The sequence below is a fragment of the Streptomyces araujoniae genome, assembly GCF_050871195.1.
Taxonomy (GTDB): Bacteria; Actinomycetota; Actinomycetes; order Streptomycetales; family Streptomycetaceae; genus Streptomyces; species Streptomyces bacillaris.
The window spans coordinates 5,972,274-6,202,959 of record NZ_CP194070.1 but is presented as its reverse complement, the minus strand read 5'-3'; the positions used below and the strand labels follow the sequence as shown (position 1 = coordinate 6,202,959).

Here is a 230,686-nt window from a genome sequence, read left to right as displayed (position 1 = left end):
GCGGAGGGGAAGCCGACGGTGAGGTCGAGGCCTCCCAGGTCCAGATCCAGGTCCATGCCCGTACCGAGGTCCATGCCCGTACCGGAGCCCGTCACCTGGCCCGTGCCCGGCTCCCCGTCCAGGTCCATGGCCGTGCCCAAGCCGAGGTCGGGGTCGGAGTCGGCGGACCGGCCATGGGCGTCGGCCGGTTCCCGGTCCGGCATGTCCAGGTCGGGGAGGTCTCCCCCGCGCCCGGACTGGAGCGCGGGAGGCTCCTGTGCGGACGTGGGGCCGTCCGCCGCCACGGTCCAGCGCGGGGCCAGGCCGAGTTCCGTCCGCAGGGAGTCGGCCAGCTCGGCGGCGGACGCCCGTACGTCCCCGCTGCCCGGCTCCGCCCCCAGCAGATGGCCGGCGACCCGGCGCACCGCGTCACGGAAGCCGTCCCCCGCGTACCGGGCGTCGGCGAGGACCGGGTGCGGCTGGGGCGGCAGCACCAGGGCGACGGCGGCCGACCAGGCGCGGGCGGTCTCCGTCTCGTCCCGGCCCTCGGGGGCTGCGTCCCCGACCTCGGCGTAGGCCGCGTCCCAGAGCCGGCGCGTCACCGCGGCGGCGAGCGCGTGCGCCGTCCCGTCGGTGTCGCCGGGGCGGGTGAGCCGTACCCGCCCGAGGTCCGGCGCGCCGAGCCTGCTTGCGGGAAGCCGGTCACCGAGGAGGGCCATCTCGGCGTGCAGTCCCGGGGAGAGGGTGATGCCCGCCGCGCGCAGGTCGGCCGTGGTCACCGTCTCCCCGCCGTCCGGGTCCTCCGGTGCGGGCGGCAGGTCGGCCTCGGTGAGCCGGTCCGCGAGCCATCGCCGCAGCTCGGCGTCCAGGGGGACTGCGGGGGCCGGTTCGCCTGGCGTCGGAGGCAGTTGGCCCGCCGTGAGGTCCGATTCGCCCAGGCCGGGGGCCGGTTCACCGGGCGAGAAGGCGGATTCGCCCGGCGAGGACGCCGATTCGCCCGACGCAAGGGCCAGTTCACCGGGCGTGTGGTCCGACGCGCTCACCGCAAGGGCGGGCACCTCGGTGGTCCGGGCGTCGGCCAGCGCCTCCGGAGGCACTCCGAGCGCCCACAGCCGCTCCTCGGCCCGCTCCATCTGCCGCCGCGCGGCCTCGGCTTCGGGCCCGGTGCCGGTCCGGCCCTCCGGCCCGGAGGCGTGGGCAGCCGCGGCGAGCGCGCTCCGCGCGCGGTCGTGGGCGGCCCATGCGTCGGCGGTCTCCGCGTCGGCCTTCTCCGCCTTGGCCGTCTCCGCGTCGGCCTTCTCCGCGTCGGCGGGAGGGGCGGCGGGTTCCGTCGGCGCACCGGGCGGGCCGGCGGCCGGCTCCTGGGTGAGCGGGATGCGCAGCGCGGTGCCGTCGCCGTACTCCGGGACGCCGTACTCCGGGATCAGGTGCAGGGACGAGGGGTCGGCCGTGATCCGGTACGGGGCGGCGTCCGGGTCGAGTGCGGTGAGTGCCGGTACGAGGGTGTCGAGGTTGGCCACCCGGCCGAGCCAGCCGCTGTCGCCGCGCAGCAGCGCTCCGGTCCCGGGGTGGACGAAGTCGTCGCCGAACCTCGTCCAGCCGGTGGGCGGGATCTCCTGCCCGTCGGGCAGCCGCAGGTGGCCGGTGTCGGCGACCTCGTAACGCAGCGGCTCCGCCCGGGACTCGGTGGTGCGGGTGTAGGAGAACCAGCGGCTCGGGCGCGGTTCGGGGGCCTTGCCCTTCCCGCCGGCCGGGGCGTCGTCGGACATGCCGGCCGACGGGCCGTCGTCGGTCGTCCCGGTCGGCGGAAGGGCCGGGGCCGGGGGCAGGCCGCCGAAGCGGGGGCGCATCAGGGTGACCGGCCGACCGATCGGCCACTGTTCGGCCAGGGGGTCGCGGCCGTCGTCGGGGGAACCGCCGCGCAGGCCGCGGAGGGCGACCTTCCGGGGACCGCCGCGCCCGTCGTCGACGGTGAGTTCCACGGTCTCGGCCCGGGGGTCGGTCTTCTCGACGCGTTCGGACGCGGCCTCGACGGCGAAGAGGTCGGCGGTCAGGTGCGGTCCGGGGGTGCCGTCCTGGAGGGTCCGGAGCGCGGCGGCCAGCTCCTGCCGGAAGGTGGCGGCGACGTTGCCGGCGCGGGCCCGGCCGACGTCGCGGCCCAGCCGGGAGGTCCGGCCGCCGACCAGGTGGACCTGCGGCAGCGGCAGGTGGTTGGCGGTGTTCCACAGTCCGGTCCGGGCGACCCGGGCGGCGACGTGGCGGATCGCGTTGAGCGCGCTGTCGGGCGTCCGCTCGGCGCCGGGCTCGAAGTACAGGGTCTGCGTCCGCTCCTCCTGGCCGTGCAGGACGACCACGGTGAGCGGGTTGGCCTCGGCCGCGCCTTCCTCCAGAAGGCTGGCGTTGACGTCGTGGGCCGATTCGCCGGGGCGACGGGTGAACATCCGCATGTACCAGAGCCGCTTGCCGGGGACGGTCGACTCCAGGCGTTCCAGGTGCCGGGAGGCGGCGGTGACGACGCCCTTGAACGAGCGCTGCGCCGCCGCCCGTTCGGGTGAGCCGGGCGAGGTGGCCAGCACCTCCTGCCGGGCCAGCGTCGCCCGGGTCAGAAGGATCGTCAGGTCGAGGTGGCCGCGTACCTCCTTGATGGCCCCGTCGTCACCGCTGCCCTCCAGCCTGGCCAGCTCCCGGCGCAGGGCGTCGGCCCGGCCGCGCAGGCCGTCCAGGCCGGCGGCCTCGATGTTGGCGCGCACCAGGTCGCGCAGCCGCTCCTCGCGGGCGGCGGCGCGGGCGTGGTTCTCCAGGGAGACCTGGTGGGTGCCGTCCTCGCTGGCGAGGACGACGGTGATGAAGTGGTAGCCGAAGTAGGACTCGTCGGACTCCGTCGAGGGCTTGGCGTAGTTGGTCTCCAGGCTCGGGCCGTCCTCGCCGGGCGCCGCGACGGACTGGACGAGGTAGCCCTCGCCGACGTCGGCCCAGGCGAACTCGTTGACGCCGATCCTGCGGGCGGCCTCCGTCAGGGCGATGCGCCGGGGGTCGTGGGGCCGCTCCAGGCTGAGCGCGCTGCCGTACGCGGCGGCGGGCAGCGGTCCGGTGCCGTCCCCTCCGGTGGGCCGGTCGTCGCGGCGCACGAGTGCGGCGGCCCAGTCGGGGTCGGCGGAGCCGGGCCGATGGATGCCGTCGGCGACCTCGCCGAGCGCCTCGGCCAGGTGGTGCGTGCCGGTGACCTCGGCCCCGTCGGAGGCGTTGGCGGGCGCGGTGACCGTGGATCCGCCCGCCGGATCCCGGAAGACCAGGTGGGAGGCGCGGCCGTCGCCCGCGAGCATGATGGCGAAGTCCCGGCAGACCTCTTCGGTGGATTCACCGGCCCGGTTGGTGAAGACCGGGGTCACCCGGAACAGCCGGTTGCCGCCCCCGTCCGGGGTGGGGAGCACGATGCTCCGCTCCGCGTCGATCCCCAGCCGGACCGCCAGCCCCGCGCGGGTCAGCTTGACGTTGGAGTCGTCCACGGCCTTCCGCGTGGCGTAGACCTGCTGGCTGCCGTACTCGTTCTGGACGGCGAGCGTGCGGTCGGCGGAGATCCGGACGGCCGGGTGGCCGTCCGCCCGCTCCACGTCCCAGGTCTGGGTGGCGAGCAGGAGGCTGGGCGCGTCGGGGTCCGCGGCGAGGGACCGGGGGGCGGTCGGGGTGTTCTCCAGGTCGCCGGGGTTGCGGAACAGTTCGCCGTCCCCGTGGCCGTCCACGAAGCCGTACTCACGCGTGGTCAGCTGGTGGGGGCGGCGGGCGTCGATGTCGGAGGCGGTCGTGTCCGGGACGGTCCCGTCCGAGGTTCGCGGGTCCGCCGCGGGAGCGCCGGTGGCCCGTCCGCCGGGCACGGGGTCCTGTCCCGGCCGCAGCGACGTCCAGGTGTGTGCCCCGCCGCCGGGGGCCGGGCCGGTCATGAGGCGCTCGGCTCCGCTGCGCCAGTCGGTGGCCACCTTCAGGTCCTGCTCGGAGTACCAGACCCGGCTGCCGGTGAGGTCCGCCACCTGGTTGGCGACCGTCTCGATGTCGCCGTGGGCGAAGGCCAGGACGATGTCGTCGCCGGGGGTCCGGTGCGGGTCGCGGGCGATGAGCCGGGCCAGCTCGGCGGTGTCGTCGATCCGCAGCGTGCCGTCCGGGGTGTGCAGGTGGACGGCGGTCCCGGTGGACTGGGCCAGGACGACGTAGGAGTCGGTCCAGGGGCTGGGCCAGACGGTGAACGTGCCGTCCGCGTCCTGGACGGCGTAGCTGTCGAGCGGGGGCGTCTGTCCGCCGGTGCCGGTCCAGTCGCGTCCGGTGGTTCCGTCGGTGTCGATCCTGGTCCGGTCGTCGAGGGCGGCGTCCTGGTACGTCAGGAGGTCCGTCAGCGTGTCCGGGTCGGTCAGCGCGTCGAGGGGGGCGCTGAGCGCCAGGGAGCCCAGCAGCATCAGGTCCCGGGCCCCGACCGGGTCCTGGTCGCCCAGGCCGAGGACCTGCCGGGTCAGCTCGCGGAGGCCTGCCAGGACGTCGGTCGCGACCGCGTCGGCCGGGGTGTCGCGGTGGGCGAGGTCGCGCACGGCGCGGGCGGTGTCGAGCAGCGCCTCCGTCTCGTACTCCGCGCGGGCGGCCGGGCCGAAGAGCAGCCCGGCCCAGTTCCGCGGGTCGTCCGCCGGGTCGCTGTCGGCGCTCTCGCTGTCGCTGTCGCTCTCGTCGGTGAACCGGAAGCGGGACAGGGCCTCGGCCTCGGCGTTGCCGGCGAGGAGCCGGTCCAGCTCGTCGGTCAGGCCTTCGGGGAACTCGGCCCAGCCGCCGCGGGGGTCGGTGGGCGGCGGGGGCAGCGGGGTACCGGCGTCCGCGTCGGTGACCGGGTGCGGGGCAGGGGTGGCGGGGCCCTGGGGCGGTGCGGGCACGGGAGGGTGCGGCTGGGCGCGGTGGACGCCCTCCGCCCGGTCCCACATCGCGCGGAACCCTTCGTACATCTCGTTCTCGGCGCGGGTGGCCTCGACCGGGTTGGCCGGGCCGGGGCCGTCCTGCTCGGGGGTGGTCCCGAAGAGCCGTTCCAGGAGGGGCAGCAGGTCGGGTTCGTTCTCCCGCACCCAGGCGGGGCCGTTGTTGCGGGGGTGGCCGGTGAGCGGGTCGCGTCCGGAGTTGGTGCCCAGGTAGGCGTTGACGGCCTGGGCGAAGTACTCGAACTCGTCGGTGGAGGAGTAGTTGTCGGCGGGCCGCCCGTCCCGGGCGCTGCGGCGGGGGCCGTCGGGCCACGCCACGTCCGCCGGGTCCCGGCCGTCCGAGGGGTGGAGCTTGGCATGGTAGGCGTCGGTGATCGTCCGGCGGTCGGCTTCGCCGAGCCCGTACCGGTGGATGGCGTGGGCGAACTCGTGGGTGGTGGTGGAGTATCCGTCGGCGTAGCTGCTCGCACCGGGTACGCCGGGGGTCTCGCCGAGCAGGTTCTCCTCGGTGACACCGGTGTTGAGCCGCCCCACGCCCCGTACGGTGTCCCAGGTTCGCCCGGTCGCGGGGAGTTCGCGGCCCGCGAGGTCGCGGAAGGGGCCGAGTGCGGTCAGGGCCTCGTCCTTGGGGACGACCAGGACCCTGGCGCCCTGCTCCAGCAGCCGGGCGGCGACGGCGGGGTCGCGCAGCATGGCCGCGATCCGGGTCCGTGCCTCGTGTCCGGCGGAGACCGGCCGGTCGACGCCGGGGGCCACCTGGACGACCAGCTGGGCGACGGTGTCGGCGAACTCGCGGTCGCTCAGCCTCGGGCGCAGGGACGCCGCCAGGCCCGGCAGCGCGGCCAGTTGCTCGCGCTCGGCCGGTGTCAGGAGCGCGAGGCGCGCCGTGCGCTCGGCGGCGGGCAGCTCCGGCAGCCGGTCGGCCAGCTCCGTGAGCGTGACGGACGGCTCCGTGAGCGTGGCGGACGGCTCCGTACGGGGGCCGGGCGGGGCGGAGTTGAGCGCGGGGGGCTGCTCCGTCCGGGGTGCGGGCGGGGTGGGGTCGGCGGCGGGAGGTGCGGGCAGGGGCGGGTGCTCCCGTACCTCCGGGCCGTTCTCGTCCCGTACCTCCTGGGCGTGTTCGTCGGGGAAGCGCCCGTCGCGGGCGACGTGGCTGCGCAGCTCCTGTTCGGTGAGGGGGTAGACGTTCCAGTAACGGCCCCAGTTGTCCTGGTAGTCGAGCGCCGGGTCGTGGCCGGGCAGGGTGTCCAGCGCCAGCTGGGCCCCGCGCATCACCTCGTGGAAGGAGTGGTGGCCCGCCGAGAGCGACATGGCGAGCATCCCGGCCCGGATCAGTCCGAGGTCCAGGTCGATGCCCCACTGGTCGCGCATCCGGGCGGCGTGGACGAGGAAGCGGTAGGTCGAGCCCGCCGTGCCGGTCAGGACCAGGCCTCCGGTGTCCTCGGAGGTGCCCTGGAAGGCGGAGTCCATGGCGAGGTCGTAGACGGACGAGGCGGGCATCCAGGTGAGCCCGAACTCGTTGACCGCCAGGGCCCGTTCGGCGCGGCTCAGGGGCGGGTGGACGTCGTCGGGGTCCGTGGACAGCGTGTGTTCGGCGGTCGCGCGGGCCAGGGCGGCCTGCTTCTCGGCCGTGGTGAGAGTGTCGTCCAGCCTCAACCGCTCGGCCAGCCGCTCCAGTTCGGTGCGCCCCTCGGCCTGGCGGCGGCTGGGCCGCTCCGCCTCGATCTGCGGATCGGGGTCCTCCCGGCCGCCCAGCAGCTCCGGCACCAGATCGCTGGAGATGCCCTGGAAGAGGAAGGTCACCAGCTCCCGCAGGTTGCCGGTGCGCAGCACCTGCTGGAGGGCGGGCCTGGTGGTGCCGACGGAGCCGGGCAGGCTCGGGTTGTCGCTGCCGAAGGTGGCGAGGGCGCGCGGGTACTGGAGCCGCGCCCGCTCCCAGGCGGCGCGCGCCATCACGCGGAACTGCTCGGTCACCGCCTCGTGTTCGGCGAGGTGGTCGGCCAGCCGCTGCTCGAAGGCGGCGGCCTCCTCGGCGTACCGGATGCGGGCCCGGACCCAGGCGGGGACCGGGGCCCCGCGGTCGGGGCTGGGCGTCCCGGACCGGCGCCCGGGGCGCGGGGTGCCGGAGGCGGTCGTGGGGGCGGCACCGGAGGCGGGCCGGGCGGGCGGGCCCGTGAGGGTGGCGGGGCCGCCGGTGGCCGCCGGAGGCGTGGCGGGGCGGGGGGCCGGGGGGTCGGTGGCGGGCGGGGTGCCCGCGGGAGCGGGGCGGGCCGGTACCGGCGGTGCGGGCTGCCGGTGGTCGTCGATGTCGACGCTCACCACCCGCCCGAGGTCCGGGTCGGTGGCGCGGCGGACCCGGCTGGCCTCCAGGGTGAGCGTGAAGTCGGAGAGCGTGACGTGCCGGCCGGGGGCGCCCTGCTGGAACGTCCGGAGCAGGGCCCCCAGCCGGTCCCCCAGAGCCCTGCCGACCGCCTCTGCCCGCTTGCGGCCGCTGCTCCGGGAGCGGTTGCCGTGTCCGGTGACGGTGACGTCGGGCAGCGGCAGGCCGTTGGCACTGTTCCACAGACCCGTACGGGCCAGTTGCAGGGCGAGGGCGTCCAGGACCGGGTCGGCGCTCTCCGGGAGGGTGTGCTGCTGCTCGGCGAAGCGGATGGTCCGCTGGTCGGGTCGCAGGGTGTGGCCGTGCAGGGCGACGGTGGTCAGCGGGTTGGCGACGGCGGGCGAACGGTCCGTCAGCAGGGCCGCGTTGACGGCGTGGGCGGACTCGCCGGGGCGCTTGCTGTAGGCCCGGAGGAACCACTGGTCCTTGACCGGCCGGACGGACGAGGCGGCGAGCACGGCGTCCCTGGCGCGGCTGCGGGCCCGGTCAACCTCGCCCTGGGCCAGGGCGTGTTCGGGGCGGTCCTCGGTGTAGTGCCACCGCACGTGCTCGGCCTCGTGGACGGCGACCAGGGCGAGGGCGGCCCGGGCCAGGGACTCCAGCCGGGCGGCCTCCGCCGGGTCGGTCCCGTCGCTCCGGGCGGTCTCGGCGCGCCGGCTCATCTCCTGTGCCAGATCGAGGAGCTGGTCCACGTCATGGCGGTCGAGGTTGTCCTCGACGATCGCGTCGAGCTGGTCCGCGGTGATCTCGGCGCGGGTGTGGTTCTCGTTCTCCAGGGTGATCTGGTGGGTGCCGTCCTCGCTGGCCAGCAGGACCTGGGCGAAGTGGTAGGGGGCGTGCGGGCCGACCGGGTCACCGGGCTTGGCGTGGTTGTGGGTGAACAGCTGGGCTCCGCCGTCGGCGGTCGTGCTCACCGACTGGATCAGATAGCCCTCGCCCACCTCGGCCCAGGCGTGCTCGTTGACCCCGGCACGGGCGGCGGCCCGGGTGAGCGGCTCGCGCCGCGCGTTGTCCTGGGTGTGGCTCAGGGCGCGGCCGTACGCCTCGCCCGGGGTGGGCGCGCCGACGACCCCGCCGGTGAAGCGCGGGTCCCGGCCCGCCTGCCGGGCGGCCCAGTCGGGGGTGACGCCTCCCTCGGGGAGGGCGCCGTGGGCGACGGCGGTCAGCGCGTGGGCCAGGTGGTGGGTGCCGGTGACCTCGCGGCTGTGCAGGGCGTTGGCCGGGGCCGTGGCGACGGTGCCGTCCGGGGTGCGGAAGGCGAGGTGCGAGAGCGGCGCACCGTCCGTCCCGGCGACCGCCCGGGCGAAGTCGCGGGTGAAGGCGTGCTCGGAGGTGTTGGACGGGTTGAGGAACCGGGGCTCCACCCGGAACAGCGGCTCGCCGGGCGTGCCGTCCTCCCGCCTGAGGACCACCCGCACCGAGGTGTCGGCCTCCAGCCGGACACCGGCCCCGGCGGCGGCCAGCCGGGCCGAGGAGCGCTCGATCGCCGCCCGGGTGGCGAACATCTGCCGCCCCCGGCCCGTGGTGCCGTCGACGGGGGCGTGCAGCGCGACCGTGCGGTCGGCGGAGATGTGCAGCGGCGGCCGGCCGGTGGCGGGAACGGTGGTCTCGGGCTCGGCCGGCAGGACCAGCGCGGGCCCCTCGGTCCCGTCCGCCGCCCGGACCTCCTCGACGGTCCGGGGGCCGGGCTCGGTGAGCAGCACTCCGGTGCCGCCGGCGTCGAGGACCTCGTAGTCGCGGGTGACCAGGGGGCGGGGTCGCAGGGCGTCGATCCGGTGCTCGAACTGGGCCTGGTCGGCCAGCCGGTCGAACTCCGCGTCGCCGTCGCTGGTGGAGGCGCCGTCGCTGCCGTACTCGCTGCCGCTGTCGTCTCCGCCGTCGTCGCTGTCGCTGCTGAGGTCACGGGCGCCGGGCAGGCCGGGCTCCGCCGTCGAGGAAGGCGCGGCCCAGTCCGGACCGGTCTCCCCGGCCGCCCGGTGCACGACGAGGTGCGGCTCGCCCGTGGTGGGGTGGGTGAGGACCTCCGCCGGCCCCTGCGGGTACCAGGCCGGGCGGCCCGTCGTCCCCACGACGAGATCGGCGACACGGGCGGCGAACGCCGGGGGCAGGGCCAGGACGATGTCCGCGCCGCGCGGCCGCCGCGAGTCGTACGAGATGATCCGGGCCATCTCCACCGGGTCCTGGACCACGAAGGTGCGCCACGGCGTGACGATCTCGACGCCGCCGCCCTCGGCGGCCGTCCCCACGAACAGGTACGGGTTGCGCCACGGCGCGGGCCGCTCCACCGCCCGGCCGGATCGCTCGGCGAGATAGGCCCCGGGGTCCGGCATCCCCCGGCCCTCCCCCGTGAGGTCCCGGCCCGCCGGGGTGCCGTCCTGGCCGCGCAGCAGGGTCTCCTCGGCGAGGGCGTCCCGCCGGGTCTCGATCTGCCGGTCGACGAAGTACAGGGCGAGGTCCTCGGCGCTCGCCAGGTCGTCCGACGAGGCCTCCAGGGCCAGTGCCCCCAGGTCCCGTACGTCCTGGCCGGTCCCGGTCACCCGGGCACCGGCGGGCAGGTGCAGGACCTGCCGGGTGAGGTCGGCCAGCCCGGCACCCGGCGGACGGGTGCCCGCCGCTTCCTCGACCAGGGCGTACAGGGCCTCGGAGGTCTCCTGGAGGCGGACGCGCGGCGCCCTGTGCCACTGGGGCCCGAACACGGTGGACAGCCACGTGGGATCGGCCCAGGGCGGGGTGGCGTCCTCGTCCTCGGAATCGGAGCTGGAATCGTCCTCGGAATCGGAATCGGTGTCCCGATCGGCCTCTGTCCCGGCCTCCGCACCGGGGCCGGTGGGTCCGTGCGGCCGGGGGCCCGCGCCGGACAGGGTGCTGAGTTCGTACGCCTCCTCCTCGCCCTCCGGGCCGGGGCGGTCGCCGTCGGCCGGGGGCGGCGGAAGCGGCGTCTCGGCCACCACGGCCCCCTCCGGAGGCGTGGGCAGGGCCGGAGCGGCGGGCTCCTCGGCCGTCCTCTCCGTCTCCGGTCCGGAGGACGTCCCGGCCGGCGGCGTCGCAGGTACGGGAGCCGGGACCGGAGCCGGGACCGGCACCGGGGCCGGGGCGGGCGTACGCGGGAGCAGCGGTACGAAGTCGCCGCCGCGCCGGCGCAGTCGGAGGACGGGGGCGGCGGAGGCGGGGCCGGGATAGGTGTGGGTGGTCCCGTTCTCCTCGACCAGGACCACGGTGGTGCCGGTCGCCGCGGCCGCCCACTCGGCCACCGTACGGTCGGCTTCCGGACCCCAGGGGGCCTGGGAGAGGTGGCGGCGCAGATTGCTGTCGAGGGCTTCCCGGCTCGGCGCGGGGGCGCCCGGCCGGAGCTTCGGCGGCGGGGGCGAGAACAGCGCGTCGTGGTCCGCCCGGGCGCCGGGAAGCCCGTTGAGGCGCATCAGCTGCGCGGGGGGCAGGTCGGCACGGTTGCGGAGGCGCACCGCCTCGCTCCTGCCCAGCTCCGGCCGCCCGGCCGCGTCGCGCAGCGCCGAGGACAGTGCGCCGAAGAAGCCGTTGCCCCGCCCGGACGGGGTGCCCTGGGTGTACGTGGCTCCGTCGGGGGCGGTGAGGACTCCGTCGCGGTCCAGGCTGTGGCGGGGGCCGGTGGCGTCGGCGGGCGGCAGCCAGGGCGGGGTCGTGTGGGTGCGGCGGGCGGGCGGCTTCGGGGTGGCCTCCGTGGTGCCGGGGGCCGGGGACGTACCGGTCGTGGCGGCGGCGGTCGTGCCCGTCGTCCCGGTGGTGGTGCCCGTCGTCCCGGTGGTCGTGCCCGTCGTGCCCTCGCCTGTCGTCCCGGAAGTCGTCTCCGTCGTCCCGGTGGCCGGCGGGGCGGGCAGCGCGGTGGTGACCGGCGGGGTGGCGCCGGGGGTGAGGGCGGCGGAGAAGAAGCCGTCGGCGGCGAACAGCACCGGGCCGGACGCCGGGTCGGCCGTCGCCGGGTCGGCACCGTGCGGGAGGAACGTCTGCGGCCGCCCCTCGCCCGTGACGACGGTCACCGGGGCGCCCAGGACCCGGGCCGCGAGCGCGGGCAGCAGGTCGGCGCCTCCGTGGTCGCCCGCCCGGCGCACGGGCGGGGCCGCGGACCCGTCGGCCGGGGAGCCGTCGGCCGGATCCGCCACGGGCTCGGGCGCGAACGGGCGGGACAGGGCCGCCATCGCCAGCGCCACCCGCTGCTCGGGGCTGGGCCAGACGGTCTGCGGAAGCCGCCCGAACGCGTCGAACTCGCTCTGCTGAGCATCCGTCAGATCAATGTCCGCGAAGTCCAGTTCGGCCTGGGTGAAGGTGTCCGCCACATCCAGGGCCAGACCGTCCAGCAGGTCCTCGTTGCCGTTGTCGCCCAAGGCCCAGGCGAGCCGGTTGCGCGCGGCCTCGACGGCCTCGGCGGTGACCGCCGGGTCGCCGGGGGCGGCGGTGAACCGGTCGGCGAGGTCCGGGCCCAGCAGGCGGGGCAGCTGCCCCCCGTCCTGGGCAGTGGCGAGCAGTGAGTGGAAGAACGAGGCCCCGTCGTGCGGGACTTCGTGCACCCGGTGCACCGTACGGCCGTCCGGCGAGGTGAGGGTGCGCGGGTCGGTGCCGGTGGCGTCGGTCACCTTGTACGGCTCCGGGGCCTCGGAGCGCCAGTCCGGCGTCGTGTACGTCTGCGGCGCGTCCTTCACCGGGACCGAGGTCGAGCCCTGGTGGTGGGCGGTGAGGCGGGCGGCGGCGAGGTGGAGGCGGTGGTGCTCCTTGGCCGCGGTGTCCAGGTTGCCCTGGCGGCGGCGCACCTCGTCGCGGGCCGCCTGCCAGGCGGTGACGGCCGGAGACTCGGCGAGGGGCCGGGGCAGGACCGTCGCCCGGCCGTCGTCGCCGAGCGCGGTGCGCTGGTCGTCGCTCAGGTCGAGCCAGGCCTCCCGGGCCTTGGCGCGGACGTCGTAGTAGCTCTTCTCGGCGGCGGCGAGGTCGGCCGCCGCCTTGGCCTGGTCGTCCCAGGCCGTGCGGGCCTCCTCGGGGAAGGTGGTTTCGTCGAGGAGGCCGTGGTCGCGGGCGATGTCCTCGCGCAGCCACACCAGCGCCGTGGTCTCGGCCTCGACGGCGCGCGGGCCGCGCCGGGGCTTGCCGAGCGCCTGCATCGGGCGGGAGTCGGTGACCCGGTGGTCGACCTCGGCCACCGACAGCCAGCTGACGGGAACCGCGAAGAGCATGCTGCGGTCGGTGACGACCTTGACGTGGGTGCCGAGGGTGGTGTCGGTGGCGCCCTTGAGCGCGGTGGAGTCGTTGGCTCCACCGATCGGCGCCGAGACCCCGGGATTGATCACGCCCGCGTTGCTGGTGCCCGCCAGGGGCGACGTACCGACCGCGCCCTCGGTGTTGTCGGCGATGCCCGCCTCCAGCGCGTCACCGGTCTTGCGCCGCTGCATGGCCTCCATGCGCGGCTTGTTCTCCACGGCGAGCAGCCGGGCGCCGGTGCGGTGCATCTTGGCGAAGAGGCGGGAGTCGGCGGTGTGGGACTGGCCGAGCAGGCGGGCGGAGGACTGGGCGGGCAGCGGGGAGCCGTCGGGGCCCAGCGCCTCGCGGAAGCCCGCCGTCAGGCCGACCTGGGAGGTGGCCTCCTGCTGGGCCTGGGCAGGGGCGGTGCCGAGCGCGGTGAGCGGGGTGTGCCGGGCCATCCGTACGCGTTCGGTGAGCGTGGCGCCCGTGTGGCGCTTGCCGAGGTCCGCGTCGCCCGGGAAGCCGTCGGCCCGTGCGGTGGCGAGGGTGAGGGCGTCCCGCACGTTGCCGGAGCCGACGATGTCCACGGCGAGGATGCCGGAGCCGATCGCGTCGTCGAAGGTCAGGATGTCCGGGTCGGTCGCGCCGGTCTCCCCGTCCGTGGTCCGCCACCGGGCGACGGCCTCCGGGCGGGCCTGATCAGCAGTCAGGATCCTTACTGTGTGCGGGGGTTCGGGTACATCCTGCTCGGTGAGCGCGCCGTCCTTCCCGTCGCCCTCCGGGGTGAGGAGGCTGGCCGGGAGGATCTCGTTGAGGCTGCCGACGGGGGCCGTGACGGCGGGGTCGAGCGGACGGCCGGACGCGTCCTCCAGGGTGGCCGTCAGGATGTACGTGGTAACGATCTCGGCGTGCGCCTGGGTGGTGGCGATGTTCGGCATCGAGGTGCTGCCCGTCGCCTCGGTCACGTTGCCGGACCGCTGCTTGGCCGCGGTGCCCTGGAGGGACGGGTTGGCCGCCAGGGGCCCGTCACCCGGTGAGCGCTGGCTCGCGCTGAGCGTCACGTCGCCGCCCCGGTCCTGGGTCCGGCCGCCGACGTCGTCGCGTGCGGTGGTGCGGTAGTCCTCCAGCTCGTAACCGGTGCGCAGCCGCTCCACGGTGGTGGTGACCGGCGTCAGGGTCAGCCTCAGCTGCCCGGGACTCCCGCCGACCGGCAGGCGGTGCGGGCTGGACCAGGTGCGGTAGCGGACCGGCAGGGTCATCCCGTCGGTGGTCAGCTCGTGCACATGGGAGCGGAGGAAGTCCGGGGAGAGGCGCTGGAGGACCTGCTCCCGGTCGTGCGAGGGCACGCCCCTCCGCTCCAGCTGCCCCGTCAGCTGCTGGGCCGCGCGGCTCGCGTCCAGCTGCCCGCTGGGGTGGGAGGGGAAGTGGCGGCGGCTCAGGAACGGGGGCAGCCGGTAGCGGCCGCCGAGGTTGTCCGGGGTCGTGTTCCCGAGCCCGTCGGGGGCGAGCCCGGCCTCGATGGCGTCCTGCATCGGCAGGTGGAACATCACCGCGTCGCGGATGCGCTGGAGGGCGGCCGCGGCCCGGCGCGGGGCGAGGGCGCGCCCGAACCCCTCGGAGATCCGCCCGGCGGCGGAGCTGATCCCGGTCCCGGCCCGGGTGCCGACCGCCCCCATCGCGGCGGTCCAGCGGTCCCGTACGGCCACGGTCTCGGCGGCGTCCGCGACCACCAGGTACATCCGGCCGGCGTAGCTGAGGGTGGTGTTGCGGCCGCGGGTGAGGGTCTGCGAGACGCTGCGGCCCTTGCCCCAGGCGTACTGGAGGGCGGTGGCGTACGAACCGGCCACGGCGGGACCGCCGGGGGCCTGCTGCAACGGCATGTCGGCGCCCTGGAGGCCGAGGGTGGTCCGGGATCCCTTGCTGGAGGTGCCCGCGACGCGGTGTTCGTTGCCGATGGTGGCTTCGAGGCTGCCCGGCTTGGGGTCGCTCTTCACCCGCAGGTTGCCGAGTTCGCCCCGGACCGCCGCCTTGAGGTAGTGGGTCGAGAAGGGGCCCGCTCCGGTGAGTCCGGTGATGCGGGAGCCGAACGGGCCGAGGTACTGGCCCAGTTGACCGGCGATGCCGAGGTCCGCCATGGCCCGGCGCAGGGCGGTGCGGATCGGGGTGCCGGGCGCGCTGACGTGCCAGGAGGAGCCGGTCGCGCGGTCGGCGGTGTCCTGGACGAGCCGCTGGCGCTGCTCGCCGCCCTCGGTGCTGAGCACCACGTGCGGGGCGCTGAGCAGCTTGTTCACGAGGTTGCGGTCGGACACGGTGGTCCGGGGCAGCGGCCGGATGCCGTCCAGGAGTTGGTCCGCCTCGGTGGCGGAGAGCGGGGTCGGGGCCGGGGCGGGTGCCGGGGTCGGGCCGGTGGCCGGGGTGTCGGCGGGGCTGTGGCGCGGGGAGCCGTGGGCCGCGGGGACGGCCAGCTCCACCCGGCCGACGGTCTCGGTGCCCCGGGCGAAGAGGGGGCGCTCCTCGACCTTGCTGACGAAGACGCCCGCGCCCAGCAGCCCCACCGAGACCAGCCGGGTCCAGCCGCGCGGGCGGCGGTGGCCTTCGAAGGTGGCGCCCAACTCGACCTGGTAGCTGTAGAGATCGGCGCCGTTCTGGAAGGTCAGCTGGTCGTGGGCGACCGCCACGGTGTTCTTGGTGGCCTTGCCGAAGGTCCTGGCGTGGCGCGCGCCGACGGCGACGTTGCCCGTCTGGCGGGGCAGCCCGCTGGTGGGCTCCTTGGCGTGGTCGCGGGGCGAGATGCCGACCTCGGCGCCGCCGGAGAGCGTGGTCGACTCCTGCTGCCCCTGGCCGGAGATCTCGGTGCCGATGACGGCGTTGCGCAGCGACCGTTCGCTCAGGGTGGTCTCGAACTGCCGGTCGGTGAGGCGGGCGCGCAGGACGAGCGTGTAGTGGCCCCGGCGCACCTTGCCGTCCTCGGTGAGGGTGACCGGCACCCCGGTGGTGGTCAGGTCGTCCAGGCTCTGCGCGAGGGTCGGCCGGTTCAGCGCCTCCCGCACCTGGCGGTCGTTGTGCAGGGCGGTGCGCATCCGCCCGTCCCCGTACCAGAGCTTGGCCAGATGCGGGTGACGGATCATCAGGGGCGGGACGAAGAGCGAGGGGTAGGCGCGGTGGAGCGTGTCCAGGACCGTGTCGGTGAAGGCCTTCAGCGGGTCCTGGGGGGTGGGGGCGGGCGCCGGAGCGGGCGTGACGGCCGTCGCGGGAGCGGGTGCGGGCGTGGGCGTGGGCGTGACGGCCGTCGCGGGCGCCGGGGCGGTCGTGGCGGTGGCCGGGGCGGTCGGCGGTACGGGCGCCGGCGCCGGGGTGGCGGCCGGGGCCGGGGTCGTGGCGGGCGGGGCGGGACGCCGGTCCGGGACGAAGCCCTCGGCGCGGACCTGGCCGCCCAGGTGGACCGGGTCCTCCCGGGTGAGGTACCACGGCACCGGCGGCTCGGCGTCCGCGTTCGGCCCGGTGGCACCCGGCGTACGGCTGTCCCAGCCCGCGAGCCGGCGCGCGTCCTGGGTGGAGATCCAGTCGAGGCTGACCACCCGGACCGGCCGGGCCGCGGAGGCGGGCTCTCCGGCGCCCCGCACCATCAGGGTGCGCTCCACCCGGTAGAGCGCCACCGGGTGGTTGCGGACGCGGCCGGTGACCTTGCGGGCGGCGTCGGTGCCGAGGTTGTGCCCCCGGCCCGCGCTGAGGTCCGCGCGGACCATGGGGCCGCCCTGGATGCGCACATCGGTCTCGGGGCCGATGACGGTGGAGTTGGGCCCGGCGGTGACCTGCACCCCGAGGCGGGTGTCGCGGGTGTGGGCGCGCTGGTTCTGGTACGTGGTCTGGGTGAGGTCGCGCACCTCGGCCGTGACCGACTCGGTGACCAGGGTGGCCCGGTGCGGGACGGACCGCTCGACGACCAGGTGGCCCAGCGGGTGCTGACCGGCACCCCGGGTCAGCTCGGGTCCGCTGACCGGTCCGGAGAACCGGCCGAAGAGCCCGAGCAGCCGCCCCGGCCGGACGTAGGAGACCAGCGTGCGGTGGGCCGAACTGCCGGGCCTGGCACCGGAGATGGCGAGCGCCACGTCCTCCGGCGGGTCCGTCAGGTGGAGCGCGGTCGTGTCGGTGATCCGCGGCTCGGCGCCGTCCGGGAAGGTCAGGGTCCGAGGGGCCCTCTCGGGGCCCTTGAAGGGCACGGTCAGCTCGTCGGGCAGCCGCCAGCTCAGCCCGTCGCGCAGGGCGAATTCCGCGGAGTGCACCTCGGTGCGCTGCCAGCGGGGTGCCGTGGCGGGCGGGGTGCCCGGGGTGGGCGCGGCCGGTCCGGGGGGCTTCGGGGCTTCGGTGACCCGCTCCACGCGCACCCGGTAGTGGACGTCGTCCAGGTGCAGGTGGGAGCCGTCGACGGACCGGTACTCGCTCTGGTGGTACGCCTGGGTGCCCTGGGTGTAGTCGGTCTTCCGCGTCCAGCCCAGCGAGACGCCGATCTTCAGCATCCAGTTGAGCGGCGGGCCCATGCCGATCGCCAGGGCGATCCTGCGGCCGGTGCCGACGCTGCGCCCGCCGCCGTATCCGCTCTGGCCGCGCCGCATGGTGTCCACCCGGACGGTGGCCCCGCCGACGTCGGAGAAGCGTTCCCAGCGGTGGTACGGAACGGCCTCGACGATCAGCTCGTGGCCGACCCCGGACTTCTCCCGGCCCACGAAGCGGGCCCCGCGCGGGGCGGTGAACGCGCCGGGCTGGTCCTTCAGCAGCCGCTCCACCTCCGCCCGGTCGAACTGGGTGCCGAGCTTCGCCGGCAGCTGGTCGAAGACCTGCTGGGCCACCTGCTCGGGCGAGCGCAGGGTGAGGACGCCGACGCCGTTGAGCAGCCCGGTCCGCGGATCGGCGGTGCCCCGGCGGCCGGGTCCGGGACCGGTGCCGCCGTCGTCCGGGTCGGCGTCGGGGCTGATCAGGACGGCGGGCAGCCGGCTGCCGTCGTCGAAGGTGACGGTCCGCGGGGCGGGGCCCGGCGGGCGGGCGTCGTCGCCGGTGAGCAGCCGGGCCGGACGGTGCCGGTCGAGCTGGGTCTCCAGGGGGACGGGGTCGCCCCGGTCCGGTGCGGGCGGGGCCGTGGTGTCCAGGTCGGTGACGCCGCCCATGCTCCGCAGCCACTCACCGAACACGTCCGAGCCGGCCGGGTCCGGGGTCGCCGGAGCGGTCGGCGGCGGGACGGGGGCCGGGGTGGGCGTGGGCGTGGTCGTCGGGGTGGGCAGGGCGGCGGCCGGGACCAGGGCGTCGTAGTGGTCGGAGCCGTCGTAGGCCAGGTGCAGCACCCCGCCGTCACCGCCCGGGTTGAGCGGGGAGATGACGGTGTCCCCGGGCGACGTGGGGTCCGGTCCGACGAGCCGCAGCTCGACGCCGAGGGTGTGGGCCAGGGTGAGCGGCAGGACGTCGGCGAAGGGCGAGGACGACAGGTCCCGTTCCCCGGCCGCCTCGACGACCAGCCCTCCGGTGCCGATCCGCCGGGCGTCGGCGGGCGTGGGCGCCACCTCCGCGAGCCGGGGGTAGCCGCTCTCCCGGAGGATGCGCCGCCACCGCCGTCCGTCCCCGTCGGTGACGACCTCCTGCGCGATGCGGTCCCAGCGCCGCCCGATGTGCTCCCGCGCCTCCGGGTGCGAGACACCGGCCAGGGCGGTCGTCCGCAGGTCGTCGACGACGGCGAGCACCGGGTCCGGCATGGCCTCGGCGGCCGGGCCGAGCAGTTCGGAGCCGGTCAGCCGGTCGCGGAGCAGGCTGCGGAGTCCGGCGACGTTCCGCGCGGCCCAGGCGGGCGGCACGGTGGTGGCGCGCGCGGTGTCGAGCAGCGCCCGGAAGAGGTGGTCCCCGTCGGCCCGGGCGGGCAGCCTGCGGAAGGGGACGCCGGCCACGTCGACGGTGTCGGAGAAGGCCGGCGCCGTGCTGTCGTCGCTGAACAGGTCCACGTCCTCGGCGACGCTCTCCGGCCGGTCCGCCGGGGCGGGCCCGGGACGGTCCAGACGGCGGGCCAGCTCGGCGGAGTCCTCGGGGCCCAGGTCCAGTTGAGAGACGGGGAGCGGGGCGTCGGAGAGCGACCAGGCGACCTGCGCGGACCGGGCGTAGGCGAGGCCGGACACGTCGGACCGTGAGACCGGGGTGTCCGGGGCGAGGGAGGGCGGCGGGGCGGGCGGGGGCGGCAGCAGGCTGTCGAGGGTGGTGTCGGGCGTGGCACCGGACCGGTGCGCGGCGGCCGCCTCCAGGAACGCGGTGTACTGCTCCGGGGTGGGGCCGGTGGCCGGGTCGACGGCCGTGGTGTCGCCGTTGGCCGCGTTCCAGTCCGCGACCATGCGGTCGAGCAGCTCCGGCGTCATCCGGCCGTCGCCGTACCGGGCCGCGGTCCCCGGGTCGCGCCAGCGCACCCCGTCCACGTGGGCGAGGGCGGCCAGCGCCTCCCGGTTGCCGGGCAGTTGTTCGGCGTCCGGGCCGAGCGCCTCCCGGAGCGTACGGACCTGCTGGAGGGTGCGGGCCCGGGCGAACGCGTCGGCCGGGTCGGGACCGGTGTGGAGTCCGGCGTCGCGCGCCAGGTCGTCCAGGGCGGAGCCGGAGGGCTCGGGGGTGAACAGCCGCCACCGGCCGGGCCCGCCCGGGCCGTCGCCGAGCACCGCCCGTACGTTGCCGTCGCGGTCCTTCGCGGTGCCCGCCTCGGTGGTCGGCGCGTACACCGGGCGCCCCGTCCGGTTCGCCACGTGCTGGGCGACCGGCAGTCCCGCGATCCTCGGCTGCTGCCCGGTCTCGCAGGAGAACAGCACCAGCGGCCGGTCCTGGTCCCCGTCCTGCGCCCAGGACTTGAGCACCTCACCGAGCTGCACACCGCTGACCTCGACGGTGGGATGCGCGGCGTCGTCCGTCCCGAGGGTGACGGTACGGGGCGTGCCGTGGCCCACGAAGTAGTCGGCACCGCGCTCGGTGCCGGAGCCGGGGAGCGGGGCCGGCGCGCCGGTGAAGACCGTACGGGGAGGGGGCGGGGTCCCGTCGGCCCCCGGGGTCCCGTCCGAGGTGGTGCGTACGCCCCGGAAGGTGTCCTGGCCGAGCAGCGACCGGCGACCGGCGCTCCGCACCGTACCGTCCTCGGCCGGGCTCTGCGAGATGGTCACCGTCCGTACGGCGGACCCGGGTTGCGGTGTGACCGCCGTACTCGCCACGAGGCGCCGCAGCTCGGAGAAGGGGACCCTCTTCCCGCCGAGTGTGGTGACGGAGGGCCCGGCGGTGGGGGACGGGACGGTCCCGCCACGGGTGGCCGGGGTGGTGGAGGTGGTGACGAGGGCGCCCGGGGTGGTCCCGGTCTCCGGGCCGGTGCGGCCGGGAGTGCCGCCCGTCTCCGGGCCGGTGCCGCCCTCCCGCCCGGTCTCCAGGTGCACCTCGGTGGCGGCCTCGCTCCAGGGCCGGGCGTCGGCGGCCAGTTTGGAGACGGCGGGGCCTTCGGCGGTGACCGTGGAGGCGGTGACGACCGGCGGCTTCACGTCGGGGGCGGGCTCCCGGCCGGAGGGGCTCACCGGGGGCTTCACGTCCGAGGACGGCTCGGGACCCGCCGTGGACATGACGGGCGGCTTCACGTCGGCGCCGGGCTCCCGACCGGACGGCGACGGCGACTTGACGTCCGACGGCGACTCGGGACCCGACTCGGGCGTCACCGGAGGCTTGACGTCCGACCGCGGCTCCGGACCCGAATCCGAGGTGACCGGCGGCTTCACGTCGGCACCGGACTCACGACCCGATGCCGTGGCCGGGAAGCCGGTGTCCGTGGGGAGGTCCGAGCTGGTGGTGACCACCATCGGCCGGGAGCCCGGGGCCTCCTCGGGGCCGGTGGTGGTCCCGGTGGCGTCGGCCGGCCGGGAATCCGCGCCGGGCCCGTCGACGGCGCCCTGGTCCGTCGGGCCCGGCTCGCCGGCCTTCGCCGCGGGCGACTCGGCATCGTCCTGACCGCGCTCGGCGGGGCCGGGGTTCTCCGGCCTCCCCTCACCGGACGGCTGCTGTACGGAACCGGGGGTGCCGACCGGTCCGCCGGGCGTACCGGGACGCGGTGCCGGTGACGTGCTGGAGTTCGGTGCGCCGGAGGTCGGCGTCGTGGCGTTCGGCGTGGCCGAGGCCGGTCCGCCGGTCGTGGTGGCGGGAGCGGCGGTCGTGGCACCCGGCGGCGGAGACGCCGCCATGACCGGCGGTACGCCCAGGGCGTCGGCGAGCGGCAGCAGCACGTTCGCTCCGGGGAACGCCGTGTCCACCGGCGCGTCCGGGCCCCCCGCGAACTCCGGTCCGGTGAGCGGGCGGACCTGCACCGGGGCGCCGGGGCCCTCGCGGGTCAGCTCGACGGCACCGCGTTCGGGCAGCGCCGCGTCGCCCCCGGCCGGCGGGCCGAGCACCACGGCCCGGTCCACCCCGGCGCCGTCCAGCAGCGCGGCGGCCTCCGGCGATCCTTCGGCCGCGGGGGGCAGGTTGTCGGCGACGATGACGGTCAGGGGCGCGTCGGTGCCGGTGCCGGGCGAGGCCACCGGCCCCGTACCGTCACGGACCTCCGGGCCGTCGCCGCCCGCCTCGCGCCCGCCGGAGGTGCTGCCCTCGCCGGTGGTGTCGCGCGCTTGCGGTCCCTGGCCGGAACCGGGGGTGTCCCGCGCCCCGTCGCCCGGGCCGGTCGTGACGCCCTCGCCGGGGGCCGTACCCGGACGGTCCGTCCCGGACGGTCCGCCCGGACGGTCGACGGTGTCCGCGCCGCCGGGGGCCGAGCCCGTGGGCGTACCGGGTCCGGGGAGCGGCGCAGGCGTGCCCTCCCCCGTACCCGGCGGGTTCACGGTCACCGGTGCGCCGAGGCTCTCCAGCACCCGGCGCACCTCGTCGGCGTCGATCAGGGCGGCGGGCCCGTTGCCGGTGGGGACCACCCGTATCTCGGGCAGCTGGGACAGGTTGCCGTGCAGGCCGTCGCGTACGCCGATCTCGGCCGGTCCCGGGGGCTGTTCGCCGCGCAGGGCCGCGAGGTCGCGCAGCGCCTGGTCGCGTACCTCGGGCGGCCCCTGGTGGACCTGCTGCCACAGCGCGTTCTCGGCGGCGGTCACCGGCAGCGTGCCCGGGGTGTATGCGGGCGGGTCGACCGGGACGTACGCCGGGGGGTCCTGCGGGCTGTAGGGCGGCGGGCTCTCCGCCACGACGGGCCGCGGGGAGGAGCCGGTGAACTCGTCGAGCCCGGTGGGGCGGGGTGCCCCCGGGCCGTCGCCGTCGAAGCCGCCGCCGGAGGACTCCGTACGCGGCGGGCCGTCGCCGGAGCGGCCGGAGCCGTCGCCGTCGCCGGTCCGCGCGGGGGTGTCGGTGGCCGCGCCGCCGGAGATGGTGGGCGGCTGGTTGCGCAGGTTCTCGATGGCGGTGCGGAGCTCGTTGCCGGTGTTGAGCGCGATGTCGGCGAGCCCGCCCTCGACCTTGCTGCTGACACCGGCGCCGACGAACGTGGTCCAGTTCGAGGAGAAGTCGCCCTCGAAGGCGCCCTTGATCAGGATCTCGCCGACCGTCTCGCCGCCGCCGGCCGCGGCGAAGTCGAGGACGCCCTTCAGTCCGTAGTGCCCGGCCAGCGCGCCGGGGCGGTCGGCGTTGTTCTCCAGCAGGCGGTAGTTGCGCCACAGGTCCGGGTTGGAGCGCCAGACGGCCGGGTCGTAGCGGAAGGTGAACGGCCGGTCGCGGAGGAACGCGGGCAGGTCGCTGTCCACGTCGGGGCGGGGGCGGGGGCGGTCCTGGGGGCCGCCGCCGGGCACCGGGTCCGGCTCGGGGCCGGGCTTCGGCCGCGGTTCCGGTCCGGCGGACGGGTCAGGGCCCGGCTTCGGTCCCGGGGTGGGCTCCGGGGTCGGCTTCGGCTCGGGGGTCGGCTTCGGCTTCGGCTCGGGGGTGGGCGTGTCCGGGCCCGGCTTGGGGTTCGGGCTCGGGTTCGGGTTCGGGGTGTCGAACTTCAGGTCGGGGCCGGGTCCCGGCCGGTCCTTGAAGGGGGGTCCGTCCTTCAGGAAGTTCATGTCGTAGCTCTTCACGATGTTCTTCGCCCAGTTCTCGAAGACGCTGGTGAAGAACCCGGCCGCCGCGCCGAACGCGGCCGCCTTGCCGATGTCGCCCCAGTCGATGCTGTCCGGACGGCGGCCCTCGGGGGCGAAGTTCATCATGGCCAGCCGGACGGCGAAGGTGGTGAACGCCTCGGCCAGCGCCTCGCTGAGGGACGGCATCAGATGGAGCCGCTTCATCAGGTGGCTGAACAGGGTGAGGAGCACGAACCGGCTGCGCAGCTTCGCCATCAGGATCTGGCTGGCGGAGGCGCCGCCGGTGAAGAAGGACAGCGCGAGGTAGATGGCGATCTCGATGAGCAGCCGGACGATCTCGGCGATGACCTGCCACTTGGACTCCATGACGTCCATGCCGGTCTTGCGGCGGCCCGCGCCGATCTGGTCGAGCTGCTTGGTGAACTCCAGGAGGTAGTTCTTGCCCTGGTCGTCGATGAGCGTGCCCATCGCCTGCTTGTAGGAGACGGCCAGTTCGTCCGGCATCGCCTGGGCGATGTCGTGGACCGACTTCTCGATCAGCGCGGAGAGCTGCTCGATCTTGCGGGCCATGCCGGTGAAGTTGTACTGGCTCTGGTCGGCCAGGTCCTCGTCGATCGTGGTGAGGAACTCCCCGGTCAACGCGAAGATCATCGCGTTGATCTCCGGCGTGGGCATGATGCTCAACGGCGGCCGCCTCCGGTGCCGTCCGGGCAGCACGGACCGGCCGCTCCCCCGGTGGTGCGGGAGCGGCCGTCGCGGCGGAGGTCAGTGGCGCGCACGCCCACCCGAGCCGTCGCCGTACACACCGTCGGTCTCGGTGCGGCTGTTGTACGTGTGGAGGCCTTCCAGGTTGGTGTCCCGGGTCTGGCGCACCAGGTGGATCTGGTCCTTCATGGCGGCGGTGCTGGCGCTGAGCGCGTCCCGGAAGCCGGTCATGGTCGCGGTGACCTTCTGGGTCTCGTCCCGGTCCCGTTCGGTGGCCTTCTGGCTCATCTCGTCCGTGCCCGCGGCCGTGCCGGTCCAGCCCGCGGTCGCGAAGACGCCGTCGCGGAAGTCCGTCAGGATGGACATGGCGAGATCGGCGATCTGGTCCTGCTGCTCGGTCAGGGACTCCACCCGGCTGGGGTCGAAGTAGTAGCGTCCGGCCATCTCAGTCACCCTCCTCGTCGAGCGCGTCCCGCCAGGCGGGCTTGGCGGCGTCCGGCCGCGGCCGGTCCTCCTCGTCGTCCTTCTCCAGCACCTCGGGGCCGAAGATCTTCGCCCAGTCCAGCTCGAAGCCCGGCAGCTCCGGCACGGCGCCGCTGGGTTCGGTGAAGGGCATCAGGGCCTTCATCACATGGCGGTTCATCGCCAGCCGGGCCTCGGCGGCCGCCTCCATGACGCTGGCCGCCAGTTCCTGGGGGGACATGTCCCGGTATTTGTTCTCCAGGAACTCCAGGCTGGTCAGCTCCCCCTGCGGGCCCACGGTCACGCGCACCGCGCGGTCGGAGGAGAGGCGCGCGAACGAGGCCTGCCGCAGCTCGTGTTCGGTCCGCGCGATGGCTTCCTGTGCTTCCTGGAGTTCGGCCATCGCCGTCTCCAGGCGCTTCTCCAGAGGTTCCGGCACGCCCATGTTCCCTTCTCCGTTCCTGTCGGCCCCGGTGTGCCGCCCCGCGGGCCGCACACCTTGATCAACACCTGACGATTCTGCTGGTGACCGCCCGTCGGGGGAAGCCCGTACGGCGCGCCGTCCCTATGGGATGCGTCTCTTCTCCGGCCGGGGCCGGGGGGCCGGCGCGGTCACCGTCCGATCACGGCGGGGCTGCCGCCCTCCTCGGTGCCCCAGACGTCCTCGTCCTCCTCCAGGTAGGCGGAGGAACTGGTGGTCCTGCGGGCGCCGTCCGGCTCCTCGGCTCCCCGGGGGTCGCTGCCGTTGCTGGTGGTGGAGACCCGGGGGGCGGGGGCGAGGAAGGTGTCCTCGCTCTCCTGGCGGTTCCAGGCGCCGCGGCGCCGGCGTTTGCGGCGGGCGCTCTCCTCCGCCGCGTCGACCAGCACGGCGCGGACGCGTTCGCCGTTGCCCTTCTCGCCTCCGGCACCGCCCATGCCCCCCGCGCCGCCCATCGGCATACCGGGTGAGCCGGGCATCCCGGGGGCGCCGGGGGCACCGGGGGCCTGTCCGCCCGGTCCGGGGGCCTGGCCGGGGTTGAGCCCGTCGCCGGAACCGTTCCCGAGGAGGGCGTTGTCGAGCCCGATGGGACCGAGGCCGCCGCCGCTGCCACCGCCGCCGAGGCCCAGGTTGGAGAGCGGCACGTCACGGGAGACCGTGCTGGGGCCGCCGCCGGTGGAGCCGCCGCCGCTGTTGCCGTTCAGGTTGCCCAGGTTGCTGAGGTCCAGCCGTTCGCCGGGGCCCCGGTCCAGGCCGGAGTTGAGCCCGCCGAGGTCGACGGTGCGGGTGTTGCCGTCCGGGTCGGTGATCGTCGTGCGGCCCGTCTCCGGATCCGTGACCTGCACCGTCCCGTCCGGGAATGTCGTCTTCAACTGACCGTTGTCCAGAACCGTCTTCGACCCGTCCGGATTGGTCACCTCAGCACCGTGCGTCAGATCCACCGTCCGCGTCGAACCATCCGGATCAGTGATCGTCAACTGACCCGTATCCGGATCGAACGAACTCCGGCTCCCATCCGGAAACACACTGTTCAGATCCCCGTCGAGACCCAACGACGTACGACCGCCCGTCGGCGTCTCCAAACCGCCACGAGCACCGTCCAGACCACCCAGATCCAACCGGTCCAACCCACCGGAGGAGTTGTTCAGCCCGCCGAGGTCGACGGTGCGGGTGTTGCCGTCCGGGTCGGTGATCGTCGTGCGGCCCGTCTCCGGATCCGTGACCTGCACCGTCCCGTCCGGGAATGTCGTCTTCAACTGACCGTTGTCCAGAACCGTCTTCGACCCGTCCGGGTTCGTCACCTCAGCACCGTGCGTCAGATCCACCGTCCGCGTCGAACCATCCGGATCAGTGATCGTCAACTGACCCGTATCCGGATCGAACGAACTCCGGCTCCCATCCGGAAACACACTGTTCAGATCCCCGTCGAGACCCAACGACGTACGACCGCCCGTCGGCGTCTCCAAACCGCCACGAGCACCGTCCAGACCACCCAGATCCAACCGGTCCGACCCACCGGACGGGTTGTTCAGCCCGCCCAGGTTGCCGAGGTCGGTGGTCGTGGTGCTGCCGTCCGGGTTGGTGGTGACGGCCTGTCCGGTCCGCGGGTCGATGACCTGCTTGGAGCCGTCCGGGAAGGTGGTCGTCAGGTTGCCGTCGCGGTCGAGCGAGGTGACCGAGCCGTCCGGGTTGGTGATCTTGGCCCCGCCGGAGAGGTTGCGGGTGACGGTGGAGCCGTCCGGCGAGACGGTGGTGAGGTCCCCGGTCTCCGGATCGAAGGTGCTCCGGCCGCCGTTCGGGAAGTCCGTGGTGATCGCGCCGTCCCGCAGCCGGGTGCTGCCCCCGGTCGGCGTGTTCAGGCCTCCGTTGCCGAGGAGGTTGCCCAGGCTCCGGGTGAATTCCTCGGTCGGGTTGCCGCGTGTCCCGTCCTGGTTGCCGTTGAGGGGGCCGAAGTTCCCGAGGCTCTGGGTGACCGGGGGGATGACGCCCGGCGGGAACGCGCCGGGGCCGCCGTTCAGGTTGTCGCCGAGGCTCCCCAGGCTGTTCAGCACGTCGTTGTTCGCGTTGCCCAGGTTGCCCAGGCTGTTGAGCACGTCGTTGTTGGCGTTGCCCAGGTCGTTGAGGTTGTCGAGCGCCGAGTTGTTGATGTTCCCCAGGTCGTCCAGAACGGTCTTGTTGTTCTGGTTGAGGTCGTCCAGGATGTTATTGCTGTTCTTGTTCAGATCGTCCAGGAAGTCGTTGTTCTTGCTGTTCAGGTCATCCAGGATGTCGTTGTTCTTGTTGTTGAGGTCGTCCAGGATGTCGTTGTTGTTCTTGTTCAGGTCGTTCAGGAAGTCGTTGTTGTTCTCGTTGAGCTTGTCGAGCCAGTCATCGATGTTCGGACCGCCGCCCGTGGGGTCGTTGAGCTTGTCGTTGGCGTAGTCCTCGCCGGCCGTGCTGGTGGTCTTGGGCTTCGGGACGTTCTCGGTGAAGTCCTTGGTGAGGTCCAGGAAGCGGTTGTTGAGCTTCGAGGTCTCCGCGACGGCCGGCCGGACCAGCATCTCGTCGACGCCCTGGTTCCACAGCTCGACGGCCCGGTCGCCGACCTTCTTCCAGTTGGCGATGTCGCTCAGGTCCCCGTAGATCGGGTGCTCCTGGGAGAAGCCTCCCTTGGGCGAGTGGGTGACACTGGTGTATCCGGCGCCCTGGTAGCCGGTGTGGGTGTACGCCTCGATGTTGCTCTCGCCGATGTTGTGCTGGTTCACCCACATCGCGAGGTCGTCGAGCAGATAGCGCAGCACCCGCAGCGGGTCGTAGTAGTCGGACTGCGCCCACTCCAGCCACTTCCCCAGCAGGGTCGTGGCGCTGCCCTTGAGGCTCTGGCTGCCGATGGACAGGGCGCGGGAGTAGACCGTGCCGCCGCTGCCGGTGGCGTCGTCGGCCTGGGAGGAGGCGGCGAACGTCTCGACGTACCCGTCGTAGTTCTCGCGGACCTTCTTCAGCAGATTGCGGAAGACGTCGGCCGCCTCGCCCTTCCAGCTCGCGTCCTCGCGGGCGAAGCGGTCCTCCCAGTCCTTCAGGACGACGGCCTTGTTCTTGAAGAACTGGGCGGCCCGGTCGAAGGACTCCCCCGTGTCGGCGAAGGACTTGAGCACGACGGCGTTGGTGTCGTCCACCTGGAGGCCGGCGAACTTGACGCCCTCGGTCCCGCCGTCCCGCAGCGCCATGAGCGCGGCCCGCGGGCCGTTCATGTACTGGGCGAGCGGGATCGTGCTCATCTCCTGCTTGTTGTAGTCCTTGAACTCGTTGCCCTCACGGACGTTGACACTGTCGACGTCCTCGGACGAGGTGCCCGCGAAGTGGATCTCGTTGTCCGACTTGACCCGGCCCTCGAAGACGATCCGGGCCTGCATCAGGACGCTCTTCTTGTTCCTGTTCAGGAAGAAGATGTCGTAGTCCTGGCCCTCGTTGACGAGGAAGCCGGACTCCGAGACGACGGACTTCAGGTCTCGTTCGCGGATGTCCATCCGGAACAGCGGGCCACCGCTGGTCGAGGTGAGCTTCTCGAAGATCGTCTTGCGGTCCGGCACCGGATAGCCGGTGATGTGGCGGACCAGGGTCGCCCAGGCGTCCTCGGTCTCCGCCTCGTACCCGTTGAGCGTGTTGATGTTGTCGCGGGAGTTGGGGTCCGCGTTCCCGACCTCAGCCACTGGTGGCCCCTTCGGTGCTGGTCCTCGTCCTGGTCCTGGTGCCGGTCAGGAGTTTCCTTCGCTGCCGCCGGTGCCTCCGACGGTCAGGGCGTCCACCTCGTCGAAGGTCTGGAGCAGCGTCTGCGCGTCGATCGCGTCGAGGTTCTTCTCCTTGGTCTTGTTCGCCTCCTCGATGGTGTCGGTGAGGGCTTCCTTCAGCTCCTTGAAGAGGGTCACCTGGTCGCCGAGGAGCTTGTCGATCCCGGTGGCGGCCGTGGTGATGGAGGTGAGCAGCGTCTTGCCGGAGATCAGGTCCCCCTCCTCGCCCCGGCCGATCTTGCCGATGCGCAGGATCTGCTGGTCCTTCTTGGGGTTCTCCGGGGTGGTGTATCCGGCGACCAGGTCACCGAGCGGCCGGACGCCGTCCTTGGTGTCCTCCCGGTGGCTCTTCGCGTCGCGCTGGACCGGCTCGACCTCGTAGTCCCGGAAGTTCTCCATCTGCTTGAGGTCGAAGTGCTTGACGTCGGCCTTCTCACCGGCCATGGGGCGTCCTCCTCGGGTTCGGTGCCGGACGGGGTACGGGGCGGCGGGCGCCGGGGGTCTCCGGTCGCCCGCGACGCGTCCGGGTCCCGCCCGCCGACGGGGCGGTGGGGCGGAACCCGGAGTCGGCTAACGGGCCCGTACGTTGCCCCAGTTGTCGGCGCTCCGGCGCTCGTCCCGCGAGTGGTTGTCGTGGATCATCTGGACGAGGTCGCCGCTGTCGCCGAGGAGCAGGGCCATGTTCTTGGTCGCCTGGTCCCACTCGGCCTGCACACCGCGGTACATCGCCTGGTCGTCACCCTCCCAGGAGCTGACGAGCGGCTTCAGCTCGCCCTCCAGGTTGTTGAGGGTGGTGATGATCTGCTGGGTCTGCTGCTTCAGCTCCTCGATCGCGTGGCGAACCGTGGAGTACTGCACATCGATGATGCCGTCGGCCATGACATCTCCTCTCGGATGGCCGGGCCGGGGCCCGGTGGTGCTGAGGGGGTCCGGCCTCCGCACGGGTGACCGGTGACGCGGGGTCGGGTCAGCGCAGCGCCTCGAAGACGCCCTGGCTGGTCTTGCTGTTGAGCACCTCGGTGAGGTCCTGGTTCTCCCTGGCCAGCCGGTTGGCCGAGGTCACGTTCTCCTGAAGCGCGTCGATCATCTTGCTGATCTGGACGACGACCTTCTGGGACTCGCCGGTCCAGCTCCGGAAGAGCCTCAGCAGGGCCTGGCCCTCGTCCCCGCCGACGCCCGAACGCGCCGCGATCTGGGCAACGTTGTCCTGGATCTTCTCCACCTGGGCCCGGGCCGACTCGAGTGAGGAGACACCTCCCAAGCCCTTGGCATAATCAGCCCTCCGCTGGCCAGTGTCCGCCATGTCACGCTCCCTTCGTCGAGGCAACTCTCGTCACGTGGTTGCCCGCTGAGGTTATGGAGAACCTCGTGTGCGGCGCAACGTACGCAAGGAAGATTTGAGCATAGGCCGGGTTCCTGCATTCCTTGCACGGCACGGAAGTTGATCCGATGTTTCCCCGAAATGAACGCGGACGGGGTCCGGATGGCCACGCGGCGGGGTTCAGACAGGAAACGGGCACCGGAGGAATCCGAACGGGCACCGGGGCGGCCCATTTTCTGAGCTTTATCTGAGGTTCCTCCGGAGAATTCCCCACCAAATCTCCCCGAGCGGCACCGGGCCGTGCGCGCCGCCTGGACCGCCCCTGATTCCCGTTCTCGGCCCTGTTGGGGGTGTTTGCGTGGATCATGGCCGGGAGTCGGCGGCTCCGACGGCACCGGGCGATCCGGCCGCCGCCTTCGCGCCGTCCGCGCACCGGGGGGCGGTGACCCTGGGCTCGGCGGCACCGGTGGCCGCGGCCGGGTCCAGGTCCGCGCCGGTCGGCAGCGCCGCGAGGAGCGGTGCGGGAACGGAGCCGATATCGCCCTCCCCGTACCCGAGCGCCGCCAGGGCGTCCTTGCCCGGCACGCGGTACTTCACGCCGTTCTCCGCCACCAGGTAGGTCGTCGACGCGTGGGCCGCACCGCTGGCGTGCAGGGCCCGTACCAGGGCGCCGTGCCCCGGCCGGACGACCGTGGCGTCGGTGGAGGCGCAGGCCTCGGCCAGCGGCTGGGCGGCTCCCCGCGAGAACGCGACGGGGGCCAGCCCGGTGAGCGGGACCAGGACCGACCGGATGCGGGCGCCGCCGTTGCCGCCGTCGACCTGCGCGCAGAGTGCGGTGCCGCGCGGCGCGGACTGCGGGGCGGGAGGCGTACGGGGCAGCTCCGCGCCGGCCGCCGGGGGCGTGGCGGACTCCTTCGCGCGGTGGGTGCGCAGCGCGTCGGCGCCGACCGCGCGGGCCTGGGGCGAACTCCCCTGGTAGGCGTCCTTCTGGGTGGCCGGGTCGCCCAGCACGAGGGCGGCCTCCAGCCGGGAGAGCGGCACCAGGCCGTCCTTGCGGAGCAGGTGGTACGTGCTGTCGCCGCCGGGGACGCTGACCTCGAAGAGCTGGCCGACGCGGCTGGGTTCGCCGCCCAGGACCGGGCCCTCCTCGCCGCGCCCGGGGACCTCCGGGGGCTTCAGGGCCGGGCCGGGGGCCAGGGCGTCGAGGAAGGCGGCCGAGACCGGCATGGCCCGCTCGGAGCCGTAACCGAGGGCGTTGCGGGCGTCGGAGGCCCGGTCCAGGGGCAGCCGGCTGCCCCGCCACACCAGGTACTCGGCGCGGTCCGGGCCGCTGACGAGGACACCCCGGTCGGCGCCGACGTCCTGGGTCTCCAGCGGGGCCCCGGCGACCAGCGTGGTGGCCCCCGCCTCCTCCACCCCGGCGCCCGTGACGCCGCCGGAGGTGCTGGGCAGCGCCCCGTCCGGGCCGGTCACGCACATGTGCCAGGCCCCGGGGTCCAGCTGGGCGGGGCCCGGCAGGGTGTCGGGGGCGCCGGGGATGCCGGCCGGGGAGCCGACGGGGACGTCCCGCAGCGAGGCGGTGGAGACGTCCACGGCCTTGAGCTGGGCGCCTCCGATCAGCCGGGCGGAGGCGTAGTTGCGCACCGGGTGGAGCACCCCGTCGGTGCCGGTCCACAGGTAGCGGGCCCCGGTCTCACGGTTGACCACCAGGTTCTCGCCCTTGCGCCAGGTCTCGTTGCCGCCGGGGCGCAGCAGCCCGTAGACGGTGGTGCCGGCCCCGATCAGGACGGTCACCAGGATGCCGAAGACGATGCCCCGGGTGGTCCGGCCCAGCGGGCTCTCCGGGGCGTCCGGGTCGGCCGTGAGCAGGCCCGAGCTGAGCCTGCCCATCATGAATCCGTGGGCCTGCACCTGGTCGCGCTTGGACTGCACGGCCTCTCCTCAACTCGTCTTCCATCAAGCGGCGTACGGGGGGAACTCAGCCGAACAGGCCGCGCAGCCAGCCGAAGAGGCCCGCGACCCATAGGGCGAACGGCAGCAGCGCGACCGCGAGGCCGGTGTGGGCCAGCTCCGCGGCCCGGCCCCAGTAGGGCAGCATCCGGCGGCCGGGCACGACCCACGAGGCGGTCACGAGACCGGCAGCGGCGGCGAGCAGGACCGCGAAGACCACCAGGCGGCCGTCGGCGTCGCTGTCCACCGCCCAGGCCCGGGCGAGCAGCAGCAGCCCCCAGATCCCGGGGACCACGAGGGTGAGGCGCTGGCCGATGTCGATCAGGCCCCGGGCGTGCAGGAGCAGCAGCAGGGACAGGGCGAGTGCGGTGAGCGTCTCGGGCAGGTCGGGGGTGTGGGCGAGGACGGTCAGGGCGGCGGCGACGACCGTTCCGGTGGCGGCGAAGAGGGCGGTGACCCAGCGCCCGGCGAGTTCGGTGCGCTCGGCGACCTCGTCGCCCGCGTACGGGTCGATGCCTTCCTGGAGCTGTCCGGCGGAGGAGGGCAGGGCGGGCATCCGCATCCCGGCCAGTTTGAAGGCGAAGGGGGCCACGGCACCGGCGGCGAGCGCGACCACGGTGGCGACCAGCGCGACGGCGGCGGGCACGTCCAGGCCGGAGTAGCCCATCAGCCCACCGGAGATCGCGGTGGCGACCGCGACCACGGCGGTGGCCAGCAGCGCCGGGGCGCCGACGGCCGTGGCCGCGAGCGCGAGGACCGCGCCGCCCGCGGCGGCGGCACCGGCCGCGAGCAGCCGGGCGCCCACGACCTGGGCCGCGTCGGGCCCGGTCAGCTCTCCGCCGGGCAGCACCCAGCCGACCAGCGCGAAGCACGGGGCGACCAGCAGGCCGAGCGCGGTGGCGGAGAGCCGGTCCCCGATCGCGCGGCTGGCGGTACCGGCCCCCGCGAGGAGCAGCACCCCGGCCACGGTGGCGCAGGCGGCCCGGATGCCGGCGGAGCCGGTCACGCCGGGCTGGAAGAGCAGCACCAGGGCGGCCGCCACGGTCGCCAGGGCGGTCCCCACGAGCAGGCCGCGGGCCGCCCCGGCGTGCCAGGTGTGCAGCCGCCGGCCCACCGTCTCGGCGATCCCGTCGACCAGGTCGTCGAGGCGGGCCTCGGGCAGCGCCTCGGTGTGCGGGCGCAGATGGAGCACGGCCCCGTCGGCGAGACCGGCGCCCGCCAGGGTGGTCTCCTCGTCGAGCGGTGCGTCGCCGAGCCTCTGGAGCACCCATCCGGCGTGGTCGAGCCCGGCCTCCTCGGCCTCCTCACCGACGTACCGCAGGAGGGTGGGGAGGAGGTCGGCGACGGGCACGTCGGCGGGCACGGCCAGATCGATGGTGACGCTCGGCGCACGTACGGTCAGGCGGCATGTTTCGGCCACCGCACTGTCGGTCATCAGCAGAACTCTCGTCTTCCGTGCGGGCTTTGACAGGAAGGTTCCCCGGGAGAGGGAATGTGCGAACAGTACGGATAAGTCCGCGGCCTGTGAACCGGGCGGCCGGGCGGGGAAATTGTGCCCGCGCACTCGTCGGCCACCACTCCCGCGTGGACAGGGCGCGTTCCGTGAATGCAGACTACTGCCTGCGGCCACCGGCCGTACTGCGGGCCGGTGGAGGAATCCGGCGGGCTCCGTCCGGCCCGGAAGTCCGGACACACCCGTCATCCGCTCGAAACTTTCACCCGGCGTTCATCGGTGCACCCCGCCCGAGGAATCCCCCGGGTGCGGTCTTTCCTCCTCCCGGACGCGCCGGTATTCGGCGCGGGCCGGAAAGCCAGTGAACCGGAGGTTCTGTTCCTTGAGTGTCGTGCTGTTTCGCCGTCCGGCCCGCAGACGCGGGCCGGAGATGCCCGATGGGCAGTTGACCCTCCAGGAGCCACCGGTCCTCGCGGAGTCGGTGCCGGACACCTCGGCGGTGTGGACGTACCTGCCGATGGCGCTGATGTCGGTGTCGATGATGCTGATGTTCCTGCGCCCCGGCGGCGGGAACGGCGTCTTCATGTATCTGGCGATGGGCGTCATGGCGCTCTCCGCCGGTGCCATGCTGCTGGGGCAGCTGATGCGCCGCTCCAGCGAACGGAAGCAGCGGCTGAAGGGGGAACGGCGGGACTATCTGCGCTATCTGGCCCAGACCCGCAAGCGGGTGCGGACCACCATCGCGGAGCAGCAGCGGGCGCTGGCCTGGCGCCACCCGGAGCCGGCGTCGCTGCGTTCGCTGGCCCGCACCACCCGGCTGTGGGAACGGCGCCCGGCGGACGAGGACTTCGGCGAGGTCCGGATCGCGGTCGGTGAGCAGCAGCTCGCGCTCACCCTCACCCCGGTCTCCACCCGGCCGGTCGAGGACCTGGAACCGCTCTGCGCCCACGCCCTGCGCCGCTTCATCCGCGCCTACTCCACCATCCCGGACCAGCCGCTCGGCCTCTATCTGCGCTCCTCGGCCCGGATCCTGCTGCGCCCCGAGGAGGGGCCGGACGGGAAGCCCGCGGAGGACGGGGGCGAGGACGTACGGGCGCTGGTGCGGGCGCTCCTCGGACAGCTCGCGGTCTTCCACGCCCCCGAGGAGCTGTGGATCGCGTTCTGCGTCAGCGACGAACGGCGGCCCGACTGGGAGTGGGTCAAGTGGCTCCCGCACGTGCTGGATCCGCACGAGGAGGACGGCGCCGGGCAGGCCCGCCGGATCACCGCCGACCTCACCGAGCTGGACGACCTGCTGGGCGCCGAGTTCGCCGAGCGCCCCGGCTTCGACCCGGACGCCACCCCGGGCCGCGACGAGCCGTACACGGTCGTGGTGGTGGACGGGGTCGCCATCCCCGAGGGGCACCGCTGGGAGGGGCACGGCTACCGCAACGCCCTGGTCCTGGACGTGTCGGGGGCGCTGCGCTGGCGGCCCGGCCGCAACACGCTGCGGCTGACCGTCGGGCCCGAGCAGGTGAACCTGGTGCGCACCGACCGCAGCCGCAAGGAGCGTTCGGTGCCGCTCGGGCGACCCGACCGGCTCGGCACGCTCGGCGCGCAGGCGCTGGCCCGGCTCCTCTCGCCGCGCCGGATGAGCCTGGGCTCCGACATCGCGCAGCCGCTGGAGACCGATGTCGAGCTGACCACGCTGCTCGGCATCCCCGATCTGCACCGGCACGACCCGAAGACCCTCTTCGCCCGGCACTCCGGCTCCGGCCGGCTGCGGGTGCCGATCGCGGTCGGCGTGGACGGCCGCCCGGTGGAGCTGGACATCAAGGAGTCCGCGCAGGGCGGGATGGGCCCGCACGGCATGCTGATCGGGGCCACCGGCTCCGGCAAGAGCGAGCTGCTGCGCACCCTGGTCCTCGGCCTCGCCCTGACCAACTCCTCCGAGACCCTCAACTTCGTCCTGGTCGACTTCAAGGGCGGCGCCACCTTCCTCGGCCTGGAGGAACTCCCGCACACCTCCGCGGTGATCACCAACCTGGCCGACGAAGTCGCCCTGGTGGAACGTATGCAGGACGCGCTGCACGGCGAACTGATCCGCCGGCAGGAGCTGTTGCGTTCGGCGGGCAACTACACCTCCGCGCTGGAGTACGAACGGGCCCGCGCCGCCGGGACGGACCTGGCCCCGCTGCCCAGCCTCTTCGTCGTGGTCGACGAGTTCAGCGAACTGCTCTCCACGCACCGCGAGTTCATGGAGCTGTTCGTGATGATCGGGCGGCTCGGCCGCTCGCTCGGCGTCCATCTCCTGCTGGCCTCGCAGCGGTTGGACGAGGGCCGCATGCACCAGCTGGAGAGCCACCTCTCGTACCGGATAGGGCTGCGCACCTTCTCCGCGATGGAGAGCCGCGGTGTCCTCGGGGTGCCCGACGCCTACGAGCTGCCCGCGGCTCCGGGCGGCGGCTATCTGAAGTCCGGGGTGGAGGCGCTGACCCGCTTCCGGGCCGCGTACTCCTCGGGGACGTACCGGCGTCGTACGGGCGCGGTGGTGCAGGCCCGGGTGGCGAGCCAGGTGGTGCCGTGGACCAGCGGCTGGGTGGTGCCCCGCACCCTGGAGGCGGCGCCCGAGCCGGAGCCGGAGGCCGAGGAGGGCGACGAGGAGGCGCTGATCGACGTGGCGCTGGACCGGCTGCGCGGCTCCGGGCCCGCCGCCCACCAGGTGTGGCTGCCGCCGCTGGACGAGCCGTCACCGCTGGACGCGCTGCTGCCCGGGATCGCCCCGGACAAGGTGCGGGGGCTGACCGCGGCGGGCTGGCCGGGCACGGGCAAGCTGCACGTGCCGGTCGGCCTGGTGGACAAGCCGTTCGAGCAGCGCCGCGACCCGCTGATGGTGGACCTCTCCGGGGCGGGCGGCCATGTCGCCGTCGCGGGTGGTTCGCAGAGCGGCAAGTCCACGCTGGCCCGCACCCTGATCGCCGCCCTGGCCCTCACCCACACCCCGGCCGAGATCCAGTTCTACTGCCTGGACTTCGGCGGCGGCGGCCTCTCCCAGCTCGCCGGTCTCCCGCATGTCGGCGGGGTCGCCGCCCGGCTCAACCCGGAGCGGGTCAACCGGGCGGTGGCCGAGGTGATGGCGCTGCTCGCCCGGCGCGAGCAGTTCTTCGTGGACCACACGCTGGACTCCATGCAGTCCTACCGGCGCCGCCGGGCCGCCGGGGAGTTCCCGGACGAGCCGTTCGGTGATGTGTTCATGGTGGTCGACGGCTGGTCCACGGTCCGCCAGGACTACGACGACCTGATCCCGAAGTTCAACGAACTCGCCGCCCGGGGCCTCAACTACGGCATCCACCTGATCATCACCACCACCCGCTGGGTGGAGCTGTCCGCCCAGGTCCGCGACCAGGCGGCCACCCGTCTGGAGCTGCGGATGGGTGACCCGATGGACTCCGAGATCGACACCCGCAAGGCCCGTTCGGTGCCGCGCACCGGCGGCCGGGGCATCACCGCGGACAGCAAGATGCACTTCCTGGCCGGTCTGCCGCGCCTCGACGGCAGCGGTTCGCTGGAGGACCTGGGCGAGGGCGTGGCCCACCTGGTCGCCGAGGTCTCCCGGCACTGGCACGGCCCGTCCGCGCCGCAGATCCGGATGCTCCCGCACCGGCTGCCGGTCTCGGAGCTCCCGGCGCCGGAGGCCACGGAGGGCGGCGGCATGCGGCTGGCCCTCGGTCTCGACCAGGAGGCTCTGGAGCCGGTCTGGCACGACTTCAGCCGGACCCCGCACATGATCGCGGTCGGGGACACCGAGAGCGGCAAGACCAACCTGCTGCGGCTGGTCACCCAGGGCATCACCCGCCGGTACACCCCCTCCGAGGCGAAGATCATCGTGGTGGACTACCGCCGTACGCTGGTCGACGCCATCCCGGAGGAGTACCGCATCGGGCACGTCATCTCCCTGGACAACCTGAACGAGACCATCGAGGGTGCCGCCCGCGCGATGAAGACCCGGGTGCCCGGGGCCGACATCTCGCCCGCCCGGATGCGCGGCTGCGACTGGTGGACGGGCCCGCGCCTGTTCATCCTGGTCGACGACTACGACATGGTCTCCGGCAACTCCTTCCAGAGCCCGTTCGAGCCGCTCTTCGAGCATCTGAACCTGGGCTTCGAGATGGGGCTGCACCTGGTCGTCGCCCGCAGCGCCATGGGCGCGGGCCGGGGGCTGAGCGACGGGCTGATCCGCCGCCTCGACGAGGCCAACAACCCGGCCGTGCTGCTCTCCTGCCCGCCCACGGAGGGCCGCCTCTTCGGCAACGCGAAGCCGCTGAACCTGCCGCCGGGCCGGGCCCTGCACATCCAGCGCCGCAAGCCGCGGCTGGTGCAGACCGCGCTGGTCGACGAGGGCTGAGACGGTACGGAGGAGGCCCCCTCCCGCGGTCCGCGCGGGAGGGGGCCTCCTCCGTGTCTCAGTGCTCGCCCGCGGTACCCGCTCCGGCCGGCCGCCAGCCCCGGGATCGGGCCCGGGAGAGGGCGAATCCGGCCCACAGGAGCGAGAACACCCCGGCCGAGCCGAGCAGCACGAAGAGGACGGCCCGGCCGGTGGCGCGGTCGGTGCCGGAGGTGTCCCGTACGGCCACGGGCTCGGCGGCGGGCGGCGGACCGGCGGCGGGCGCGCCGGAGCCGGCCCGGACGGTGGTGACGGCGGCGTACGCGTCGAGTTGGGGTATGTCGGCCGGATAGGCGGTCGCGGTCAGCCTGCGGGCGGCCTCCTCCGCCGACGCGTCGGGGTGGGCAGCGCGGACGACGGCGGCGGCTCCGGCGGCGTACGCCGTGGCCACCGCGACACCGCCGCCGAGGTAGTGGCCCTTGCCGCGCGGCCCGCCGGAGACGACGCCCGCCCCGGGGGCGGCCAGGTCGACGTCGCCGGTGGTCAGCGCGCGGTCCGGGCGGGACCCGGCGGGCAGCATGTCGGCGACCGACAGCACCCCGGGCTCGCCGGCGGGCCAGTAGGTACGGGCGGGGATCTCGTCGGCGGAACCGCGTGCGGGGGTCTCCGGGGTGGCCGCCGCGACCACCAGCGCCCCCGCCTTGCGGGCGTCCGCGACCGCGCGGGTCAGGGCGGCGTCCCGGCGCGGCAGGGCCACCGCGACGGCGATGACGTCGGCCTTCGCCTCGGTCGCCGCGCGGACCGCCGCCGTGACCAGGCCGGGCTGCGGGACGCCGGTCCGGTCGGTGCCGCGCAGGCCGAGGATCCTGGCGGCCGGGGCGGCTCCGGCCAGGCGCGGGCTGCCGCCGCCGTCCCCGGCGACGATCCCGGCCAGGAACGTGCCGAGCCCGACGCAGTCGTCGGCGGCGTCGCCGGAGGCGGTGACCCGCCCGCCGAGCCCCGCGGCCTTCGGATCCACCCCGGTGGAGATCAGCGCCACGGTGGTGCCCTGTCCCGTCGCGTGCCGGTGCAGCCGGTCCAGGTCGAGCCGCTGCCGGGACCAGTCCTGCTTCTCGGCGGTCGCCTTGGAGGCGGGGGTGCAGCTCACCTCGCCCTGCCGGCTGTCGAGCACCGTCGGCATCCCGGGCAGCTCCTGGCCCTTGGCCCCGTCGGCGGCGGGGACGACCGCCGGGGTACGGGCGTGGGGCGCCGCGTGGGCCGGGGCGACGGCTGCGGGGAGCGTGAGGGCGGCGGCGAGCCCCGCCCCGTACAGCAGGCGGGCCGTCGTCCCCCGGGCGGGCGGCCTCACCGGGAGACCGCCCCCGGAGCGGCGGCCGGGACGTCGGCCGGGAGGAGGATGCGCAGGTCGTCCAGGGTGGGCGCGGCCAGCGAACTGAGCCTGCCCGCCTGGCGGGTGACCATGGATTCGACCACCTGGCGGGCGAGACGGGCGTTGCCGAAGGAGCGGTCGCGGGGGATCGAGTCGAAGTACTCCTTGAGCAGCGGTCCGGTGCCGGGCCCGCACTCGTACCCCATGGCCGTGGCCTGGGCGCGGACGATGGTGACCAGCTCCTCGGAGGAGTAGTCGCCGAAGGTGATCCGGCGCGGGAAGCGGGAGGAGAGACCGGGGTTGGAGGCGAGGAAGCGCTCCATCTCGTCGGTGTAGCCGGCGACGATGACGACGACCTCGTCGCGGTGGTCCTCCATCAGCTTCAGCAGGGTGTCCACGGCCTCCTGTCCGAAGTCGGCGCCGGAGCCGCGCGGGGTGAGGGTGTACGCCTCGTCGATGAACAGCACGCCGCCCCGGGCCCGTTCGAAGACCTCGCGGGTCAACTGGGCGGTGTGGCCGATGTAACGGCCGACGAGGTCGGCGCGGGCGGCCTCGACCAGCTGGCCGCGCGCCAGCACGCCGAGCTGGGTGAGCACCTCGCCGTAGAGGCGGGCGACGGTGGTCTTGCCGGTGCCGGGCGGGCCGGTGAAGACCAGGTGGTTGCTGAGGGTGGGGACGGGGAGCCCGGCGGCGGCGCGGTGCCGGGCGGTGGTGATGAGGTTGACCAGGTCGGCGACCTCGCGCTTCACCTCGGCCAGGCCGATCATGTCGCCGAGGCGGGTGAGCGGGTCGTCGTCCGGTGCGGCGGTGCCGGAGACCGAGGCGGCGGCGGTGGCGGAGACGTCCTCGGGGAGCAGCAGCCGCAGGTCGTGCTCACCGACCTGCTCCTGCGTGGAGAGCCGGATCGCCTGCCGGTCCACCATCTCCTCGAACACCCCCCGTGCGGCACGGCCGTTGCCGAAGCCCGCGTCGCGGTCCATCGACCCGAAGTGGGCGGCCAGCGCCTGGGCCGTCCCCTCCCCCAGCTCGTACTGGTGCTGGCCGCACATGCTCTCCATGATCGCGACCAGGTCGTCCACGGAGTAGTTCTCGAACTCGACGGTCCGTGAGAAACGGGACGCGAGACCGGGGTTGGAGCTGAGGAAGGAGTCCATCTCGCGGGAGTATCCGGCGGCGACGACCACCACGTCGTCGCGGTGGTCCTCCATGAGCTTCAGCAGGGTGTCCACGGCCTCGCGGCCGAAGTCGGCGCCGCCGTTGCCGCTGTCGGCGGTGAGTGTGTAGGCCTCGTCGATGAACAGCACGCCGCCGAGGGCCCGCTGGAAGGTCTCGGAGGTCTTGATGGCGGTGCCGCCGACGACCTGGGCGACCAGGTCGGCGCGGGAGACCTCCACCAGGTGGCCGCTGCGCAGCGAGCCCAGCTCGGCCAGGATCGCCCCGTAGAGGCGGGCGACGGTGGTCTTACCGGTGCCGGGCGGACCGGCGAAGATCAGATGTCTGCTCATCGGCGGTGCGGGCATGCCGAGCTGCTCGCGGCGCTGGGCGAGCTGGGTGAGGTTGACCAGCGTACGGACCTGCTGCTTGACGTTCTCCAGGCCGATCAGCGCGTTGAGCGCGCCGAGCGGTCCGTCCGCCCGGTCCGGCGCGGGACCGTCGGCGGCGCCGGAGCCGGCCGGGTCGGTGTTCTCGGCGCTGCCGGTGCCCCAGGCGTCGCGCTTGCCGTTGGAGACGCTGTTCAGTCCGTCGACGGCGAGCCGGTCGCCGGGGGCGGTCTGCACCAGGCCGCCGCCCTCGTTCTCGCGGGCGGTGCAGTTGACGAGCGAGACGGGGGCGGTGGACTCGACCCGGAAGCCGTCCTGGGCACCGCCGTTGGCCTCGCAGCCGCTGAGCGAGGCGAGGGCGCCCTCGCGGAGCAGGAAGCCGTGGCCCTTGGGGGCGTGGACGGTGGTGCGGTTGGCGGTCAGTTCGCCGCCCGCGTCGACGACCACGCCCTCCTCGCCGGAGACCTCGACGCGGAAGTCGCGGACGGTGACATTGCCGCCGTCCTCCACGAGCAGGCCGGTCGCCGCGGTGTCGGAGACCCCGCCACCGGCCACGTAGAGGGTGGAGCCGGAGGCGACCCGGATCCCGGCGCCCTGGGGCCGGAGGATCTCGCAGTCCTCGATCCGGCCCCGGGCGTCCTTGGTGGCCGCGATGCCGTCACCGGCGGGCTCCACCAGCCGGGCCCGGCGCAGCAGCGGGTTCGCGCCGCCCTGGACGGCCACGGCGGGCGAGGAGCCGATCACCTCCAGGCGGTCCAGCTCGGGGGCGGCGTCCTCCTCCAGGAGCAGACCGGTGCCCTCGCAGTCGCGGACGGTCAGTCCGGTCAGCGCCGGGGAGGACGCCCCGGCGACCCGCAGGGCCGCGCCCTGGGAGCCGTCGACCCAGCAGTCCTCGAAGGTGCCGCGTGCCCGGTCGGTGACGAAGAGTCCGTTGCCGCGTGCGCGCGAGACCCGGCAGCGGCGCAGCACGGGGTCGGTGCCGGCGGTGAGGACCACGCCGTTCCCGGAGGAGCCGGTGACCCGTACGTCCTCCAGCGTGGTACGGCCCGCCGTGCTCAGGTGCACGCCGGTGCTGGTGTCGTGCACGACGGTCCGGACGACGGAGAGGGCGGAGTTCTCCTCCAGGGCGATGGAGGGCTTGTCGGTGGAGGAGATGTCGCAGTCCTCGACCGTGCCCCGGGTCTCGCCGTTGGCGAGCAGACCGTTGCCCCGGGCGCCCCGGACCGTGCAGTCGCGCACCCGCGCCTCGCCCTGCTCGGCGAGGACGATCCCGCTGGTGCCGAGGTGTTCGAGGGTGCAGGACTCGACGGTGGTGGGCGTGGTGGAGGTGACCACGATCCCGGCGCCCTGCGGGTTGCTCACCCGGCAGTTCCGCAGCGCCAGGGAGCCGGTGCCCCCGGCCAACATCGCGGTCCAGGCGGCGCCGATGATCTCGCAGCCGTCGAACGCGGCCTGCCCGCGCCGCACGTCGACGGCGGGCAGTTCGGCGTCCCCGCCGCGCAGGGTGAGTTCGGAAAGCATCACGGCGTCCGCGCGCAGCGCGACCACGCTGCCCGAACGCGGCCGTATCTCCACCGTGCCGCGTCCCTCGGCGGCGGTGAGGGTGACCCGGGTGTGGATCACCAGGTTCTCCGCGTATGTCCCGGGCCGGACGCTGATGAGCGCACCGGTACGGGCGACGGCGAGCGCCTCACCGATCGTCGAGAAGCGGTCCCCGGGGCCGACCGACAGTACCTGGCGCGACACGCACCAACCTCCTTGCTACGGAGACGCCCTGTGCGGACGCCCCTCTTCGCCGGTGACACGGTTTGCAGCGGTCCGGCGATGCCATCATGCCTCGCCATGGGCGGACGGACGCCGGGAGGGAGTCCCGGCGTCCGGCGTCCGGGTCAGGCGCTCCACTTCTGGTTGTCGCGCCCCGTGCACTCCCACAGGACGAGGTACGTCGACGGACCCCGGCTCTTGCTGTTGTTCGGGATGTTGACGCACATGCCGACGACCGTGTTGACCAGGTCGTGGGCGGGGTTCAGGTCGAACTTCTGGGCGGCGGACCCGTTGCACCAGGCGAGCTGGATGGGCGTGCCGTTGCGGAAGACCGCGTTGGCCACGTCCAGGCACTTGTCCCGGGCCCGGATGGTGCCGTCGGAGCCGATGCGCCACTTCTGGGCGTCGGCGCCGTTGCAGTCCCACATGAAGAGCGGCTGGCCGTCGTTGAAGTTGTGGCCGGGGACGTCGATGCAGCGGCCGGAGAGGTGGCTGCGGAAGGAGAACGGCCCCCGGAAGGTGACGGCGGGCTGGGCCTTGGCGGGCTGGTTCTTCGGCTTGGGCTGGGCCTTCGGCTCGGCCTTGGACTCCGTCTTGGGCGGATCGGCCTTCTTCGGCGGGTCCTTGGGGCCGTCGTCCTTCTTCGCCTCCTCCTTGCCGTCGGCGGAGGGGGCGGCCGGGGGTCCGGCGGGCACGGGATTCGCGGCCTTCGGCGGAGTCCGCTTCTCCTCGGCGGGCTCGGTGGTCGGCGGTGCGCTGGTCTCGGGGGCGACGACGGCGAAGTCACCGGGCGCCTCCTGGCCGTTGCCGTCGAGGACGGTCCCGGCCGCCGCCGCGCTGGGACGCCGGGGCTCGTCGTCCTTGTTGCCCGCGAGCACGAGGAAGGGTACGGAGACGAGCAGGGCGCCGACGACCGCCGCCCCGGCGAGCGCGGCCTTGCCCGGCCGCCCCACGGGACCGGCCTCCGGCTGCGGCTTGCCGATGGCGGTGGCGCTCATGGTCTTCACGAGCGCGGGGAGCCGGCTCTGGGCGGCTGCGGAGGCGCTGGGGTCGGTGTCGCCCTCGGCCTCCCCGGCGGCGGAGGGCTTCTCGGTGCCGGGTTCCTTGGTGGCGACCTTCCCGGTGGCGGCGGCCGGAGTGGAGGCCGGTGGGGTCTTCGCCATGGCCGTCTTCGTGGCCGTCGCTGTTGTCGTTGCTGTTGCCGCCGGGGGCGTGGCGCCGGCGGCCCCGTTCGCGGGCTCCGGGGGCGTACCGGTCACGGACGGGCCTCCGGCGGTCACCGGGGCCTCGTCCGGGGCGGTCACGGGCTCCTTCAGGCTCCCGGCGGACGCCTGCGGCGCACCGTCCGTTCCGGAGGCCGGGGCCGGGGTGGCGGGCGTCTCGGCCTCCGCCTGGGCCTCCGGGGAGGCGGGGGGCTTCTGGGACGAACGCGTCACGGGGTCCTCCCTGTGGTGTCGGGCCGGGGTTCGGCCGGGTCGGGCCCGCCTGCCGGGGTCGCAGGGGCCGGGCTCTCGGGGGCCGGGCTCTCGGGGTGCAGCAGGTCGGTGGCCGGGACGAGCAGCGGGGCCGCGGCCCCGGCGTTGACCATCAGCAGGGCGCCGAGGTCCGCCACCGATCCGGCGAGTTCCCGGGCGGGCAGGGTGTCATGGTGAAGTGCCGGGGACATGAATGCGTGTGTGGGCGAGGTGAAGGCCAGGACGACCGGCTTCCCGTCCTGCCCGGCGGCCATGAGCGGCCCGCCCTCCGGTCCGCGTACGACGGTGACGTCCGTCTCGGCGAGCACCGCGAGCGCCGCCTCCACCGTGCCGTATCCGGTGGCGGCGCGCTGGGCCGCCGCATCCACCGGATCGGTGGGCTCGGGCCAGCCGAGGACGCGGGCCGAGGGGCGGTACTCGGGGTTGGCGCGGTACTCGCCCACGCCCCCGTCCGCGTCGGACTGCCACTCTCCCACGACGGCCCACCCCGGCGGGGTGTCCGTCCGGGTCCACTCCGGGTCGGCGATGCCGATCCAGTGGCCCGGGGCACGGCGGGCGGCGTCCCTCACGGCTTCCGGCACCGGGAAGGCGTCCGGAAGGTCCGCCGGAACGCTCCGTGCGTCCTCGCGCCGCTCTCCGAGCGGTATGTCCACGTGAACTCTTGGCTCCGTACGAATCATCGGCCGCCTGCGGTCGGATGCACCGTCGGCAGCCAGTGGACCGGGAAGCCAACAGGATGTCACACCGGCCCAGTTCACGGGGTCCGGCAGGGTGCCCGTATCTCCGCCTGACGTGCCCGTTTGCCGCCCGAGCGGGGAACTTTCCGGGATCGGTGAGGCGTGGGCGGACAAAGCGACGCGGCCGGATCGGAGGAGAGGTCCCTCACGTCTCCCCGACCGACTACGTTGGGCACGCCCCCGAGGAGGAGTCCCCATGCCCCCCGAACCCTCTGCCCCCGGCGCCGACTCCGCGGCGTCCGGCGAGAAGTCCGGCACCGCCCCCGCGCCGACCGGCCCCCAGCAGCCCGGCACCGCGCCTTCGGCACCTTCACCGCGTGCGCCTTCCGAGGCGGCCGGGACGCCCGGCACACGCAACGGGCCGTCGGCCACGACGCCCGGAGAATCTCCGGCGGAGAAGCCACCGGCCCCTGCCGAAGCGACGGCCGGGCCCACGGAGAGCCGGGCCCCGGCCGAGGCCGGGGCGGACGGCCAGGCAGGCCCTGCGGCGGGACCCGCTGCCGGATCGGACCCTGCGGCCGGGGCAGCGGGCGGGAATGGCCCTGCGGCCGGAAGCGGCTCCGAGCCGGCCCCTTCAGCGGGAACTGACGCCGCATCGGGCGCCACGGCCGAGGCCGGAGGCGAGGCTCGCTCAACAGCAGGAACCGGGGCCGGGGAGGGGGCCGGGGCCGGGGCCGGGGCCGAAAAGGGTACCGGGGCGCCCGGCGCCGTGTCTCCCGGCGAGCCCCCTGCCACGGCGAACACCGCCGGATCGGCCGAAGGCCGTACCGAGGGCCTCGCCCTGGCCGCGGCGCTGGCCTCGAAGCCGGGGACGAAGACCCTCACCTCCACCGACCGGGACCGTCCCCGCGCACCGGTCCTGGCGGGTGCGGTGTTCGTCGGCGCCGCACTGGTGGCGATACCCGTGCTCCTGATGGGCAGCGCGAACGACGAGGAGCCCCGCAACAACCCGGCACCGGTCGCGGGGAGCGCCGACACGGTCCTCAACCCCGGTTCGGCACCGGCGGCGCTGGACGACTACGTGATGGTGAAGCCCACCCCCTCCCCGACCGAAGAGAAGAAGACCGATCCGCCGAAGGCGGCCCCCGCGCCGGCACCCCGGACGAGCGCCCCGCCGAAGCCCACACCCACCCCCTCGCCGAAGCCGGAGGCGAAGCCCGAGCAGAAACCGGAGCCGAAGCCCAAGCCCAAGGCGGCCGCGCAGCCGAACTGGGGCACCCTGACGGTCTCCGCGCCCAGCTCCATCGGCGTCGGCCAGTCCTGGGCCACGAACCGCATCCGCATGACGATGCAGCAGGACGGCAACCTCGTCGTCTACAACGAGCAGAACAAGCCCATCTGGGCCGCCATGACCTTCGGCCAGAACCACCGCGCGATCTTCCAGCCGGACGGCAACCTGGTCATCCACAACGGCGACGACCGCCCGATCTGGGCCGCGAAGACCCACGACTTCGGCGGCGCCCGGATGGTGCTGCGCGCCGACGCCAAGGTGGTCATCGTGCACAACGGGCGGGTGGTCTGGTCGACCTGACCCGGTGCCCGGCCGCCTACCCCGTGTGGACGCGCTGCTTCGCGTAGACCTGCTCGGCCACGAGATAGGCCGGTGCCACGACGAACCGGCCGGGCCGTTCCTCAGGGCAACTCGGCCAGGGCTCCTGCCAGGTTCCGTCGAGCGGTGCCCCGGCAGTGAACGCGAAGTCCCAGGAAGCCGGCATCACGGAGCCCTCGCGCTGTCGACGCATCTCCTGGGCCCTCTCGCACAGCCGGGCCGCAGCTGAGGCCAAGGGGTCGAGTCTGCTGCGGTGGACCGCCGAGAGGAGGGCGGAAGGGCTGGGCTCCGCCGTACCGAACAGGACTCGGCAGATGGCGCCGATACGCCGGTGGAGCGCCTCGGGCGGGTCCTGGGAAGGCTGTCCCCTGGCAGCCGCGCGGGCCAGGTTCTGCACCCGTTGCTCGACGAGGACCACGAACTCACGGGCGATGAGATGGTGAAGGTTGTTGTCCTGTCCCGCACCGTCGGAGCGCGGCCCTGCCCAGGCATGCGCCTCCTCCAGCTCGTCGACGCGGAGCCGGAGTCGTTCGTGATCCCTCAGGAGGGCCTTGTGGTCGCGTTCGAGGAGGGTGAGGCGGCGGGCCAGGCCGTTGACGGGGTCTTCTGGGGACGTACGGCCGAAGTCCGGGGTGCCGGGTGCCGGAATGATCACGGGAATCCTAGGCGGGGAGGAAGCGGACGCTGGTGGAGGCCTCATCGCCGCTCTTCTCGACCACGGCCCGGGCGCGGAACTGCGTCTCGCCGAAGCGGAGGTAGAGCATGACACCGCGATCCTCGTGGGCGAAGGCCATGACCTTCTCCAGGTCGACCTTGATCTCGCCGACCTTGGTGCAGCCCTCGTCGGTGATGTAACGCGGGTCGGGGTCGCGGGAGGAGTAGAGGGCAAGGTCGATCTTCTGGTGCGTGGGCTCCACCGGCATGAAGTGCTCACTGGCCTCCGTCTCCGTGTCGATGAGTTCCCCGCGCGTGACCAGCTTCGCGAACCGGGTCCGGCACCGGTCGATCCCGTCGCTGTGGGAGGAGCGCGTCGCCTCGGGGTCGACGCCCTTCTCGAAGGGCATGTTGATGTGGACGCCGTAGGTCAGACGGCTGCGACGCGCACGCGTCTGGGGCTCGTAGGCGAAGTGGGCGGCACCGAAGAGAACCGCGGCACCGGGGTCCGGGGGAACGAGCACCTTGGCCCGGTCGCCCACGCGCTGACGTACGGCGTGCTGGAGGTAGCGGGAGGCCGAGAAGCCTCCGACGAGCAGGACGACCGGCTGAGGGGCTCCGGGCACGCCGACGCTCTCGACCTCCTTGAGCTGCCCGTCGACCAGGTCGAGGATGTCCGGCACCACGGTGTCGAAGAGCTCGGCCGTCTCCTCGGCCGTGACCACGATGGCGTTGCTCACTCCGTTCTGCTTCCGCGAGAGCCGCTTGCGCACGGGCGCGCCGAGGCGCCGGTCGATCGCCGCGGGGACCGGGACGTAGATGGGGTCCTTGTCGCCGGGCCTGAAGTCGAGCTTGGCCCGCTCCCACGTCTCCATGATGTCCAGCAGCGCCTCCGGAAGGTGCTGGGCGAGGTCCGCGAGGATCTCGGCCTTGCCGTAGCGGTCGAGCAGGAGCCTGTCGCGGAAGGCCTTGTTGATCGCGTCGGAGCCGTACGGTCCGCCGGTCGGCAGCCCGACCTCGGCCATGCGGCCGTCGGCATCGTTCTCGTACGCCGTCAGATCGGCAGTCCCGCCACCGCAGTCGACCACGACGAAGCGGCAGCCGGGGGTGGTCAGGTCAACGGCGTCATCAGCCTCTCCGGGGCCGATGTTGACCCCGCTGGAGCGGGCATAGTGGGCGGCCGCTTCGGGCTCCAGCGCGAGGATGAGGCGACCTTCCTCGGCCGGCATACCGGCCTTCACGGCCAGCTCCCGCATCGTCTGCTTCTGCTCGTCGTTCAGGATCGCAGGCACGGTGAGGCACCACCGGATGACCGCGGGGCTGTAGCCGGCGGCCCGGACCTCCTCGAGGACGGATTCCACAAGTCTGGTCAGGTAAGCCAGGATCAGCGCCTCGGACCGCTCGCGTTCGGGCAGGTCCTGGAGATCGCCGCAGGCTTCTCGGCACTCGACCGCAGCCGACTCCGGATCACCGTCCTCCCTCCCGGCAAAGCCCCGCTCCCCGTTCCGCGGACGCCGTGTCCCGGGTTCCGCCATGAGTCCCATCTTGAAGCCGGAGAAGTACCTGGGAGCGTCCTGAACCGGCACCTGGGTCTGAGCCCGACGCCGGGCCTCGTAACCCCATGAGACGACCTGCCTGTCCGACCCGATCAGCAGGGCTGTCAGATTCTTCGCAGAGGCCACAGGCTGCCCCGGCCAGGAGTTGATGAGTGTCGGGTTCCTGGAGGATGCATCGTCATGGGATTTCGACTTGATGAAATATGAGGCACCGGAACCATGGGTACCAAAATCGACGCCCACGACCACGCGCGGAATGAACACAGCATCTCCTCACTAGGAATACCGGAACGAGACCGGCATCTCCGGAGAGGCCACACCCTGCGGCCCGTCCGGACGCAGATTCCCGGCAGTCGGCCGGAACGAGCAAACCGCGCCCTGAACTCTCACTCCACCGGCCTACCCATAGCGCCCATTAGTCATTTCATCTTCACGGAAGACCTGTTCAGAATTGCACATGTACACTTCTGAACACCCCGAGGCTCCAACGAGGTGATACAGCACCATGAATGACAGAGGATCAGTTCGGCCCACGCTGGGAATTCCCCCTCGGACCGAACTCTCGGTCCCGGTCCTGTCGAAAAGAACAGCCATCCCCACGGAGCCCTCCGGCATATCGGAGGCCGAGGGGAAGCTCGTCGCCTACCGGCAGATTGTTGAATCGAGGGACGAACTCATCCGTGAAGCGAGTGCGCAAGGAGTCAGCGAAGCGCGGATCGCCAAGCTGACGGGGCATTCCCGCAATACGGTGAGGAGCATCCTGGGGTCCGCCTCCTCCCCCTGACCGGCCGGGGAGACAAGGCGACCCACGCCACGGGCCCGCCACCGGCCGACGCGTCCGCGGACGACAGGCGCTCACGCCCGCTGTCGCTCCGGACCGGACCGTTCCGGATGCCGCCGAACGGCACGGGCCGGCGCTCCGGCCGATGGCATCCCGGCACAGCGGACACGGAAACGAACAGGGCCGGATTCCCTCGTCATGCCACCGCCGTCTTCTACTGTCGGCCGCCCACGACAGGCGCTCCTGACGGAAGGCACCCCATGGCAAGAAGCGGCTTGCACCGCGCACTCACCAGGCCGGCGCTGCTGGTCGGCATCTGGACAGCGGTGATCGCGATGACCGCGTCGGTCGCGGTCGCCCGGCCCGTACCCGACCCGGGTTCCGCGTCCGCTCCGCCGCGCGACGACGACCGGTCCGGAGTCTCCCGGTATTTCGTCGGCCCCGAAGGCCTGGCCATCCCGACCGCGCCGTGCGATCCCGCCGGCCCTTCGGCCGCGGACGGCACCCTGGCCACGCGGCTCAACCCGCAGCTCGGCAACAAGATGGCCGGCCATCTGGACGCGTACCGGATGTCCTGCGCGCGCATGGTCACCCAGGCGGTGAAGGAGCGCGGGCTCAACCGGCGGGCCGCCGCGATCGCCATCGCCACGATCATCGTCGAGTCCAGCATGAACAACTACTCGCAGGCGGTCGACCGGACCAGCATCGGGCTGTTCCAGCAGCAGGACTGGTGGGGCAGCCGGGAGCAGCGGCTGAACCCGGCCTACGCCACCAACGCCTTCCTCGACGACATGGAGCGGCGCTACCCGAACGCTTCGTGGAACGACGCGCCGATCGGCGAGGTGTGCTGGCGGGTGCAGCAGCCCCGGGAGGACCTGCGCCATCTGTACGGGATCGAGGCGGCCGACGCCACACTGATCGCCGACGCCCTCTGACCGGGTGCGGACGGTGGGTCCCGGCACCCGTACACCTCTGGCCGGGCGGTGTTCCGGCCGTACGGATACGCGATCGGGCAGCGGCACCGCACTGCTCTTCACTCCCTTCGGCCACTCCCTTCTCTTGTGGATTGGTATGGACCAATGCCATCCTGCTGCTGACTCGGGTCACCATCCCAACTCACCTCATTCGGGATGGCGTTGCCGAAAGTTTCCGCAAGAGCCCCCACAGCCGCACCTGTACGAGAGCGAGCACCCATGTCCACTGCCCGGCGCCGCATCGCCCTGGCCTCCGTCGTGTCCGCCGCGACCCTCATCTCCCTGGCGCCCTCCCCCGCGAGCGCGCACGGCTCCGTCTTCGGCCCGGTCAGCCGGGTGAGCGCCTGCTTCGCCGAAGGCCCGGAGTCGCCGAAGTCCCAGGTCTGCAAGGACCTGGTGGCCGATTCGGGAACCCAGCCGCTCTACGACTGGAACGAGGTGAACATCGCCAACGCGGACGGCAGACATCAGGAGATCATTCCCGACGGGAAGCTCTGCTCCGCCAACCGCGAGAAGTACCGCGCCCTGGACTGGGCCCGCACCGACTGGCCCGCCACCAACGTGGGCGCGGGCTCCTACGACTTCAACGTGCGCGTCACCGCACCCCACCTCGGCACCATGACGATGTACATCACCAAGCAGGGCTACGACCCCACACAGCCCCTCAAGTGGTCCGACCTCGACCCCACCCCCGTAGGCACCTACGCCACACCTCGTACCAGCGACAACGGCTACTACCACTTCACCGGCAACCTCCCCGACCGCACAGGCCGCCACATCGTCTACAAGGTCTGGCAGCGCCACGACAGCCCCGAGGCGTTCTACGGCTGCTCGGACGTCGTCTTCGGCACGGCGGCCCCCACCGCGGCCAAGGCCAAGGCCCCCACCGAGACCAAGATCGACGCGGGCACGGCCCACTCCACCGTCAGCCACCACGGCCACGGCGGCGACGAACAGCCCCCCGCACTCCTCTCCGCCACCTCCCAGCCCACCACCTCACCGCTGACGAACGCCCTGACCTGGGCCGGGGGCGCCGCCCTGTTCGCGGCGGTCGCCCTGCTCCTCGGCCGCAACCGCCGCCGGACAAGCTGAATCACGGCGCCGCCCTGATGTCCTGTCACCCGGGCGGGCATCAGGGCGCCGCCGCACCACCACACGTGGCAGTCGAATGCTGGAGGACCCGGGGTTCCGATGACCGACGTCACGACGGCACCCCCCACCCACCGCCCTCTCCCACCATCGGCGGCCCTGGAGAGCTGACGCACCCCTCCGCTCGACCTCACGCCGGTCTCTCGTCACGTCCTTCCGGTACGCGCAGTGCACGTCAAGCAGGACCTCGGCAGACTCGCGACCAATACTCTGATATGCAGCCTGATCTGCGCCAGTGCCGCCTCAGAAGCACAGAGGCCTGACAAGCAGGAGCGCTGCGGCCAAGAGCCCGGCATGGCTTCGGTCGGCGTGCGGTTGAATTCAGCGAGCGGGGGCAATAGTGAGAAGTCCGCATCCGTATGCCTTGCCGCGCCCGATTCCGGTAGCGAGCTTTTCGCGAAGCAGTTCCACGTCGAGGACTCGGGCTGTTCCATCGAATTGCGTGCGGGCATGCTGAATTCTCTGTTTAGCAGCAGGGCCCCGGTAGCCATGCTGGCCTCGTACAGCGGGGAGGCGGTGGGCGGTGATATGCAACGGTTCCAGCCCGCCTGCGTTGGACTGACGTTCCCACCATTCAACAGCGGCATTGCCGCTCAAGGCCACGATCGGCGGGAGTTTATAGGTTTCCCGAGAGGTGGCACCTGGCTTCCGCACGGGGTTGGCTACACATCGATAGTTGACGGTCATTCCTTTGTGCAGGTTCGACAACAATGCGTCGAGTGATCGCGTTTCGACGTTGCCGTAAGCGCCTGGCAGGCGTGAGGAGTCCGGTTCCATCTGGCTCTGTAGAAGGATTTGCGGACCACGTGGGCTTTCCTCAGCTCGGAACAAAACTCCAAATGCGGCCCGCGCCGGTCCTTCGACTCCGTCGGGAAACATCTGCAGCATCCGTTGGTGCAGCCGGATGCCTTGGTCGCTGCCGCCGAGGTCCCTTCGGGCTTCGCGAGAGCTGGGTGAGGGCACGATGCGAGTCAGCCACAGAGTCACCGGGCGCTCCCTTCCGGTTTAACGAAATGGGCGTCGACATACGTTTGGAGCCTTTCCAGGTAGCCGGCGCCGAAGCCTTCGTATGCGGCTTCCGGCAGGTGTACAGCTCGCCGGTACAGCAGCCGGGGCCGGTAGTGGCGCTCCAGCGGGGCGAACGACAGCGGCTCGTCGGTGACTTCGCCGCTGTGGTGATCGCCGTCGCCCCTCTCCGGGGCGTCGGTGTCCACGGGGAGCACCCCGAGCGGTCTGTCGCTGTAGAAGTCGGTTGTCTGCGGGCCGCGGCGCGGCCTCTTGGCTGACAGGGGCAGCCGTACGAGATGGTGCAGTGGATCTTCTACGGTTCCCAGCAGGATCGGTCCCTCCGGCGGGCAGGAACGGCGGCCAAGGAACAGGGGCCAGCGCGGGTCACGGAGAGCATCGGCGCAGACGCGGAGCAGTTCTGCGTCGTCGGAGATGAGTGCGAGGGTGAAGGCCGCGTCGGCCAGATATTGACGCTTGGAGACCAGAGTGCCCTTGTCCTCGGCCCTGCGTTTTCCGTCAACGGTGATCACCTTTTCGTCAGCGGGTAGCCCACCGCCTACGGTGTGAAAGTCGGACAGGACGACGCCGGGGCGGTCGACCCGTACGGTCATCGACAGTGGCGTGAGGTCGCCCAGAGGTTCTCCGCGCTCACGCCCAAGACCCGCGGCCAGCATGCCCACAACACCGGACCGTGTGGGGAATCTGGCGGTGTCACGCAGGAGGTACTTGCTGTGGGTGCCCCAGGACTGCAGTGGGCCGGCCAGGCGCAGCAACAGCCCGCGGGTGGGTTGCTCGGTCACTGCGGGGCCTCGGCGAGCGCCACGTCGACGGCGGCGGTGACGAGGGCTTCGAAGGACGCGTGACGCTCGCCGAGGTGCTCCAGGTTGTCGAACTGGAGGGAGGCGTGCGCCGCGTGGAGAACGCGACTGGCGCCAAGAAGCGTGTTCGCGGCCTTGGAATAGGCATCAATGCCCTCCACGGAGCGCGCGACGTAGCCTCCGTGCAGGGCGGACAGTACAGGCTCCTCGAAGGCTGCGGCGAAAGAAAGGGGCCGGTCGGAGCGGACCGCCACGTGGACCAGGTGCGGGAGCGAGTGCGGGGCGGTGGAGTTCTTCTTGGCCTGCGGAAGCGACTCGATGAAGGAGAGCAGGAACTGGCCGGCGAGTTCGCGGGCGGCATCGACGGCGATGTCGCTGTCATCGCTCAGGTTCTTGGTGAGTTCCTGCAGGTCGACTGTTGCGAACCGGTACAGGGTGCCGGTGCTGAACTCGGCCGTGCCCATGTGGCCGCTGCCTGTTTCATCGTTTTTTGTCACGGTGACATCATCGACGGCTGCGAAGTAGTCGAGTTCGACCTCGGTGGTGTGGGTGGTGAAGGCGTGCGCGACCTGGACGGCACCGTCGACACCGGCATGGTCGACCTCGGCGAGCATGCGGCCGAAAAGGTTGATGACGCCGTTCCTCTTGAGAAGGATCTTGTCGATCTTCCCTTTCAGTGCGCTCTCAGGCTTCGTCCTTCCCTTGCCTGTGAAGTCGGTCGTGAGCGCGTCCTTGTGGGCTTCGGCGATGTCCGCCAGTTCCTCGACAGCGTCTTCGGGGAGGTAGATGAGCGCGTTGGTCAGAACCTTGTTCGTGATGGGCTGCTTGTCCTTCCCCTTGGCCACCTCCCACTTGATGCTGCTCCCCGCCGCAACATGCGCACCGGCACGTCCGGCAAGCGCCTCATCCCACCCACGGTCGCGGAGAACTTCGGCGACCCGCTCACCGATACGGCGTGTACGCAGCGCGCTGTCACCGAGCGCTTCCTGGAAGTGCTCACGGATGGCCCGCTTCCAGGACTGGCTGGAGATGCGGGTCCGCAGGGCATCGCCGTAGAGCATGGTCTTGACCGAGTTGGTGTCATCCCGATTCAGGTTCGCGTACGGAACGGGCTGAACGACGTGGATATCGACGAAGCGTGGCTTGAGGGCCATCAGGGAGCTCCTGTGGGTGAGAGGGTCAGTCCCGGTCGGCAAGGGCCGTGATCCGGTAGAAGTCCTGCAGCCAGCGGCGACTGATACGTCCTGACTGGTAGGGCCAGTTGACGAGGTCTGCCAGCAACTGTCCCCAGTCGATCGGGGCACCGGCGGAGCGCACCTGATTCACCGCAGCGGGGAGGTGGAGGTGGATACCGCGGAGACTCTGGCGCGTCAGGAGGTTGATGCGGTTCTCTGCGGCGCTCATCCGCATGGAGGAACCCTTCGCCATGACGGCTTGTCCCAGAGTCGCACCGAACGAGGACCCGTACGGGGTGGCTTCTGACGGGGCGGTTGCCTCGTCCGGTTCGCCGTTCTCTGGAAGAGCCAGCTCGCCATGTTCGGCGGCGGCGTCATCGTCGTCTTCCTGGATGAGTGCGAAAGCGTGTCGTGGCTGGGCTGCGATCAGTGAAGCCACCGTGTAATGAGCCTGTGCTGTTCGGTCATCACACTCTTCCGGCAGGCGCGTCGTCAGCAGCCGGTGCATGGGGCGGGCGCGCGGGTGGTCCAGATCGCGGCGCAGCCCCGCGCGCAGCGCGGCACGTGCTCCGGGGTCCGCGCGGCACAGGCGTTCAACGCTCAGCGCGAAGGCGGCATACGAGGCGCGAGTCCTCTGGCGCTTGCCTGCTTCAGGGGCTTCGGGGGTCACTGCCTGTCCTCGGGTCGGTGGGCGGCGGTCACGACTTCTTGGCCGCCCTGGTCGTCTTCGGTTGCTCCATCGCCTTGAGCGGGTCTTTCAGGGCGGCGAGGATGATCGCCTTCGCGCTGGTGACGGCCTTCGCGCCCCGTGGTGTGCGTGTCACGGAATCGGTCACCACCTCGTACGCGTCAAGTGCGTGGTGCCCGAAGGCCCGGCATGCGGCTTCGAAATCGAATCCGGAGTCCACAGCGCCGTCGGATCGGGTCAGCTGCCGGAACCTCGACCAGAACTCGTCCTCCGCCGACGGCCAGTACCGTGCCGCGACCGCGTCCAGCCAGGCCCCAGGGTCGTTCTTCTTGTCATCCGTGTACTTCAGCCACGCTCCTTTTGTGGCCTGCTCCAGCCGGTGCCCGAAGAGCTCGCCGAGTTCGCGGAGCTGGCGTACGGGCAGGTCGCTGCTCACCACGTCTTCCTCTACGCGGGAGAGGAGTACCGGGGTGGTGGAGTCGACGTACTGGTGGTTGGCTGACTGGCTGGCGTCCTGTTCGAAGCCGAGCGCACGTACTCGCAAGTACTCGCTGACGTCGAAGGCGTGGTCCATCACCTTCGGCTGGATGGGGCTGGCGTCGTCCAGTTGCTTCAGCAGAAGGGCGTCGATGTCTCGCCAGAGGGAACGGGAGGAGCGTGCGAGCCGGGGGAACGTCTCTCCGTCCTTGCCGATGTCCCAGATCAGGTAGTCGTCCTCCGGGCGGATCCGCCCGGCATCGTAGGCCCAGGTGATGTACGCGTCGGTGGTGTGCTCGCCGTCCTCGGCGGCGACCAAGTACAGGGCGTGCTGCGAACAGGCGGTGAGCCGCGAGCAGGGGCCCTGCGGTTCGGGCATCGGCTTGAGCGGATCCGGAAGATCCTCTCGCTCCCACGGGCACAGGTCGGTCTGCCGGCTGACGTCGCCGTCCGGCGGGGTCAGGCCCGCCAGGAGCGTCAGGAATAGGTTGTCGCACTCCGGGTGATACGACAGCGCGGCCCGCAGGGGTGACGCCTTCGCGTAATGGTGGCTCACATGGTCGACTGCACGCCTCGAGAGGGCCCCGGGGGCTCCCCAGTAATGCCAGGTCAGCAGCGACAGCGTCGCCTGCGAAAGGTGGGGAGGAACGAGCTCGGCATGGCTCCAGTGCCCGAACCAGGAGTGGTTGTTGCCCGCTGACCGGCTCATGACCAGCTTGTGGACTCCGGCAGTCTGATTCCTGTCGCACTGGTCGGGGAGACGAGGGTCCTGAAGCCAGGGACGGTCACGGTCGAACAGGTCAAAACGATAGGACCACTGGTCGAAGTAGCCCGCGATGCCCGCCATGCGGCCGCCGGGGAGTTCAATGCTCTGCTCAGGAAAACCCTGCTGAAGGATCTCCTCCCGCCGATCGCCCCAGCTTCCGGGACCGGCCTCGTCAAGAGCAGTGATCCGGGCGGTCAACGCGTAAAGCAAGCGCAGCAGTGCCGAGTGAGCCGGAGCGTCCGGAACCAGCAGGGTGCGAATCTCTCCGGCGCGCAGGAACAGACTCCGCAGACCCACGTACGGCGGGCCTGACTTCCCCTCCAGCCATGCGACAGGAATCCATGGCTGTTCGATCAGATTGGATACAGGCGTAGCCACGCCCCTCCCCCCGTGGTCGGGCATCCCCTAGATGCTAGACGGAGGTACGGGACGGAGTGCCCGTTTACAGCAACTCGTCAATCATCAGGCCATGTTCGCTCATACAGAATCGATACTTCGAGCCGATGTACACCCACCTACCGTCTTCCGACTTTTTCAGATTCAGCCGGAGAACATTCTTGAGGGCGGCCATGCCGCGCCAGGCACTATTGGCATCGCCCTCCACGTCCTCGGCGAGTCGCTTCGGTACGGGAATCAGATAGGGGACCAGTTGGCCCGGCACCGGTCTTCCCTTGGGACCGCTCTCAAGTCTCCGCTCCGGGACGCCGTCCTCCAGGAGATACACCCGGTTCCCCGGCCGGCCGTGCTCGTACAGACAGACCACCTGCACCACGTCCTCCCCGAGCACGGAGGAGAGGAGCTCGGGCTCCATACCGGTGTGGTCGCGGCTCAGCAGTCCAAGGTCTCCATCGAGCTCTCCCGGTCCAGGCACCGCCAGCCACCGCGCAGTACCGCTGGCCTTGTGTTCACGGACCGTGCGCTGGTTGTCGAGCTGCTGGAGCTCACGCGCCGCCGGCCACTCCAGCCTGTCGGCGAACTCGTCGGCATATACCTCATCCAGCACGAGGGGCAGCTCTTCGGGCAAGGCAACCGTCCTGCCGGTCCCCAAGAGCAGGTCCGTGCGCCGTGCCAGCGCGGCGTCGTCCAGTTCCGACGCGTTGTCCGTTCGGAGCACCACTAGCCTCGACCGGTCACCCACGCTCTGCACCGCACGGGCCAGCAAGGCAGCGAGCGGGGCCGGTCCGGATAGGACGAGGTCGAAATGCAGGCCCCGGACATGCTCCAGCATCGACGTCGTCACCAGCACCGAGGGGCCGGAGACCCCACCATCAGGGGTGAAGGCACCCCGGCAGGCTGCGAGACGCTGCCACCGGTCCTTGTTCCGCATCTGTTCATGGATCAGGGTCACGTTCACAGCCGGGAAGTCCTTCGTGAGCTGACGGAACGTGCGAATGGCTTCCGCAGGCGTCGCTCGGTAGACGGCGGCTCTTCCGTTTCCGGCTGCGACGATCGGTGCAAGAGCCGCCTGGATCGCGCCGTACGGCGTACCGGCAACGACTTCGATGCTGAGCGTGCTGGCACGAGCGGCATCGCCAGGCTGCTGGGGCAGGTGCCCGCCTCCGGACCGAGCATCCACGAACGACCACCCCGGCGATCGGCGGGGCTGCGTCACTGGCATCCTGCCCCCTCCTGCGCCATGGCGGTAGGCCGCCAGCATCGAGTCCACCGACTTGTCCGCAGCAGTCGCGGCCAGGACAACCGGGATCCGTAACGCTGCAGCCCACTGCAGGAACCGCAGCATCAGCTTCTGCCCCCAGACGCCGCGAGCATGGGCTTCATCCACCACGACGACCTTGCCGGAAAGAGCAAAGAGCCTCATGACGTTGAACTTCACAGGCATGACAGCCTGCAGAAGTTCGTCCACCGTCCCCGTGCCGAGCGCAGCCAATAGCGCGCGGTGATGGGAGTTGAGCCAACTGTTCGCCGTTGGGGCCCACTCCTCGCCAGGCTCCGGACTAACTCCGCCGGCCGCATTGGCGTGCGCCCACTGCTCCGCGGCTTCCGCCGGCCTCAACCGGGAAGAGCTGTGGAGCAGCAACGACCGCCACGGGCCGGTCAGCGCCTGCTCGGCGAACGCATGCACCTGCGCCATGTGGCTGTCAGCCGCTGAGCCGGTCGGCAGTGCGTAGAAGAGGCCCCGCGCGCCCGCCGCATGCCCGAGGACGGCCGCTGCGCGAAGGGCCGCTTCCGTACGCTCCTCCGACGGCAGAGCCGTCACGACCACCATGCCCGACCCGTGCTTGGCCACCAGATCGGGCATCTGGCGAGCCACACTCGCCCCAAGACCAGGCTCCCCCGCGCACTCAGGAGGTTCCGGCAGCCGGGCGAACCCGGTCCCGAGCAGGTTCGTCCGCTGCAACAGGCGGGGAGCGGCCGAGCGGGCGATCTGCCAGTAGGAGTCCAGATCGTCCGGAGTTCCAGCCCATGCCTCGTCCCGGAGCCGGGTCCGAATCTCCTCCTCGATACTGGCCAGCCAGTCCGACAAGGTAACCAACCCCGTCAGGACGACGGCCGCTCCTGGCGTCATCCGACCCTGCGGAACCACCGTCCCGCCGACCACTCTGCGCACCTCGTCGAAATGGATCCGCCGCTGCTCCTCCCAACTCCCCACGCCCATACCGGGGTGACGCGCTGCAGGGCACCGAGAGTCCTTGTCGTAGACCACCGGGTGGAAATGGCCGCCATGGCCGCCGAGTATCTGCGCCACCGCGTGACCGAGCTGGGACTGCGGACGCCGCCTCGATGACGGATAACCGATCTCCTTAAAAGTACCCACCAGCCACCAGTGCGCCGATGCTTCGTGCGACTGCTGGTCCTGCTCGGCACTGGAAGCGAATGCGTACCCCGGCTCGCTTCTCAGCTCCCGAGTCAGCAACGTATTGTCCGCTGACTTCGGTCCACCCCGGTGGAGTTGGAACGGAACACTGATCTTCCCGATGTCATGTAGCCCCGCCCAGAACGCCGCGAGCGTCCGCGCCTGCTCATCCGAAACCTGCAGCGCCGTCGCCACCATGCTCCGCTGGTGCACGGTCAGCATTCTGTCCCAGACGACCTCGGCGACCGCCGCCGTGTCCAGCAGGTGACAGATCAAGGAGTGCGTGTGGTCAACACCGCGGGCGCCCTTACCCAGGCCGGCAGCCTTGCCCCAGAGGCGGGAGTCCAGCCGCATGATGCTCCTTGCCAGGTCCGGTATAGGTGCGCCTTCGAAGAACACGACAGAAGCGGCTGGCTCTCACTGCCTCATCGCCGTGCAGCCGGTTCGGTGAAGGCCAGCTTCCAGGAATATGGTCAACCTCGAGTACACCAAGTCCGTCGTCCCGTAGAGTACTTACCGCTGAACGCCTCTCTGGGAGGTAAGCGGAAACCCCATTGGCTCCCCAGCCGCTGGCACGTCGAGATGAACGCACGACCCTCTCGAGGGATGTGGCGCAACCTCGGCCGTGTCTGCGCTCTGGAGAAACAGTGTCTCGGTTCCTGCGAAAGTTCGTTCTGCGACGCGAGGTCCTTCTCGAGGTATCACGCGTGGTGGTCAGCACGCTAGTCCGTGTCCTGACCAACGAACTCGTCAGCTGGCTCTTCTGAGCCCACGGTGACGGGCCCCAGAGGCCCGTCACCACTTACATGACGAGGAAGTCCCGCTGGCGGCCGAAGCATCCCCACTACAACTACGCCTTCCCACACGCCGACCGATCCTCGCCGCGCGAGCGAAGCAACCCACCGCCTGGATAGTGGGCGCTACCCCACTCTGTCAGGGAGTAGGTCGCGCAAGCAGAGCAAGTAGGCGCTACGCGACGTACAGCTTGGAGCTTTATCCCGGACTCCCGTTCCTTGAAACTTGAAAAGTATGCTCGTGGTCCTCGTGCTCGAGCGGGCGTGAGCCGGTCGCAATCGAGGTCGGCGGCAGCCTGGTCCTGTGGCTTCTGCGCGAACGAGTGCTTTACAAGGTACTGGTCCCTGCCTGGGGGTATAAGTACTGCCCGCCGACGCGGGGATGCTCCGACCGGCCATGTCCGCGCCCTCCTCACTCGCCGTTCTCCCCGCCGATGCGGGGGCATTCCGTCTTCGACGGCATTGCGGACCTCGGCGGGCACGTCCTCCCCGCCGACGCCGGGGTGTTCCGTTGAACTCGGGTATCTGGATGATCATCCCCGGGTCCTCCCCGCCGACGCGGGGGTGTTCCGGTGGCGCAGGCGAAGGCCGCGATCGGGTCGGTGTCCTCCGCGCTGACGCGGGGGTGTTCCGTACCGGGGGTGCGCTGGTGAGCGCCGATTTTCGTGCTGGGGAAGGGCCTCTACTGGTGGGACTGGCGTTGCGGCAGTCGGCGCTGCTCCACATGTTGAAAGCCAAAGTGCGCTCAAGCAGTCCGAAATTCATAACCTGTTCGGTACGGCCTGCGGGAGGGAGTGATGGGCATGGCCCGTTCGCTCTTCCGCTCCCCGTCGCGGACCGTGAGTACGTGGCAGCGAGCCCGCCGGCACCCACCCAGCTCCCTCCTGCCGCTGATCGCGCGAACGAGCGCGCAGCGGCCGACGAAGGAGCAGTGGGCCACTGACCGCACCGGGCTATACCGGCCATGGGGTCTTGGGGACGCGGCCTGGGTGTCGCTGGCCCACGGCAACGAGCACCGTCAGAGGGCGGCCACCGAAGGCGACCGGTGGGAGATCCTTGCTCAGCACGCTGCCTTGGACGACCCACTGCGGCACCTGCCCGTCGGCGAGCGCCCGGGCTGATACTGACCCCGCAAGTGCAGCAACGCAGTTCAAACGCTCGGCGTCGTGAACATCTCCATTGAAGAATCTCAGTCGGGCGAGCCCGTGCAGGGACATCGCTACCTCCGGCCGCCGCTGCTGTGTGTGCCAGGTCCTCGGCGTACTGAGGGTGTACTCGTCCTTCGCTGGACCATGACGTCCACTCGAGAGCCTTCGGGTGCTTCGCAGCAGCCGGTTGGTTGCCCGCTCCGCGGTCCAAGCCCTGGCGACGCTCTCGTGCGCGTTGGATCGAGGCCTGCTCCGTGGCGACCTGCCGGCCCGCCCCTCGCTTGTGTGCCAACTCACCGCCGCCGCGGGCCATCGGTCAGAGGTCCCCTCCGTGCCGACCAAGATCCGGGCCATACGCGGACCAGCCGCGTGCCGTTTGGCCGAATCGTGGCCGTTTCCGATGGCAAGCGACCATGCGAGGCGTGTACCACCAGCACTCGAAGAACCTGCCAGAACTCTGAGCAAGACTGAGTGGGACCGCTCAGCACCATGAAATTCCCGGCACCTTGCCACACCCGTACAGCCAGGAGGCCGCCTGACCAGCGGCGCAATGCACCTGTTGACCCATCAGAACGAGCGTCAAATGAGCGTCAAGATACCTCGGAGGGCGTCATTTCATCGTCAAAATATCGCCCGTAACGCCCACAATGCACATAGCGCACATTACCCAAACTCGCAGGTCAGACGCTCTTTGCGACAGGCTCCAGAATCGCCACGCACTCCACATGATGCGTCATCGGAAAGAGGTCGAAAGCCCGCAGCGTCCGCACCCGGTACCCCCCGTCCGCGAAGTACGCCAGGTCCCGGGCCAGGGCCGCCGGATCGCAGGCCACGTAGGCGATCTTGCGGGCGCCCAGGCCGGACAGATGCTTGACCACCTGCTTGCCCGCGCCCGCGCGGGGCGGGTCCAGGACGATCAGGTCGCACTCGGTGATGCCCGTGCGCGGCAGGACCTGGTCGACCTTGCCGTGTTCGATGCGGACGCGGTCCAAGTCCTTCAGGTTGTGGCGGGCGTCCTCGACCGCGCGCTTGCCGGACTCGATGCCGAGCACCGCGCCCTTCTCACCGATGCGCTGGCCGATGGCGCCGGCGAAGAGGCCGACGCCGCAGTAGAGGTCGAGGGCCGTGTCGTTCTTGCGGGGCAGCAGGCCCTGCATGACCGCGCGGACCAGGGTGTTGGCCGCCTGCGGGTGGACCTGCCAGAAGCCGCCGGAGCCGACCCGGTACGTACGGTCGTCGGCTCGTTCGCGGACGAAGGCCCGGCCGTGGACACGGTGGACGCCGCCGTCCTTCTCCTCGACTCGGAGCACGGAGACCGGCTTGTCCAGTTCGACCAGGGGGAGCCGGCCGCCGGGCCGGGGGGTGAGGATGACCTGACGGTCGTTCGAGCCGGTGGCCGTGATCGCCTCGACCGCGGCCATCTGCGGCCATTCCCGCTTCTCCACGCCGAGTTCGGAGACCCCGGGGGCGGCGATCAGGCAGTGGTCGACCGGCTGGACCTCGTGCGAGCGGTGCTTGCGCAGGCCTGCCCGGCCGTCCGCGTCGACGGCGTACTGGACCCGGGTGCGCCAGGCCGGGACCTCGCCCGGCGGGAGCTTGTCGCCGTCGGCGGGCATGACCGTGCCGTCCCAGCCGGCCTCCTCGGGCGTCAGTCCCGCCAGGCGGCGGAGCTGCTCGGCGATCACCTCGCCCTTGAGGCGGCGCTGGGCGCCGGGTTTGGCGTGCTGCCAGTCGCAGCCGCCGCACATGCCGGGACCGGCGTACGGGCACGGGGCCTCGACCCGGTCCTTGGACGGCTCCAGGATCCGTACGGCGTCGGCCCGCAGGAAGCGCGAGTCCGTGTCGCCGTCGGTCACCTTGGCGACGACCTTCTCGCCGGGGAGCGTGTGGCGGACGAAGAGGACCTGGTTCTCGGCCGTACGGGCGATGCAGTGGCCACCGTGCGCGACGGGGCCGACCTCGACCTCGTACTCCTCCCCGACCAGCGACGACGTGGGTTCGTTCTGCATGAGGGGAGGCTCCAGGGAGGAAGGGAGGGCGGGGCGAGCGTGCGGCCGGACAACAGCCCACCAGTCTACGTGCGTGCTGTCGGGGTGCCGACCACGAGACGTTCCCGAGGCGAGCCTGCCGTGGCATGCCTTCCGGGGCGTCCCTCCCGTAGCGATCCTGCCGGGGCCTTCCGATCTCCGTCGTTGCCGTCGGGGTGCCGACCATCAGACGTTCCCGGGGCGACCCTGCCGTGGCATGCCTTCCAGGACGTCCCTCCCGTAGCGTCCCTCCCCCGGCATGCCTTCCGTAGCGTCCCTCCCGTAGCGACCCTGCCGTGGCGTCCCTGCCGGGGCCCGGAGCGACCGCCTCCCTCACCCCCTCCGGCCCGGCTCCTTCTGCCTCCGCTCCACCGGCCCCCGCCGTACCGAACCCGGCGCGCTCCACTCCGCCCGCCTCCGCGCCCGGTGCTTCGCGGCCTCCGAGGACTGGAGCTGGTACGGGACCGAGGTCACCATCACGCCGGGGGTGAAGAGCAGGCGGCCCTTGAGGCGTAGCGCGCTCTGGTTGTGGAGCAGGTGCTCGTACCAGTGGCCGACCACGTACTCCGGGATGTACACGCTGATCACGTCGCGCGGGCTCTGGCGGCGCAGGCCCTTCACGTACTCGATGACCGGGCGCGTCACCTCGCGGTAGGGCGAGTCGAGGATCTTGAGCGGTACGTCGATGCTGCGCCGTTCCCACTCCTGGCGCAGCGCCTTCGTCTCGTCCGGGTCGACGCTGATGGAGAGCGCCTCCAGGTGGTCGGCGCGGATCAGCTTGGCGTAGGCGAGGGCCCGCAGGGTCGGGCGGTGGAGCTTGGAGACCAGCACGATCGCGTGGACGCGGGAGGGGCGGACGGCATCGTCGGGCGCGGCATCGTCCGCGGCGATCTCCTCGGCGACCCGGTCGTAGTGCTTCCGGATCGCGGTCATGGTGCCGTAGAAGATCACCATGCCGAGCAGGGCGACCCAGGCACCGTGCGTGAACTTGGTGGCCAGGACCACGACCAGGACCAGACCGGTGAAGAAGGCCCCGAAGGCGTTGATGGCCCGGGAGCGGATCATGTGGCGGCGCTTGGCCTGGTCGCGTTCGTCGACGAGCAGACGGTTCCAGTGCCGCACCATGCCGATCTGGCTGAAGGTGAAGGCGACGAACACCCCGACGATGTAGAGCTGGATCAGGTGGGTGGAGTCGGCGTCGTAGATCCAGACCAGCGCGATGGCGGCTCCGGCCAGCAGCAGGATGCCGTTGGAGAAGGCGAGGCGGTCGCCGCGGGTGTGCAGCTGGCGCGGCAGGTAGCGGTCCTGGGCGAGGATCGAACCGAGCAGCGGGAAGCCGTTGTACGCGGTGTTCGCGGCCAGGAAGAGGACCAGCGCGGTGGCCGCGGCGAGGATCATGAAGAGGAACGAGCCGTGGCCGAAGACGGCCTCCGCGACCTGGGCGATGACCGGGTCCTGGGTGTAGCCCGGGCCGACCGGTACGCCGTCGCGGATCAGGTCGACGGCCGGGTTCTCGGCCATCTTGACGTTGGTGGCCATGGCCAGGCCGATGATCCCGCAGAACATGGTGACCGCGAGGAGGCCCATCAGGGCGAGGGTGGTCGCGGCGTTCTTGCTCTTCGGCTTGCGGAAGGCCGGCACGCCGTTGCTGATCGCCTCGACCCCGGTGAGGGCGGCGCAGCCGGAGGAGAAGGCGCGCAGCAGAAGGAAGACGAGGGCGAAACCGGCCAGGCCCGGGTGCTCGGGCTTGATCTCGAAGTCGGCGGTGGGGGCGTGCATCGTGTCGCCGAGGATCAGCCCGCGGAAGGCGCCCCACAGGATCATCAGGAAGACGCCCACCACGAACAGGTAGGTGGGGACGGCGAAGAGCTTCCCGGACTCCTTGACCCCGCGCAGGTTCATCAGGGTGAGCAGGATGATGGCCCCGATGGCCATGGGGGTCTTGTGCTCGATGACGAACGGGATCGCGGAGCCGAGGTTCTCGATGCCCGAGGAGATCGACACGGCGACGGTGAGGACGTAGTCGACGAGCAGGGCGCTCGCGACGGTCAGTCCGGCCTTGGGGCCGAGGTTGGTCGCCGTGACCTCGTAGTCGCCGCCGCCGCTCGGGTAGGCGCGGACGTTCTGCCGGTTGGAGGCGACCACCGTGAACATGAGGACGGCGACGGCGAGCGCGATCCAGGGGCTGAAGTGGTACGCCGACACGCCCGCGATGGACAGCACCAGGAGGACTTCTCCGGGCGCGTAGGCCACCGAGGACAGCGGGTCGGACGCGAAGACCGGGAGCGCGATGCGCTTGGGCAGGAGCGTCTCCCCCAGCTTGTCGCTGCGCAGCGCCCGGCCGATCAGAATCCTTTTGGGCAGGTCGGTCAGTTTGGACACGCTGAGGATCGTAAGGGCAGGCCGCGCCGGTCGAGGACGCCTGTTCGCCGTGGCCCCCTTGTCTCCTGCGGTAGGAGACAATCCGGCCGTAATCCTTAACGCAATCCTTGCGAGCGGACCCTGCGTCTTTACTCCCCCTTTGCCCATGTGTCCGGGGCAACGCAGACTCGGAGGAAGCGCCGGGCCCGCAGCGGCATAAGCTCGTTCCCGGGCAACGCCGAAGTCGTTGCCCCGTTGTTTGCCCGGCAAGCTGAGAGAGAAGTGTGAGCAGCGTGTTTTCGCAGGTCAGCCGGATGACCAGGACGGCGGGGTAGGCGCACAGTGCACATCGTCATCATGGGCTGCGGGCGCGTAGGAGCCGCTCTCGCGCAGACCCTGGAACAGCAGGGGCACACGGTCGCGGTGATCGACCAGGACCCGACGGCCTTCCGCCGTCTCGGCTCCGGATTCGGCGGCCGCCGGGTGACCGGGGTGGGCTTCGATCAGGACACCCTCCGCGAGGCGGGCATCGAGGACGCGGGGGCGTTCGCCGCGGTGAGCAGCGGTGACAACTCCAACATCATCGCGGCCCGGGTGGCCCGGGAGATGTTCTCCGTCGAGAACGTCGCGGCCCGGATCTACGACCCGAAGCGGGCCGAGGTCTACCAGCGGCTCGGCATCCCCACCGTCGCCACGGTGCGCTGGACGTCGGACCAGATGCTGCGGCGGCTGCTGCCCTCGGGGGCGGAGCCGCTGTGGCGCGATCCGAGCGGGGGTGTGCAGCTCGCGGAGGTGCACACGACGCCGTCCTGGATCGGTCACCGGATCAGCACGCTCCAGGAGGAGACCGGCGTCCGCGTCGCCTTCCTCACCCGGTTGGGCGAGGCGATCCTGCCGACCTCGCAGACGGTCCTGCAGGAGGGCGACCTGGTCCACGTGATGATGCGTACGGACGAGATCGCCAAGGTCGAGGAGGCCTTCGCCGAGGGTCCCGAGGAGGGTGGTCACTGATGCGTGTGGCGATTGCGGGGGCGGGCGCGGTGGGCCGTTCCATCGCCGCCGAGCTGCTGGAGAACGGGCACGAGGTGCTGCTCATCGACAAGGCGCCGACCGCCATCTCGGTGGAGCGGGTCCCCTCGGCCGAGTGGCTGCTCGCGGACGCCTGCGAGATCACCTCGCTGGACGAGGCGGCGCTGCAGCGGTGCAACGTGGTGATCGCGGCGACGGGCGACGACAAGGTGAACCTGGTCGTCTCGCTGCTCGCCAAGACCGAGTACGGGGTGCCGCGGGTGGTCGCGCGGGTCAACCACCCGAAGAACGAGTGGCTGTTCAACGAGTCCTGGGGCATCGATGTCGCGGTCTCGACGCCGCGGCTGATGTCGGCCCTGGTGGAGGAGGCGGTGAGCGTCGGTGATCTGGTCCGGCTGCTGCGCTTCAGCCACGGCGACGCCAACCTGGTGGAGCTGACGCTGCCGCCGGAGTCGGCGCTGGCCGGGACCCGGGTCGGGCAGGTGGCGTGGCCCCAGGACACCTCTCTGGTCACCATCATCCGGGGTACGCGGGTGCTCACGCCGAGCCCCGAGGAGTCGTTGGAGGCCGGTGACGAACTGCTGTTCGTGGCGGCCCAGGCGCGCGAGGAGCAGTTGGAGGACCTGCTGTCGGTCCGCCGCGCCCCGTCGTCGCCGTCCGACGACTGAGGTTCGGACATGAGGGAGGGCCCGGGACCGTCGGACGGTCCCGGGCCCTCCCTCATGTTCCGCAGGGTCTACGCCTCCGGGTTGCGCAGCGCGGCCGCCGCCTGCTCCTTGCGCTCCTTCTCGGCCTGCTCCTCGGCCTCCATCTCCGCGAAGACGTCGATGGGCGGCGGGGCCTTCGCCAGGAAGACCCAGGTCAGATAGACCGCGAGCAGGAACGGCGGGATCTTCAGCGCGACCAGCACCCAGCCGAACTGGGTGGTGTCGGCCCACCAGTAGAGCGGGAAGAGGATCGCGCACTTGGCGAGCAGGATGAGGCCCCAGGCGTAACTGGCCTTGGTGTACGCCTTCTTGCGGCCCGGGTTGCGCGTCCGCCAGGAGAGGTTCTCCTTGAAGACCGGGCCGAGGATCAGACCGATCAGCGGTACACCGGCGGCGGCCGTGCCCAGGTAGGCGACGGAGAGCCCCAGGGTGTAGAGCATGCCCGGCAGGTAGAAGTCCTTGGCGTTGCCCGTCATCATCGCGAAGACGACACCGAAGGCCACCCCGAAGACGCCGCTGAAGGCGTGCTTCACGGTGTCCCGGCGGACCAGCCGTACGGCGACGAGGGCCAGGGAGACCGCCAGGGCCGCGATGGCCGAGACGTGCAGGTCCTTGTTGATGGTGAAGATCGTGACGAAGAGCAGCCCGGGCAGGACCGTCTCCACCATGCCGCGCACCCCGCCGAAGGCCTCGAAGAGGGCGGCCTCGGTGACCGCCTTCGACTCGGGGTCCTGGTGGGCGGCGTGCCGGCCTCCGGCGCTCCGCTCTCCGGTGGCGCCGTGCTGTTCGGTGCGGTGGGACTCGTCCGTTTCGGACGTCGGCTTGTCGAGAGACGTCACCGGCTACTCCTTGCCGAGCGGTCGGAGTTCGTATGTGGGGTTGAACAGCACCCGGCGCCCGTGGCTCATGGCGACCCGGCCCGAGGCGATGATCCTGCGGCCGGGCTCTATGCCGACGATGGAGCGCCGGCCCAGCCAGACCACGTCCAGCGGCTCGGTGCCGTCGAAGAGCTCCGCCTCCAGGGCGGGCACTCCGGCCCGGGGACGCAGGGTGACGGTCCGCAACGTACCAGCCACCTTCACGATCTGCCGGTCGGAGCATTCCGATATCCGGGTGCATCCGGTGGCCTGGGCGTCCTCCCGCAGCTCCTGGGACTCCAGGTCCTCCTGGGAGCTGGAGAGCCGGTCGAGCATGCGGCGGAAGCGGCCGGACGGCCTCTCCGCCCTGTCGGCCTTCTCTCGTCGGGAAACAGCACTCATACCCGAAGGGTACCGGTCCCGGGGGTCCGGCAAGGAGGGCCGGGGCGATCACTCGGAAGGGTGACACTCCGGGTTCTCGTACCCGTGACGCGCCGGCCTCACCCGTGACGGACGGCATGCGACCGGCCGTGGTGTCAGCCGCGCTCGAAGCGGTAGCCCATCCCCGGTTCGGTGACGAAGTGGCGGGGGTGCGAGGGATCCGCCTCCAGCTTGCGGCGGAGCTGGGCCATGTAGACCCGCAGATAGTTGGTCTCCGTACCGTAGGAGGGCCCCCAGACCTCCTGGAGGAGCTGTTTCTGGCCGACCAGGCGGCCGGCGTTGCGGACGAGGACCTCCAGCAGGTGCCACTCGGTGGGTGTGAGCCGTACGTCACGGCCGTCCCGGTGCACCTTCTTGGCCGCCAGGTCGACCGTGAAGCCGGCCGTCTCGACGATCGCCAGGTCCTCGGTGACGTCCTGCCCGACCGGTTCCGAGCGGCGTACGGAGGCGCGCAGCCGGGCCAGCAGCTCGTCCATGCCGAACGGCTTGGTGACGTAGTCGTCGGCGCCCGCGTCGAGCGCCTCCACCTTCTCGTCGGAGGTGTGGCGGGCGGAGAGGACGAGGATCGGCACCCGGGTCCAGCCGCGCAGGCTGCGGATCACCTCGACCCCGTCCATGTCGGGCAGCCCGAGGTCCAGAAGGACCACGTCGGGGTGGAGGGCGGCGGCGAGCTGGAGGGCGGTCGCCCCGTCGGGCGCGGCGTCGACCTCGTACTGCCGGGCCTTGAGGTTGAGCACGAGGGCGCGGACGATCTGCGGCTCGTCGTCGACCACGAGCACCCGGGTCATCGGGGACCTGCCTTTCTGCGGTACGGGCGGTGCGGACGGTAGAAGGGGGTGAGGGAGGGCCGCCGTCATGAGGCGGCCTCCGTGGCGAAGAACGCGGTCATGAGGCGGCCTCGGCCGGGAGCGTCGCCGGGTCCCGGTCGCGGTCCCGGCCGGGCGCGGCGGTGAGGGTGAGGACCATGGTCAGCCCGCCGCCGGGGGTGTCCTCGGCGTCCAGGGTGCCGCCCATGGCCTCGGCGAAGCCCCGGGAGACGGGGAGGCCGAGGCCCACCCCGGCACCGCGCGGGGCGTCACCGTACCGCTGGAAGGGCTCGAAGATGCGCTCCTTGGCCTCGTCGGGCACCCCGCGCCCCCGGTCGACCACCCGCAGCTCCACGCGTTCGCCCAGCGCGCTGGCGGCCACCGCGATGGGTTCCCCGGCGGGGCCGTACTTCACGGCGTTCTCGACGATGTTGGCGACGACCCGCTCCAGCAGCCCGGGGTCGACCGCGACCATCGGCAGCGTCTCGGGGATGTCCAGCTCGACGCTGCCCTCGGGGACCCCGCCGAGCGCCATCGGCACCACCTCGTCGAGGTCGATCTCGCGGATCAGCGGGGTCACCGTGCCGGTCTGGAGGCGGGACATGTCCAGCAGGTTGCCGACCAGGTGGTCGAGGCGGTCGGCGCCGTCCTCGATACCCGCCAGCAGCTCGGCCTCGTCCTCCGGCGACCAGGCGACGTCGTCGGAGCGGAGCGAGGTGACGGCGGCCTTGATCCCGGCGAGCGGGGTGCGCAGGTCGTGGCTGACGGCGGCGAGCAGCGCGGTCCTGATCCGGTTGCCCTCGGCCAGCCTGCGGGCCTGCTCGGCCTCCCAGACCAGCCGCCGGCGGTCCAGGACGACGGCGGCCTGGGCGGCGAAGGCGCCGAGCACCCTGCGGTCCTCGGCGGGCAGCACCCGGCCCGAGAGGGCGAGCGCCAGGTTGTCGCCCACCGGCATGTCCACGTCCGCGTCCTCGGGCCGAGCGACCGGCGCGGGCCCCACGAACCCGGCGCAGGTCCACGGGTCGACGTCGCTCTCCCGCTCCAGCAGGGCGACCGACTCCATGGCGAAGGTCTCCCGCACCCGCTCCAGCAGCGCGTCCAGGGCGGTCTCGCCGCGCAGCACGCTGCCCGCCAGGAAGGAGAGGATCTCCGACTCGGCGCGCAGCCGGGCGGCCTGGTGGGTACGGCGGGCCGCCAGGTCCACCACCGAGGAGACGGCCACCGCCACCCCGAAGAAGATCACGATGGCGACGAAGTTCTCCGGGTCCTGGACGGTGAGGGTGTGGGTGGGCGGGGTGAACCAGTAGTTCAGGAGCATGACGCCGACGGCCGCCGAGGCGAGGGCGGGGCGCAGCCCGCCGAGCAGGGCGGCGGCGACCGTCAGGAAGAGGAAGAGCAGGACGTCGTTGGCGAGGCCGGGCCCGTTCTCCAGGCTGCGCAGCAGCAGGGAGAGCAGGACCGGGCCGACGACGCCGATGAGCCACCCCGAGACGATCCGGGCCCGCCCCAGCCGGGCGCCCCGGGCGATGGGGAGCCCGCGCCCCTTGGCGACCTCGCCGTGGGTGACGATGTGGACGTCCAGGTCGGGTCCGGACTCCCGGGCGACGGTGGCGCCGACGCCGGGGCCGTAGACGTACTGCCAGGTCTTGCGGCGGCTGGAGCCCAGCACGATCTGGGTGGCGTCGACCCCGCGGGCGAACTCCAGGAGGGCGGCGGGGATGTCGTCGCCGATGACGTGGTGGAACGTTCCGCCGACGTCCTCGACCAGGGTCCGCTGGACCGCCAGCTCCTTGGGGGACGCGGAGGTCAGCCCGTCGCTGCGGGCGATGTAGACGGCGAGGATCTCGCTGCCGGAGCCCTTGGCGGCCATCCGGGAGGCGCGGCGGATGAGGGTGCGGCCCTCGGGCCCGCCCGTGAGGCCGACGACGATGCGTTCGCGGGCCTGCCAGGGGGTGCGGATGTCGTGCTCGCCCCGGTACTGCCTCAGGTACTCGTCGACCCGGTCGGCGGTCCACAGGAGGGCCAGCTCGCGCAGGGCCGTGAGGTTGCCGGGGCGGAAGTAGTGGGAGAGGGCCGCGTCCAGCTCGTCGGGACGGCAGATGTTGCCGTGGGCGAGGCGGCGGCGCAGCGCCTGGGGCGACATGTCGACCAGCTCGATCTGGTCGGCCCGGCGCACCACCTCGTCGGGGACGGTCTCCTCCTGGCGGACGCCGGTGATCGACTCCACGACGTCGCCGAGCGACTCCAGGTGCTGGATGTTGACCGTGGATATGACGTCGATCCCGGCCTTGAGCAGCTCCTCGACGTCCTGCCACCGCTTGGCGTTGCGGGCGCCGGGGAGGTTGGTGTGGGCCAGCTCGTCGACCAGGGCGACGGCCGGGGCGCGCTCCAGGACCGCGTCGACGTCCATCTCGGTCTCGGCGGGACCGGCCGGGGGGTGGGTGATCTCGCAGCGGCGGACCTGCTCCAGCCCGTGCAGCAGCGCCTCGGTGCGCGGCCGCCCGTGGTGGTCGACGAAGGCCACCACGCAGTCGGTGCCGCGCTCGACCCTGCGGTGGGCCTCGGAGAGCATCGCGTACGTCTTGCCGACGCCCGGTGCCGCGCCCAGGTAGATCCGGAGTGTGCCGCGTCCCATGGCCCCATTGTCTTCTTCCGTCGGCCGTCCTCGGTGCGACGGCCGGTGGCGCCCGGTGCGGGCGCCACCCCCGACGCTACTCCGCCCGGGACCCGTCTCCGGTGGTGGGAGCGGGGGCCGGGGACGTATTGACGCAACTCTGACGCGGGAACCGTGCAGGTGAGGGGCGCGCGCACGGCAGAGGCCGGTGGGCCGCACCCTTCCGCGGGTGCGGCCCACCGGCCTCTGCTGTGGTCACGGACCGGTGGCACCGGTCACGGACCGCTAGCGGACCTCGGTGATCTCCGGGCCGCGCTGGAGCTGGCCCATGCCGCCGGAGAACTTCGAGCCCTCCTGCTCCTCCTGCTGGACTCCCTCGGGCACCATCTGGGCGTCGTTGGGGAGCTTCAGGACGATCGGGTCGCGGGGGGCCATCGGGCCGTCGCCGCGGACGACCACGGTGTCCCGGAAGATCGTCTCCAGCAGCCCGGCGGCCTCCGGCTGGACGGCGCCCTGGCCGGAGATGACCCCGCGCAGGAACCAGCGGGGGCCGTCGACGCCGACGAAGCGCACCAGCTGCACCCCGTTGGTGCCGTCCGGGAGCTGTACGGGGACCTGCGCGCGCAGCTCCCAGCCCAGCGGGCCCTCGACCTCGTCGATGATGCCGCCCTGCTGGGTGATGCCGGAGGCGATCTCGTCGCGGACCTCGCCCCAGATGCCCTCGCGCTTGGGAGCGGCGAAGGCCTGCAGTTGGATGGCGCTGTCGCGCAGCACGACGGTGGCGGCGACGATGGCGTCACCGGCCACCTCGACGCGCAGCTCCATGCCCTCGACACCGGGGACGAAGATGCCGCCCAGGTCGACCCGGCCCTCGCCGGGCTGGGTGACCTCGGTGCTGTCCCAGGGCCCGTCCGGGCGGGGGGCCGGCGGCAGGTTCATCCGCCGGGCGCCCGACGCGGCTCCGTCGGTACCCTCGTCGGCGACCTGCTCGGTCTCGCGCACCTCGTCCGCCGCGTCCTCGGCGGAACCACTCTTCTTGCGACGTCCGAACACGTCACTGTCCTTCCCGGTCGGATACGACCGAAGCGTAGCTGTTCCCACCGTGGGTGATCCCGCCCTCGGCGACGTCCACCGACGCATGGCCGCCGGTGGACCCGAAGCCCCCTTCGGCCCGCGCCGAGCCGGGAAGTTCCGCCACCTCGTGGAAGCGCACCTTCTCGACCTGCTGGACAACCAGTTGGGCAATCCGGTCGAACCGCTCGAACCGCACGCTCTCGCGCGGATCGAGGTTGACCACGATCACCTTGATCTCCCCACGGTACCCGGCATCAACCGTCCCCGGGGCATTCACGAGGGCCACTCCGCAGCGGGCGGCGAGGCCGGAGCGCGGGTGGACGAAGGCGGCGTACCCGTCGGGCAGGGCGATCGAGACCCCGGTGGGGAGCACCACGCGCTCGCCGGGGGCGAGTTCGGCGGCCTCGGTGGTGACCAGGTCGGCCCCGGCATCCCCCGGGTGTCCGTACGCCGGAATCGGCACGTCCGGGTCGAGCAGGCGGATGAGTACGTCGACGGGGCTGCGCATCAGGGGTTCACCTCGAAGGCTCGGGCACGCTTGACCTGGTCCGGGTCGGCCATGGCGGCCTGGATCTCGGCGGGCCGCCCGTTCTCGATGAAGTGGTCCACCTTGACCTCGATGAAGAGGGCGTCGGCGCGGACGGCGACGGGCCCCTCGGGGCCGCCGATGCGGCCGGTGGCCGTGGAGTAGATCTTCCGGCCGTGTACGGCGGTGATGCGGGCGTCCAGGTGCAGCACGGTGTCCACCGGGACGGGGCGCACGAAGTCGGTCTCCAGCCGTCCGGTCACCGCGATCGTGCGCAGCAGCCAGTTCAGCGAGCCGAGGGTCTCGTCCAGCGCGGTGGCGAGCACGCCGCCGTGGGCGAGGCCGGGGGCGCCCTGGTGGGCGGGCTTGACGGTGAACTCGGCGGTGACGCTCACGCCCTCACCGGCCCGCGCCTGGAGGTGCAGTCCGTGCGGCTGTCCGCCGCCGCAGCCGAAGCAGTGCTCGTAGTGCGCGCCGAGAAGCTCCCCGGGCGGCGGGGCGTCCGGGTGCCGGACCGGTGCGACGGCGTCGGCCGGGGGTGTCAGAGCTGCTGATGTTCCACTCACAGGCGCAGACCTTACCCGCGCGGCGTCACGCCGGGCGCGCCGTGCCAAGCTTGGTTCCATGCAGCCTTCCGCACCGCCCTTCGACGAACGTCTCACCGCGCCCCGTTCCTGGTGGTTCATCGCCTTCGGGGTCGGTGTCGCCTGTGCGCTGATGCTCCTGCCGCTGGGCACCCTGCCGATGCTGGCCGGGCTGGTCGGCGGGGCGGCGGCGGCCGCGGCGGCGGTGAGCAGTTACGGCTCGGCCCGGATCCGGGTGGTCGGCGGGGCTCTGGTGGCGGGTGACGCCCGTATTCCGCTCTCCGCGCTCGGGGAGCCCGAGGCGCTGGACGCCGAGGAGGCGCGCGCCTGGCGGACGCACAGGGCGGACGCGCGGGCCTTCATGCTGCTGCGCAGCTATGTGGGGACGGCGGTGCGGGTGGAGGTCACGGATCCGGACGACCCGACTCCGTACGTCTTCCTCTCCACCCGGGACCCGGAGGGCCTGGCGGCGGCGCTGAGCGGCGTCCCGGCGGCCTGACCGCTTCGCGGGTGAGCGGGCGCCACCACCCGTACGCGTAGGGGCGGCGCCCAGGTCAGGCGCCCTCGATCCCCTTGGGCAGCACGACGGGCACGGCGGGCCGCTCCAGCGGGGGCAGTTCGGTGAGCCGGTCCCAGGGGATCGGGTTCTTGCGGAGGTCGCTCCTGACCCGGTCGGCGAGCTTGCGGGTGTCGCGGCGGTTCATCGTGGCGCCGACGGCGGCGCCGATCATGAACGGGATCAGGTTGGGCAGGTTGCGCGCCATGCGCTTGGTGATCTGCTGGCGCAGCTCGCGCTTCATCTGGCCGCCCAGGGCCGCGTTGAGCGTGGCGGGGCGCATGACGTCGATGCCGCGCTCCTCGGTCCACGACGTCAGATACGCGGTGGAGCGCTGGGCGAGATTGCCCGGCGGGCGGTGGCCGTAGACCTCGTGGAGTTCGGCGACGAGCTTCATCTCGATCGCGGCGACGCCGGTGACCTCCGCCGCCAGCTCGGCGAGCATGGCCGGTGGTACGGGCATCATGGCGGCCGCGCCGACGCCGGCTCCGACGGTGGCGCTGGCCCGGCTCGCACCGGCCACCAGCTTGTCGGCCAGTTCCTCGGGCCCCAGCCCGGGGAACTGCTTGCGCAGGGTGGCGAGGTCGCGCACCGGGACGCGGGGAGCCGTCTCGATGATCAGGTCGGCGAGCCGGCCGGCCAGCGCACGGGCGCTCTCCCCGCTCCTGCGCATCCCCCGCTTCACTCCGTCCAGGCGGCCTGCCCCGGTCACGGGCTCCGCCTGGTCCTTCTCTGTGCCGGTGTCCGGCAGGTCTGCCGCCCCCGCCACCTCGAGCGAGGCCGGACGGCCCCGCTCGTCGTCGGACGTACCGGAAGCACCGGAACCACCGGGGCCGGAGACACCGGAGGGGTCCGGCAGGGCGGCCGACCGCTCGGCAGCCGGGCTGTCGCCCGCTGCCGCGCCTGTGCCGCCCCGATTCTCCTCCGGTCCGTGCCGGCGCCAGGGGCGCCGCTTCCGGAACGGTGTGTCGCCTGCCACGGCCGACCCGGCCTCAGTCGCAGTCGCGGCAGATGGGCTGACCGTTCTTCTCGCGGGCCAGCTGGCTGCGGTGGTGCACCAGGAAGCAGCTCATGCAGGTGAACTCGTCGGCCTGCTTGGGCAGGACCCGGACGGCCAGCTCCTCGTTGGAGAGGTCCGCGCCGGGCAGTTCGAGGCCTTCGGCGGCGTCGAACTCGTCGACGTCGACGGCGGAGGCCGTCTTGTCGCTCCGACGGGCCTTCAGCTCCTCGAGACTGTCCTGGTCGACGTCGTCGTCGGTCTTGCGTGGGGTGTCGTAATCCGTTGCCATGTCGCTCTCCCCCTCTTGGGTGTCTGCGGGTGTCTCAGCGCACGTAACGCGTGAGAGGCCGGACTTGTGCCCGACCTGAGGCGGAGATTTTGCCTCACATCAAGGTCTGTTACTCAATCGACACCCAACCGGCCGCCTCGGCGAGGCTCGGCTTGGGTGGCGATGGGGACCGTACACGGTCCCGTCTCTGCAGTTCACAGGCGCCACCCCGTGTACTTCCCGTGATAACGCCCTCCGAAAACCCGGACGATTACCGGCTTTCCGAACGGGATGTGATCACGGAGCGTGTAAGAGCCGAAAACGGGCCCTGTGATCGATCACACACGGCTCGCCCGGGAACGGGTCCTGAAAATTCCGCCCAAAGCGAACATGGAGATCCGGTGGAGCGTCACACCGCGCAGCCTCTCAGACCGGAAGGGTGACACGCATCACAAGGCCGCCGCCCTCGCGGGGCTCCGCGATGATACGGCCTCCGTGGGCCCGCGCGACGGACCGCGCGATCGACAGGCCGAGTCCGACCCCCTTGTCGCTGCCCGTGCGCTCCGTACGCAGCCGCCGGAAGGGCTCGAAGAGGTTGTCGATCTCGTACGCGGGCACCACCGGTCCCGTGTTCGAGACGACCAGCAGGGCCTGGCCGGGCTGCAGGGAGGTGGTGACCTCCACCCAGCCGTCCTCGGGCACGTTGTAGCGCACGGCGTTCTGGACGAGGTTGAGCGCGATCCGCTCCAGCAGCACGCCGTTGCCCTGGACCACCGCCCCGGTCCGCTCCCCGCGGATCTCCACGTTCCGCTCGACCGCCTCCGCCCGCGCCTGGTCGATGGCGCGGTCGGCGACCTCGGCGAGGTCCACCGGTTTGCGCTCCACGATCTGGTTGTCGCTGCGGGCCAGCAGCAGCAGCCCCTCGACCAGTTGCTCGCTGCGCTCGTTGGTGGCCAGCAGGGTCTTCCCGAGCTGCTGGAGCTCCGGCGGGGCCTGCGGATCGGAGAGGTGGACCTCCAGCAGGGTGCGGTTGATCGCCAGCGGGGTGCGCAGCTCGTGCGAGGCGTTGCCGACGAACCTCTGCTGCGCGGTGAACGCCCGCTCCAGCCGGTCCAGCATGTCGTCGAAGGTGTCCGACAGCTCCTTCAGCTCGTCGTCCGGGCCGTCCAGCTCGATCCGCCGGGTGAGGTCCGTGCCCGCCACCCGGCGCGCGGTCCGGGTGATCCGGCCCAGCGGGGACAGGACGCGACCCGCCATGGCGTAGCCGAAGGCGAACGCGATGATGCTGAGCCCCACCAGGGCCAGCAGGGAGCGGTTGAGCAGCGTCTCCAGCGCCTCCTTGCGCTGGTTGTTGACGCAGGCGTTCATCGCCGCGTTGAAGGCCTCCGGGGAGGGCGTCGTCGGCAGGTCGCAGATCTTGCTGGCGACCTCTCCGCGGACGATCTCGAAGGGCAGCTTGCTGCCCACCCCGAGTGCCTGGGCGGCCAGCATGTAGATGATCGAGAGCAGCAGGATGCCCGCGATCAGGAACATCCCGCCGTACAGCAGCGTGAGCCGTATCCGGATGGTCGGACGCAGCCAGGGGTACGGGGGCTCCTGCTGCTTGGGCTCCCAGGTGGGCTTCGGGGGTGCCGTGGGGGGCGGCGGGGTGGCGGCCATGGTCCTCAGATCCGGTATCCGGAGCCCGGTACGGTGACGATCACGGGCGGTTCACCGAGCTTGCGGCGGAGCGTCATGACCGTGACCCGCACCACGTTGGTGAAGGGGTCGGTGTTCTCGTCCCAGGCTTTCTCCAGGAGCTGTTCCGCCGAGACGACGGCGCCCTCGCTGCGCATCAGGACCTCCAGCACCGCGAACTCCTTGGGGGCGAGCTGGATCTCCACCTCGTCCCGGAAGACCTCGCGGCGGTTGGGGTCGAGCTTGATCCCGGCCCGCTCCAGGACGGGGGGCAGCGCGACCGTCGTACGGCGGCCGAGCGCGCGGACCCGGGCGGTCAGCTCGCTGAAGGCGAAGGGCTTGGGGAGGTAGTCGTCGGCGCCCAGCTCCAGCCCCTCGACCCGGTCGCTGACGTCACCGGAGGCGGTGAGCATGAGGACCCGGGTGGGCATGCCCAGCTCGACGATCCGGCGGCAGACGTCGTCGCCGTGCACCACCGGAAGGTCCCGGTCCAGCACGACGACGTCGTAGTCGTTGACCCCGATGCGCTCCAGGGCCGCGGCACCGTCGTAGACGACGTCGACGGCCATGGCCTCCCGGCGCAGCCCGGTGGCCACCGCATCCGCGAGCAGCTGCTCGTCCTCGACGACGAGTACGCGCACAGCGCATTCCTTCCTTAGGTCCTTCTACGGGTTCACACAGCGAACGGCCCCCAGGGGAGGCCGACCGTGTACATCCATCCTGCCCGCAACGCGTATAAACCGGCGGTAAGACGGCGCTGGGCCGCCCCGCACCCCGGGAAGGGGGCGGATTCACCGGCCAGTTGAGGTTTCCGTGAGGTTGCGCATGGGGATGAGGGGTTCACACCCGCGATCACGTCCGGCCCGTGGCCCGCCACGGCCCCTCTCCGTTTTCCCCGGAGAAGCGGCGAGATCACCCGCCTCTCCGGCTCTCCCGCCGGAGGGATCCCGGGCACACCCCCGTGCCACCGACCCACGATGAGGGGGCGCATCATGGACGCTTTCACCGCAGGTCTGCTGCAACGCATCAAGACGACCGAGTCCGACCTCACGCGGGCTCGCGAGGACGGCGACGACTTCCTGGCGGATGTCGAGCAGGGCGAGCTGGACGACCTGCACCGCCTCGCGGCCGAGCACGGCGTGGAAATCGGCGCCACGAGCGTCTGAGCCGTACGGCGGAGGGCCCCGGGAGCCGTCATGGCCCCCGGGGCCCTCCGCTGTGCCCAGCACCCCGTACAGCTCCCACCAGGGCGCCTGCGGGGTCAGTCGTGCCAGGCGCCCAGCTCCTCCAGGGCCGTCTGGAGCGGCTCGAAGACCCCGGGGGTCGCCGCCACGGTGAGGTCGCCGTCGGCGGGCTGCCCGGGGCGGCCGCCGGTCAGCGCGCCCGCCTCCCGGGCGATGAGGTCGCCCGCGGCCAGGTCCCAGGGGTGCAGCCCGCGCTCGTAGTAGCCGTCCAGGCGGCCCGCCGCCACATCGCAGAGGTCCACGGCGGCCGAGCCGCCGCGCCGGATGTCGCGGAGCCTCGGGATGAGCTGCCGGGCCACGTCCGCCTGGTGGGCGCGGACGTGGGCGACGTAGTTGAAGCCGGTCGAGACGAGGGCCTGGTCGAACGGCGGGGCGGGGCGGCAGCGCAGGGCGTTGCCGTTCGCGTACGCACCGCCGCCCAGCACCGCCTGGTACGTCTCGCCGCGCATCGGGGCCTCGACGACGCCCACGACCCGCTCGCCGTCGCGCTCGGCGGCGATGGAGACGGCCCAGGTGGGCAGGCCGTAGAGATAGTTCACGGTGCCGTCGAGCGGGTCGATGACCCAGCGGATGCCGGTGGAGCCCGGGGAGCTGGCGCCCTCCTCGCCGAGAAAGCCGTCGTCGGGGCGGAAGTCGGTGAGATAGCCGGTGATCAGCTTCTCGGCGGCGATGTCCATCTCGGTGACCACGTCGATGGGGCTGGACTTGGTGGCGGCCACCCCCAGGTCGGCGGGGCGGCCGTCGCGCAGCAGGGCTCCGGCGCGGCGCGCGGCCTCCAGGGCGAGGTCGAGCAGTTCGGTGAGGGCGGGGTCGGTCACGGGGGCTCCCAGGGGGCTCGACGGGACGGATGCGTTACGCGTACGGGCTGTCGGCGCCGGCCGCGGCCGCCTTCGGGGCCCTGGCCGGGCAGCAGCCGACCGGGCAGAGGTCGTGGGACGGGCCGAGGGAGCCCAGCGCGCAGGGGGTCACCGCGCGCCCCCGCTCGCTCGCCGCGCGCTCCAGGAGCAGCTCCCGTACGGCGGCGGCGAAGCGCGGGTCGTCGCCCACGGTCGCGGACCGGCGGACCGGAAGACCCAGCTCGGCGGCCTTGGCGGTGGCCTCGGTGTCGAGGTCGTACAGGACCTCCATGTGGTCCGAGACGAAGCCGATGGGCGCCATCACGACGGCGGGGACGCCCTCGCCGTGCAGGGTCTCCAGGTGGTCGCAGATGTCGGGCTCCAGCCACGGGATGTGCGGGGCGCCGCTGCGGGACTGGTAGACGAGCTGCCAGGGGTGCTCGGTGCCGGTCTCCTCCCGCACCGCGTCCACGATCAGCCGGGCCACGTCCAGGTGCTCCGCGACGTACGCGCCGCCGTCCCCGTGGTCCTCCATGGGGCCGGAGGCGTCGGCGGCGGAGGTCGGGATGGAGTGGGTGGTGAAGGCGAGGTGCGCGCCAGCGCGGACGTCCTCGGGGAGGTCGGCCAGCGAGGCGAGGACGCCGTCGACCATGGGCCGGACGAAACCGGGGTGGTTGAAGTAGTGGCGCAGCTTGTCCACCCGCGGCACGTCCAGCCCCTCCGCCTCCAGGGCGGCCAGGGCCTCGGCCAGGTTCTCGCGGTACTGGCGGCAGCCCGAGTAGGAGGCGTACGCGCTGGTGGCGAGGACGGCGATGCGGCGGTGGCCGTCGGCGGTCATCTCGCGCAGGGTGTCGGTGAGGTACGGCGCCCAGTTGCGGTTGCCCCAGTAGACCGGCAGGTCCACGCCGTGGTCGGCGAAGTCCTTGCGCAGGGCGTCCAGCAGCGCCCGGTTCTGGGCGTTGATCGGGCTGACCCCGCCGAAGAGGAAGTAGTGCTGCCCGACCTCCTTGAGCCGTTCCTCGGGGATGCCCCGGCCGCGGGTCACGTTCGCCAGGAACGGGACCACGTCGTCCGGGCCCTCAGGACCGCCGAAGGAGAGCAGCAGCAGGGCGTCGTAGGGAGCAGGATCGCGCAGATCGGACATGGCACCGATCCTGCCACCCGCCTCCGACCGCGCGGCAACCGACATCCGACGCCCCGTCGGCAAGTGCCGGAACCGGGAGTCCGGGCCCCCTTTCCGCGCCCTGGTCACGCGCCCGCCCGCGCCGCTCCACCCGTCGCCGGCCGGGCTCCCCCGGCGGCCGGAATCCCGGTGTCCGGCACTTCCCCCCGGCCGTAAGCTGTATCGGCCAGCTACACGCATGACAGGCACGACCGGAGCACCCTCTTGCCCAGCCCCTACCGCACGATCTTCGCCGCCCCCGGTTCCCGGGGGTTCTCCGCCGCCGGGCTCTTCGGCCGGATGCCGCTCTCCATGCTCGGCATCGGCGTCGTGACCATGATCTCGCAGCTCACCGGCCGCTACGGGCTGGCCGGGGCGCTCACCGCGACGCTCGCCATGGCGGCCGCCGTCTTCGGTCCGCAGGTCTCGCGCCTGGTCGACCGGTACGGGCAGCGCCGGGTGCTGCGCCCCTTCACGCTGGTGGCGGTGGCGGCCGTGGCGGGGCTGCTGATCTGCGCCCAGCGGGGGGCGCCGGACTGGACCCTGTTCGTCTTCGCGGCGGCCGCGGGCTGCGTGCCGAGCGTGGGGTCGATGGTCCGGGCCCGCTGGGCGGCGATCTACCGGAGTTCCAGCCGTGAGCTGCACACGGCGTACTCCTGGGAGTCGATCGTCGACGAGGTGTGCTTCATCTTCGGCCCGATCATCTCGATCGGCCTCTCCACCGCCTGGTTCCCCGAGGCGGGTCCGCTGATCGCCGCCCTCTTCCTGCTGGTCGGGGTCTTCTGGCTGACCGCCCAGCGCGCCACCGAGCCCGTCCCGCACCCCAAGTCGCTGCACACCGGCGGCTCGGCGCTGCGCTCGCCGGGGCTCCAGGTGCTGGTGGCCACCTTCGTGGCGACGGGCGCCATCTTCGGCGGGGTGGACGTGGTCACCGTGGCGTTCGCGGAGGAGAGCGGCAAGAAGGCGGCGGCCTCCCTGGTGCTGGCCGTCTACGCACTGGGCTCCTGCCTCGCGGGGGCCGTTTTCGGCCTGCTGCACCTGAAGGGGAGCCCCGCGACCAGGTGGCTGGTGGGCGTCTGCGCGATGGCCGTGAGTATGATCCCCCTCCTACTGGCCGGGAACCTTCCGTTGCTGGCCGTGGCGCTCTTCGTCGCGGGCATCTCCGTCGCACCCACGATGGTCACCACGATGGCTCTCGTCGAAGCGCACGTACCGCGCACCAAGCTGACCGAGGGCATGACCTGGACCAGTACCGGGCTCGCGGTCGGAGTGGCGCTCGGCTCCTCGGCCGCCGGCTGGGTGGTCGACGCCGCCGGGGCGAAGGCGGGGTACGCGGTGCCCGTCGCGGCGGGGGCGCTCGCGGCGGCGGTGGCGTTCCTGGGGTATCGCCGGCTGGCGAAGCCGGTTCCTACGGGAGGGCGCGGGGAAGATGAGCGACACCTACGCACGGAAGACGACGAGCGCGTGGCGTAACTGGGCGGGGACCGTCACCGCCCGGCCCGCCCGGACCGAGTCCCCCGCGTCCGTGGACGAGCTGGTGGACGTGGTGCGCCGGGCCCACGCGGACGGGCTGCGGGTGAAGCCGGTCGGCACCGGCCACTCCTTCACCGCGGCCGCCGCCACCGACGGGGTGCTGATCCGCCCGGACCTGCTCACCGGCATCCGGGACATCGACCGCACGGCGATGACCGTCACCGTGGAGGCGGGCACTCCGCTCAAGCGCCTCAACACCGCGCTGGCCCGGGAGGGGCTCTCGCTCACCAACATGGGCGACATCATGGAGCAGACGGTCGCCGGGGCCACCTCCACCGGAACGCACGGCACCGGCCGCGACTCGGCCTCCATAGCCGCCCAGATCCGCGCCCTGGAGCTGGTCACCGCCGACGGCACGGTCCTGGTCTGCTCGGAGCGGGAGAACCCGGAGGTGTTCGCCGCCGCCCGGGTCGGGCTCGGCGCCCTCGGGGTGATCACCGCGGTCACCCTCGCCGTGGAACCGGTCTTCCTGCTGACCGCCCGGGAGGAGCCGATGGCCTTCGACCGGGTGACGGGCGAGTTCGACCAGCTGGTCGCGGAGAACGAGCACTTCGAGTTCTACTGGTTCCCTCACACGGGCAACTGCAACACCAAGCGCAACAACCGCAGCGCAGGCCCCGCCGCCCCGCCCGGGAGGGTGAGCGGCTGGATCGACGACGAGCTGCTCTCCAACGGGGTCTTCCAGGTGGCCTGTTCGGTCGGCCGGGCGGTCCCCGCGACCATCCCGTCCATCGCCAAGCTCTCCAGCCGGGCCCTCTCCGCCCGCACCTACACCGACATCCCCTACAAGGTCTTCACCAGCCCGCGCCGGGTGAGGTTCGTGGAGATGGAGTACGCCGTTCCGCGGGAGCGGGCGGTGACGGCGCTGCGGGAGCTGAAGGCGATGGTCGAGCGCTCCCCGCTGAAGATCAGCTTCCCGGTCGAGGTGCGGACCGCGCCCGCCGACGACATGGCCCTCTCGACCGCCTCCGGACGCGACAGCGCCTACATCGCCGTCCACCTCTACAGGGGCACGCCCCACCGCTCGTACTTCACGGCGGTCGAACGGATCATGACCGCGCACGGGGGCCGCCCGCACTGGGGCAAGATCCACACCCGGGACGCGGAGTATCTCGCGGGGGTCTACCCGCGGTTCGGGGAGTTCACCGCCGTACGGGACCGGCTCGACCCGGACCGGATGTTCGGCAACGACTATCTGCGGCGGGTCCTCGGGGAGTGAGCCTCCGCCGACGAGTCGGCGGACCGGCAAGTCGGCAAGGCGGCACGGCGGTGAACGAGTTCGGCCCCCTCACGGTGGTGAAGGGGCCGAAGCGTTCTCCGGTACGCCGGTCACTCGGCGCCGGCGCCGCCTGCGGGCGGGGCCTGCTCGACCTGGCCGGGGGCGCCGCCGGGGCCCGTACCGGTCGTCGGGTCGGGGGCGCCGGTCCCGTTGCCGTCGGGGGCCGACGGGGTCGGCGTCGGGGCGGGCGTGGTGGTGCCCCCGGAGGGGGTGGGCGTGGGGGTGGACCCGGTGCCCGGGCTCTCGCCGCCGGTGCCCGTGCCGGGGTCGGGGCTCGTACCGCCGCCCGTGCCGGGGTCGGTGGTGGAGCCCGTACCGCTGCCCTCCTTCCCACCGTCGCCGTCACCGCTGCCGGGACTCTGCCGCTGCTCGTCCGCTCCCCCGTCCCGGCCGGTGTCGCCGGAGGGCGCGGGGTCGGCGGGGCCGGAGTCGCGGCCGCCGCCGCTCCGGACGACGGAACCGAGGGTGGTGCCCTTGCCCCCGCTGAGGTCGTTGCCCGAGATCACCTCGAAGGCGGTGATCCCGCCCATGGCCACGGCGAAGACGGCGGCCGCCGCCAGCGCGGGCCGCTTCCAGCCGCGCAGCCGGGTGCCGTGGGTGGTGCCCTCGGTGAACGCGTCGCCGGTGAGGGCGCCGTCGGCCGGGGCTCCGTCGGTCCAGGTGGAGTGGACCGCCGCCCCCGGCAGCATCCGGGTGCGCTCCCCGGCCCGCGGCAGCATCCGCGTACGGTCCGGGTCTGCCACCGGTCCCAGCAGCCGGGTGCGTCCGTCGTCGGCGGGGACCGTGCCGAGCGCCTGCGTACGGTCCGGGTCCGCGACCGGCCTCAGCAGCTGCGTGCGCTCGGTGTCCGGGACGGCGTCCAGGGCCATCTCCGGGACCGCGCCGGGGTCGACGGTCGGCAGCACCGTGGTGGCGTCCTCCGCCGGGCCCTGCCCCGGACCGGGGCCGGGCTCCGGCCTCCGCTCGGCGGATCTGCGCCCGGCCGGCGTCGTCTCCTTGGTGCGCACCGTCACCTGGCGGCCCTCCGGGTGGGTCACCTGGACCGTCACCTCGCGGATCTGCTCGCCCGTACGGCGGAAGAAGTGCTGGAAGACGGAGCCCCCACAGGTGGCGACGACGCTCATCACGCCCGCCCCGGCGATGGTCCCGTACACGCCCAGCTGCGAGGCCGCCACCGCTGCCGCGACGGCGGCCACGGCGCTCCCGGCGACCTGCGGGAGACTCAGATCGATGCGCCTTTCCTTGGGTTCTATGTCACTTTCCGGCTTCTGAACCATTACCAGCCCCTGCTTGACATCTCTCCCACCATGCAACAGGAAGGGACAAATGAGCGAAGTGGATAGTTCCGTTTCCGGTGATTGTGTGAAGCACGCCACGCATCAGGGGCATATCGCTGGGAAGTGGGTACCCCAACTCCCGGGCCTCCCGAGAAGTTCGGCGGCGCGCCGGTCCACCCCGGTGGCCCGAATGGAGTACTGTGACGAGCCCTGGGGCGGACTCCCATACGGGTATCCGCAGCTGAGGGAGGGGGCCGGCGGCGGCACTCGAACCGGCGGCACCAAGGCATTGCGCGGGCGCTTGCTCCACAGAGCGACCAAATCGGTCACTTTGGGGCGCAAGAGACAACCGTGTCATGGCGGCGTTCCAGGGCGAGCGCCCGACACGCCGGGCAACTTGGCAAGGTTGTGGCAGGCTGCACCCGGGCAGGTCACACTCGACTAGCGGAAGCAGCGACGCACGTGACGTCGGCAGGCACCACCCGGGAGGTCCCCATGCCCGAACTGCGTGTCGTGGCCGTCTCCAACGACGGCACACGACTGGTGCTCAAGGCTGCGGACAGCACGGAATACACGCTTCCGATCGATGAGCGGCTGCGCGCCGCCGTGCGCAACGACCGCGCCCGGCTGGGCCAGATCGAGATCGAGGTGGAGAGCCACCTCCGCCCCCGCGACATCCAGGCCCGCATAAGGGCCGGTGCCTCCGCGGAGGAGGTCGCCCAGTTCGCCGGCATCCCGGTCGACCGTGTCCGCCGCTTCGAGGGCCCCGTGCTCGCGGAGCGCGCCTTCATGGCGGAGCGGGCCCGGAAGACCCCCGTGCGCCGTCCCGGCGAGAACACCGGCCCTCAGCTCGGCGAGGCGGTGCAGGAGCGGCTGCTGCTGCGCGGAGCCGACAAGGAGACCGTCCAGTGGGACTCCTGGCGCCGTGACGACGGCACCTGGGAGGTCCTGCTCGTCTACCGGGTCGCGGGCGAACCGCACTCAGCGAGCTGGAGCTACGACCCGCCGCGCCGACTGGTCCAGGCCGTCGACGACGAGGCACGCTCCCTGATCGGGGAGACGGACGACGCGGCCCCCGAGCCGAGCTTCCCCTTCGTGCCCCGGATCGCCAGGCTGCCGCGCGACCGGCCACTGGACCGCACCCTGGACCGGCAGATCGAGCGACATGTGGAGCGGCCCGTTCCGGCTCTTGAGCCGGAGGAGTACGTGAGCAGCGCGTCGGCCGGTGAGCGGGACTCGCTGACCAGCCTGCTGGAGGCGGTGCCGAGCTTCCGGGGCGACATGGTGGTGCCGGAGCGGCCCACGCAGCCCGAGCCGCCCGCACTGGAGCCCGCGGCCGAGGAGGCCGAGGCGGACGAGCCGCCCGCGGCGGCGGCCTCCGCCGGTGCCGGTTCGGCGTACGCGGACGTGCTGATGCCGAGGGCGGTGGCCGGTCACCGCGACCGGCTGACCGGGACGACGGACCGTCAGGCGGAGGCGGACGGGGTCCGGCCGGGGCGGCGGGCGGCCGTGCCGAGCTGGGACGAGATCGTCTTCGGTACCCGCCGCAAGAAGCAGGACTGACCGGGAGGTGCCGGTCGGCGGTAGAGGGGCCCGTACGCGATGGCGTACGGGCCCCTCTCCGTCCGGGCGGCGGCCCTTATCGAGGGTCGGGGCCGGTCGCGACCGGGCGGGCGGGGTCGGCGGACCACTCGGACCAGGAGCCGGGGTAGAGCGCGGCGGGGATGCCGGCGATCTCCAGGGCCAGCACCTCGTGGGCGCCGGAGACCCCCGAGCCGCAGTAGACGCCGACGGGCCCGTCGCTCTTCCCCGCACCGAGCGCGGTGAACCGCTCGGTGAGCCGTTCGGCCGGAAGGTAGCGGCCGTCCTCGGTGACGTTCTGGGTGGTCGGGGCGGAGACGGCCCCGGGGATGTGGCCGCCGACCCGGTCGATGGGCTCGACGTCGCCCCGGTAGCGCTCGGCCGCCCGGGCGTCCAGCAGCAGTCCCGTACGGGCGAGGGCGGCGGCCCCGTCCGCGTCCAGGGTGGGCAGGGCGCCCGGCTTCGGCCGGAAATCGCCCTCGGCCGGGTGCGGGACCTCGGCGGTGAGGTCGCCGGTCCACGCGGCCAGCCCGCCGTCCAGGACCCGTACGTCCGGGTGGCCCGTCCAGCGGAGCAGCCACCAGGCGCGGGCGGCGGCCCAGCCCTGTCCACCGTCGTAGACCACGACCGGGGTGTCCTGGCCGACCCCTGCCCGGCGCATCACGGCGCCGAAGGCCTCCGGGTCCGGGAGGGGGTGGCGGCCGCCGCTGCCCGCCGGTCCGGCCAGCTCCGCGTCGAGGTCGACGAAGACGGCGCCCGGGAGGTGGCCGGCCTCGTAGTCGGGGCGGCCGTGCGGACCACCCAACTGCCAGCGGACGTCCAGGAGGACCGGGGGCCGCGGTCCCGTCGACTCGCTCGCGTATTCGGTTGCGGTGATGATGGGCTTCATGGGTGCCATCCTCGCGCAGAGGCCGTGGCACCCGTACCGGCATCGGTACGGATTCACCGCGGCGTGGCGGTCTCCCTCCACCGGAGCCACCGATTCCGACGGCTCCGACGGCTCCACCCGCTCCGCCGGGAACCCGGCGAGCACCGAGAACCCGGCGCACGCGGCGCGGCCGGGGCCCCGCGCACGGCGGGTGGTGCGAGCATCTGCACGGGGTGTGCGGTCCGCGTCCCGACCCGGGACGGCCCGCACCGCCGCGTTCCCCTGTACGGCCACCACAACGGTCCGAGGAGAGACAAGACGATGACCGAGGCTGCCGCCCGGCGTACGCCCGGAACACCTTGCTGGGTGAGTCTGATCGTGCACGGCCTGACCGCGACCCAGGAGTTCTACGGGGCCCTGTTCGGGTGGGAGTTCCGCCCGGGCCCCGACCAGCTGGGCCCCTACGTCCGGGCTTTCCTCGACGGGGAGGAGGTCGCGGGCATCGGCCAGCTGCCGCCCGACCGGCACCTCCCGATCGCCTGGACCACCTATCTGGCGTCGGACGACGCGGATCTGACCGCCGAGGTGATCCGCTCCTGCGGCGGTACGGTCGCGGTCGGCCCGATCGACGCGGACGAGGCGGGGCGCCTCGCGATCGCCTCGGACCCGGGCGGGGCCGTCTTCGGTGTCTGGCAGGCCGCGGACCACATCGGGACCATGACGGCGGGCGCCCCCGGCACCCCCGTCTGGAACGAGCTGGTGACCCGGGAGACCTCGATGGTCGCGAAGTTCTACCAGACGGTCTTCGGTTACGAGACCGAGGCGGTGGTATCCGCCGACTTCGACTACCAGACCCTGCACCTGGAGGGGCGCCCGGTGGCCGCTCTGCACGGGGTCGGCCAGGCCCTGCCGCGCGACCGGGGCCCGCACTGGATGACGTACTTCGAGGTCGCGGACGTGGACGAGGCGGCCGCCCGGGTGGTGGAGCTGGGCGGGCACGTCCTGCAGCCGCCGCGCGAGGGGGCGAGCGGCCGGCTGGCGACGGTGGCCGACCCGGAGGGCGCTGCCTTCACCGTCGTCCGGTCCTCCGGGCAGTAGGCGGCCCCGGGTTCGCGTTGAGGGGCGTCGGGGCGCTCCAGGGAGCCTTCGGGCCGTTCAGCCGTCGGCGGCGACCGGGAGCACGTCCGGGGAGAGGGCCCCGGCACCGGCGGTCTGGGCGGTCATCCGGCGGCGGTGGTGGCGTCGGCACAGCACCTCGTAACCGACCTCGTCCGCCCGCCGGTTGACGTCCCCGACGACGACCTGGGCGCCCTCGACGACCATCTCGCCGCCCACCGTACGGGCGTTGTGCGTGGCCCGGGCGCCGCACCAGCAGAGCGCCTCCACCTGGAGCGCCTCTATCCGGTCGGCCAGCTCCATCAGCCGCTGGGAGCCGGGGAAGAGCTTGGTGCGGAAGTCGGTGGTGATGCCGAAGGCGAAGACGTCGAGCCCCAGGTCGTCGACGACACGTGCCAACTGGTCGATCTGGGCCGGGGCGAGGAACTGCGCCTCGTCCACGATCACGTAGTCCACCTTGCCGCCGCGGCTGACCCGGTCGACGATGTGCGCGTAGACGTCCATGCCCTCCTCGGCCTCCACCGCGTCGGTCACCAGGCCGAGCCGGGAAGAGAGCTTTCCCTCGCCCGCCCGGTCGTCCCGGGTGAAGATCACGCCCTGGAGGCCGCGCGCGGAGCGGTTGTGACCGATCTGCAGGGCCAGCGTGCTCTTTCCGCAGTCCATGGTTCCGGAGAAGAACACCAGCTCGGGCATGAGGGGTCGAGCACCTTTCAGAACAGCGGAGGGGGGAGAACGCGGTTACGAGCGTACTTCGAGCAGCGGGACGAGCTGTTCGACGGGGGTCAGGGAGCCGTGCATGCCGACCATGGCCGACTCGTGCGGCTCGTTGACCGAGGCGGTGATGACGACGTCGTCGTGGGCGGCGGCGACCACATCGCCGATCCGGCCGTACACCCGCTCGTCGACGGCGGGCCCGAACCAGCCGGCCGCGACGGCCTCGTCCCGGCTCGCCACCCAGAACTGCTCGCCGAGCACCTCGCGCCAGACGGCCAGGACGTCCCCCTGGGCGCCGGGCACCGCGTAGACATGGCGGGCGCGGCCCTCGCCGCCGAGGAGCGCGACGCCGGCGCGCAGCTCCCAGTCCTCGTCGAAGTCGATCCGGGACTGCTCGTCGAAGGGGATGTCGATCATGCCGTGGTCGGCGGTGATGTAGAGCGCCGAGCGCGGCGGGAGCTGTTCCGCGAGGCGCTGGGCGAGCCCGTCGACGTACATCAACTGTCCGCGCCAGGCGTCGGAGTCGATGCCGAAGCGGTGGCCCTTGCCGTCGACCTCGCTGTAGTACGTGTAGACGAGCGAGCGGTCCCCGGCGGCGAGGCGCTGGGCGGCGGTGTCCATCCGGTCCTCGCCGGAGAGCCGGCCGAGGAAGGAACCGCCGCTGAGCGCGACCTTGGTGAGCGGGGTGTGCTCGAAGTCCGGGGACGAGACCTGCGCGGTGCGCACGCCCGCCGCGTCGGCCAGCTGGAAGACCGTGGGATACGGCTGCCAGACCTTGGGCTCGCTCCACGGGCGCCAGCGGAGCTGGTTCATCAGCTCGCCGGTCTCCGGATTGCGCACGGTGTAGCCGGGCAGGCCGTGGGCGCCGGGCGGGAGTCCCGTGCCGACCGAGGCGAGCGAGGTCGCGGTGGTGGAGGGGAAGCCCGCGGTGATGGGGCGCCCGGTGCCGCCGCGCGAGGTGGGGAGCAGGGAGTGCAGGAAGGGGGCCTCGTCGGGGTGGGCCTTGATCTGCTCCCAGCCGAGGCCGTCGATCAGGAAGACGCAGTTGCGGTCGGCGGGGGTCAGCTCGGGGATGGCGGCGGTGAGCCCGTCCACCCCCTGCCCGGCGGCGAGGGTCGGCAGCAGGTCGGCCAGCGAGCCGCTGCCGTAGGCCGGGACGGGTGCGGTGTCGAGCGCGAGCGGGACGGGGTCCTGCCAGGCGGCCTGGGCCATCACCGGCCGGTCGCGGCGGTGGCGGCCGTGGCCTCGGAGAGGGACTGGGCGAAGGCGAGGGTCTGGCGGACGGCGTCGGGGCCGTCACCGGCCTCGCTGACGCGCAGGCTCAGGTCGTCGGCGGTGGAACTGCCCGTGTAGCCGTGGTCGGCCTCGCAGTTGGTGTCGCCGCAGGCGGCGGGCTCCAGGTCGATCCGGGAGACCGCGCCCCAGCCGATGGTGAGGACGACCTCGCGGGGCAGGGTGCCCGGGACGTACTTCTCCGGGTTGGCCACCACCCGGCTGACCACGACGGAGGAGATCCGCTCCAGCTTGACCGACTCGGTGGAGGTGGTGGCGTACGGCGTCGGGGAGCTGGTGTCGGCGGCCTGCTCGTCGGTGTGGCTGACGATGAACCGGTGCTCGGTCAGGACGAGGACGGTGGCATGGCGGCGGACCTCGTTGGAGTCGAACGTGGTCTCCTGGTGGACCAGGTACGAAGCGACCGGCTCCCCGCCGACGGCGGCCTCGACCGCCTCGGCCACGAGGGCCGGGTAGTAGCCGCTGCGCTCGATCGCCGCGCGCAGCCCCTGGGTCGTCGTACCGGTCTTTGCCATGTGCACCATCCTACGGGGGGCCGGTGACTGCCGGGGACGCCCTGGGGGCTCCCGGACGGGGCGGATCAGTAGTTCGGTAGACGGCGGGGGCCGAGGTCGCCGCGCGGGGGCGGCGGGGCCAGCCGGACGCTCGCGCCGAGCACGGTGATGCCCTGGGGGGCGACGACCACCGGCTCCAGCGCCACGGAGACCACTTCGGGGTGGTCGTCGACCAGCCGGGAGAGCCTCAGCAGCAGCTCCTCCAGGGCCGGGGTGTCCACGGGGGCCGAGCCGCGCCAGCCGAAGAGGACCGGGGCCGCCTTGATGGAGCGGATCAGCTCGGCGGCGTCCCGGTCGGTGGCGGGGACCAGCCGGTGCGCGGTGTCGCCCAGCAGTTCGGAGGGGGCGCCCGCGAGGCCGAAGGAGAGGATGGCCCCGGCGGCGGCGTCGATGGAGGCCCGGACGACCGTGTCCACGCCCCGGGGGGCCATGGCCTGGACGACCGGGAGGAGTTCGGCGGGCTTGCCGAGGAGGTCGGTCAGCTCTCCGTACGCGCGGCGCAGCGCCTCCTCGTCCGTGAGGTCGAGCCGTACGCCGCCGAGGTCGGCGCGGTGGCGCAGATGGGGGGCGGTGGTCTTCAGCGCGACCGGGTAGCCGAGCCGGGCCGCGGCGGCGACGGCGGCCTCGGGGTCCGGGGCGGGGAGCGTGGGGCGTACGGGGATGCCGTACCGGCCGAGCAGTTCGCCGGCCTCGTCGTGGGTGAGGGGGCGGCCGCGCGGGTCGGGGGCGGTGCCGAGCAGGGTGTCGATCAGGGCGGCGGTGCCGGGCTCGTCGATGGTGTCGTCGAGGAACTCGGGCACCTTGCCGGGGGTGGCCGCCTGCCGCCGCCACTGCGCGTACTTCACGGCTTCGGCCATCGCCCGTACGGCCCGTTCGGCGGCGGGGTAGGCGGGGATGCGGCCGGGGGCGGCGGGCTGCGGGGTGTCCGGGGTGGGTGCCGTGGTGCCTGTGGGTGCTGTGGTGTCCGTGGTGGTCGGTGTGGGTGCTGTGGTGGTGGGGGCCGATGTGGTGCCCGTGGTTGCCGATGCTCCCGACGCGGTGGCGGCGGGGCGGCCGGCGAGCGTCGTGGGGCGGGTGCGCGGGGCGGCCGTGCTGCTGGCGGCGGCGAGCGCCTCCGCGAGGCCGCCGATCTCCACGTGGACCACGGCGACGGGCTTGGCCGGCCCTCCGGCGGCCGCTCCGCGCAGGGCGGCGGCCAGCACCTCGCCGTCGCCGGTCTCCGCGTTGCCGTTCTCACCGACCCACGGGATGGCGGTGACGATCACGGCGTCACAGGTCCCGTCCGCCAGCGCCTCGGCCAGCGCGTCCCGGAAGTCCTGCGGGGAGGCGGCCGTGGTGAGGTCGACCGGCGGGCGCGGTCGGAGCCCCTCGGCGAGGCAGGCGTCGTAGGTGAGGAGGCCCAGGGACTCGGAGTTGCCGAGGATCGCGACCCGGGGGCCGGCCGGGAGGGGCTGGTCGGCCAGGAGCAGTCCGGCGTCGACCATCTCGGTCACCGTGTCGACCCGGATGACGCCCGCCTGGCGCATCAGGGCGGAGACGGTGGCGTCGGGGATGCGGCTGACGGGGACGGCGTGGCCGGGCGGGTTGGTGCCGCTGTGCCGGGCGCCCTTGACCACGACGACGGGCTTCGTGGCGGCGGTCCGGCGGGCGAGGCGGGTGAACTTGCGCGGGTTGCCGAGCGATTCGAGGTAGAGGAGGGCGACGTCGGTGTCCGGGTCCTCGAAGGAGTACTGGAGGAAGTCGTTGCCGGAGACGTCGGCCCGGTTCCCCGCCGAGATGAACGAGGAGAGGCCCGCGCCCCGGCGGTGGAGGCCGGAGAGCAGGGCGATGCCGATGGCGCCGGACTGGGTGAAGAGGCCGATCCGGCCGCGGGCGGGCGACTCGGGGGCGAGGGAGGCGTTCAGCCGGACGGACTCGGCGGTGTTGATGATGCCGAAGGCGTTGGGGCCGATGATCCGCATGCCGTACGAGCGGGCCTGGCGGACCAGTTCGCGCTGGAGCTCGCGGCCGGCCGAGCCCCGCTCGGCGTATCCGGCGGAGAGGACGACGAGCCCCTGGACGCCGTGCTCGCCGCAGTCGGCGACGGCTTCGGGGACCCGGTGGGCGGGGACCGCGATGACGGCCAGGTCGACCCGCTCGCCGATCTCGCCGAGCGAGCGGTGGGCGGGGACGCCGTCGAGGGTGGTCGTGCTCTCGTCGAAGGCCCGGTTCACGGCGTAACTGCGGCCGGTGAAGCCTGCGGCGAGGAGGTTGCGCAGCACCGTGCGGCCCACTCCCCCGGGCGTACGGCCGGTGCCGATCACCGCGACGGAGCCGGGGGCGAGGAGGCGCTGCACCGAGCGGGCCTCGGCGCGCTGCTCCCGGCCGCGCTGCACGGCGAGGGACTTCTCGGTGGGTTCGAGGTCGAGGGTGAGGTGGACGGAGCCGTCCTCGAAGCTGCGCTGCTGGGTGTAGCCGGCGTCCCGGAACACCTTGATCATCTTGGTGTTGGCGGGGAGCACCTCGGCGGCGAAGCGCCGGATGCCGCGCTCGCGGGCGACGGCGGCGATGTGTTCGAGCAGCGCGGAGGCGACCCCGCGGCCCTGGTGGGCGTCCTGGACGAGGAAGGCGACCTCGGCCTCGTCGGCGGGGGCGGAGGCGGGCCTGCCCTGTTCGTTGATGCGGTCGTAGCGGACGGTTCCGATGAACTCGCCGCCGATCGTGACGGCCAGCCCCACCCGGTCGACGTAGTCGTGATGGGTGAAGCGGTGCACGTCCCGGTCGGAAAGGCGGGGGTAGGGGGCGAAGAAGCGGTAGTACTTCGACTCGTCGGAGACCTGCTCGTAGAAGCTGACCAGCCGCTCGGCGTCGTCCGTGGTGATCGGCCTGATGCGCGCGGTGCCCCCGTCGCGGAGCACCACGTCCGCTTCCCAGTGGTCGGGGTACGCGTGATGCGGACTCTGCTCCGGCGTGGGCTCCATGGGCAAAGCCTACGACCGGCGTCCCGGTCGCGGAGGGTTCGGTACCGGGGCAGTCTGGGGACGATCCGGACGGGACCGGCCGGAGGAGAGGCCGGGCAGAGCAGTACGCACCGCATGAGAGACTGGTCTAGACAACCATTGATATGTGAAGGGCAGAACCATGGCTGAGCGCCGCGTAAACGTCGGTTGGGCCGAGGGCCTGCACGCCCGCCCCGCTTCCATCTTCGTCCGTGCCGCCACGGCCTCCGGCGTCCCCGTGACGATCGCCAAGGCCGACGGCAACCCGGTCAATGCCGCCTCCATGCTCGCGGTGCTGGGCCTGGGCGCCCAGGGCGGCGAGGAGATCGTGCTCGCCTCGGACGCGGACGACGCCGAGGCCGCCCTGGACCGTCTGGCGAAGCTGGTCGCCGAGGGTCTCGAGGAGCTGCCCGAAACCGTCTGACGGTACGGAGGACTGAGCCGTGGATCCCCTGAGGGGACCACGGCTCTTTCTTTATTCCGCACCCGGGCCCGACCCGCGACCGGCTATTCGAGGGCAGCACGGAAAAGCCCCCGGAATTACTTCTCTTTGTATACGGCTTCCTTGTTAATGGCGGGCACTCGCAATGTTTACGCCGTGTTGCGAAGAACTCACCCGGGACCGCGGCGCCGGGTGACGGCCGGGCCGGTCCGGGCGGCGGCGGAGCCGGTGGGCCGCGGCCGACCGTTCCGCGTGCTGGGCGGCCAGCGCCCTCGCCCGCTCCGCGTCGCCGCGCGCCACCGCGTCCACGATGGCACCGTGCTCGGCCCAGGAGTCGACGGGGCGGGCCGGCTGCTCGACGGCGTACATCCACGCGGTCTTGTGCCTGAGCTGGGTGAGCAGGGCGATGAGGCCGGGGCTGCCGGAGGCCTGGGCGAGGGTCTCGTGGAACCAGCCGCCCAGCGCCCGCAGGTCCTCCCCCTCGCCCCGGCGGGCCCGCTCCTGGCCCAGCCGGACCAGGCCGCGGAGCACCTTGAGGTGGGCCTCCGTCCGGCGCTGGGCGGCCCGGGCCGCGCCGAGCGGCTCCAGGAGCATCCGGATCTCCAGCAGGTCGGCGGCCTCCTGCTCGGTGGGCTCGGCGACGCAGGCCCCGGCGTGCCTGCGGGTGACGACGAAGCCCTCGGACTCCAGCGTGCGCAGCGCCTCGCGCACCGGGACGCGGGAGACCCCGTACCGCCGCGCCAGCAGTTCCTCGGTGAGGCGGCTGCCGCGTTCGTAGACACCGGAGACGATGTCGTCACGGATTGCCGTGCATACCGATTGCGCGGGAATGCGCATGTCCGAACCTCCGCCATAATCCCCGCGAGACGCGGCCGGCCGACACCTGTTCCGTGACTCTATTGCAATCCGCCGCAATTTCCGATGGCGGGTCGGAATCGAGGGATATCTTCTGGCGGATTCCGGAAGGCGCGGGACCGGACCGTGGGGCCGGACGGGACCGTGGGGCCCGACCGGACCGTGGGGCCGGACGGGACCGTGGGGCCCGACCGGACCGTGGGGCCGGACGGGACCGTGGGGCCCGACCGGACCGTGGGGCCGGTTCGCCGGACCGCTTGCCCGGGCCGGGCGTCGGTGCCGTGCGCGTCAGACGTTGACGCCGTGCGAGCGCAGGTAGGCGACCGGGTCCATGTCCGAGCCGTACTCCGGGGTGGTCCGGGCCTCGAAGTGCAGGTGCGGGCCGGTGGAGTTGCCGGTGGAGCCGGAGAGGCCGACCTGCTGGCCGGAGGTGACGCTCTGGCCGACGGAGACGGTGATCGAGGAGAGGTGGCCGTACTGGGTGTACGTGCCGTCGGCCATCCGGAGCACCACGTTGTTGCCGTACGCCCCGCCCCAGCCGGCCTCGACGACCGTACCGGCGCCGACCGCGACGACGGAGCTGCCGGAGGCGGCGCGGAAGTCCACGCCGGAGTGGCTGCCGGAGGACCAGAGGGCGCCGCCCGACTTGTAGCCGGTGGTGACGTAGGACCCGGCGACGGGGAGGTGGAAGGCGTTGAGGCGGGCGCGCTCGGCGGCGCGGGCGGCCCGGGCCTTCTCCTCGCGGATCTCCTTCGCGCGGGCCTCGGCCTTGCGCTCCGCCTCCGCCTTCGCCCGGGCCTTCTCGGCCTTGGCCTTGGCTTCCGCGGCGGCCTTGGCCTTCGCCCTGGCCGCGTCGGCCGCCTGCTGGTGCTGGGCGCGGGCCTGGGCGTCGAGCCGCTCGGCGAGCGTGGCGTCGAGGGTGATGGCCTGGGTGAGTCCGGTCTCGACGGTCCGGGCGGCCTCGGAGTCCGCCGCGGTGGCCGGCGAGGCGAGGGTGCCGAGGACGCCGGTGGTGGCCAGGGCCGTGACGCCGGCGACATGGGCGCTGCGGCGGGTCAGGCGGCTCGGGGCACGGTGCTTCCCGGTGGCACGGGTGAACGCCATGGAGGGGCTGGATCCTTTCCTTCCTTCTCGCCTACCGGGTTAGCTGACGGGTTCGGAGCAGGAAGGTCTCCTACGGACTCCCGGGCCGGTTCGCGGCACGGGGATCCGATTCACCCCAGGGACTGCGTGTGGGTCCCCGGCTCCCCAGGCTCGCGCCTGACGGGGACTCGGCGATGGCTGCCCGGCGCCGCGGGTGCGGCATACGGGTGGCGGACAGCCGGGCCGACGCTAGGCGGGGCGGCTGCGCATCACCAAACGGACAGGGGGGTTTGTCGCGCATCCCACAGGGCAGATCGTCACCCTCTTGGAGGAAGAGGCACATTTGGGACTTAACGCGCAAAAAGCGAGGGCCCCGGCGAACCGGGACCCTCGTTCCTTCTGCCGCGCCGGTGCGGTGTCAGCCGCTGACGACGGTCACCTCTCCGATGCCGAGCGCCTTCACCGGCTCCGCGATCTGCGCCGCGTCCCCGACCAGGACCGTGACCAGCCGGTCCACCGGGAAGGCGTTGACCACGGCCGCGGTCGCCTCCACGGTGCCCGTCTCCGCGAGGCGGGCGTACAGCTGGGCCTGGTAGTCGTCGGGGAGGTGCTGCTCGACCTGGTCGGCCAGGGTGCTCGCGACCGAGGCGGCCGTCTCGAACTTGAGCGGGGCGACGCCCACCAGGTTCTGCACGGCCGTCTCGCGCTCGGCGTCGGTAAGCCCTTCGGCGGCCAGCGTGCGCAGGACCTTCCAGAGGTCGTCCAGGGCCGGGCCGGTGGACTCGGTGTCCACCGAACCGCTGATGGCGAGCATCGCCGCACCGCCCGCGTCGGGCCCGGCGGAGCGCAGGACCTGGGCGAAGGCCCGCACGCCGTAGGTGTAGCCCTTCTCCTCGCGCAGCACCCGGTCCAGCCGGGAGGTGAGGGTGCCGCCCAGGCAGTAGGAGCCGAGCACCTGGGCGGGCCAGACGCTCTCGTGGCGGTCCGGGCCGATGCGGCCGATCAGCAGCTGGGTCTGGACCGCGCCGGGGCGGTCCACGATGACGACGCGACCGGCGTCGTCGGCGGTGATCGGGGCGACCGGGCGGGCCTGGCCCGCGTCGCCCGACCAGTCGCCGAGGGTGTCGGCGAGCAGGGCGTCCAGGTCGATGCCGGTCAGGTCACCGACGATCACGGCCGTCGCGGTGGCCGGGCGGACATGGGCGTCGAAGAAGGCGCGCACGGCGGCCGCGTCGATCCGCCGCACGGTCTCCTCGGTGCCCAGCCGGGGGCGGGACATCCGGGCGGTGGCCGGGAACAGCTCCTTGGAGAGCTGCTTGGCGGCGCGCCGGGACGGGTTGGCCTGCTCGTGCGGGATCTCGTCGAGCCGGTTGCCGACGAGCCGCTCGATCTCGCTCTCGGCGAAGGCCGGGGCGCGCAGGGCCTCCGCGACCAGGCCGAGCGCCTTGGCCAGCCGGGAGGCCGGGACCTCCAGGGAGACCCGGACGCCGGGGTGGTCGGCGTGGGCGTCCAGGGTGGCGCCGCACCGCTCCAGCTCGGCGGCGAACTCCTCGGCGCTGTGCTTGTCGGTGCCCTCGGAGAGCGCGCGCGACATGATCGTGGCCACGCCGTCCAGGCCCTCGGGCTCGGCGTCCAGCGGCGCGTCCAGGAAGATCTCCACGGCCACGACCTGCTGGCCGGGGCGGTGGCAGCGCAGCACGGTCAGCCCGTTGGGCAGGGCGCCGCGCTCGGGGGCGGGGAAGGCCCACGGCCGGGCGGTGCCCGGGGTCGGCTGCGGGTGGTACTCCATGGCTACTCCAGTCACGGCGGCGTCGCTCACTTGTCCGTCCCCTCGGGCGCGTCGGTGGCCTCGTCCCCGTCCTCGGCAGGCTCGACCGGCTCGTAGACGAGCACCGCCCGGTTGTCGGGGCGCAGGGCCGCCGCGGCCGCCTGGCGCACCTCCTCGGCGGTGACGTCCAGCACCCGGCCCACGGCGGTCAGGGCGAGCTGCGGGTCACCGAACAGCACCGCGTAGCGGCAGAGTTCGTCGGCGCGGCCCGCGACCGTCCCCAGCCGGTCCAGCCACTCGCGCTCCAACTGGGCCTGGGCGCGCTCCATTTCCTCCGGGGTGGGCCCCTCGGCGGCGAACCGGGCCAGCTCCTCGTCGACCGCGGTCTCGATCGTCTCCACCGCGACACCGCCGGAGGTCTTCACGTCCAGCCAGCCCAGCGAGGGCGCCCCGGCGAGCCGCAGCAGCCCGAACCCCGCCGCCACCGCCGTACGGTCGCGGCGGACCAGGCGGTTGTGCAGCCGGGAGGACTCACCGCCGCCGAGCACGGTGAGCGCCAGGTCGGCCGCGTCGGCGGCGCGGGTGCCGTCGTGCGGGAGGCGGTAGGCGGCCATCAGGGCGCGCGCCGGGACCTCCTCGTGGACCACTTCGCGCAGCTGCTCGCCGATGATCTCGGGCAGGGTGCCGTCGCGCGGGGGCTGCTTGCCGTCGTGGGACGGGATGGAGCCGAAGTACTTCTCGATCCAGGCGAGGGTCTGCTCGGGGTCGATGTCGCCGACGACCGACAGCACCGCGTTGTTGGGCGCGTAGTACGTACGGAAGAACGCGCGGGCGTCCTCCAGGGTGGCCGCGTCCAGGTCGGCCATGGAGCCGATCGGGGTGTGGTGGTACGGGTGGCCCTCGGGGTAGGCGAGGGCGGTGAGCTTCTCGAACGCGGTGCCGTAGGGCACGTTGTCGTAGCGCTGGCGGCGTTCGTTCTTGACGACGTCGCGCTGGTTCTCCATGGACTCCTCGTCCAGGGCGGCGAGGAGGGAGCCCATGCGGTCGGCCTCCAGCCAGAGGGCCAGCTCCACCTGGTGGGTGGGCATGGTCTCGAAGTAGTTGGTCCGCTCGAAGCTGGTCGTCCCGTTGAGCGAGCCGCCGGCCCCCTGGACCAGCTCGAAGTGACCGTTCCCCTTGACCTGGCCCGAGCCCTGGAACATCAGGTGCTCGAAGAGGTGAGCCAGACCGGTGCGTCCCTTGACCTCGTGGCGCGAACCGACGTCGTACCAGAGGCAGACCGCGGCGACCGGGGTCAGATGGTCCTCGGAGAGCACCACACGCAGGCCGTTGGCCAGGCGGTGCTCGGTCGCTGTCAAGCCGCCGGAGCCGGCCTGTGCGGTGGCCGTGTGACCCATGGGCATGTACGTCCCTTCGATCGCGATACTGGACTTCCTGACCGGTACTCCCTGCCAGACCTGCCACTCTAAGCAAGCGCACCGGCACCTGGCGAAGTTCCCGTTCCGCGGAAGTTTCCGTCGATGGTGTCCCGGGCCGTGCCGCCCGGCACGGCTTCGGACGGGTCGAGGTCCGCGTTGTCAGTGCGGAGGTCCACAATGGTCCGCATCAGTACCCCAGGTTGTCCGATCAGAATCCGTGAATCCGAGAAGGAGTCGCAGCCGCGATGGCCCGCCGTAGCACGAAGACCCCGCCGCCGGACGACTTCGAGGAGAAGATCCTCGACATCGACGTCGTCGACGAAATGCAGGGCTCCTTCCTCGAGTACGCGTACTCGGTGATCTACTCCAGGGCCCTGCCCGACGCCCGCGACGGCATGAAGCCGGTGCACCGGCGCATCGTGTCCCAGATGAACGAGATGGGGCTGCGCCCGGACCGCGGCTATGTGAAGTGCGCGCGCGTCGTCGGCGAGGTCATGGGCAAGCTGCACCCCCACGGTGACGCGTCGATCTACGACGCGCTGGTGCGGATGGCCCAGCCCTTCTCGATGCGGCTGCCCCTGGTCGACGGCCACGGCAACTTCGGCTCGCTGGGCAACGACGACCCGCCGGCCGCGATGCGGTACACCGAGTGCCGGATGGCCGACGCCACCTCCCTGATGACGGAGGCGATCGACGAGGACACGGTCGACTTCCAGTCGAACTACGACGGCCAGGAGCGCGAGCCGGTCGTCCTGCCCGCCGCCTACCCCAACCTCCTGGTCAACGGCGTCTCGGGCATCGCGGTCGGCATGGCCACCAACATGCCCCCGCACAACCTGGGCGAGGTCATCGCGGCCGCCCGCCACCTGATCAAGCACCCGGGCGCCGACATCGAGACGCTGATGCGTTTCGTCCCCGGCCCCGACCTGCCGACCGGCGGCCGGATCGTCGGCCTGGGCGGGATCAAGGACGCGTACACATCGGGCCGCGGCACGTTCAAGATCCGTGCCACCGTGACCGTGGAGAACGTGACACCCCGCCGCAAGGGCCTCGTCGTCACCGAACTGCCCTTCACCGTCGGCCCGGAGAAGGTGATCGCCAAGATCAAGGACCTGGTCTCGGCGAAGAAGCTCCAGGGCATCGCGGACGTCAAGGACCTCACCGACCGGGCGCACGGCCTGCGGCTGGTCATCGAGGTGAAGAACGGCTTCGTGCCGGAAGCGGTGCTGGAGCAGCTCTACAAACTGACGCCGATGGAGGAGTCCTTCGGCATCAACAACGTGGCGCTGGTCGACGGCCAGCCGCTCACCCTGGGCCTCAAGGAGCTGCTGGAGGTCTATCTCGACCACCGCTTCGAGGTGGTGCGCCGGCGCAGCGAGTTCCGTCGGGGCAAGCGCCGGGACCGGCTGCATCTGGTGGAGGGGCTGCTCGTCGCCCTCCTCGACATCGACGAGGTCATCCGGATCATCCGGGACAGCGACAACTCGGCGCAGGCCAAGGAGCGCCTGATGGAGCGCTTCTCGCTGAGCGAGGTCCAGACGCAGTACATCCTGGACACCCCGCTGCGCCGGCTCACCCGCTTCGACCGGATCGAGCTGGAGGGCGAGCGGGACAAGCTCAAGAGCGAGATCGACGCGCTGACGGCGATCCTGGAGTCGGACGCGGAGCTGCGCAAGCTGGTCTCCTCGGAGCTGGCGGCGGTGGCGAAGAAGTTCGGCACGGACCGGCGCACGGTGCTGCTGGAGTCGGCGGGTTCGCAGATCGCCTCCGTGCCGCTGGAGGTCGCGGACGACCCGTGCCGGGTGCTGCTGTCGTCGACGGGGCTGCTGGCCCGTACGGCCAACGCGGAGCCGGTGGAGATCTCCGAGGACGCCCGGCGGACCAAGCACGACGTGATCGTCTCGGCCGTGGCGGCGACGGCGCGCGGCGATGTGGGGGCGGTGACCTCCACCGGGCGGCTGCTGCGGCTCTCGGTGATCGACCTGCCGCAGCTTCCCGACACCCACGCCGAGCCCAACCTCTCCGGCGGGGCGATGATTTCGGAGTTCCTCACCCTGGAGGCGGACGAGGAGCTGGTCTGCCTCACCAGGCTCGACGAGGCGTCGCCGGGGCTGGCGATCGGCACACTCCAGGGCGTGGTGAAGCGCGTCGTGCCGGACTATCCGGCCAACAAGGACGAGCTGGAGGTCATCGCCCTCAGGGACGGTGACCGGATCGTGGGCGCGACCGAGCTGCGTACGGGCGAGGAGGACCTGGTCTTCATCGCCTCCGACGCCCAGTTGCTGCGCTATCCGGCGGCCTCGGTGCGTCCGCAGGGGCGGGCCGCCGGCGGTATGGCGGGCATCAAGCTGGGGGCGGGGGCCGAGGTGCTGTCGTTCACGGCGGTGGACCCGGCGGCGGACGCGGTCGTGTTCACGGTGGCCGGTTCGCACGGGACGCTGGACGACTCGGTGCTGACGTCGAAGCTCACCCCGTTCGACCAGTATCCGCGCAAGGGCCGGGCGACCGGCGGGGTGCGCTGCCAGCGGTTCCTGAAGGGCGAGGACGTGCTGGTCTTCGCCTGGGCGGGCGCCATTCCGGCCCGCGCCGCGCAGAAGAACGGCACCCCGGCGCAGTTGCCGGAGCCGGACCCGCGCCGCGACGGTTCGGGCACGCCGCTGCTCCAGCCGGTGGCGGTGATCGCGGGACCGCCGCAGTAGGCGCCGCCCGCATCCGTCTCCGTCCACGGGAAGCGGCCCGGGGCACCATGCCTCCGGGCTGCTTCCCCGTTTACTCGGGGTCTCTCGCGCCTCGGGGCCGCGTCCCGTAGGCCCGGAGGCCCCTCGCGACCCCGGACCGCCTCCGCCGACCGGGACGCGGGGTGCCGGACCTCGCGCCTACGGGATGCGGGGGTCGGGGCTCCCCTGTACGGAACGCGGGTGTCGGGGCTCCCCTGTACGGGACACGGGTGCCGGACCACCCCTGTACGGAACGCGGGTCTCGGACCACCCCTGTACGGAACGCGGGTGTCGGGGCTCCCCTGTACGGGACGCGGGTCTCGGACCACCCCTGTACGGGACGCGGGTGTCAGAGCTCCGCCGGTGCGTCCTCGGGGTCCGGCTCCTGCTGTACGTAGCGGAGCACGCCCCACATGGCGCGTTCGGCGTCCGGGGCGTCGGGGCCGGGCTCGGTGCGGCAGGCGGCCAGCCCCTCGCGCAGGGCCTCGGCGTCGATCCCCGAGCCGATCAGGACGAGCTGGGTGAGCCGTTGTTCGCCCCGCGCCCACGGCTGCGGCACGAACCGCAGGAACCGGCCGACCGCGTGCAGCGCGTACCGGTTGTCCCGGTCGCCCGCGCCGAAGTCCGCGAACCCCTTGATCCGGTAGAGCCCTTCGGGGCGGGAGTCCAGGAACGCGATGAAGCGGCGCGGGTCCAGGGGGACGTCCGAGGTGAAGTCGACGCTCTCGTAGGCCGCGTGGAGATGGCCGTCGTGGTCCCCGTGCCCGTCGCACCCCTCCGCGCCCGCCTCCTCCCGCAGCAGGTCCTCGAAGGTGAGCTGGCGGATCCCCTCCTCGCCGTCCGGCCGCAGCGCGGGGTCGAAGAGCAGCTCGGGGTCGATCCGGCCGTGCACCGCGGGGATCACGGCGGCGGGCCGGCTCAGCTCCGCGACCACTGCCCTCAGCCGCTCCCGCTCGGCCTCCCCCACCCGGTCGGTCTTGTTCAGCACCACCAGGTCGGCCACGGCCAGATGGCGGTCGAGCTCCGGATGGCGCTCCCGGACTCCGTCGAACTCGGCAGCGTCGACGACCTCGACCAGTCCCCCGTACCGGATGTGCGGGTTCTCGCTGGCCAGCAGCATCCGTACCAGCTCCTGCGGTTCGGCCAGGCCGCTCGCCTCGATGACGATCACGTCCAGCCGGGCCGAGGGGCGGGTCAGCGTCTCCAGGAAGGTGTCGAGTTCGCTCGCGTCGACCGCGCAGCACAGGCAGCCGTTGCCGAGGGAGACCGTGGAGCCGACCTGCCCCGCGACGGTCATGGCGTCGATCTCGATGGACCCGAAGTCGTTGACGATCACGCCGATCCGGGTGCCCGCGCGGTTGTGGAGGAGGTGGTTCAGGAGCGTGGTCTTGCCGGAGCCGAGGAAGCCCGCCAGGACGACGACCGGGATCTGCTGGGTGCGGGGCGGGGTCAACGGGGGCCTTCCTCCAGGGGGCGGTCAGGGAGCGGGGACCGGCTGCGGCGCGGGGATGCCGCTGTAGCGGGCCGCCGGGCGGATGATCTTCGATTCCTCCGCCTGCTCCAGGATATTGGCGCTCCAGCCGATCACCCGCGCGGCGGCGAAGGTGGGCGTGAACATGGCACGCGGCAGCCCGCACAGCTCCATGACGACCCCGGCGTAGAACTCCACGTTGGTGTGCAGCTCCCGCCCCGGCTTCAGCTCCGCGAGGATCGCCTCCACCTGGCGCTCGACCTCCACGGCGAAGCCGACGAGCGGCCCGCCGAATTCCTGGGCGATCGACTTGAGCATCCGGGAGCGGGGGTCCTCGGTGCGGTAGACGGGGTGGCCGAACCCCATGATGCGGCGGCCGGAGAGGACCTGTTCGCGGATCCAGCCGTCGATGCGGTCGGGGGTGCCGATGGCGTCCAGGGTGTCCAGCGCCCGGCTGGGCGCCCCGCCGTGCAGCGGTCCGGAGAGCGCGCCGACGGCGGCGACGAGGCAGGCGGCCAGGTCGGCGCCGGTGGAGGCGACCACACGGGCGGTGAAGGTGGAGGCGTTGAAGCCGTGGTCGACCGTGGAGATCAGATACCGCTCGACCGCCCGCACCCGGTCGGGCTCCGGCTCGCTCCCGGTGAGCATGTACAGGTAGTTGGCCGCGTACGGCAGATCCGCGCGGGGCTCGACGGGTTCGAGACCCTGCCCCAGGCGCTGGAGCGCGGTGAGGATGGTGGGGACGGCGGCGCAGGCGGCGAGCGCGTCCGTACGGCGGCTCTCGGCGTCCAGGTCGTAGACCGGGCGGAATCCGGCGGAGGCGCCGAGCAGCGACAGGGCCGTACGGAGTCCGGCGAGCGGGCCGGAGACGGCGCCCGCGCGGGCGAGGGCGGGCAGCGCCTCCGCCACGTCGGCCGGGAGCACGCGCAGCCGCGCCGTACGGGCCGCGAACCCGGCGGCCGCCGCCCGGTCGGGCAGTTCGCCGTGGAACATCAGGTACCAGACGTCCTCGAAGCTCCGGGTCCGCGCCAGCTCGATCGCCGAGTACTGGCGGTAGTGGTAGAAGCCCTCGCGGCCACGGACGTCGCCGAGGGCGGTGTCCGTGACGACGACTCCGGCGAGGCCGCGGGGGACGGCGGGGGCGGTAGGGGCGGGGGTGGTGGTCATGGCCGGTCTCTCCTCCGTGCATGCAACATTGATTCAACTGTTCATCCTTGACGCTCGATCCGTCAATATTGATTGAATCAATGTGCATGGAGAGTGGATACGGTGGTTTCATGACGGATCAACCAGAGCCCGGCTCCCGCAGTGCGCCCCGGCTGACCACCCGGGAGGCCGCCGAGCTGCTGGGGGTGAAGCCGGAGACGGTGTACGCGTACGTCAGCCGGGGCCAGCTGAGCAGTGTGCGGGCGTCCGGCGGCCGGGGCAGCACGTTCGACGCCGACGAGGTGCGGGCCCTGGCCCGGCGCTCGGGCCGGCGCGATCCGGCACCGGCCGGGGGCGACCTCGTGTTCCGTACGGGCATCACCCTCATCGAGGAGGACCGGTACTACTTCCGCGGGGTCGACGCCACGGAGCTGGCCCGGCGCCACCGCTACGAGGAGGTGGCGGAGTGGCTGTGGACCGGTGAGCTGCGGCCGGGCACGCGCTTCGAGGCCCCCGCCGCGACCCTGGCGGCGGCCCGCCGGACGGTGGCGGCGCTGCCCCCGCACAGCGGTTCCACGGACCGGCTGCGGGCGGCGGTGACGGCTGCCGCCGCCATGGACCCGCTGCGGTTCGACCTCGCACCGGAGGCGGTGCTGGGCAGTGCGCGCGCCCTGATCCCGACGCTGGTGGGGGCGTTGCCGTTGGTGGGCGAGGGGGAGATCGGCACGGAGGCGGACGGGGACGCGCTGGCCCGGCAGCTGTGGCCCCGGCTGACCGCGCGGCCCGCGGACGCCCCGGCCCTCGCCGTCCTGGACGCGGCCCTGACGCTGCTGATCGACCACGACCTCGCGGCCTCCACCCTGGCCGCCCGGGTCGCCGCCTCGGCCCGCGCCCATCCGTACGCCGTGGTCTCCGCCGGGCTCGGGGTCCTGGAGGGGCCGCTGCACGGCGCCGCGAGCGGGCCGGCCCACCGGATGCTCCAGGAGGCCGTGGAGCGGGGCAGCGCGGTCCCCGTGGTCGCCGACCACCTGCGGACCGGGCGTCCGGTGCCGGGCCTGGGCCACCGGCTCTACCGGGCCGAGGACCCCCGGGCCCGGACCCTGTTCGCCCTGCTGGAGGACGTTCCGCAGGCGGCCGGGGCGCTGGCGGCGGCCCGGGAGGTGGTCGCCGCGACGGCCCGCCAGGCGCCGCTGCCCGCCACGGTCGACCTGGCGCTCGCCGTCCTCTCCGTCGGCTGCGGGATGGCGGCGGAGGCAGGCGAGACGGTGTTCGCCGTCTCCCGTACGGCGGGGTGGATCGCGCACGCGCTGGAGGAGTACGGGGAGCGCCCGCTGCGGATCCGCCCGAGCGGTCAGTACCGGGGCCCCCGGCCGCCGCAGCCCCTGCCGTGAGCCCGCGGGCCCGGATCCCCGCAGGCCCCTCAGGTCCGGACCTCGTAGGCCCCTCAGGTCCGGACCAACGCAAATTAGCTACGGATCAGAGGGAATTCCCGCGCGGCGGCTGGGCGGTGGAGCCGCGCACCACCAGTTCGGGTTCGAAGAGCAGCTCGTCCGAGGGCACGGCACGGCCGCCGATCTGCACCGAGAGCAGCTCCACGGCGGCGCGCCCCATGGCCTCGATGGGCTGGCGGACGGTGGTCAGCGGGGGCTCGGTGCAGTTCATGAACGCCGAGTCGTCGTAGCCCACGACCGAGACGTCGCCGGGGACCGAGAGCCCCCGGCGGCGGGCGGCCCGGACCGCGCCGAGGGCCAGCGGGTCGCTGGCGCAGATGATGCCGGTGACGCCCCGCTCCAGCAGGCGCATGGCGGCGGCCTGCCCGCCCTCCAGCGAGAACATCGCCCGCGCCACCCACTCGTCGGGGATGGACGTGCCGGTCTCCCCGGCGAGCACCCGGGCGGCGGCCAGCTTGCGCTGGGAGGGCACGTGGTCGGAGGGGCCGAGGACGAGGCCGATGCGCTCGTGGCCGAGCGAGACGAGGTGGCGCCAGGCCTGCTCGACGGCGACCGAGTCGTCGCAGGAGACCCCGGGGAAGCCGAGGCGGTCGATCGCCGCGTTGATCAGGACGACGGGGATCTTGCGGTCCGCGAGCACCTTGTAGTGGTCGTGCGGGGCGTCCTCCTGGTGGTAGAGGCCGCCCGCGAAGACCACCCCGGAGACCTGCTGCTGGAGGAGGAGTTCCACATAGTCGGCCTCCGAGACGCCCCCCTTGGTCTGCGTGCAGAGCACCGGGGTCAGCCCCTGCTGGGCGAGCGCGCCGCCGACCACCTCGGCGAAGGCCGGGAAGATCGGGTTCTGCAGCTCGGGCAGGACGAGCCCGACCAGCCGGGCCCGCTCCCCCCGCAGCTGGGTGGGGCGCTCGTAGCCGAGGACGTCCAGCGCGGAGAGGACGGCCTGCCGGGTGGCGTCGGAGACGCCCGGCTTGCCGTTCAGCACCCGGCTGACCGTCGCCTCGCTGACTCCCACCTTCTGGGCCACTTGAGCAAGTCGTCGCGTCATGAACGCAAGATTAGCGCAAGAAGTGCAAGCAGATTGCGCTGCTGGACGAACTCACCGCAACGCCCCCGGGAACGTCCGCAGGAGAACGCTCGCGGAACCCGTACGAGAACGCTCACAGAAGGGGCGCCGCCGGGCAAGGGGGTGGCCCGGGGAACCCCGCGGGTTTCCGGTCGGCCGCCGAGCCCTCTACCGTCTCTACGATGAACGCCCCACCACCCTCCGGCCGGGGACCCCGCCGGTTCGGCTGGCCGCAGCGGGTCTTCTCCCAGGTCCTGCTGGTGCAGCTGGCGATCATCACGGGCGTCACCGTGCTGGTCACCGGCCTGTTCCTGGCCCCTCTCAGCTCCCAGCTCGACGACGAGGCGATGCGCCGCGCCCTGGCCGTCGCGCAGAGCGCGGCCGCCGACTCCGGCATCGCGGAGGACCTGCGCGCCACGGAGCCGTCCGCGCTCGGCCCCGTACAGTCCGCCGCCGAGCGGATCAGACGGGCCACCGGCGCCGAGTACGTCGTCGTCATGGACCGCCGGGGCGTGCGCTGGTCGCACCCGGAGGCGGACCGGATCGGCCGGGTCGTCTCCACCGACCCCGGGGACGCGCTGCGCGGCCGGGAGGTCATGGAGATCGACAGCGGGACCCTCGGCCGCTCGGCCCGGGGCAAGGTGCCGCTGCGCGGCCCCTCGGGGGAGGTGGTCGGCGCGGTCTCGGTCGGGATCGAGTACGACAGCGTCCGCGCCCGGCTCCTGGGCGCGATCCCGGGGCTTCTGGCGTACGCCGGTACGGCCCTGGCCGTCGGCGCCCTCGCCGCGTACCTGATCTCCCGCAGACTCCAGCGGCAGACCCACGACCTGGCCTTCTCGGACATCTCCGCGCTGCTGACCGAACGCGAGGCGATGCTCCACTCCATCCGCGAGGGGGTCGTCGCGCTCGACGGCACGGGCCGCGTCCGGCTGCTCAACGACGAGGCGCAGCGGCTGCTCGGGCTCGGCCCCGAGGCGGCGGGCCGCCCGCTGGAAGAGGTGCTGGAGCCGGGCCGGACGGCGGACGTGCTGGCCGGGCGGGTGGTGGGCGAGGACCTGCTGGCGGTCCAAGTCGGCCGGGTGCTGCTGGCCAACCGGATGGAGACGGCCGACGGCGGGGCCGTGGTGACCCTCCGCGACCGGACCGAGCTGGAGCGCCTCGGCCGGGAACTCGACTCCACCACCGGACTGATCGACGCGCTGCGCGCCCAGGACCACGAGCACGCCAACCGGCTGCACACCCTGCTGGGCCTGCTGGAACTGGAGATGCACGAGGACGCCATGGAGTTCGTCACGGAGGTGGTGGGAGTCCACCGGGCGACGGCGGAGCAGGTCACCGAGAAGGTCCGGGATCCGCTGCTGGCCGCCCTGCTCGTCGGCAAGGCGACCGTGGCCGCCGAGCGCGGGGTGGCGCTGCGGCTGACGCCCGGCACGCTGCTGCCGGACCGGGTGGTCGACCCGCGCGGGCTGGTCACGGTGGTCGGCAACCTGGTCGACAACGCCACGGACGCGGCGGCCGGGTCGGTGGACGCCCGGATCGAGGTGGGGCTGCGGGCCGAGGGCCGTACGGTGGTGCTCCGGGTACGGGACTCCGGGCCCGGGGTCGCCCCGGAGCAGTACGCCTCGATCTTCACCGAGGGCTGGTCCACGAAGGACCTCCCGGCGCACGGGAAGCGGGGCCTGGGGCTCCCCCTGGTCCGCCGGCTCGCGGAGCGCCAGGGCGGCAGCGTGGGCGTCGCCGGGGCCGACGGGGGCGGGGCGGTCTTCACGGTCGTCCTCCCGGAGGCGCTGGCCGGACCGGTGGAGCCGCCGTCCTCGGAGCGCGTACCGGACCCGGCTGCGGCCCGGCCCACGAGCGCGACCACGAGGGGAGAGAGCCCGTGATCCAGGTCCTGATCGTGGACGACGACGTCCGGGTGGCGGGCATCAACGCCGCGTACGTCGCCAAGGTCCCCGGCTTCCGGGTCGCCGCCCGGGCCCACTCTGCGGCGCAGGCACTGGCCGTGGTCGAGGAGGTGCCGGTTGACCTGATCCTGCTGGACCACTACCTCCCGGACCGCAACGGCCTCGCCGTCGTACGGGAGGTGCGCCGGCTGGGCCGTCAGGTGGACGTGATCATGGTGACGGCCGCCCGCGATGTGGCGACCGTGCAGGACGCCATGCGGCACGGCGCGCTCCAGTACCTGGTCAAGCCGTTCACGTACGCCGGTCTCCGCTCCAAGCTGACCGCGTACGCGGCACTGCGCCGGACCCTCGACGGCGGCGGCGAGGCCGAACAGGGGGAGGTGGACCGGCTCTTCGGCGCGCTGTGGGCGGCGGGCGAGCCGGAGCTGCCCAAGGGCCACTCCCCCACCACCGCCGAGCTGGTCCGGCGGGCGCTGCGCGACGCGGACGCCCCGCTCTCCGCGCAGGAGATCGCGGAGAGCGCGGGGATGAGCCGGCAGACGGCCCAGCGCTATCTGAAGCTGCTGGAGCGGACGGGGAAGGTCCGGCTGACGCTGCGGTACGGCGAGACGGGCCGCCCGGAGCACCGGTACACCTGGGCCTCCTAGGAACCTGTCCCGCGCCGCCCGCACCGCCGTACGCCCCGTTCCCGCGCCGCCCGCGTACGTCCCTGCGTCGCCCGGCCCCCGTACGTCACGTGTCTACGCCGCCCCCGCCCCCGTCAGCGCCCGGACCTCCGTCTCGGCGTGCTTGGCCTCGTCCGGCTTCTCCCGGGAGGTGACCGTGCCGAGCCACCCCGCCAGGAAGCCGAGCGGGATCGAGACGAGCCCCGGGTTCTCCAGCGGGAAGAGCTGGAAGTCCACGCCCGGGAAGAGCGAGGCCGGGCTGCCCGAGACGACGGGTGAGACCACGACCAGGACGACCGCCGGGACGAGCCCCCCGTACACCGCCCAGACCGCGCCCCGGGTGGTGAAGTTCCGCCAGAACAGGGCGTAGAGCAGGGCCGGGAGGTTGGCGGAGGCGGCCACGGCGAAGGCGAGGCCGACCAGGAAGGCCACGTTCAGGTTCTGCGCGAGGAGGCCGAGCGCGATGGCGACCGCCCCGACGACCGCGGCGGCGACCCGGGCGACGGCCACTTCGCCGTACGGCTTGCGCCCGGGGCGGCGGAGCGAGGCGTAGAGGTCGTGGGCGACGGAGGCCGAGGAGGCGAGCGTGATGCCCGCGACGACGGCGAGGATGGTGGCGAAGGCGATGGCGGCGACGACGGCGAAGAGAACCGTTCCGCCGGTGGACCCCTCACCGCCGCCGAGCACCAGGGCCAGCAGCGGTACGGCGGTGTTCCCCGCCGCGTTGGAGGCACGGACGTCGGCGGAGCCCACCAGGGCGGCGGCGCCGAAGCCGAGCACGATCGTCATCAGGTAGAAGCTGCCGATGAGGCCGATGGACCAGACGACGGACCGGCGGGCGGCGCGGGCGGTGGGGACGGTGTAGAAGCGGGCCAGGATGTGCGGCAGCCCCGCCGTGCCGAGGACGAGCGCGACGCCCAGGCTGATGAAGTCGAACCGGGAGGTCCAGTCGCCGCCGTAGCGCAGGCCGGGGGCGAGGAAGTCCGTACCGTGGCCGCTGCGTTCGGCGGCGGTGCTGAGCAGGCTGTTGACGTCCCCGCGGAAATGGAGCAGGACGAGGACGGTGAGGGCGACGGCCCCGCCCATCAGCAGCACGGCCTTGACGATCTGGATCCAGGTGGTGGCCCGCATGCCGCCGAAGGAGACGTAGACGACCATCAGCGCGCCGACGCCGACCACGGTCCAGGACCGGGCCGCACCGCTCGTCCCGCCGAGCAGCAGGGCCACCAGGGAGCCCGCGCCGACCATCTGGGCGACCAGGTAGAGCACGGAGACGGTGACGGAGGAGGTGCCGAGCGCGGTACGGACCGGGCGCTCCGCCATCCGGGCGGCGACCACGTCGGCGAGGGTGAACCGGCCGCAGTTGCGGACCAGTTCGGCCACCAGCAGCAGGACGACCAGCCAGGCGACCAGGAAGCCGACCGAGTAGAGCATGCCGTCGTAGCCGTAGAGGGCGATCAGGCCGGAGATGCCGAGGAAGGAGGCGGCGGACATGTAGTCGCCCGCGATGGCGAACCCGTTCTCCATGGGCGAGAACAGACGCCCTCCGGCGTAGAACTCCTCGGCGGATCCCTGCCGGTTGCGGCTGACCCAGGTGGTGATGAAGAGGGTCACCGCGATGAACGCGCAGAACAGCAGCAGGGCGAGTGCCTGGTGGTCGCCTCTCACCGTTCGGACCCTCCCGACCGCTGCTCCGTCAGCCCGCGCGTCAACTCCTGGGTGCTCCAGCGCAGATCGAGCGCGGCCCGGTCCCTGCGCAGCCGTGCGTGGCGGGCGTAGGCCCAGGTGAGGAGGAAGGTGGTGAGGAACTGGCCGAGCCCCGCCACCATCGCCACGTTGACCGCTCCGGCGACCGGGCGGGCCATCAGCCCGGGCGCGGTGGTCGCCGCGACGACGTACGCGAGGTACCAGAGGAGGAAGGCGAGGGCGGCGGGCACCACGAAGCGGCGGTAGCGGCGGCGCACCTCGCGGAAGGCCTCGCTCCGGTGCACCTCCAGATAGATCTCGGCCACGCCGGGCGCGGGTCGCGGCCCGCCGGGGCCGGTCGCGCCGCCGTCGGTCGCGCCGTCCCGCCCGCCCTCCTCGTCCCAGCCGGCGGCCGACGCCTCGTACCACGGGTCGTCGAACCGCACTCCCGCGGCCGTCGGCCCTGCTTCCTTCTCCACCCGGCAACTCCCTTGTCCACGGACCTTTTCGGCCGCGTGGCCCACGATGGGCGGTGGCGGAAGCCCACGGGCGATCCCTTCGCCCGAATTCACCTCTTCAGGTGACAGAAGTCCCGAACGTGAGCGGCCCCCGTCCTTCCGGTGATCCGGGAGGGCGGGGGCCGCAGGAGTCGGTACGGCTCCCTACGCGTCGATGCGCGAGCGGTCCAGGGTCGCCGCCGAGCTGGTGATGAACTCCTTGCGGGGCGCGACCTCGTTGCCCATCAGGAGGTCGAAGACCTGCTCGGCGGAGTCCAGGTCCCCGATATTGATCCGGCGCAGGGTGCGGTGGCGCGGGTCCATCGTGGTCTCGGCCAGCTGGTCGGCGTCCATCTCGCCGAGGCCCTTGTAGCGCTGGATGGACTCCTTGATCCGGATGTTCTTGCGCTGGAACTCCAGCAGCGTCTGGCGCAGCTCGTTGTCCGAGTACGTGTACACGTACTTGTCCTGGCCCTTCTTGGGCTGGACCAGCTCGATCCGGTGCAGCGGGGGCACGGCGGCGAAGACCCGTCCGGCCTCGACCATCGGGCGCATGTAGCGCTGGAACAGGGTGAGCAGCAGCGTCCGGATGTGGGAGCCGTCCACGTCGGCGTCGGTCATCATGATGACCTTGCCGTAGCGGGCGGCGTCGATGTCGAAGGTCCGCCCGGACCCGGCTCCTATGACCTGGATGATGGCGCCGCACTCGGCGTTCTTCAGCATGTCCGAGACAGACGACTTCTGGACGTTGAGGATCTTGCCGCGGATCGGCAGGAGCGCCTGGAACTCGCTGTTCCGGGCCAGCTTGGCGGTGCCGAGCGCCGAGTCGCCCTCGACGATGAACAGCTCGCTGCGCTCGACGTCGTCACTGCGGCAGTCGGCGAGCTTGGCGGGGAGCGAGGAGGACTCCAGCGCGGTCTTGCGGCGCTGGGCGTCCTTGTGCTGGCGGGCCGCGATCCGCGTACGGGCCGCGGCGACGGCCTTCTCCAGGACCGCGCGGGCCTGGGCCTTGGCGTCCCGCTTGGTGGAGGTCAGGAACGCCTTCAGCTCCCGGGCGACCACGGCGGCGACGATCCGGTTGGCCGCCGAGGTGCCGAGCACCTCCTTGGTCTGTCCCTCGAACTGCGGCTCCGCCAGCCGTACGGTGACGACGGCGGTGAGCCCTTCGAGGGCGTCGTCCTTGACCACGTCGTCCTCGGCGACCCGGAGGAGCTTGGCGGAGCGGAGCGCTTCGTTCACCGTCTTGGTGAGCGAGCGCTCGAAGCCGGTGACGTGGGTGCCGCCCTTGGGGGTGGCGATGATGTTGACGAAGGACCTGATGGTGGTGTCGTAGCCGGTGCCCCAGCGCAGCGCGATGTCGACGCCCAGCTCCCGGGTGACCTCGGTGGCGGTCATGTGGCCGCGGTCGTCGAGGACCGGGACGGTCTCCTTGAAGGTGCCGGTGCCGGTCAGCCGCTGGACGTCGCAGACGGCCTTGTCCTGCGCCAGGTACTCGCAGAACTCGCTGATGCCCCCGTCGAAGCGGAACGTCTCCTCCGTCTTGCCCTCGCCGTCGATCCCCCGCTCGTCGCGGACGACGAGCGTCAGGCCGGGGACGAGGAAGGCGGTCTGGCGGGCCCGCTGGTGGAGCGTCTCCAGGTTGAGCCTGGCGTCCTTGAGGAAGATCTGCCGGTCCGCCCAGTACCTCACCCGGGTACCGGTACGGGTCTTGGGGACCCGCTTGCCCTTGCGGAGTCCGTTGGCCGGGTCGAAGGGGCTGTCGGGGCCCTGCTCGGTGAACAGGCCCGGGACGCCGCGGCGGAAGCTGATGGAGTGGGTCGCGCTGTTGCGGTCGACCTCGACGTCCAGCCGGGCGGAGAGGGCGTTGACCACGGAGGCGCCGACGCCGTGGAGGCCGCCGGAGGCCGCGTAGGAGCCGCCGCCGAACTTTCCGCCGGCGTGCAGCTTGGTCATGACGACCTCGACGCCGGAGAGGCCGGTCTTGGGCTCCACGTCCACGGGGATGCCGCGGCCGTTGTCCCGCACCTCCACGGAGGCGTCGTCGTGGAGGATGACCTCGATCAGGTCGCAGTGACCGCCCAGGGCCTCGTCGACGGAGTTGTCGATGATCTCCCAGAGGCAGTGCATGAGGCCACGGCTGTCGGTGGACCCGATGTACATCCCGGGGCGCTTGCGGACCGCCTCGAGCCCTTCGAGGACGAGGAGGTGCCGCGCGGTGTAGTTGGAGCTGTCCCGGTCGCCGCCTGCTGCGGCCAGCATCGCGGTGGACGGCACGGACGTTTCGGCGGTCACGCGGTTCGCTCCTCGCTGAATTTCATCTGGGCCCCATGTGGGTATCACGGTCGGCTTCGGTTGCCGCTGAGAGCCTACAGAGGCCTGGTAGAGCGGTTGTAACGCCACCCTCGGGGAATCCTCATGCTAGTCGAGCTTCATCCGGGCTCGCATGGATGTTCGATCATTCGTCGGAGTGACGTGCACATCACGTTCCCTTCGAGGCATGAACCATTTAGGCTCCGGGCACGTCCTCATGAACACACCGGCAAGCCGGCCGGAGGGACCCACCCCCAAGACAAGCAATGCGAAACCGTAGCGCTCCGCATACGGCACATTCGCCGCCAACCGGCAACTGACAGCCACACCGAGAAGAAGTTTCGAAGAAAAGCCACGAGCGGGAACGTTTTCGGCCTGGTTGGATGTTGACCCTGGTACGACAGCTCGTCGAGCTAGAGAAGAGGCGACGTGACTACTGTTCTGACCCCCGCGAGCCCGCTGACCGCAGCAGACCGCTGTGACCGTTGCGGCGCCCAGGCCTATCTGCGCGTCGTCCTGATCAGCGGCGGTGAACTGCTCTTCTGCGCCCACCACGGGCGCAAGTTCGAGCCGGAACTCAAGAAGATCGCCGCGGAAATACAGGATGAGACGGATCGGCTGACCGCCGTGCAGGCGACCGCAGCCGACGAGGACCGCTGACACCTCGCATCCACGACGAGCCAGGGGCCGGTCCAGGACCGGCCGACGGGCGGCACCCCCACCACACCGGGGGTGCCGCCCGTTCTCGTCGTCCGGGGCGCTCTTCCGCAGAACGGCGGACGCCTGCCCTGGACGGCGGCCGTACGCCCGCCGCTGCGAGCGTGGGCCTTTCCCGTACGGGGCGGCCTCCCCGCACGCGTTCACGGGCTCTCGCCGTACGCGACAGGGTTCCGCCGAGGCCGTACGGCCCACTCCGTACGGGAGGCTGCGGACGGCCGTCCACCCCCTCGGATACGCCCCTCAGATCCGCCCCTCGGCCCACTTCAGGGCGGCGGAGACCCGGGTGTACACCCCGGGGCTGCCCGGGCGCCCACAGCCGCTCCCCCAGGAGACCAGGCCGATGAGCCGTCCACGGGCCACCAGCGGCCCGCCGCTGTCGCCCTGGCACGCGTCCCGCCCGCCCCTCGGATCGCCCGCACAGAGCATCCCTGAGGCGTCGTACGTCCCCTCCCGGCCCCCCGGGTAGGCGCGGGCGCAGTCGGCGTCCGGCAGGACCTGGACGCGGGCGGAGCGCAGCACCGAGGAGTACGTACCGGCGCCCGTCGTGTCCCCCCACCCGTAGACCGCCGCTCCCGTACCGGCCCGGTAGGCCTCGTCCCCGGCTCCGGCCGTCGGGATCACGCTGCCCTTCGGCAGCGCCCGGGAGAGGGTGAGCACCGCGAGGTCCCCGGCGTTGGTGTCGGGGTCGTACGCCGGATTGACCCAGACCCCCCGGACCGGGATCTCCTGGCCGGCCGTCTCGCTCAGCCGCTCCCGTCCGGCGATGACCCGCAGGTCCCTCACCCGGCTCACCGGCCCGCCGAGCGCCTCTTCACCCAGACAGTGGGCGACCGTCAGGACCTTCGTCGGCGCCACGACGACACCGCCGCAGAACTGGCCCGAGCGCGCTCCCCCGAACCGGTCCCGGCTCGACAGCGCCACCGCCCAGGGGCTGTCCGCCACGGGGGCGGGCTGGCCGCCGACGACGACGCTGTCCGCGGCCGCCGGGAGGGGCGCGGCGAGCGGCGTGACGACGGCCGCGGCGGTCAGGGCGAGGACCCCGGTCAGGGCACGGACGACGGGACGGGGCATGGAGGCTCCTGACGCTGAGGTGGAAACGTTTCACCCAGCGTGATCCAGCCCGTCCCGCTCCGCCCCCGTGGACACGCCGGAGGGCCCGGATCCCTGGGGATCCGGGCCCTCACCGGTGAATCTTCCGCCTTGTGTTCTAGTCCAGGTAGTCGCGCAGTATGGACGCTCGAGCGCTGTGCTCGACCTGCATAGATGCAGGTGGGCCGGGAGCGTCGGTGGCGAAATATCTTGGGTTGAGATGACCGTCGCCACCTCAGGCTCCCCATCGCCCTCAGTGCAACACTATGCCCAGAAGCGCGCCAAGGAGCTCTGGGCCAAGGTCCAGAACCGCATGGCCGAGGGGCGGCTCCCGCTGGTGGAGCCCAGGGAAGACCGATCTTGGCACACTTCAGTGGCTGGCGCCAGCATGACCGAAGGCCCCGACTGCGTCGAGGTCGTAGCCACACCAGGAGCCATCCACGTGCGCGACTCGAAGCACTTTCACGGCCTTCGCCTTCCCCTCACCTCTGTGGCCTAGGCAACCTTGCGCTGACGGAACAAACAGATGCGGCCTCGCACCCCGCTTCTCGCATACGGGGCACAGGCCGCATCTGCACTCAGACCTCGACGTGCGCTTCCGTCACTGCTGTGCTCTCCCCCTCACTCCGGGCCTGCTGCAGCGTCTCCGCGATCGCGGCGAACTCCTCCAGGGCTGCCTGGAGGTCCTCGACGATCTCGGCAGCCAGCACCTCGGGCGCGGGGAGGTTGGCTGCGTCGTCGAGGCTCGGGTCGCGGAGCCAGGTGATGTCGAGGTTCGCCTTGTCGCGGGCGATCAGCTCCTCGTACGTGTACGCCTTAAAGCGTTCAGTCTCCACGCGCTTGGAGCGGTCCTCGTCAGCGCGGTAGCACTGCACGAAGTCCTCAAGGTGAGCCCGGGTGAGCGGGTTCTGCTTGAGGGTGAAGTGCTGGGCCGTACGGAAGTCGTAGACCCACAGCTTCTCGGTCCACGGCTGGTTGGGCCGGGCCGGCTTGCGCTCGAAGAACAGCACGTTGGCACTCACACCTGGCGCATACCAGATCCCCTTCGGCAAGCGCAGCAGCGTGTGCACGTCGTACTCATTCAGGAGACGCCGGCGGATGGTCTCGCCAGCACCACCCTCGAAGAGCACGTTGTCGGGGACCACGACTGCAGCCCGGCCGTGAATTTCGAGGAGCGAGGCGATGTGCTGAACGAAGTTGAGCTGCTTGTTAGTCGTGGTGACCCAGAAGTCGCGCCGCTCGTAGGCGATCGCCTCGCGGGCGGCAGAACCGTCGTCGCCGTAGACGGTGATGGACGACTTCTTACCGAACGGCGGGTTGGCCAGGACCAGGCTCGCACGCTTGTCAGGCGGAGCTGCAAGGGCGTCCTTGGTACGGACCAGAGCAGGTCCGGTGGGCTGACCGATACCGTGCAGGAAGAGGTTCATCGCGGCAAGGCGGGCAGTGTTCTTGACCAGCTCGGTGCCCCAGATGCCACCGCTGCTTAGGTGCTTGCGCTGCTCGGGGGTGAGCTGATTGCCGTACTCGTGAAGGATGTATTCAGCGGCGGCCAGAAGGAAGCCGGCGGTTCCGCAGGCAGGATCGGTGATCGTGTCGTCCGGAGTCGGACGAACGCAGTCGATGATGGCCTGGATCAGCGGACGCGGGGTGAAGTACTGACCAGCGCCCGACTTGATGTCCTCCGCGCCCCGGGACAGCAGCTCCTCGTAGGCGTCGCCCTTGATGTCGGTCTTCTGACCCGACCAGTTCTCCTTGTCGATCAGGTCCTTGACCAGGCGCTTGAGCTTGGCGGGGTCGTGGATGCGGTTCCGGGCCCCGTTGAAGATCAGGTGAAAGGTGGTGTCCTTTCGCTGGGCACCGAGGTCTTCGAGGAGTTCGGTGTACGCGGCTTCAAGCGCGGCACCATCATTGTTCAGCAACTCGGGCCAGCCGCGGCCTTCCCAGACCGACCCTTCGGGCATGATCTGCTCGCGGAACATCGGCGGGCGGGACTGCGCCTCGTGCGCCATCTTGAGAAACACAAGAAGCGTCAACTGCTCAACGTAGTCGATGGTGGAGACGCCGTCGTCACGCAGGACGTGGCAGTAGCTCCAGAGCTTATCGACGAGCCGACGGGCCTCGGTCGTGGTCACGAGGGGATCTCCATGTCGAGGGTGGGCTGAACGGCGGTAGCGAGGGCGCGAACGTCGGCGGGAGGCGGAGGCGCGGCCGGTGTCGGTGCGGTCTGCGATGTGCGTTCACGCTGGGCGGGTGCTTGGCGAGGACTTCGGCGCCGGGATTTAATCACTCCGGCCGCCTCACGCTCGGCACGGATACGGTCGAGAAGTGCGCTGGCAGGCTCGTCGGCGGGGTTCTGGGGGACGAGACGGCCTCCGAAGGCATCAGCGAGGAGTGAGCGGCGTAGGACAGCAGCGCGAGCGAGAGCAGCCCGTTGTGCAACCTCTGCGGTGAGCTGCTTGTTGCGCCACTGTTGTACCGCATCAAGCAACGCGTCCTGTTCCTCCAAAGAGGGGACCGGGATCTGGATCGACTTGACCTTGGCGGTACTTAGAGTGTGCAAACCGCTGGTCGAGCTAGCCACCTCCTTCAGCTGCTGCGCAACCTTGGGCGAATTCCATGCAAGTTCGAGGAATTCGGCTCGCAGTCGCACACCCGGCCTAACCCTGATCAGATGGTTCTGGTGCACACAGTCTTTAATTTCTCCGCGCCACGTCGCCGCGCGCCCGATTTGGTCGGGACTACCGTTCCCTTCCACTACGAGCAAGTCACCACTCTGAAGTCGGTAGCGTTCCAGTTCACCCTCAAAAAGCTCAACCTCGTGAACGTCGTCGAGTGCAAGACTTCCGCGAGGCACGTTGGCCACCCGAAGGAAGGGGAATTTATTATCCACTGGCCGACGTCTCGCCTGCTTCTGGATTCCACCCTGAACTACAGCTACCTCGCCGGTGCGCTCCCAAGTCACGGGACGTCGCACACTTCGCGACAGGGTTCCTTCCGTCATCTGATTCAAGATCGAAGCCCAGAGCTGCCTTGACCGGGTACGACTCAGCTCCACTGCCTCGACCGCCGCATCGAGGCGCGACAGTTGCTCCTCGAGCGCCGCAACGATACGGCGCTGCTCGGCAACGGGCGGGACGGAAATCCGGATCTTTGCCAAGTTCTTGCGGGAAATTCTCTTCCGAGTAGATCCACTCTCGAACGGCTTTAGACGCTCCCGAAACTGCGGAGAGTTGATGAAATACATCAACCATCGAGGGTGCACGTTTGAACTTGGCCTTACAATGCACACATCCACGACAGTTGCCGCCGGACGGTTTTCCCCGGGGTAAAGACAAGCACGACCGAGAGGATCCGGCATCCGCGCAATAAGGACATCGCCTGGAGCGAGCAACGTACAGTTGAGCTGCCCTGCCTTTTCCAGGGTCAGCGACCTATTGCTGCGATTGCGGAACTGTCCATCACCCACGTCAGCCAACTGGATCAATCGCACTTCACCTGTTGGATCCTGGTCCTTGCTTTCCACCCAGTCTCCGTCAGTGAAAACTCCTGCCGCATCGATCAAATCACCGATGGTGGCCTCGGCCCAGCCCGTAGGGATGTCCCCGTTCACGCACCCAACTCCCGTCCCAGCTCATCCAAAATCTCAGCCCCCCGATCAGCCCCGAATTCCCTCAGGAACCCGTCCACGCCCCCGCGCTCGATGAAGGGTACGTCCTTCAAGTGGTCCGGCTCGATCGCAGCATCCGTCGCGATCACGTCCACCATCCGGTCAAGCCACCACAACTGGTCCGCTGTGAACACCGCGCCCGCCTGTTCCTGCCGGGCACGCCACGCCGCGTACCGTTCCTCCACCAGCACCCGGTACGGCCGCACCTCTTCATCCAGCCCCAGCTCGAACCGCAGCAAGCCGATCAGGTCGACGACGCCAGCCGCCCCCCGAGGATGCTGAGCCGCCTTGCCCAGCTGTACGTACGCGTCGTACAGTCGCGCCGGCGTCCACTGGAACGGAGGACGTTCGATCTTCCGAGCCAGATCCCGCAGCCGCCGGTAGACCTCCTTCGGGTCGCGCCGCTCACTGAACGCGATGTTGAATGCGGCGATCTCGTCCTGGTTGTCCTTCAGGTACTGCTGCCAGGAGGACACGCGCCGAATCGCCAGCTCGTCCGCAGTGATGCCCCGTGCCTCCTTCACCTCGTCCACGCTCACCTCGTCTATGACGATGTCGTGGGCGCGGCGCATCGACATGAGCCGGTCTCGCAGCTCGCGGTTCGAGGCGATGGGCTTCAGGGCCGCCAGCATGTCCTGCCGGACCTGCCCGTGGCCGCCGATGCGCCGTGCCCGTTCCTGCTCATCGGGGTCCACGGACCGGACCAGATCGCCGACGATCTTTCGAAGCGGCTGGCCGGCGAGTTCCTCGACCTCTTCACGCTCCTCGGGAGTGAGCTGCCGGTCGAGACGTGCCAAGCGACCCGCCAGGGTGGCGACCTCGTCTTCCGTCATTGCCAGACCGGCAGTCTTGGCCATCAGCCGTTCCAGCGGAATTTTCCGCTCGGAGACGCGGTTGAGCGGGCGGGCATCAACACGTGGCGAGTCCGTGACGCCGACCGCGTCGACGATCACAAAACGCTCCTTGACCTCGGCATCGGGCGTGACCGCCTGGAACTCCGCCGGGTCCACCGTCCGCGAGCCCCGGCCCTTCATCTGCTCGAAGTAGGCCCAGCTCTTGACGTCCCGCAGGAAGAAGACACACTCCAGCGGTGGGATGTCCGTCCCTGTGGCGATCATGTCCACGGTCACCGCGATCCGCAGTTCAGGGCTGTTACGGAACGCCTTGATCAGCTCTGCGGGTCGCTTCGCCGCGTGCGTGATCTTCATGCAGAAGTCGTCGCTCTCGCCGAAGACCTGCCTCACCATCTGGACGATCTCGTCAGCGTGGTTGTCGTCCACGGCAAAGATCAGCGTCTTGGGCACGTGCGTACGCGACCGCTGGACCGCGCCCTCACCCACTGGCGGGAAGATGTTCGTGAAGAGGTGCCGGCGGAACGTCTCGATGACGAGCTTCAGCTGGCCCTTGCTGATGACCTGGCGGCCCAGCTGGGAGGCCTTCCACTCCAGGTCCTCCTCCAGTTCCTGGTACCGCTCCCGCCGGGTCTTCCGCTCCCGCATCGGCACGACTGTCTCGGCGGGGATCGTGCCTCCGTTTTCCCCCAGTTCCGTGCGGATCCGGAAGACGTCGAAGTCGACGTTGACGCCGTCGGCGACGGCCTGCTCGTACGGGTACTCGCTGACCAAGTTCTGGAAGAAGAACCCGAAGGTCTGCATGACAGGAGTGGCGGTCAGGCCGACCAAGTGGGCGTCAAAGTACTCCAGGACGGCGCGCCACTTGCCGTAGATGGAGCGGTGGCACTCGTCGACGACGATGAGGTCGAAGGACTCCGGCGACAGGGCTGGGTTATAGCCGACCTCCACCGGCTCATCGACCAGGTCGTAGCGGTCAAGGCTCTCGTTATTGTCGTCGGCGCTCGGCACCGGACGACCGGTGAGGGCGAGCCATAGCCGCTGCACGGTGGACACCACCACGTTGGCAGAGCCGAGGACGGTATCGCCCGCAAGGCGCTGCACGACGTACAACTCGGTGAACTTGCGGCCATCGTCCGGGGTATCGAAGTTCTCGAACTCGGTGGCGGCCTGACTGCCAAGGTTGTTGCGGTCGACGAGGAACAGAATGCGCTTTGCGCCCGCATGCTTGAGCAGCCGGTAGCTCTCGCTGACTACCGTGTAAGTCTTGCCGGCACCGGTTGCCATCTGGATAAGGGCCCGCGGGTCGTCCCTGGCCAGGGAGCGCTCCAGGCCGTTGATCGCCTTTACCTGGGCCGGACGCAGATCCTCCGGGTCAAGGAAAGTCTCCGGCAGACGGCGCATCCGGGCGCGCAGAGTCGGCGCGCTGGGATCGGCCTCGGCCTCGTCGATCCAGCGGGCGATCGTGTCCGGGCGGTGCACGGCGAAGACGTCGCGGGTGCGCGGGAACGGGTCCAGCGCGTTGTGGAAGCGGACAGTGTTGCCGTCGGCGACGTACCTGAAGGGCAGGCTGGCGCGCCAGGCACTGAGCTGCTGGCTACGGGTGAGCCCGGTGGCGTAGCGCGCGGCCTGCTGCATGGCGGCCTCCAGGTCGGCGCCCTCCCGCTTGGCCTCTATGACCCCGACAAGGCGCTGGTCGACGTAGAGGAGGTAGTCGGCGCGGCCTACCGCAGTGGAAACCTCCCGGATGGCGACGCCACGGCGGTCGACGAACAGGTTCTTGTCCTTGTCGTCCTGGACTGCCCAGCCCGCCAGCTCCAGGATCCTGTCCAGTTCGTCGCGGACCTGTGCCTCGCTCATGGGCGGGCGGGCGGCCTTCTGCGCGTGCGCGATGAACTCGTCGCGCTGCGAGGCTCCGCCCAGCGGCTGGGCAGTGGTGTGCGCCTCAAGTGCCGGAGCGGTCAACTCGGTGATCTTGTCACTCAGCTCGGCGATTACGTCGTGCAGTGCCGCCCGCTCGGCTTCCGCACGAGCCAGCTCCGCCTCGGCCTCCTCTCGGGCGGCCTGCTCGCGCTCCAGCCGGCTCTGCTTGCCGTCGTACCGAAGCCGGGCCTCCTCCAGCTTCCGCCGGTAGGCATCGAGTTCGGTGCGAAGCTGCTCCAGCTCCTGAGCGTCTGCGATCGTCTCAGGGGCCGGCAAGGCGGACGAAGGCGCAGGCGCCAGAAAAACGCGATGTGTGGTGTCCGACTGGTCAAGGGAGCGGTGCAACCAGTCACCGAGGCGGAAACACGCCTCTACGGCCTGGAGTGCGGCACGCACATTGGCGTAGTACTCATGGACCGCCCGGTTTCCGGTCGTGCGGATCCCCTCGAACCACGCGCGTACCTGGGGAACAAGAACCCCCGCCCGGGTCAGGGCGTTGATGCGGTCGACCTGCTTGTTGCCGGGAACGGTGACGTTCACCAGCGTGACCAGGTGCTTGGCCATGATCTCACCGAAGAGACGAGCCTTCACCATGGCTGCGTGCGGGTCGGTGTGGACGTACGACTCCGCGGCACAGCCCAGCGTCACCAGTAAAGGCTCATGGCCGATCAGGTGGCCGAAGTTGGACGAGCCCTCGGCCAACCGCGCGACCTGCTCGTCGTCGCCACCGGACGGGCCAACCGCCGCCGTCACCATGTGTTTCCCCCCAGAGCGCTGATCGTGATCTCGGTGCAAAGCCTTACAGGATGACATGAACAGCCAGCACTGACAAGGGCCTTGGAGACCTTTTCTCTTGATGGGTAGGCGCCAGGCATCATGGTCGTCCGGCAGGGGCCCATGCGCGAGAGGACGAGTGCGGCACGTGGTTGGAGGCGTACAAACGGTTTGACCGAGCTGTAGCAGCATTGGCCCGAATGCCCTCCGGTTGGGTACAAACTCCGTGGCCCGTACCGGAATGTCTGGGTACGCTTCCACAACCTGCGGAAATTGAAGCGATACGCAGAGGACGAGGGCGAGTACGCCGTCGTCCTGGGGCGGTACAACACGGTCCTTGATGAGTTGTTCGCCGGTGGAGACGTGTACGTGATCACACCGATCTGGAAGCCGAGGTTCCCGCGTTCCAGCCCGAGGCCGGCTACTGGCAGAGCCTGCTGGTGGAGAACGATCCTGACCCGGAGTTCCGCACCTACTGCCACCTCTTCGCCGCCCGCCGTCCTTGGTGACACGGCTGCCTCGATGAGCTGCTCCGAGACATCGCTGACGGCAAGGTGGCGGGAGTCCTCGTCACCGACACCCAGATGCTTCGCATCCACCATCCCTACGACGGCGGCGCCGACGTCTTCCTCACTACGCCCGGGGAACGGGATCAGATGCGCGATCGCCATGCCGACTGGCTTTCCAGCCACCCGTCGGGTCTCTGACGGGCCAGGGTCACCAGCGTGCGCGAGAACGGCAACGGCTGGTGGTTCAGCCAGAAACACAAGGCCTTCGGTGTAACGTGCAATCCCTGTCCTCCCCTGACGACACCCCACTATGGGTCTCCGACGCCGAACCCGGCAGCGCCCCCAAGATCACCGTCGCCCGTATCCACGCTCTTCCCGCGCTGTACAAGGCCGCTGGCAATGCCTGCCCACCCTCGCTGAGAAGGGTTATATCGGCGCCGGGATCGAAGTCCACGTCCCAGTCCGGCGCCCCAAGAGCCAGTCCGAGCAGGCCCTGCACGTGGACACAAACCACAAACGGCTTGATCAGGAGCATCCGTGCACTCGGCGAACGCGCTGCCGCCGAACTAACCTCGGGATTTCACGAGGCGGGGCGTCCGAAGCGTGATCAAAAACGCGATAAGTACTCCTGCGCTGCAACGATAGGACTGTCGAAGGTCCAGATCGTGCCGTGGAAAAAGCACCTCTCCGGTGAAGATGCGACACAAGGTCGCGTGCGTGGAGTGGACGCTCTTGGAGAGGGGGTCGGTAGTGGTGTCGCCGATGACAGGGTAGTCCCGAGTTCGTGTCCGATGACCCGTCCCCACCCGGGCGTGCGTAGCTGGGAACGGCGGAGTGCGAAGCTCCGGGGAGAAGCCCAAGGGCACGTCGCCAAGGTCGCGCCATTTGTGGGCGTCCTCGTCGGTGCCGGCATGAATTCCGCGGTTCTCGGCAGTGTGGCCGCCGACGCCCAGCGGTACTGCCGGGCCCGGTTCCTGTGCGACAAGTACAGACTGCCGCTACCAGCGGCACTGGTCACCGACCGGGACGACGACCCCAGACCAACGTCAGATCCGACTGTCACTCCGTGCCGCTGCCGTCGCGCCGAGCCGCGCACCAGTCGCCGCCTTCGGGTCGACCGGCTGAGCCCCGGATCGTCCTGCAGCTCCCAGGGAACCACGGCCGACCACTCTCTACCTCCTCCAGAACATCGGCAGCGCGCCTGAACATTAAGGTGCACATCCAGGAGATCGATTACCGGGCCCGCAGCGCGGAAGAACGCGCTGCGAAGGAGAGCAATGGAGGCTCCACGGCATGAAGTACAAGAACGAAGCCGAGATCATGCGCGCGCTCGGGATCGACACCTGGAGGCACCTCTCCAAGGAGAAGACCGTCAGGTTCGCGGCCATGATGCCTGACATGGACACCGAAGTGGCCATGAAGATCGTCGAACAGTTCCCCGAGTTCAGGAAGTTCGCCACGGACGCCTTCGGCGCCATCGAGAAGGCCCACGAGGCCACTCTCGCGGACGGCAGGCACAGCCTGGATCAGGTCTACCAGGCCCTCCGGGAGAACCGGGAGATCTTCGAGCGGGAACTCCGCAGGGACGACCTGACCTGGGAGCAGAGGAAGCACCTCCTCGAACTCATCCAGGAAACGGCAAGACTTGCTTCTCAGAAGGACACCGAGCACAAGCGCCACGTGGACGGTCTACTGAAGAAGACCATGGTCGGTGTCGGTTCCGCGGTCGCTCTGGGTGTGGTCTTCATTGGAGGCCGGTTCCTGGCCCAAGGCAAGGAAGAACCCGATGACTCCGGGGAGTCGTGAGACCCGGCGGGCGGCGCTGGTCCATGATCTCGGTGACCGTCTCATCGACCGGGCCGTGCTGGGCTATGCCCCCCGCTGGGCGCGGGGGCGTTGTCAGTGGTATGCGTCAGACTCGGAACACGGTACACACCCGTGCCGGCCGTCTGTCCACGCACCTCACTTCCCTCCACCGGCAAGGAACGGTCATGGCGCATCTACACAAGCAGTTCGACGACCTGCTCACTCTGATCAACGTAGATCCCGACGTCCTCACGGCGACGCGCGAACGTCTCGCGCTGGCACGCAAGTTGGCCGAGCAGCACCCCGAGGGCCGTACGTCGTACAGCTCGGGTTCGATCCCCGTTGGCACCCACATTCAGCCGCACGCGGGAGCAGTCAGCGACGGGGACGGCGGGATCATCCTGGACCGTGTCCGGCACCCGGAGCTCGGTCCTGACGGCGAAGGAGAGGCCCCGCACGCCGTCACCGACGAACTCGTCGCGTTCATCGGTCCGAAGCTCCGCGACCCGGAGCGCACCCCGTCCTACCCCAAGGCGCGGGTGTGTACATCCCGGCGGGGCCTCAAGATTCACTTCGGTACTCCGGTCAACGGCACGGATGTCACGGTCGATCTCATCGTGGCGCTGCGCCGCCGCGAGGGGCACGGGCTGTGGATCCCCGACCTGGAGCGAGCCCCGGGCTCCAAGAAGGCCTGGAGTGCCAGCGACCCCCAGGGCCACGTGGAGCTGCTGACGTCCGGTGCCGACGCCCTGCGGCGTACCCGGCGCCGCGCCATCCGCATTCTCAAGGCGTGGAATGCTCAGGCCGCGAAGCCAGCCTTCTCATCGCACCAACTCTCCGTGTGGGCATACGAATTCGTCGAGCCGAGAGTGGGCCTCGTCGACGCGATCCACACGGTGCTGCTGGAGGCCGCCCTGCGCCTCCAGCGCGGCGAGCCGACCAAGGATCCGCGCTCCGTCTCGCCCGACCTCAAGCCGCTGATCCCCGACGCGGACGCCGAGCGGCGGCTGCGGGTCGCCGCCGACAAGCTCGCGAAGGCCATCGCCGACCCCGACGACATCGACACGGTGGCGGAGGTCCTGGAGCACCTCTTCCCCAAGACGATGAGTGAACGCGAGCGCGCCTTCTCCGCCGCCTCCACTCCCCTGAGCACCACCGCCAGCCTCGGTCTCGCGGGCGCGAGCCTGCTCCTCCCCAAGACGCGCTCGTGGCGGGAGGACACGACCGTTGAGCGGTGACCGGCGTCCCGCGCGCCGTCCTTGGTTCGCCCGCCCCATGGCCCGCGCCGAGCTGCTGACCGGGATGCGCTCAACGGGGCTCGACGTTCGCGAGGTGGACAGGCCCGCCGACTTCGCATCCGGGTTCACCATCCAGATCTACCCGCACGTGCGGATCCTGCCCTCACACAGTCTCCGCATCGTCTTCGCCCCCGGCGATCCGGCATTCCCCCGCGTCCACACACGCGGACCTGACTGCCCCGCTCACCGCAACCCCGACGGTTCCCTGTGCCTCTGGTACCCGAAGGATGCGCCCTCGCGCCGCTGGTCGCCCGGTGACGGCGGGCAGCTCCTCATCGCGATCATCGTCCGCCATCTGCGCTGGGAGTCGGCCTATCGCGCCACCAGCATCTGGCCGGGCTTCGAAGCACCCCACGGCCACGGCTCGCCGGGCCTCGACGAACAGGACCAAATCATTGGCTGACGCGATCAAGGCCTTCGGCCCCTACGCCGCCGTTCTCGCCGCACTCGTGACCGGCCTCGTCCTCGGCGTCCAGGCGCGGATAAGCCGCCGCGCCCAGCTGCGGGAGCGGAAGCAGGAACTGTTGGCGAGCGCGTACGAGGTGAGCATCCAGTACGCGGAAATGGCCTACGCCGTGCGGCGCCGCCGTGCGGATGCCGCCGCCGAGGAGCGGGTCCGCCTGTCGGAGCAGCTGCGGGAGATCCAGGCCAGGCTGACCTGGCACGAGGCGTGGGTCCGCTTCGAAGCTCCGGAGGTGGGCGCCGCGTACGCTGAACTCGTCGCCCGTACAAGGACGGTGGCCGGGCAGAGCATGAAGGATGCGTGGCTCTCGCCCCCAGCGGCGGACGACACGGCGATGGTGATCCCGACGTCGGTCGTCGACCTGCGGGCGCTGGCAGATGTCCGCGAGCGGTACATGGCCGCAGTGGAAGCGCACCTTCGCCCCCGGGGCCGCGCCCGCCGCCGCCTCCCGCGCGTCCCGCGCCCGCGCCGCGCCATGCCACCCCCACCCATGCCCGCTCCCTCGGCCGGTGGGACGGCCCTCGGTACTCCCGGCGGCCCCGCGGACGGCTTGCCGTGAGACGAAATACACGTACACCCCCGCCCCCAGCCTCTCCCCCTGACCTGTGCCTTCACCAACACTCGGCCCGCCCCGGTCGCAGTTGACCGCCCACGTACGTGCATTCCGGCAGACGGCCTACGTACGGTTCCGCCGCTATGTGATCGGCGGGGGCACCCTGGTCCTGCAGCAGATTCAGGCCCACGCGGATGCGGGCGGCGACATCGACTGGCTCGTCCGGATCGACTCCACGATCCTCCAAGCCCGCCAGCACGCCGCCATCGGGCGGAAAGGGGAAACTTCACTCGTGGCCCCGGGAACCGCCATAAGAAACGATGTCCTTGTGACGGTTGCGGCACTGGACACCATGGATCTCGCACTTCCTCCAAGACGGCCCGCCGCCAGCTCCCGCTGAACGAACTAACGACTGCACCGGCCGCCAGGAACCAGCGCAACATCAGCACGGCCTAACGGAGCGGGCCGAGCGCCCGGCTTCCGCGCGGAGTATCGATACGCCGCCAGCGCCCGTCCAGCAGGCGGGACAAGCCTCTGGTGGTTACGGATATGAACTTGTGGTGAGACCCATCCTGGCAGGGGCTTCACATCTAACCGCGACCGAGGATAATTTGTGCGGTTTGCTCACGCACGACGGGTTCACTCAGCTTCGCGTAGAGCATCGCTGAGAAAACATCAGTGGCAAGGCTACGTATCGGGCGTAGCCGCATGGCACCGCCAGCGGCGCCCATCATGCCGCGCCGGTAGGCCACGGGGCGCAGGTTGTTGGTGACCGCCCTGACCCCTCGCGTCTCATTGCCTGAAGGGTCGTTGAAGAGCAGCGTTGTGCGTCGTGAGCTCGGGCTGCCGGCAGGGGCCGACCTCGCCGCTCAACTTCATCTTTCATGGAGTGGTGGCTGAAAGTATAGGCGGGTGGGCTATGAGACGTTGGGCTGGTGGGTGCCGGATCGTCCCGAGGATGTGGCGAAGGTGTTCGCCAAGGCGGACTTCCCGTGGTGGATCGCCGGCGGATACGCGATCGAGCTCTTGGTGGGACGTGTACTGCGCCCTCACGGCGATCTCGACGTCCTGGTCCTCCGTCGTGACCAGGCCCTCGTACGTGATCTCCTGGCCGACTGGGACCTGTACGTGGCGGACCCGCCCGGCCAGGGGAAGCTGCGAGCGTGGCGACCCGGAGAGGTTCTTCGGATACCGCTCCACGACATTTGGTGCCGATGTACGCCGGAGGCGCCCTGGTCTGTGCAGCTCATGCTGGACGAGGTCGAGGGCGCCCAGTGGGTGTCGCGGCGCGATCCGGAGATCCGGCTTCCGATCGACCGGCTCGGACGCACGAGCGATGCGGGGATCCCCTATCTCGCGCCCGAGGTGCAGCTCTTCTACAAGGCGAAGGCGACCCGGGACAAGGACGAGACCGACTTCGAGGCAGCACTGCCGCTGCTGGACACGTCGGCGCGTGTCTGGCTGACGGACGCGATCAAGGCGGTAGCTCCAGGGCATCCCTGGCTGCGGCAAATCCTGTCGGTCTGACCACGCGGGTAGCGGCGGAGGTACCAGAGCAAAACGGCCGAGTTCACGTGGCCCGACCGCTCCAGGTGTGTGACCTGATGCGCGGGAGCTCACCTCGCCCCGGATCTACCGTCGCACCTGAATCAGCGCGTGAGTTCCGCTGGTACGCCAGGCAGCAGCCCCGGACCGCTCGAGAGCGTCCAGCGTCCCCTGCTCCAGGCCGACGATGACGTCGGACTTCAGCGTCCGGAGCGCCGCGACGCCCCTCGGAAAGTACGCGGTGAGATCGGCGAAGGGCGCCGTGGCGTCCCACAGCTGGTCGCCCACCAGGCGACGGTAGTTGAGGTCGCCCTTCAGGATGGTGAGCGTGGCGCTCTCGAACTCGCGACGAAGGCCCTCGGGCATCTCCTCGTACGGCAGCGGCGCGCAGAAGAACGGGTGGGTGCGGATCTCCAGGCTTCCTGCCGCCATGGCCTTCCACAGCCGGCCGCCGATCCTGCTGGCCTCACCGGGCGCCTCGATGAGGCGACGGAGGCAGTCGACAACGTCAGCCGTCATCGCGTCGGAGACGTAGTAGGGGTACGGCTTGAGGTGCAGCACGACCTGTTCGGCATGCCGCTGTTCGATGAGGTGGTCGATGAGGATCAGGTCCGGGATCAGCTCGCGTCCCGCGTTGTCCGCCACTACGGCGACGGTCGAGGAGCCCCCGACGGGCAACAGCTGCCACAACAAGGCGCTGTCGTCGGCCACCAGCGCGGAGACAGCGGCGTCACCGGCCGCCGGCTCCCCCGCCGAGACGCGGAAGCCGAGATCCGCCCGGTTGCCCCAGAGCGACGCGTGGAGCAGGGCAGCAGCCCGCTCGTCCGCCGGAACACTCGCGAGCGCGTCCAGGGCCCGCAGTTCCTCCTCCACGGCCTCACCGCGCAGCTCGGCCCGCTTGAACGGCGCGAACGGATCGACTCCCCGCCACGGCCCGGTGCCGAAGTAGCCGACCGCGCCGAGGAGCCTGCGGTAGAAGTAGCTCTCCGCCCACAGGAACGGGACGTCGTACCAGGAACGCCCGAAGTGCTCCTGCCCCCAGTCCGCCCAGCGCTCACGGTCGTGTTCCCCGGGGGCGAGCGGCTCGATGACGCCGTTGGTGATCTCGTCCAGCAGGGCGTCTAGGGCCTCGTGCTGCTGGCGGCCGTACGGGAAGGCGTCTCGCACCTGCTGGATGAGGGCGGGGTGGCGCTTGGCCAGCACGCCCCAGGCGAACGAGCCGGGCTCGTTACTCAGGATGACCGGCGCTCCAGCCGCATCGCCCGAGTCGTGGGAGGTCTTCTCTGTCATCGTGTCCAAAGCCCTTCGCATGTCGCTCACGTGTCCATGATCCCCAGGGCCACGACGCCAGCCGCGCTCCCGACCAGCACCTCACCCGTCGCCGGCTCGAAGGCCGCGCAGTGCAGTGAGGCGTCCACTCGGACCTCGGCGATCTGCCGCTGCTCGTCGAGCGACCACACGCGCACCGTCCCGTCCGCCGCAGCTGACACGAGGCGGTCCTCGTCGCGCATGAAGCCCAGCATGAGGATGCGGCCCGTGTGACCGGAGAGGTGGGAGGTAAACCGGTCCGTCCCCAGATGTCGTACCGCGATGTCTCCGGTTCCCGACCCGACCGCCACGCGGTCGCCCGGACCGTCCACGGTGACGGCACGGGCCCACCCGCTGGGGCTGCTGAACCGGCTCCTGAAATCCCCTGTAGGCGCGTGCCACACGCGCACCGAGCCGTCACCACCGCAGGCAACCAGGACGTCTCCGCTGTCGTCGAACGAGAGCGACCGCAGCCGACCGGCGTGCACGTCCTGAGTCCACAACAGCGTCCCCGTGGGGAGATCCCAGCACCGGATGTGTCCGTCACCCGTGCTCGCAGCGATACGAGGCGTCGAACGGGCCATCGCCACAGCCCACGTTCGCGGAGTGTCCTGGTTCAGGGTGAGCGACCAGGCCGGGTCAGGCAGTGACCAGACCCTGACCGCCCCGTCGCCGCAAGCCGCGGCGACGTGCTCCTCGCCGCAGGCCAGGGACCAGACGCGTCCATGGGCGGCGGGCAGCCGCCGGCCGACCGCCGCCGTCGCTGTGTCGACGACGGCGACGCCGCCGTCCCCGTCACCGACCACAGCGGTACGTCCGCCGGCCGCGAACTGCGTGGACCACACGGTGTTCGAGCCACCGACCAGGGTCCTGAGCCTGCCCTTTCCCACGGCCCAGACACGGACAGCGCCGTCCTCGCACCCGGCGACCACGGTGCCGTCACCCGTTCTGGCGAGTGAGCGCACCCAGTCGACGCCCCGCGGGAGCTGCGTCTCACCTACGGGCGTCTCCGCCGAGAACGCCTGGATCCTCGGCTCCTCGGTCGCGGCGACGAGGACGTCGTCATGCGGGGACAAGGCGACGGCGCGCACGCGCGCCTTGAGGCTGGTGATCCGGCGGACGAGCGCGAGTTTTCCGTCGGCCGTGTCCCACAAAGCTGCGGAACGGTCACCAGACCCCGAGGCCAAGAGGGAGGAGCCGGGGGCGAAGGACACGGAACGGACCCAATCCTGGTGTTCCGCACGTTCGTCGAGGAGGCGGCCGGTGCGCAGGTCGAAGAGCCGGACGAACTCGTCCTCTCCGGCCACGGCCACGAGCGAGTCGGAGTCCCCGCCGATCGCCACGGACCAGACGGGGGTGCCGGCGGCCCGCATCGTACGCAGGAGCACCAGCCGCTCCAGGTCCCACGCGCATACGGCTCCGTCCTCGGCACCGGAGACGAGGACCGGGTCGGCTGAGGAGAAGGCGAGGCTGCGGATGCGGCGGTTGTGCCCGGGCAGCACCCCGACGGGTTCGCCGGTGTCCGTGCGCCACAGGCGGATCGCTCCGTCGTCCCCCGCTGAGGCGAGAACCATCCCGTCCCCAGAGAGCGCAGTTGCGAACACCCATCCGGTATGGGCTTCGTGGGCTCGGAGGAGCCTGCCCGTGTTCAGGTTCCACAGCCTGACCACCCCGTCCTCGCCGCCTGATGCCACGAGGTCGCGGACGGCGGAAACGCTTACGACCGCACCGATGTGGCCGCGCTCCGTCACCGCCTCGGAGCTCACCTCAGGGGGCGGCAACAGCCACCGCGGGGCGAGCACCGTTCCCTCCCCCGCAGCGCCTTCCAAGGTTCGGGGGGCCTCGGGTGTGGATGCCCGCCGCAGCACGATCGAGAGGGTCGAGGCGATGTCGGCCGGGCTCTCCAGCCCGTTCAGCAGATACCCGGCACCGGTCAGGGCCCGGGCGGTGGCCCACACCTGGTGCTGCGGGTGGCCGGCATCATGGCGCTCGGGCATGGCGTCGAGCACGGCGGCGTCCGCGGTCAGAGACTGGTGCCCGACCAGTTCGACCTTGCGCATGACGTACGTCGGCGAGGCCAGCAGGCTGACGAGCTCGGCGTCGAGGCCCGCCTCACGCAGGTGGTAGGGGAGGTGACGCCACAGGTATCCCTCGCTATCAGCGAGCGTTTCCCAGGCACCGTCCGTGCTCTGCCGGTACGCCTCGATCAGGGACCGGTGAAGGGTCGCCCACTGGTCGCCGATCAGATGGCGCAGATAGGACCGGAACACGTCGTGCAGCACGATGGCGTTCCGGTCGGCGAGGTAGGCGCCGATCAGGGACCGGTCGGACAGCACCCGGCAGAACTGGCGCACCACGTGAGGGGCCCACCCGTTCGCGGTGCCCCACCAGTGGGTGAGGACCGACATGGGGATCGGCACCGACGGAGGGAACACCGCCAGGGACAGGTACCGGTCTCGCAGATCCGTGCGGCCGGCGATCGAGACGCTCTCCGCGAGACTGCGGAGGCTGGATTCGAGCGCCTGCCCGATGGCGTTCTTGCGCTGGTCGGAGTCCCAGACGTCGAAAGCCTGAGGGCCGTACGCGCGGATCGCCGCGTTCGTCTCCGCGACGGCGCGGTCGGCCGGGGCGCCGAAACCGACCTCCTGAGAGACGTTCGCACCGACGATCGACGCAAGGAGCGGCCAGCCCCCGCATACGCCCGCGAGGCGCCCGGCCTCGGCATCGCCGAGGGCACCGACGTTGCGGACGAGCAGCTCGCGAATCTCCCCCGGAGCCATGGGCCCCAGGCGCACGACTCGGGCGGAGCTGGGGCACACGCGCACGTTCCGCGTGGTCACGAGCCGTACGCAGTCCTCGCCGCCGAGCAGGAAGGGGCCGAGGTCGGTGGCGGACCAGACGTTGTCGACGACCAGGAGCGCACGTCGTCCCTGGAGCAGACGGGCGAGGTGGAAGCCGGCCTGCTCCGGATCGGCAAGCGATGGACGGTTGCCGTCGAGGTGGACGCACAGGTCGGAAATCAGCTCGACGACCCTGGCGGCCGTGCATCCCTCGCCGGTCTCCACCCAGAGGATCTCCGAGAAGGAGTCCCGTACACGCGGGTCGTGACACACCTGCGTGGCCAGCGTCGTCTTTCCGAACCCACCCGGGCCGCACAGGGCGACCGTGGCGACGGTGTCGTCCTGCGCCGCCTCACGGAGTACGGAGACGAGCCCTTCGAGATCTTCGGACCTGTGCACCAAACCGGGCTCCGGAACGGGTATGGGGCGGTATTCGTCCGGCGCCGGCGCGACCTCGGGCGTCGGAACACCGACAGAGTCCCAGAAGCGCTGCCGCACCTCCGCGTCGCTCCGTTCCAACGCCGTGTCGAGTAACGCCTGGGAGTCCGGTGCGACGACGATCTCCTCGCCCCGGGCCTCCCAGTTGGACACCGTCCGGTCGCTGACGCCGAGGTAGGACGCGAAGCCACGCACGCTCCGTCGCGTCGCGAGCCGCAGAGCACGCGCCTCCCGTCCGGTCCAGCGCTGCACCGTGGCCACCTGAGCTCCTTCGACCGACACCGACGACGGTAACAGGGTAGGGCGGCCTGACCAGCGGCGTAGAGCCTTCGCTGCGACGGGAGTTCAGCACGGATGCAGCACCCGGGCCATTCCGGCCAGGTCCGCGCGATGCGCACCCGTCTCCCTGGACAGCGGCGGGGCTGCACCGCGAGTGCGACACCGCGACAGCCCGCTGACCAGCGTCGCTCGGCAGTCTTCTCGGCACGGAGCACCACGGCTCCGTGGGCAGTCGAGAGGGGTGGTCACAGCGTGACCGGAACGGAAGAACGACAGGGCGATCCGGGCGACTGGTCCGGAGGGCAGATCGCCTACTACCGGGCGCGAGCCGACGAGTACGACGCCACGTACGGCACCCGCATGGACATGCCGCGGCTCGCGAAGGCTCTGGACTCGCTGCCGATCGGAGGTGACGTCCTGGAGATCGCCTGCGGCACGGGCCAGTGGACCCGGCTGCTCTCTCGTCGGGCCCGCAGCCTGACCGCGCTGGACGCGGCGCCGGAGATGCTCCGCCGGGCCCGCGACCGTATGCGAGGAACCGAGACCCGCTTCATCGAAGCCGACGTCTTCGGCTGGGAGCCGGACCGCCAGTACGACACGGTGTTCTTCGCGTTCTGGCTCAGCCACGTGCCACCGGTGGAGATGGAAGCGTTCTGGAACCTGCTCAGGTGGGCTTTGGTGCCCGGCGGTCGCGTGGTGTTCCTCGACGACTCGCCGGCGAAGGCGGAGATCGAGGACCGGGTGGGAGCGGCGTCCGTGCCGACCGTCCATCGCACCCTCTCTGACGGCTCCCGTCACATGGCCGTGAAGGTGCTCCGAGACTCCACCGAGCTCACCTCCCAGCTGAGCGATCTGGGTTGGGACGCCCGCGTCGAGGCGATCGACCCGTTCCACCTCGTCGGCGTGGCCCGTGCCAAGGAGGGCTCGTGACCACCGTCAACGGCTACGCGGCCCGGCCCAGCGTCCGAGCCGGCGAGGTGGTGCGCCTGCACATCGCCACCACCGCGCCCCGCTTCCACGTCGACTTCTACCGCTGGGGAGCCGAACCGCAGCACGCGGGGCACGTCGAATGGCCCGGCCATGCCGCGTCTCCTGGAAACTTCGACGCGGACTGGCAGTGGCCCGCGTACGAGTTCCTCGTACCCCCGGAGTGGCGGTCCGGTGTCTACGTCGCCGTGCTGGGCACGGAGCGCGGCTCCGGCATACCGCCGCTGGATGCCCGGGAGGCGCGCATCCTCCTGGTCGTCACCCCCTCCGCGCCCTCCGGTCGCAGGATCCTGTACAAAATCCCGACGTTCACCTACCAGGCGTACAACACGGCAGGCGGCGGCAGCCTCTACAGCGCCGCCCACGTCACGACGCGCCGTCCCGGGGGCGGTGTCGGCGGACCCGTGAAGGGTCTGCCGGACGCGTACGACCCGTCATCGCCCCGGCAGACGTTCGCCCACTGGGACGCCCCCTTCATCGCCTGGCTGGAGCGGAACCGGATCGAGGCCGACTACTGCACCGACCTGGACCTCCACGAGGGGCTGTTCCTGCGCGACGGATACCGCCTCCTGGTCGCCGCCGGTCACGACGAGTACTGGAGCACCGACCTCCGGCGCTACGTGACCGCCTTCCGGGACGCCGGCGGCCACATCGCCAACTTCGGGGCCAACACCTGCTGGTGGCGAGTCGGCGTCACCCCGGACGGGACAGGGCTGTCCTGCGACAAGTTCCCGCCCGGAGCCCCCGCCGGCACCGACCCGGACAGCTCGTACGGGTGCCCGGACCACTGGTGGGAGTCGGAGCCGGAGAACACCCTCCTGGGCGTGAGCTACCGCAACGGCGGTGGCCACTGGGAAGGCACCCGCGCTTCTCAGGGCTTCGTCGTCACCGACGCCGGCCACTGGGCCTTCGCCGGCACGGAGCTCAGGACCGGAGACAGCCTGGGACAGGGCGGGGCACTGATCGGCTACGAGTGCGACGGCGCGGCGTTCGAATACGACGCCGCCGGCCGCCCGCGTCCCACCGGCCAGGACGGGACGCCGAAGGACTTCGAGATCCTCGGCGTCGCCGAGCTCCCCCCGGACTGGAACTTCGCCGCCCGGGAGCCGATGTCCGGCTCCCGGGCCGCCACGCTCGGCGTCTTCACCGCCGGCGGCACGGTCTTCACGGCCGCCACCACCGACTGGGCGCGCCTCCTGGCGACCGATCCCCAGGTCGCCACGGTCACCCGCAACGTCATCACCCGGCTCTCCTGACCGAAGGGATGGGATCGTCGTGCCTAGAAACGGAACCAGCAACGTACGACCGCTCGACGTCATCGTCGGTGTCAACGGCATCGGAATGGGACACACCGTCCGGCAGAGCGTGGTCGCCCAGTACCTCCGCGACCGCGGACATCGGGTCCGGGTCGTCACCAACGGCCAGGGCAGGGTCGAGTACTTCAGGGACCTCGGCTTCCCCGCCTGGGACGCCTGGATGCCGACGCTGCTCGCGCGCGACGACCGGATCCACGCTCGCGACGCCGTACGCGCGAACATCCGGCAGGCGCCCGGAGGTCTCCTCCGTCATCTCCGGCTGCGCAGGGCCGTCAGGAACAGCGGCGTCCCGGACGTGTTCGTCACCGACTACGAGCCCAACACCCCGCGGCTCGCCTACCACTTCGGTCGACCGCTCGTCTCCATCGACCAGCAGAGCAAGTACCGCCACCTCGGCCTCCCCACCGTCGGCCGGTACGCCCGAACGGCCGACGAGCAACGGCTGCGGTACTTCGCGCCCCGCATGGACCGGTCCTTCATCTGCTCCTACGTCCCGCTGAGTGCCGAGGACCAGAGGGTGGAGTTCATCTCCCCCGTCGTTCCGGATCTCGTCAGGTCGGCGCAGGTCACCACCGAGCCCCTCGTCACGGCCTACTTCTCCCGCTACTTCGACCACGGCCCGGAGGAGTCCGTCCGCGAGCTGGCCTCGGTCTTCCGCCGGTCCGTACCGGACCGCACGCTGCGGATCTACGCACAGCCGGCGGAACTGAGGTCCCTGCGTGGGTACGCAGACACCCGGATCGAGATACACGCCTTCGACCGCGAGGCGTTCATCGCGGACATGGCCCGTTCCGAGGCCGTCTTCTCCAACGCGGGCTTCAACCTGATCAGCGAGGCCCTTGTCCTCGGCAAACCGGTCCACCTCGTCCCATTGCCGACCTACGACCAGCACTGGTGCGCCAAGGTCGTCGACGAGGCCGGGCTGGGCACTGCCGCCCCGCGCGTCGAGCGGCGAGCCGTCCTCGACTTCCTCGCGAGGCGACCGGTGCTCCGCGACAACGTCGTACGCCACCGCGACCTGTACCTCGCAGCCGATCCCCGGGAACGGATCGCCTCGTACCTGGAGAGCCTGCCGGCCAGCGACCGGCCGATGACCGCGCCGATCGCGGGGGAGTCGACATGCCGACTCCCCCAGTTCCTTCCTACGTGGTGACCGCGGCGGTCGTAGCCGCCGCGGTGGCCTGCTACCGATTCGGGGTCTCCCCCGCGGTACGGACTCTCGCTCGGCGCCCCACGCCACTGGCCATGGGTACGGCCGTCGCGGTCATCGCCCCCTTGGCCCTCCGTCCGTCGCCTCTCCCCGAGCAGCTGTGCTGGTTCGTCGTCTCCGTGATCGCCCTCCTCACCTGGCGAGGCGCCACGAGCGACTACGACGTCACGCTGCCCATCGGTCCCCAGCGTCGGGACAAGCTGATCCTCCTGCTCCTCGCCGTCGCGTCCTGCCTCTGGGCTCCCGCCCTGCTGGCGTGGATCGCCGTGTTCTGCGGCAGGCTGCGCGGCTGGCAGCACCACGGGATGATGCCGGTGAGGCTACTGAAGGGGTACCTCGCCTGGTTCCTCGTGACCGCGGTCCTCACCCCGCCCCCGTCCGACTCCACGGCGGGTCTGGTACTGGTGCTCGGCTGTGTCTCGCTGTCCCATTACGTCAAGCCGACCTGGAGCAAAGCACGTCTGGGGCCGCGCCCCTGGTCCTGGGCCTGGCACAACCGCACGCACTACCTCATAGCCTCGGCGTACTCCTGGGGCTGGGCGCGCTTCCTCCCGTCCGGGAAGGTGTCTCGGCTTCTGCACCGGGCGAGGGTCGTGGACCGCCCCGTCAACATCCTCACGATGGTCGTGGAGGCCGCCGGGCTGGTCGCCTTTCTCGACCGCCGGCTGCTGATCGCGGTCCTGGTGACGACCGCACTCTTCAACCTCGCCGTCGCCCTCGCCTCCGGCATCCTCTTCTGGGAGAACATCGCCGCCAACATCGGACTCGCGACGGCCTTTGGGTTGCTTCCCGACACGGGGTACAACACGGCCTTCGGGTGGCCCGCCGCACTGGTGGCGCTCACCGTGATCCTGCTCAGCACCGCCGACCTGCTGTGGCAGCCCTGGCATCTGGGGTGGTGGGATACGCCCTTCACCGCCCGCGTCCACTGGCAGGTGGAGACCGTGTCCGGCGCGACGCGGGGGCTCTACAACGACTACATGTGCCCGTACGAGCGCGAGTTCGGTCGTGTGGAGGGCTACTTCCTGACGGACGAGCCCGTCCTCCACGGACACCTCGGAATCGTCTGGGACCGGCGGATCCGCGATCTCCTCGTCCAGGCCGGCCATGACCGGGACCGGCTGCACACGCTCAAGCAGACGTACGGCCGAACGCACAGGGACGAGGAACGCTCGGCCGAGCACGTCGCCTTCCTGACCGCCATGTTCACCCGGCTCAACGCCGGTGCTCGGAAGAGCCCCCTGCCCCTGTGGCTACGGCGCCTCAAGGCGCCCGGGGGCCAGCTCTACCGGTGGGGCGATCTGCCCGCCTACCGCGGCGAGGAACCCGTCCGCCGCATCACCATCCGCTACGAGGAGCGCTGCTACCTCCCCGAGACCGGCGACTTCGTCCTGCTCGCCGATCGTGTCGTACGGGAGATCGACCTCAGCGCTCCGAAGACCGACCTGGAGGACTGACTCTCATGCGCAAGATCTTCGTCGACTGCGGCGCCAACCTCGGAGTCGTGCTGAAGCGCTTCATGCACGAGCTCCCGGACCACGACTTCTACGCCTTCGAGCCCAACGCGACCCTACTCCCCTCCATCACGGCGAACGTGGAGCAGGCCCAGCACGCCAGCCTGATCGAGGTGTCCCCCAGTGCGGTGTGGACCGAGGACGGCACGATCGACCTCTTCCTCGGGCACCACGAGAGCTCCACCGTGATGCCCGGCAAGCGGGTACCACCCATGTACGACCAGCAGATCGACTACAGCTCCCCCGTCACCGTACCGGCGGTGGACTTCAGCGCCTGGCTCCGCCGGACCGCCATGCCGGAGGACCACGTCGTCGTGAAGATGGACATCGAGGGCGCCGAGTACCCCGTGCTCAGGAAGCTGCTCGCCGACGGGACGATCGACCTCGTCTCCGTCCTCTACGTCGAGTGGCACCACGACCGCTTCCCCGCCATGAGCCAGGCCGAGCACGACGAGGTAGCCGCCGCCGTCTCCGCACGCGTCGACGTCCGCCACTGGGACTGACCGGAGTGAAGGGACACCACGCCATGAACACCCAGCGCATCTACCTGGTCAAGCACGGCGAGACGGAGGAGAACCTCCAGGGCATCCACCAGGGCCGCGCGGTCGGCGGCCGGCTCAGCGAGCGCGGGCGCGCCGACATACGGTGGGTCGGTGCCTGCCTCGCGGCGGCCGGGGTCACCGTGGATCAGCTGCTCGTCAGCCCGATGTCCCGTTGCCGGGAGTCGGCCGAGCTCCTCACCGCCGCGCTCGCCCCGGCCGATGTCCGCGTCGACGAGCGTCTGGCCGCCAAGGACAGCGGTCATCTCGGGGGCCAGCCCAGGGAACTCGCCGCCGCCGAGGCCGCTCGCCACGGCGTGCCGATCCACCGGCTCCGCACGCCGGGCGGCGAGTCGTCGGAGGACGTCCAGGCCCGCTACGTGGATCTCTGGGACGAGGTCCGCTCCGGGGCACGGCGAACCACCGTCCTCCTCGGGCACGGTGGGGGCATCGCCTGCCTGCTGCTGTGGCTCACCGGGAACGGCTTCGACCGGTACCTCCAGCACGTGCCCGGGTCCGCCGGGGTCACCTGCGTGGAGATCGGTGGCCCGGCTCCGCGCGTGCGGCTCATGAACGTCTCGCCCGCGGACCTGCCTGTCCTCCTCCACTCCCGTAGCGCCCGATGAGAGTCGGGACGGTACGGGTGCGGGGATGCCTGTCAGGCCTCCGGGGCGCCGCCGAAGCGCTCACGGTAGGACTCCAGGTCCTCCTCCGTGATCTTCGCGAAGAGCACCGGCGGGACCGTGAACGCGGTGCCGGCCGGGACGGTGTCCAGGGACTTGGCCTGGTCGGCGGTCACCCAGGTCGCGGTGTCGTTCTCCAGGGCGAAGGCCCCGCGCATGGCGGCGGCCGACGTCGGGATGAACGGCTCGGAGACGACCGCGTACAGGTGGATCAGGTTCATCGCGGTACGGAGGGTCAACGCGGCGCCTTCGGCGTCGGTCTTGATCTCCAGCCAGGGGGCCTTCTCCTCCAGGTAGGAGTTGCCCGCGGACCACAGCGCACGCAGGGCCGCGGCGGCCTTGCGGAACTGCAGGGCCTCCATCTGCTCCTCGTACTCGCCGAGCAGCCGTGCGATCTCCTCGCCCAGCTTCGCCTCCGCCTCGCCGGCGGCGTGCCCGGCCGGGACCTCGTCGCCGAACCGCTTGCGGGAGAACGACAGCACGCGGTTGACGAAGTTGCCGAGGGTGTCCGCCAGGTCCTTGTTCACCGTGGCGGTGAAGTGCTCCCACGTGAAGGAGGAGTCGTCCGACTCGGGGGCGTTGGCGATCAGGAAGTAGCGCCAGTAGTCGCCGGGCAGGATCTCCAGGGCCGCGTCGGTGAAGACGCCGCGCTTCTGCGAGGTGGAAAACTTGCCGCCGTAGAACGTCAGCCAGTTGAAGCCCTTGACGACATCGACCTTCTTCCAGGGCTCGCGCACGCCGAGCTCGGTGGCCGGGAACATCACCGTGTGGAAGGGGACGTTGTCCTTCGCCATGAACTGCGTGTACCGGACGGTGTCGTCGGCCTCGTACCACCACGACTTCCAGTCCCGGGTCTCGCCGTCGGAGGCGGCGTCCGCCCACTCCTTCGTCGCGCCGATGTACTCGATCGGGGCGTCAAACCAGACGTAGAAGACCTTGCCCTCGGCCGCGAGCTCCGGCCAGGTGTCGGCCGGGACGGGCACGCCCCAGTCCAGGTCACGGGTGATGGCGCGGTCGTTCAGACCCTCGGTCAGCCACTTGCGGGCGATGGACGTGGACAGGTGCGGCCACTGGTCACTGACGGTGGCGATCCACTCCTCGACCTCGTGCTGGAGCTTCGACTGCAGCAGGAAGAGGTGCTTGGTCTCGCGGACCTCCAGGTCCGTGGAACCGCTGATCGCCGAGCGCGGGTCGATCAGGTCGGTGGGGTCGAGCACGCGGGTGCAGTTCTCGCACTGGTCGCCACGGGCCTTGTCGTAGCCGCAGTGCGGGCAGGTGCCCTCGACGTACCGGTCCGGCAGGAAGCGGCCGTCGACCGGCGAATACACCTGGCGGATCGCCCGCTCCTCGATGAAGCCGTTCTCGTTCAGCTTCCGTGCGAAGTGCTGGGTGATCTCGACGTTCTGCTGCGAGGAGCTGCGCCCGAAGTAGTCGAAGGCCAGCTCGAACCCGTCGTACACGGCCTTCTGCGCGTCGTGGGCCTGCGCGCAGAACTCGGCGACCGTCAGCCCGGCCTCCTTGGCGGCCAGCTCGGCCGGCGTGCCGTGCTCGTCGGTGGCGCAGATGTAGAGGACGTCATGACTGCGCTGGCGGAGGTACCTGGAGTACACGTCCGCCGGAAGCATCGACCCGACCATGTTGCCCAGGTGCTTGATCCCGTTGATGTAGGGAAGCGCGCTGGTTACCAGGTGTCGAGCCATCCTTGGATGCTCCATTTCGTACGTACGGCGCCGGTGACGCTGCCACGGCGGGCCCAGGTCGGGAGGCCGCAGCCGACGCGATCACTCCGATCGCACGTCGGTGTCACGGATGGTGACGGAACGGGGCTGCAAGCCACCGTCATCGTATCGAACCGGGGGTGGGGCCAGCCGGTGGGTTTTCCCGCCCCTTCCTGCCGCGCCCGAAAAGCACTCGGCCGTCCGGGACAGGCGGCCAAGCGAGTCCCGGACGGCCGAGGCGCTCCCTATCTTACGGCCACCGCCCATGCCGGATCTCGCACTGCGAGTACGCCCCCACCACCCCAGTCCCGATCCCGAACCACAGCGAGGTGGACCGCATGACCAGGAACCACGAGCCCCGTCGACTCCGCGTCGTCATCGTCGGGCAGGGGTACGTCGGGCTCCCGCTCGCGGTGCGAGCCGCCGAGATGGGGCACAGCGTCATCGGCCTCGACGTTGACGCAGGCCGAATCAAGCGGCTCGTGGTCGGCGAGTCGTACGTCGAGGACGTCTCGGACAGGCGGCTCGCACCGCTCCTCTCTGCCGGCGTCTACCAGCCGACCGTCGACCCGGCCGACTGTGCCGGGTTCGACGTGGCGGTCGTCACCGTCCCGACGCCGCTGCGCGACGGCGCGCCGGACCTGTCGCACGTCGAGGACGCGGCGCGGACGCTCGGCCGCCGCCTGACCCGCGGAGCGACCGTCGTCCTGGAGTCAACCACCTACCCCGGGACGACCGAGGAGGTGTTCCGCCCGCTCCTCGAACGAGGCTCCGGCCTGACCGCCGGCCGGGACTTCCACCTCGGGTACAGCCCGGAGCGCATCGACCCCGGGAATCCCACCTGGAGGCTGGAGAACACGCCCAAGGTCGTCTCGGGCATCACCCCGTCCTCCTTGGAGGCGGTCCGCGACTTCTACGGCTCCCTCGTGGACACGGTCGTGCCCGTGGCCAGTTGCAAGGAGGCGGAGCTGACCAAGCTCCTCGAGAACACCTTCCGGCACGTGAACATCGCGCTCGCCAACGAGCTGGCGATCTTCGCCCACGACCTGGGTATCGACGTCTGGGCGGCCATCGACGCGGCGTCGACCAAACCCTTCGGGTTCATGCGCTTCACCCCCGGCCCCGGGGTCGGAGGCCACTGCCTACCCGTCGATCCCTCGTACCTCTCGTGGCGAGTCGAACGAACCCTGGGCCAGAACTTCCGCTTCGTCGAGCTGGCGAACGACGTCAACAACCACATGCCCGATTACGTCGTGCGGCGCCTCGTAGCGGGCCTCAACGAACGCGGGAAGCCACTCAAGGGCTCCCGGATTCTGCTGCTCGGCCTGGCGTACAAGGCCAACACCGGGGACGCCCGCGAGACGCCAGCGGCCCGCATCGCCGAACTCCTCACGGGCATGGGCGCCGAGGTCCAGGCCGCCGACCCCCACGTCCTGGACGACGCCCATCCCCGCGCCGCCGGTTTGGGGGGCCTCCAGCGGGTCAAGGTGACCCCCGGCCTGCTCAGGACTGTCGACGCCACAGTCCTCCTCGCGGACCACGACGCCTTCGACTACCCCCTGATCAGCACGCACTCCCCGTACATCCTCGACTGCCGCCGCCGACTCACCGGCGCCCACGTCGACTCTCTCTGAAGGGAACCACCGTGAAGATAGTGATCACCGGCGGTGCCGGATTCATCGGCAGCAACCTTGTCCGCGCCCTGACCGAACATCCTCGGGTCTCCCGACTCCGGGTCGTCGACAACCTCTCCACCGGGGACAAGGCGAACCTCGCCGACCTTGATGTGGAGTTCTTCGAGGGAGACGTCCAGGACGCCGCCCTCCTCGACCGGGCGTTCCGCGGCGCCGACGCCATCGTCCACTTGGCCGCGCTCCCCTCCGTACCGCGCTCTCTGCAGGACCCCCTGGCGAGCCACCACGCCAACGCGACCGGCACGCTCCAGGTCCTCGAAGCCGCCCGCCGCGCCGGCGGCCCGCACGTGATCGCCGCGTCCTCGTCCTCCGTCTACGGCGCCAACCCCCACCTGCCGAAGCACGAGGACCTGGGCTCCGCCCCGATGAGCCCGTACGCGGTCACCAAGCTCGCGACGGAGGCGTACCTGAGCGCTTACCACCACAGCTTCGACCTGCCTGTCCTCCCTTTCCGCTTCTTCAACGTCTACGGCCCCGGCCAGCGCGCCGACCACGCCTACGCCGCCGTCATCCCGAAGTGGATCAGCGCCACCCTCGCCGGCCGGCCGGTGACCATCCACGGCGACGGCACCCAGACCCGCGACTTCACCTACGTGGGCACAGTCTGCGATGTCCTCACCGAGGCCCTCCTCCGCCGGATCGTAGACCCCCGCCCGGTGAACCTCGCCTTCGGAAGCCGTACCTCGCTGCTGGACCTGGTCCAGGAGATCGAGAGGACGACGGGCCTCAGCGTGCAACGGAAGCACGTGCCGAGTCGCGTTGGCGATGTCCCCCATTCGCAGGCCGACAGTACGCGCCTGCGAGCCCTGTTCCCAGGATTCGGCCCCGTAGCGCTTCAGCAAGGGGTTCCCTCGTCAGTGGACTGGCTCCGTCGACAGCTCACCACGTCATGGGCGGGTCCTGTCCAGCTGCTGCGTCAGATGGACGGACGACACAATTAGGCAAGCGCAAGAGAGAGTCAGCTGAAGCTGGGTGACAACCGCGCCGATCGCCACGGCGCGCCGCCGGTGCAAGAGCAGTCCTCTTGTGAGCACAGCAAGCCCTCACCCACGACAGCTGCCCCAAATAGAGGAAGATCAGCCGCAGAGTTTTTCACCGGGGAGAGAAACGGTCGACGGGGGCGGGGTCGACCACTGACCTACGAATACGTCGACGCCCCTCCCCCCCCCACCCCTTGCACCGACGGGCGACGGGCGACGGGCGACAGCCCCATCCGGCCACCGCGCGGCTGGACTCCCGCGCCCGTGCGTGACCTAGATCAACATCGACAGCGTCGGGAGATCGCCAGAAGACGATCAAGCCACAACTGGCGTCATCCGCTCATCGTCGCCTTGATCGTCACGACCGCACCGCTAAGACCGGCGGGGTGTCCGTGGTGGGCAGGCGCCTGTGCAATCGGTAGCGACACGGGTTCAACATTCGTGGAACTGGCACAACCACTCGCCATGGAGCGCAGCGGCTGGTCCGGTGGGAGCGATGCTGGGTGCGATCGGCGGGTACCTCAGCGGTCGGGCTCAGGCGCCTGACACAGTCGAGGGCGCATGACTGCAGCTCTCGAGGCAACGGACCGAAGCCCTTTGACAGGCTGAGACCGATGCTTGTGCTCAGTTCGTGGACGCTTGGCATCGCGCGTTGTTCGACAGCAGGTGCGTTTACAGCACTGGTTCGCGTGATCAGCTTCTAAAGGAGCTTCCGGATCTTCAGGACGAGTGCGCGTTGAGTAACGTGGCGTCGCTGCTGCAGATGCCATCGACTGAGGCAGAGAGCGCGAGAGCCGTTGACCAGACCTTTGGCTGCCAACGGGGTGTACCTACGGTGTGCAGCACGTGGAGGCCAGACCGACGATGAGGTAGATCGGCATCGGGAGGCTCACGAGAGCCTGGCGACGCACAGGCAGTTATTGAGGGCGTTTACAGGTCACAGCGCAGCAGCGCGCCTCACAACCAGGTCTCGCGCTCGCTACCACTGACATGTAGCCACGGCACCAGTCTGTGGGATTCCGACGCCGGGCCTGACAACAGACTCGACGCCGGACCCTCTCAGGCGGACAGTCGCAGGATGAGCCACGAAGGTACGTCGCGCGCTGTCCAGGGGCGAACCCTTGAACGGAGAGTCCCACGCGGCGGTATAGCGCGAGGGCGAGCGGCCCGTCAGCGCCGACGTCAATAACCTAGTGGGCGGCGCCGTGATGGTGCACCCGGAGCTGCCCAGCGCCCTTACCGTGGTGTACGCAGTGAGGTCAAAGACTTCTTTATCACCTTCCCTACGGTTTTCGCTATGCCCTTCGCCATGGCGAAGGCTCCTGACCTGCACCTTCGCTATAGCCTTCACCATCCTTCGCTATCCAGCGTCGCCCCTTCGCTATAGCGCCGCCTCTCTACGTAGTAGAGGGCAAAGCGAAGGCGAACACGAAGGCACGAAGGGAGTCAGGGGCAAAGACGGATCACTGGTCGCCGTCTTCACCGATCGGACCATCGGTGACGGCGTCCTTGCCGATGCCGGTGATGGTGTAGCTCGTGCCGGCCTTCTTCACCAGCTCCTTGCGGACGAGCGTGCCCATCCATGATGCGGTGGTCGAGGGGGACCATGGCTTGCCGGTCTTCGGGTTCGGCCCCTCCTCCTCAGTCACGTGCCGGGCGATGGCCGACACTCCCAGCCCGCCGACCTCATCGGTAGCGGTCAGGATGGACAGGATGAGGCGCTGGCGGGCGTTGACCTCGGGCGTGTGCCGCACCTTGGAACCGCTGTGAGCCGCCCTGGTCGGTGCGAGAGAGCTCCAGCCCTCCACCACATCGCCCACCTTCTCAAGGTCCAGCAGGAAGGCGTCCATGGCTTCGGCGTCCTTCTGCTTCCCCTTCGGAGCCCTGGTCGAGAGCACCACCTTCAGTCCGTCCTGCCGCTTCACCGCGATCACGGTGGTCGCGGCGGCGTAGATGGCGGTGGCGCCGCGCATCCCCTTCGCGTCATCGGCGCCGAAATAGTGGACGAGCAGGATGCACGCGCCGGTGGCTTCACGGAGCTGGTGCAGGACGTTCATGACCACGCCCATCTCCGTGTTGTCGTTCTCGCTCACGCCGACGGTGCACATGGCCTGGGTATCGAAGATGATCAGCCCGTAGCCAGCGCCCTGCTCCTTCCGGCGCTTCACGTGGGCCAGCAGCGCGGGCATCTCCACGACCAGGTCGGAGAGCTGGACGGCCCTCGGGTAGAACGTCACCTGGTCGCGGGGAATCTTCCGGCCGTTCTTCCGCTCCCACGCGCGGATGCGGTCGCCATACGCCCCGGCGCCTTCAGCGACGATCACCAAGGACCCGACCATCGCCATCGGCCGGTCGTCGCCGTGGTACGTCATCCCGAAGGCAGCCCTCGCCGCGATGTCCAGGGCCAGGAACGTCTTGTAGGTGTTCGAGGGACCTGCCAGCCAGGCCAGGGAATCCATGTAGAGGAGACCGTCGATCAGCGCCTCGGGGCGCTTCACCGAGAGCATCGCGTCGACGCCCATGAGCCCATCGGACTCGAAGAAGTCCAGGAAGGACTGAGCGGCTGCGTCCAGCTCACCTGACAGCTGGCGTTCCATCTTCTCCCGCTTCACCTTCTCGCGGGCCGCGTCACGGCGGCGGGCCTCGGCATCAGCCTTCTCCTGCGCCTTGATCTCATCATCGTCGGACGCCTTCAGGTCGTCGCGGCAGCTCTGCACCTGCTTGATGAACGCCCGCTTGGCTGCCCACTTCGGGTTGCTCTCCTCACTGGGGCCGAAGGCCTTGGTCATGCGCTCGTTGGAGAACTGGGTGTCGGAGATCATCGCTATGCCCCAGGCGAAAGCGTCCCAAGCCTCGCGGGTCCAGCCGATCTCTTCCCAGGGCTCCAGTCCCTGTTCCTGCTTCGGGGTCTCAGTGCCGCCGAAGTGGGAGCGGTGCCGGCAGGGGACGTACTGGTTGTGCAGCGAACACGTCTCCCGCCTCTGGCCGGGAGTGGTGCCCTCGTTGATGGCGGCATCGGGCGCAGGCACAGGGGCAGGCTGGCTGAACTCATCCCTCGGCGTTTCCCGGCATTCCGTCGGGCGGCATCCCGCGGCGTCGGGGCCGACTCCTGCTGCGGAGCCTCCGCCTGACGGGACGCTGGCAGGCTGGTTGACGGGGGTCATACCGCACCGCCCTCGTCGTCAGTGAGGCACGTGCACCCGTCCTCGTGGAAGAACAGCACCGGGATCACCTTCCCAGCCTGGGCCAAGGCTCGGCGCTGCTTGCGGTTCGGCATCTGGGGGCGGGCCCCGCAGTCAGGGCACCAGCCCTGCACGTTGGCAGCCCGACGGACGGCAAGCCCATCCTTGAGAACGGCAGGGGCTGAGTCCGGGATGGCCGGCTGCACGACGAAGGCCTGCTCCCCATCGAACGTCGTCACAGTGATGTCGTAGCTCTGGTGGCCCCTGGCATCCGTGCGACGGAAGTTTCCGCTATGCGACATCGCGGCCACCCCCGCCCTTGATGACTCCGCGGGTGGTCTTAGCAGCACGGGCCCGTGCGGATGCCAGAGCGAGGCGCTTGAAGTAGGCCCTACGCGCGTGCTCAGCTCGGCGCGCGCGTTCTTCGGGAGTGAGGGTGCCGTCAGGGTCCACCTCCCGCTCGAAGCGGTCGAGGAACGCCTTGCGAGCAGGGGCAGTGTGTGCGGCGGGGTCTTCGCAGTTGGCCCACAGCGTATGGGCCGCAATCTGAGCGAGCAGGGAACGCTCGGCAGCGCTCATGGAATGCGCGGTCATGGCAGCAGGAAGTCCTATCCTTCAGGATCTTCCCGGTCCGCCATTCGGCCTGTACTAGGCCACCGGTTCAAGTCGCTGCCGCGTGCAGCATCGATCGCCGACGGTTCCTCAACGCGTGAGGCGCTGGACCCCCGAGCCTAACACGCGCTACGCGGAACGCGGAGTGATGTCGACCGCTCGCTGCTGCTCGCCCGTCCTGTCGTACTTACGGAGAAGCGGTGCAGCCTCCCCCTTCACCGAGTCGAAGTCGAAGACGCCACAATCTTCGTGGTGATCACCCGTCCACCATTCAAGATCACCTCGCGACGTGACGTAGGCCACCTTCCTCCGGCAAGCGGTGCAACGCAGCATCATCGCAATCTGTTCGGGTTGCGAAAACGGTGAGCCGCTCGATGCGCGGCTGCGCTGCGCCGGGCGCAGGTATTTCACAGGTCCCCCAGATTGAGTCGGCGAGCCTCGTCAGCCGCACGCCGCTCGGACGTCGAACGGGTGTACCGGTCGATCATGTCGCGGCGCGACCATCCCGCTACGGCCATGAGTCCGCCCTCGGAACCGCCCCGGGCAAGCCATCGCCCGGCAGCCGTGTGGCGGAGAACGTGCGGATGGAAGTCCGGAATCCCGGCCGCCTCGGCTCGCACCTTCAGCGCGCTGTACAACGCCTGATAGGTGAAGCCCTTGCTCCTGTCCCCCAGCCACAGGTTGGGCGTCTCGGCCAGCCGGTGCGTTCGGCGGGCCCGCTGGTAACGGTCGATAGCACGGCCGGTCTGCGCGCCGAAGGGCACAGTGCGACTCTTGCCGCCCTTGCCGCGCCTGACGACCGCCATGCCCGCCTTGAGATCCACATCCCTAATCTCCATGGCCACGATCTCACCCGCCCGCGCACCGGTCTCGATCATCAGCCGGACGATGGCCTCGTCGCGACGGTCACGGAAATCACGCCCCGCGCATGCCTTGATCAACAGCCGGCACTGGTCATCATCGAGTTCCTCCACGACCTTGTGGTCAAGCTGAGGCGGCTTGAGGCTCACGAGCTGATCGACAGCGATCTCGCCCTCCTCGGCGAGCCATACGGAGAAGCGGCGCACGGCCAGCTGCCGCGACCGCGCCGTGGACGCCTCTGCACCCCCGTCCAGCAAGGCCGAGACGAAGGCGTTCACGGTCGGCCGGTCGAGGACCGGAAGGCGATCCGCCTCCCCGCACCATCGCAGGAACGCGCGGACTCCGTCGCCGTAGGTCTTCAGCGTCTGCGCGCTCTTCCGCTCGGCAGAGAGATGAAGCAGCCAAGAGTCGAGAAGCGATGCTATGTCCAGATTTGCGCTCATATCGCAAGCATATGCCTCTGCGGCGCGAGATATCTGGGCTGGGAACGCTGCGCTCCTACGAAAAAGGCCCCGACTTGCACATGTGTGCAGGTCGAGGCCTTGATCGCGGTCAGCTCCTAGTCGAGATAGTCGCGCAGGACCTGGGAACGCGACGGGTGGCGGAGCTTCGACATCGTCTTCGACTCGATCTGGCGGATGCGCTCACGCGTCACGCCGTAGACCTTGCCGATCTCGTCCAGCGTCTTCGGCTGGCCGTCGGTGAGACCGAAGCGCATCGAGACCACACCGGCCTCGCGCTCGGAGAGCGTGTCGAGGACCGAGTGCAGCTGCTCCTGGAGGAGCGTGAAGCTGACCGCGTCCGCCGGGACGACGGCCTCGGAGTCCTCGATGAGGTCACCGAACTCGCTGTCGCCGTCCTCGCCGAGCGGGGTGTGCAGCGAGATCGGCTCACGGCCGTACTTCTGGACCTCGATGACCTTCTCGGGGGTCATGTCGAGCTCCTTGGCCAGCTCCTCCGGGGTGGGCTCACGGCCCAGGTCCTGGAGCATCTGGCGCTGGACGCGCGCGAGCTTGTTGATGACCTCGACCATGTGCACCGGGATGCGGATGGTGCGGGCCTGGTCGGCCATGGCGCGGGTGATCGCCTGACGGATCCACCAGGTGGCGTACGTGGAGAACTTGTAGCCCTTGGTGTAGTCGAACTTCTCGACCGCGCGGATCAGACCGAGGTTGCCCTCCTGGATCAGGTCCAGGAAGAGCATGCCGCGGCCGGTGTAGCGCTTGGCCAGGGAGACCACCAGACGGAGGTTGGCCTCCAGGAGGTGGTTCTTGGCGCGGCGGCCGTCCTCGGCGATGATCTCCAGCTCGCGCTTGAGCTTCGGCGCGAGCTTGTCGGCGTTGGCGAGCTTGTCCTCGGCGAAGAGACCGGCCTCGATGCGCTTGGCGAGCTCGACCTCCTGCTCGGCGTTGAGGAGGGGAACCTTGCCGATCTGCTTGAGGTAGTCCTTGACCGGGTCGGCGGTGGCGCCGGCGACGGCGACCTGCTGGGCAGGTGCGTCGTCCTCGTCGTCGTCGGAGAGGACGAAGCCCTTGTTCTCGCCCTCGGCCTCCTCCTCCTCGCCGCCCTTGCCGGCCTTGACCTCTTCGACGGCCTCGTCACCGTCGAGCAGCTCGTCGTCCTGCTTGCCGGACTTCTTCGCCGCGGTCTTCTTGGCGGCCGTCTTCTTCACGGCGGTCTTCTTGGCGGCCGTCTTCTTGGCTGCGGCCTTCTTCGCGGGGGCGGCCGCGACGGCGTCGTCGGCCGCCGCTTCCGCGCTCGTGGCCGCCGGGGCGGCGGTGGCCGCGACGGTCCGGGTCACGGTGGTCTTCGCCGCGACAGTCTTGGTGGCGGTGCGCTTGACCGGGCTCTTCGCTGCGACGCTCTTGCGGGCGCGTTTCGGCGACTCCGCGGCACTGACCATCAGCGTCACACCCTCTTCCTCGAGGATCTGGTTGAGGCTGCGCAGAACATTCTTCCACTGGGTTGGCGGAATCTGGTCAGCCTCGAAGGCCCGACGCACGTCATCGCCGGCGATCTGCCCATCAGCCTTTCCCCGCTCGATGAGCGCCATCACAGACTCGGACTCGGCGATCTCCGGCGGGAGCGTACGGGATGTGCTGGCCGACACGAACAACCTCTCGGAACGATGGAAACGGCTTCCGGCCCTGCCCTGGGGAGGGCGGGAACCGACGTCCGCCGACTGGGGATGTCGCCGACGGCGCGGGTTTGGCCTCAGAACGGAGACAGCGCGCCCAAGGGCTGCTGTATTCCTTCCGCGGCGGTCACCTCTTAAGTCATCGCGCTGCTTCGAGGAGTGTTACGCCCAATCCGCGTGGCCCGAGTCACACCCCATTCGCGACGAACCGTGCCAGGACGGGCATCCCTCACCATTGTGCCGCCGGACCCGTGCGGTCCGGCGGCACAGGGCCTGTCCACCCCGGCCGTGGGCCGGGTCAGTGCTGCTCACGGGGAGCGGGCACCACGCGGTCCACGTCGGGGTGGACGACGAGTAGCTGGCGCATGGCCGTCTCGGCGCCCGCGGAGTCGCCCGACGCCAGGGCGTCGACGATGCGCGCGTGGTGGGCGAGCGAGGCGTCACCCGGCCGGTCGCAGCCGGTGACCGGACCGCCGGAGACGTGCAGGGCGGCCGAGACGATGCCGGAGAGGTGTTCGAGCATCCGGTTGCCCGCGGCCTGGATGAGCAGGGCGTGGAACTCCGCGTCGGCGCGGGAGAAGGTGATCGTGTCCCCCTGCCCCATCGCGTGCCCCATGATCTCCACCATGTCGCCGAGGCGCTGCTGGAGGTCCTCGCGGCCGTGGCCGGCGGCGAGGCGGGCGGCCAGCGGCTCGATGGTCCAGCGCAGCTCGGCCAGCTCCCGGCGCTGGTCGTCGCGGTGCGGGCCGAAGGCGCGCCACTCGATGATGTCGGGGTCCAGCAGGTTCCAGTCGCTGACCGGACGGACGCGCGTACCTACATTGGGGCGTGCGCTGACGAGCCCCTTGGCCTCCAGGACCCGCAGGGACTCGCGGACGACGGTACGGGAGACCTCGAACCGCTGGCCGATCTCCTCCGGGACGAGCGGGCGGTCCGCGCCGAGGTCACCGGAGACGATCATCTGGCCGAGCTGCTGGACGAGTTGGCCGTGCAGGCCGCGCCCGCGGCTGGCCGCTCCCCGTCGGCTCGCCCGCCCCAACTCGGAATCGGAGCCGCCCCAGGGGCGGGCCGCGGCACGTTCTCCGGCCGGCGTCTCCGCGTAGGGATAGCGATCGAGTTCGCCCGAGCCGGCCAGGCCGGAATCGGCGGAGCGGGCGGCGGTCATCATGGTGTGCGCAAGGGTACTCACGCATCCTTTGTCGGCGTGGCTCGCCCGCCCCTTGAGGTCTTTGGTGAAAAGCACACGAAAGGGTGATCGGCGCTCACGCCGCAATTGACGCCATATCCTCATGAACCAGGCATTTTCTAGGGGGTTACGGGCTCCTCCTCCCGACGCCGGACCGCGACGATCACCAACGCACCTTTCCGCGAAGGCTGGTGAACAGATACGCGCAGACAAGGGCGGACAACGACAGGGCGAGTGCGGCGCCCACGGGCTGCGCGACCATGCGCGCCACGGCCAGGACCCAGCGGTCCGCCTCCTGCGGCAGTTGCCACCAGGCGAGTTCACGCAGCCGGCCCGGAAGGCCGGTCACCGAACGCGCGGACGGGGCGGCGAACACCTTCTGCACCAGCGGAACCACCAGCACCGGTACGGCCAGTACGGCGGCGATGCCCGCGCCGGTCACCCGGAAGACGCCCGCGGCCAGCAGCCCGGCCCAGGCGCATCCCACGGTCAGCGCCGCCCAACTGGCTCCGAGAGCGAAGGCATTGGCGGGCACGGTGATCAACTCGGGGCCGTAGAAGAGCCGGAGGCACTGCGCCCCGCAGACGACGACGAGGGTCGCCAGCAGGAGGGCGAACCCGGCGGTCACCGTGAGCTTGGCCAGCAACAGGCCGATCCGCCGGGGCACGGTGCCGCGTCCGGCGGCGAGCGCGGGGTAGCGGAACTCGTCGCCGAAGGAGAGAGCGCCCAGGATGCCCGCGCCCAGGGCGGCGGGAGGCAGCGGCAGCACCTCGGGCCAGGCGGCGAGAGCGCGCGGCAGAGGCGTGCCGCCGGTGCGGGCGAGCAGGACGGAGAGGGCCGCGGAGGCCAGCAGCACGGAGGCCATGATCAGGGTCGTCGTACGGACCCCGAGGGAGCGCCGCAACTCGTAGCGGAGCGGGCGCAGCGGCCCCCGGGCGGGGCGGGCCCTGATGGGCGGCGGGAGTTCGGAGAAGCCGGCGGCGGGCCGGTGCGCCTCGGGGTCGCCCGGAGGCGGGGCGGCGGGGCCGGTGTCCCCGATCTCGTCCGCGAGTTGGTGGACGGGGACACCGTGGCGGAAGGCGGTGTCCCCGATCTCGGCGCAGGTCGAGCCGTACACGGTCACCCGGCCGTTGGTCTCGGGGACCACCTCGACGGACCGCCGCGCGGCGCGCGCCTCCCGGCTGACGACGGCGGCGAGCCGGGCGGCGTGCGGGGTGCGGACGGCGACACGGGGACGGAGCCGGGTGCGGGCGAAGTCGGTGACGTCCTGGTCGGCGACGAGCCGGCCGACGTCGAGGGTGACGACGCGATCGGCCGTGCGGGCGGCCTCCTTGGGGTCGGCGGTGGCGTACAGGACGGTTCCGCCCTGGGCCGCGTGGGCCCGCAACAGCCCGTGCAGCCAGCTGTTCTCCCGTGGGGAGAGGCCTTCGGCGGGGTCGTCCAGGACCAGGGTGTGCGGGTCGCCGAGCAGGGCGGAGGCGAGGCCGAGGCGGCGGTCCATCCCCACCGAGAGGGTGCCGAGCCGCTGGTCTCCGAGCCCGGCCAGACCGACGACTTCGAGCATCTCGTCGGCCCTGGTCACGGACGTCCCGGCGGCGGCGCAGAGCATCCGCAACTGCCCGCGGACCGTACGGGAGGGATGCCCGGGCACATCACCGAGCAGCACGCCCACCTCGCGGGCCGGGTGGGCGATGCGGTGCAGCGGCCGCCCCCGGAAATAGGCGACCCCCCGGCCGGAGTCGAGTTCGAGCATCAGCCGCAGGGCCGCGGTCTTGCCCGCCCCCGGGGCGCCCAGCAGAGCGGTGACCCGGCCGGGCGGGGCCTCGAAGGTCAGATCGTCCACGGCGGGCGCGGTGTTGCGACGGGGGGTGCTGGTGAGTCCGATGGCCTGGAGCATCGCTTCTCTCGCGTTCTCTCACGGACGGTGAGATCGCTCGGCGGCAGAGGGGTACCGCAGCAACATAACGCGACATTTCTGACTTTTGGTGCAGCAGTGGGCCCGCGGGTGTTCCGCACCGCGGGGCGGGCGGAGCCCGGTACTTCCTCCCGGCGGCGGCCTCGCGACGTCCGCTTCTTCCGGCGGCGGCTCGCCTCTCTTCCGGCCGCGGCCCGGCGCTTCCGGCGGCTCCGCTGCGGTCCGGCGGCTTCCGGCCGCTCCGACTGCGGTCCGGTGGCTTCCGGCCATCCACGGACGGGCTCGCTGCTCGCGCTTCTCCCGGCGGCGGTGGCCGGGGGCCCTCGCGTCCGCCGGAGTGGTCTCAGACTTCCGGCCTCAGCATCGGCGGGTTGAGCACCGTGGCCGCCCCGGCCCGGAAGAGCTGCGCGGGCCGGCCGCCCTGCCGGGTGGTGGTCCCGCCAGAGGGCACCAGGAAGCCGGGCGTCCCGGTGACCTTGCGGTGGAAGTTGCGGGGATCGAGGACCACTCCCCACACCGCCTCGTACACCCGGCGCAGCTCCCCGACGGTGAACTCGGGCGGGCAGAACGCCGTGGCCAGCGAGGAGTACTCGATCTTGGAGCGGGCGCGCTCCACCCCGTCGGCCAGGATCCGCGCATGGTCGAACGCGAGCGGCGTGGCCTCCTCGCCCTCCCTGAGCAGGTCGTCCACGGGCGCCCAGCGCGCACTGTGGGCGTCCCCTCCTGCCCGGGGCGCCGGAAGGTCCGGCGCGAGGGCGAGGTGGGCGACGCTGACGACCCGCATCCGGGGGTCCCTCGCGGGGTCCCCGTAAGTGGCCAGCTGTTCCAGGTGCGCGCCGTTGCCCACGGCGGGCTTCGCCGGATCGTGGGCGCAGAGCCCGGTCTCCTCGACAAGTTCACGCGCTGCCGCCGACCCGAGATCCTCGTCGGCCCGGACGAACCCGCCGGGCAGCGCCCACCGGCCCTGGAAGGGCGTCTCCCCACGGCGGACCACCAGTGCGCAGAGCGCGTGGCGGCGCACCGTGAGTACGACCAGATCCACGGTGACGGCGAAGGGCGGGAAGTTCGACGGGTCGTAGGGCGGCATGCCGCGATCATAGTCGTCTGCCTGACGATAAACACTCCCTTCGATGCGACGGTGATCAGGAATTCCGGGGTGCTGTGCCGGATGGGGCCTGGCCGGAGGGAAGTTCGGCGCTGTCGGCCCCGCGGCCGCTCCCTCCGGGCGGACCGGCCCCACCCCGGGAGCATCCGGGCAGTGCCCAAGGGGCATCCGGGGCCCAGGGACATCCGGAGGGGTGGGTCTCTGGCGGGGCGGGCGGCCCTCCGTAACGGGGGTTCCCGACAGGAAGGGCCTGCCCTCCCTGGGCGAGCCGGTCGGCGGCCCGCAAGCGGCCCGGAAGGCCGGGGCGGCGAGCCGACGCCCCGGCGGCAGACGACCGGGGGGCGAGCGATCGCCCCGAGGCCGGCGGGCGGGTGGTCGAGTGGTGGGCGGGTGGGTGACCGGTGGCCGACAGGCGGGTGATCGGCAGGTGGGTGGCCGACAAGAGAGTGGCCAGCGGGCGGGTGGCCGACAAGCGAGTGATCGGCAGACGGGTGGCTGGCCGGCGAGTGGCCAGCAGGCGGGCGGGTGGCTGGTCGGCAAGTGGGCGAGTGATCGCCCAGGAGGATCCGCCGGAGCGAGCGGGCTGACCTGGTGCGCGGCCTCCCGCTCCGGCTCGGCTCCCCGACTCAGCGGCGCGTCCCGGTGCCCCGTCGGTCGTACCGCCGGATGTCGCTCGCCCGGCGCCCGGCGGCGGCCGGTCCGGGGCGGGTGGTGCCGGACGTCGGCGGCCTCCCCTCGCTGCCCGTGGTGCGGCGCCCGCTTCCGCGCCGCCGTGTCCCGCTCGCCGCGGGCCTGACCCGGCGGACCCGGAGGGCGGGCCCACGGGCGGTCACGGTTTCCGGCGCCGCACCGGCGCTCCCGGCCTGCCGCGGCCGCCCGGGCCCCGCTTCCTCCGGCTGCTCGCACCCCGTCGACGCACCCACCGCCTCAGGTGGGGCGACGTCCCTCGGCACCCCGACGGCCGCGCGCTCATCGGACTCCCTCGGGGCCTCGGCCCCGGCCCACTCGGCGCCCGCCACCGCCCGGGCTTCCCCGACGGCTCCGGCCACCCGCGCCTCCGCGCTCCCGGCAGCCCCGGCCGCCGAGCCCTCATCGGCCCCCGCCGGCACCCCGGACTTCCCAGGCCACTCGGCCCCCATCCTCTCCTTGGCGCCCTTGGGCCTCTGCGCACCCGGACCCGCCGCCGAGCCCTCGGCCTCCCCGCGCAGGCAGCGGCGCAGGGTCTCCGGGTCGAGGCCCTCGTTGCAGGCGCGGTGCAGGAGCTGGGCGAAGGTGTAGTGCGGGTCCGCGCGGAGGGCCATCGTCAGGGCGACGCGGGCACCGGGCTCGTCGCCGGTGGACCAGGAGACCCAGCCCGCCAGGGTGAGCGGGGCCGCCGCGTGCTCGCCGTACGGGCCGACGCAGCGGCGGGCGAGGGCGCGCCAGAGCCGCAGGGCGTGGTGGCCGTCGGGGCCCTCCATCCAGGCGGCCGCCTTGTCACGGGTCTCCCGGTCCTGGAGGCCGAGGATGACGGCGGCGGCCTCCTCGTCGCCGATGGCCCGGTCGTCCCCGACGTCACGGACCGTCTCCGGGGCGGGCCGCATCCCGCCGAGGCGGCCCATGAGGGTGCGGGCGAGCGTGAGGGTCTCCTCCGCCACCCGGGCCTTCGCCCGCCCGTTCAGGATCCGGGCGACCAGCGACGGCGCGGCCCGGTCCAGGGCCCGCAGTTGAGCGCGGGCGGTGTCCGGGGTCTGCCAGGGGGTGAGCCGGGCCTCCATGTCGCGCAGCGTCCCCCGCACCTGGATCCCGGCGTACGCGGCCGCCGCGGCCATCACCGTCGTACCGGGCATGGCCAGGGGCTTTCCCTCGGGCGGGCAGCAGCGGACGTCCGGGCAGCAGTAGGACCAGTAGTGGCCGTCCGAGATGCAGAGGGCTTCGAGCACGGGCACGTCGAGCGCCCCGCACGCCGTGCGCAGGCTCTGGGCGAACGGCCGCAGCCGCTCCATGGTCACCCGGCCGCTCTCGCCGTCCGGCGGGTCCTGGCAGAGGAAGATCAGGATCGCGTCGGGCCGCCCCTCACGGCGTTCGCTCCCCGCGATCAGGCTCTCGGCCAGCTGGTCGGCGACCGGCCCCCATTCACCGGGCGCCCGTGGGATGCCGAGCCGGAGCCGGCCGCCGAACCGGCCCCGGTCGCCGTGCAGCGCCACCATCACGACGCTGTCATCGGGATGGAAACCCATCAGATACGGGAGGGCGTCGGCCAGTTCGGCGGGACCGCGGAGGGTGATCTGCCTGCTGTCGGCCGGGCCGGTGGATTCCTGGTGCTCGTTCATGGCTCGACGGTCCCGCGCCCCGCCGGATCCCGCGACCCCTGTGGATAACGTTATCCACAGGCTCGCCCCGCCGTTCGCGGTTTGTGGTCGTCATCGGGTTGCATGGGGGGATGACCAACGCAGACCGTGCAGCACTCAGGGCCTCGGCCGACTCCGTCCTCGCCCGACTCGTCGGGGACGCCACGGGTGAGGCCCGGCTGCGCGAGGACCAGTGGCTGGCGATCGAGGCGCTGGTCGCGGAGAAGCGCCGGGCGCTGGTCGTGCAGCGCACCGGGTGGGGCAAGTCCGCCGTCTATTTCGTGGCGACCTCGCTGCTGCGCGCCCGCGGCAGCGGTCCGACCGTGATCGTCTCACCGCTGCTGGCGCTGATGCGCAACCAGGTCGCGGCGGCCGCGCGTGCGGGGATCAGCGCCCGTACGATCAACTCGTCCAACACGGAGGAGTGGGAGAGCGTCCAGGCCGAGGTGGCCGCCGGTGAGGTCGACGTGCTGCTGGTCTCCCCGGAGCGGCTGAACAACCCCGACTTCCGGGACCAGGTGCTGCCCGCGCTGGCCGCCGCGACCGGGCTGCTCGTGGTCGACGAGGCGCACTGCATCTCCGACTGGGGACACGACTTCCGGCCGGACTACCGGCGGCTGCGCACCATGCTCACCGACCTCCCGGCCGGCGTGCCCGTGCTCGCCACCACCGCCACCGCCAACGCACGCGTGACGGCCGACGTCGCGGAGCAGCTCGGCACGGGCGCGGGCACCGACGCACTGGTCCTGCGCGGTCCGCTGGACCGGGAGAGCCTGAGCCTCGGGGTGCTCCGGCTGCCGAACGCGGCGCACCGGCTGGCCTGGCTGGGCGACCACCTCGGGGAGCTGCCCGGTTCCGGGATCATCTACACGCTCACCGTCGCGGCGGCCGAGGAGGTCACCGCCTATCTGCGGCAGAACGGCCATCCGGTCGCCTCCTACACCGGCCGGACGGAGAACGCGGAGCGCCAGCAGGCGGAGGACGACCTGCTGGCCAACCGGGTCAAGGCGCTGGTCGCCACCTCCGCGCTCGGCATGGGGTTCGACAAGCCCGACCTCGGCTTCGTCGTGCACCTGGGCTCGCCCTCCTCCCCCATCGCCTACTACCAGCAGGTGGGACGTGCCGGGCGCGGGGTCGAGCACGCCGAGGTGCTGCTGCTCCCCGGCAAGGAGGACGAGGCGATCTGGCAGTACTTCGCCTCGGTCGCCTTCCCGCCCGAGGAGCAGGTGCGCCGCACCCTGGACGTGCTGGCCCGCGCGGAGCGGCCGCTCTCCCTGCCCGCGCTGGAGCCCCTGGTCGACCTCCGGCGGACCCGGCTGGAGACGATGCTCAAGGTGCTGGACGTCGACGGTGCGGTGAAGCGCGTCAAGGGCGGCTGGATCTCCACGGGCGAGCCCTGGGTCTACGACTCCGAGCGCTACGCGTGGGTCGCCCGGCAGCGGGCCGCCGAGCAGCAGGCCATGCGGGACTACGCCACCACGACGGCCTGCCGGATGGAGTTCCTGCGGCTCCGGCTCGACGACGAGGAGGCCACCGCCTGCGGCCGCTGCGACAACTGCGCGGGCGCCCGCTTCGACGACAAGGTCTCCACCGCCGCCCTGGACGGTGCCCGCAACGAGCTGGGCAGGCCGGGCGTGGAGGTGGCCCCCCGCAAGATGTGGCCCACCGGTCTCTCCGCCGTCGGCGTCGACCTCAAGGGTCGCATCCCGGCCGGTGAACTCGCCTCCTCCGGCCGGGCGCTGGGCCGCCTCTCCGACATCGGGTGGGGCAACCGGCTGCGCCCCATGCTCGCGGCGCAGGCCCCGGACGGATCAGTTCCGGACGACGTCACGGACGCCGTGGTCACCGTGCTCGCCGACTGGGCCAAGGGCCCCGGCGGCTGGTCCTCCGGCGCCCCCGACGCCGCTCCCCGGCCGGTCGGTGTCGTCACCGTCGCCTCCCGCCGCCGGCCGGAGCTGGTCGGGTCCCTCGGCCGGCGCATCGCGGAGATCGGCCGGATGCCTCTCCTCGGGACGGTGACGTACGCCCCGGGCACCGAGGATCTGACGGTGTCGCAGACCAACAGCGCCCAGCGGGTACGCGCCCTGCACGAGGCACTGACCGTGGAGCCGGAGCTGGCGGCGGCGCTGAAGTCCGCAGGTGGGCCGGTGCTCCTCGTCGACGATCTCTCCGACACCGGCTGGACACTGGCCGTAGCCGCTCGGCTGCTGCGGCGCGCCGGAGCCGAGGGGGTGTGTCCCCTGGTCCTCGCGGTTCAGGGGTGATCAGCGGTGATCAGGGGAACGGCAGGCGTCATCCGGCCGTGGCTGGGCAGGGATATCAGTAGCATTCCGGCCCATACCCGTCAGCGTCGTCAATTGCTCGTTGCCGCCTGCCGGTACGCCAGGAAGAATTGGGACCGCTCCCCGCACAGTTCTCGTCGGGCCCGGAAGGGCTGTGCCGCGGCGCGCCCTCACTCGACCCTGCCCGCACCGTGGGCGCGTAGCGAAGGGAGGACCATGACCTTCGGATTCGCCCCGTCCCCCGCCACTTCGATATCGGCGTTCCCCACGCCACCAGGCTCCGCGGCCTCCGTCAACCGCCTTGCCCGGATGCTCGAACCCGCCGAGTGGGCCTCGGCGGGCATACCGCTGCTGCGCAGCCCGCGCGAGGTCGTCAGCGGGCTGCACTCCCGCCACCGGCCGACGCCCACCACCGCCGTGATCGCGGTCCTCGACCACGAGGAACGGCTCACGGCGAGCGCCTCGTTCGTGCGCCGGGACACGGTCGCGGCGGACGGCTGGGAGTTCCGCAACGCGCTGCTGGCCCACCTGCGGCGGGTGATCCCGCACGATCTGCGCCGCCGCACTCCGGTGCGTACAGCCGTACTTCTCTACTGCCGTGACGGCGACGAACGGTGGACCGAGGAGGACGGCGCGTGGATGTGGGGCCTGCGGGACGCCTGCACCCTGCACGGGCTGCGGTGCGGTGCGTACATCACGCTGACCGGCGGGGGCTGGCAGGTGCTCGGCGAGGGGCGGGGCGGACGGCGTCCCAGCTCCCTGTCCGAGCCTGCTCCGCTGGCCGACCTCGTCACCGAACAGCCGCCCACGCTGACCCGGACCGGTGGCGGCTCGGCCCAGGCGCTGCACCGCTCGGCCGCCCGGTAAGGCACCGAGCCCCGGGCACGCCGGACGCCGAGCCGTCCACACCGGCGGGGCGAACACAGGCGCCGTGAGCCGGAACGGGCCGTGAGCCGGAACGGCCGGAAGCACGACGACGACCGGAGCCCCGGCCGCCCGTGCGGGCGGCCGGGGCTCCTCGGTTCTGGCGTACGGCGATGCGGGGTCGGTCAGACGCCCGCGCCGAGCGCGGAGTTGATCGTCTGCGGGTCTCCGCAGACGATCAGCAGCGCGGCGGCACGGTCACGGGCCACGGGCAGCGCACGGGCGACGGTCCCGTCGGTGTCCCCGTTGACCGCCACCACGACCACGGGCCGGGGCTTCGCCCGGTCGACCGCGGAGGCGTCGGCGAAGAAGACGTCGTCGCCCGCGTCCTGCTGGGCCCAGTAAGCGGCCTCGCCGAAGGACAGCTCGTGGGCGGCCCACGGGTGCTGCTCGCCGGTGGTCAGCACCAGGATGTCGCCCGGCACCCGGCCGGAGTCCAGCAGCAGGTCGACCGCTTCCTCGGCCGCGTCGAGGGCTCCGCCGGCCGGGGCCGGGATCAACTGGAGCTGCGGTGCGGAACGATTCTCCGACCGTCCGGCCGGAGCGCTCCCGGGCGCCGCGGAACCGGGGCCGGGTGCGGGTGCGGGTGCGGGTGCGGGAACAGGGTGGGCGCGCTGTGCCGGAGGCGCGGGGCGCGCGGGGCCGGGGACCGGACGGCCGGGCCGCGGCGTGGCCGCGGAACGCGGACCGGGTACGGGACGAGGGGTCGGCGCGGTACGGCCGGCGGCCGGAGCGACGCGGGGACCCTGGGCACTCTCGTGAATCTGAGGCTCCTCGGGATTGAGGCAGGAAGGTGGTCTGTCATGGGCCGACATGGTCGGTCGGCACCGTCGGTGGGGCGCCTGCGCGCGATCAGAATTCGAAGCCGAGCTGGCCCCCGCTTTCGAGTGCGGCCGCCTCGGCGGAAATACGGGCCTTCTTCAGGTGCTGCCACCGGGGCAGCGCGTCCAGATACGACCAGGAGAGGCGGTGGTGGGGCGTGGGCCCCCGCTCCTCCAGCGCGGCCCGGTGCACCGGCGAGGGGTACCCCGCGTTGGCGGCGAAGGCGAAGTCCGTGTACTCCGCGGACCCCCCGCCCAGTTCGGCCATCATCCGGTCGCGGTGCACCTTGGCGATGACCGAGGCGGCCGCCACCACGATGCAGGACTGGTCGCCCTTGATGACCGTACGGACCTTCCAGGGGGCGCCCAGGTAGTCGTGCTTGCCGTCGAGGATCACCGCGTCGGGGCGCACCGGCAGCCCCTCCAATGCCCGTACGGCGGCGAGCCGGAGCGCGGCCGTCATCCCGAGGTCGTCGATCTCCTGCGGAGAGGCGTGCCCCAGGGCATGGGCGGTGACCCAGCCCTCCAGCACCGGAGCCAGCTCGGCACGCCGCCGGGGCGTCAACAGCTTGGAATCGGTGAGGCCTTCGGGGGGTCGGCGCAGGCCGGTGACCGCGGCACACACGGTGACGGGCCCGGCCCACGCCCCGCGTCCGACCTCGTCGACACCGGCAACGGTCCTGGCACCGGTGGTAGCGCGAAGCGAGCGCTCGACGGTGTGCGTGGGTGGTTCGTACGGCATGGCGCCAGCCAGCGTACGCCGAGAGCGACAGCAGCAACACCCCGGGGCACCGTGCACACCGAGATTCGGCCGCCGGGGCCCGGGGCGGGTCCGCGACCGGGTCACGCGCGGACCGGCGGGGGCGCGTGAGCGGCGGGGGCGCACGCCGTCGTACGAGGGTCAGTACGGCGGATCGGTACGGGACGTACGCGCCGGGCCGGTACGGGTGATCGGCACGACGGATCAGTACGGGTCGTACGCGTCCCGGTCCCGCTCGTAGCCGTCCTGCTCGCCCTCCCGCTCCCCTTCGCGTACGCCGTCGGTGCCCAGGCCGTAGCAGGTTCCGCGGTCCACGGTCACGGGCCGCTCGCGGAGGATCTCGACCGCCCGCGCCTCGCCCCGGCTGGTGGCGTACCAGGGCGAGTCGGAGCCGCGCAGCTCGCGCTGGACGGTCCGGAGCGCGCAGGAGCGCTGGGGCTCGGGCAGGCGGTCCAGGGCCGGTACGGCGTCGGCGGAGAGGCCCCTGAGGTAGTCGAGGTCGATCGAGCCCCGGTCCTCGAAGCGCCGGACGTTCTGCTCGGCGACGAGCGCGTCCGGCGAGACCAGCCCGAAGACCAGTACGGCTCCGGCCGCGCTGACGGCGATCGCGCGCGGCAGGAACCGGGTGCCGAAGACCCCGGCAGCCAGGATCAGGACGAAGACGACGCCGAGCCACAGCTCCATCGCGGCCACGGATATCCGGAGCCGGGTCAGCCCGTACTCGTCGACGTACAGATCCATGCGGCGCAGCGCCGACGCGACGACGACGAGCGTGAGCACGCAGAGGGTGCCGAGGACGGCACGGACAAGCGTGCGGTCCCGGGCGGAGCCGCGCGGGGCCCAGCGCAGGGCGAGGGCGATCACCAGGAGGGTGAGCAGGGTGGCCCAGAGCAGTTGCCAGAAGCCCTGGCGGGCGTACTGGGCGTGGTCGAGCCCGGTCGCCTCCCGCACCTTCTCGTAGCCGCCGAGGAGGACGACCAACTGGAGCGTGATGAAGGCGGCGAAGAGCAGGTTGAGGACGACGAGCGGAAGGGCCCACTCCATACGTGCCCGGGGCTTGCCCCGCTTGACGGCGATCCCGTCCCAGCGCACGGGTGCGGCGGCGGTACGGGCGGCGGCCAGCGCGCCGACGAGCCCCACGAGGAGGAGGAACGTCCGCCACGGGCCGTCCACGATCGACATGTCGGGGACGAGCCGGCCGAGCAGGTCGGCGAAGGCCGCGTCGGCGCTGGCGAAGAGCGTCCCGAACACCACCAGGAGCGCGAGGGCCACGGCCGTGGTGCGTACGGCGGTGGCCCAGCGTCCCCGGGAGTCGTCGGCCCGCTCCCGTACCCCCAGCCAGCCCCACCGCACGCCCGGCCCGATCGAGTCGAGGATGCCCACGGAGCCGATCAGTACGCCGGGCCAGCTCCGGCTGCCGTGCAGCGCGAGCGAACCGAGCGCGAAGGCCGACACGAGGGCCAGGAAGGTCGGCCAGCCCGCGTCCCGGAGCGCCGGGACGGCGAGCAGCGCGAGGCCGCCGACGGCCCAGACGGCGGTCCAGGGCCGGAGCCGGCGGCCGGCGGCCCGCGCCGCGAAGGCGGCGGCCAGGGCGGCGGGGACGGCGACGATCAGGGCGTTCACCCCGAGGCCGTCGCCCAGCAGGAGCGCGCTGAGCACGGCGGTGGCCAGGACCGCGGCGAGGACGGCGGGCGGGGCCGGGGGCGGCGCGGCCGGACGGAGCTTGGCCGTCGCACTCGGTCGCCTGACCGGGGGCTGCCAGGGCCCGCCGGGGTGCGGGGTCGGGGCCTGACGGGGAGGCGGAGCCTGCGGCAGGTGCGGCGCGGCGACCGCGGCGGTGGTGGCCGGGGAGGCTGCGGCCTGCGTGGTGGTGGCCGCCTGCGGGGCGGCGCCCGGAGAGGCGTCGGGAGGAGAGGGCTGGCGCGGAGCCGGCGGGCGGTCGGCCGACGGCTCCGCGGCCTTGGACACCCCTGCCGATTCGGCTGCTCCGGACGGCTCGGACACCTCGGCTGGCTCGGCCGGCTGGGACACCTTGGCCGACACGGGCGGCTCGGCGGGCCCAGACAGCTCTGACGGCTCTGACGGTTCTGACGGTTCTTCGGACATGGGACCCCTCCCCCACCGGACACACGCACGACCTCGGGCGCGCGTGGTCCAGGCATCTCATTCGGCGCGCGTCCACGGAGGTCGACGGGCGGACCAGGGGACGGCGTGGCCGAAAGGTTAAGATCCCGAACCGCTGTTCGCGAACACTCAGAGTGAGGCTGTGGCAGGACCGTGACAGTGCGTCGGCTCGGCAGCCCACGGTCCGGTGGGCCCGGCGCCCGTACGGTCAGTGGCGCGCCGGGACCAGCCAGCCGGGAGGTTCCTCCGTCTGCGCCAGCCACGCGGCGGGCGGCGCCCCGGCCGTACCGGCGGCGACGACACCCCCGACGATGGCGCAGGTCGTATCGACGTCGCCGCCCGCCTGGGCGGTCAGCCAGAAGGCCTCCTCGAAGTTCCCGAGGCTCCTGGCCGCCGACCAGAGGGCGAACGGCACGGTGTCGTGGGCGCTGGTCCGGCGGCCGTTGCCGAGGACCGCGGCGACCGTCCCGGCGTCCTGGTAGTCGAGCATGTCGCGGGCCCTGCGCAGCCCGGCGCCGACCGCGCTGCGGGGCACGAGCGCGATGACGCCGTCGAGCAGTTCCTCGGGCGTCGGCGGCCCGTCCGGAGCGGCGGCGAGCGAGGCGGCCGCCGCGACGGCCATCGCGCCGACGACGGCCTCACGGTGCTGGTGGGTGGTGTACGAGGAGATCTCCGCCTGGTGGGTGGCCTGCTCCGGGTCGTCCGCGTACCAGGCGCCGAGCGGTGCGATCCGCATGGCCGAACCGTTGCCCCAGGACCCCTGTCCGTTGAAGAGCGCCGAGGCCAGCTCGCGCCAGTCGCCGCCTTCCCGGACGAGCCGGAGCAGCCGGTTCACGGCCGGGCCGTACCCGCGGTCGAAGTCGTGGTGCTCGGCGAAGGAGGTGGCGAGCGCGTCCTGGTCGACGCGGCCGTGGGCGGAGAGCACGGCCAGGACCGAGGAGGCCATCTCGGTGTCGTCGGTCCACTGCCAGGGGCCGGGCGGCAGGACGCGCCGCTTGAGCAGCGGGTAGTTGACCGGGACGAAGAACTGGGAGCCCAGGGCGTCTCCCACGGACAGGCCACGCAGACTGGCCAGGGCGCGTTCGAAGCGCCGCTCGGAAGCAGAATCAACGGTCATCGCCCTGCCACTCTATCCGGTGCGGCCGTACGGCTCAGGGGTGCGCCAGCGCTGGAAGGGGCGGTCGAGGGTGTAACGGCCGTTCGCGCCGAGGAGCAGGGTCCGCGTCTCCCCGTTGCCGGGGTTGGAGAGCGATTCGAACTCGGCCACCGACCAGTGGAACCAGCGCATGCAGAAGAGCCGCATGGTCAGTCCGTGGGTGATCAGCAGGACGTTCTCGGGGTGGTCCGGCTCCTCGAAGCTGCGGTGCAGGCTCTCCAGGAACGCCCCGACCCGGTCGTAGACGTCGGCGCCGGACTCGCCCTGCGCGAAGCGGTAGAAGAAGTGCCCGTAGGCGTCCCGGTACGCCTTCTGGAGCCGTACGTCGTCCCGGTCCTGCCAGTTGCCCCAGTCCTGCTCGCGCAGCCGGGGCTCCTCGCGGACCCGGACGCGTGCCGGGTCGAGGTCGAAGGCCCGGAACGTCTCGTGGGTGCGGCGGTAGGGCGAGATGTAGACGCTCACCCGCTCGTCGCCGAACTGCTCGCGCAGGAGCGCCCCGGTCTCCCTGGACTGCCGCAGCCCGGTCGCGGTGAGCCGAAGCGCGTGGTCGGGCTCCCGCTCGTACACCGTGTCGTCGGCGTTGCCGTCGGACTCGCCGTGCCGGACGAGGACAATGCGCTGCGGTCGTGCCATGCACCGACCCTAGGCGGTGTACGGCGATTCCGCGTGCCCCGGCGGGTGCCACGCACGCGGGCCGGTCGTCGTCAGACCGTCCAGGACGGTTCCAGCCGCACGACGTCCCCCGTCAGCGCCGCCACATCCGTGTCGGTCTGCGCGCGGGCCGCCAGGCGCTGGGCGCCCTCGGCGCGGTACTTGCCGCGTTCGGCGCTCGACTTCCACATGGAGAGCGCCAGGAACTCGTTGCCGGGCGCCTCCCCGAAGACCCCGCGCACCATCCCGGGGGAACCGGCCATCGCCGGGTTCCACACCTGCTTCTGCATCAGTACGAAGTGCTCGGCCCGGTCCTCGTGGACGCTGCTGTGGGCGACCCGGACGACGTCCGCCTCCGTGAACTCCGGCTCGAAGCCGGTCTTCACGTCGAACCGGCGCTCGAAAAGCATGACCTGCATATCGCGGAAGGTGCCCGCCTGGCCGGTCGCCGGGTGGTCCTGCTCGCGGGCCATGAAGGAGTCGTAGAAGACGCGGTTCTCCCAGAACGCGAAGACGTGGGCGACATCGGGGCGCGTTCGGCTCCACCCGCCGCTCTGCCCCCTGAACCCCGGCTCGCCGCGGAGCCCCGCCCACTTCCGCTGCCCCTCCTCGAACCCATGACGGTCCACCACGGAACAGCGAATCCACTTCACCAGCACCGCGCCATCGTACGGCGCGGAACGTGGCCCGGATCACGACCGTCCGCCGGACCGCCGGGCACACCGGACACACCGGGCCCGTCCGGCACCTCCGGCACAGGGGTCACATGCGGCGCATGGCCCGAATCCGCCGTCCGGGACCGGGACAGTTGGCTGCGCGGCCCGTTCCGTACATGATCGGGGAATCGGGTGAGGAGAACGGTCCGCGGACCGTCGGCCAGGAGGGGAAGTCCGGTGAGCACTCCGAACAAGGACATCGAGAAAGTCGAAGTACGGATCAAATGGGATCCCAGCCCGCACGGTGAACCCGACATCGACCTGGACATCATCGCGGCGACCTACCGGGCGGAGGAGCCGTACGGCAGCCCCGCGTACCTGGTCCACTTCGACAGCCGCTCGCCGGACGGGACGATCATCCTGAACCGGGACAGCAGGACGGGCCAGGGGTTCGGCTTCGACGAGGTCATGACGATCGAACTGGAGCGGCTGGCGGAGCGGTACGGCCGGGTCGTGGTCGGGGTGGCGATCCAGCAGCGCGGTGGCCGGAAGACCTTCGGTGAGGTCGGCTCCACCGCCGTACAGATCCGGGAGGGGTACACCAACCTGCTCGAGGACGACTTCTCGGGTGTCGGCCCGTCGACGGCGGCGGTCGTCGGGGAGTTCTCCCGTACGGGATCGGGACCGTGGGTCTTCCGTGCGGACGTACGCGGCTTCGACGCCGACCCCGACGCGTTCGCCGCCGTGATGGGGAACCGCGCCTCCGGAGCCTGAACGGCAACGACGGATTCCGGCCAACCGCGCATGGGTCGTCCGCCGGGGCGGCCTGCGCCGGACGCTGCGGGTGCTGTCGCCGCCGAGGGTTCCGCGCACGTGAGCGGGAGGGGCACCGGCCGTGTGGCCGGTGCCCCTCCCGTCGTCAGTGCTCGGGCTCAGCTGCAGCCACTGGTCGAGCCGCAGCCCTCGCAGATGTAGCAGGAGCCGGCGCGCTGCATCTTCGTCCCGCAGGAGAAGCAGAGCGGGGCGTCCGCGCTGATGCCGAGCTGCATCTCGACCAGTTCGGCCGAGGTGTGGGCCGTCACCGGTGCGGGCTTCGGGGCCGACTCCGCCGGGGCCGCCACCGCCTTCAGGGGCTCCGGTGCGACCGGGGCCGACTGCGCGAGGCCCTCGGTGTCCGCGTCCGCGTCGTAGGCGGGCTCGTACGAACCGGTGTCCAGGTGGCGCTGGCGCTCCTCGGCGGAGTGGATGCCGAGGGCGGAGCGGGTCTCGAAGGGCAGGAAGTCGAGCGCCAGGCGGCGGAAGATGTAGTCGACGATCGACTGCGCCATCCGCACGTCCGGGTCGTCCGTCATACCGGCAGGCTCGAAGCGCATGTTGGTGAACTTCGAGACGTAGGTCTCCAGCGGGACGCCGTACTGCAGGCCGACCGAGACGGCGATGGAGAAGGCGTCCATCATGCCCGCGAGGGTCGAGCCCTGCTTGGACATCTTGAGGAAGACCTCGCCGAGACCGTCGTCCGGGTAGGAGTTGGCGGTCATGTACCCCTCGGCGCCGCCCACCGTGAAGGAGGTGGTGATACCGGGGCGGCCCTTGGGGAGGCGCTTGCGGACCGGGCGGTACTCGACGACCTTCTCGACCGCCTCGCGGATGGTCTCCTCGGCCTTCGCGGTGACCTCTTCCTTCTCCTTCTCCTTGGTCTTGGCGGAGAGCGGCTGGCCGACCTTGCAGTTGTCGCGGTAGATCGCGAGCGCCTTGACGCCCATCTTCCACGCCTCGAAGTAGACCTCTTCGACGTCCTCGACGGTGGCCGTCTCGGGGAGGTTGACCGTCTTGGAGAGCGCGCCGGAGATCCACGGCTGGATCGCCGCCATCATCCGGACGTGGCCCATCGCGGAGATGGAGCGCTCGCCCATCGCGCAGTCGAAGACCTCGTAGTGCTCGGACTTCAGGCCCGGGGCGTCGATCACGTTGCCGTTCTCGGCGATGTGGGCGACGATCGCCTCGATCTGCTCCGGCTGGTAGCCGAGGCGGCGCAGCGCCTGCGGCACCGTGCCGTTGACGATCTGCATCGAGCCGCCGCCGACCAGCTTCTTGAACTTGACCAGGGCGAGGTCGGGCTCCAGGCCGGTGGTGTCGCAGGACATCGCGAGACCGATGGTGCCGGTGGGGGCGATGACCGAGGCCTGCGCGTTACGGAAACCGTTCTTCGCGCCGAGCCGGATCACGTCCTGCCAGGCCTCCGTGGCGGCGGCCCAGACCGGGGAGTCCAGGTCGTCGACGTGGATCGCCTTGGCGTTGGCGTCGGAGTGCTGCTTCATGACGCGCTGGTGCGGCTCGGCGTTGCGGGCGTAGCCGTCGTACGGGCCGACGACCGCGGCCAGTTCGGCGGAGCGCTTGTAGGAGGTGCCGGTCATCAGCGAGGTGATGGCCCCGGCGAGCGCGCGGCCGCCGTCACTGTCGTACGCGTGGCCGGTCGCCATCAGCAGGGCGCCGAGGTTAGCGTAGCCGATGCCGAGCTGGCGGAAGGCGCGGGTGTTCTCACCGATCTTCTGTGTCGGGAAGTCCGCGAAGCAGATCGAGATGTCCATCGCGGTGATGACCAGCTCGACGACCTTGGCGAAGCGCTCGGACTCGAAGGACTGGTTGCCCAGGCCGTCGTCCTTGAGGAACTTCATCAGGTTGAGCGAGGCGAGGTTGCACGAGGTGTTGTCCAGGTGCATGTACTCGCTGCACGGGTTCGAGCCGTTGATCCGGCCGGACTCGGGGCAGGTGTGCCAGGCGTTGATGGTGTCGTCGTACTGGATGCCGGGGTCGGCGCAGGCCCAAGCGGCCTCGGCCATCTTGCGGAAGAGGGCCTTGGCCTCGACCTCCTCGATGACGTCGCCGGTCATCCGGGAGCGCAGCCCGAAGGTGGAGCCGGACTCGACGGCCTTCATGAACTCGTCGTTGACACGGACCGAGTTGTTGGCGTTCTGGTACTGGACGGACGTGATGTCGTCGCCGCCCAGGTCCATGTCGAAGCCCGCGTCACGCAGGGCGCGGATCTTCTCCTCCTCCTTCACCTTGGTCTCGATGAAGGCCTCGATGTCGGGGTGGTCGACGTCCAGGATGACCATCTTGGCCGCGCGGCGGGTGGCGCCACCGGACTTGATGGTTCCGGCGGAGGCGTCGGCACCGCGCATGAAGGAGACCGGGCCGGAGGCGTTGCCGCCGGAGGAGAGCAGTTCCTTGGAGGAGCGGATACGGGAGAGGTTCAGGCCGGCGCCGGAGCCGCCCTTGAAGATCATGCCCTCTTCCTTGTACCAGTCGAGGATCGACTCCATGGAGTCGTCGACGGCCAGGATGAAGCAGGCGGAGACCTGCTGCGGCTGGGGCGTGCCGACGTTGAACCAGACCGGGGAGTTGAAGCTGAAGATCTGGTGCAGGAGGGCGTAGGCCAGCTCGTGCTCGAAGATCTCGGCGTCCGCGGGAGAGGCGAAGTAGCCGTGGTCCTCGCCGGCCTTCCGGTACGTCTTCACGATCCGGTCGATCAGCTGCTTGAGGCCGGTCTCGCGCTGCGGCGTGCCGACGGCGCCGCGGAAGTACTTGCTGGTGACGATGTTGACCGCGTTCACCGACCAGAAGTCGGGGAACTCGACGCCACGCTGCTCGAAGTTGATCGAGCCGTCGCGCCAGTTGGTCATGACGACGTCACGGGGCTCCCACGCCACCTCGTCGTACGGATGCACGCCGGGGGTGGTGTGGATGCGCTCGATACGCAGACCCTTGCTCGCCTTGGCGCCCTTGGTGCGGGAACCTCGCGGGCCGCTCGCCGTCTCTGTCATGCCGCCTCCCATATGTGGGCAAAAACGCCCTGAAGTGCCCAGTTCTTCCCAGGCACAATGTGTGTCCGTTGCCCCGGGGCCGCGCTCGGCCACGGGAACAGGTCCTGCAGTCGCCCGGTCACCGGTCGGCGGAGTCTGCTCCGGACCGTGACAGGCGTGTACCGCTCAGTCGGCGGCGATGGCGGGGGCGGGGACCTCCAGGGTCTCGCCGCTCCCGGGGTCTTCCGCGGTGGACCGCTGCGCGCGCAGTTCCACGATGGCGGCCTCGAAGTCTTCCAGGGAGTCGAACGCCCGGTACACGGACGCGAAGCGCAGGTACGCGACGAGGTCGAGTTCCTGCAGGGGGCCGAGTATGGCCAGACCCACGTCGTGGGTGGTCAGCTCGGCGCTGCCGGTGGCGCGCACCGCCTCCTCGACCTGCTGGCCGAGTTTGGCGAGGGCGTCCTCCGTGACGGGCCGGCCCTGGCATGCCTTGCGGACGCCGGAGATGACCTTGGTACGGCTGAAGGGTTCGGTCACGCCGCTGCGTTTGACGACCATCAGCGAGCAGGTCTCCACCGTGGTGAAACGGCGGGAGCAGTCGGGGCACTGCCGGCGGCGGCGGATCGACGTGCCGTCGTCGGTGGTGCGACTGTCGACGACCCGGCTGTCGGGGTGCCTGCAGAAGGGGCAGTGCATGGCTCCCAACCCTCCTTCACAGCACGACTGAATAGCCTCGTCCGGCCGACCCTGGCGGGCCCCTCGGAGGCAGTCCCCAGCATAGGCGATGGCCTGGGCCACTTGAACCCGGGACCACTACCTCTGGGCGGCCGGGACGATCCAACCACTAGATCTAGGGTTCGGCGGGGTTTTCGGCCCTACCGCGTGTCGCGCCCCGACCGCGATGCCGGGGGGGAGCGCGGGCCAGGGAAGAGGGTACGGGAATCGCGCACTCCGCGATCCTCCGGGGGCACCCGGGCGGGGAACCGGATGAAAGACTGGACACGGAGCCGCCGGGGAGCCCGCGGAACCCCGGGCCCACGCCGTCCGCACCCCCCGCCCGATGCTCATACACCTGCGGGCATCATCCCGGCAGCCCTTTATTCGTTTTTCACTCGAACGTGTGTTTGGCGCAACCTTTCGAAAGCTACTACCGTTGTCCAGCCAGGGAGACCATTCGAGAGGGGCCGACGTGACCACGACCGCAGACAGTGCCACCATCACCGCCCGGGACCACCGCTCCCAGAGCCGACTTGAGCCGGTGCATGCCATGAATGACTCACTGACGAACACGGACGGGCCCGAGCCCGGCCGCCCCGGCCGTGCCTTGCCCGGCAGGCCTCCAGGGATCAGGGCGGACAGCTCGGGTCTCACGGACCGGCAGCGGCGGGTCATCGAGGTCATCCGCGACTCGGTGCAGCGCCGGGGATACCCGCCGTCCATGCGGGAGATCGGTCAGGCGGTGGGCCTGTCCAGCACGTCGTCCGTCGCCCACCAGCTGATGGCCCTGGAGCGCAAGGGCTTCCTCCGGCGCGATCCGCACCGGCCCCGCGCCTACGAGGTTCGCGGCTCGGACCAGCCCAGCACCCAGCCGACCGACACGACCGGGAAGCCCGCCGCCTCCTACGTCCCCCTGGTGGGCCGGATCGCCGCCGGTGGCCCGATCCTCGCCGAGGAGTCGGTCGAGGACGTCTTCCCGCTGCCGCGCCAGCTCGTCGGTGACGGTGAGCTGTTCGTGCTGAAGGTCGTCGGTGACTCGATGATCGAAGCGGCGATCTGCGACGGCGACTGGGTCACCGTGCGCCGCCAGCCCGTCGCGGAGAACGGGGACATCGTCGCCGCGATGCTGGACGGCGAGGCGACCGTGAAGCGCTTCCGGCGCGAGGACGGGCACGTCTGGCTGCTGCCCCACAACGCCGCGTACCAGCCGATCCCCGGTGACGAGGCGACGATCCTCGGCAAGGTGGTGGCGGTGCTGCGACGGGTGTGAAGCCCGCCGGATCGTCGACCTGGACACGACGGAGCCCCAGGACGCCTCTCGGCCGTCCTGGGGCTCCGTCGTGCGCTACTTGCCCTCCGCCTTGGCCAGGGCGTCGATCGCGGCCAGGGAGCGGCGGGCCTGGTTGCGGTCCGTGGTGTACCAGAAGTCCGGCAGCGAGGCGCGCAGATAGCTGCCGTACCGCGCGGTGGCCAGCCGGGGGTCCAGCACGGCCACGACGCCCTTGTCCCCCGTGGCCCGGACGAGACGGCCCGCGCCCTGGGCCATCAGCAGCGCGGAGTGCGTGGCCGCCACCGCCATGAAGCCGTTGCCCCCCGCCTCCTCCACCGCCTTCTGGCGGGCGCTCATCAGCGGGTCGTCGGGCCGGGGGAACGGGATCCGGTCCATCACCACCAGCTGACAGCTCGGCCCCGGCACATCGACGCCCTGCCAGAGCGAGAGCGTGCCGAAGAGACAGGTCTCCGGATCGGCGGCGAAGTTCTTGATCAGCTCACCGAGGGTCTCCTCGCCCTGGAGCAGGATCGACTTGTCCAGCCGCCCCCGCAGCTCCTCGGCGGCCGCCTTGGCCCCCCGCATGGACGAGAACAGCCCCAGCGTGCGACCGCCCGCAGCCTCCACCAGCTCGGCCAGTTCGTCGAGCATGTCCGCACGGGAGCCTTCGCGCCCCGGGGTGTTCAGATGGCGGGCGACGTAGAGGATGCCCTGCTTCGGATAGTCGAACGGGGAGCCGACGTCCAGCCCCTTCCACTGCGGGACGTCGTCGCCCGCCGTGCCCTCGGGGGCGAGCCCGAGGGAGGCACCCACCCCGTTGAAGTCCCCGCCGAGCTTCAGCGTGGCCGAGGTCAGGACCACGGAGCGCTCGGTGAAGAGCTTCTCGCGCAGCAGTCCGGAGACCGAGAGCGGGGCCACCCGCACGGAGGCGCCGAACCGGTCGTGCTGCTCGTACCAGACGACGTCGTACTCCGAGCCCTGGGTGATCCGCTCGGCCACCCCGTGGATCGACTCGACCGAGGCCAGCGCCTGCTTCCGCACCGCGTCCTCGTCCTGGACGGACTTGTCGCGGGTCGCGCCCATCGCGGAGATCACCGTACGGGCCGCGTCGCGCAGCGCCATCAGCGCGTACGCCAGGTCCTCGGGCAGCTCCTCCAGGCGTCCGGGGAGCGCCAGTTCCATCACCCGCTCGAACCCCTCGGCGGCGCTCTGGAGGGCGTCGGCGGCCTTCTCGTTGACCAGCTTCGCCGCCCGCCGGACCGCCCGGTTGACCTGGGAGGGGGTCAGCTCGCCGGTGGCGACCCCGGTGACCCGGGAGACCAGCTCATGGGCCTCGTCCACGATCAGCACCTCGTGCGAGGGCAGCACCGGGGCGCCCTCGATGGCGTCGATCGCGAGCAGGGCGTGGTTGGTGACGACCACGTCCGCCAGCTTGGCGCGCTCCCGGGCCGCCTCCGCGAAGCACTCGGGGCCGTACGCGCACTTCGTGGCACCGAGGCACTCGCGCGAGGAGACCGAGACCTGCGCCCAGGCCCGGTCGGAGACGCCCGGCGTCAGGTCGTCCCGGTCCCCCGTCTCCGTGTCGTCCGACCAGTCCCGCAGCCGCAGCAGGTCCTGGCCGAGCTTGCTGGAGGGCGCCGCCGCCTCGAACTGGTCGAAGAGCCCCTCCTCCTCGTCCTGCGGCGCCCCCTCGTGGAGCCGGTGCAGGCAGAGGTAGTTGGAGCGGCCCTTGAGCATCGCGTACTGCGGGCGGCGGCGCAGCAGCGGGTGCAGTGCCTCCACCGTGCGCGGCAGGTCACGCTCCACCAGCTGGCGCTGGAGGGCGAGGGTGGCCGTGGCCACGACGACCCGCTCCCCGTGCGCCAGCGCCGGCACCAGATAGCCGAGGGACTTGCCCGTGCCGGTGCCGGCCTGGACCAGCAGGTGGGATTGGTCGTCGACCGCCTCGGCGACGGCCTCGGCCATGGCGGCCTGGCCGGGGCGCTCCGTACCGCCGACGGCGGTGACGGCGGCGTGCAGGAGCTCGGGGAGGGATGGCTTCGTCATAGCCCGACCACCCTACGGCGCACCACTGACAACGGCGGTCACTCCCGGATCCGGGCGGCGGGATGCAGCGGGTTGGGGACCGTTCCGTGGATCGCCGCGTGCGGGCGGCTGGAGCGGTCGCGGTAGCCGTCCACGTGGAGCCGGTTGCGGTTGAGACAGAGCCGTTCGATCTCGGGGGTGAGCATGTCGAACAGCTCGAACCGCTCCTTCAGCTCGGGGAAGCGGGCGTGGTGGCGGACGATCTCCGCCCGGACGAGTGACCAGAACTCGTCCTCGCTCACGCCCAACTGCTCCTCGCAGAGCGGGGAGAGGTAGCGGAAGACGCCGACGAAGAGGCCGGAGTGGATGAACTGGGTGAGGAAGGACGGCTCCTCGGTGAGCAGGACCTCGCGCACCTCGTCGGGCATCGTGTCGTGCTCGGGCAGCGGGTGGGCGCTGATGTTGACGTCGTCGACGAAGTCCTTGATCGCGAGGCGGACGGGGACGTCGTTCCCGTCGAAGACGACGATGGCATTCTCACCGTGGGGGGAGAAGACCGTGCCGTAGCGGTAGAGGAAGTGCAGGAGGGGCGGGAGCAGGGCGGCGAAGAGGCGGGTGAGCCAGGCCTCCGGGGTGAGGCCGGAGCGCTCGACCAGCTCCGCGGTGAACGCGCGGCCCGCCGGGTCCGTATGGAGGAGGGAGGCGAGCGTACGGGCCCGTTCGCCCGGGGCGAGGCGGGGCGGCAGGGGCTCCCGCCAGATCGCGCCCAGGAGTTCCTTGTACTGGTACGGGGCTTCGGGGAGGTGGTCGTAGAGCGGGTGCTCCACGGTGACGGAGGCCACCTCGCCGAGCAGAACGACCCGGCAGGTGTCGCGCAGGAACGGGTCGTCGGCACACAGCCCCTGGACCCAGGCGGTGACGGCGGGGGCGGCGAGGGTCCGCTCGGTGGGCAGGCCGCGCCAGACCAGGGTGTTGAGGATGGAGAGCGGCAGCTTCACCGTGTGCCGGTCGGGGCGGGAGACATTGGCGAAGGTGCGCACGGACTGCTGGGCGAGACGGGCGTCGCCGTCGGTGCGCAGCGCCACGATGTCCCCGTCGGCTATGGCGGGGGCGAAGAGCGGAACGATCCATTCGTCCCACTGCCAGGGGTGTACGGGGAGGTAGAGGTAGCTCTCCGGGTCGAGCCCCCGGGTCTCCAGCTCGGCGGCGAACGCGGCGCGGACGGTGGCGTCCAGCTCCCCGGCGTACAGGTGCTCGGGGGTGGTGAGGCGGCCCACGCCCCGGTACTGCGCGATCCGGGTGCTCACGGCGATCCAGGGCAGCCGGAGGGGGGTGCGGGTCTCGGGGGTGAAGCGGGCCGCGTCGGCGGCGGAGAAGCCGAGCCGCCCCTTGCTCGCCACCAGCCAGGGGTGGCCGGTCTGGTGGCCCTCCAGCTCGGCGTAGCCGAGGTCCGCCAGCTCCGCGGCGGTGAGGGCGGTGTGGTCGAGCCGGGCGTCGGCGGTGAGCGTGAGGGTCAGTTCGCGGATGAGGTGGCCGAGGGTGGCGCCGTCGAGGCCGAGCAGCGAGCGGGCGCGGGTGAGGAACCGGAGCGGGTCGCGGAACGGGCGCAGCGTCCCCTCCGGAGCGCGCTCGGCGGACCCGTGCTGTGAGGAGGCGCCGTTGGAGAGGGGGGTGGCGGGCGGGTGGGCCGTGCCGATGGAGCCGGGGTCGACGCGCCAGCTCCCGTACACGCCCCGCAGGGCGGTGAAGCGCAGCTCCGTACCGTCGTCGAGGGTGAGGGAGTACGGACGGCCGTCGCCGGGGCGCCGTTCGGGCTCGATGATCTCCTCGTACGCGAATTCACCGAGCATCTTGGCGAGCAGCCGCGCCGCGGCCCGGTCCCAGACCCGCCGGTTCAGCTCCGGGGGGCTGAGCAGCGGGCTGGGCTCGGCTGGGTCATGGCTCGCGGAATAGGTCGGCACGGGGACTCCTCCGGGTGGAACCGATGGGGTTCGAGCGGTGTGGACGGTGCGGTGCGATGTTCACAGGTGATCACGGTACGTTCGGTCGCGGATCATCAGGGCGGCACGTTTGTCGGGGAGGTCCGTCTCGGCGGAGAACCGGAATCCGGCGCTCAGGAAGGCCGCTACGGACGGCGTGTTCCGCAGGTCGGGCTCGGCCACGACCCTCCCGCTCCGGGGCAGGTTGTCCAGGGCGAGGTCGGCGACGGCGCGGATCAGGCTGGTGCCCAGGCCCTTCCCCCGGTGGTCCACGCCCCCGATGAGGAGGTGGATGCCGGTGTCGTGGAGGCGGGCGGGGTAGTGGCGGGCCAGCGGGTCCAGGTCGGCCCGGTAGATCTCCCAGTAGCTCATGGGCGTTCCGTCGAGCAGGCCGAGGCAGGGGATGGAGCGGCCGTCCCCTTCGAGCTGGGTCCGGATGTGGTCGGCGGTGACGGAGTCGGGCCCGGCCAGCTCCCAGAAGGCGGCGACGGCGGGGTCGTTCATCCAGCCGCTGATCAGGGCGAGGTCGCGCTCCAGGACCACCGGGACCAGGTGGAACGTCCCGGCCGGGGTGGTCGCTCCGGGCCAGGTGCCGGGGTCCGTGAGCAGCTCGCCGCAGGACGCGCTTCCGGTGGCCGCCGCCACCCGGCGCCGCTCCCGGCCGACGGGGGCGAGCAGCTCCTCGGTGAGCTTCAGGTCGAGGGTGTCCTCGGCGCCGGTGTCCGGCGCTGTGCCGGTGTACTCGGTGCCGGTGTCCGGCCCTGTGCCCGGCCCCGCGGCTCCGGGGCGGGGCTCCGGAGGCGGACCGGCCGGTTCCGGAGACGCGGCGGCGGGCTCCGGAGGTGCGTCGGCCGCTTCCGGAGGCTCCGTGTCGGATTCGGCGGGCGCGTCGGCGAAGGGCACAGGGGCACTCTCCTCTCTCGAGCGGGCGGCCGACGCGGTAGCGGCCGGCCCCTCTAGGCGTGCAGCGGGTTCGCGATGGAGACGTAGACGGACTGGGTGTCGACCGGTCCGACCAGCTCGTCGAGTCCGTGCAGCCTGGTCAGCAGGTTGGCCTTGCAGCGCAGTTGGCCGTGGTCCAGAAGATACGCGGGCAGTGGCGAGCCCAGTTCCGCCGCCTCGGTGAGGAACCGGCGCAGTACGGCGAGGAGTTCCGCCTCGTCCGCGAGCCGCTGGGCGCCGAACGCTCCGATCAGGCCGAGGACGTTGTTGATGCCCAGGTAGTAGGCGAACCGCTCGTCGGTGACCGGGTCGGAGACGAAGGTGTCGCTGACGGCGCCGATGCCCGGAAGCCGCCGTTCCAGCTCCTCGCGGCGGGAGTCGCGGAAGTAGTAGCCCTGGTTGTCGCGATAGCGGCCGCCGACCGGCCAGCCGTCCGGGTCGAGCAGGACCAGGGTGTTCTGCTGGTGGGCTTCGAGGGCGACCCCCGCGTGGGCGTCGAGCCAGAGGACGGGGCGCACGACCTTGTCCAGATAGCGGCGGAACCATTCGGCAGAGACCTCGGCTGCCGCGAGCCCGGTGCGGGCGGCCAGCGCGGTGACCGCCTCGGCCAGGCGGGAGCGCATCTCCGGCCTGCCGGGGCGGGGGCGCTGGGCGGTGAGCCCGGCGATGCAGACCGCGTCGTCGCCGGGCCCGAAGGGGTTCTGCCGGAGCATCACGTCGAGGCCGGTGACGGGGTCGCCCCCGGGGTCGTCGACGGCGAGCCAGGCGGGGTCGCGGACGATGTCGAATCCGGGATGCTCCCGTTGCCAGCTGTCGGCGAGGCCGGTGGAGAGGAGGCGGTGGACCTCGACGCCCCGGTGCAGCTCCTTGCGGAGGTTCTCCCGGCGGGAGTTGGTGATGCGGACGCCGAGGGAGAGCTTGAGCATGACGCGGGCGCCGGGGCGGTGCACGGTGCGGATGGACGAGGTGGGGTGCCAGGGCTCGCCGTACGGACCGAGGTCGTGCAGCAGGCCGGACTCCCGGAGGGCGGCGACCTGGGGGCGGCCCAGCAGGTCGGCGGCCTGCCAGGGGTGGAGCGGTACGGCGGCGGTGCCGGGCGGCAGGCGCAGTCCCTCGCGGTGCGGGGCGAGCAGTTCCTCGGCGGATGCCGGACCGCCGTCGGTCCAGGCGGAATCGGTGGCGGTGAGGGAGCGGTCGACGGCGAACCAGTGGAGCGGGAAGGAGCCGTGCAGCTCGGGTGAGTAGCGCCGGGCCTCCGCCTCGGAGAGCCCTTCGCGGCTCTTGGGGGTGGGGTGGAGGGGGTGGCCGAGGAGGAGGGACTGCTCGGCGGTGAGGAAGAGGTCGGTGTCGGCCGGTTCCGCGGGGTGGCGGCGCCGCTCCTCGACGAACCCGGCGGTGTGGCGTACGGAGTCGGCGACCCGGGCGACCAGGTCGGCGGAGCCGTTGCGGTCGGCCTCCCGGCCGATGAGGACGGCGACGGTGACGGCGTCGGCCGGCGGGGCCTTCTCGGGGGCGCCCTCCAGGACCGGGGGGCCGAAGCGGTGGGCTCCGGTGGCCGACCAGTAGGCGACGGGGACGAGGAGCGCGGTGCCGGTGGCGGGGAAGGCGACGCGCAGGGTGTCGCCCTCGGGGCGGGGCAGGTCGTTCTCCCTGGTCCAGCACCGCAGCAGGCTCTCGGTCCCGGCGGCGTCGGCGGCCCGCAGCGGATTGGGGTGGTCCAGGGGGTCGTCGCCGTACGGGAGTTCACCGCCGGGGAGCACCGGGGCGGTCAAGTCGCCTTCGCACAACGCTTTCTGACGGGGCACGGTCGTCGTCGCCTCGACCGTGCCGGGGGCGGCCGGTCCGTCCTGCCCTCGGTGCTGGGGGGTCCCGGGGCCGTCGGCCTCGGGCGCGGGGGTGGGGTTCACGGCGGTCTTCCTTGTGGTTCGCGGGAATCAGGAGGTCAGCGCGGCGGTGGCCCGGCGGTGCGGTGAACGCTCCGCGGCCGCCAGCGCGTCGGCCAGCCGGTCGACGACGGCGCTCGCCTGCTCGTCGGTGAGGATGAGCGGGGGCAGCAGGCGGACCACGGCGCTGTGCCGGCCGCCCAGTTCGACGATGAGACCGCGGTCCAGGCACTCCTGCTGGACGGCGCGGGCGAGGACCGGGTCCGGCGGCGGGGCCGGTGCGGGGTCGTCGGCCTCGGCCCGCAGGGGCGCGGCTTCGGGGTCCACCAGCTCCAGGCCGATCATCAGTCCGCGCCCCCGTACGTCGCCGATCCCCGGGTGGTCCGCCCGCAACGTCCGCAGGCTGTCGAGCATCCGGGCCCCCAAGGCCGCCGCCCGGTCCGCCAGCCCGTTCTCCCGGACGTACGCGAGGGTGGCCGCGCCCGCCGCCATGGCGAGCTGGTTGCCACGAAACGTACCCGCGTGGGCGCCCGGCTGCCAGAGGTCCAGCTCAGAGCGGTAGACGATGACCGCGAGCGGGAGGGAGCCGCCGATCGCCTTGGAGAGGACCATGACGTCCGGGACGATCCCGCTGTGCTCGACGGCCCAGAAGGCGCCGGTCCGGCCGACGCCGGTCTGGACCTCGTCGGCGATGAGCGGGATGGACCGGGCGCGGGTGATCTCCCGCATCCTGCGGAGCCAGGCGTCCGGGGCGGGGTTGACGCCGCCCTCGCCCTGGACCGGCTCCACGATCATCCCCGCCGGGGCGGGGACGCCGCCCTTCCCGTCGTCGAGCAGATGCTCCGTCCACCGGGCGGCGAGGGCGGCACCGCGCTCGCCGCCGACGCCGAACGGGCAGCGGTAGTCCTGCGGGAAGGGCAGCCGGGTCACCTTCACGTCCCGGGCGCCGCCGGAGGCCTCCAGCGCCCCGGCCGTCATGCCGTGGTACGCGCCGGTGAAGGTCAGCAGGCCCTCGCGCCCGGTCGCGGCGCGGACCAGTTTGAACGCGGCCTCGACCGCGTCCGTACCGGCGGGGCCGCAGAACTGGATCCGGGCGTTCTCCGCGAACTCGGGCGGCAGGGTGGCGAACAGCTCGGTGGTGAAGGCGTCCTTGACCGGGGTGGCGAGGTCGAGCACATGCAGGGGGGCGCCGGAGTCGATGACCTTCCGGATGGCTTCGAGGACGACCGGGTGGTTGTGGCCGAGCGCCAGGGTGCCCGCGCCCGAGAGACAGTCCAGATACCGCCGTCCGTCCGCGCCCTCGATGGTGAGCCCGCGCGCCCGGACCGGGACGATCGGCAGGGACCGCGCATAGGTGCGGGCGGCCGACTCGCGCAGCGACTGGCGGCGGAGGATGCCCTCGTGCACGGGGGGCGGGGCCACCGGAGCGGGTTCGGTCACGGACACGGCTCTTGATCCTCCTGCGGTAACAGTTGCGTTGCACGTCGGTACGGATGCGTGCGGACGGAGTGCGGGGGTGAACGCTGTCCTGGTGTCCCCCGTACGTACCAACGACGCCGACCTCAAGGGATCACGGGTACACCGGAACGTCCTTGGCGAGCGGAACCGCGGACCTGCCGCGGACCGTCCCCATCGGCACCGGCATAGTGGGGGGCCGCACCGGGCGCCGGAAGCACCTGCTCCGCGGCCCGGAGTGTCCGAAAAGCAGCACGGAGTACCGAGTGACGAAGTCCCAGGGGGATCACGACATGCGAACCGTTCGCCCGACCGATACCGCGCGCCGCGGCAGGCGTGTGCGCCGGATGCCCTCCGGTGTGCTCGCCGCCACGGCGGTCGCCGCCGTCCTGGCGCTCACCGCCACCGCCTGCGGTCCGGAGGAGGACAACGCGGGCGGTACGACGCCCAGCGCCTCGGCCGATCCGTCGTCCGACGGCAAGATCGCCATCCCGGACGACCTGAAGAACCGGCTCAAGGAGCACGGGATCGACCCGGACAAGTGGCGGGACGGCGAGTGGAAGAACTGGGACAAGGACAAGTGGCTGCGTGAGGCCAAGGACTTCGTCAACCCGATCATCGAGGACCTCTGGGACCCGGACCGGATGCGGGAGGCCGAGACGCCCCCGGAGGCCCCGGTCGACAACGACATCTCCGGTGACGACGGCGTGACGGACCCGACGCCCGCCCCGGTGCGGGCGGCCGGGGTCGCGACGCCGTACCACAACGACGCGCCGGAGTCCGGGAAGCTGCTCTTCGACGGTCCCCAGGGCTCGATGGTCTGCTCCGCGACCGTGGTGAAGGACCCGGCCAACCCGGGCAAGTCCAACATGGTGTGGACCGCCGGGCACTGTGTGCACGCGGGCAAGAAGGGCGGCTGGTACCGCAACATCGCCTTCGTCCCGTCGTACAACAACGACGGCCTCTCGCTGGCGGAGCTGGAGACCGCGCCCAAGGAGAAGATCGCCCCCTACGGCGTGTGGTGGGGCCGGTGGGCCCAGACCTCCGAGCAGTGGATCACCGAGGGCGCGGCGACCGGCGGGCAGGGCGCCCCGTACGACTTCGCGGTGCTGCACGTGACGCCGGAGAAGGGCTCGACGGGCAAGTCGCTGGAGGAGACGGTCGGCTCGGCGCTGCCGGTCGAGTTCAACGCTCCGGCCGTCGCGCAGATCCCGGACATGACGGCCACCGGCTACCCGGCCGCGCCGCCGTTCGACGGGCAGCAGCTGCTCCAGTGCAAGGACAAGCCGGGCCGGCTGTCGGTCCGCCGGGACGAGCCGACGATGTACCGCATCGGCTGCACGATGACCGGTGGTTCCTCCGGCGGCGGCTGGGTCGCGGCCGGGTCGGACGGCAAGCCCGCCCTGGTCTCGAACACCTCGATCGGCCCGGTCTCGGCGGGCTGGCTGGCCGGTCCCCGGCTGGGCAAGGAGGCCGAGGGCGTCTACCGCGCGGTCAGCGAGAAGTACGCCGGCCAGTAGGGCTCTCCCGCCCGGCCGTCCCACCGGACACCGTCCGACCGAACACCGTTCCGCCGCCCGGCGGGACGGTGTTCGGCGTTCCGGCGGGTAGACGGAAGGCGACCGGGCACGCGTTCCGTGCGGTCACGACGGAGAGGCAGGGTGATGACCGATTCCACGATGAGGGCGGTGGGCTGGGCGCAGTCCTTCCCCATTTCCCAAGGGGTACGGGCGGGACGGCACTGGGCGCGCGAGCACCTCGCATCCCTGGAGTGGGCCGAGCGCTCGCCCGACACGGTGGACTCGGTGCTCATCGCCGTCTCCGAGCTGATCACCAACGCGCACCGGCACGCCCGCAGCGACGCCCAGCTCGTGCTGACCTGGGACAGCGCATGCCTGCACGTCAGCGTCCACGACTCCAGTCCGCAGCCGCCCACACCACGGGACGCCGACCCCGGGGCGCTCGGCGGCCGGGGCATGGCCATCGTCGACGCGCTGGCCGACAGCTGGCACCACCATCCGCAGCGCGAGGGCAAGACCGTGACCGCGTGCTTCGTCCCCCCGGGGTACGGGGAGGATGACGCGGCCGACGGTTCCGGTGCGGCGGAGCGGGTGTGAACGCGGCGGCGGGACGGCGGGGGCGGGGGCCGGAGTGAACAACGGTCGTGCGGCGGTACGGCGGGGGCGGGAGTGAGCGACGGTCGGACGGCGGGACGGCGGTGGGGGAAGCCGACGGTACGAGGGCGAGTCCGGGACCGGTCCCGGAGCGGGCTCGGCGGCACCGGAGCGGGCGGGAACGCGAGAACGCCCGGCCAGGGGGCTTCCCGGTCGGGCGTCCTCGTCGCGGCCTGGCCGCCGTACGGCGATCAGGGCGCGGGTGATCAGTGTGCGGTGGGGACGAACGTCCCCAGCTCCGCCGCCAGTTCCTCGTGGACCTGGGCCTTGAGCAGGGTGCCCTCGGGGGTGTGCTCCTCGGAGAGGACCTCGCCCTCGGCGTGCACCCGGGAGACCAGGGCCCCCTGGATGTACGGCACGAGCACCTCGATCTCGACGGACGGGCGCGGCAGCTCGGCGTCGATGAGCGCGAGCAGCTCGTCGATGCCCTCGCCGGTCCGGGCCGAGACCGCGATCGCGTACTTCTCGTTGCGCAGGAGCCGCTGGAGGACCAGCGGGTCCGCCGCGTCCGCCTTGTTGATCACGACGATCTCGCGCACGTTCACCGCGCCGACGTCCCGGATCACCTCGCGGACCGCGGCGAGCTGCTCCTCCGGCACCGGGTGCGAGCCGTCCACCACGTGCAGGATGAGATCGGACTCCCCGACCTCCTCCATGGTGGAGCGGAACGCCTCGACCAGGTGGTGCGGCAGATGCCGGACGAACCCGACGGTGTCGGCCAGGGTGTAGATGCGGCCGCTCGGGGTCTCGGCCCGGCGCACGGTCGGGTCCAGGGTGGCGAACAGGGCGTTCTCCACCAGGACACCGGCGCCGGTGAGGCGGTTGAGCAGTGAGGACTTGCCCGCGTTGGTGTAGCCCGCGATGGCGACAGAGGGCACCTTGTTGCGCTTGCGCTCCTGCCGCTTGATCTCGCGGCCGGTCTTCATCTCCGCGATCTCCCGGCGCATCTTCGCCATCTTCTCGCGGATCCGCCGCCGGTCCGTCTCGATCTTGGTCTCACCGGGACCACGGGTGGCCATGCCGCCACCGCCGCTGGAACCGCCGCCGCCCATCTGACGGGAGAGCGACTGACCCCAGCCGCGCAGCCGCGGCAGCATGTACTGCATCTGCGCCAGGGAGACCTGCGCCTTGCCCTCCCGGGACTTGGCGTGCTGGGCGAAGATGTCGAGGATGAGGGCGGTGCGGTCGACCACCTTCACCTTGACGACGTCTTCCAGGTGGATCAGCTGGCCGGGGCTCAGCTCACCGTCGCAGACGACGGTGTCGGCACCGGATTCGAGGACGATGTCCCGCAGCTCCAGCGCCTTTCCGGAACCGATGTAGGTCGCCGGGTCGGGCTTGTCGCGCCGCTGGTACACCGCGTCCAGCACCTGGGCGCCGGCCGTCTCGGCGAGCGCGGCCAGCTCCGCGAGGGAGATCTCCGCGTCCCGCACCGTCCCCGAGGTCCAGACACCGACCAGCACGACGCGCTCCAGGCGCAGCTGTCGGTACTCGACCTCGGTGACGTCCTCGAGCTCCGTGGAGAGACCGGCGACGCGCCGCAGCGCGGCCCGCTCGGAGCGGTCCAGCTGCTCGCCGTCGCGCGCTCCGTCGATCTCCTGGCTCCAGGCGACGTCCTCTTCCATCAGGGCGTCGGCCCGAAGGCCCTCGGTGAGGCTCCCGGGGGTGCTGTCCGTGGCGCTCCGCGCGTTCTGCGCGTCCTGGGGAAGGGAAGAAGAGGAGGTCATTGGATCCTTACGTCGATAGAAGTCTTTACGCCAGTCACAACGTGTGATCTTTCCGGATGATTCCCGATCACCACCGCCGGGCGCTCCCGAGCGGTCCGCCGTACCGACCTGTCGATAGTGGCACGGCCCCACGGGGCCCGTCACCGGGGTTTTCCCCCACGGTCACGGCCCGGGTCTCCCCCGCCGTCACGGGGTGGCGGCGGGCTGGGCCGCCCGCCAGTCCGGGTGACCGGGCATGGGCGGGGTCTTCGCCCCGTACAGCCATCCCTCGAAGAAGGCCGTGAGGTCCCGGCCGGCGATGCCGGAGGCGAGCCGGGTGAAGTCCTCGGTGGTCGCCGTGGAGTCCCGGTGGACGCGGACCCACGCACGCTGGAGCCGGTCGAAGGCGGCCGCGCCGATCTCCTGGCGCAGGGCGTAGAGGATCAGGGCGCTGCCGTCGTAGACGACCGGGCGGAAGAGGCTCAGCTTCTCGCCCTCGGCCGGGGCGTCCGGGCGCGCCGGAGGGCCGCCGTCCGCCCGCCAGCCGTCGGACAGCTTGTACGCCTCGCGCATCCGCCGCTCCAGGGTGACGCCACCGCTCTCCTCGGCGTGCAGGGCCTCGTACCAGGTGGCGTGTCCCTCGTTGAGCCAGAGGTCGGACCAGGTGGCGGGCGAGACGCTGTTGCCGAACCACTGGTGGGCCAGCTCGTGGACCATCACGGAGTCGACGTACCACTCGGGGTAGGCGGGCTCCGTGAAGAAGGACTTACCGAAGAGCGAGAGCGTCTGGGTCTCCAGGGCGAAGCCGATGCGGCTGTCCGCGACGAGGACTCCGTACGACTCGAAGGGATAGCGGCCGACCCGCCGCTCCATCCACTCCAGCTGGGCCGGGGTCTTCTTCAGCCAGGGCTCCATCGTCGCGCGGTCGGCGGCCGGGACGACGTCGCGCAGCGGCAGCCCGTGGGGGCCGGTGTGGTGGTGGACGTGGGAGCGGCCGATGGAGACCTGGGCCAGTTCGGTGGCCATGGGGTGCTCGGTGCGGTACGTCCAGGTGGTGGTCGGGCCGTTGCGGGTGTGGCCGGCGGGCAGCCCGTTGGCGACGGCCGTGAGGTCCTCGGGGGCGGTGATGCGGAAGGTGAAGTGCGCCTTGTCCGAGGGGTGGTCGTTGCCGGGGAAGACCCGGTGGGCCGCGTCGGCCTGGTTGGCCATGGCGAGGCCGTCGGCGGTACGGATCCAGCCGCCGTTGCCCGCCGTCCCGGCCGGGTCGCTGGTGTGCCGGACGGTGATGTCGAGCGGGACGCCCGCGGGGAGGCGGCGGGGGGCCTGGATGACCAGGTCCTCGTTCTTGCTCCCGAAGTCTGCGGCCCGCCCGTTGACCTCGACGCCCTGGACGGTGCCGCGGGCGAAGTCGAGGTTGATCCGGTCCAGCGGCGCGGTGGTGCGGGCCGCGATCTTGGTGACGGCGTCCAGGGGCTTGGTGTTGCTGCCGTGGTAGGTGAGGGCGATGTCGTAGGCGAGGACGTCGTAGCCGGGGTTGCCCAGTTCGGGGAAGAGCCGGTCACCGATGCCCAGCGGCTCGGGGTCGGGCAGGGCGGCAGCGGCGACGAGGGTGAGCGACGCGGTGGCCAGCAGGGCGGCGCGCAGGCGGCGGGAGAGGTGCGGCATGGACTACCGCTATCAGCGCGGGGCGCGCTCCCGGCGGCGCCGCGCGCCGCACCACCCGAACGGGGCGGGCCCGGGACCGCTGCGGCGACGGATCCCGGCTGGTGGGCGGTGCGTACGGCAGCCGGGCCGCCGTGGTCGGCGGTGGCCCGACGGACGGACCGCGGGTGGCCCGGGCGCCGGTGGTCCGCCCCGGCCCGCCGGGGCCCGGGGGGGGTGGGTCAGCCGGTGGCGGCCGGGTGGTGGGCGCGGCTGACGTCGTAGACCCCGGCGACCTCGCGCATGGCCCGCATCAGCGCGGGCAGCCCGGCGGCGTCGGGGAGCTGGAGGGTGTAGGTGTGCCGGACCCGCTGCTCGCTGGGCGGTTCGACGGTGGCGGCGACGATGGCGGCTTCGGCCGTGGCGATCGCCTCGGTGAGGTCGGCGAGCAGCCGGGGCCGCCCGAAGGACTCCGCGACGAGGGTGACCCGGCAGCCCGCCGGGTCGTTCCCGCCGTCCTCGTCGCGCCACCGGGCCGCGACGGGGGCGCGGCCGATCTCCCGCATCCGGGCCACGGCGGGGCACTCCTGGCGGTGCACGGTGACGGCGCCGCCCCGGATCACGATGCCGACCACCTCGTCCGGGGGCACCGGCGTACAGCAGCCCGCCAGGCGGGTGGGGCTGTCGGTGCCGTCGACGACGACACCCGCGGCGCTCCCGCCGGACCGGGTACGGGCAGGCGCGGCGGGCTGCGGGCCGCCGGAATCCGGGGCCGTACGGTCCTCGGGGCCGCCCGCTGCACCGGCTGCCGCAACCGGGACCGGGCGGCCGGAGTCCACGCCTTCGGGTCCGGAGGCCCCGGCGTCCCCGGTCTCCGTTACGGCCGCTTCCGGGTGGGCGGTGAGCCAGCCGGTGATCGCGATGCGGGCGGCGGGGGTGCGGGCGTGGTCGAGCCACTCGGGGGACGGGCCGGAGGCGGTGTCCTGGGCGAGCAGCAGCTGCACGGTGTCGCCGTCGCTGAGGACGGTGCTCAGGGTGGCCAGGCGGCCGTTGACCCGGGCCCCGATACAGGCGTGGGCCCGCTCCCCGTGCTGCGCGTAGGCGGCGTCGACGCAGCTGGCCCCGGCGGGCAGGCCCAGGGTGCGGCCGTCGGTGCGGAAGACGGTGATCTCGCGGTCCTGGGCGAGGTCGGCGCGGAGCGTGGTCCAGAAGGTGTCCGGGTCGGTGGCGGACTCCTGCCAGTCCAGCAGCCGGGAGAGCCAGCCGGGCCGGGTCGGGTCGGCGCGCTCGTCGGACGGCTCGGTCTGCGGGGCGGCGAGTCCCTGGGCGTACGGGTTGCCCAGGGCGACGACGCCCGCCTCCGCGACCTTGTGCATCCGGTGCGTACGGATGAGGACTTCGGCCACCGCGCCCCCGGGGCCGACGACTGCGGTGTGCAGTGACTGGTACAGGTTGAACTTGGGCGCGGCGATGAAGTCCTTGAACTCGGAGATCACCGGGGTGAAGCAGGTGTGCAGCTCACCGAGGACGGCGTAGCAGTCGGCGTCCTCCCCGACCAGGACGAGCAGCCGCCCGAAGTCGGTGGGGCGCAGCTCACCGCGCTTGCGGCGGACCCGGTGGACGGAGACGAAGTGGCGCGGCCTGATGAGGACTTCGGCGGTGATGCCCGCTTCCCGCAGGGTCGTCCGTACGTTGCCGGCGATGGCGGACAGGGGGTCCTCGCCGCCCGTCGCACCGGCCATGAGGGCGCGGGTCTCCTCGTACCCCTCGGGGTCCAGGATGGCGAAGACCAGGTCCTCCAGCTCGGTCTTGAGCGCCTGGACGCCGAGACGTTCCGCCAGCGGGATGAGGACGTCCCGGGTGACCTTGGCGATCCGGGCCTGCTTCTCGGGGCGCATCACGGTGAGGGTGCGCATGTTGTGCAGCCGGTCGGCCAGTTTGATGGACATGACCCGAACGTCGTTGCCGGTGGCGACGAGCATCTTGCGGAAGGTCTCGGGCTCGGCGGCGGCTCCGTAGTCGACCTTCTCCAGCTTGGTGACGCCGTCGACGAGGTAGCGGACCTCCTCGCCGAACTGCTCCCCCACCTGATCGAGCGTCACCTCGGTGTCCTCGACGGTGTCGTGGAGGAGGGAGGCGGTCAGGGTGGTGGTTTCGGCGCCCAGCTCCGCGAGGATCAGGGTGACGGCCAGCGGGTGCGTGATGTAGGGCTCGCCGCTCTTGCGCATCTGGCCCCGGTGCGAGGACTCCGCGAGGACGTAGGCGCGGTGCAGGATGGCGAGGTCGGCGTCGGGGTGGTGGGCCCGGTGCGCCTCCGCGACATGGCTGATGGCGGCGGGCAGCCGGTCGCGGCCGACCGGGCCGAGCAGCGCCACCCGGCCCAGTCTGCGCAGATCGATCCTGGGCCGGCTCCGCCTGCGGGGCACAGCGGCGGGGTCGGCGGCCTCTGCACTCATGGGGGGCACCTCCGGCAACGTCGACCGGCGGTGGGGAGGGGCGGATGCCGCTCCGGGCCGGTGCTTGATGCTATCGACCCCACCACGTGGCGCAGTCCGGCTCTCGCCCAGCGTGAAACGGATCACCCATTCGAGCGAAGCCCGGACCGATCACCGTTTCGATCCGGGAGCCCCGGGGTGTGCCCTCCGGTCAGCCGGTGGCCGTTTCCAGCCAGGCCGGGTCGATGGTGCCCTCGGCGACGATCACGGCGGCGCCGGTCATGTCGACCGAACCGTCCGGGTGCTCGGTGATGGTCAGGGTGCCGCCGGGGAGGTCCACCCGGTACGTCGCGGGGAGACCGGTCACCGCGGGGTCCGTGCCGTCCCGGCGGGCGGTGGCGACGGCGACCGCGCAGGCGCCGGTGCCGCAGGAGCGGGTCTCGCCGGAGCCGCGCTCGTGGACGCGCATGGCGACGTGGCGCGGGCCCCGGTCGACGACGAACTCGACGTTGACGCCCTCCGGGTAGACCGCGGCGGGGCTGACCGGGGGCGCGGCGAGCAGGTCGCCCGCGTGGGCCAGGTCGTCGACGAAGGCGACCGCGTGCGGGTTGCCCATGTTGACGTTGCGGGAGGGCCAGCTGCGCTCCCCGACGGCGACCGTGGCGCTCTCCTCGGGGAGCAGGGCGCGCCCCATGGAGACGGTGATGTCGCCGTCCTTGGCGATGTGCACCTGCTTGATGCCGCCCCGGGTGGCGACGGCCAGGCCGCCCTGCTCGACGAGGCCCTCACGCTGGAGGTAGTGGGCGAAGACGCGCACGCCGTTGCCGCACATCTCGGCGATGGAGCCGTCCGCGTTGCGGTAGTCCATGAACCACTCGGCCTCGGCGGCCATGTCCCGGGCCTCGGGGTGGGCGGCGGAGCGGACCACGTGCAGCACCCCGTCGGCGCCGATGCCGGCCCGGCGGTCGCAGATCCGCGCGACGACGGGGGCGGGCAGCGCGAGGGCGTTGTCCGGGTCGGGGACGATCACGAAGTCGTTCTCGGTGCCGTGACCCTTGAGGAAACTGATCCGCGAAGTGCTCGAAGTGCTCACAGGGCAACTGTACGAGCCGCCCCCGGCACTCCGCGAGGCCGGACCCGCCGGGCAGGGATCCGGGCAGGGATCCGGGCGTGCGCCCCGGGGACGTCCCGGGCGGTCTCCAGGGCCGCCGGGGCCCCGGTACGGGCCGGGCCGACGCCCTCCGAGCAGGACCCCCGGGCGAAGCCGGGTGGACACCCCGGAGCAGCACCGTGCGAGCGTCCCGGCCGAGGGCGGGCGAGGGCTCCGGGACGGTGGCCCGAGGGCCGTCAGCGCAGCCGGGCCACGCGCCAGATGGCGAGGGCGACCAGCCCGGCGCCCACGGCCACGTACAGCGCGATCACCCGCCAGTCGGGACGCTCACCGGAGTTCCGGGCGGGCAGGCCGGGCCAGGTGTGGCCGACGCGGCGGGCCGCCATCATGCCCCAGCCGGCCGCGCAGCAGCTGATCAGCAGTCCCAGCATGGCGACCACCGCACCGCCGTCACCGAACTCGAAGGCGAGCGGGAAGGCGAACATCAGGGAGCCGACGGCGGCCAGCATGACGATGGGCGCGAGCTGCCAGATGCGCAGTCTGCGGGCGGGCCGCAGCTCGACCTCGACCTCGGGGACCACATCCTGCTCGTCCGGGCCATCGGGCCCGTCGGGACCGTCAGGGCTCAGCCGCCCCGCGAGCAGCCGCGGCGGCGGTACGTCGTGCTGCTCCGTGTCGCGAGGGCCGGCCTCCATCGCCACGCGCCCTCCCAACTCGGACTGCACTGGTGGATCGATGCTCGATGATGGCACGATCACGGGTGCCGAATTGACGGCCGGAGCGTCCCGATGCCATCACGTGATCAGGCTGTGACCGCTCGTTCGATCAACGTCAGCGCCCGGTGCGGGAGTTCTTCCCGGTCACGGTGTCCGGCGCCGAGCCACCGCACCCGCGGGTCGCGGCGGAACCAGGAGTCCTGCCGGCGCGCGAAGCGCTTGGTGGCGCGTACGGTCTCGGCCCGCGCCTCCTGCTCGGTGCACTCCCCCGCGAGCGCCGCCAGGATCTGCTGGTAGCCCAGGGCGCGTGAGGCGGTGAGGCCCTCGCGGAGTCCGGCCGCCTCCAGGGCGCGTACCTCGTCGACGAGGCCCGCCTCCCACATGCGGTCGACGCGCAGGGCGATGCGCTCGTCCAGTTCGGGGCGCTCCACGTCGACACCGAGCTGGACGGCCTCGTAGACGGGCTTCTCGCCGGGGAGGTTGGCGGTGAAGGGCTTGCCGGTGATCTCGATGACCTCCAGGGCGCGGACGATCCGGCGGCCGTTGCTCGCGAGGATGGACCGGGCGGCGTCGGGGTCGGCCGCGGCGAGCCGCTGGTGCAGGAAGCCGGAGCCGCGCTCGGCCAGCTCCCCCTCCAGCCGGGCGCGCACCCCGGGGTCCGTACCGGGGAACTCCAGGGCGTCGATGGCGCCCTTCACGTACAGCCCGGAGCCGCCGACCAGGATCGGCGTACGGCCTTCGGCGAGCAGCCGGTCGATCTCCAGCCGGGCCAGGCGCTGGTACTCGGCGACGCTGGCGGCCTCGGTGATGTCCCAGATGTCCAGCAGACGGTGCGGGACGCCCGCGCGCTCGGCGGGGGTCATCTTCGCCGTGCCGATGTCCATCCCGCGGTAGAGCTGCATGGAGTCGGCGTTGATCACCTCGCCGCCGAGCTCCCGGGCGAGGAAGACCCCCAGATCGGACTTTCCGGCCGCGGTGGGGCCGACGACGGTGATGACGCGAGGGGCTGAAGCGGGACGGTTCACCGGAACAGTCTCCCAAACCCCGGGGGTGCCGGCGCACGCTCCGGGGTCCCGGGGAGCCGTCAGGGAAACGCTAAAGGGCGAGTAAAGTCGGCAGGAAAGGGCAGGTGACGGACAATGGGGGCGGGAGAACGCTCCCGTCAGACCGTCCTCACTGCACGGAAGGTGACCCAATGGGGCTCCTGGACAACCTCAAGGCCAAGCTGGGACCGGCCAAGGACAAGGTCGGCGACCTCGCGCAGCAGCACGGGGGCAAGATCGGGCAGGGCCTCGACAAGGCCGCGCGCACGGTCGACGAGAAGACCAAGGGCAAGTACAGCGACAAGATCGACTCGGGTACGCGCAAGGCCAAGGAGGCCGTGGACAAGCTGGGCAACAAGGACGGCGGCACGCCCGGCGGCACCCCTGGTGCCACCCCGCCCCCGCCCGCTTCCTGACCCGATCGGCCGTACGGCATCCCGATGGCGGCACCGGAGCGCTCCGGTGCCGCCATCGGCGCGTTCAGGACCAGGCGGCGACGGTGTAGCCGACCCCGTAGGGCGCGTCCTCGTACAGCAGCCGCCCGCCGAGGCCCGCGCCCCGTGCGGCGCCGCTGAGGAGCTGCCAGGGGGCCCGGCCGGCCGCCTTGAGGTCGTATGCGAGGGTCTCGTCCACCGCGTCGAGCGCGGCGAGGTCCGCCGCGCCCAGCGCCTCGGTGACCCGGGCGTCGAAGGCCTCGGCCCGCTCGTCCAGATAGCCGGGCGCCTTGACCGTGCGGCAGGCGCTGCCGTCACCCATCACCAGGAGCGCGACGCGGCCGGCGCGGGCGGCCAGTTCCCGCCCGGCCCGGGCACACTTCTCAGCGGGGGCGCGCCTGTCGACCGCGAGCGCCTCGACCGGTGCGCCCGTCCAGCGGGCGCGCTCCAGCAGCCAGGCGCCGACGGCGAGCGAGTCCGGCAGCCGGGGCCCCGGAACGGCCGGGTCCGGCGCGCCCAGGGTCACGTCGAGGGGGACGCCGAAGCCGCGGAAGGAGCCGCGCGCGCCTGCCGGATACGCACCGGCGGCCGAGCCGTCCCCCGGCCCCACGACCACGAGCAGGTCGGGGCGGGAGGCGGCGAGCACCCCCACGGCGTCGAGGCACGCGGCCCGCGCGGGGTCGAGCTCGGGCGCGGCCCCGGCGGCGACCTCGGGCACCAGGAGCGGCGGACAGGGGCAGACGGCAGCGGCGACAAGCATGCCGGTCAGCGTACTGGGCAGGGGGAACGGCCCGCCGTGCCCCCGCACCGGGGCGACGGCGGTCGCTCCCCGCCCCGTCGCCCCCGGAGGGGCGCGCGGTGCTCGTCGCCGGGCGCCCCTCCGGGGCTCCGCCGCCCCGTACCGTCAGCCGATCCCGCAGGCAGGGGCCGAGGCCGCCGGGAGCGGGGCCGGGGCGCCGACGGTGGGGAGGCCGAGCATCACACCGGCCGGCTTGGCGGCGGCGGCCGTGGTGCGCTTCTCCCAGGCGTCGCCCGCGCGGGTGGACCGTACGGCGAGCGGGGTGCCCTCCGCGAGGAGGTGGTGCGGGGCGGCGTAGGTGATCTCGACGGTCACCACGTCACCGGGGCGCACGGGCTGCTCGGGCTGGGTGAAGTGGACCAGGCGGTTGTCGGGGGCGCGGCCGGAGAGCCGCCGCGTGGCGCCGTCCTTGCGGCCCTCGCCCTCCGCGACCATGACCTCCAGGGTGCGGCCGACCTGCTTCTTGTTCTCGCCCCAGGAGATCTCCTCCTGGAGGGCGGACAGGCGCATGTACCGCTCCTGCACGACCTCCTTGGGGATCTGGCCGTCCATGTCGGCGGCCGGGGTCCCGGGGCGCTTGGAGTACTGGAAGGTGAACGCGTTGGCGAACCGGGCCTCGCGGACCGCGTGCATCGTCTGCTCGAAGTCCTCCTCGGTCTCGCCGGGGAAGCCCACGATGATGTCGGTGGAGATGGCGGCGTCCGGCATCGCGGCGCGCACCTTCTCGATGATCCCGAGGAAGCGCTCCTGGCGGTAGGAGCGGCGCATCGCCTTCAGGACGCGGTCGGAGCCGGACTGCATCGGCATGTGGAGCTGCGGCATCACGTTGGGCGTCTCGGCCATGGCGGCGATGACGTCGTCGGTGAAGTCGCGGGGGTGCGGCGAGGTGAAGCGGACGCGCTCCAGGCCCTCGATCCTCCCGCAGGCGCGCAGCAGCTTGGAGAAGGCCTCGCGGTCACCGATGTCGGAGCCGTACGCGTTGACGTTCTGGCCGAGCAGGGTGATCTCGGAGACGCCCTCGGCGACCAGGGCCTCGATCTCGGCCAGGATGTCGCCGGTGCGGCGGTCCTTCTCCTTGCCGCGCAGGGCCGGGACGATGCAGAAGGTGCAGGTGTTGTTGCAGCCGACGGAGATGGAGACCCACGCGGCGTAGGCGGACTCGCGGCGCGTGGGGAGCGTGGAGGGGAACGCCTCCAGGGACTCCGCGATCTCGATCTGCGCCTCCTCCTGGACGCGGGCGCGCTCCAGCAGCACGGGCAGCTTGCCGATGTTGTGCGTGCCGAAGACGACGTCCACCCAGGGGGCGCGCTTGACGATGGTGTCGCGGTCCTTCTGCGCCAGGCAGCCGCCGACGGCGATCTGCATCCCGGGGCGCCTGGTCTTCATCGGGGCGAGGCGGCCGAGGTTGCCGTAGAGCTTGTTGTCGGCGTTCTCCCGTACCGCGCAGGTGTTGAAGACGACGACGTCGGCGTCGCCGTCGGCGCCCTCGGGGGCCCGGACGTAGCCGGCGTCCTCCAGGAGACCCGACAGCCGTTCGGAGTCGTGGACGTTCATCTGGCACCCGTAGGTGCGCACCTCGTAGCTCTTCTGGACGTCCACTGCTTCTTCGCTCCGGTTGCCGCTGCTCATGTGACCAGGGTAGGCGGTGGCCGGGTGCGCCCCGGTCCCTGCCCGGCCGGGCCTGGTCACCGAGGCGGTGAGCTGGCAGGATCGCGCGCATGTTCCACGCTCTGTCCCGGTTCGGCCGACGGCGCGCCCTTCGGACGGGCGCCGTGCTCGCGGTGGTGCTCGGGCTGCTCGCGTGGTGGCTCCTCCCGCTGGGCGAACGCACCCCGAGCGGGACGCTGACCTTCTCCACGGGGGTGCCGAGCGGGGTCTACCAGCGGTACGGACAACGGCTGGAAGGCGCTCTTGCCAAGGACATGCCCGAGGTCTCCATAAAGCTCCTCACCAGTGAGGGGTCCCAGCAGAACCTCGCGCGGGTGGCGACGGGGAAGGCGGACTTCACCATCGCCACCGCCGACGCCGTGGCCACCTACGTCCGCGACGGCAGGCCCGGCGCCCACCGCCTGCGGGGCTGTGTGCGGCTCTACGACGACTACGTGCAGCTGGTGGTCGCGCGCGACTCCGACATCGCGAGCGTGGCCGATCTGCGGGGCAGGCGGGTCGGTGTGGGCCAGGAGGGCTCGGGGGTCCGGCTGGTCGCGGACCGGCTGCTGAGCGCGGCGGGGATCCATCCGCAGCGGGACCTGACCGCCGTCTCGGCGGGGATCGACACGATGCCGGACCGGCTGGTCTCCGGGGATCTGGACGCCTTCTTCTGGTCCGGCGGGCTGCCGACGGGGGCGGTGCACGAGTTGTCGCAGCGGTTCGCGATCAAGCTGGTCCCGCTGGACGAGGAGCTGATCAAGGAGCTGCAGTCGAACGGCGGCTCCGCCCGCTACTACCGGTCGGCCACGATGCCCGCCGACGCCTACCGCTACGCCCAGCGGGGCACGTCGGTCCCCACGGTGGCGGTGGCCAATCTGCTCGTCACCACGGACCGCATCGATCCGGCCATGGCCGAGGCCTTCACCCGGACCGTGATCAACAGCCGGGACCGGATCGGCCGCGAGGTGCACGCGGCCCAGCTGGTGGATCTGCGGACGGCGATCTACACCGACCCGCTGGCCGTGCACGAGGGGGCCAGGCGCTACTACCGCTCGGTCAAGCCCTGAGGCACAGCAGGTGATCAAGCGCTGAAGCACAGCACGTGATCGGCCCCTGCGGCACCGGCGCGCGCTCGCCCCCGCGGCGTCGGCGCCCGGTCGGGCCCTGGGACCCCCACTGCCCGGTGGCTACCGCTCGGTCGGGCCCTGGAGAACCCGCCACCCGGCGGTCATCCCCCGGCCGGGTCCCGGGAGCCGACGGCCGTGGGCGGCTGCTCGCGCGGCACGGAGAGCGTCACCCGCAGGCCGTGCGGCTCGTGGCGTCCGTACGCGATCGAGCCGCCGCCCGCCGCGAGCAGCACGCGGGAGATGGAGAGGCCGAGCCCCGACCCGCTCACGTTCTGGTGGCGGGTGGAGCGCCAGAAGCGGTCCCCGACGCGCTCCAGCTCCTGGTCGGTGAGGCCGGGCCCCCGGTCGGCCACCACGACGGTCACCGCGGTGGTGCCCGGCGTGACCGTGACCCGTACGTCCTCCCCGGCCGGGGTGAACTTCAGGGCGTTGTCGATGACCGCGTCGAGCGCGCTGGAGAGCGCCACCGGGTCCGCCCAGGCGGTGGCGGCGGGCGCCCCGTCCTGGACGAGGTGGACCCCCTTCTCGTCCGCCATCGGCCGCCAGGAGGCGACGCGGTCGGCGGTGAGCGGGACGATGTCGGTGAGCTGGAGGTCGGCCTCGGCGTGCTCGGCCAGCGCCAGGTCGAGCAGATCGTCCAGGACCCGGGCCAGCCGCTTGCCCTCGGTCCGTACGGCGGCGATCTCCTCGTTGCCCTCGGGCAGCTCCAGGGCCAGCAGCTCGATGCGCAGCAGGAGCGCGGCGAGCGGGTTGCGCAGCTGGTGGGAGGCGTCGGCGACGAACGCGCGCTGCTGCTCCAGGACGTCCTCGACGTTGTCGGCCATCTCGTTGAAGGAGCGGGCCAGCCGCCGCAGCTCCGGCGGTCCGCCCGCGGCGGCGACCCGTGAGCGCATCCGGCCGACGGCGATGTCGTGGGTGGCCGCGTCCAGGACCCGTACCGGCAGCAGCACCCAGCCGGTGAGCCGGACGGCCGCGCCGACGGCGACCAGCATCGCCAGGGCCTCCCCGACGGCGATCAGCAGCCAGGTCCGCAGGATCCGGGCGCGCATCTCGTCGGTGGGCGAGTCGATGACGACGACGGCGACCACGTCACCGTCGCGCACGACGGGCGAGGCGACGACGACCCGGCCGTCCTGCCAGGGCCACACCTGCGGGGGATCGTGCGAACGGCGTCCGAGCAGCGCCTCGTTGAAGGCGGTCCGCCCCTCCCCCTCGGGCGGCAGCATCCAGTTGCCCGGGGCCTTCGCCAGGGCCAGGTCGTTCCGGTAGAAGACGCCGGCCCGGATCCCGTACACGGAGGCGTAGACCTCCAGGTCGGTGGCGAGGGTGAGCCGGCGCTCGTCGTAGGCGGGGACGGTGTCGGTGATGGGCTGGGCCAGGGCGGCGAACCGGGCGGTGTCGTCGATCCGGTCGATGACCAGCCGCTGCTGCTCGGCGGCGGCCACGCTGACCGCGAGCGGGAAGCCCAGGGTGAGCAGGACGGCCGCCATGAGGGTGATGAGCAGCGGAAGGAGACGGGTGCGCACCGGGGACGTACCCGCCCGTTACGCGGACGGCGCGACGAGCCGGTAGCCGACGCCCCGCACGGTCTCGATGAGGGCGGGCAGCCGCAGCTTGGAGCGGAGCGAGGCCACGTGCACCTCCAGGGTGCGCCCGGTCCCCTCCCAGCTGGTGCGCCAGACCTCGCTGATGATCTGCTCGCGGCGGAAGACCACGCCGGGCCGCTGCGCGAGGAGGGCCAGGAGGTCGAACTCCTTGCGGGTGAGCTGCACTTCGGTGCCGTCAACGCTGACGCGCCGGGTGGGCAGCTCTATCGCGACGGATCCCAGCCGCAGGGCCGCGACCGGGGTCGGGGCGGTGTCCTCGGTGCCGGTGGTGCGCCGGGCGACCGCGTGGATACGGGCGAGCAGCTCGCCGGTGTCGTAGGGCTTGGTGACGTAGTCGTCGGCGCCGAGGTTGAGCCCGTGGATACGGGAGCGGACGTCGGCGCGGGCGGTCACCATGATCACCGGGGTCGCGGTGCGCTTGCGGATCTTGCCGCAGACCTCGTAGCCGTCCTGGTCGGGCAGGCCGAGGTCGAGCAGGATGACCCCGAAGGGCTCCTTCTCGGCAGGCAGCAGCGCGCGCAGCGCCTCCTCGCCGCTGCGGGCGTGCACGACCTGGAAGCCGTGCCGGGCGAGCACGGCGGACAGGGCCGCCGCCACGTGGTCGTCGTCCTCGACGAGCAGCAGTCTCATGGCCCTCCTCTCGCTCTCCCCGGGCCTTCGGGCTTTCCCGGACTCGTTCGCGTAAACCGGCTTCACGCTCCGTTCGACGGTGTTCGACCGGACCCGCAGGCGCTTCAGCGCCTCCGTCGGCCTCGCACCGTCTCCGGTGGCGTACCGCCGTCGCCGGCGGCGCCTCGCTCGATCCGCCGCACAGGGCATCCACTCCGATGACGGGTACGCCAGTCAAGGGGTTGCCGGTTGCGGGGCGGTTTCCGTTATGTAGCCGGTACGCCCCCGCACCGCACGTGGCGTCCCCTTCACACGGAGTGTCCGGTTGCCGCCGGATCGTTATGCTCAATTTCCGCTCAGATGTAATGACGCTGGTCGCACCGCGTCATTAGTGTCCTTGGAACCCGAGGAGGACGGAGCAAAAAGCCGATGAGCGGAGTTTCAGTGACCAAGGCCGCCGAGGATGCCGCGCCTGCGGGCGACGACCTTGTCGTACTGAGCAACGTCAACAAGCACTTCGGCGCGCTGCATGTGCTCCAGGACATCGACCTGACCATCGCCCGTGGCGAGGTCGTGGTCGTCATCGGGCCCTCCGGGTCCGGGAAGTCCACGCTGTGCCGCACGATCAACCGCTTGGAGACGATCGATTCGGGTGCGATCTCGATCGACGGCAAGCCCCTGCCCCAGGAGGGCAAGGAGCTGGCGCGACTGCGCGCCGACGTGGGCATGGTCTTCCAGTCGTTCAATCTCTTCGCGCACAAGACGGTGCTGGAGAACGTCGTGCTGGGCCAGACCAAGGTCCGCAAGGCCGACAAGAAGGCGGCGGAGGAGAAGGCCCGGACCCTGCTCGACCGGGTGGGCGTCGGGGTCCAGGCCGACAAGTACCCGGCGCAGCTCTCCGGTGGCCAGCAGCAACGCGTCGCCATCGCGCGGGCGTTGGCGATGGACCCGAAGGTCATGCTCTTCGACGAGCCCACGTCGGCTCTCGACCCGGAGATGATCAACGAGGTCCTCGAGGTCATGCAGCAGCTGGCCAGGGACGGGATGACGATGATCGTCGTCACCCACGAGATGGGCTTCGCCCGCTCGGCCGCCAACCGCGTGGTCTTCATGGCCGACGGAAAGATCGTCGAAGAGGCCGCGCCCGAGCAGTTCTTCAGCAACCCGCGCAGCGACCGGGCCAAGGACTTCCTGTCGAAGATCCTTCACCACTGACGAACCACGTCCGAACGATCGACGACAGACGACAACGACCATACGGCTTAAGGAAATCAGACATGAAGCTCCGCAAGTCGGCCGCCGTCGCGGCCATCGCCGTACTCGCCCTGACCGCGACCGCGTGCGGCGGCAAGGAGGGCTCCGCCGGTGACAAACCGAGCGGCACGAAGCCCGGTGCCTCCGAGGCCCCCGCGCTGCCCACGTACGAGGTCGCCAAGGACGTCGCCCTGGACTCGCCGGTCTTCAAGAAGGCCAAGGAGCGCGGCAAGCTGATCATCGGTGCCAAGGCCGACCAGCCCTACCTCGGCTTCGAGGACCAGTCGACCAAGGAGCGCTCGGGCTTCGACATCGAGCTGGCCAAGATGATCGCGGCGGACCTCGGCTTCTCCGAGCAGCAGATCGAGTGGAAGACCGTCGACTCCGGCGTCCGCGAGACGGCCATCTCCAAGGGCCAGGTCGACTACTACGTCGGCACGTACACGATCAACGACGAGCGCAAGAAGCAGGTCGGCTTCGCCGGTCCGTACTACAAGGCGGGCGCCGACCTCCTGGTCCGCAAGGACGACGACTCGATCACCGGCAAGGACTCGGTGAAGGGCAAGCGCGTCTGCTCGATCGTCGGCTCCACCCCGCTCCAGGAGATCAAGAAGCCCGAGTACGGCGCCAACGTCGTCGAGCTGGCCAAGTACTCCGACTGCGTGCAGCAGGTGCTGACCAAGCAGGTCGACGCCCTCACCACGGACGACTCGATCCTCAAGGGGTACGCGGCCGCCAACTCCGGCAAGCTCAAGGTCGTCGGCAAGCCCTTCACCAGCGAGCCCTACGGCGTCGGCCTGAACAAGGACGACAAGGTCCTGCGCGACGCGATCAACGACTCGCTGGAGAACCGCGTCAAGGACGGCACGTACAAGAAGATCTACGAGGCGACGCTGGGCCTGTCCGGTTCGGCCTTCGTCGAGCCGCCGGCGCTCGAGCGCTACTGACCTGACGCCCGCCGGCCGCCCCGCGCGGCCGGCCCCGTCACCGACGTACCGCGTATGACCCAGGCGTCCCGTACGCCGCCCCGCCGCCCCTCCAGGGGCCCGGCGGACGTACGGGGCGCCGCTTCCCCTGCCCTGATGCCGCTGCCCGCCGACGCGGAGACCTCATGAACGTACTGCTCGACAATTTCCCAGAGTTCCGCGACGGCTTCATAGGAACCGTGTCGATCACCGCCGTCAGCTCGGTTATCGCCCTGGTCCTCGGTGTGGTCGTCGCCGGGTTCCGGGTCTCGCCGGTGCCGCCGCTGCGGTACTTCGGCACCGCGTGGGTGACGCTGATGCGCAACACCCCGCTGACCCTGCTCTTCCTGATCTTCTTCTTCGTCGTCCCGGAGATCCTCTTCCCGGGGATGAGCCCCTTCGTGCTCGGCTCGCTGGCGCTCGGCTTCTACACCTCCTCGTTCGTCTGCGAGGCGGTCCGCTCCGGCATCAACACCGTGCCGCTGGGCCAGGCCGAGGCCGCCCGCTCGATCGGCATGACGTTCTCCCAGACCCTGCGCATCGTGGTGCTCCCCCAGGCGACGCGGACCGTCATCCCGCCGCTGAGCAGCATCTTCATCGCGCTCACCAAGAACTCCGCGATCGCCGGTGCCTTCAGCGTCGCCGAACTGTTCGGCTGGCAGAAGCTGATGAGCGACAAGGGTTACGACATCGTCCCCGTCTTCATCTGGGTGGCCCTCGGCTACCTGGTGGTCACGTTTACCATCAGCGGCCTCTTCCGGCTGCTGGAGCGTCGCATGGAGGTCGCCCGATGAGCGCCAGCGTTCTCTACGACGCACCGGGCCCCAAGGCTCTCGTCCGCAACCGGATCTACGCGGTCGTCGGCACCGTCGTCATCGCGGCGCTGCTCGTGGTCAGCGTGCTGCGCCTCGCCGACAAGGGGCACCTCGCCCCCGAGATGTGGGACATCTTCAACTACGCGGGCATCCGGCAGAACATCGCCGACGCCCTCCTCGCCACCCTCAAGGCGTTCGGTCTGGCCGCGATCGGCTCGCTGGTCCTCGGGGTGCTGCTGGCCGTGGGCCGCCTCTCCGACCACAAGCCGGTCCGCTGGGCGGCGACCACCTTCATCGAGCTGTTCCGCTCGCTCCCGCTGCTCATCACGATCTACGCGATCTGGGTCGGCTTCCTCACCGACCACTCGATGTGGGCGCTGGCCGCGGGCCTCTCCGTCTACAACGGCTGTGTCCAGGCCGAGGTGCTGCGCGCCGGTGTCAACGCCGTCCCCCGGGGCCAGAGCGAGGCCGCGTACGCGCTCGGCATGCGCAAGACGCAGGTCATGGTCACCGTGCTGATGCCGCAGGCCATCCGGTCGATGCTGCCGACGATCATCAGCCAGCTCGTGGTGACCCTCAAGGACACCTCGCTCGGCTTCATCATCCTGTACCCGGAGCTGCTCCAGACCGCGCGTCTGATCGCCTCCAACACGCTGGTGAACGGCCAGTACCCGTACGTCTCGACGATCACCGTCGTCGGCACGATCTACATCGTGCTCTGTCTGCTGCTCTCGTCGCTCGCCACCTGGATCGAGAAGCGCGGCCGCCGCGCCAAGACCGGCATCGCGGTGGCGCCGGCCGTCCAGGCGCCCGGAACCATCGACGCGACGGCCGGCACGTTCGGCACGAACGCCGACGGTGCGGGGGGCGCAGGGGGCGCAGACACCGGCACCGAGGGTGCCGGTGGGGCCGGAGTGACGAAGGACTGACCCCCGCCGGTCTCTCCCGGCGGAAGCATTCGAGGCAGCGGCGCACGCGTCGCTGCCTCGGTCACTTGACGCAAGCACCCCCAATGGGTTGCATACGTTCTGTGATCACGCACCCGGCTTCGACTGCCACGTTCCGCTTGACCGTACGGGCCGGAGGAGACGCGCCGTGGACCCGGTGATCGTCGTCGGCGCCGGACCCGTCGGTCTGACGCTGTCGCTGGCCCTGGCCGCCCGGGGCGTCCCGAGCGTGCTCCTCGACGAGGGGCCGGGCACGGAGGAGGTCCGCCTCGCCCGCACGGTCGTGCTGCGTGAGGACACCGCCGACCTGGTGGAAAGACTGGGCGCCACCGGCCTGGAGAAGGACGGGCTGCGCTGGAGCGGCTGGCGGTCGATGCGCCGGAAGCAGCTGGTCCGCGATGTGCCGCTGGGCGCGGACGCCGGGGACACCGGGAGCGGAGAGCCGGACGCGTCCCCGCTCCCCGCCCCCCTGCACATCCCGCAGCACGCGCTCGCCTCGGCCCTGCGGGCGGCGGTCGCGGCCCAGCCGCTGGTGAAGACGGCCCAGCTGAGCCGCGTCGACACCCTGGAACAGGACGGCGACGGCGTCACGGTCCACACCAAGGGGGCAGATCCGACCTGGTGGCGCGGGAGTTACCTGGTCGGCTGCGACGGCGCCCGGTCGACCGTGCGCAAGCTCCTGGACATCCGGTTCCCCGGCCGTACGGCGGTGGAGCGGCACGCCGTCGCCGCGCTCCGCGCCGAACTGCCCTGGCCCGGCCAGGCGGTGCTGCACCGTCAGCCGCCGTGGCGCGGCGGGGGCGCCGAGATCAACGCGCGGCCGCTGCCGGACGGGATCTGGCGGCTGGACTGGCTGCTTCCGCCGCGCGGTGACCTGGTCACCCCGGACGCCCTGGTCGCCCGGATCCGGGACACCCTGGCCGGCTGGTGCGGCGAGACCCCTCCGTACGAACTGCTCGACACCGGCGTCCACACGCTGCACCACCGGCTCGCCCGGCGCTGGCGGGTGCGGCGGGCCTTCCTCGCGGGGGACGCGGCGCACCTGCTGGGGGCGCTCGGCACCCAGGGGCTCGACGAGGGGATCCGGGACGCCGAGAACCTGGCCTGGAAGCTCGCCCACGCCTGGCACCACGGCGGCGCCGACCCGCTGCTCGACAGCTACCAGGCCGAGCGCCGGGCCGCCGTCGCCTCCCGGCTGCGCGCCGCCGACCAGTCCCTGCCGATACTGCGGGGCGGTGGCGGGCTGCGGGCGCTGGTCCCGGGGGCGGCCCGGAGCCACGACACCCTGCTCGCCGACGGCCACCTGGGCTGTGGAGCCCTCGGCGCGCCCCCTTCGTACTCCCATTCCCCCCTCGCACCGCCGCACGCGGAGGCGCACACCGCCGTGGGTACGCCCCCCGGTGCGCCGGTCGCCGATGTACGGGTGACGGCACCGGACGGAACGGCGGTACGGCTCCGGGAGCGGCTCGGGCAGGGCCGCCCGCTGGTGATCCTGGTCGCGCCCGGCACCGGGGTCTGGGACCGGCGCCACTGGCTGACCGCCGGGGTCATGCCGCGGCTGGTGGAGGCGGTGGAGGCGCTGCCGTCACCGGCGGAGCTGCTGGTCACGGAGAGCTACCCGGGAGCGTCGGCCCACACCGTGCTGCTGGTGCGGCCGGACGGGCATCTGGTGGCCGCCTTCGCGGGCGTACGTCCCGCGGAGCTGCTCACGGCGGCCCGGGCGGCGCTGGGCGGATCGGCGGGCGCCGGGGCGGGACCGGAAGCGGAGGACACGGGGTCGGGACCGGGGTCCGGATCGGGCTCCGGGTCCGCCGAGGACGGCGAGGGCGGGCGTGAGGGCGCGGCGCGCACGCCGGGGCCGCGCGACCGGGTGCACGCCGACCGGACCGCCGGGATCAATTGACCGTCACGGGCGCACATGGTGTACTCCAGATCATGACCGACACCGATGTGCGCCTGTGGCGGAGGGTCCATATGGACCTCGTCCGTTACGCGGGCTGCGTGTGTCGCCCGTCCTGCTGAATCGCCTTCCTCCACCGGCCCGTGCCCCTCTCCGCACGGCCGGTCCTCGCGCGAACTCCCAGGACGGTCCCTGTGTCTTCCCCCTCTTCCGCCGTGTCTCCGGCCCTGCCCACGGCTGCCTCCGTACCTTCTCCCGCCACCGCTCCGGCAACCCCGGCCCGAGCGGTCTCCGCCCCGGCCGGCCCGGCTCCCGCCGTCTCCGCGCGGGTGGGCTCGGCCCGTGGCGTCTCCGCCGGTCCGACGGTCGCCGAGCTGCTCGACTTCGTCCGCCGCACCGCCGAGGACACCGCGCTCATCGCCTCGCTCCCGCTCGATCCGGAGGGCCGCACCTGGGTCCGGCTCGAAGGGCCCCGGGGCAGTGAGGCCTGGCTGATCGGCTGGCCGCCGGGGACCGGGACGGGCTGGCACGACCACGCCGACTCGGTCGGCGCGTTCACCACCGCCTCCGGCACGCTCAAGGAGCACTCACTGGCCGTACGGCTGCCCACCGACGGCTGGAAGACCCTGGAGCTGAACGACGGGGTGGACCGGGAGCGGGAGCTGGCGGCCGGTCAGGGCCGGGCCTTCGGGCAGAACCATGTGCACGAGGTGCTCAACGAGTCCGGGAGCGCGCACGCCGTCTCCGTCCACGCCTACTACCCGCCGCTGCCGCGCATCCGGCGGTTCAGCCGTACCGGTGCGGTGCTCCGGCTGGAGCAGACCGAGGTCCCGGAGGACTGGCAGTGAGCGGGGACGGCGTCGGTGCCGGTGCCGGGAGCGCGGGCGGGACGGAACGGGCGGGGACCCCGGAACGGGTCGGGATCGACGAGCTGCTGGAGCGGGTCCGGGCCGGTTACGAGCGGATCGGCCCGCAGGAGGCGGCAGCGGCGGCGACGGACGGGGCGCTGCTGGTGGACATCCGGTACGCGGCGCTCCGGGAGCGCGACGGGCTCATCCCCGGCGCGCTCGTGGTGGAGCGCAACGAACTGGAGTGGCGGCTCGACCCCCTGGGCAGCCACCGCGCCGCCGAAGCGGTGAGCCATGACCTCCGGGTCGTCGTCATCTGCAACGAGGGGTACGCCTCCAGCCTCGCGGTGGCGTCACTGCGACAGCTGGGGCTGCACCGGTCCACCGACCTGATCGGCGGATTCCAGGCCTGGCGCGCGGCCAGCCTCCCGGTGACACGCCCCTGACGGCGCCCTCCTCGGCCGCCTCCCGGTGACACGCCCCTGACAGCGTCCTGCTCGGCCCCCTCCCGGCGGGCTCCCTCCTGCCCGACTCCGTTCCCGGCGGGGTCCGGGCTCTCTCCTGCCCGGTGCCTCCCTCTCGGGACACACCCGAACGCCGCATTCCGGTGGAGCCATCGCCGTGCGCGACCGACATTCGCCTCATACAGAGGCGAAATGTACGGAGATGACACGCTATGGCGATCCCTGTTCTCACCCCGGACCAACTCGACGCCCAAGCCTCCCGGCTGTACGACACCGGGGCATGGCGGGAGATCGTCTCGGGGTGGGAGCGCACCGCCCCCGAGCCCGTGGCTCCGCCCCTTCCGGAGGAGGAGCGGCCCCTCTCGGGGCAGGTCCGGCCCTCCCCGGGGCAGGACCGGGCGGCCGACTGGCGGAGCCTGCTGTCCGTCCCCGTGGAGCAGCTCATCGACGACGCGCTAGGGGCGCTGCCCGCCGCGCCGCCGCCCCAGCGTCCGCTCCCCGGCCGGCTGGGAGCGGTCCTGCCCGACCGTGTCCATGCCTGGCGGCGGGTGGGCCAGGCCGATGTGCGGCCCTCCGTCCAGCTCGGCTACGCGCGGCAGATCCTGACCGAGTGGGGCTGGCAGAACACCCCGTACCGTCTGCGCGACGCCCGGGGCGCCCGCTGTGTCTGCGGCGCCCTGCTCACCGCGCACCGACTCGGCTACGGCTCCGCCGCCACCGTGGACCGGGCCGGTGCCTGGCTGATCACCGAACTGCGCTCCCAGGGGTGGACCGGACTGATCGGCCCCTGGAACCGAGCCCCCGGCCGCACCGCCGCCGATGCGCTGGCCCTCGTCGACGCGGCCGCCCGCCGTGCGGCCCTGGCCGGACACTGAGAACCGGGCGGCACAGGTCCCCTCCCCCGCTTCCGCTTCCGCTTCCGCTTCAGAACGGCTCGTCCAGGCCCTCCGTGTCCTCGCCCTCCTCCTCCAGCGCCTGGCGCACCACCCGCAGGGCCATGCCCTCCCCGTATCCCTTGCGGGCGAGCATCCCCGCCAGGCGGCGCAGTCGCTTGTCGCGGTCCAGGCCCCGGGTGGAGCGGAGCTTGCGGGCCACCAGCTCCCGGGCCCGCTCCTCCTCCTGGTCGGTGTCGAGCCGGCCGACCGCCTCGTCGATCACGGCGGAGTCCACCCCCTTCGTCCGCAGCTCACGGACGAGGGCGCGGCGCGCGAGCCCCCGGCCGTGGTGCCGGGACTCCACCCACGCCCCAGCGAAGGCGGCGTCGTCGATCAGCCCGACGTCCTCGAAACGGGCGAGGACCTCCTCGGCCGCCTCGTCCGGGATCTCCCGCTTGCGCAGGGCGTCCGCGAGCTGCTTGCGCGTCCTGGGCGTCCCGGTGAGCAGGCGCAGACAGATGTTGCGCGCCTGCTCGACCGGGTCCTGCGGCTCCCCCGTATGCCGCTGCCCACGGTCCCGCCGGTCGCGCGGCTCCCCCTGCTCGGCCCTCGACGAGGAGGGGGAACCGCTGCTCATGGTGGCGGAGCGGGCACGGCGGCCCGCCCCTTCGCCGAACCCGGTGCCGGGCTCGGCGGGCTCTCCCGGCCACTCCGTACGACGTGTCACGGCTGGGCCCTAGCTCTTGGCCGCCGCGGTCTTGGCCGTCTTCGCCTTGGCGGCCGTGGTCGCCGCGGGCTTCGCCGCCGCCTCCGTCGCTCCCGCGGCTGCCGCACCTTCCGCGGCCGGCTCGGCGGACCCGTCGTCCGGGCGGACGCCGACGCCCAGCTTCTCCAGGATCTTCTTCTCGATCTCGTTGGCGAGGTCGGGGTTGTCCTTGAGGAAGTTGCGGGCGTTCTCCTTGCCCTGGCCGAGCTGGTCGCCCTCGTACGTGTACCAGGCGCCGGCCTTGCGGACGAAGCCGTGCTCGACGCCCATGTCGATCAGCCCGCCCTCGCGGCTGATGCCCTGGCCGTAGAGGATGTCGAACTCGGCCTGCTTGAAGGGCGGGGCGACCTTGTTCTTGACGACCTTGACGCGGGTGCGGTTGCCGACGGCGTCCGTGCCGTCCTTGAGCGTCTCGATCCGGCGGATGTCGAGGCGCACCGAGGCGTAGAACTTCAGCGCCCGGCCACCGGTCGTGGTCTCCGGGGAGCCGAACATCACGCCGATCTTCTCGCGGAGCTGGTTGATGAAGATCGCCGTGGTCTTGGACTGGTTGAGCGCGCTGGTGATCTTGCGGAGGGCCTGGCTCATCAGACGGGCCTGGAGACCCACGTGCGAGTCACCCATCTCGCCCTCGATCTCCGCACGGGGCACCAGGGCCGCGACGGAGTCGATGACGATCAGGTCCAGGGCGCCGGAGCGGACCAGCATGTCGGTGATCTCGAGGGCCTGCTCACCGTTGTCCGGCTGGGACAGGATGAGGTTCTCGATGTCGACGCCGAGCTTCTTGGCGTACTCGGGGTCGAGGGCGTGCTCGGCGTCGATGAACGCCACCGAGCCGCCGGCCTTCTGCGCGTTGGCCACGGCGTGCAGCGTCAGCGTCGTCTTACCGGAGGACTCCGGTCCGTACACCTCCACCACGCGGCCGCGCGGCAGGCCGCCGACGCCGAGGGCGACGTCGAGGGCGGTCGATCCCGTGGGGATGACCTCGACGGGCTCGTTGGGCCGCTCGCCCAGGCGCATCACCGCGCCCTTGCCGAACTGTCGTTCAATCTGCGCGAGCGCGGCGTCCAGCGCCTTCTCGCGGTCGGTTCCTGCCATGGGTTCCACCCGATTTGCTTGAGTCGATCGCTTCACGTCAAAGACGCTAACCCCTGCCACTGACAATGGGCCTCGACGTCCTCCCGGCCTGTGGACAACTCCACGGCCGGGCCCGGAAAAACCCGGCCGAAATCCATGAGAATGGATGTTCGATTTTGGTGTCAAGCGCACCACGCGGGGTCCGGCCGACCGGGACGAGGGGCACCGACGGCCCCGGCCCCCGCCGGAGCGCCCGGTCCCCGCCCAGGTGGGAACGGTCGGTGCCGGACCCGTCGGAACGGTTGGGTACACCTACGCATTGTTCGACCCGCTCCCAGGGCTCGATTCTTCCTGAGGCGGCGGTGGCTCCGCCCCTCGTGCATCCGTCGGCCCCCAAGACCGGCATCCGCCGTACGAGGTCGGACGTCCCCTCGTCCGGAGCCCCCGCCGCGCCCCTTCCTTCGCCCGTGCCCGGTGTTCGCCGTGCGCGGGCCCAGCCGGGACCGGAGCCGGTCCCGGCCCACCCCTCAGGAGGAATCGCATGGTGTCTCAAGCTGCGGTGCGGCGTGTCGCCGCTGCCGCGTGTGCGGTCGGCGCACTGATAGCCGGTGCCGGTGCGGCCGGTGCGGCACCCACGCCCACGCCCACCGAAGGACGCGTCCTGGGCGCCGACCGCGCGGGCGCGGTGGCGGGCTCGTACATCGTCACCTTCAAGGACTCGGTGCCGCGGGCGGACATCGACAAGGTGGCGAGATCCCTCGCCGGACGGCACGGCGGAAAGGTCGGCCACACCTACACCGCCGCGCTCCGCGGCTTCTCCGTGAAGATGGGCGAGGAGCAGGCCGGGCGGCTCGCGGCCGATCCCTCCGTCGCCCGCGTGGAGGCCGACGGAGTCGCGTACGCCCTGGGCACCCAGAACGACCCGACCTGGGGCCTGGACCGCATCGACCAGCGCGATCTGCCCGGAGACCGCAAGTTCACGTACCCCAACACCGCGTCCAACGTGACGGCCTATGTGCTCGACACCGGGATACGCACCTCGCACCGGGACTTCGGCGGCCGGGCGGTCAGCGGCTACGACTTCATCGACAACGACTCCGTCGCCCAGGACTGCAACGGGCACGGCACCCATGTGGCGGGCACCGTCGGCGGTACGGCCTACGGCGCCGCCAAGGGCGTGAAGCTCGTGGGCGTACGGGTCCTCAACTGCCAGGGCAACTCCGGCTCCACCTGGGCCCCGGTGCTGGCCGGCATCGACTGGGTGACCAAGAACGCGGTCAAGCCCGCCGTCGCCAACATGAGCATCGGCGGCGGCCGGAACTCCTCGGTCGACGACGCGCTGGCCCGGTCGATCGCCTCCGGCGTCACCTACGTCGTCGCGGCGGGCAACGACGGCGCCAACGCCTGCAACACCTCCCCGGCCGCCGTGCCGGGCGCGGTGACGGTGGGCGCCACGGACAGCCGCGACGCCCGGTCGGTCTGGCCGAGCGGCAAGTCCTCCAACCACGGCACCTGCCTGGACCTGTTCGCCCCCGGCTCCGACATCGTCTCCGCCTCCCACCTCAACGACACCGGCTCCCGCTCCGACGGCGGCACCTCGATGGCCTCCCCGCACGTGGCGGGCGCGGCGGCCCTGCTGCTCTCGGCCAACCCCTCCTGGACGCCCAAGCAGGTCCACGACCGGCTGATCGCCGACGCCACCCCGAACAAGGTCACCGACGCGCGGACCGGTTCGCCCAACCGCCTGCTTTACGTCCCGAACGACGGCGACACCACCCCGCCGCCCACCGGCAGCACCTTCGAGAACACCAACGCCTTCCCGATCCGCGACAACGCGACCGTCGAGTCCCCCGTCACCGTGAGCGGCATCGCGGGCAACGCGCCCTCGGCGCTCTCCGTCACGGTCGACATCCGGCACACCTTCCGCGGTGACCTGCGGGTCGACCTCGTCGCCCCGGACGGCGGCGTCTTCCGGCTCAAGGACTACAACGCCAACGACAGCGCCGACGACGTACGCGGCACCTTCACCGTGAACGCCTCCGCGAAACCCGCCAACGGCACCTGGAAGCTGCGGGTGAGCGACAACTGGGTCAACGACACCGGGACGCTGAACTCCTGGTCGCTGAAGTTCTGACCGGCCGCTGAAGGGCTGGCCGACCGCTGAGGTGCTGGCCCACCGCCGAGGTCCTGGTCGGCCGAAGTCCCGGCGGAGCCCCGGGAACCTTCCGGGGCTCCGCCTCCTCCGGGAACACCCCACCGGACCGCCGGTGATCCAGGTCCCGAACCCTGATGGATCCCGGCACACCCGGCCGGTGAGACCTCTCCGCGAACCTCACCGGCCGGTCGGGGGGACGCCTGCGGCGCCCGCACATGCGCCGCAGGCGTCACTCCCCTTTCCAGCCACCGTCGTGAAAGGCCATCATGAGCCCGCCGGGCGGCCCACCGGCCCCCGGCCGTGATGCCCCTGCCGCCCACGGGCGCGGAAGGAAGCCATGGACGCCGACCCGCCGACCTCCGTCCCCGCCGGAGCCCCGACCGGGCACACCGCGCTCCTGGACGGCCTCCGCGACGACCTGTACGCGGAGCTGGACCGTCGGCCCGCCCTGGTGGTGGTCACCGGCGCGGCCGGGGTGGGAAAGAGCCGCCTGGTCCGCGAACTCCTCACACGGACACCGCTGTCGGACACCCCCGCCCTGGTCGCCCGCTGCCGGGCGTCGGACGCCCCCGCCCCGTTCGCACCGCTCGTCGAGGCGCTGGCCCGGTGCCGGCCCCCGGCGGAGGGCCTGCCTCCGGTGACCGGTGCGCTCCGGGGGCTGCTGCCCGAGCTGGCCGGCCTCCTGCCGCCCGCACCGCCCCCGGTGGGCGATCCGCGCGCCGAACAGCACCGCCTCGTCCGGGCACTGTGCGGGCTGACCACATCCCTGGGGAGGGCGGTTCTCGTCGTGGAGGACGTCCAGTGGGCCGACGACGGCACCGCCGCCTTCCTCCGTACGCTCGTCTCCGACCCGCCGCCGCACCTGGGACTGGTGCTCACCGCGCGCGGCCGGGACGGTGACGCGTTCCCCCTCCCGCTGCGCCCGCCGTCCCATGTGGTGGCGGCCGAGCGGCACCTCGAACCGCTGTCGGTGGCCGGGACGGGTGCGCTGGCCGGCGGTCTGCTCGGCGGGCGGGCGGTGCCCGGGGAGTTGGCGGAGGAGCTGCACCGGTGGACGGGCGGCCTTCCGTACGTGATCGAGGAGATGCTGCGCCACCGGCCCGATCCCCTGGCGCAACTCACCGGAGCGGACGGGGACGGAGCTCCGGAGCCGCCGCTGCCCGCCTCCGTACGCCGACTCGTGGTGGAGGGGCTGCGCCGCCTTCCCCCGGACGCGCGGAAGGTGGCCTCGGCGGCCGCGGTGCTCGACGGCCCCGCCCCCGTACACCTGCTGGGAGCGGTCGCGGGGCTGGGCGAGGAGGAGACCCGCCGTGCGCTCACCGCGGCGCTGGAGGAAGGTGTCCTGCGAGCGGCGGGGGACGTGGGGGGCGGCGCTTACGCCTTTCCCTACGCGCTGGCGCGCAGAGCGGCGTACGAGGCGGTCCCGGGGCCGGAACGGCCCGTCCTGCATCTGCGCGCGGCCCGCGCCCTCGCCCGGCACGCCTCGCCCCTGCCCCTCGTGCGCATCGCCGGGCACCACCGGCTGGCCGGCCGCCCCGCGGAGGCGGTGCGGTGGCTGGAGGCGGCCGCGGACCGGGCCGCCGGGAACGGGGACGCCGGTGCGGCCACCGACCGCTATCTGGCCGCCCTGCGCGGCGGGCCCCCGGCCGTCGTCCGCGACCGGGTCGCGCTGAAGCTGGCCCGCGTCGCCCTCAACGCCCGCCCCGGACCCCAGGTGCCCGCCGCCCTGCGGCAGGTGCTCGACGGCTGCTCCCTGGGCCCGGGGCCGAGCGGCGAGATCCGGCTCCTCCTGGGGCTGCTGCTGCGCAACCAGTCGGGTTCCGGCCTGGAGGCGCTGGAGGAGATAGCGCGTGCCGTCCCGGATCTCCTCACCGTCTCGCCGGGGCAGGCCGCACGCGCCCTGGCGATCATCGCCATCCCCTCCCTCAAGGGGTGGCCGCTCGGTGAGCACCGGCGGCTGCTGGCCGAAGCGGAACGGCTGCTGCCGCAGGTGGACGGGGACGACCTGCGGGCGGCCGTCCTGGCCAACCGGGCCACCGCCCTGGCCCTCATGGGCGATCCCTCGGCATGGGACGCGGTGGCCGAGCTGCCCGACACCCTCAGTGGCGAGGCGGCTGCCCGGGTGCACGCCAATCTGGCGGGGGCCGCGACCGCCCTCGGCCATCCGGAACGCGCCCGGGCCTGCCAGACCCGCGCCTGGCAGGCGGTCCGGACCCACCACGCCCCGTACCTCGAAGCGTTCGTCGAGACCACGGACATGCTCACCGCCTTCACCCGCGGCCGGTGGACCGGGCTGCTGGAGCGGGCGGAGCGCGCCGAGGAGCAGTACCGGGACGTGCCCGACTTCCATGCGGAGGCCCTCCTCGTCTGCGGGCTGCTGCGCCTGCACACCAAGGGGCAGACCGATGTGGCGCGCCGCCTCCTGGAGCGGGCCGTCCGCACCACCGCGCTGGACACCGGCATCGTGCTGACCTCCGCCGCGGCCGCCCAGGTCCGGGTCCATCTGGCGGCCGGCCGCCCCGCCCCGGCCGTGCAGGCGATGGAAGGGGCGCTGCACCACGTCCGCCGGACCGGTGCGTGGGTCTGGGCGAGCACCCTCGCGCCGACGGCCGTCCAGGCGCTGCTGCGGGCCGGCCACGCCGGGGAGGCCCGCCTCCTCGTCACGGAGCTGGCCGACGGCATCGCCCGCCGGGACGCGCCGGCCGCCCGGGCCGCCCTGCTGACCTGCCGGGCGCTGCTCACCGACGCGGCCGGACCGCAGCCGGGGACCGGCGGGGCCGACGCCCCGTATCTGACCGCCGTGGACGCCTGGACGGAGCTGGAGCGCCCCTACGAGGCCGCGTACGTCAGGGAGGCCTGGGGACTCCGGCTGCTGGCCGCGGGCACGGCGGGCGGGCGCACCGTGCTGCACGAGGCGATCGCGGCCTACCAGGACATCGACGCCGTATGGGATGTGCTGCGCTGTCAGCGGGGGCTGCGGGACCACGGCCAGGTCACCGTCCGCAGGCCCGGCGCGCTGGGGTACGGGGACCATCTGTCCCCCCGGGAGCGTGCGGTGGCCCGGCTCGCCTCGCTCGGCCTCTCGAACCGCGAGATCGCCCGTGAGCTGGTCCTCTCGCACCGGACGGTCGAGCACCACGTGGCCCGCGCCCTGCGGAAGCTGGGGGTGTCGTCCCGTACGGAGATCGGCTCGCAGCTCGGCCCGTGACCGGCCAGGTGCCCTGCGTCGAGGCGGCAGGGAACCCTCTTCGACGTCTCGCGATGATCAGCGGCCGACTCTTCGGGGGGCCGGGCGTCGGGCCGGGTGGTGGCGGGGCCGGCTCAGGGGTCCGTACGCCCCGGGCCGCCGAGCGCCCGGCGTATCCGGGAGAGGGCCGACTCCCCGCGCCTGGGCCGGGGGCCGCCGTGCACCCGGGGGTCGTCGGTGACGTCGTACCGCTTCACATAGGCGGCCAGGAACGCCTGGAGGGTGGCGACGGCGGGGATGGCGATCAGGGCGCCGACGGCCCCCAGCAGGGCCGTCCCCGCGATCACCGAACCGAAGGCGACCGCCGGGTGGATGTCGACGGTCCTGGCGGTCAGCTTGGGCTGGAGGACGTAGTTCTCGAACTGCTGGTAGACGACCACGAAGCCGAGCACCCACAGCGCGTACCAGGGGTCGACCGTGAAGGCGATCAGCATCGGCAGGGCGCCCGCCAGATACGTACCGATGGTCGGGATGAACTGGGAGACGAGCCCCACCCAGACCGCGAGCGCCGGAGCGTAGGGCACGCCGAGGGCGAGCAGCAGGATGTAGTGCGCGGCGCCGGAGATCAGGGCCATCAGACCGCGTGAGTAGAGGTAGCCGCCGGTCTTGTCTACCGCGATCTCCCAGGCGCGCAGCACCTCGGTCTGCCGGGCGGGCGGCAGCACGGAGCAGAGGGCGCGGCGCAGCCGGGGGCCGTCGGCCGCGAAGTAGAACGAGAACAGGAAGATCGTCAGCAGCCGGAACAGTCCGCCCAGGACCGTGGTGGAGATGTCGAGCACCCCGGAGGCGCTGTTCTGGACGTACTTCTGCAGCCAGTCGGAGTGCAGCAGGCTGTCCTGGACCTCGACCCGCGACAGCTCGGTGTGGAAGGTGTGGTTGACCCAGTTGATCACCGAGTCGATGTACTTGGGGAAGTCGTCGACCATGTCGACGATCTGGCCCGCGAGCATCGACCCCAGCAGGACGACGAACCCCGCACTGAAGATCATCAGGCCGATGAAGACGAGGAACGTGGCCAGTCCCCGGCGCATGCCGCGCGCCGACATCCGGCCCACCGCGGGCTCGATCGCGAGCGCGAGGAAGAACGCGATCAGCACGTTGGTCAGCAACCCGATGAGCTGGTCGAACGCCCAGCTGCCGAGCCGGAAGCAGGCGTAGAGCGCCAGGGCCAGCACCATCGCACGCGGCAGCCAGCCCGGCATCCGGGCGGGCCCCGGACCGGACGGCGGCGCGGGGGGCTCGGCGGGCGGGGTGGCGGGCGGCTGGGCCGGGACGGTCTCGTCTGTCGATGACACGGGACAAGTCTCGCCTACGCCACTGACAGCACGGCCCCCGGCCGGTCGGCGCGCGTACCGCTCGGGACGGGTGCCGGCCGGGACGGGCGGGTCAGCGCTTGTCTGCGGGGACGTCCATGGACGCGCAGACCGCACGCCAGACGTCCTTCGCCTCCCAGCCCGCGTCCAGCGCCTGGTGGACCGTACGGCCACCGAGTTCGGCCATCACATGGTCACGTGCGAAGGAGTCCGCGTACGCGGCACCGAAGTGGTCCGCCATCCGCTCCCAGAAAATCGTCAACCGCATGCCTTCAGTATCGCGCTCCTGAGAGTGCAGCCGGTCCGCCGGACCTGTGCCTGGGCCGCTTACCCCTCTACGGTCGGTCCCATGGCTGGAACCGGAGCACCTCCTCTCGCCCGTGCCGAGCACTTCATCTGGCTCACCGCCCGCGTCCTCGAACAGCGCAGGTTCGCCCACCGCTTCCTCGACGGCTCACCGGACCCCGTCGAGACGGCGCTGGCCGCCTACGGGAACGAGGACGGCGGCTACGCCCACGCGCTGGAACCCGATCTGCGGGGGCCGGTCAGCCAGCCGCTGCACACCGCCCACGCGCTGAGCGTCCTCGACTCGATCGGCCGCTGCGCCGGGCCGCGTGTGGAGCGGATCTGCCGCTATCTGAGCAAGGTGTCGACGAAGGAGGGCGCGCTTCCGGCTCTGCTCCCCACGCAGCGCGGCTATCCCGCCGCCCCGTTCGTACCCGTCGTCGACGACCCGCCGGCCGAACTGCTCGCGACCGGTCCGATCGTCGGACTGCTGCACCGCAACGAGGTGTGGCACGCCTGGCTGTTCCGGGCGACGGACTTCTGCTGGAGCGCCGTGGACGCCCTGGAGCAGTCGCACCCGTACGAGATCGAGGCCGCGGTCGCGTTCCTGGACGGGGTGCCGGACCGGACCCGTGCCGAGCGGGCGGCGGACCGGCTCGGCCGGCTGGTGCGCGCCCGGCGGCTCGCGGTGCTGGACCCGGCCCGGCGGGCGGAGTACCCGGTGGCACCGGGGTACGCACCGGGCGAGCACCACTTCCCGTACGACTTCGCCCGTACGCCGGAGTCACTGGCCCGCCGCTGGTTCACCGACGAGGAGCTGGAACGCTCCCTGGACCACCTGACGGCCGAGCAGCAGGAGGACGGCGGCTGGCCAGTCAACTGGCGCCGGTGGGCCCCCGGCACCGCGCTGGAGGGCAGGCCCCTGGTGACGCTCAGAGCCCTGGAGACGCTACGGGCCTACGGCCGTGCCCCGGGCTGACCGGGCTCCTCGGGGCCGTACCTTCGGGTGCCTCCCGAAGCCTCCGCCGCCCCCGGGGCACCGCTTCACCCCGCCAGTGCGCGGACGCCCGCCGTGACCACCACGGCGGCGCCGACGACCACCAGGAAGGGGGCGCGCAGGATCAGCGCGACCGCGGCGGCCGCGAGTCCGGCGGCCCGGGCGTCGAGGACGAGGTGCTGTCCGTCGCCGAAGGTCTGCTGTGCGGTGAGGGCCGCCAGCAGCGCCACCGGCAGCAGGGTCGCCATCCGCCGGACGAGCGGCCGCTCCAGCACTCCGGCGGGGACCAGCAGACCCGCGTACTTGGCGAGGTAGCAGCCCGCCGCCGTCAGCCCGATCGCTATCCAGACGTTCATGAGTCACGCCCGCCCTTCGTCCCCGTCGTCTTCTCCGGTGAGGCCGTCACCGTTCCCCGCCCGCGCCGGCCCATCAGGAAGAGGACGACGGGCGCGGCGAGCGCGGACAGCAGCACCGGTACACCGGCAGGCAGGACGGGCAGCAGCGTCAGCGCCAGCAGCACCGCGACCCCGGCGGTGACGCGTTCGACGGTGCTCCTGAGCATCGGCGCGAGCAGCGCGAGGAAGACGGCGGGGCTGGCCGCGTCCAGGCCCCAGGCCTCGGTGTCGCCCAGCGCCTCGGCCCCCATCGCACCCACCAGGGTGGTGAGGTTCCACAGCACGTAGAGGGTGAGCCCGGTGACCGTGAAGCCGATGCGCGCGGCCCGCCGGGTGGGCTGGGCCACGGTGACCGCGGTCGTCTCGTCGATCACCCAGTGGGCGGCGAGGGGCCGCACCGCCCGGGGAAGCACCAGGAGCTGCGAGAGGCGCAGCCCGTAGAAGGCGTTGCGGACACCCAGGAAGAACGCCCCGGCCGCCGCCGTGTACGGGTTGCCGCCCGCCGCCAACGCCCCGACCAGGGCGAACTGCGAAGCGCCGGTGAAGACGAAGAGGCTCAGGGCGCAGATCTGGAGCAGGCTGAGCCCGGAGCCGGCGGCGGTGACGCCGAAGGCGAAGCCGGAGAGACCGACGGCGACACCGACGGCGAGCGCGTCCCGTACGACGGCGGCGTCGGGCTTGCCCGGCGCGGGGGACGGGGCCGGGGCCGCCGGGGACGGCGGCCCGGCGGATATGGCACCGGTCGCGCCGGTGCTCTCTGGGAGTGCTGTCTGTTCTGCCACCCGCCGCACGTTACGGGGAGGGCCGGGATCCGGTCTTGTACGTTCTTGCGCTCCCCGTCCTCCTCGGGGAGGTGCCCTAGGAGGCGGGTCGCGCGCGCCGGTACACGCCCCGCTCGCGCTGGTACGCGCCGGGCGGCACCCCCACGATCCGGGTGAAGTGACGGTTGAGGTGCGGCTGATCGGTGAAGCCGACGACGGCGGCGGCCTCGGCGGGAGCGGTGCCCGCGTCGAGCAGCCGGCGGGCCCTGCGCACCCGGGCGTCGGTGAGCCAGGCGTGCGGAGGCATCCCGTACTCCTTCTTGAACGCCCGCAGCAGCGCGAACGGGCTGGTGCCCAGCTCGGCGGCGAGCGCCTCCAGCGTGGGCGGGGCGGCCATCCTCCCCTCCAGCGCGAGCCGGGCGCGTTCGGCGTCGCGTGCGCTCCCGGCCCGCGGCGTGGTGCGCGGGAGCACGCCGCCGTGCCGGTCGAGGAGACGGACGACCAGGACGCGCAGCAGGCTGTCGGCGGCCAGCGCGTTGCCCTCCTCGGCCGCTCGGTGCACCTGGGTGATCAGCCGGGCGGCGTACGGGTCGGTGGTGCGGCTCTCCCCGAACCACACGGTTCCGCGCAGCGATGTCACCTCGGCCGCGATGTCGTCGACCACCTGGGCGGAGGGGTAGAGCGTGTCGTACGTCCAGCCTCCGGGCTGCCCGGGGCGGGCGGTGTGCGGCACCTCCGGGTTGATCATCACCACGGTGCCGGGGATCGCGTGGACCGTGCCGCCGGGCAGCCCCACGTCCTCCACCCCGCCGGTGACCGCACCGAGCACGTACCCCTCGTGGCTGTGCCGGGGGAAGGTGTGGCGGACGTACCGGGCGCGCAGCAGATCGAGGTCGGGCAGCTCCGCGTACGTCCAGTGCCGCGCCCACTCCGTCGCCCGATCCGCTCCCGCCATGGCCACATTCTCGCAGGTCCCGGCCGTGCGACGCAGAGCGGGCGAGGGGGGCCGGGTGGTGTCGGGCGGCCCGTTGTCAGTGGCGGGGTGCACGATGGGGGACATGACCGGCTCCGCTCTCGACGCCTTCTCGCCCGCGACCCGCAGCTGGTTCGCCGGTGCCTTCAGCGCGCCCACCGCCGCGCAGGAAGGCGCCTGGCGGGCCATCGGCGAGGGCAGCGACGTGCTGGTGGTCGCGCCGACCGGTTCCGGGAAGACGCTGGCCGCGTTCCTCGCCTCGCTGGACCGGCTGGCCGCCGGCCCGCCGCCCGCCGAGGCGAAGAAGCGCTGCCGCGTGCTGTACGTGTCCCCGCTCAAGGCGCTGGCGGTCGACGTGGAGCGGAACCTGCGCTCCCCGCTGACCGGCATCCGCCAGGAGTCGGTGCGCCTCGGCCTGCCCGAGCCGGAGGTGCGGGTGGGCATCCGGTCCGGTGACACCCCGCCCGCCGAGCGGCGCTCCCTGGTGACCCGGCCGCCGGACATCCTGATCACCACGCCCGAATCGCTGTTCCTGATGCTCACGTCCTCCGCCCGGGACGCGCTGGCGGGCGTCGAGACGGTGATCCTGGACGAGGTGCACGCCGTCGCCGGTACGAAGCGCGGCGCCCATCTCGCGCTCTCCCTGGAGCGGCTCGACGAGCTGCTGCCCCGGCCCGCCCGGCGGATCGGACTCTCCGCGACGGTCCGCCCGGTCGGGGAGGTGGCCCGCTTCCTGTCGCCGCAGCGCAAGGTGGAGGTCGTCCAGCCGCCCTCCACCAAGGAGTTCGACCTGTCGGTGGTCGTCCCGGTCGAGGACCTGGGCGAGCTGGGAGGTTCCCCGGCCACCGACGGGGACGCCGCCCAGGCCGAGAAGCCCTCGATCTGGCCGCATGTCGAGGAGCGCATCGCGGATCTCGTCCAGGCGCACCGCTCCACCATCGTCTTCGCCAACTCCCGGCGACTGGCCGAGCGGCTGTGCAACCGGCTGAACGAGATCGCGTACGAGCGAGCCACCGGCACCGCCTTCGACCCGGACAACCCCGTCCCCGCGCTCCCGGAGGCCCACGCCCCCGCCGAGATCATGGCCCAGTCCGGTGCGGGCAAGGGCGCTCCCCCGCTGCTGGCCCGTGCCCACCACGGATCGGTCTCCAAGGAGCAGCGGGCCCAGGTCGAGGAGGACCTCAAGGCCGGGCGGCTGCCCGCCGTGGTGGCCACCTCCAGCCTGGAGCTGGGCATCGACATGGGCGCGGTCGACCTGGTGGTCCAGGTCGAGTCCCCGCCCTCCGTCGCCTCCGGCCTCCAGCGGGTCGGCCGTGCCGGACACCAGGTGGGCGCGGTCTCCACCGGCGTGGTCTTCCCGAAGTACCGGGGCGATCTGGTGCAGGCCGCCGTCGTCACCGAGCGGATGCGCGAAGGGGCCATCGAGGCGCTGCGCATCCCGTCCAATCCGCTGGACGTGCTGGCCCAGCAGCTGGTCGCCATGGTGGCCCTTGACAGCTGGCAGGCCGACGACCTGCTGGCCCTGGTCCGCCGGGCCGCCCCCTTCGCCTCGCTCCCCGAGTCGGCGTTCACCGCCGTTCTCGACATGCTCGCCGGACGCTATCCCTCCGACGCCTTCGCGGAGCTGCGCCCCCGGGTCGTCTGGGACCGCGTCGGCGGTACGGTCACGGGCCGCCCCGGCGCGCAGCGGCTCGCCGTCACCTCCGGGGGCACCATCCCCGACCGGGGCCTCTTCGGGGTCTTCCTGGCCGGGGCCGACCCGAAGAAGGGCGGCGGCCGGGTCGGCGAGCTGGACGAGGAGATGGTCTACGAATCCCGCGTCGGCGACGTCTTCACACTGGGCACCACGTCCTGGCGGATCGAGGACATCACCCGCGACCGGGTGCTCGTCTCCCCCGCCCCGGGTGTTCCGGGACGGCTGCCGTTCTGGAAGGGCGACCAGCTGGGCCGCCCGCTGGAGCTGGGCCGCGCCCTGGGGGCCTTCCTCCGCGAGATCGGCGGGCTCTCCGAGGAGGACGCCCGGCTCCGGCTGCTGGCCGCCGGGCTGGACGCCTGGGCGGCGGACAACATCCTGGCCTATCTGGACGAGCAGCGCCGGGCCTGCGGCCATGTCCCGGACGACCGGACGATCCTGGTGGAGCGGTTCCGCGACGAGCTGGGCGACTGGCGGGTCGTCGTGCACTCCCCCTTCGGCGCCCAGGTGCACGCCCCCTGGGCGCTCGCCCTCTCCGCCCGCCTCGGTGAGCGGTACGGGATGGACGCCCAGGTCATGCACGCCGACGACGGGATCGTGCTGCGGCTCCCCGACGCGGACATGATGGGCCTGGATCTGCTCGACTTCGACGCCCCGGCCGCCACCCCGGACACGGGAAGCGGGAAGGCGGCTCCGCAGCCCTTCTCGTACGACAACGAGCAGCCGCCGGTCGGCGCCACCGACGTCCTCTTCGACCAGGGTGAGGTGCAGCAGATCGTCACCGACCAGGTCGGTGGCTCGGCGCTGTTCGCCGCCCGCTTCCGCGAGTGCGCCGCCCGGGCCCTGCTGCTGCCGAGGCGCTCGCCCGGCAAGCGCACCCCGCTCTGGCAGCAGCGCCAGCGCGCCTCGCAGCTGCTCCAGGTGGCGTCAGAGTTCGGTTCGTTCCCGATCGTCCTGGAAGCCGTCCGCGAGTGTCTCCAGGACGTCTTCGACGTCCCCGGGCTCACCGAGCTGATGGGGGACCTGGAGGCGCGCCGGGTCCGGCTGGTCGAGGTCACCACCCAGGAGCCCTCCCCGTTCGCCCGCTCCCTGCTCTTCGGTTACGTCGCGCAGTTCCTGTACGAGGGCGACTCACCGCTGGCCGAGCGGCGGGCCGCCGCCCTCTCGCTGGACTCCCGTCTCCTGGCGGAGCTGCTGGGCCAGGCCGAGCTGCGCGAGCTGCTCGACCCCGAGGTCCTCACCGAGCTGGAGCGGGAGCTCCAGTGGCTCACCGAGGACCGCCGGGTCAAGGACGTCGAAGGGGTCGCGGATCTGCTGCGCGTGCTGGGCCCCCTCACCGAAGCCGAGCTGGCCGAGCGGGGCGCCGAGCCCTCCTGGGCTCCGGAGCTGGCGACCGCCCGCCGGGCGATCCGGGTCCGGATCGCCGGGACGGACCACTGGGCGGCGATCGAGGACGCGGGGCGGCTGCGGGACGCGCTCGGCACGGCGCTCCCGGTCGGGGTGCCCGAGGCGTTCACCGAGCCGGTGAAGGATCCCCTGGGCGATCTCCTCGCCCGCTTCGCCCGGACGCACGGCCCGTTCACCGCCGCCCGGGCCGCCGAGCGGTTCGGCCTGGGCACCGCCGTCACGGACGGTGCGCTGCACCGGCTGGCCGCCGCGGGCCGGACCGTGCAGGGCGAGTTCCACCCGGCGGGCATCGGCCAGGAGTGGTGCGACGCCACGGTCCTGCGCCGGCTCCGCCGCCGTTCGCTGGCCGCGCTCCGCCAGGAACTGGAGCCGGTGGAGCCCGCGGCGCTCGCCTCCTTCCTCCCGCAGTGGCAGCACTTCGGCTCCAGCAGTCTCCGGGGCATCGACGGACTGGCCCGCGCCGTGGAGCAGCTCCAGGGGGCGCCCGTTCCCGCCTCGGCCCTGGAGAAGCTCATCCTGCCGAGCCGGGTCAGGGGGTACACCCCCGCGATGCTGGACGAGCTGACGACCACCGGCGAGGTGATCTGGGCCGGGGCCGGGGCGCTGCCCGGCAAGGACGGCTGGCTCTCCCTCTACCCCGCCGACGGCGCGCCCCTGCTGCTGCCGGCACCGCACCCACTGGAGCTGTCGGCGCTCCACGAGTCCCTGCTCACCACCCTGGCCGGGGGGTACGGCCTCTTCTTCCGGCAGATCGCCGACCAGGTCCGGGCCACCACCCACCCGGACTGCTCCGACCAGCAGCTCGCCGACGCGCTCTGGGAGCTGGCCTGGTCGGGCAGGCTGACCAACGACACCCTCGCCCCGCTCCGCTCGCTCCTCGGCTCGGGGAGGACGGCGGGCTCCACCGCCCACCGCGCCCGGCGCAGTGTGCCGCGCGGGCGGTACGGCTCCCTCACCGCGGCCGCCCGGCCCGCCTCCCGCACCGGCCCGCCGACGGTCTCGGGCCGCTGGTCGCTGCTGCCCCCACGCGAGCCCGAGCCGACCCACCGCGCCCACGCCCTGGCCCGCACCCTGCTCGACCGGCACGGCGTGGTGACCCGGGGCGCGGTCCAGGCCGAAGGGGTGGAGGGCGGCTTCTCCGCGACGTACCGCATCCTGGCCGCCTTCGAGGACAGCGGCCAGGCCCGGCGGGGCTACGTGGTGGAGGGGCTCGGGGCCGCCCAGTTCGCGATGGACGGGGCGGTGGACCGGCTGCGGGCGGCCGCCACGGCCCGCGACCGCCGGGCCCCGGGCACCGCGCCGCAGGCCCTGGTGCTCGCCGCCGCAGACCCGGCCAACGCGTACGGCGCCGCGCTGCCCTGGCCGGAGTCCCCGGACGGCGCCGGACACAAGCCCGGCCGCAAGGCGGGGGCCCTGGTGGTCCTCGTCGACGGCGAGCTGACGCTCTACATGGAGCGCGGCGGCAAGTCCCTGCTCGCCTGGCCCTCCGACCCCGAGTCCCCCGCACTCCTGGCAGCGGCCGAGGCCCTGGCCGCCGCCGCCCGCGCCGGGACCCTGGGCACGGTGACGGTGGAGCGGACGAACGGGGTCTCCGCCCTCACCTCGCCCCTGGGGCGGACGCTGGAGGCGGCAGGCTTCCTCGCCACCCCGAAAGGCCTGCGCCTGCGAGCCTGACCCGGGCGTGCCCCGGCCCAGAGGGAGGGACCGCCCCGGGCGGGCCAGGCCGCACCCACCGCCGCCGCTCCGTAACCGCCCCTCCACCCCGGCCACCCGGCACCCACCACGGCGCAACCGGCCCTCCTCGTCCCCACCGTCCATCGCCGCACCACGCCTCACCCCACCGAGGCACCCGCGCGCCCATCATGGAGGTATGCCTGAAGGAGACACCGTCCTGCAGACCGCCGCCCGGCTGCACGCAGCGCTGGCGGGCCGGGTCCTGACCGAGGCCGACCTGCGGGTCCCCCGGTTCGCCACCTCCGACCTCAGCGGCCGTACGGTCCTCGACGTCACCGCGCGCGGCAAGCACCTGCTGACCCGCGTCGAGGGCGGGCTCACCCTGCACAGCCACCTCAGGATGGACGGTGCCTGGCGGGTGTACGCACCGGGCGAGCGCTGGCGCGGCGGCCCCGGGCACCAGATCCGCGCGGTGCTCGCCAACACCGAGCACACGGCCGTCGGCTACCGGCTCCCCGTCCTCGAACTGCTCCGCACCAGCGAGGAGAGCAGGGCCGTCGGCCATCTCGGCCCCGATCTGCTCGGCCCGGACTGGGACCCCGGCGCGGCCGTGGCGCGGCTCGCCGCCACCCCGGACCGCCCTCTCGGCGAAGCCCTCCTGGACCAGCGCAACCTGGCGGGCATCGGCAATGTCTACAAGTGCGAGCTGTGCTTCCTGGCCCGCGTCACTCCCTGGCTCCCCGTGGGCGCCCTGCCCGACGGCGCCCTCCCGAGGCTGGTCGCCCTGGCCCACCGGCTCCTCGACGCCAACCGGTACCGCCCCACCCGCACCACCACCGTCCGCGCCGAACGCCGCCCCCGCCCCGACACCCCGGCCCCCGCCCGCCCGAAGAGGCCCCTGCCGCCCCTCCGGGTCCAGGAACCCCTGTACGTCTACGGGCGGCACCGCCGCCCCTGCCTGCGCTGCGGCACCCCGATCCGCAAGGCCGACGAGGCCGACCGGCCCACCTACTGGTGCCCGTCCTGCCAAGCGGGCCCGACGCCCTGAGGGCACAGTGGAAGAGGGACCGGCACAACGATTGACGGTCCGTCGGATTCAGCCGTACGGTCCCCTCATGCCCCTCTCCACGGACGACGTGTACACCGCGTCCGCCGCCTACGACCTCACGGGCCGCTCCGCGCTCGTCACGGGCGCGGCGAGCGGGATCGGCCGGGCGAGCGCCGCGCTGCTGGCCGGGGCCGGAGCCGTGGTCCACTGCGCCGACCGTGACGAGACGGGGCTGCGCCGGACGTACGAGACGATCACGCGGGCGGGCGGCACGGCCCGCACCCACGCGCTCGACGTCACCGACCGGGACGCGGTGCGGGCGGCCGTCCGGGCGGCGGACGAGGTCGACATCCTGGTCGCCGCGGCCGGGATCATGCACACGAGCAGCGTCCTGGAGACGGCGGACGACGACCTGGACCGGGTGCTGGCGGTCAATTTCAAGGGGGTGCTGTACGCCTGCCAGGAGGTGGCCCGCTCCCTGGTCGACCGCTCCGCCCCCGGTTCGCTGATCACGCTGGCGTCCGGCGCCGTGGACTCCGCGCAGGCGGGCCTGCTCTGCTACGGCGCCGCGAAGGCGGCCGTGGTCCAGCTGACCAGGACGCTCGCCACCGAGCTGGGCCCGCACGCCATCCGGGTGAACGCGGTGGCCCCGGGGTGGATCCGTACGCCGATGACCGAACGGCACGATGCCGAGCAGCAGCGGCGGGCGGAGGCCACGATGGCCCGGATCTCGCCCCTGGGACGGGTCGGGGAGCCCGCGGACGTGGCCCACGCGGTGCTGTATCTGGCGTCCGACGCGTCGGCCTTCACGACCGGCCAGATCCTCCGCCCGAACGGCGGCGTCGCCATGCCCTGGTAACCCCCGCCCCCCACCGCCCACACCCCTGCTGCCGCTCCCGCCCCGGCCCGGATATCGCCCGGAGCCACCCCGTAACCGCCTCCACCGCCCCCGAGCTCGCCCGCCAAGCGGAAGCGGGACCGGAGCCCACCCCCGAACCGGAACCCGAACCCCGATCCACCCCCGAACCGGAGCCCTCGGCCGGACCCGAACCGGAATCCGTCCCCGAACCCCCAGCGCTCCCCCCACCCGCCACAGCCGCCACATGGACCGGCAGCAGGCTCAGCCCCCACCCGCCCGCGGCCACCGCACCCTCCACCAGACCGGCCTGCTCCGGCTGGAGGGCCAGGCGCAGCACCGCCCACCACCACAGCCCGCCGAGGGCCAGCGCCGGCACCCATCGCCGTACCATCGCTGCCCTCCTGCGGCCGACATCCTTTCGGGCAGTTTCCCCCGGCAGCGGCCCCCGTGCATCCAGAACGCACGCCCGACAGCTCCCCCACACGCACCCCACGCCCCCCGGACACGCCCGAGTGCCCCCACCGGAACGGTGGGGGCACTCGGGAACAGCCAGCCGGGCGGCAGCGCCCGGGGACTACTTGTCGTCGTTGCGCAGGGAGTCCGTGACGCCCTTCGCGCGGTCGCCGACCTCGTCGACCTTGTCCTTGGCCGATGCCTTGGCCTGGTCGGCCTTGCCCTCGGACTCCTTGCGGCGGTCGCCGGTCAGCTTGCCGACGGCCTCCTTGCCCTTGCCCTTGAGCTTGTCCATGGCGTTCTCACCAGTCACGATGTTTCGTTCCTTCCGCTCAGGCACTTTCGGCCTGGAACATCCAGGCGTGCTTCTCGAGGTCTGCTGTCAGTGCGATCAGGATGTCCTGGGTGACGGGATCCGGCGCGTCGGTCACCTCGATGCGCTCGCGCATCCGGCCGATGACCACGCCCAGGGCGTCCACGAGCGCCTTCACCGCGTCGGTGTCCTTGATCCAGCCCTCAGGGACGGACCGGATGGCGGTCTCCTTGGCGACGGTCGTGGAACGGCCGTCGGGGTTGACCCCGATCGCGGAGGCGCGCTCGGCAACCGTGTCGGAGTGCTGCCGGGCCGTCGCGACCACGTCGTCGAGCTGGAGGTGGACGGACCTGAAGCGCGGGCCGACCACGTTCCAGTGGACCTGCTTCGCCACGAGGGAGAGGTCGACCAGGTCGACCAGCGCGCCCTGAAGCGCTTCCCCGACGAGCTTGAGGTCGCTCTCGGACAGTGGACTCTTCACCACAGACATGCACACACTCCCATCCGTCAGGCGTACCGCGGGCCGTCGTCGGACGGTCCGCCGACCGTTTCGGCGCACCACCCACGATGGCACAAATCAAGCAAAACAGTCATGTTGGCCTCCACCTCCGTCTGCCCGCTCTCCGGCACCTCACACACCTCGCCCGCGGGGAAAACGAAAGTCCCGGCCGGCCCCTGTGGGGACCGACCGGGACTCCGGTCGAGCACTGTGCCGCGCGCGGGTCAGGCGGCGACGACGTCCACCGCTTCCGCGGGCGCCTTGATGGTCACGCGTCCCGACGGCACTCCTGCGACCGACGAGACGGAGACGGAATTGAGCATCGGACGAACCGGTACTGGGACCGGATCACTGGCAGCTGCCGACTCGGCCAGCTCCGCGAGCGACAGCTCGTCGCTCACCTCACGCATGAGCTCGGACATCCGTACGTCAAGCGCGTCGCAAATCGCGGAGAGCAGCTCGGAGGACGCCTCCTTCTGCCCCCGCTCCACCTCGGACAGATAACCGAGCGAGACCCGGGCGGACGAGGAGACTTCGCGCAGAGTACGGCCTTGGCGCTGGCGCTGCCGACGCAGCACGTCACCCAGCAGGCGACGGAGCAGAATCATCGGTGGCTCCCTCCTCGGACCGCGTAGCCGCATCCTTCACGCCCTACCGTACCGCCTTGCGCTGCGGCCGTGCGGGGAGCGATGTCGTGTTCACTCAGGGCTGCAAACATCAATTCTCCCCGGTCTGTTCCGTATCCTGTGCCCGCACATTTCCGTCGAGTTCGCTCGCGAGCAGTTCGAGGACGCTTCCCACACTCTCTTTACGGATGTCCGCCCTGGAACCATTCAACCGCAGAGCCGACACTTTCTCGACGCCGGAAGGTCCCGCGACGGCCACGTAGACCGTTCCGACGGGCTGCCCGTCCTGCGGCTCGGGGCCCGCGACACCGGTCGTGGCGATCCCCCAGTCCGCACCGAGCACACGCCGCACCCCGGCCGCCATCTGCCGCGCGACCTCGGGATCGACCGCCCCGCGCTCCGCCAGCAGGGTCCCGTCCACTCCGAGGACCTCCCCCTTGAGGGCGGTGGCGTACGCCGTGAGCGAGCCCCGGAAGGACCGGGAGGCGCCGGGGACGGAGGTGAGGTCCGCGGCCACCAGGCCGCCCGTCAGTGATTCGGCGACGGCGAGGGTCTCCCCGCGCTCCACGAGCCGCTCCAGCACCCGGGCAGCGGCTGTCACCGCTCGGCCTCCGCGCCGTCCCGCGCCCCCACGACGGGCTCCACGGGCACCGCGTCACCGGCCGCGACCGAACCGGAACCGGCCGGTCCTCCGGCAACCGCGGAACCGGAGCCGTTCGCGCCCCCGGCCACGCCCACCGTCGTACCGGAACCACCGGCACCGTCCGCGGCAGCCCCGGCGGCACCGGCAGCCGCAGCGCCGGAGACCATACCGGCCCCCGGCGACCCAGCGGCCTCCTGCAGCGCCTCCGCCGTGCGCCCCACGGCCGCGCGCTCGGCGGCCAGGCTCCGGCGGCGCAGGACGACTGCCTGGCGTACGTAGTCGAGACCGGTGACGACCGTCAGCACGACGGCCACCATCATCACCCAGAACCGCAGGGTGGCCAGGGGGCCGGTGAGCACGAGGACGTACATCCCGGCCGCCGTCCCCTGGGCCAGGGTCTTGAGCTTGCCGCCCCGGCTGGCCGGGATCACCGCGTGCCGGATCACCCAGAACCGCATCAGCGTGATGCCCAGCTCACGGGCGAGGATCACTCCGGTGATCCACCACGGCAGATCGCCCAGGACCGACAGGGAGATCAGCGCGGCCCCCATGATCGCTTTGTCCGCGATCGGGTCGGCGATCTTCCCGAAGTCCGTGACCAGGTTGTACGTGCGGGCGAGGTGACCGTCGAAGAGGTCGGTGATCATGGCGACGGCGAAGGCCGCCCAGGCGAACGAGCGCCAGGCCGGGTCGTAGCCGCCGTTGTGGAACAGCAGCAGGACGAACCCGGGCACGAGCAGCAGCCGCACCATGGTCAGGATGTTGGCGATGTTCCACAGGCTGGCCTGGTTGACGGCCGCAGCGCCCAGCTTGCCGCCGCGGACCGGCTTCGCGCCGGAGCCGCCTGCCGCGGATGCCGGGACTCCCGTCATCTGGCTGCCTCCGCAAGCTCGTGGTGTTCGGCCACCAGGTCGACGCCCTCGGTGCCCACTGCCTTCGCCTCGACCATACGGCCCGGCACGAGACCCTCGCGTGTGGTGAAGACCACCTGGCCGTCCGTTTCGGGGGCCTGGTGGGCGGCGCGGCCGATCGCGACCTCGCCGTCCTCGTCCGACTCGATGGACTCCACGAGCACCTGGAGGGTCTCCCCGACGCGCTCCTCGGCGCGCTGCGAGGTCAGCTCCTCGGCCAGCTGGGAGATGTGGGCGAGCCGCTCCGCGATGGTGTCGGCGTCGAGCTTGTTCTCGTAGCCGAGGGCCTCGGTGCCCTCCTCGTCGGAGTAGCCGAAGACGCCGATGGCGTCGAGGCGGGCGCCGGTGAGGAAGCGTTCCAGCTCCGCGAGGTCGGCCTCGGTCTCGCCGGGGAAACCGACGATGAAGTTGGAGCGCGCACCGGCCTCGGGGGCCTTGCTCCGAATGGTGTCCAGCAGTTCCAGGAAGCGGTCGGTGTCACCGAAGCGGCGCATCGCGCGCAGCACGCCGGGGGCGGAGTGCTGGAAGGAGAGGTCGAAGTACGGGGCGACCTTCGGCGTCGAGGTGAGGACGTCGATGAGGCCGGGGCGCATCTCGGCGGGCTGGAGGTAGCTGACCCGGATGCGCTCGATGCCGTCCACGTCGGCCAGCTCGGGGAGCAGGGTCTCCAGCAGGCGGATGTCCCCGAGGTCCTTGCCGTACGAGGTGTTGTTCTCGGAGACGAGCATGACCTCCTTGACGCCCTGCTCGGCCAGCCAGCGGGTCTCCTGGAGCACGTCCGAGGGGCGGCGGGAGATGAAGGAGCCGCGGAAGGAGGGGATCGCGCAGAAGGAGCAGCGGCGGTCGCAGCCGGAGGCGAGCTTCACCGAGGCGACGGGGCTGGTGCCGAGCCGGCGGCGCAGCGGGGCGCGCGGCCCGGAGACCGGGGCGACGCCTTCCGGGAGGTCCGCGGGGGCCGGGGCGGGCGCCTCCTGGGCGTGGCCCGGCAGGGAGACGGCGGCGGACTGGCGCTCGGCGGGGCTGATCGGCAGCAGCTTGCGGCGGTCGCGCGGGGTGTGCGAGGCGTGGATGCCGCCGTTGAGGATGGTCTGGAGCCGGTCGGAGATGTCGGCGTAGTCGTCGAACCCGAGGACGCCGTCCGCTTCCGGCAGGGCCTCGGCGAGGTCCTTGCCGTAGCGCTCGGCCATGCAGCCGACGGCGACGACGGCCTGGGTGCGGCCGTGGTCCTTGAGATCGTTGGCTTCGAGCAGGGCGTCGACGGAGTCCTTCTTGGCGGCTTCGACGAACCCACAGGTGTTGACGACTGCGACATCCGCGTCGGAGGCATCCTCGACGAGGTCCCAGCCGTCCGCTGCCAAGCGGCCTGCAAGCTCCTCCGAGTCCACCTCGTTACGGGCGCAGCCAAGAGTGACAAGGGCGACGGTACGGCGTTCGGGCATGGACTCAAGACTACTTCGTCCCGGCGGCCCTCCCGCCGAGCAGGGTTGCCCGCCCTCGCCGCTGTTACTCCGCGTAGCAGGCGGGGAGGGGACCGGGAACGCCGACGGGCGCCCGGCACGGGGCCGGGCGCCCGTCGGCGCGGTGCGGAGGTGCGGGCTCAGCCGGCCTCGGGGTCACCCTTGGTGTAGGTGAGCCGTTCGACCTGGCCCGGCTCGAAGCGGTCCTGGAGCTTCTTGCCGTTGACGAAGAGTTCGATCGCCCCGGCGTTGCCGAGGACGAGGTCGATGCGCTCCTTGTCCTGGAAGGTCTTGGACTCGCCTTCGAGGAGCAGCCCGTCGAAGAGCAGCCGGCCGTTGTGGTCCTTGACGGAGATCCAGCTCTTGCCCTGGTTGGCACCGAGCTTGACCGTCACCTTGTCCCGGGGGGCGGCGGCGATGGCACTCTCGGAGGGCACGGGCCGGGGTTCGGCCGGCTTGGTGGTGGTGGGTTTGGCGGCGGTCTTGTCGGGCTTGGAGCCCTCCGCGACCTGGGCGGTGTTCGAGGGCTTGTCGTCCGCACCGTTGAAGAGGGTGAAGCCGACGAAGCCGACCACCGCGACGATGGCCGCGACCATGGCCGCGGTCCAGTTGGGCCGCCGCGGTTCGGAACGGATGCGCTCCGCTTCGAACAGCGGAGCCGCCGGGGTCGGTGCGGGACGGCCGCCGTGGTCTCCGTCGAAACGCTCGACCAGGGGTTCCGGGTCGATACCGACGGCACGGGCGATGTTGCGGATGTGGCCGCGTGC

The 230,686-nt window shown here is 72.0% G+C and carries 161 protein-coding genes, 1 pseudogene and 1 riboswitch (2 of these 163 only partly in view); of the genes and pseudogenes, 58 read left to right on the top strand and 104 right to left on the bottom strand.

Annotated elements, in window-relative coordinates; genetic code table 11:
* From ACQ9ZG_RS26635 to eccD, 9 genes are all read right to left on the bottom strand, one after another.
* On the bottom strand, nucleotides 1-23,264 hold the 5' portion of the coding sequence (locus ACQ9ZG_RS26635) for a lonely Cys domain-containing protein (RefSeq protein ID WP_499281639.1). 8,005 nt of this gene lie to the left of the window's left edge; only the first 23,264 of its 31,269 coding nucleotides appear in the window; it begins with the start codon at nucleotides 23,262-23,264; its stop codon lies off the left edge, out of view.
* 90 nt (nucleotides 23,265-23,354) lie between these two features.
* Nucleotides 23,355-23,738: a hypothetical protein gene (locus tag ACQ9ZG_RS26630; protein ID WP_018490392.1), complete on the bottom strand. Its 384-nt coding sequence runs from the start codon at nucleotides 23,736-23,738 to the stop codon at nucleotides 23,355-23,357.
* Nucleotide 23,739: 1 nt separating this feature from the next.
* Complete coding sequence (locus tag ACQ9ZG_RS26625; RefSeq protein ID WP_028419126.1) at nucleotides 23,740-24,195, bottom strand: YbaB/EbfC family nucleoid-associated protein; 456 nt, start codon at nucleotides 24,193-24,195, stop codon at nucleotides 23,740-23,742.
* Between the two features lie 173 nt (nucleotides 24,196-24,368).
* A complete protein-coding gene (locus ACQ9ZG_RS26620; RefSeq protein ID WP_499281296.1) occupies nucleotides 24,369-27,923 on the bottom strand; it encodes an AAWKG family protein in 3,555 nt (1,184 codons plus the stop codon).
* Between the two features lie 45 nt (nucleotides 27,924-27,968).
* Nucleotides 27,969-28,445 (bottom strand): type VII secretion system-associated protein, encoded by a 477-nt coding sequence (locus ACQ9ZG_RS26615; protein WP_018488241.1) that lies wholly within the window; start codon nucleotides 28,443-28,445, stop codon nucleotides 27,969-27,971.
* A 126-nt stretch (nucleotides 28,446-28,571) separates the two neighbouring features.
* The gene (locus tag ACQ9ZG_RS26610; RefSeq protein ID WP_018488242.1) at nucleotides 28,572-28,880 is read right to left on the bottom strand and encodes a WXG100 family type VII secretion target; all 309 of its coding nucleotides are present in this window, start codon (nucleotides 28,878-28,880) and stop codon (nucleotides 28,572-28,574) included.
* An 88-nt stretch (nucleotides 28,881-28,968) separates the two neighbouring features.
* Nucleotides 28,969-29,304: a hypothetical protein gene (locus ACQ9ZG_RS26605; RefSeq protein WP_026237564.1), complete on the bottom strand. Its 336-nt coding sequence runs from the start codon at nucleotides 29,302-29,304 to the stop codon at nucleotides 28,969-28,971.
* A 381-nt stretch (nucleotides 29,305-29,685) separates the two neighbouring features.
* Nucleotides 29,686-31,254, bottom strand: coding sequence for a type VII secretion protein EccB (gene eccB / locus ACQ9ZG_RS26600; RefSeq protein WP_499281295.1), 1,569 nt, complete (start codon nucleotides 31,252-31,254; stop codon nucleotides 29,686-29,688).
* A gap of 46 nt (nucleotides 31,255-31,300) precedes the next feature.
* Complete coding sequence (gene eccD, locus ACQ9ZG_RS26595) at nucleotides 31,301-32,707, bottom strand: type VII secretion integral membrane protein EccD (RefSeq protein ID WP_499281294.1); 1,407 nt, start codon at nucleotides 32,705-32,707, stop codon at nucleotides 31,301-31,303.
* 448 nt (nucleotides 32,708-33,155) lie between these two features.
* Here eccD and eccCa point away from each other — a divergent pair, with 448 nt between their 5' ends.
* Nucleotides 33,156-37,109 (top strand): type VII secretion protein EccCa, encoded by a 3,954-nt coding sequence (eccCa, locus tag ACQ9ZG_RS26590; protein WP_050451622.1) that lies wholly within the window; start codon nucleotides 33,156-33,158, stop codon nucleotides 37,107-37,109.
* 58 nt (nucleotides 37,110-37,167) lie between these two features.
* Here eccCa and ACQ9ZG_RS26585 read toward each other — a convergent pair whose 3' ends face one another.
* The 4 genes from ACQ9ZG_RS26585 to ACQ9ZG_RS26570 form a co-directional block, all read right to left on the bottom strand.
* A complete protein-coding gene (locus tag ACQ9ZG_RS26585; protein WP_499281293.1) occupies nucleotides 37,168-38,436 on the bottom strand; it encodes a S8 family serine peptidase in 1,269 nt (422 codons plus the stop codon).
* Nucleotides 38,433-41,744 (bottom strand): right-handed parallel beta-helix repeat-containing protein, encoded by a 3,312-nt coding sequence (locus ACQ9ZG_RS26580; RefSeq protein ID WP_109916654.1) that lies wholly within the window; start codon nucleotides 41,742-41,744, stop codon nucleotides 38,433-38,435. Before ACQ9ZG_RS26580 ends, ACQ9ZG_RS26585 begins: the two co-directional genes overlap by 4 nt.
* A 143-nt stretch (nucleotides 41,745-41,887) precedes the next feature.
* The gene (locus tag ACQ9ZG_RS26575; protein ID WP_499281292.1) at nucleotides 41,888-43,198 is read right to left on the bottom strand and encodes a ricin-type beta-trefoil lectin domain protein; all 1,311 of its coding nucleotides are present in this window, start codon (nucleotides 43,196-43,198) and stop codon (nucleotides 41,888-41,890) included.
* Nucleotides 43,195-43,890, bottom strand: coding sequence for a type VII secretion system-associated protein (locus ACQ9ZG_RS26570; protein WP_109916112.1), 696 nt, complete (start codon nucleotides 43,888-43,890; stop codon nucleotides 43,195-43,197). The genes ACQ9ZG_RS26575 and ACQ9ZG_RS26570 overlap by 4 nt, the downstream gene beginning before the upstream one ends.
* 793 nt (nucleotides 43,891-44,683) lie before the next feature.
* Here ACQ9ZG_RS26570 and ACQ9ZG_RS26565 point away from each other — a divergent pair.
* On the top strand, nucleotides 44,684-45,505 hold the full coding sequence (locus tag ACQ9ZG_RS26565) for a mannose-binding protein (protein ID WP_258312223.1): 822 nt from the start codon (nucleotides 44,684-44,686) through the stop codon (nucleotides 45,503-45,505).
* 16 nt (nucleotides 45,506-45,521) lie between these two features.
* Here ACQ9ZG_RS26565 and ACQ9ZG_RS26560 read toward each other — a convergent pair whose 3' ends face one another.
* On the bottom strand, nucleotides 45,522-46,178 hold the full coding sequence (locus ACQ9ZG_RS26560; protein ID WP_109916111.1) for a hypothetical protein: 657 nt from the start codon (nucleotides 46,176-46,178) through the stop codon (nucleotides 45,522-45,524).
* A 7-nt stretch (nucleotides 46,179-46,185) separates the two neighbouring features.
* A complete protein-coding gene (locus ACQ9ZG_RS26555) occupies nucleotides 46,186-47,469 on the bottom strand; it encodes an acetate and sugar kinases/Hsc70/actin family protein (protein ID WP_146225749.1) in 1,284 nt (427 codons plus the stop codon).
* A 769-nt stretch (nucleotides 47,470-48,238) separates the two neighbouring features.
* Between ACQ9ZG_RS26555 and ACQ9ZG_RS26550 the strand changes: the two genes are divergently transcribed.
* From ACQ9ZG_RS26550 to ACQ9ZG_RS26540, 3 genes are all read left to right on the top strand, one after another.
* Nucleotides 48,239-48,517: a DUF6003 family protein gene (locus ACQ9ZG_RS26550; protein WP_219995621.1), complete on the top strand. Its 279-nt coding sequence runs from the start codon at nucleotides 48,239-48,241 to the stop codon at nucleotides 48,515-48,517.
* A gap of 272 nt (nucleotides 48,518-48,789) precedes the next feature.
* Entirely contained in the window at nucleotides 48,790-49,449 is a 660-nt protein-coding gene (locus tag ACQ9ZG_RS26545) for a hypothetical protein (protein WP_499281291.1), read from the top strand.
* 258 nt (nucleotides 49,450-49,707) lie between these two features.
* A complete protein-coding gene (locus ACQ9ZG_RS26540; protein ID WP_109916109.1) occupies nucleotides 49,708-50,580 on the top strand; it encodes a lytic polysaccharide monooxygenase auxiliary activity family 9 protein in 873 nt (290 codons plus the stop codon).
* Between the two features lie 378 nt (nucleotides 50,581-50,958).
* Here the strand turns inward: ACQ9ZG_RS26540 and cas6e are convergent, their stop codons facing one another.
* The 8 genes from cas6e to ACQ9ZG_RS26500 form a co-directional block, all read right to left on the bottom strand.
* Complete coding sequence (gene cas6e / locus ACQ9ZG_RS26535) at nucleotides 50,959-51,624, bottom strand: type I-E CRISPR-associated protein Cas6/Cse3/CasE (RefSeq protein WP_109916108.1); 666 nt, start codon at nucleotides 51,622-51,624, stop codon at nucleotides 50,959-50,961.
* Nucleotides 51,621-52,445, bottom strand: a complete 825-nt coding sequence (cas5e, locus tag ACQ9ZG_RS26530; RefSeq protein WP_109916107.1) for a type I-E CRISPR-associated protein Cas5/CasD — start codon at nucleotides 52,443-52,445, stop codon at nucleotides 51,621-51,623. The genes cas6e and cas5e overlap by 4 nt, the downstream gene beginning before the upstream one ends.
* Nucleotides 52,442-53,617 (bottom strand): type I-E CRISPR-associated protein Cas7/Cse4/CasC, encoded by a 1,176-nt coding sequence (gene cas7e / locus ACQ9ZG_RS26525; protein ID WP_109916106.1) that lies wholly within the window; start codon nucleotides 53,615-53,617, stop codon nucleotides 52,442-52,444. Before cas7e ends, cas5e begins: the two co-directional genes overlap by 4 nt.
* A gap of 25 nt (nucleotides 53,618-53,642) precedes the next feature.
* Nucleotides 53,643-54,308, bottom strand: a complete 666-nt coding sequence (gene casB / locus ACQ9ZG_RS26520) for a type I-E CRISPR-associated protein Cse2/CasB (protein ID WP_109916105.1) — start codon at nucleotides 54,306-54,308, stop codon at nucleotides 53,643-53,645.
* A 28-nt stretch (nucleotides 54,309-54,336) separates the two neighbouring features.
* Nucleotides 54,337-55,971, bottom strand: coding sequence for a type I-E CRISPR-associated protein Cse1/CasA (gene casA / locus ACQ9ZG_RS26515; RefSeq protein ID WP_375138326.1), 1,635 nt, complete (start codon nucleotides 55,969-55,971; stop codon nucleotides 54,337-54,339).
* Between the two features lie 40 nt (nucleotides 55,972-56,011).
* Nucleotides 56,012-58,738: a CRISPR-associated endonuclease Cas3'' gene (locus ACQ9ZG_RS26510; protein WP_109916103.1), complete on the bottom strand. Its 2,727-nt coding sequence runs from the start codon at nucleotides 58,736-58,738 to the stop codon at nucleotides 56,012-56,014.
* 2,268 nt (nucleotides 58,739-61,006) lie between these two features.
* On the bottom strand, nucleotides 61,007-62,335 hold the full coding sequence (locus tag ACQ9ZG_RS26505; protein WP_109915958.1) for a class I SAM-dependent RNA methyltransferase: 1,329 nt from the start codon (nucleotides 62,333-62,335) through the stop codon (nucleotides 61,007-61,009).
* A 351-nt stretch (nucleotides 62,336-62,686) separates the two neighbouring features.
* On the bottom strand, nucleotides 62,687-64,735 hold the full coding sequence (locus ACQ9ZG_RS26500) for an APC family permease (RefSeq protein ID WP_028419109.1): 2,049 nt from the start codon (nucleotides 64,733-64,735) through the stop codon (nucleotides 62,687-62,689).
* Nucleotides 64,736-65,056: 321 nt separating this feature from the next.
* Between ACQ9ZG_RS26500 and ACQ9ZG_RS26495 the strand changes: the two genes are divergently transcribed.
* On the top strand, nucleotides 65,057-65,725 hold the full coding sequence (locus tag ACQ9ZG_RS26495) for a potassium channel family protein (protein ID WP_018488265.1): 669 nt from the start codon (nucleotides 65,057-65,059) through the stop codon (nucleotides 65,723-65,725).
* Nucleotides 65,725-66,411: a potassium channel family protein gene (locus ACQ9ZG_RS26490; RefSeq protein ID WP_018488266.1), complete on the top strand. Its 687-nt coding sequence runs from the start codon at nucleotides 65,725-65,727 to the stop codon at nucleotides 66,409-66,411. Before ACQ9ZG_RS26495 ends, ACQ9ZG_RS26490 begins: the two co-directional genes overlap by 1 nt.
* Before the next feature lie 68 nt (nucleotides 66,412-66,479).
* Here ACQ9ZG_RS26490 and ACQ9ZG_RS26485 read toward each other — a convergent pair whose 3' ends face one another.
* The 7 genes from ACQ9ZG_RS26485 to ACQ9ZG_RS26455 form a co-directional block, all read right to left on the bottom strand.
* Nucleotides 66,480-67,289: a DUF3159 domain-containing protein gene (locus ACQ9ZG_RS26485; RefSeq protein ID WP_018488267.1), complete on the bottom strand. Its 810-nt coding sequence runs from the start codon at nucleotides 67,287-67,289 to the stop codon at nucleotides 66,480-66,482.
* Nucleotides 67,290-67,292: 3 nt separating this feature from the next.
* Complete coding sequence (locus ACQ9ZG_RS26480; protein WP_010059599.1) at nucleotides 67,293-67,643, bottom strand: OB-fold nucleic acid binding domain-containing protein; 351 nt, start codon at nucleotides 67,641-67,643, stop codon at nucleotides 67,293-67,295.
* A gap of 200 nt (nucleotides 67,644-67,843) precedes the next feature.
* Nucleotides 67,844-68,536 carry a response regulator gene (locus ACQ9ZG_RS26475; protein ID WP_018488268.1) on the bottom strand — a complete coding sequence of 231 codons (693 nt, stop codon included), beginning with the start codon at nucleotides 68,534-68,536 and terminating at the stop codon, nucleotides 67,844-67,846.
* 97 nt (nucleotides 68,537-68,633) lie between these two features.
* A complete protein-coding gene (locus ACQ9ZG_RS26470; RefSeq protein WP_109915956.1) occupies nucleotides 68,634-71,189 on the bottom strand; it encodes a DUF4118 domain-containing protein in 2,556 nt (851 codons plus the stop codon).
* Between the two features lie 264 nt (nucleotides 71,190-71,453).
* Nucleotides 71,454-72,221, bottom strand: coding sequence for a DUF3710 domain-containing protein (locus ACQ9ZG_RS26465; protein WP_028419107.1), 768 nt, complete (start codon nucleotides 72,219-72,221; stop codon nucleotides 71,454-71,456).
* Nucleotide 72,222: 1 nt separating this feature from the next.
* Nucleotides 72,223-72,750 (bottom strand): dUTP diphosphatase, encoded by a 528-nt coding sequence (dut, locus tag ACQ9ZG_RS26460; protein WP_018488271.1) that lies wholly within the window; start codon nucleotides 72,748-72,750, stop codon nucleotides 72,223-72,225.
* Nucleotides 72,750-73,334, bottom strand: coding sequence for a PaaI family thioesterase (locus ACQ9ZG_RS26455; RefSeq protein ID WP_019761758.1), 585 nt, complete (start codon nucleotides 73,332-73,334; stop codon nucleotides 72,750-72,752). Before ACQ9ZG_RS26455 ends, dut begins: the two co-directional genes overlap by 1 nt.
* A 58-nt stretch (nucleotides 73,335-73,392) precedes the next feature.
* On the opposite strand from ACQ9ZG_RS26455, the gene ACQ9ZG_RS26450 reads away from it, so the two are divergent.
* Nucleotides 73,393-73,851 (top strand): DUF3093 domain-containing protein, encoded by a 459-nt coding sequence (locus ACQ9ZG_RS26450; protein WP_028419105.1) that lies wholly within the window; start codon nucleotides 73,393-73,395, stop codon nucleotides 73,849-73,851.
* A gap of 55 nt (nucleotides 73,852-73,906) precedes the next feature.
* Here ACQ9ZG_RS26450 and ACQ9ZG_RS26445 read toward each other — a convergent pair whose 3' ends face one another.
* From ACQ9ZG_RS26445 to ACQ9ZG_RS26430, 4 genes are all read right to left on the bottom strand, one after another.
* On the bottom strand, nucleotides 73,907-74,887 hold the full coding sequence (locus tag ACQ9ZG_RS26445) for a hypothetical protein (protein WP_109915954.1): 981 nt from the start codon (nucleotides 74,885-74,887) through the stop codon (nucleotides 73,907-73,909).
* A 13-nt stretch (nucleotides 74,888-74,900) separates the two neighbouring features.
* Nucleotides 74,901-75,197, bottom strand: coding sequence for a DUF4193 domain-containing protein (locus tag ACQ9ZG_RS26440; RefSeq protein WP_003965732.1), 297 nt, complete (start codon nucleotides 75,195-75,197; stop codon nucleotides 74,901-74,903).
* A gap of 405 nt (nucleotides 75,198-75,602) precedes the next feature.
* Nucleotides 75,603-76,835, bottom strand: a complete 1,233-nt coding sequence (locus ACQ9ZG_RS26435; RefSeq protein WP_018488275.1) for a sensor histidine kinase — start codon at nucleotides 76,833-76,835, stop codon at nucleotides 75,603-75,605.
* 5 nt (nucleotides 76,836-76,840) lie between these two features.
* Nucleotides 76,841-77,494 carry a response regulator transcription factor gene (locus ACQ9ZG_RS26430; protein ID WP_003965735.1) on the bottom strand — a complete coding sequence of 218 codons (654 nt, stop codon included), beginning with the start codon at nucleotides 77,492-77,494 and terminating at the stop codon, nucleotides 76,841-76,843.
* Nucleotides 77,495-77,845: 351 nt separating this feature from the next.
* Here ACQ9ZG_RS26430 and ACQ9ZG_RS26425 point away from each other — a divergent pair, with 351 nt between their 5' ends.
* Complete coding sequence (locus ACQ9ZG_RS26425; RefSeq protein ID WP_162888441.1) at nucleotides 77,846-78,019, top strand: hypothetical protein; 174 nt, start codon at nucleotides 77,846-77,848, stop codon at nucleotides 78,017-78,019.
* A 95-nt stretch (nucleotides 78,020-78,114) separates the two neighbouring features.
* On the opposite strand, the gene ACQ9ZG_RS26420 is transcribed toward ACQ9ZG_RS26425, so the two are convergent.
* Both ACQ9ZG_RS26420 and ACQ9ZG_RS26415 read right to left on the bottom strand, forming a co-directional pair.
* Nucleotides 78,115-78,915 carry an inositol monophosphatase family protein gene (locus tag ACQ9ZG_RS26420; protein WP_028419103.1) on the bottom strand — a complete coding sequence of 267 codons (801 nt, stop codon included), beginning with the start codon at nucleotides 78,913-78,915 and terminating at the stop codon, nucleotides 78,115-78,117.
* A 34-nt stretch (nucleotides 78,916-78,949) separates the two neighbouring features.
* A complete protein-coding gene (locus tag ACQ9ZG_RS26415; protein ID WP_499281290.1) occupies nucleotides 78,950-80,077 on the bottom strand; it encodes a ferrochelatase in 1,128 nt (375 codons plus the stop codon).
* Between the two features lie 243 nt (nucleotides 80,078-80,320).
* On the opposite strand from ACQ9ZG_RS26415, the gene ACQ9ZG_RS26410 reads away from it, so the two are divergent.
* Together ACQ9ZG_RS26410 and ACQ9ZG_RS26405 are read left to right on the top strand one after the other, a co-directional pair.
* Complete coding sequence (locus tag ACQ9ZG_RS26410) at nucleotides 80,321-81,568, top strand: MFS transporter (RefSeq protein WP_109916798.1); 1,248 nt, start codon at nucleotides 80,321-80,323, stop codon at nucleotides 81,566-81,568.
* Nucleotides 81,525-82,847: a D-arabinono-1,4-lactone oxidase gene (locus ACQ9ZG_RS26405; protein ID WP_028419100.1), complete on the top strand. Its 1,323-nt coding sequence runs from the start codon at nucleotides 81,525-81,527 to the stop codon at nucleotides 82,845-82,847. The genes ACQ9ZG_RS26410 and ACQ9ZG_RS26405 overlap by 44 nt, the downstream gene beginning before the upstream one ends.
* Before the next feature lie 110 nt (nucleotides 82,848-82,957).
* On the opposite strand, the gene ACQ9ZG_RS26400 is transcribed toward ACQ9ZG_RS26405, so the two are convergent.
* The gene (locus ACQ9ZG_RS26400; RefSeq protein ID WP_499281289.1) at nucleotides 82,958-84,184 is read right to left on the bottom strand and encodes a hypothetical protein; all 1,227 of its coding nucleotides are present in this window, start codon (nucleotides 84,182-84,184) and stop codon (nucleotides 82,958-82,960) included.
* A 495-nt stretch (nucleotides 84,185-84,679) separates the two neighbouring features.
* Between ACQ9ZG_RS26400 and sepH the strand changes: the two genes are divergently transcribed.
* A complete protein-coding gene (gene sepH / locus ACQ9ZG_RS26395; RefSeq protein WP_028419098.1) occupies nucleotides 84,680-85,747 on the top strand; it encodes a septation protein SepH in 1,068 nt (355 codons plus the stop codon).
* A gap of 76 nt (nucleotides 85,748-85,823) precedes the next feature.
* Here sepH and ACQ9ZG_RS26390 read toward each other — a convergent pair whose 3' ends face one another.
* Nucleotides 85,824-86,654 carry a sulfurtransferase gene (locus tag ACQ9ZG_RS26390; RefSeq protein ID WP_084991671.1) on the bottom strand — a complete coding sequence of 277 codons (831 nt, stop codon included), beginning with the start codon at nucleotides 86,652-86,654 and terminating at the stop codon, nucleotides 85,824-85,826.
* A 300-nt stretch (nucleotides 86,655-86,954) separates the two neighbouring features.
* Here ACQ9ZG_RS26390 and ACQ9ZG_RS26385 point away from each other — a divergent pair, with 300 nt between their 5' ends.
* Nucleotides 86,955-87,731 carry a VOC family protein gene (locus tag ACQ9ZG_RS26385; protein WP_109916084.1) on the top strand — a complete coding sequence of 259 codons (777 nt, stop codon included), beginning with the start codon at nucleotides 86,955-86,957 and terminating at the stop codon, nucleotides 87,729-87,731.
* Nucleotides 87,732-87,788: 57 nt separating this feature from the next.
* Here the strand turns inward: ACQ9ZG_RS26385 and ACQ9ZG_RS26380 are convergent, their stop codons facing one another.
* The 4 genes from ACQ9ZG_RS26380 to ACQ9ZG_RS26365 form a co-directional block, all read right to left on the bottom strand.
* Entirely contained in the window at nucleotides 87,789-88,442 is a 654-nt protein-coding gene (locus tag ACQ9ZG_RS26380; protein WP_028419095.1) for a thymidine kinase, read from the bottom strand.
* A gap of 45 nt (nucleotides 88,443-88,487) precedes the next feature.
* Entirely contained in the window at nucleotides 88,488-89,675 is a 1,188-nt protein-coding gene (locus ACQ9ZG_RS26375) for an alkaline phosphatase family protein (RefSeq protein ID WP_109916083.1), read from the bottom strand.
* On the bottom strand, nucleotides 89,675-90,271 hold the full coding sequence (locus ACQ9ZG_RS26370; RefSeq protein ID WP_018488287.1) for a DUF5998 family protein: 597 nt from the start codon (nucleotides 90,269-90,271) through the stop codon (nucleotides 89,675-89,677). The genes ACQ9ZG_RS26375 and ACQ9ZG_RS26370 overlap by 1 nt, the downstream gene beginning before the upstream one ends.
* A 65-nt stretch (nucleotides 90,272-90,336) precedes the next feature.
* On the bottom strand, nucleotides 90,337-93,270 hold the full coding sequence (locus tag ACQ9ZG_RS26365; RefSeq protein ID WP_499281288.1) for a bifunctional acetate--CoA ligase family protein/GNAT family N-acetyltransferase: 2,934 nt from the start codon (nucleotides 93,268-93,270) through the stop codon (nucleotides 90,337-90,339).
* A gap of 160 nt (nucleotides 93,271-93,430) precedes the next feature.
* On the opposite strand from ACQ9ZG_RS26365, the gene ACQ9ZG_RS26360 reads away from it, so the two are divergent.
* Nucleotides 93,431-93,712, top strand: coding sequence for an HPr family phosphocarrier protein (locus tag ACQ9ZG_RS26360; protein WP_007449776.1), 282 nt, complete (start codon nucleotides 93,431-93,433; stop codon nucleotides 93,710-93,712).
* Between the two features lie 144 nt (nucleotides 93,713-93,856).
* Here ACQ9ZG_RS26360 and ACQ9ZG_RS26355 read toward each other — a convergent pair whose 3' ends face one another.
* From ACQ9ZG_RS26355 to ACQ9ZG_RS26340, 4 genes are all read right to left on the bottom strand, one after another.
* On the bottom strand, nucleotides 93,857-94,567 hold the full coding sequence (locus ACQ9ZG_RS26355; RefSeq protein WP_109917455.1) for a GntR family transcriptional regulator: 711 nt from the start codon (nucleotides 94,565-94,567) through the stop codon (nucleotides 93,857-93,859).
* A gap of 306 nt (nucleotides 94,568-94,873) precedes the next feature.
* Entirely contained in the window at nucleotides 94,874-95,689 is an 816-nt protein-coding gene (locus ACQ9ZG_RS26350; protein ID WP_028419091.1) for a M23 family metallopeptidase, read from the bottom strand.
* Nucleotides 95,690-95,703: 14 nt separating this feature from the next.
* Nucleotides 95,704-95,872: riboswitch (cyclic di-AMP (ydaO/yuaA leader) on the bottom strand.
* 214 nt (nucleotides 95,873-96,086) lie between these two features.
* Nucleotides 96,087-97,457 carry a M16 family metallopeptidase gene (locus tag ACQ9ZG_RS26345; protein ID WP_018488292.1) on the bottom strand — a complete coding sequence of 457 codons (1,371 nt, stop codon included), beginning with the start codon at nucleotides 97,455-97,457 and terminating at the stop codon, nucleotides 96,087-96,089.
* A gap of 26 nt (nucleotides 97,458-97,483) precedes the next feature.
* A complete protein-coding gene (locus tag ACQ9ZG_RS26340) occupies nucleotides 97,484-98,839 on the bottom strand; it encodes a M16 family metallopeptidase (RefSeq protein WP_026237568.1) in 1,356 nt (451 codons plus the stop codon).
* 260 nt (nucleotides 98,840-99,099) lie between these two features.
* Here ACQ9ZG_RS26340 and ACQ9ZG_RS26335 point away from each other — a divergent pair, with 260 nt between their 5' ends.
* On the top strand, nucleotides 99,100-101,553 hold the full coding sequence (locus tag ACQ9ZG_RS26335; protein ID WP_109917454.1) for a DNA gyrase/topoisomerase IV subunit A: 2,454 nt from the start codon (nucleotides 99,100-99,102) through the stop codon (nucleotides 101,551-101,553).
* A 367-nt stretch (nucleotides 101,554-101,920) separates the two neighbouring features.
* On the opposite strand, the gene ACQ9ZG_RS26330 is transcribed toward ACQ9ZG_RS26335, so the two are convergent.
* Both ACQ9ZG_RS26330 and ACQ9ZG_RS26325 read right to left on the bottom strand, forming a co-directional pair.
* Nucleotides 101,921-103,024, bottom strand: coding sequence for a CobW family GTP-binding protein (locus ACQ9ZG_RS26330; RefSeq protein ID WP_109917453.1), 1,104 nt, complete (start codon nucleotides 103,022-103,024; stop codon nucleotides 101,921-101,923).
* A gap of 24 nt (nucleotides 103,025-103,048) precedes the next feature.
* On the bottom strand, nucleotides 103,049-104,209 hold the full coding sequence (locus ACQ9ZG_RS26325; protein ID WP_499281287.1) for a citrate/2-methylcitrate synthase: 1,161 nt from the start codon (nucleotides 104,207-104,209) through the stop codon (nucleotides 103,049-103,051).
* A 110-nt stretch (nucleotides 104,210-104,319) separates the two neighbouring features.
* Here ACQ9ZG_RS26325 and ACQ9ZG_RS26320 point away from each other — a divergent pair, with 110 nt between their 5' ends.
* Complete coding sequence (locus ACQ9ZG_RS26320; protein WP_499281286.1) at nucleotides 104,320-105,579, top strand: citrate synthase; 1,260 nt, start codon at nucleotides 104,320-104,322, stop codon at nucleotides 105,577-105,579.
* Between the two features lie 85 nt (nucleotides 105,580-105,664).
* On the opposite strand, the gene ACQ9ZG_RS26315 is transcribed toward ACQ9ZG_RS26320, so the two are convergent.
* On the bottom strand, nucleotides 105,665-106,684 hold the full coding sequence (locus tag ACQ9ZG_RS26315; protein ID WP_032756292.1) for a LacI family DNA-binding transcriptional regulator: 1,020 nt from the start codon (nucleotides 106,682-106,684) through the stop codon (nucleotides 105,665-105,667).
* 200 nt (nucleotides 106,685-106,884) lie between these two features.
* Here ACQ9ZG_RS26315 and ACQ9ZG_RS26310 point away from each other — a divergent pair, with 200 nt between their 5' ends.
* Nucleotides 106,885-108,585, top strand: a complete 1,701-nt coding sequence (locus ACQ9ZG_RS26310) for an ATP-binding protein (RefSeq protein WP_499281285.1) — start codon at nucleotides 106,885-106,887, stop codon at nucleotides 108,583-108,585.
* A complete protein-coding gene (locus ACQ9ZG_RS26305) occupies nucleotides 108,582-109,253 on the top strand; it encodes a response regulator (RefSeq protein ID WP_109917339.1) in 672 nt (223 codons plus the stop codon). The genes ACQ9ZG_RS26310 and ACQ9ZG_RS26305 overlap by 4 nt, the downstream gene beginning before the upstream one ends.
* A gap of 93 nt (nucleotides 109,254-109,346) precedes the next feature.
* Here the strand turns inward: ACQ9ZG_RS26305 and ACQ9ZG_RS26300 are convergent, their stop codons facing one another.
* From ACQ9ZG_RS26300 to ACQ9ZG_RS26290, 3 genes are all read right to left on the bottom strand, one after another.
* Nucleotides 109,347-110,939, bottom strand: a complete 1,593-nt coding sequence (locus tag ACQ9ZG_RS26300) for a monocarboxylic acid transporter (RefSeq protein ID WP_109917340.1) — start codon at nucleotides 110,937-110,939, stop codon at nucleotides 109,347-109,349.
* Complete coding sequence (locus tag ACQ9ZG_RS26295) at nucleotides 110,936-111,436, bottom strand: DUF485 domain-containing protein (protein WP_499281284.1); 501 nt, start codon at nucleotides 111,434-111,436, stop codon at nucleotides 110,936-110,938. The genes ACQ9ZG_RS26300 and ACQ9ZG_RS26295 overlap by 4 nt, the downstream gene beginning before the upstream one ends.
* Nucleotides 111,437-111,619: 183 nt before the next feature.
* Entirely contained in the window at nucleotides 111,620-113,746 is a 2,127-nt protein-coding gene (locus tag ACQ9ZG_RS26290) for a DNA gyrase/topoisomerase IV subunit B (protein WP_109916732.1), read from the bottom strand.
* 447 nt (nucleotides 113,747-114,193) lie between these two features.
* Between ACQ9ZG_RS26290 and ACQ9ZG_RS26285 the strand changes: the two genes are divergently transcribed.
* Nucleotides 114,194-114,424: a DUF7455 domain-containing protein gene (locus tag ACQ9ZG_RS26285; RefSeq protein WP_018488304.1), complete on the top strand. Its 231-nt coding sequence runs from the start codon at nucleotides 114,194-114,196 to the stop codon at nucleotides 114,422-114,424.
* 300 nt (nucleotides 114,425-114,724) lie between these two features.
* On the opposite strand, the gene ACQ9ZG_RS26280 is transcribed toward ACQ9ZG_RS26285, so the two are convergent.
* Nucleotides 114,725-115,555 carry a S1 family peptidase gene (locus ACQ9ZG_RS26280; RefSeq protein ID WP_028419080.1) on the bottom strand — a complete coding sequence of 277 codons (831 nt, stop codon included), beginning with the start codon at nucleotides 115,553-115,555 and terminating at the stop codon, nucleotides 114,725-114,727.
* Nucleotides 115,556-115,793: 238 nt separating this feature from the next.
* On the opposite strand from ACQ9ZG_RS26280, the gene ACQ9ZG_RS26275 reads away from it, so the two are divergent.
* Nucleotides 115,794-116,072: a DUF397 domain-containing protein gene (locus tag ACQ9ZG_RS26275; RefSeq protein ID WP_309076661.1), complete on the top strand. Its 279-nt coding sequence runs from the start codon at nucleotides 115,794-115,796 to the stop codon at nucleotides 116,070-116,072.
* A gap of 79 nt (nucleotides 116,073-116,151) precedes the next feature.
* Here the strand turns inward: ACQ9ZG_RS26275 and ACQ9ZG_RS26270 are convergent, their stop codons facing one another.
* The 3 genes from ACQ9ZG_RS26270 to ACQ9ZG_RS26260 are packed head-to-tail and all read right to left on the bottom strand — an operon-like array spanning nucleotide 116,152 to nucleotide 122,770.
* Nucleotides 116,152-117,705, bottom strand: a complete 1,554-nt coding sequence (locus tag ACQ9ZG_RS26270; RefSeq protein ID WP_109917668.1) for a class I SAM-dependent DNA methyltransferase — start codon at nucleotides 117,703-117,705, stop codon at nucleotides 116,152-116,154.
* Entirely contained in the window at nucleotides 117,702-119,183 is a 1,482-nt protein-coding gene (locus ACQ9ZG_RS26265) for a restriction endonuclease subunit S (RefSeq protein WP_109917667.1), read from the bottom strand. The genes ACQ9ZG_RS26270 and ACQ9ZG_RS26265 overlap by 4 nt, the downstream gene beginning before the upstream one ends.
* Nucleotides 119,180-122,770, bottom strand: a complete 3,591-nt coding sequence (locus tag ACQ9ZG_RS26260) for a DEAD/DEAH box helicase family protein (RefSeq protein WP_181398435.1) — start codon at nucleotides 122,768-122,770, stop codon at nucleotides 119,180-119,182. The genes ACQ9ZG_RS26265 and ACQ9ZG_RS26260 overlap by 4 nt, the downstream gene beginning before the upstream one ends.
* Nucleotides 122,771-123,061: 291 nt before the next feature.
* Here ACQ9ZG_RS26260 and ACQ9ZG_RS26255 point away from each other — a divergent pair.
* The 7 genes and pseudogenes from ACQ9ZG_RS26255 to ACQ9ZG_RS26225 form a co-directional block, all read left to right on the top strand.
* Nucleotides 123,062-123,142: pseudogene (locus ACQ9ZG_RS26255) on the top strand (DUF3885 domain-containing protein); the annotation flags it as partial.
* A gap of 200 nt (nucleotides 123,143-123,342) precedes the next feature.
* Nucleotides 123,343-123,495, top strand: coding sequence for a DUF3885 domain-containing protein (locus tag ACQ9ZG_RS26250; protein WP_441350855.1), 153 nt, complete (start codon nucleotides 123,343-123,345; stop codon nucleotides 123,493-123,495).
* Between the two features lie 1,095 nt (nucleotides 123,496-124,590).
* Nucleotides 124,591-125,103 (top strand): hypothetical protein, encoded by a 513-nt coding sequence (locus ACQ9ZG_RS26245; RefSeq protein ID WP_109917665.1) that lies wholly within the window; start codon nucleotides 124,591-124,593, stop codon nucleotides 125,101-125,103.
* 185 nt (nucleotides 125,104-125,288) lie between these two features.
* Nucleotides 125,289-126,341 (top strand): hypothetical protein, encoded by a 1,053-nt coding sequence (locus tag ACQ9ZG_RS26240; RefSeq protein ID WP_109917664.1) that lies wholly within the window; start codon nucleotides 125,289-125,291, stop codon nucleotides 126,339-126,341.
* Nucleotides 126,342-126,378: 37 nt separating this feature from the next.
* A complete protein-coding gene (locus ACQ9ZG_RS26235) occupies nucleotides 126,379-126,804 on the top strand; it encodes a hypothetical protein (protein WP_109917663.1) in 426 nt (141 codons plus the stop codon).
* Nucleotides 126,797-127,423, top strand: a complete 627-nt coding sequence (locus ACQ9ZG_RS26230; protein WP_499281283.1) for a hypothetical protein — start codon at nucleotides 126,797-126,799, stop codon at nucleotides 127,421-127,423. Before ACQ9ZG_RS26235 ends, ACQ9ZG_RS26230 begins: the two co-directional genes overlap by 8 nt.
* A gap of 906 nt (nucleotides 127,424-128,329) precedes the next feature.
* Complete coding sequence (locus ACQ9ZG_RS26225; protein ID WP_499281282.1) at nucleotides 128,330-128,944, top strand: nucleotidyltransferase domain-containing protein; 615 nt, start codon at nucleotides 128,330-128,332, stop codon at nucleotides 128,942-128,944.
* 105 nt (nucleotides 128,945-129,049) lie between these two features.
* Here ACQ9ZG_RS26225 and ACQ9ZG_RS26220 read toward each other — a convergent pair whose 3' ends face one another.
* Nucleotides 129,050-130,252 (bottom strand): damage-control phosphatase ARMT1 family protein, encoded by a 1,203-nt coding sequence (locus tag ACQ9ZG_RS26220; protein ID WP_109917093.1) that lies wholly within the window; start codon nucleotides 130,250-130,252, stop codon nucleotides 129,050-129,052.
* Between the two features lie 26 nt (nucleotides 130,253-130,278).
* A complete protein-coding gene (locus ACQ9ZG_RS26215; RefSeq protein ID WP_109917079.1) occupies nucleotides 130,279-133,809 on the bottom strand; it encodes an NB-ARC domain-containing protein in 3,531 nt (1,176 codons plus the stop codon).
* Between the two features lie 270 nt (nucleotides 133,810-134,079).
* Between ACQ9ZG_RS26215 and ACQ9ZG_RS26210 the strand changes: the two genes are divergently transcribed.
* The 6 genes from ACQ9ZG_RS26210 to ACQ9ZG_RS26185 all read left to right on the top strand — a co-directional run bounded on the left by ACQ9ZG_RS26210 (nucleotide 134,080) and on the right by ACQ9ZG_RS26185 (nucleotide 140,019).
* The gene (locus ACQ9ZG_RS26210; RefSeq protein WP_109917080.1) at nucleotides 134,080-134,757 is read left to right on the top strand and encodes a class I SAM-dependent methyltransferase; all 678 of its coding nucleotides are present in this window, start codon (nucleotides 134,080-134,082) and stop codon (nucleotides 134,755-134,757) included.
* Nucleotides 134,754-136,070: a N,N-dimethylformamidase beta subunit family domain-containing protein gene (locus ACQ9ZG_RS26205; RefSeq protein WP_109917081.1), complete on the top strand. Its 1,317-nt coding sequence runs from the start codon at nucleotides 134,754-134,756 to the stop codon at nucleotides 136,068-136,070. The genes ACQ9ZG_RS26210 and ACQ9ZG_RS26205 overlap by 4 nt, the downstream gene beginning before the upstream one ends.
* 19 nt (nucleotides 136,071-136,089) lie before the next feature.
* Nucleotides 136,090-137,283, top strand: coding sequence for a glycosyltransferase family protein (locus ACQ9ZG_RS26200; protein WP_258312362.1), 1,194 nt, complete (start codon nucleotides 136,090-136,092; stop codon nucleotides 137,281-137,283).
* Between the two features lie 92 nt (nucleotides 137,284-137,375).
* Nucleotides 137,376-138,797: a hypothetical protein gene (locus tag ACQ9ZG_RS26195; protein WP_258312363.1), complete on the top strand. Its 1,422-nt coding sequence runs from the start codon at nucleotides 137,376-137,378 to the stop codon at nucleotides 138,795-138,797.
* 5 nt (nucleotides 138,798-138,802) lie between these two features.
* On the top strand, nucleotides 138,803-139,357 hold the full coding sequence (locus ACQ9ZG_RS26190) for an FkbM family methyltransferase (RefSeq protein ID WP_109917084.1): 555 nt from the start codon (nucleotides 138,803-138,805) through the stop codon (nucleotides 139,355-139,357).
* A gap of 23 nt (nucleotides 139,358-139,380) precedes the next feature.
* Entirely contained in the window at nucleotides 139,381-140,019 is a 639-nt protein-coding gene (locus tag ACQ9ZG_RS26185) for a histidine phosphatase family protein (RefSeq protein WP_109917085.1), read from the top strand.
* A 32-nt stretch (nucleotides 140,020-140,051) separates the two neighbouring features.
* Here the strand turns inward: ACQ9ZG_RS26185 and metG are convergent, their stop codons facing one another.
* On the bottom strand, nucleotides 140,052-141,776 hold the full coding sequence (metG, locus tag ACQ9ZG_RS26180; RefSeq protein WP_109917086.1) for a methionine--tRNA ligase: 1,725 nt from the start codon (nucleotides 141,774-141,776) through the stop codon (nucleotides 140,052-140,054).
* Nucleotides 141,777-142,132: 356 nt separating this feature from the next.
* Between metG and ACQ9ZG_RS26175 the strand changes: the two genes are divergently transcribed.
* Both ACQ9ZG_RS26175 and ACQ9ZG_RS26170 read left to right on the top strand, forming a co-directional pair.
* On the top strand, nucleotides 142,133-143,428 hold the full coding sequence (locus tag ACQ9ZG_RS26175) for a nucleotide sugar dehydrogenase (protein WP_109917087.1): 1,296 nt from the start codon (nucleotides 142,133-142,135) through the stop codon (nucleotides 143,426-143,428).
* Between the two features lie 11 nt (nucleotides 143,429-143,439).
* Complete coding sequence (locus tag ACQ9ZG_RS26170) at nucleotides 143,440-144,429, top strand: NAD-dependent epimerase/dehydratase family protein (RefSeq protein ID WP_109917088.1); 990 nt, start codon at nucleotides 143,440-143,442, stop codon at nucleotides 144,427-144,429.
* 1,502 nt (nucleotides 144,430-145,931) lie between these two features.
* On the opposite strand, the gene ACQ9ZG_RS26165 is transcribed toward ACQ9ZG_RS26170, so the two are convergent.
* The 8 genes from ACQ9ZG_RS26165 to ACQ9ZG_RS26130 form a co-directional block, all read right to left on the bottom strand.
* A complete protein-coding gene (locus ACQ9ZG_RS26165; protein WP_109917089.1) occupies nucleotides 145,932-147,632 on the bottom strand; it encodes an AAA family ATPase in 1,701 nt (566 codons plus the stop codon).
* Nucleotides 147,629-147,889 carry a hypothetical protein gene (locus tag ACQ9ZG_RS26160; RefSeq protein ID WP_146225846.1) on the bottom strand — a complete coding sequence of 87 codons (261 nt, stop codon included), beginning with the start codon at nucleotides 147,887-147,889 and terminating at the stop codon, nucleotides 147,629-147,631. The genes ACQ9ZG_RS26165 and ACQ9ZG_RS26160 overlap by 4 nt, the downstream gene beginning before the upstream one ends.
* A 780-nt stretch (nucleotides 147,890-148,669) precedes the next feature.
* The gene (locus ACQ9ZG_RS26155) at nucleotides 148,670-149,566 is read right to left on the bottom strand and encodes a tyrosine-type recombinase/integrase (protein ID WP_109917091.1); all 897 of its coding nucleotides are present in this window, start codon (nucleotides 149,564-149,566) and stop codon (nucleotides 148,670-148,672) included.
* 116 nt (nucleotides 149,567-149,682) lie between these two features.
* Nucleotides 149,683-151,233 (bottom strand): RNA polymerase sigma factor, encoded by a 1,551-nt coding sequence (locus tag ACQ9ZG_RS26150; protein WP_018488306.1) that lies wholly within the window; start codon nucleotides 151,231-151,233, stop codon nucleotides 149,683-149,685.
* 325 nt (nucleotides 151,234-151,558) lie between these two features.
* Nucleotides 151,559-152,449: a FadR/GntR family transcriptional regulator gene (locus ACQ9ZG_RS26145; protein ID WP_175513288.1), complete on the bottom strand. Its 891-nt coding sequence runs from the start codon at nucleotides 152,447-152,449 to the stop codon at nucleotides 151,559-151,561.
* Nucleotides 152,450-152,609: 160 nt separating this feature from the next.
* Nucleotides 152,610-154,343 carry an ATP-binding cassette domain-containing protein gene (locus ACQ9ZG_RS26140; protein WP_499281281.1) on the bottom strand — a complete coding sequence of 578 codons (1,734 nt, stop codon included), beginning with the start codon at nucleotides 154,341-154,343 and terminating at the stop codon, nucleotides 152,610-152,612.
* Between the two features lie 361 nt (nucleotides 154,344-154,704).
* Nucleotides 154,705-155,448, bottom strand: coding sequence for an NUDIX hydrolase (locus tag ACQ9ZG_RS26135; RefSeq protein ID WP_018488309.1), 744 nt, complete (start codon nucleotides 155,446-155,448; stop codon nucleotides 154,705-154,707).
* Nucleotides 155,449-156,092: 644 nt separating this feature from the next.
* The gene (locus ACQ9ZG_RS26130) at nucleotides 156,093-157,778 is read right to left on the bottom strand and encodes a DUF4192 domain-containing protein (protein WP_499281280.1); all 1,686 of its coding nucleotides are present in this window, start codon (nucleotides 157,776-157,778) and stop codon (nucleotides 156,093-156,095) included.
* A 110-nt stretch (nucleotides 157,779-157,888) separates the two neighbouring features.
* Here ACQ9ZG_RS26130 and ACQ9ZG_RS26125 point away from each other — a divergent pair, with 110 nt between their 5' ends.
* Both ACQ9ZG_RS26125 and ACQ9ZG_RS26120 read left to right on the top strand, forming a co-directional pair.
* A complete protein-coding gene (locus ACQ9ZG_RS26125; RefSeq protein WP_084991709.1) occupies nucleotides 157,889-160,060 on the top strand; it encodes a RecQ family ATP-dependent DNA helicase in 2,172 nt (723 codons plus the stop codon).
* A gap of 234 nt (nucleotides 160,061-160,294) precedes the next feature.
* Complete coding sequence (locus ACQ9ZG_RS26120; RefSeq protein ID WP_028419076.1) at nucleotides 160,295-160,945, top strand: hypothetical protein; 651 nt, start codon at nucleotides 160,295-160,297, stop codon at nucleotides 160,943-160,945.
* A gap of 182 nt (nucleotides 160,946-161,127) precedes the next feature.
* On the opposite strand, the gene ACQ9ZG_RS26115 is transcribed toward ACQ9ZG_RS26120, so the two are convergent.
* The 6 genes from ACQ9ZG_RS26115 to ACQ9ZG_RS26090 all read right to left on the bottom strand — a co-directional run bounded on the left by ACQ9ZG_RS26115 (nucleotide 161,128) and on the right by ACQ9ZG_RS26090 (nucleotide 167,173).
* A complete protein-coding gene (locus tag ACQ9ZG_RS26115; protein ID WP_499281279.1) occupies nucleotides 161,128-161,817 on the bottom strand; it encodes a hypothetical protein in 690 nt (229 codons plus the stop codon).
* Nucleotides 161,818-161,854: 37 nt separating this feature from the next.
* Nucleotides 161,855-162,565 carry a ribonuclease HII gene (rnhB, locus tag ACQ9ZG_RS26110; protein ID WP_028419074.1) on the bottom strand — a complete coding sequence of 237 codons (711 nt, stop codon included), beginning with the start codon at nucleotides 162,563-162,565 and terminating at the stop codon, nucleotides 161,855-161,857.
* A gap of 222 nt (nucleotides 162,566-162,787) precedes the next feature.
* Nucleotides 162,788-164,689 carry a DUF4153 domain-containing protein gene (locus ACQ9ZG_RS26105; protein WP_499281278.1) on the bottom strand — a complete coding sequence of 634 codons (1,902 nt, stop codon included), beginning with the start codon at nucleotides 164,687-164,689 and terminating at the stop codon, nucleotides 162,788-162,790.
* 226 nt (nucleotides 164,690-164,915) lie between these two features.
* Nucleotides 164,916-165,824 carry an ADP-ribosylglycohydrolase family protein gene (locus tag ACQ9ZG_RS26100; RefSeq protein WP_499281277.1) on the bottom strand — a complete coding sequence of 303 codons (909 nt, stop codon included), beginning with the start codon at nucleotides 165,822-165,824 and terminating at the stop codon, nucleotides 164,916-164,918.
* 12 nt (nucleotides 165,825-165,836) lie between these two features.
* Nucleotides 165,837-166,496: a histidine phosphatase family protein gene (locus ACQ9ZG_RS26095; RefSeq protein WP_099217933.1), complete on the bottom strand. Its 660-nt coding sequence runs from the start codon at nucleotides 166,494-166,496 to the stop codon at nucleotides 165,837-165,839.
* Between the two features lie 71 nt (nucleotides 166,497-166,567).
* The gene (locus tag ACQ9ZG_RS26090; protein WP_109915002.1) at nucleotides 166,568-167,173 is read right to left on the bottom strand and encodes a YdbC family protein; all 606 of its coding nucleotides are present in this window, start codon (nucleotides 167,171-167,173) and stop codon (nucleotides 166,568-166,570) included.
* Nucleotides 167,174-167,407: 234 nt separating this feature from the next.
* On the opposite strand from ACQ9ZG_RS26090, the gene ACQ9ZG_RS26085 reads away from it, so the two are divergent.
* Nucleotides 167,408-167,944 (top strand): TerD family protein, encoded by a 537-nt coding sequence (locus ACQ9ZG_RS26085; RefSeq protein ID WP_032756281.1) that lies wholly within the window; start codon nucleotides 167,408-167,410, stop codon nucleotides 167,942-167,944.
* 158 nt (nucleotides 167,945-168,102) lie between these two features.
* On the opposite strand, the gene ACQ9ZG_RS26080 is transcribed toward ACQ9ZG_RS26085, so the two are convergent.
* Together ACQ9ZG_RS26080 and nrdR are read right to left on the bottom strand one after the other, a co-directional pair.
* Nucleotides 168,103-170,994, bottom strand: coding sequence for a vitamin B12-dependent ribonucleotide reductase (locus tag ACQ9ZG_RS26080; RefSeq protein ID WP_028419064.1), 2,892 nt, complete (start codon nucleotides 170,992-170,994; stop codon nucleotides 168,103-168,105).
* Between the two features lie 165 nt (nucleotides 170,995-171,159).
* Entirely contained in the window at nucleotides 171,160-171,672 is a 513-nt protein-coding gene (nrdR, locus tag ACQ9ZG_RS26075; protein WP_018488320.1) for a transcriptional regulator NrdR, read from the bottom strand.
* A gap of 493 nt (nucleotides 171,673-172,165) precedes the next feature.
* Here nrdR and lexA point away from each other — a divergent pair, with 493 nt between their 5' ends.
* Nucleotides 172,166-172,963: a transcriptional repressor LexA gene (gene lexA, locus ACQ9ZG_RS26070; RefSeq protein ID WP_019762227.1), complete on the top strand. Its 798-nt coding sequence runs from the start codon at nucleotides 172,166-172,168 to the stop codon at nucleotides 172,961-172,963.
* A gap of 75 nt (nucleotides 172,964-173,038) precedes the next feature.
* Here the strand turns inward: lexA and ACQ9ZG_RS26065 are convergent, their stop codons facing one another.
* The 5 genes from ACQ9ZG_RS26065 to ACQ9ZG_RS26045 are packed head-to-tail and all read right to left on the bottom strand — an operon-like array spanning nucleotide 173,039 to nucleotide 181,238.
* Nucleotides 173,039-175,009 (bottom strand): ATP-dependent DNA helicase, encoded by a 1,971-nt coding sequence (locus tag ACQ9ZG_RS26065; protein WP_109915003.1) that lies wholly within the window; start codon nucleotides 175,007-175,009, stop codon nucleotides 173,039-173,041.
* Nucleotides 175,010-175,047: 38 nt separating this feature from the next.
* Nucleotides 175,048-176,949: an IucA/IucC family protein gene (locus ACQ9ZG_RS26060; protein WP_109915004.1), complete on the bottom strand. Its 1,902-nt coding sequence runs from the start codon at nucleotides 176,947-176,949 to the stop codon at nucleotides 175,048-175,050.
* Nucleotides 176,950-177,009: 60 nt separating this feature from the next.
* Nucleotides 177,010-177,870: a GNAT family N-acetyltransferase gene (locus tag ACQ9ZG_RS26055; protein ID WP_109915005.1), complete on the bottom strand. Its 861-nt coding sequence runs from the start codon at nucleotides 177,868-177,870 to the stop codon at nucleotides 177,010-177,012.
* Nucleotides 177,871-177,923: 53 nt separating this feature from the next.
* Entirely contained in the window at nucleotides 177,924-179,816 is a 1,893-nt protein-coding gene (locus tag ACQ9ZG_RS26050) for an IucA/IucC family protein (protein WP_109915006.1), read from the bottom strand.
* 27 nt (nucleotides 179,817-179,843) lie between these two features.
* Nucleotides 179,844-181,238 (bottom strand): diaminobutyrate--2-oxoglutarate transaminase family protein, encoded by a 1,395-nt coding sequence (locus ACQ9ZG_RS26045; protein WP_109915007.1) that lies wholly within the window; start codon nucleotides 181,236-181,238, stop codon nucleotides 179,844-179,846.
* Between the two features lie 356 nt (nucleotides 181,239-181,594).
* Between ACQ9ZG_RS26045 and ACQ9ZG_RS26040 the strand changes: the two genes are divergently transcribed.
* Entirely contained in the window at nucleotides 181,595-182,767 is a 1,173-nt protein-coding gene (locus ACQ9ZG_RS26040; RefSeq protein ID WP_109915008.1) for a trypsin-like serine peptidase, read from the top strand.
* 144 nt (nucleotides 182,768-182,911) lie between these two features.
* Nucleotides 182,912-183,364, top strand: a complete 453-nt coding sequence (locus ACQ9ZG_RS26035; protein ID WP_028419057.1) for an ATP-binding protein — start codon at nucleotides 182,912-182,914, stop codon at nucleotides 183,362-183,364.
* Between the two features lie 263 nt (nucleotides 183,365-183,627).
* Here ACQ9ZG_RS26035 and hflX read toward each other — a convergent pair whose 3' ends face one another.
* The 6 genes from hflX to miaA all read right to left on the bottom strand — a co-directional run bounded on the left by hflX (nucleotide 183,628) and on the right by miaA (nucleotide 192,055).
* Nucleotides 183,628-185,148 carry a GTPase HflX gene (gene hflX / locus ACQ9ZG_RS26030; RefSeq protein WP_109915009.1) on the bottom strand — a complete coding sequence of 507 codons (1,521 nt, stop codon included), beginning with the start codon at nucleotides 185,146-185,148 and terminating at the stop codon, nucleotides 183,628-183,630.
* A 186-nt stretch (nucleotides 185,149-185,334) separates the two neighbouring features.
* On the bottom strand, nucleotides 185,335-186,792 hold the full coding sequence (locus ACQ9ZG_RS26025) for a M1 family metallopeptidase (protein WP_109915010.1): 1,458 nt from the start codon (nucleotides 186,790-186,792) through the stop codon (nucleotides 185,335-185,337).
* A gap of 218 nt (nucleotides 186,793-187,010) precedes the next feature.
* The gene (locus tag ACQ9ZG_RS26020) at nucleotides 187,011-189,224 is read right to left on the bottom strand and encodes a RelA/SpoT family protein (protein WP_499281276.1); all 2,214 of its coding nucleotides are present in this window, start codon (nucleotides 189,222-189,224) and stop codon (nucleotides 187,011-187,013) included.
* A 190-nt stretch (nucleotides 189,225-189,414) separates the two neighbouring features.
* The gene (gene dapF / locus ACQ9ZG_RS26015; protein WP_018488332.1) at nucleotides 189,415-190,296 is read right to left on the bottom strand and encodes a diaminopimelate epimerase; all 882 of its coding nucleotides are present in this window, start codon (nucleotides 190,294-190,296) and stop codon (nucleotides 189,415-189,417) included.
* 254 nt (nucleotides 190,297-190,550) lie between these two features.
* On the bottom strand, nucleotides 190,551-191,009 hold the full coding sequence (locus tag ACQ9ZG_RS26010) for a hypothetical protein (RefSeq protein ID WP_109917256.1): 459 nt from the start codon (nucleotides 191,007-191,009) through the stop codon (nucleotides 190,551-190,553).
* 107 nt (nucleotides 191,010-191,116) lie between these two features.
* Complete coding sequence (miaA, locus tag ACQ9ZG_RS26005) at nucleotides 191,117-192,055, bottom strand: tRNA (adenosine(37)-N6)-dimethylallyltransferase MiaA (RefSeq protein ID WP_109917255.1); 939 nt, start codon at nucleotides 192,053-192,055, stop codon at nucleotides 191,117-191,119.
* 170 nt (nucleotides 192,056-192,225) lie between these two features.
* On the opposite strand from miaA, the gene ACQ9ZG_RS26000 reads away from it, so the two are divergent.
* Nucleotides 192,226-192,489, top strand: coding sequence for an antitoxin (locus ACQ9ZG_RS26000; RefSeq protein WP_018488338.1), 264 nt, complete (start codon nucleotides 192,226-192,228; stop codon nucleotides 192,487-192,489).
* Between the two features lie 64 nt (nucleotides 192,490-192,553).
* On the opposite strand, the gene ACQ9ZG_RS25995 is transcribed toward ACQ9ZG_RS26000, so the two are convergent.
* Nucleotides 192,554-193,267: a class III extradiol dioxygenase subunit B-like domain-containing protein gene (locus tag ACQ9ZG_RS25995; protein WP_499281275.1), complete on the bottom strand. Its 714-nt coding sequence runs from the start codon at nucleotides 193,265-193,267 to the stop codon at nucleotides 192,554-192,556.
* 144 nt (nucleotides 193,268-193,411) lie between these two features.
* A complete protein-coding gene (gene miaB, locus ACQ9ZG_RS25990) occupies nucleotides 193,412-194,935 on the bottom strand; it encodes a tRNA (N6-isopentenyl adenosine(37)-C2)-methylthiotransferase MiaB (RefSeq protein WP_499281274.1) in 1,524 nt (507 codons plus the stop codon).
* A gap of 89 nt (nucleotides 194,936-195,024) precedes the next feature.
* Between miaB and ACQ9ZG_RS25985 the strand changes: the two genes are divergently transcribed.
* On the top strand, nucleotides 195,025-196,023 hold the full coding sequence (locus tag ACQ9ZG_RS25985) for a TAXI family TRAP transporter solute-binding subunit (RefSeq protein ID WP_028419046.1): 999 nt from the start codon (nucleotides 195,025-195,027) through the stop codon (nucleotides 196,021-196,023).
* Nucleotides 196,024-196,184: 161 nt separating this feature from the next.
* Here the strand turns inward: ACQ9ZG_RS25985 and ACQ9ZG_RS25980 are convergent, their stop codons facing one another.
* Nucleotides 196,185-197,609: a sensor histidine kinase gene (locus ACQ9ZG_RS25980; RefSeq protein WP_109914808.1), complete on the bottom strand. Its 1,425-nt coding sequence runs from the start codon at nucleotides 197,607-197,609 to the stop codon at nucleotides 196,185-196,187.
* An 18-nt stretch (nucleotides 197,610-197,627) separates the two neighbouring features.
* Nucleotides 197,628-198,320 carry a response regulator transcription factor gene (locus ACQ9ZG_RS25975; protein WP_018488343.1) on the bottom strand — a complete coding sequence of 231 codons (693 nt, stop codon included), beginning with the start codon at nucleotides 198,318-198,320 and terminating at the stop codon, nucleotides 197,628-197,630.
* 408 nt (nucleotides 198,321-198,728) lie between these two features.
* Between ACQ9ZG_RS25975 and ACQ9ZG_RS25970 the strand changes: the two genes are divergently transcribed.
* The 9 genes from ACQ9ZG_RS25970 (at nucleotide 198,729) to ACQ9ZG_RS25930 (ending at nucleotide 206,367) form a co-directional block, all read left to right on the top strand.
* Nucleotides 198,729-199,514: an amino acid ABC transporter ATP-binding protein gene (locus ACQ9ZG_RS25970; protein WP_026237579.1), complete on the top strand. Its 786-nt coding sequence runs from the start codon at nucleotides 198,729-198,731 to the stop codon at nucleotides 199,512-199,514.
* A gap of 62 nt (nucleotides 199,515-199,576) precedes the next feature.
* The gene (locus ACQ9ZG_RS25965) at nucleotides 199,577-200,500 is read left to right on the top strand and encodes a glutamate ABC transporter substrate-binding protein (RefSeq protein ID WP_109914807.1); all 924 of its coding nucleotides are present in this window, start codon (nucleotides 199,577-199,579) and stop codon (nucleotides 200,498-200,500) included.
* Between the two features lie 164 nt (nucleotides 200,501-200,664).
* On the top strand, nucleotides 200,665-201,312 hold the full coding sequence (locus tag ACQ9ZG_RS25960; RefSeq protein WP_018488346.1) for an amino acid ABC transporter permease: 648 nt from the start codon (nucleotides 200,665-200,667) through the stop codon (nucleotides 201,310-201,312).
* Nucleotides 201,309-202,262, top strand: a complete 954-nt coding sequence (locus tag ACQ9ZG_RS25955; RefSeq protein ID WP_028419041.1) for an amino acid ABC transporter permease — start codon at nucleotides 201,309-201,311, stop codon at nucleotides 202,260-202,262. The genes ACQ9ZG_RS25960 and ACQ9ZG_RS25955 overlap by 4 nt, the downstream gene beginning before the upstream one ends.
* A 166-nt stretch (nucleotides 202,263-202,428) precedes the next feature.
* A complete protein-coding gene (locus ACQ9ZG_RS25950; protein WP_499281273.1) occupies nucleotides 202,429-204,183 on the top strand; it encodes an FAD-dependent monooxygenase in 1,755 nt (584 codons plus the stop codon).
* 32 nt (nucleotides 204,184-204,215) lie between these two features.
* Nucleotides 204,216-204,302: a putative leader peptide gene (locus ACQ9ZG_RS25945; RefSeq protein ID WP_311605579.1), complete on the top strand. Its 87-nt coding sequence runs from the start codon at nucleotides 204,216-204,218 to the stop codon at nucleotides 204,300-204,302.
* 93 nt (nucleotides 204,303-204,395) lie between these two features.
* On the top strand, nucleotides 204,396-205,028 hold the full coding sequence (locus ACQ9ZG_RS25940; RefSeq protein WP_375138358.1) for a cupin domain-containing protein: 633 nt from the start codon (nucleotides 204,396-204,398) through the stop codon (nucleotides 205,026-205,028).
* Entirely contained in the window at nucleotides 205,025-205,474 is a 450-nt protein-coding gene (locus ACQ9ZG_RS25935) for a rhodanese-like domain-containing protein (RefSeq protein ID WP_181398384.1), read from the top strand. The genes ACQ9ZG_RS25940 and ACQ9ZG_RS25935 overlap by 4 nt, the downstream gene beginning before the upstream one ends.
* 230 nt (nucleotides 205,475-205,704) lie before the next feature.
* Entirely contained in the window at nucleotides 205,705-206,367 is a 663-nt protein-coding gene (locus ACQ9ZG_RS25930) for a DUF6197 family protein (protein ID WP_109917219.1), read from the top strand.
* 49 nt (nucleotides 206,368-206,416) lie between these two features.
* On the opposite strand, the gene recX is transcribed toward ACQ9ZG_RS25930, so the two are convergent.
* Together recX and recA are read right to left on the bottom strand one after the other, a co-directional pair.
* Complete coding sequence (recX, locus tag ACQ9ZG_RS25925; RefSeq protein WP_018488352.1) at nucleotides 206,417-207,094, bottom strand: recombination regulator RecX; 678 nt, start codon at nucleotides 207,092-207,094, stop codon at nucleotides 206,417-206,419.
* A 9-nt stretch (nucleotides 207,095-207,103) separates the two neighbouring features.
* Nucleotides 207,104-208,231 (bottom strand): recombinase RecA, encoded by a 1,128-nt coding sequence (recA, locus tag ACQ9ZG_RS25920; protein WP_099217910.1) that lies wholly within the window; start codon nucleotides 208,229-208,231, stop codon nucleotides 207,104-207,106.
* 520 nt (nucleotides 208,232-208,751) lie between these two features.
* Here recA and ACQ9ZG_RS25915 point away from each other — a divergent pair.
* Complete coding sequence (locus ACQ9ZG_RS25915) at nucleotides 208,752-210,344, top strand: S8 family peptidase (protein ID WP_109916892.1); 1,593 nt, start codon at nucleotides 208,752-208,754, stop codon at nucleotides 210,342-210,344.
* A gap of 358 nt (nucleotides 210,345-210,702) precedes the next feature.
* Nucleotides 210,703-213,573 (top strand): ATP-binding protein, encoded by a 2,871-nt coding sequence (locus ACQ9ZG_RS25910; RefSeq protein ID WP_499281272.1) that lies wholly within the window; start codon nucleotides 210,703-210,705, stop codon nucleotides 213,571-213,573.
* 113 nt (nucleotides 213,574-213,686) lie between these two features.
* Here ACQ9ZG_RS25910 and ACQ9ZG_RS25905 read toward each other — a convergent pair whose 3' ends face one another.
* Nucleotides 213,687-214,814 (bottom strand): AI-2E family transporter, encoded by a 1,128-nt coding sequence (locus ACQ9ZG_RS25905; protein WP_109914316.1) that lies wholly within the window; start codon nucleotides 214,812-214,814, stop codon nucleotides 213,687-213,689.
* A gap of 184 nt (nucleotides 214,815-214,998) precedes the next feature.
* On the bottom strand, nucleotides 214,999-215,193 hold the full coding sequence (locus tag ACQ9ZG_RS25900; RefSeq protein WP_019765274.1) for a DUF3046 domain-containing protein: 195 nt from the start codon (nucleotides 215,191-215,193) through the stop codon (nucleotides 214,999-215,001).
* An 81-nt stretch (nucleotides 215,194-215,274) separates the two neighbouring features.
* Here ACQ9ZG_RS25900 and ACQ9ZG_RS25895 point away from each other — a divergent pair, with 81 nt between their 5' ends.
* On the top strand, nucleotides 215,275-216,189 hold the full coding sequence (locus ACQ9ZG_RS25895) for a hypothetical protein (RefSeq protein WP_028419031.1): 915 nt from the start codon (nucleotides 215,275-215,277) through the stop codon (nucleotides 216,187-216,189).
* A 65-nt stretch (nucleotides 216,190-216,254) separates the two neighbouring features.
* Here the strand turns inward: ACQ9ZG_RS25895 and ACQ9ZG_RS25890 are convergent, their stop codons facing one another.
* From ACQ9ZG_RS25890 to ACQ9ZG_RS25880, 3 genes are all read right to left on the bottom strand, one after another.
* Nucleotides 216,255-216,563 carry an AzlD domain-containing protein gene (locus ACQ9ZG_RS25890; protein ID WP_109917307.1) on the bottom strand — a complete coding sequence of 103 codons (309 nt, stop codon included), beginning with the start codon at nucleotides 216,561-216,563 and terminating at the stop codon, nucleotides 216,255-216,257.
* Nucleotides 216,560-217,384: an AzlC family ABC transporter permease gene (locus tag ACQ9ZG_RS25885; protein WP_258312412.1), complete on the bottom strand. Its 825-nt coding sequence runs from the start codon at nucleotides 217,382-217,384 to the stop codon at nucleotides 216,560-216,562. The genes ACQ9ZG_RS25890 and ACQ9ZG_RS25885 overlap by 4 nt, the downstream gene beginning before the upstream one ends.
* 76 nt (nucleotides 217,385-217,460) lie before the next feature.
* Entirely contained in the window at nucleotides 217,461-218,318 is an 858-nt protein-coding gene (locus ACQ9ZG_RS25880) for an AraC family transcriptional regulator (RefSeq protein ID WP_499281271.1), read from the bottom strand.
* Between the two features lie 103 nt (nucleotides 218,319-218,421).
* Here ACQ9ZG_RS25880 and ACQ9ZG_RS25875 point away from each other — a divergent pair, with 103 nt between their 5' ends.
* The 3 genes from ACQ9ZG_RS25875 (at nucleotide 218,422) to ACQ9ZG_RS25865 (ending at nucleotide 225,017) form a co-directional block, all read left to right on the top strand.
* Nucleotides 218,422-223,110: an Lhr family ATP-dependent helicase gene (locus ACQ9ZG_RS25875; protein WP_499281270.1), complete on the top strand. Its 4,689-nt coding sequence runs from the start codon at nucleotides 218,422-218,424 to the stop codon at nucleotides 223,108-223,110.
* A gap of 196 nt (nucleotides 223,111-223,306) precedes the next feature.
* On the top strand, nucleotides 223,307-224,158 hold the full coding sequence (locus ACQ9ZG_RS25870; protein WP_028419026.1) for an Fpg/Nei family DNA glycosylase: 852 nt from the start codon (nucleotides 223,307-223,309) through the stop codon (nucleotides 224,156-224,158).
* 67 nt (nucleotides 224,159-224,225) lie between these two features.
* Nucleotides 224,226-225,017 carry an SDR family NAD(P)-dependent oxidoreductase gene (locus tag ACQ9ZG_RS25865; protein ID WP_109917600.1) on the top strand — a complete coding sequence of 264 codons (792 nt, stop codon included), beginning with the start codon at nucleotides 224,226-224,228 and terminating at the stop codon, nucleotides 225,015-225,017.
* 574 nt (nucleotides 225,018-225,591) lie between these two features.
* On the opposite strand, the gene ACQ9ZG_RS25860 is transcribed toward ACQ9ZG_RS25865, so the two are convergent.
* From ACQ9ZG_RS25860 to ACQ9ZG_RS25830, 7 genes are all read right to left on the bottom strand, one after another.
* Complete coding sequence (locus tag ACQ9ZG_RS25860; protein ID WP_018488365.1) at nucleotides 225,592-225,765, bottom strand: CsbD family protein; 174 nt, start codon at nucleotides 225,763-225,765, stop codon at nucleotides 225,592-225,594.
* Between the two features lie 37 nt (nucleotides 225,766-225,802).
* Nucleotides 225,803-226,273: a Dps family protein gene (locus ACQ9ZG_RS25855; protein WP_028419023.1), complete on the bottom strand. Its 471-nt coding sequence runs from the start codon at nucleotides 226,271-226,273 to the stop codon at nucleotides 225,803-225,805.
* Between the two features lie 233 nt (nucleotides 226,274-226,506).
* Nucleotides 226,507-226,890 carry a helix-turn-helix domain-containing protein gene (locus ACQ9ZG_RS25850; RefSeq protein WP_003965837.1) on the bottom strand — a complete coding sequence of 128 codons (384 nt, stop codon included), beginning with the start codon at nucleotides 226,888-226,890 and terminating at the stop codon, nucleotides 226,507-226,509.
* Nucleotides 226,891-226,999: 109 nt separating this feature from the next.
* Nucleotides 227,000-227,509, bottom strand: a complete 510-nt coding sequence (locus ACQ9ZG_RS25845) for a CinA family protein (RefSeq protein ID WP_028419022.1) — start codon at nucleotides 227,507-227,509, stop codon at nucleotides 227,000-227,002.
* Nucleotides 227,506-228,423 (bottom strand): CDP-diacylglycerol--glycerol-3-phosphate 3-phosphatidyltransferase, encoded by a 918-nt coding sequence (gene pgsA / locus ACQ9ZG_RS25840; RefSeq protein WP_499281269.1) that lies wholly within the window; start codon nucleotides 228,421-228,423, stop codon nucleotides 227,506-227,508. Before pgsA ends, ACQ9ZG_RS25845 begins: the two co-directional genes overlap by 4 nt.
* The gene (gene rimO, locus ACQ9ZG_RS25835) at nucleotides 228,420-229,901 is read right to left on the bottom strand and encodes a 30S ribosomal protein S12 methylthiotransferase RimO (RefSeq protein ID WP_084991774.1); all 1,482 of its coding nucleotides are present in this window, start codon (nucleotides 229,899-229,901) and stop codon (nucleotides 228,420-228,422) included. Before rimO ends, pgsA begins: the two co-directional genes overlap by 4 nt.
* Before the next feature lie 158 nt (nucleotides 229,902-230,059).
* Nucleotides 230,060-230,686 carry the 3' portion of a helix-turn-helix domain-containing protein gene (locus ACQ9ZG_RS25830; RefSeq protein ID WP_028419019.1) on the bottom strand. 177 nt of this gene lie beyond the right edge of the window, so only the last 627 of its 804 coding nucleotides appear in the window; its start codon lies beyond the right edge, outside the window; it ends in the stop codon at nucleotides 230,060-230,062.

What these genes read in the sequence shown, in the direction of transcription:
- ACQ9ZG_RS26630 (WP_018490392.1), bottom strand. Translation starts at nt 23,738, where the DNA reads ATGGCCGGACGCTACTACTTCGACCCCAGCCGGGTGGAGTCCCTGACC.
- ACQ9ZG_RS26615 (WP_018488241.1), bottom strand. Translation starts at nt 28,445, where the DNA reads ATGGCCGGTGAGAAGGCCGACGTCAAGCACTTCGACCTCAAGCAGATG.
- ACQ9ZG_RS26610 (WP_018488242.1), bottom strand. Translation starts at nt 28,880, where the DNA reads ATGGCCGACGGCATCATCGATGTGCAGTACTCCACGGTTCGCCACGCG.
- ACQ9ZG_RS26605 (WP_026237564.1), bottom strand. Translation starts at nt 29,304, where the DNA reads ATGGCGGACACTGGCCAGCGGAGGGCTGATTATGCCAAGGGCTTGGGA.
- eccD (WP_499281294.1), bottom strand. Translation starts at nt 32,707, where the DNA reads ATGACCGACAGTGCGGTGGCCGAAACATGCCGCCTGACCGTACGTGCG.
- eccCa (WP_050451622.1), top strand. Translation starts at nt 33,156, where the DNA reads ATGCCCGATGGGCAGTTGACCCTCCAGGAGCCACCGGTCCTCGCGGAG.
- ACQ9ZG_RS26550 (WP_219995621.1), top strand. Translation starts at nt 48,239, where the DNA reads ATGAATGACAGAGGATCAGTTCGGCCCACGCTGGGAATTCCCCCTCGG.
- ACQ9ZG_RS26540 (WP_109916109.1), top strand. Translation starts at nt 49,708, where the DNA reads ATGTCCACTGCCCGGCGCCGCATCGCCCTGGCCTCCGTCGTGTCCGCC.
- cas7e (WP_109916106.1), bottom strand. Translation starts at nt 53,617, where the DNA reads ATGGCCCTCAAGCCACGCTTCGTCGATATCCACGTCGTTCAGCCCGTT.
- casA (WP_375138326.1), bottom strand. Translation starts at nt 55,971, where the DNA reads ATGCCCGACCACGGGGGGAGGGGCGTGGCTACGCCTGTATCCAATCTG.
- ACQ9ZG_RS26510 (WP_109916103.1), bottom strand. Translation starts at nt 58,738, where the DNA reads ATGCGGCTGGACTCCCGCCTCTGGGGCAAGGCTGCCGGCCTGGGTAAG.
- ACQ9ZG_RS26505 (WP_109915958.1), bottom strand. Translation starts at nt 62,335, where the DNA reads ATGCAGAACGAACCCACGTCGTCGCTGGTCGGGGAGGAGTACGAGGTC.
- ACQ9ZG_RS26490 (WP_018488266.1), top strand. Translation starts at nt 65,725, where the DNA reads ATGCGTGTGGCGATTGCGGGGGCGGGCGCGGTGGGCCGTTCCATCGCC.
- ACQ9ZG_RS26480 (WP_010059599.1), bottom strand. Translation starts at nt 67,643, where the DNA reads ATGCTCGACCGGCTCTCCAGCTCCCAGGAGGACCTGGAGTCCCAGGAG.
- ACQ9ZG_RS26475 (WP_018488268.1), bottom strand. Translation starts at nt 68,536, where the DNA reads ATGACCCGGGTGCTCGTGGTCGACGACGAGCCGCAGATCGTCCGCGCC.
- ACQ9ZG_RS26470 (WP_109915956.1), bottom strand. Translation starts at nt 71,189, where the DNA reads ATGGGACGCGGCACACTCCGGATCTACCTGGGCGCGGCACCGGGCGTC.
- dut (WP_018488271.1), bottom strand. Translation starts at nt 72,750, where the DNA reads ATGCGCAGCCCCGTCGACGTACTCATCCGCCTGCTCGACCCGGACGTG.
- ACQ9ZG_RS26450 (WP_028419105.1), top strand. Translation starts at nt 73,393, where the DNA reads ATGCAGCCTTCCGCACCGCCCTTCGACGAACGTCTCACCGCGCCCCGT.
- ACQ9ZG_RS26440 (WP_003965732.1), bottom strand. Translation starts at nt 75,197, where the DNA reads ATGGCAACGGATTACGACACCCCACGCAAGACCGACGACGACGTCGAC.
- ACQ9ZG_RS26435 (WP_018488275.1), bottom strand. Translation starts at nt 76,835, where the DNA reads ATGGCCGCCACCCCGCCGCCCCCCACGGCACCCCCGAAGCCCACCTGG.
- ACQ9ZG_RS26425 (WP_162888441.1), top strand. Translation starts at nt 77,846, where the DNA reads ATGGACGCTTTCACCGCAGGTCTGCTGCAACGCATCAAGACGACCGAG.
- ACQ9ZG_RS26415 (WP_499281290.1), bottom strand. Translation starts at nt 80,077, where the DNA reads ATGTCCGATCTGCGCGATCCTGCTCCCTACGACGCCCTGCTGCTGCTC.
- ACQ9ZG_RS26405 (WP_028419100.1), top strand. Translation starts at nt 81,525, where the DNA reads ATGAGCGACACCTACGCACGGAAGACGACGAGCGCGTGGCGTAACTGG.
- ACQ9ZG_RS26400 (WP_499281289.1), bottom strand. Translation starts at nt 84,184, where the DNA reads ATGGTTCAGAAGCCGGAAAGTGACATAGAACCCAAGGAAAGGCGCATC.
- sepH (WP_028419098.1), top strand. Translation starts at nt 84,680, where the DNA reads ATGCCCGAACTGCGTGTCGTGGCCGTCTCCAACGACGGCACACGACTG.
- ACQ9ZG_RS26390 (WP_084991671.1), bottom strand. Translation starts at nt 86,654, where the DNA reads ATGAAGCCCATCATCACCGCAACCGAATACGCGAGCGAGTCGACGGGA.
- ACQ9ZG_RS26385 (WP_109916084.1), top strand. Translation starts at nt 86,955, where the DNA reads ATGACCGAGGCTGCCGCCCGGCGTACGCCCGGAACACCTTGCTGGGTG.
- ACQ9ZG_RS26380 (WP_028419095.1), bottom strand. Translation starts at nt 88,442, where the DNA reads ATGCCCGAGCTGGTGTTCTTCTCCGGAACCATGGACTGCGGAAAGAGC.
- ACQ9ZG_RS26375 (WP_109916083.1), bottom strand. Translation starts at nt 89,675, where the DNA reads ATGGCCCAGGCCGCCTGGCAGGACCCCGTCCCGCTCGCGCTCGACACC.
- ACQ9ZG_RS26370 (WP_018488287.1), bottom strand. Translation starts at nt 90,271, where the DNA reads ATGGCAAAGACCGGTACGACGACCCAGGGGCTGCGCGCGGCGATCGAG.
- ACQ9ZG_RS26365 (WP_499281288.1), bottom strand. Translation starts at nt 93,270, where the DNA reads ATGGAGCCCACGCCGGAGCAGAGTCCGCATCACGCGTACCCCGACCAC.
- ACQ9ZG_RS26360 (WP_007449776.1), top strand. Translation starts at nt 93,431, where the DNA reads ATGGCTGAGCGCCGCGTAAACGTCGGTTGGGCCGAGGGCCTGCACGCC.
- ACQ9ZG_RS26355 (WP_109917455.1), bottom strand. Translation starts at nt 94,567, where the DNA reads ATGCGCATTCCCGCGCAATCGGTATGCACGGCAATCCGTGACGACATC.
- ACQ9ZG_RS26350 (WP_028419091.1), bottom strand. Translation starts at nt 95,689, where the DNA reads ATGGCGTTCACCCGTGCCACCGGGAAGCACCGTGCCCCGAGCCGCCTG.
- ACQ9ZG_RS26345 (WP_018488292.1), bottom strand. Translation starts at nt 97,457, where the DNA reads ATGGAGTACCACCCGCAGCCGACCCCGGGCACCGCCCGGCCGTGGGCC.
- ACQ9ZG_RS26340 (WP_026237568.1), bottom strand. Translation starts at nt 98,839, where the DNA reads ATGCCCATGGGTCACACGGCCACCGCACAGGCCGGCTCCGGCGGCTTG.
- ACQ9ZG_RS26335 (WP_109917454.1), top strand. Translation starts at nt 99,100, where the DNA reads ATGGCCCGCCGTAGCACGAAGACCCCGCCGCCGGACGACTTCGAGGAG.
- ACQ9ZG_RS26325 (WP_499281287.1), bottom strand. Translation starts at nt 104,209, where the DNA reads ATGACCACCACCCCCGCCCCTACCGCCCCCGCCGTCCCCCGCGGCCTC.
- ACQ9ZG_RS26320 (WP_499281286.1), top strand. Translation starts at nt 104,320, where the DNA reads ATGACGGATCAACCAGAGCCCGGCTCCCGCAGTGCGCCCCGGCTGACC.
- ACQ9ZG_RS26315 (WP_032756292.1), bottom strand. Translation starts at nt 106,684, where the DNA reads ATGACGCGACGACTTGCTCAAGTGGCCCAGAAGGTGGGAGTCAGCGAG.
- ACQ9ZG_RS26310 (WP_499281285.1), top strand. Translation starts at nt 106,885, where the DNA reads ATGAACGCCCCACCACCCTCCGGCCGGGGACCCCGCCGGTTCGGCTGG.
- ACQ9ZG_RS26280 (WP_028419080.1), bottom strand. Translation starts at nt 115,555, where the DNA reads ATGCCCCGTCCCGTCGTCCGTGCCCTGACCGGGGTCCTCGCCCTGACC.
- ACQ9ZG_RS26275 (WP_309076661.1), top strand. Translation starts at nt 115,794, where the DNA reads ATGACCGTCGCCACCTCAGGCTCCCCATCGCCCTCAGTGCAACACTAT.
- ACQ9ZG_RS26260 (WP_181398435.1), bottom strand. Translation starts at nt 122,770, where the DNA reads ATGGTGACGGCGGCGGTTGGCCCGTCCGGTGGCGACGACGAGCAGGTC.
- ACQ9ZG_RS26245 (WP_109917665.1), top strand. Translation starts at nt 124,591, where the DNA reads ATGAAGTACAAGAACGAAGCCGAGATCATGCGCGCGCTCGGGATCGAC.
- ACQ9ZG_RS26240 (WP_109917664.1), top strand. Translation starts at nt 125,289, where the DNA reads ATGGCGCATCTACACAAGCAGTTCGACGACCTGCTCACTCTGATCAAC.
- ACQ9ZG_RS26235 (WP_109917663.1), top strand. Translation starts at nt 126,379, where the DNA reads ATGGCCCGCGCCGAGCTGCTGACCGGGATGCGCTCAACGGGGCTCGAC.
- ACQ9ZG_RS26220 (WP_109917093.1), bottom strand. Translation starts at nt 130,252, where the DNA reads ATGACAGAGAAGACCTCCCACGACTCGGGCGATGCGGCTGGAGCGCCG.
- ACQ9ZG_RS26195 (WP_258312363.1), top strand. Translation starts at nt 137,376, where the DNA reads ATGGGTACGGCCGTCGCGGTCATCGCCCCCTTGGCCCTCCGTCCGTCG.
- ACQ9ZG_RS26190 (WP_109917084.1), top strand. Translation starts at nt 138,803, where the DNA reads ATGCGCAAGATCTTCGTCGACTGCGGCGCCAACCTCGGAGTCGTGCTG.
- ACQ9ZG_RS26185 (WP_109917085.1), top strand. Translation starts at nt 139,381, where the DNA reads ATGAACACCCAGCGCATCTACCTGGTCAAGCACGGCGAGACGGAGGAG.
- metG (WP_109917086.1), bottom strand. Translation starts at nt 141,776, where the DNA reads ATGGCTCGACACCTGGTAACCAGCGCGCTTCCCTACATCAACGGGATC.
- ACQ9ZG_RS26175 (WP_109917087.1), top strand. Translation starts at nt 142,133, where the DNA reads ATGACCAGGAACCACGAGCCCCGTCGACTCCGCGTCGTCATCGTCGGG.
- ACQ9ZG_RS26165 (WP_109917089.1), bottom strand. Translation starts at nt 147,632, where the DNA reads ATGACCCCCGTCAACCAGCCTGCCAGCGTCCCGTCAGGCGGAGGCTCC.
- ACQ9ZG_RS26155 (WP_109917091.1), bottom strand. Translation starts at nt 149,566, where the DNA reads ATGAGCGCAAATCTGGACATAGCATCGCTTCTCGACTCTTGGCTGCTT.
- ACQ9ZG_RS26140 (WP_499281281.1), bottom strand. Translation starts at nt 154,343, where the DNA reads ATGCTCCAGGCCATCGGACTCACCAGCACCCCCCGTCGCAACACCGCG.
- ACQ9ZG_RS26135 (WP_018488309.1), bottom strand. Translation starts at nt 155,448, where the DNA reads ATGCCGCCCTACGACCCGTCGAACTTCCCGCCCTTCGCCGTCACCGTG.
- ACQ9ZG_RS26130 (WP_499281280.1), bottom strand. Translation starts at nt 157,778, where the DNA reads ATGAACGAGCACCAGGAATCCACCGGCCCGGCCGACAGCAGGCAGATC.
- ACQ9ZG_RS26125 (WP_084991709.1), top strand. Translation starts at nt 157,889, where the DNA reads ATGACCAACGCAGACCGTGCAGCACTCAGGGCCTCGGCCGACTCCGTC.
- ACQ9ZG_RS26120 (WP_028419076.1), top strand. Translation starts at nt 160,295, where the DNA reads ATGACCTTCGGATTCGCCCCGTCCCCCGCCACTTCGATATCGGCGTTC.
- ACQ9ZG_RS26115 (WP_499281279.1), bottom strand. Translation starts at nt 161,817, where the DNA reads ATGTCGGCCCATGACAGACCACCTTCCTGCCTCAATCCCGAGGAGCCT.
- rnhB (WP_028419074.1), bottom strand. Translation starts at nt 162,565, where the DNA reads ATGCCGTACGAACCACCCACGCACACCGTCGAGCGCTCGCTTCGCGCT.
- ACQ9ZG_RS26105 (WP_499281278.1), bottom strand. Translation starts at nt 164,689, where the DNA reads ATGTCCGAAGAACCGTCAGAACCGTCAGAGCCGTCAGAGCTGTCTGGG.
- ACQ9ZG_RS26100 (WP_499281277.1), bottom strand. Translation starts at nt 165,824, where the DNA reads ATGACCGTTGATTCTGCTTCCGAGCGGCGCTTCGAACGCGCCCTGGCC.
- ACQ9ZG_RS26095 (WP_099217933.1), bottom strand. Translation starts at nt 166,496, where the DNA reads ATGGCACGACCGCAGCGCATTGTCCTCGTCCGGCACGGCGAGTCCGAC.
- ACQ9ZG_RS26080 (WP_028419064.1), bottom strand. Translation starts at nt 170,994, where the DNA reads ATGACAGAGACGGCGAGCGGCCCGCGAGGTTCCCGCACCAAGGGCGCC.
- nrdR (WP_018488320.1), bottom strand. Translation starts at nt 171,672, where the DNA reads ATGCACTGCCCCTTCTGCAGGCACCCCGACAGCCGGGTCGTCGACAGT.
- ACQ9ZG_RS26065 (WP_109915003.1), bottom strand. Translation starts at nt 175,009, where the DNA reads ATGACGAAGCCATCCCTCCCCGAGCTCCTGCACGCCGCCGTCACCGCC.
- ACQ9ZG_RS26040 (WP_109915008.1), top strand. Translation starts at nt 181,595, where the DNA reads ATGCCCTCCGGTGTGCTCGCCGCCACGGCGGTCGCCGCCGTCCTGGCG.
- ACQ9ZG_RS26035 (WP_028419057.1), top strand. Translation starts at nt 182,912, where the DNA reads ATGACCGATTCCACGATGAGGGCGGTGGGCTGGGCGCAGTCCTTCCCC.
- hflX (WP_109915009.1), bottom strand. Translation starts at nt 185,148, where the DNA reads ATGACCTCCTCTTCTTCCCTTCCCCAGGACGCGCAGAACGCGCGGAGC.
- ACQ9ZG_RS26025 (WP_109915010.1), bottom strand. Translation starts at nt 186,792, where the DNA reads ATGCCGCACCTCTCCCGCCGCCTGCGCGCCGCCCTGCTGGCCACCGCG.
- ACQ9ZG_RS26020 (WP_499281276.1), bottom strand. Translation starts at nt 189,224, where the DNA reads ATGAGTGCAGAGGCCGCCGACCCCGCCGCTGTGCCCCGCAGGCGGAGC.
- ACQ9ZG_RS26010 (WP_109917256.1), bottom strand. Translation starts at nt 191,009, where the DNA reads ATGGAGGCCGGCCCTCGCGACACGGAGCAGCACGACGTACCGCCGCCG.
- ACQ9ZG_RS26000 (WP_018488338.1), top strand. Translation starts at nt 192,226, where the DNA reads ATGGGGCTCCTGGACAACCTCAAGGCCAAGCTGGGACCGGCCAAGGAC.
- ACQ9ZG_RS25995 (WP_499281275.1), bottom strand. Translation starts at nt 193,267, where the DNA reads ATGCTTGTCGCCGCTGCCGTCTGCCCCTGTCCGCCGCTCCTGGTGCCC.
- miaB (WP_499281274.1), bottom strand. Translation starts at nt 194,935, where the DNA reads ATGAGCAGCGGCAACCGGAGCGAAGAAGCAGTGGACGTCCAGAAGAGC.
- ACQ9ZG_RS25985 (WP_028419046.1), top strand. Translation starts at nt 195,025, where the DNA reads ATGTTCCACGCTCTGTCCCGGTTCGGCCGACGGCGCGCCCTTCGGACG.
- ACQ9ZG_RS25975 (WP_018488343.1), bottom strand. Translation starts at nt 198,320, where the DNA reads ATGAGACTGCTGCTCGTCGAGGACGACGACCACGTGGCGGCGGCCCTG.
- ACQ9ZG_RS25970 (WP_026237579.1), top strand. Translation starts at nt 198,729, where the DNA reads ATGAGCGGAGTTTCAGTGACCAAGGCCGCCGAGGATGCCGCGCCTGCG.
- ACQ9ZG_RS25965 (WP_109914807.1), top strand. Translation starts at nt 199,577, where the DNA reads ATGAAGCTCCGCAAGTCGGCCGCCGTCGCGGCCATCGCCGTACTCGCC.
- ACQ9ZG_RS25960 (WP_018488346.1), top strand. Translation starts at nt 200,665, where the DNA reads ATGAACGTACTGCTCGACAATTTCCCAGAGTTCCGCGACGGCTTCATA.
- ACQ9ZG_RS25955 (WP_028419041.1), top strand. Translation starts at nt 201,309, where the DNA reads ATGAGCGCCAGCGTTCTCTACGACGCACCGGGCCCCAAGGCTCTCGTC.
- ACQ9ZG_RS25945 (WP_311605579.1), top strand. Translation starts at nt 204,216, where the DNA reads ATGACCGACACCGATGTGCGCCTGTGGCGGAGGGTCCATATGGACCTC.
- ACQ9ZG_RS25930 (WP_109917219.1), top strand. Translation starts at nt 205,705, where the DNA reads ATGGCGATCCCTGTTCTCACCCCGGACCAACTCGACGCCCAAGCCTCC.
- recA (WP_099217910.1), bottom strand. Translation starts at nt 208,231, where the DNA reads ATGGCAGGAACCGACCGCGAGAAGGCGCTGGACGCCGCGCTCGCGCAG.
- ACQ9ZG_RS25915 (WP_109916892.1), top strand. Translation starts at nt 208,752, where the DNA reads ATGGTGTCTCAAGCTGCGGTGCGGCGTGTCGCCGCTGCCGCGTGTGCG.
- ACQ9ZG_RS25910 (WP_499281272.1), top strand. Translation starts at nt 210,703, where the DNA reads ATGGACGCCGACCCGCCGACCTCCGTCCCCGCCGGAGCCCCGACCGGG.
- ACQ9ZG_RS25905 (WP_109914316.1), bottom strand. Translation starts at nt 214,814, where the DNA reads ATGCCGGGCTGGCTGCCGCGTGCGATGGTGCTGGCCCTGGCGCTCTAC.
- ACQ9ZG_RS25900 (WP_019765274.1), bottom strand. Translation starts at nt 215,193, where the DNA reads ATGCGGTTGACGATTTTCTGGGAGCGGATGGCGGACCACTTCGGTGCC.
- ACQ9ZG_RS25895 (WP_028419031.1), top strand. Translation starts at nt 215,275, where the DNA reads ATGGCTGGAACCGGAGCACCTCCTCTCGCCCGTGCCGAGCACTTCATC.
- ACQ9ZG_RS25890 (WP_109917307.1), bottom strand. Translation starts at nt 216,563, where the DNA reads ATGAACGTCTGGATAGCGATCGGGCTGACGGCGGCGGGCTGCTACCTC.
- ACQ9ZG_RS25880 (WP_499281271.1), bottom strand. Translation starts at nt 218,318, where the DNA reads ATGGCGGGAGCGGATCGGGCGACGGAGTGGGCGCGGCACTGGACGTAC.
- ACQ9ZG_RS25875 (WP_499281270.1), top strand. Translation starts at nt 218,422, where the DNA reads ATGACCGGCTCCGCTCTCGACGCCTTCTCGCCCGCGACCCGCAGCTGG.
- ACQ9ZG_RS25870 (WP_028419026.1), top strand. Translation starts at nt 223,307, where the DNA reads ATGCCTGAAGGAGACACCGTCCTGCAGACCGCCGCCCGGCTGCACGCA.
- ACQ9ZG_RS25865 (WP_109917600.1), top strand. Translation starts at nt 224,226, where the DNA reads ATGCCCCTCTCCACGGACGACGTGTACACCGCGTCCGCCGCCTACGAC.
- ACQ9ZG_RS25860 (WP_018488365.1), bottom strand. Translation starts at nt 225,765, where the DNA reads ATGGACAAGCTCAAGGGCAAGGGCAAGGAGGCCGTCGGCAAGCTGACC.
- ACQ9ZG_RS25855 (WP_028419023.1), bottom strand. Translation starts at nt 226,273, where the DNA reads ATGTCTGTGGTGAAGAGTCCACTGTCCGAGAGCGACCTCAAGCTCGTC.
- ACQ9ZG_RS25850 (WP_003965837.1), bottom strand. Translation starts at nt 226,890, where the DNA reads ATGATTCTGCTCCGTCGCCTGCTGGGTGACGTGCTGCGTCGGCAGCGC.
- pgsA (WP_499281269.1), bottom strand. Translation starts at nt 228,423, where the DNA reads ATGACGGGAGTCCCGGCATCCGCGGCAGGCGGCTCCGGCGCGAAGCCG.
- rimO (WP_084991774.1), bottom strand. Translation starts at nt 229,901, where the DNA reads ATGCCCGAACGCCGTACCGTCGCCCTTGTCACTCTTGGCTGCGCCCGT.